Below are 210,916 nucleotides of genomic sequence, written 5' to 3' on the forward strand. Positions count from 1 at the left end.
ATCTCTATTCCCAGGACGAATGCTGGAACTACTTCAAGGCTGCCGGATATGTTTCAGGTTAAAGGTCGGGCGCTTTAAGAACAACGCAGCCCCTCGGGGCTGCGTTTTACGTTTGGGGTCAGGCTATCTCGGGCATGAAGACTTGGCCCGACATCACCACGCGCCCCTGCCCCGCCACGCGGACACCGGTGATCGCATCGCGCGAGCCAAGCACCTCGACTTCCGCCCGTCCGGGGCGGCCCATGAGGTGCCCCTGCTCGGCCACGAAATTCGGGCTGTCAATCAATCCGCGCGCCCAGAGATAGGCCGCCATGGCACCCGTCGCCGAACCGGTGAAAGGGTCTTCGGCGGGGCTGGGTGGCGCCAGCAGCAGCCGCGCATAGGTATCGCCCTCAGCGGTCGCGCCTTCGAGGGTGACCCAGAAGGGCTCCATCATATCGCTGCCCTGCCCCAGATGGGCGTTATAGGCCCCGAGCGCCTCGGGGTTGAGCTTCAGCCCTTCCAAGGCGGCGCGACTGCGCAGAACGGTGATACAAAACGGCAGCCCGGTAGAAACTACCTGCGGCGGGGCGATGATATCCTCGGGTGCCACGCCGCCCACCTTGGCGACGAGATCGGCAGGCACTTCTTCCCCGAAAACCGGCGCGATCTGGGTCATGGCGACTTGGGAGCCGCGTACCTCGACCTCAACGATCCCCGCGCCAGTCTCCAACCGCAGTGGCCCTTCGCCGATCAACCTGCGATGGCGCAGCGCTGCGACGGTGGCGATGGTGGGGTGGCCCGCAAAGGGTATCTCACGACTGGCGAGATAGTATTTCACCTTGAAATCCGCGACCTCCGACGGGGCGGTAAAGGTGCATTCCACGAGGGATGTTTCGCGCACATAGGCCATGCATAGCTCATCCGGCAGCCCTGCCCCGCCATGCACCACGGCGCAGCCATTGCCGCCGAAGACTTGGTCGGTAAAGGCGTCTACCCAGTCGAAATCGAAATCCATAAGACCGCTCCCAATAAAAAAGGCCGCAGCGGACTGCAGCCTTGCATCGGGCTTAGCGTATCGTCGTGCCGCGCGGCGTCAATGCACCATCACTGGCCGGTAGTCATGCTCTCGCGCCAGCGAGAAAGCGAGTTTCTGATCGCCGACCAGCGCAAGCTGCTGCCCTTCGGCATCGTGAACGGCATAGAGAAGCTCAAGCCCCTCGGCCTGATCGCGCACCTCGCGCGGCAGATCGGCGACAGCGATAGTTTTGACATAGACCATACGGTCGTTTCCGTGGGTGATTGCGTCTTGCATGATGTTACCCCTTCTTGATCTTGATGGTTTGAACCACCGTTTCAGGCTTGGCGCGGGTCAGGTCGACATGCAGCAGACCATTCTCCATAACCGCCTCGCCCACATCGACCCCATCGGCCAGTACGAACGAGCGCTGGAATTGACGCGCGGCGATTCCTCGGTGCAAAAACACCCGATCTTCGCCATCGTCGGACTGACGCCCACGGATCACGAGCTGTCTATCCTCAACGGTTATCGACAGATCCTGTTCCGAAAAACCCGCCACCGCCAGCGTGATGCGATAGCTGTAATCCGAGGTTTGTTCGATGTTGAACGGCGGATAACCTTCGTTTCCGGCCTTGGCGCTGCGTTCAAGTACCCGTTCCAATTGTTCAAACCCAAGCATATGCGGGTAAGAGGCAAGCGTTAATTTCGTCATGCGACACGTCCTTATCAGGTCAAGCGACAGTGTTTCACAGGCCCCGCAACCGGCAGCCCGTTGCATTGAATATGGGGGGGCTTGGGCAAGGGCGCAAGGGCTATGCCAAATGATCTCAACCGCTTATATTCAAGGTTCAGATGCCCAACGGAATCACCTGCCCATGAATGCCCCTACCGATCTGTCGATGAAAACGGACGAAGTGCTGCGTGTCGAGCTTGAGGTCTTTCGACGGGAACATCGCGATCTGGATGACGCCATCCATGCGCTGGTCGAACGCGGCACCGGGGATCAACTGACCCTGCAACGGCTCAAGAAACGCAAACTGCGTCTCAAGGATTTGATCGCCCAGATCGAAGACCGGCTGACGCCCGATATCATCGCCTGACCCATTATCCCCATGGCCCGCGGCAATCGGCGTTGCCAGATGGGCCGTGATGGGTATAGTGCGCGCTCTGATCCACCAAGAGAAGGCCCGCAGCAATGACCACGCCCCCGGTTGGCATCATCATGGGGTCCCAGTCCGACTGGGCCACCATGCGCGAAGCAGCAACCCTGCTGGACGAGCTTAACATCCCCTTCGAGGCGCGCATCGTTTCGGCGCATCGCACCCCGGACCGGCTCTGGGACTATGGCAAGACGGCGGTGGACCGAGGTTTGCAAGTCATCATCGCGGGCGCAGGCGGGGCGGCGCATTTGCCGGGCATGATGGCCTCTAAAACCCGCGTGCCGGTGATCGGTGTGCCGGTGCAGACCAAGGCGCTGTCGGGTGTGGATTCGCTTTATTCCATCCTGCAAATGCCGCGCGGCTTCCCGGTCGCGACCATGGCCATCGGTGCCGCAGGCGCGGCCAATGCCGCCCTGATGGCGGCGGGCATCCTTGCGCTGCAAGACCCGGAATTGGCCAAACGGCTGGACGATTGGCGCGACGCGCTCAGCGCTTCGATCCCCGAGGTGCCGCATGACTGAACCCCTGCAAACCGGCGCCACCATCGGCATTCTGGGCGGCGGCCAATTGGGCCGCATGCTTTCTGTCGCCGCAGCACGGCTTGGCTTTCGCACCCATATCTTCGAGCCGGGTGTCAACCCGCCCGCCGCCGATGTGGCTCATGCGGTGACCACCGCCCCCTATGACGATCACAAGGCGCTGGAGGCTTTCGCCCGCGCCTGTGACATCGTCACCTTCGAGTTTGAGAACATCCCCACCGAAGCGCTCGACGTGGTCGAGGCGATCACCCCGCTGCGCCCGGGCCGCGAGGCGCTGCGCATTTCCCAAGACCGGCTGACCGAGAAGACCTTCCTTGGCGATCTTGGCCTGCGCGTGGCCCCTTTCGCCGAAGTGACCGACGCCGCCAGCCTGAAGGCCGCCGTGGCCCAGATCGGCACGCCTGCGATCCTCAAAACTCGCCGTTTCGGCTATGACGGCAAGGGGCAAGCGCGGCTGAAAGACGATGCCGACCTCGACGCCGCTTGGGCCGAGATGAACGGCGCGCCTTCCGTGCTCGAAGGTTTCGTGAACTTCAGCGCCGAAATCTCTGTCATCGCCGCGCGCAGTGCCACGGGCGAGGTCGCCTGTTTCGATCCCGGTGAAAACGTCCACCGCGATGGCATCCTGCACACCACCACCGTGCCCGCCAAGATCAGCAATGCACAGCGCACCGACGCGGTGCTGCTTGCCGGTCGCGTGCTGAACGCGCTGGATTACGTCGGCGTCATGGGGGTCGAGCTTTTCGTCACGCCGCAGGGGCTGATCGTGAATGAGATCGCTCCGCGGGTGCATAACTCTGGCCATTGGACCCAGAACGGCTGCACCATCGACCAATTCGAGCAGCATATCCGCGCCGTGGCCGGATGGCCCTTGGGCGATGGGCAGCGCTATGCAGATGTGGTGATGACCAACCTCATCGGCGATGACATGGACCGCGTGCCCGAACTGGCCCGCGCCCGCGACACCGCGCTGCATCTTTACGGCAAGGCCGAGGTCAAACCAGGCCGCAAGATGGGTCATGTAAACCAGATCACCCGCGGCTGAGGTCAGCCAAAGAACCGTTCCGCCACCACGCCGGACATGAAGCTCACCCGCCCCGCCGCGAAAGTGGCGGCGACGCGGCCCGTGGCCTTGTCCAAAACGACGATATCGGCGCGTTTGCCCGGCGCGAGCGTGCCGCGATCCGTAAGCCCCAGCACCTGCGCCGGCCCGGATGAGACCAACGCCCAAGCGCCCGCAAGGTCCAGCAACCCGCTCTGCGCCAGCATCAAGGCGGCGCGGCGCGGCGAGGGGTAATGGTAATCCGACGCCAACGCGTGACAGAGCCCCATGCTGATCAGGTCCAGCGCCGAAAGGTTGCCGTTATGCGACCCGCCGCGCACCACATTGGGCGCGCCCATGATGACCGCATCTCCCGCCACATGCGCGGCCTCGGCGGCCTCCTGCGTCTCGGGGAATTCCGCCAGTGTCACGCCCCGCGCCCGCCAAAGGGCGCGGCCCTCGGCGGTCTGGTCATCATGGCTGCCCATCTTGACGCCACGCTGCGCCAGTTCCGCGCAAAGCCCGTCCAGCGCCGCGGGCACCTCATCGCGCCGCGCGTGCATCTCCTGCATCTGTGCCAAATGGCTCTCCGGGCTGCGCCCGGCCTTCAACGCCTGCCCGACCAGCCGTTTCGGGGTCTTGCCCGCCGCCAAACGGTCATGCGGCAGGTGGTCGTTGAACACCACATAGCCCACGCCCCAATCCGCCATGCGCTGCGGCAGACTGTCGTAAAGGTCGAGCATATGGGTCTCAAACCGAAGCTGCGGGCGGATGTCGGTGACCAATTCCGGCGCGGTATCGCGGATGCCGCTAAAGACCTGATCGGCGAACGCCAGGCCCCGCAGACCGCCTTCCCAACTGACGAATTGCGCCAAAACCACGGTGGTCATGCCATTCGCCGCGAGCTCTGCCTCCGCTGCGACCAACCCTTCGGATAGTTGTTTCATCGCCCCGCGACGCGGTGCCAGATGCCGCTCGAACGCGTCGCCATGCAGATCGACGATCCCCGGGAAGACTTGAAAGCCAGTCAGATCAATGGGCCGCCCGACCGGGGCATCGGCAATCACCCCGTCGGCAAAAGACAACGGCGCACGGCTCAGCCCCTCGGGGTGAAGCACCTCCGCATTAACGAGATCAAGGTTTGGCATCGTCCCCTCCCACCCCCGGCAGGCAGCCCGCTTCCGGGCAGCCGATCGCATTCAGGACCCCGTCGATGAAAGTCATCGACCGATCAAAACTGCCGGTTTTCAGAAAGGCCATGGTCTGGGCGATGACGCGCGGGTTGTTCATCATGAAGGTATGAGTCACCGGCAAGACGATATGATCTTTCATCCCCGCCACACGGGTCGAGGCGACCGAGACCTTTCCGTCATCCGGCCCCGGCAAAAGGCTAGAAAAATAGGGGTTTAGCGACTGTGAGCCGGCAATCACGCCCAACTCGAAAGGGACCGGCGGCAATTGGTTCGGCAAGGCCGCATCATCGGTGCCGATCTCGGCCCCGGCGGGCCCGTTCAACCATTCGAAAGCAGGGTTCTCGACCAGTTCGTCCACCACTTCGCTGCCGTGATTGGGCGGCCCCAGCATCACCACGCGCCCGACCCGGTCGGCCCCGGCCTCGGCCACCCATTTGCGCACCAAAATACCGCCCATGGAATGGGTCACGAAATCGATCCGCGCGGTGCCGCAGGCCTCAATCGCGCGCGGCAGGGTCTGTTTCGCCAATTCCGCGATATTGGCCTCAGTGGAAGGGTAGCCCGGGCGCACCACGCGGTAGCCTTCGGCGGCCAAGGCGGCTTCCATCACGGCAAAAGACATCTCGGTCCGGGCCAGCCCATGCAGCAAAACAACACAGCGCCCCGCCGCGTTTTCGGCCGCGGCAGGCAGGGGGATCGCCAAGCAGATCGCGGCAATCAGCAGGGTGAAAAATCTCATCATGCCCTCCAGATAGACTGATTGCCCCGACTGTGAAATGGTCTTGGCGCGTTACCTGACGAAAGTATGCCGATGCCCCGACCCTGCCCCCGATTGGCCGCCCGCGCCGTGCTGTTACACGAAGGCCGGCTGCTGCTGGTCAACGCCTATGCCGATGATCGGCTGGGCCTGATGTGCGCCCCCGGCGGCGGGGTGGAGGGCGGCGCCTCCCTCCCCGACAACCTGCGCCGCGAGGTTTTTGAGGAAACGGGCCTCGCGATCTCCGTCGGCGCGCCCTGTTTGGTTAATGAGTTCCACGACCCCGGCGGCGATTTCCATCAGGTGGACATCTATTTCAGATGCCACATCCTCGGGTCCGCCCAAATCGCCCCCGAATGGCAAGACCGGGAAGCCATCGTCACGCGGCATCAATGGGTCACTCAAGCGGAACTGGCACAAGTCCCCCACAAGCCCGATAGCCTCGGCACGGTCGCCTTTGGCCCCGAGGAGGTGGCAATCACCTACGATCCGTTGGAGCCGATTTTGCGCTGATCGCCCACGCGATCCCGCCCAAAACCAAGGCCGTTGCGAGGACAAGCGTCAAGCTCAGCGGCTCACCCAGCAGCAGCGCCCCGGCGAGAATCGCGATGATCGGCACGCTCAGCTGCGCCACCGCCGCCGTGCCCCCGTCGATCCGCGTCAGCACCGCATACCACAGGGCATAGCCGAGGCCCGAGGTCACCCCACCACAAAGCGCGCCCAACAAAAGCCCCGTCAGGCTGAAATGCGCCCCCGCAAAAGCGGGCAGGATGAGCATGAACGGCAAGCACAGCAAAAAGTTCGCCGAAGTCGCTGCCAGCGGATCGCCAGATCTGCGACCAATGATCGTATAGGCGGCCCAGCCGATCCCCGCCAGAACCATCAGCCCGGCGCCGATTGGATCAGTGGAACCCTGCCCATCCGGCCAGAGGACCAAAACCAATCCCGCAAAAGCCGCCGCAGCCCCTGTAATCTGCCGCGCGGTGGGCGCCGCGCCGGTCAAAGCGGCGTAGGTGAACATGGTAATCTGCACCACGCCAAAAAGGATGAGCGCCCCGAGCCCCGCATCCAACGTCAGATACGCCAGACTGAACCCGATCATATAGACAGCGAGGCTCACGGCTCCGCCGATCCTGTTGCGCCGCAAAAGCGGCAGCCGTCCACACCGTAGCGCAACCAAGATGGCCAAAACCAATGCCCCCGCACCGACCCGCACAAGGGCAAAGCCCGCCGGATCGATATGCCCGCCGTCCACCGCCATTCGGGTCAAAATTGAGTTCGCCGCAAAAGCGCACATGGTGAGGGCGGAAAGAAGGAAAAGCTGCATGACCTCTCGCTTAGCGTCCCTCTCCAGCCGCGCCAAGCGCGGAATGCCTTTTGCACAAGGTTCTAACTGGGACGTGATGATCTCCTCCTTCGCGTTGAATGCTGTGGTGAGATAAGGCGGTACGCGCGCTGCAATTCGATAGTGGTGCCAGAGGGGTTCCATGGCTCCCTGGGGTTTCACCTATGCTATGTCATAGCCACGCCCTCCAAACGCACGGATACAGTCGTACCACGCTCAGCACCGGTGGATACCAAACAGGCATGCCCCCCATAGGCCGCAGCGATTTTGCGAACTAAGGCCAGCCCCAAGCCCGACCCTTCAACCTCATCGCGGGACCGCAAAGTGGTCATCGGCTGGAAGACACGCTCATGATAACGCGGCGGTATTCCCGGCCCATCATCGGAAACGGTCAGCATCATGGCCTCCCCTTCGCTTTTTATCACTACCTCAACCCGCCCGGAAAACCGATCATGATGCTTGATCGCGTTTCCAATCAACGCCACGAAAAGCCGGTGCAGGTCCTGATGGTCAAAGCAGAAAGAGTCGCACCCGAAGTAATGATCAACCCGGAAACCACTGGGCGGCCCGACTTCCTCTACCGCGGCATGAAAGGCCTGCTTAAGCTCGACCTCAGACGCATCGCTCCCTCTTCCGGCGCGTGAGTATTGAAGCAGGTCGACTAACATCCGATCCAACCGCCGCGTGTGCCGCTTCATCAAGGCGATAGAACTGTTGACAGAAGGGCTTACCTCCAGTCCCGCCTCCTCAATATCCTCGGCGATCCATTCAGGCAGTTCCAACAACGCGCGAATGGAACCGCGCAGATCGTGACTTACCAGATGTATAAATTCCTCCGCATCCGGCCCGGGAGGCTGCGGCTCTTCGCGCGAAGGTAGCTCATGGTCGGCAGGTAGCTTTAACAGCCGCTGTGGCATATCGCGACCTCCCTGCGATCAGCGCATGAGCAGAACGCCCTGCTATCCCGAATTAAAACCAAAGGTTCCATCAAACGAGATCCCGTAGCAAACGACGCGCATTGGGGGGATATTTCGCACGCAGGCGCGCCCACCTTTGTATTTGCCTTTCGCGTCCAACCCGGCTGGTGATCAACTGCCATTGCTGTGCCACCCGGGTCAGGGCCATTTTCGGCGAAACCTCACCCTGAAGGGCCTTATCCAATCCCCTCCCCAATGTTTGGAAATACTCAGATTGCCCTTTCAAATAGAAATCGGGAATCGCCCCGTTAAGCGACGCGCGATGCACCTTCAGAAAGGGCTTTGAATAGGCCGCCTCCACCCCCGGATCACTGTAGTGCTCACGGCGGAAGGGATCGAAAAAACCATCCGGTTGCCGAACGGCAAGTGTCGACATTGCTGGCGTGACCGCGAAGAGGGCAAATAAATAGGCGAGTTCTTTCTGGGTCGATGCCGCGCTGATCACAAAGCTCCACCCCCAGTTGAAATACGGGATTTCAAGCAGTTCCTCCCCCACTTGCCCTCCGGGGGTTGGCCCGTAAACCGTCCGTCCGCGCATCAATGATCGAGGAGAGTTAAGGTATTTCTGCGTTCCGCCCCAGCCGATGTTGCAATAGACATCACCCTTCGCGTATCGCGCCCAATTTCCAAACAGCCCCAGGCTTGAGGTTTCGGGGGCAAGGCAGTCCGTGATCGCAATCAACTCTTCCAGCGCCGCGACACCCGGATCATCTGCGATTTGGGGCGTCATATCCGTGGTCAGAGGCCAATAGCCCTTGGCGTGAAACCGCACCCACCATTCCCATGCCAGATACCCCGGCGTGCGGAACAACAATCCGCCATATCGACCAGCCTCCGGTGCATGAAAGAACCGGATCTGCCGGTCCAGTTCCTGCCAAGTTTCTGGCTGAACAAGTGGATAGCCGAAACGATCGGCGTAGCGCGCTTGGTCATCCGGATCGCGAAGCATCTCGCGATGGTAGAACATCAAATAGGCGTCGCCATCCGTTTGAAATCCATAAGTTTTGCCGTCGAACCTATCCCCTTCTTGGTAAAGCATAGGGTCGCGAAACCCCGGCGGTTCATAGCGTTCGGCGAAGCCATCCAAAGCGTGGACCGCCCCCGCGGCCACCAGATCTGCGACACCAAAAGTCGCAGGCAAAGCCACGTCATATCGCGCCTCCCCGAGTACACTATTAAGCGTCAGTTCCGCGTTGATCTGATCTACATGCACTTCTTGTAGGTCGACCGCGACCCCGGTCCGTTCTGTAAAGGCTTTTGCAACCGGCGCGAGATTGGCCCGCGACCCTTCAGGCAATAGCACCGAAAGCGTCTTGGCGTTTCCCCCCAATTCGCGGGCCTGCGCGGCCACCTTTATATCGATCGCCTCACCGAATGCCGGAGCGGCGATCAGCGTGCTGAGACCGGCGCCCAATCCGATTGAAACCGTTCGCCTTGTCAACCTGCGGCCGCCTGACACGATTCGATCCTCCAATACGCGGGGCATGACCCCTTCCCGCTGTCATGGCGCTGGTTTTAGGGCGACGGCGATTAACATTGCGTTAATCGGTCACGGCTATTCACAAGGTATGAAAACGATGCACTCCCCTTGGCGCCTCCTGCAGCTTTTCGGCAGCCGTATCAGCACCCGTCTCAGGGCCGCTTTTCTGCTCGTTGCGGGCATCATCGGCCTAGCGGGGTGGGTTGCTACGGGGCAAATGCGCGCTGTGTTGGCCAGTCATGCTCATCTAAGCCAATCGGCGCTACCGATGTTGGCCATTTCCCAGCAGATTGAGCGGTCTTTGAATGGTGTATTCCTTTCGATTGAGCAGTTAAATCAGCAAGATCACACCGCTTCGCGATCTGTCCTTGGGCAGGAAATCGGGACAAAGATCAGCGAAATCTCCAAACTTTTGGCTGATCTGTCGACGTCCGAGATCGCGCCCCCCTTGGCCGCCCGACTGGAACAGCGTCTCCAGATGGCACGGCGCGCGACGGATGCGACAGTAGTCAGCCTTCAGGAGATGCGGGGCGCGGAGGCGCAAATCGTCTCAACCCTCGATCTTGTCGAGCAAATCCAAGAGCAAAGTCATCTCATTATCGACGATCTAGCCTATCGGCTTTCTAGGCAGACCGAAGCTGTTCTGGCCGAACCCTCTGGGATTTCGAGTTCCGGCCAGCAAAAAAATTCTACGTCCCGCTTTCCCGAATTGCTGTTAAGTGCGGTCAATTTGAATGACATTCGGCTCAGTCTCGACACGCTGATCAATATCGTCATGTCGCAAGGGCTACAGAACCAACCCCTTCAACCCGCGCGCGCGAAACTGCTTGTCGAAGAACATTTTCAGGATGCCATAACCCGCTTACCGCGCATTCACGAGACAGCAAGCAGGCGGTCACTTGCCCGCCAGATTAACGCGTTGCGCGACCTGCTGCTTCGTCCCGAAACCGGGCTTTTTGCCCATACAACGGCCCGCCTGCGGTTCCATAATAGCTTCGAAAGGCTGCAAGCCGAACATCTCCCCATGATCGTGGAGATTTCCGATATCTCCTCCGATCTGACCCAGAATACCCTAGAGCGGGTGGATGCTGCGACGCAGGCCCTGCGTGATACCATCAACCAGGTCATTTGGACCGTGGGTCTCACCATGGCCTGCGCCTTTCTCGTGATTGCAATGACCAACGGCTTGGTTATCGAACGGCAGTTTAACCGCCGCATCATACGCTTGACCGATTCCGTGACCGCGATTGCTCGGGGGGATCTCGACCATCCGATTACCGTGAGAGGGCGGGACGAACTTGGAGAGATGGCGCGCGCATTGACCGTCTTCCGCACCACGGCGGAGGAGCTTCGGCGCTCGAATATCGAGTTGGAGAAATTCGCCTATGTCACTGCGCACGACCTGCGGTCGCCCCTCCGGGCGGTGCATGAATTGAGCCTTTGGGTGCTGGAGGATGAAGACAACGCGCTGAGCGCGGAAAGCCGAAGCTATTTGCTGATGTCTCAACAACGGATCGACCGGCTAAACCGTCTTTTGGCCGACCTGTTGGACTACGCCCGCGCAGGGCAGGACCAGCCTGCGCCGGAGCCTGTCCATCTTGGCCGCTTGGTGACGGAGCTCGCTCGCTACATCGATACCGAAGGCCGTTTCAAAATCACCTTTACCGGGGCGGAGCAGGTCGTCGACGCGCAGCTCACACCCTTGCAGCAAATCTTGGGCAATCTTATCTCGAATGCGATCAAACACCATGACCGGGATCATGGGACGATCCATATCAGTGCGCAGCGTCGGCAGGACCACCTTGTCTTGACCGTCCGCGATGACGGGCCGGGTATAGAGCTTCGACATCAGCAAAAGATATTTGAACTCTTTCAAACCCTTAAACCCCGCGATGAGGTTGAGGGGAGCGGCTTGGGCCTCGCCATCGTAAGCAAGCTTGCGGCCCACCAAAAAGGCAAGGTCACGCTATTTTCCGACCCTGACAAAGGGCGCGGCGCGACCTTTGTGGTTGAGCTTCCACTGGCACCACAAGCACATCAATCCCTGCCCGTGGCGGCCGCAGCGTGACGAAAGTCGGAAAGGAGTATCGGATGGAAACGACGCCCGCGAAATTTCTTATCGTCGATGACGACAAAGTCAGCGTGATGGCCATGCAACGGGCAATGCGCAAGTTGAAGATCGTCAATGAGACGGCGGTTTGCCATGACGGCCAGCAGGCGCTTGAGTTTCTGGCGGAGGAAGTGAAGCGGCACGGACGATTGCCGCCTTACATCATCACGCTCGACCTCAATATGCCGCGCATGGGCGGGCTTGAGTTCTTGAAGGTCGTTCGGGCCGATCCCGCCTTGGAGCGTATGGTGGTCTTCGTCTTCACGACCTCCGATATGCCCACGGATGTGCAATCGGCCTATAGCAAGAATGTCGCGGGCTATATCGTGAAGGAGAACCCGTCAGAGACCTTTGCAAATGCGCTCGACATGCTTAACACCTACGCGCGGATCGTGGAGCTGCCCAGTTAGGCCGATGAGAACCGGTTAACCGCCAGTCAAAGCCCCCCGAAACGAAAAGAGGCGCGCCGTTGCTGGCGCGCCTCCGGAACCTTAGCCGAAAGGGCTGGCTTACATCATGCCGCCCATGCCGCCCATGTCGGGCATGCCGCCTGCGGGGGCTGCGCCCTCTTTAGCGGGCTTGTCGGCAACCATCGCTTCGGTGGTGATCAACAGACCTGCGATCGAAGCTGCATCTTGCAGTGCGGTGCGCACCACTTTCGCGGGGTCGATGACGCCGAAGGAGAACATGTCGCCATATTCTTCGGTCTGTGCGTTGAAGCCGAACTTCAGGTCGTCGCTTTCGCGGATTTTGCCGGCCACAACCGAACCGTCCACACCAGCGTTCTCAGCGATCTGACGCAGCGGTGCTTCCAGCGCCTTGCGGACGATGGAGATACCGACGTTCTGGTCGTTGTTGTCGCCTGTGAGGCCTTCCAGCTTCTTGGCGCCTTGAACCAGAGCCACACCACCGCCAACGACGATGCCTTCTTGAACAGCGGCACGTGTCGCGTTCAGCGCGTCATCGACGCGGTCCTTGCGCTCTTTCACTTCGACTTCGGTCATGCCGCCAACGCGGATCACGGCAACACCGCCTGCCAGTTTGGCAACGCGCTCTTGCAGCTTCTCACGGTCGTAGTCGGAGGTGGTCTCTTCGATCTGGTTGCGGATCTGAGCCACGCGGGCTTCGATCTCGGCCTTCTCGCCAGCGCCGTCAACAACGGTGGTCTCGTCTTTGGTGATCGACACTTTCTTGGCCGAACCCAGCATGTCCATGGTCACGGACTCGAGCTTCATGCCGAGGTCTTCGGAGATCACTTGACCACCGGTAAGGATCGCGAGGTCTTGCAGCATCGCTTTGCGACGGTCACCGAAGCCCGGCGCCTTCACAGCAGCAATTTTCAGACCACCACGCAGCTTGTTCACGACGAGGGTCGCCAGGGCTTCGCCCTCGACGTCTTCGGCGATGATCAGAAGCGGCTTCTGGGACTGGATGACCTGCTCGAGCAGCGGCACCATCGGCTGAAGGCTCGACAGTTTCTTCTCGTGCAGCAGGATGATCGCGTCTTCCAGCTCGACAGTCATCTTGTCGGAGTTGGTGACGAAATAGGGGCTCAGGTAGCCACGGTCGAACTGCATGCCTTCGACGACATCGGTCTCGGTTTCCAGACCTTTGTTCTCTTCGACGGTGATCACGCCTTCGTTGCCGACTTTCTGCATCGCGTCCGCGATCTGGCGGCCGATTTCACGCTCACCGTTGGCGGAGATGGTGCCAACCTGCGCGACTTCGTCGCTGTCGGACACGTCGCGTGCGGCGGCTTTGATCGCGTCGACGACCTTGGCAGTCGCCAGATCGATGCCGCGCTTGAGGTCCATCGGGTTCATGCCAGCGGCAACCGATTTCATGCCTTCGCGCACGATGGCTTGGGCCAGAACGGTCGCGGTGGTGGTGCCGTCACCGGCTTCGTCGTTGGTCCGGGAAGCGACTTCCTTGACCATCTGCGCGCCCATGTTCTCGAACTTGTCTTCCAGTTCGATTTCCTTCGCCACGGATACACCGTCTTTGGTGATGCGCGGTGCGCCGAAGGATTTGTCCAGAACCACGTTCCGGCCTTTGGGGCCGAGTGTGACTTTCACCGCATCGGCAAGGATGTTCACACCCTTGAGCATCCGGTTGCGGGCATCGGTGTCAAATTTGACGTCCTTAGCAGCCATGTTGTCTTCTCCTAAAATCTTGGATTGATGTCAGCGTCTTCAAAGGGTCGGCAAGCCGGGTGGCTTACGCGATGATCCCCATGATGTCGCTTTCTTTCATCATCAGCATTTCTTCGCCGTCGACGGTGACCTCTGTGCCGGACCACTTGCCGAACAGGATTTTGTCGCCGGGTGCGACGGCCATTTCGATCAGCTCGCCGTTGTCTTTGCGGGCGCCGGTGCCAACAGCCACGACTTCACCTTCGGAAGGCTTTTCCTTGGCGGAATCGGGGATGATCAGCCCGCCGGCGGTTTTCTCTTCGCTTTCTGTGCGCTTGACCAGCACACGGTCATGAAGCGGTTTCAATGCCATCTTTGCAGCTCCTTAAGGCTCAAAGTTACTCTTCCAAGCCACCCCCTCCGGGCGAGGGGTGCAGCCGTTAGCACTCGACCCATGTGAGTGATAACGATGCATAGCTAAGGAGCGGCCCGCGGCCTGTCAACAACGGCGTTGAAAAATTTTGACCGCATTGGAACCATTATTCGGCCCCAAAACACGCCCCGCAGTCGCAACGGCCTCGGCCCCCTTTGGGGTCAGCCCGTATATGCCTTTGTCGACCTTTTCAAACCAACCATAGTGATCGTCCCGCATCATGCGGGTCGCCGCCGAGACACCGGTCGCGCGGGCCACATCCGCGCCTTTGCTGGCGCCCGCTTCGAACAGATAAACCGCGAGCTTCAGCGCATCCTGTCGGTAAGCCGTCACCAGTCCCGCGCGGGTTTGGCCGCCGTCGTTCGGATCGCCCTGCCGCCGGGCAAACTCCCGCAAGAGCAGCGCCGCCCGTTTGGCATTCTTGCGCGGCGCATAGGGGCCAGGATCGCAATGCACCTCGACCAGCCCGTCCGACAGCCGCACGGTGATCAGCCCCAGCCCCAGCCGCCGGGCCAGCGTGACGTTGTCCTTCACCGCCTTGGCAAAGCGCTTTCCCGGTTGGCGCGCCACGGCAAGGTAAACATCATCCGCCACTTTCAGCCGCGCCAGACATTGATGAAACAGCGCCAGCGAAAAGCCGAGCTTCAACTCCACCACCACCGGCGGCTCTGCCCCGCGCACGGCCACCACATCCGCCGCGCCGACCTCGGCCTTCACCACATAGCCCTGATCCTCAAGGAAGGCTTTGATCGGCGGGTAAAGATCGGTTTCGCGCGGATTACTCATGGCGCGCAACTTGCCCCATCGCGCGGCGCTATGCAAAGGGCGGCAGCGCCTGAAGGTGCCGCGCAATGCCGCATTGCAGCGCGCGCAGGTGACAAGCCTATTCAACCTGCTATAAGGCGCGCAAATCCACCCGAACAGACAGGACCGCCCCATGACAACGCTTGTTTTTGGCCATAAATCCCCCGACACCGACAGCACCGGCAGCCCGATCGTTTGGGCATGGTATCTCAATGAGATCAAAGGCATCCCCGCCAAACCCGTCCTGCTGGGCGAGCCGAATACCGAAGCGCTGTTCATGCTCGACAAATGGGACCTCGAAAAGCCCGAAATCCTGACCGAGCTTGAGGCCGACACCAAGGTTGTCATCGTCGACACCAACAACCCCGCCGAACTGCCCGACAACATCAATGACGCCGATATCACCGGCATCATCGACCACCACCGTCTGGTGGCGGGGCTTGAGACACGCGGCCCGATCGAGATCAACATCCAGCCGCTCGCCTGCACCGCGACGATCATGTACAAGATGATCGGCAAGGATTGGGCGCAGGCCCCGCGCGGGGTAAAGGCCGCGGCCCTGTCCTGCATTCTGTCGGACACGCTTGAGTTCCGCAGCCCGACCACCACCCAAGAAGACCGCGCCATCGCCCATGACATCGCGCAGGATCTCGGCGTCGATATCACGGATTACGCGGCCGAAATGTTCGCCGCGAAATCCGATGTCTCTGCCTTCAGCGAAGCGGAACTGCTGCGCATGGACAGCAAGGGCTTTGACCTTGACGGCACCAACCTGCGCGTGAGTGTGTTGGAAACCACCTCCCCCGCGCCGCTGCTCGAGCGTAAGGACACGCTGATGGCCGAGATGCCCAAAGTGGCCGAAGCCGACGGTGCCGCGCAGGTGCTTTTGTTCATCGTCGACATTCTGAAAGAAGAGGCGACGCTCTTGGTGCCCAACGATATGGTCAAACACATCGCCGAGCAGAGCTTTGGCGCTGAGGTCTCCGGCGACACGGTCGTGCTGCCCGGTGTGATGAGCCGTAAAAAGCAGATCATCCCGAACCTCAAGATGTAAGCCAATCGGGCGGGCCTAGTGCCCGCCCTCACTTTTTGAAAGGCCGCCCCATGACCCGCATTATCTCTGCTCTGCCCGACGTATCCGATCAATATGACGCGCTTTTCGTCGATCTTTGGGGCTGCGTGCATGACGGGCGCAAAGCGCTACCCGCGGCGGTGGCGGCCTTGCAGGCCTATCGCAAGACCGGCGGCAAGGTCGTCTTGGTCACCAACTCCCCCCGCCCCCGCGAAGGCGTGGAGAAACAGTTGCAGCAATTCGGCGTGCCGCAAGACGCATGGGACAGCATCGCCACCTCCGGCGATTCCGCGCGGTCGGCGATGTTCCGAGGGGCCGTGGGCGAAAAGGTCTGGTTCATCGGCCATCCCGGAGAGCGCAAGTTTTTCGAGCCGCTGAACATCCTGAAAGACCCGGTCGATATCGAGACCGTCCCGCTGGCGCAGGCCGAGGGGATCGTCTGCACCGGCCCCGTCGATGCCATGGCTGACCCGGAAGTCATGCGCCCCGAGTTTGAGCAGGCCATCGCCCGCGGGCTGAAGCTGCTCTGCGCCAACCCCGATATCGTGGTCGACCGGGGCGAGGTGCGCGAATGGTGCGCGGGGGCGCTGGCTGCGCTCTATACGGAAATGGGGGGCGAAAGCCTCTATTTCGGCAAGCCCCACGCCCCGATCTATGACCTCGCCCGCCGCCGTCTTGCCGCGCTTGAGGTCGACATCCCCGACAACCGCATCCTCGCCATCGGCGACGGCATTCTGACGGATGTCAAAGGCGCGATGGACGAAGGGATCGATTCGCTCTTCATCACCGGCGGACTGGCCGCCGCGGAAACCGCCACGACCGAGCAGCCAGACGAAGCCAAACTCCGCGCCTATCTCGACCGCGAAGCATCGGCCCCGACCTATGCCATCGGGTTCCTGCGCTAACCCAGAAAGAGCTTGATTTTCTGCAACTGCGAAGTAATAAAGTTGCAACTCGGCGCAGCCTAGCGTCACTTTGTTACCAAGGAGCCGTCATGTTGGACAATATGCCACGCGGGACGATCTGCATCGAAGATATCGAAATCGGCATGTCGCGCCATCTGCGCAAAGTCGTGACCGATATGGATATCGAACTTTTCGCGCAGGTCTCGACCGACCGCAACCCGGTGCATCTGGATGACGACTATGCCCGCGAGACGATATTCGAGGGGCGCATTGCCCATGGGATGCTGACCGCGGGGCTGATCTCGGCGGTGATCGGGGAACAGCTGCCCGGCCATGGCACGATCTACCTTGGGCAATCGCTCAAATTCCTCGGCCCCGTGCGCCCCGGCGATATGGTACTGGCCGAAGTCACCGTGACCGACATGGACATCGCCAAGCGTCGCGTCAAAATGGACTGCCGCTGTACGGTCGACGGCAAACCCGTGTTGGCCGGAGAGGCCACGGTGCTGGCGCCCTCGGCCAAGCTCGACTGAGCGGGCAGTTTTCGCCGCCTGTGCATCTTGCTCTTGCCCCGCAGCACGGCTAGGCAAGGCGCATGCGGATCATCCGAGATTATCAATTCGTCGACCTGCCAGATCGCGGTGCCACCGCCGCGATCGGCAATTTCGATGGCGTCCACCTTGGCCACCGGTCGGTGATCGAACTGGCGCAGCAGGCGGCGCCCGACGCGCCGCTCGGCGTCGTCACCTTTGAGCCGCATCCCCGCGAATATTTCGCCCCCGACGCCCCGCCCTTTCGCCTGATGGGCCGCGAGGCCCGCGCGCATCGGCTGGAAAAGATCGGCGTCAAACGGCTTTATGAACTGGCGTTCAACAGCACGCTTGCCGGTCTCTCGCCCGAGGCCTTTGCCCGCGACGTGCTGCACGAAGGGCTGGGGCTGGCCCATGTGGTCGTCGGCGCTGACTTCTGTTTCGGCAAGGGCCGCGCGGGCACCGCCGAAGATCTGGTCCGCTTCGGCGCGCAATATGGCTTTGGCGTCACCATCGCCCCGCTGATGGCTCGCGATGAGCTGACCGTGTCGTCGACCGCCATCCGCGAAGCACTGACCCGCGGCGCGCCGCGTGAGGCCGCCGCCATGCTGGGCCATTGGCACCGCATCGACGGGCCGGTGATCTCGGGCGAGCAACGTGGCCGCGAGCTGGGCTTTCCCACCGCGAATATGTCCATCGACGGTCTGCATCCGCCCGCCTTTGGCGTCTATGCCGTGCTGGTTGACGTGCTGGAGGGGCCGCATAAGGGCAGCTATCACGGTGCGGCCAGCATCGGCACCCGCCCGATGTTCGGTGAGAACAAAGCCAATATTGAGACCTATGTCTTTGACTTCAAAGGCGACCTTTATGGCGCGCCGCTCTCGGTCGGGTTGGTCGAACATCTGCGCGGCGAAGAGAAGTTTGACAGCCTCGATGCGCTGATCACCCAGATGGGGCAGGACTGCGACCGCGCCCGGACCATTCTGGCGGCGTTATGAGCGATCCGATCCCCCGCAAGGGCCTGACCCCGAAGTTCTGGGAGAAGAAACCCCTGACGGAGATGTCCCAGACCGAATGGGAAGCGCTCTGCGACGGTTGCGGCAAATGCTGCCTCAACAAGCTCGAAGACGAAGACAGCGGCGAAGTGGCCCTGACCCGTGTCGCCTGTCGCCTGCTCGACGACAGCAGCTGCCGCTGCGTGCATTACGAGAACCGGCATGAATTCGTGCCCGATTGCATCGTGCTGCGCCCCGACAACCTTGATACCCACGCCTATTGGATGCCCCAGACCTGCGCTTACCGCCTGCTCTGGCAGGGCAAGCCCCTGCCCGAGTGGCACCCGCTCAAGACCGGCACGCCGGACAGCGTGCATGACGCCGGGGTCAGCGTGCAATTTGATACCGTGTCCGAATTTGATACCCCGTTCGAAGAATGGGAAGACCATATTATCGAGGAGCCCACCTGATGTTTTTCGCCTCTGACAACGCCGGTCCTGTCCACCCCAAGGTGATGGAGCGCATGATCGCCGCCAATACCGATTACGCGATGCCCTACGGCAAAGACCCGATCATGGATGAGGTCCGCGACGAAATCAGGCAGCAGTTCGAGGCGCCAGAGGCCGAGGTCTACCTCGTTGCCACCGGCACCGCGGCCAATGCGCTGGCGCTGGCCTGCTACACCCAGCCGTGGCAGACGATCTTCTGTTCCAAGGTCGCGCATATCGAAGAGGATGAGTGCAACGCGCCCGAGTTCTACGCAGGCGCGGCCAAGCTGACGCTGGTGGAGACCGAAGACAAGATGACCCCCGAGGCCCTGCGCCGCGCCATCGTCGCGCGGGTGGCGGGCGATGTGCACACGCCCCAACGCGGCCCAGTGTCGATCACGCAAGTCACGGAACGCGGCGGGGTGCACAGCCTTGAAGAATTGCGCGCGCTGACCGCGGTGGCCAAGGAATACGACCTGCCCGTCCATATGGACGGCGCGCGCTTTGCCAATGCGCTGGTGGCCTTGGGCTGCACCCCGGCTGAGATGACGTGGAAATCGGGCGTCGATGTGGTGAGCTTTGGCGGCACCAAGAACGGCTGCATGGGTGTCGAAGCCGTGGTCTTCTTCGACCCCAAGAAGGCGTGGGAGTTCGAATTGCGCCGCAAGCGCGGGGCGCATCTCTTCTCCAAACATCGGTATCTCTCGGCCCAGATGGCGGGCTACCTTGCAGATGGCACATGGTTGGAAACAGCCAAGGCGGCCAACGCCAATGCCGCCCATCTTGCCCAAGGGCTGCGCGCGGCGGGGGCGGAATTCCTGCATGTGCCTGCGGCGAACATGATCTTCGCCCGCTTCCCCCGCGCCATCCACCGCAAGCTGCATGAAGCAGGCGCGCGCTATTATCTGTGGGACGGCACACTCGACGGCGACGATGACGAGATGGTCGCGGCGCGGATGGTCTGCGACTGGTCGATCAGCCGTGAGCAGATCGACCAGTTCCTAAGCCACTTCTAAACGTTCACGCCAGCGGCACGTCGTTCAGGAAATCACGGATCGCTTCGGCGACCTCGGCGGCATGGGTGATGGGCACCATATGCCCTGCCCCCTCGACCGAGACGCGCCGCGCGTCCGGCAAGCGGCGCATCAGTGACGCATTGATCGCATGGGCCGCTTTGGGAGAGGCGCTGCCTTCGACCAAAAGCGCGGGCATCGACGCACGGTCGAACATGCCCGGTGCCAGCAAGCCGGCGCTGTCCTCCCCCAAGAAGGGCGAAGAGGCGGGGATGAAGCCGATGCGATCGACCATATAGGCGCGGGTCGGCTCGGGGATTTGATCCCATTTCGTGCCATCGCCCCAAACGCGGTTGAACAGCCGCGCGGCAGTTTCCGCGTCGCCCTCGGCTAAAGCCGCCTCAAAGGCCGCGTTCTGCTCGTTGTATTCGGCCATCGCCTCGGGGTCATCCTGTTTGGCGGCGGCGAAATAGACCGGCTCGATCAGTGTGATGCTGCGCACCAGTTCGGGATGTTCAATCGCCAACCGCATCGCCACGGTTGCGCCAAAGGAATGGCCGATCAGGTCCATCGGCGCTTCGAGCAGGCTCAGCGCCATCTCGGTCGCCACGTCGTGGATATTCCCCTGCCCGTCCCAATCGCCCGACTGCCCGTGCATCGGCAGGTCGAAAGCACGCAGGGTCAGTTCATCCGACAGGGCCGCGCCAACGCCCCGCCACGCGCCGGAATGCGCCAGCGAGCAATGGATCGCCAAGGCCGGGCGCGGGCCGTGACCAAAACGGCGCGCGTTAATCTCTGGAATCACAGCTTGCCCCCGAGGTGCAGATCGAGGTCTTCCAAACGGTCCTGCCCCCAAAACTTCTGATCGCCGACGATATAGAACGGCGCGCCAAAGACACCCTGCGCGACGGCCTCTTCAAGGTTCGCGGCATAGGTCTCGGCCCCCTGCAACAACCCGCTGTCAGCCAACGCGGGATCGAACCCCGCCTCGCTCAGACAGGCGCGGACCACATCGTCATGGCCGATGTCCTTTTCCTCGGCCCAGACGGCGCGGGTGATGGCATGGGTCAGCTTGCCCAAATCGCCCCCGCCCGCGTTCTGCGCCGCGATCACCGCATAGGCCGCAGGCGCGCCATTCGTCGGCCAATGCGCCGGCTTAAGGTTGAACGGCAGGCCCAGCTTGCGCGCCTGCCGCGGCAGGTCTTGAGCGCGGTATTCATTCCGGCTGGGGTGACGCTCTGCCGGGGGCAGCCCGCCGGTGCGCGGGAACGCCGCCACGATGTCGAAAGGTTTGTAAACGATCTCGGCCCCGTGCTTTTCAGCAATCGCCTCAAGCCGATTCCCGGCGAGGTAGCAATAGGGTGACAGCGTTGCGAAAAAATAGTCGATCCGGGCCATTTGGCTCTCCTTCGGGGGCGGTGCAGCTTTGCCCGACCGTAAGCGCATGCTAAGCGGTGTCAACGTCACGAATCTGCAACCTACCGCTGCCCCGGAGCCCCTATGCCACGCACTTCAGAACCTAAACTGATCTCAGGCAATGCCAATATGCCGCTTGCCAAGGCCATCGCGCGGCGCATGTCGCTGCATCGCGGCGTCAATGTCGGCCTTGTCGATGCACGGGTCGAGCGGTTCAACGACGGCGAGATTTTCGTCGAGGTTTATGAGAACGTGCGCGGCGAGGATATGTTCATCATCCAGCCCACGTCGAACCCCGCGAACGACAACCTGATGGAACTGATGATCATGGCCGATGCGCTGCGCCGGTCCTCGGCCGCGCGGGTCACTGCCGTGCTGCCCTATTTCGGCTACGCCCGTCAGGACCGCCGCACCAAGGCGCGTACGCCGATCACCGCCAAGATGGTCGCCAACATGCTGACCGGCAGCGGGATCGAGCGGATCCTGACCATGGACCTGCACGCCGCGCAGATCCAAGGTTTCTTCGACATTCCGGTCGACAACCTCTACGCCTCCCCGATCTTTGCGCTGGATATCAAGGACGCTTTCAAAGACCGTATGGATGAGCTGATGGTCGTCAGCCCCGACGTTGGCGGCGTGGCCCGCGCGCGTGAACTGGCCAAGCGGATCAACTCCCCCCTGTCGATCGTCGACAAACGGCGCGAGAAAGCGGGCGAAGTGGCCGAGATGACCGTGATCGGCGATGTGAAGGGCAAGACCTGCCTGATCGTGGACGACATCTGCGACACCGCGGGCACGCTCTGCAAAGCCGCCGAAGTGCTGTTGGAGAACGGCGCCAAGGAAGTGCACTCCTACATCACGCACGGCGTCATGTCCGGCCCGGCGGTCGAACGTGTAGCCAATTCGGTCATGAAATCGCTGGTCATCACCGACAGCATCGCGCCGACCCCCGCGGTCAAGAAAGCGCCGAATATCCGCATCGTGCCCACCGCGCCGATGTTTGCCCAAGCGATCCTGAACATCTGGAACGGCACCTCCGTCTCCTCGCTGTTCGAGGCGGAAACGCTGGGCCCGATCTATGACGGGATGTATGCCGCGAGCTAAGCCGCGTGCTGTGATCTAGGGCCGGCCCCAACGGGCCGCCCACGCCTTCTAGGCCCCTCCCCCAGAGCGACGGACCTAGCCGATGACCCAGTCATCCTCCTCCCCCAGTGATCCGATCGCCGTCCAAGCCAGCCGCGCCCGTGCGACGCGGGTGTCTCCCCATGTGCGGAACACCATGTCAAAGCCCGCCTCGGTCACCGCCTCGGCGCAGATGTCGGCGCGGGTAACGGTGCTAGCATCAATGTCCCAAAGCGACATCGTGACCTGAACATGTGGCGGCTCTCGGAAGGGTTCGGAAAAATTGATCCGGCGGCGGCGTTCACGCTGGCCATGGCCCGTCCACATCGAACCGCCGTCTTCGAACTCGGAAAACAGCATGACATCGCCGTTGTCCACGCCGATGGTATGGCTGCGCAGTCGTTTCATATCCCTAGCCTGCCCGCTTTTTTGATCACTGCACAATGATGCCGCAGCAGGGAGAGGCAGAAAAGCAAAAAGCCCCGCCGAAGCGGGGCTTTTCACGAATTTTCAACGCATTACAGGTTGGGCTGCTTGCTTGACAACCCGATGTGATCACCAACGGCAACCATATCGGAGAGCAGCTTGGCGGCGTCATCCACGGGACCGGGCTCATTCTCCCAGTTGTCCTTGGCGCGGGTGTAGACGGCATGCGCCTCTGCCACCATGCTGTCCATCTGCTCCTGCGTCATGTCGGCCCGCGCCACGGCACGTTCCGCCAGCACAGACACGCCGCCCTGACCGCCGATTTCGGCGAAGCCGCCGGTCACGACGTATTCGGTCGTGCCCTCCGGCCCTTCCACGCGCAGAAGGCCCGGACGCAGGGTGGTGATGGTGGGCGCATGATCGGCCATGGCCGTCATGTCACCCTCGGTGCCCGGAATCTGCACGGCCGTCACCTGCATCGATGCCAGCCGCCGTTCCGGCGAAACGAGGTCGAATTGCATTGTGTCTGCCATTGTCAGCGCTCCTTAAGCGGCGTCTGCCGCCATTTTCTCGGCTTTCGCCTTCACTTCGTCGATGCCGCCAACCATGTAGAAGGCACCTTCGGGCAGGTGGTCATACTCACCGGCAACCACGGCCTTGAAGGACGCGATGGTTTCTTCCAGCGGCACCTGAACGCCGTCGGAGCCAGTGAAGACTTTCGCCACGTCGAAGGGCTGGCTGAGGAAACGCTCGATCTTACGGGCGCGGGCCACGGTCAGCTTGTCCTCTTCGCTCAACTCGTCCATGCCGAGAATGGCGATGATGTCCTGAAGCGACTTGTAGCGCTGCAGCACCTGCTGCACGTCCGTCGCCACCTTGTAGTGCTCGTCGCCGATGATCAGCGGGTCAAGCAGACGCGAGGTGGAGCCGAGCGGGTCAACCGCAGGGTAGATGCCCTTTTCCGAGATCGAACGGTCAAGAACCGTTGTCGCGTCGAGGTGCGCAAAGGAGGTCGCCGGCGCGGGGTCGGTAAGGTCGTCCGCGGGAACGTAGACGGCCTGAACCGAGGTGATCGAGCCGTTCTTGGTCGAAGCAATACGCTCCTGCATGACGCCCATGTCGGTCGCCAGTGTCGGCTGGTAGCCCACAGCGGAAGGAATGCGGCCCAGAAGGGCGGACACTTCGGAACCGGCCTGCGTGAAGCGGAAGATGTTGTCGACGAAGAACAGAACGTCGGAACCGGATTCGTCGCGGAACTGCTCGGCCAGTGTCAGGCCGGTCAGGGCGATCCGCATACGCGCGCCCGGAGGCTCGTTCATCTGGCCGTAGACCAGCGCAATTTTCGAGTCCACGAGGTTGTCGGGAACGATAACGCCGGATTCGATCATCTCGTGGTAGAGGTCGTTGCCCTCACGGGTCCGCTCACCAACGCCCGCGAACACGGAGAGGCCCGAGTGCACTTTGGCGATGTTGTTGATCAGTTCCATGATGAGAACGGTCTTGCCCACGCCGGCACCGCCGAAGAGGCCAATTTTACCACCCTTGGTGTAGGGGGCCAGCAGGTCGATGACCTTGATGCCGGTGACGAGGATCTCGGTCTCGGTCGACTGGGCCGCGAATTCGGGCGCTTCGCCGTGAATGGCGCGGGAGTTGTCCGCGTTGACCGGGCCCTGCTCGTCCACGGCTTCGCCGGTGACGTTCATGATGCGGCCCAGGGTCGCGTTGCCGACGGGCACGCGGATCTGGTCGCCGGTGTCAGTCACGTCTTGACCGCGGACCAGACCTTCGGTGGCGTCCATCGCAATGGCACGCACGGTGTTTTCGCCAAGGTGCTGCGCCACTTCGAGAACCAGCGTCTTGCCTTGGTTCTCGGTGTGGAGCGCGTTGAGAATCTCGGGCAGGTCGCCCTCGAATTGAACGTCAACGACAGCGCCGATGACCTGTGTAATTTTACCGACAGCTTTTGCCATGTCGTGTCTCCGATTTGCTTACAGCGCTTCCGCGCCGGAAATGATTTCGATCAGCTCGTTGGTGATGACAGCCTGACGCGAGCGGTTGTACTCGATGGTCAGCTTGTCGATCATCTCACCCGCGTTGCGTGTGGCGTTGTCCATTGCCGACATCCGGGCACCCTGTTCGGATGCACCGTTCTCCAGCAGAGCCGAGAAGATCGCCGTGGCGACCCCGCGCGGCAGAAGGTCGGCCAAGACCGCCTCTTCGCTGGGTTCATAGTCGAACAATGTGGACGCTGCGCTGTCGTCGCCTTCTTCGCCGTCGAATTTGGCGGGGATGATCTGCTGCGCCGTCGGCGTCTGCATGACCACGTTGACGAACTTCGCGTAGAAGATCGTCGCCACGTCAAATTCGCCCGCATCAAAGCGGTTCAGCACGTCCTGCGCGATGTTCTGCGCGTCGCCGTAGCCGATCTTTTTGACTTCGCTGAGGTCAACATGGCCCACCAGATGATCGCCCAGATCGCGGCGCAGCGCGTCGCGGCCTTTCTTACCAACGGTGAGGATTTTCACCTCCTTGCCCTGGGCCAGCAGATCGCGCGCATGGGCCTTGGCCTTCTTCGCGATGTTGCTGTTGAAGCCGCCGCACAGCCCGCGTTCGGCGGTCATGACCACCAGCAGATGCACCTTGTCTTCACCCGTGCCGCTGAGCAGCTTGGGCGCGCTGTCGGAACCGCCGACGCTGGCCGCGAGCCCTGCCATCACGGCATTGAACCGCTCAGAATAGGGACGCGAAGCCTCGGCAGCCTCCTGCGCGCGGCGAAGTTTCGCCGCGGCAACCATTTGCATGGCCTTGGTGATCTTGCGGGTCGATTTGACCGACGAGATCCTGTTCTTCAGGTCCTTGAGATTTGGCATTGCCTTATCTCCCGTTTAAGCGAAGTCGGCGGCGAAACCGTCGATGGCGGCTTTGATCTTCTCTTCCAACTCGCCTTTGACCTTGCGGTCGTTGTTGGTGATGTCCTTGAGAAGGTCGTCATGCTTGCTGCGCAGATGCGCCAGCAGACCCGCTTCGAAACGGCCAACGTCCGTGATGCCCACCTTGTCGAGATAGCCGTGGGTACCGGCGTAGATCACGCAGACGATTTCGGAGTTGGTCAGCGGCGCGTACTGGGGCTGCTTCATCAGTTCGGTCAGACGCGCACCACGGTTCAGCAGCTGCTGGGTCGCGGCGTCGAGGTCGGAGCCGAACTGGGCGAAGGCCGCCATCTCGCGGTACTGGGCCAGCGACAGTTTCACCGGACCGGCCACCGAGGACATCGCCTTGGTCTGGGCCGAGGAGCCAACGCGGGAAACCGACAGACCGGTGTTCACGGCGGGGCGGATGCCCTGGTAGAACAATTCGGTCTCAAGGAAGATCTGACCGTCGGTGATCGAGATCACGTTGGTCGGAATAAACGCGGACACGTCGCCACCTTGGGTCTCAATGATCGGCAGCGCGGTCAGAGAGCCGTTGCCAGCTTCATCACCCAGCTTCGCCGAACGCTCGAGCAGGCGGGAGTGGAGGTAGAAAACGTCGCCCGGGTAGGCTTCGCGGCCGGGCGGGCGGCGCAGCAGCAGGGACATCTGACGGTAGGACACGGCCTGCTTGGAGAGGTCATCGTAGATGATCAGCGCGTGGCGGCCATTGTCGCGGAAATGCTCGGCCATCGCGGTGGCGGCATAGGGTGCGAGGAACTGCATCGGCGCGGGCTCGGACGCGGTCGCAGCCACGACGATGGAGTAGTCGATGGCGCCGGTCTCTTCGAGCTTTTTCACCAGCTGCGCCACGGTCGAGCGCTTCTGGCCGATCGCGACGTAGACGCAGTACATCTTCTTGCTCTCGTCGTCGCCAGCGGCTTCGTTGACCTGAGCTTGGTTCAGCATCGCGTCGAGCGCGACGGCAGTCTTGCCGGTCTGACGGTCGCCAATGATCAGCTCACGCTGGCCACGGCCAATCGGGATCATCGCGTCGACGGACTTGAGGCCAGTGGCCATCGGCTCGTGCACGGATTTACGCGGGATGATGCCCGGTGCCTTCACGTCGGCGATGCCGCGCTTGGTGGCGCCGATGGGGCCTTTGCCGTCAATGGGGTTGCCCAGACCGTCAACAACGCGGCCCAGCAGTTCGTCACCGATTGGCACGTCCACGATGGAGTTGGTGCGCTTGACGGTGTCGCCTTCGGTAATGTCGCGGTCGGAGCCGAAGATAACGACACCCACGTTGTCGGCTTCGAGGTTCAGGGCCATGCCCTGAATGCCGCCGGGGAATTCGACCATTTCACCGGCCTGAACGTTGTCCAGACCATAGACGCGGGCGATACCGTCACCGACGGAGAGAACGCGACCCACTTCGGCCACTTCGGTTTCCTGACCGAAATCCTTGATCTGGTCCTTCAGGATCGCAGAAATCTCTGCTGCTTGGATACCCATTTATCCGACCTCTTTCATTACATTCTGGAGGGAATTGAGCTTGGAGCGGATCGAGGTGTCGATCATCTTCGAGCCCACTTTGACGACAAGACCGCCGATGAGGCTTTCATCAACGGTCGCATGAAGTGATACTTTTTTGCCGGTGGAAGCGGTCAGCGATTTCGCCAGCTTGTCCGACTGTGTCTTCGTCAGTGCTTTGGCCGTTGTGACCTCGGCAGTGATTTCGCCTTTGGCTTCGGCAATGGTCTCGCGCAGCGCTTTAACCAGCGCGGGCAGCGCGAACAGGCGGCGCTTTTGCGCCATCAGTTGCAGCGTGTTCGCCATGGTCTTGGTCAGGCCCATCTTTTCGGCCAGCACCTTGATCGCCTGTTCCTGCTCTTCGCGGGTGTAGAGCGGCGAAGTGGTCAGGCGGCGAAAATCGTCGCTGTCGTTCAATGCCGCTTCAAGCGCGGTAAGATCGCCCTCGATGGCATCGACCTGATTGGCCTCGCGGGCCAGATCGTACACGGCTGTCGCATAACGTTCCGCGATACCGGTGGAAATGGAAGCAGGTTCGGACACGTCCATCCTCTCGTTCAATAAGCGCCGGATATGCGAAGATGTCGCGTCACCAGCAGTTGGCGCGGCTTGAAGTTACCCAAGACGTCTAAATCAGGGGCGATGTAGCAGACAGGTTCACGCCCGGCAACACAGTATAGGCAGGTAATGTCGCGGCGTGCTGCAATATTGCAAGGGCTGCGGCCTATCGCGGCTCTTTGCCGCAGAAAAATGTCACCCCACTCACCGCTGGAGCGCGCCCACGAATCCAGCCCGCTCGCCCGCTGCATGCGCTAAGTCTACAAGGCGCTGAGGCGTTTAGACCGGTTTGGCCTGCGGCTCTGCCATCCCCTCCAACACCCCGATGGCGCGCCTTGCGGTGCTGCGTTGCGGGCGGCCCCGTGGCGGGTAAACCAGTTTCGTGGCCTCCACCAAGATCGCGCCGCCGCCCATCATCGTCGGCATCTGACGCCCGATTTTCTCGAACAAAGGCGCCGATTTCATCCAGATTCGCTGCTGCGACGGGAACTGATACAGCGCGCCAAGGTGCCGTTCGGGCAGGAACTGATGTTTGCGCAACTGCGTCTCTAGCTGCCCCGGCGAATAGGGCCGCCCATATCCGAAAGGCGTGCGGTCGCGCCGCGCCCACATGCCCGCGCGGCTTGGCACGATGAACAGCGCCTTGCCCCCCGGCCCCAGCACGCGCCAGCATTCGTCAAGCAGTTCACTGGGCCGCTCAGAAGTTTCGAGCCCATGCATCAGCACCAGCTTATCCACCGCCCCTGTCTCGACCGGCCAAAGCGTCTCTTCCGTCAGGACCGAGGTGTTGGGCATCCCCGCCGGCCAAGGCATCACCCCCTGCGGGCCGGGCATCAAGACCATCACCCGCCGCGCATCCGCCAGATAGGGGCGCAGCAGGGGCGCGGCAAAGCCAAAGCCGACGACGGTCTGGCCCTTCGCTTCGGGCCAAAGCTCCAATAACCGCCCGCGCAGGGATTTCTGCGCCGCACGTCCCAACGCGCTGCGATAATAGAAATTGCGCAGATCCTGTACATCAAGATGCATTGCAGCCCGCCTTGGTGAGTGTCACTCTTACCGGACCATAACAACACAGCGAGGTAAGACGCCATGGCCTTTGATCTGGTCACGATTCCCTGTCTGTCGGACAACTACGCCTTTCTGCTGCGTGACCATGACAGCGGCGCGGTGGCGCTGATCGACGCGCCCGAGGCCGCGCCGATCATGGCAGAGCTTGACCGCCGCGGCTGGACGCTGAGCCAAGTCTGGCTGACCCACCACCACCCCGACCACGTTCAAGGCCTGGCCGAACTGCTCACCCGCTTCCCCGCCGAGGTGATCGGCGCCAAAGATGATGCCCACCGCCTGCCCCCGCTCGACCGCGCGGTGGCCGAGGGCGACAGCGTTAAGCTGGGCGCGCTTGCGGCCCAAGTGCTCGATGTGTCGGGCCACACCGTCGGCCATATCGCCTTCCATGTGCCCAAGGCCAAAGCGGCCTTTACCGCCGACAGCCTCATGGCGCTCGGCTGCGGCCGCCTGTTCGAGGGCACGCCCGCGCAGATGTGGGAAAGCCTGCAAAAGCTGGCCGCCCTGCCCCGTGACACGACGATCTGCTCGGGCCACGAATACACCGCCGCCAACGCAAAATTCGCCCTGACCGTTGATCCGGACAATCCCGCCCTTATATCAAGGGCCAAGGACATCGACAGCGCCCGTGCCAAGGGGCAGCCGACCGTCCCCTCGTCGCTTTCACTGGAACTAGAAACCAATCCCTTCCTGCGCCCCGCCGACCCGGCCATCCGCGCGACCTTGGGGATGCCAGACGCCACCGACACAGAAGTGTTCACCGAAATCCGCAGGCGAAAAGACCAGTTCTGAGCGCCTGCAATCATGGCTCAAAGTCCTCGCTCACGGCAAATGTGACCGATTCGGACCAGAATCTTCTTGAAGATGGGCGATGATCAACCAAACTCTAATACTATGAGGCCATGGTCGGACCGGGGCCTGAGACATCTCAGCACCTCACCGACCCCGATCGAAAAGGAGCACGCCCGTGCCTTCATTCTCGACTACACTTGAGCAGGCAATCCACGCGGCCCTCGCGCTGGCCAATGCCCGCCGCCACGAATTCGCAACGCTTGAACATCTGTTGCTGGCCTTGCTCGATGAACCCGATGCCGTGCAGGTCATGAAAGCCTGTTCTGTCGATGTCTCTGACCTGCGCGATACGCTGGTGGAATTCGTCGACGATGATCTCAGCAATCTGATCACCGACATCGACGGTTCCGAAGCGGTGCCAACGGCGGCTTTCCAGCGCGTAATCCAACGCGCCGCGATCCACGTGCAATCCTCGGGTCGGACCGAGGTGACGGGCGCCAACGTGCTGGTCGCCATCTTTGCCGAGCGTGAGAGCAACGCCGCCTATTTCCTGCAAGAACAGGACATGACCCGCTATGACGCGGTGAACTTCATCGCCCATGGTGTCGCCAAAGACCCGGCATATGGTGAATCCCGCCCCGTCACAGGCGCGCCCGAGACCGAGGAAGAGGCCCAAGGCGTCACCGATGGCGACAAGAAGGAATCCGCGCTGGCGAAATACTGCGTGGACCTCAACGCCAAATCCCGCGAGGGCGACATCGACCCGCTGATCGGCCGCGAGGGCGAGGTTGAGCGCTGCATTCAAGTGCTCTGCCGCCGCCGCAAGAACAACCCGCTTCTGGTGGGGGATCCGGGTGTCGGCAAGACCGCCATCGCCGAAGGGCTGGCGCGCAAGATCGTCGCCGGTGAAACGCCTGAGGTGCTGGCCAATACCACGATCTACTCGCTCGACATGGGCGCGCTCTTGGCGGGCACCCGCTACCGCGGTGACTTCGAAGAGCGGCTCAAGGCCGTGGTGACCGAGCTTGAGGATCACAAGGACGCCGTGCTTTTCATCGACGAGATCCACACCGTGATCGGCGCCGGTGCCACTTCGGGCGGCGCGATGGATGCCTCCAACCTGCTGAAGCCCGCGCTTCAGGGCGGCAAGCTGCGCACCATGGGCTCCACCACCTATAAAGAGTTCCGCCAGCACTTCGAGAAGGACCGCGCGCTGAGCCGCCGGTTCCAGAAGATCGACGTGAGCGAGCCTTCGGTCGAAGACGCCACCAAGATCCTTAAGGGTCTCAAGCCCTATTTCGAGGAGCATCACAGCGTCAAATACACCTCCGACGCGATCAAGACTTCCGTCGAACTGGCGCATCGCTACATCAACGACCGCAAGCTGCCCGATAGCGCGATCGACGTGATCGACGAAGCCGGTGCCGCCCAGCACCTCGTCGCCGCCTCCAAGCGCCGCAAGACCATCGGCACCAAGGAGGTCGAGGCCGTGGTGGCCAAGATCGCCCGCATCCCGCCGAAGAATGTTTCCAAAGACGACGTGGTGGTGCTGAAGGATCTGGAAAGCTCGCTCAAGCGGGTGGTCTTTGGTCAGGACGACGCCATCGTGGCGCTGTCTTCGGCGATCAAGCTGTCCCGCGCGGGCCTGCGCGAGCCGGACAAGCCCATCGGCAACTACCTCTTTGCCGGCCCCACCGGCGTCGGCAAGACCGAGGTCGCCAAGCAATTGGCCGACACCCTTGGCGTGGAACTGCTGCGTTTCGACATGTCGGAATATATGGAGAAACACGCGGTTAGCCGTCTGATCGGCGCGCCTCCGGGCTATGTCGGTTTTGACCAAGGCGGCATGCTCACCGATGGCGTGGACCAGCATCCGCATTGCGTGCTGCTGCTCGACGAGATGGAGAAGGCGCACCCGGACGTCTACAACATCCTGTTGCAGGTGATGGACCACGGCAAGCTGACCGATCACAATGGCCGCACGGTGGATTTCCGCAATGTGGTGCTGATCATGACCTCCAACGCGGGTGCCTCCGAACAGGCCAAAGCGGCTGTGGGCTTTGGCCGCGACCGCCGCGAGGGCGAGGATACCGCCGCCATCGAGCGGACCTTCACGCCAGAGTTCCGCAACCGTCTGGACGCCGTGATCTCCTTCGCACCGCTGCCGAAGTCGGTGATCCTGCGGGTGGTCGAGAAGTTCGTGCTGCAACTCGAAGCGCAGCTGATGGACCGCAACGTGACGATCGAACTGTCGAAGAAGGCCGCCGAATGGCTGGCCGCCAAGGGCTATGACGACAAGATGGGCGCGCGTCCCTTGGGCCGTGTGATCCAAGAGCACATCAAGAAGCCGCTGGCCGAGGAACTGCTCTTTGGCAAGCTGGCCAAGGGCGGTGTCGTCAAGGTCGGCGTCAAGGATGATGAGTTGACGCTCAAGGTCTTGGGCAGCGAAAGCAAGCGTCTTTCCGGTGATCGCCCCCCGCTGCTCACCGCGGAATGATCTATCGGGCCGCACTGGCCCTGATCCTCTCCTCCGCCAGCCCTGCGCTGGCGGAGGATTTGCAATTGGCCTTTCCGCTGGATTGCACCCTTGGGCAGGACTGCCACATCCAACAATATATGGACCGCGACCCGAGCGGCGGCGCAGAGGACTACCGCTGTTCCGGCCTGACCTATGACGGCCACAAGGGCACGGATTTCGCCCTGCCCGACCGCGCGGCGATGGCCGCAGGCGTGACTGTGCGCGCCGCAGCGGCGGGGGTGGTCAAAGGACTGCGGGACGGGATGCCAGATGGCGCGCCGCTTTCGGAGGTCCAAGGGCGCGAATGCGGCAACGGCGTGGTGATCGACCTCGGCGAGGGATGGGAGACGCAATACTGCCACCTCCGCCGCGGGTCTCTCCGCGTGCAGGAAGGGCAAGAGGTGGCGGTTGGCGACGCCCTTGGGCTGGTCGGCCAGTCCGGCAAAGCGGCCTTTCCGCATCTTCACCTGTCGCTGCGCCATCACGGCAAGCCCGTCGATCCATTCGCCCCCGAAGGCCATGGTTGTGACGTCGAACCGCGCAAAACCCTCTGGCAAGACACCCCGCCCTACCACCCCGGCGGGCTGATTGCGCTTGGCTTTGCCGACCGCGTGCCCAGCTATGATAAGATCAAGGCGGGCGAAGCCCATCGCGACAGCCTGCCCAAAGAGGCCCCTGCCTTGGTCATCTATGGCTACAGCTATGGCACGCAAAAGGATGACGTGCTACGCCTCAGCCTCGCGGGGCCAAAAGGCACGGTCATCGAAAGGGATGTGGTGATGGAGAAGCCGCAGGCGCAAGCCTTCCGCGCCATCGGCAAACGCGCGGCTTCTACGCCATGGCCAGCCGGGCGCTATACGGGCAGGGTCACCCTGCTGCGCGAGGGCCGTGTGATCGACGAAAAGACCGGCGTTCTGACCCTGCGATAGGCCGGGTCTGCCCGCCTACTTTTCGGTAAACTTCAACTCGATCCGCCTGTTCTGCGCCCGCGCGGCTTCGGTATTGCCCTCGGCCACGGGCTGATACTGGCCAAAGCCATTTGCGGCCAAACGATCCGGCGCGATGCCGAGGAAATTGACCATATATTTGACCACCGACAGCGCCCGCGCTTGGCTGAGTTCCCAGTTGTCCGCAAACTCTCCAAAGCCGGAAAGCGGTACATTGTCGGTATGACCATCGACGCGGATCACCCAATCAATCTCGGGCGGGATCTCGTCCACAACGCTGCGCAGGATGCCCGCCACCTTGGCGATCTCACCCTGCCCGTCTTGGCTCAGCACCGCACTGCCCGGCGCGAAAAGCACCTCGGAGGAGAAGACAAAACGGTCGCCTTCGATCCGCACACCCTCCTGATTGCCCAGCAGATCACGCAACCGCCCAAAGAATTCCGAGCGGTACTGGGCGAGGTTCTTGCTCTCTTCCTCAAGCCGCTTGCGCTCTGCCGCCTCCAATTCGGCGCGGCGGCGTTCCTCTGCCGCGACCCGCGCCAGCGCGGTGTTCAACTCGGAGCCAAGCGATTGCAGTTCCACCGACTTCGCCGCATCCCGCGCCACGGCGTCATCGAGCAGGGCCTGTAGGTTCCCCAACTGCGCGCGCAGTTCCGCGACTTGCTGGTTCAGCAATTCGGTCTGCCGCTGCGCGGCGGCGCTCACGGCTTTTTCCTCGGCCAGCGTCTCTTCGGCCTGCGCCAAAAGGGCGGCACGGCGTTCGGCGGTGGTGGTCTTATCCTCGGCCAAAGTCTCCGCCGCGAGTTTTGCCGCCAGCGCCTGCGCCAGACGTTCGCGCAGATCCGACTGTGTGCCGCTCAGCGCTTCTCCCTCTTCCTCAAGGCTCTGCACACGGGCCAGCGCCTCGGCCAGACGGGCGTTCAAGGTCTGCTCGGTCGCCTCGGCCTGCGCCAACTGCGCGCGCAGTTCCTCTTCGGTGCCTTCCGCGGCTTCCAACTCTTCGGCCAGCGCGGCGCGCTCGGCCTCCAGCCCCGCGCCGCTCTCCTCCAGCCGCTCCATCCGCAGCAGCGCTGCGGCAAGCTCACTGTCGAGATCGCTGCGCGCCGCGCGGGCAGCAGCCAAAAGGGTCAGCGTCTCTTCGGCCTTCTTGCGCTGCGCCTCAAGCGAAAGGGTCATGGCCGTCAATTCCGCATCCGCATCCTCCTGCCGGTCGCGCAGCGCCTGCGTCGCTGCGGCTTCGGCCAGACGGGCGGCTTCCTCGGCGCTGAGCGCCTCTTCGGCCTCCGCCACCTCGGCATTGAGGGCGGCGACTTCGGCCTCGGCTTCGGCGTTTTGCGCCCGCAGATCGGCCACCAGCGCATCCAACGCCTCGCGTTTCGCGGCGGCAAGCCGGGCCGTTTCCGCCTGCGCGTCGATCTCCTCCCGCGCGGTGCTGAGCGCGAGGTTCAGCGCCTCTTGCTCATCCAACAGCGCGGCTTCGCGGGTTTCCAAGTCACCGATGCGCGCCTGATCTTCGGCCTGCGACGCCAAGAGCGCGGCCACCCGCGCCTCAAAGCCGGTGATCTCGGCCTCCGCCGCCTGCAAGGCAGCCGCTTGCGCGTCGCGTTCAGAGGTCAGCCCGGCGATCACCGCCTCCTGACGCGACACCTCATCGCGGGCGTCGTTCAGTGAGGCATTCAGCGCGCCAAGCCGAGCTTCCAACCGCGCGGTGGTGCGTTCCTCGACGCCAAGCGCTTGGGCAAGGGCCGCGACCTCTCCGGCCAGTTCGTTAAGCTCGCTTTCCTGCCCGCTGATCCGCTCTGTCAGGACGAATTGCACCACCATGAAGATGGTCAGCACGAACATCAGAACCAGCAAGAGCCCGGTCATCGCATCGACGAACCCCGGCCAGATTGAGCCCTGAAACCGTGCGCCTGTACGCCGGGAAAGTGCCATTACTGGTCCCCGCCACCGGGAATATCGCTGGCCCGCAGGCGGCGGGCCTCAGGGGCGCGGTGCCCGGAGAGCGCCTTGGCCAGCAAAGAGATATCCTTGCGCAATTCGGCCATGGTTTCCTGCCGCCCGGCAGAAATCTCTTCCAAGATACGCAGCATCTGCACGTCGATGGAGCGCAAGCGCATCCGGCTTTCTGCGTCGATCCCTTCGCCCGCGACCTGACCTTCGAGCGTGGCAATCAACCGGTCCTGCCCATCGGCCACCCGCTCCAGCGCGCTGTTGGTGGTGGTGTCATGCTCCATCCGCGTGGTCATCCGGTCCACGGCATCGGCCAGCTTGCCCAGCTTGTCGTCGACCATGGCGCGGCTGACGTCGGATTGTGTGAACATCTGCTGCATCTCGGCCATCTGTTCGACCATCTGATCCATCACGCTGGCCATGATGTTCTGATCACTCACATCATCGCCCGAGGTCAGCCCGACCCGGGTGATGGAACTCAGCCAATCTTCCAACTCTTGATAGAAACGGTTCTGCCCGTGGCCTGCGAAAAGCTCCAACAGCCCCACGACGAGAGAGCCTGCAAGCCCTAGAAGCGAGGAGCCAAAGGCCACGCCCATGCCGCCCAATTGCGCCTCAAGCCCGGTCATCAAACGGCCAAAGACATCGACGCCCGCCTCCCCCTCACCGGGGGCGAGGGAGCGGATCGTGTCGACCACCGCCGGAACGGTCGTGGCCAGCCCGTAGAATGTCCCCAAAAGGCCGAGGAAAATCAACATGTTGACGATATAGCGCGTGATCTCGCGCACTTCGTCGATGCGCGAGGCGACGGAATCGAGGATCGACCGGGTGGAGGTCGTGCTGACCTGCATCCGCGCGCCACGCTGGCGCAGAAGAGACGCCAAAGGCGCCAGCAATTGCGGCGGTTTGGCATCGGGTTCGGCATTGCCAGCGGCGAAATCCTCGATCCAGCGGACCGAGCCGATAAGCTGCATCACCTGATAAAAACAGGCCAGCACACCGACGATGAAGACAAAGATGATGACCCCATTCAGCCATGGGTTCGCGGCAAAGATCGGCAGCACCCGTGGCAACGCCAGAAAGACCCCGGCCCCCGTGAGGCCAAGCGCGATCAGCATCAGTGAAATCTGACGCACCGGTTGTGAAAACTGCGGTTTTGCCTTGCGGTCTGGCTGTGCCATGCGGCCTTTCCTGACCCTTTGTTCTGCTCTTGCCGCAGCTTACACTGAAACGGCAAAGAGTTGCCAAGTTTTTATGAGGTCAACGCCTTCACCCGATCATGCAACCACTCCAACGCGGGGTCATGCAAGCCCACTTCGGACAGATGCACGGCGGTGTTGATCAAATACTCGGTATTTGGTCCGCGTCCGCCTACGGCGCGGGCAATGATCTGCGCCTGTTCTTCCAAGGGCAGGCCGCCGCAATATTGCTCGTGCGCCGCGTCGATCACATATGTCACCGCCTCCACGTTGCGGCCATCGGTCAGATGCACGGTGAGGTTTTTCTCGACATAGGCCGAAGAGATCAGCTCACGCTCGCGCAGGTACTCCAACGTCTGCGCCTCCTGCCCCGCGGCCACCCGCATCGCCATGCCTTCGCAGGCCGAGCGGACGGATTCGTCGAGCGCCAGCACCAGCCCCGGCTGTTCGACCGTGCCGCGGTGATGGATCGAGCGCATGCAGAACGATCGGGCATAGCCCGGCAGCGTGGCGATCACGCTTTCCGCTACCTCGAAACCGGGGTTCCACAAAAGGCTGCCATAGCCAAATACCCACATTGTCATCCTGCTGGTCCTTTCTGCTGGCCTTCGGTAAACCGCATCTGAAGCACGATTTGAAGGGCTATCGAAATGCGGAAATTGGTTTGGCTGCTGATTGTGCTCGCCGCACTTTGGGGTGCGTGGTGGGCTGCCGCCACGACACAGATGCAAAGCACCCTGACCCGCCTGCTCGACACCCGCCGCGCGGCGGGCTGGGAGGTGACGCTCAAAGAGATCGACAAAGCGGGCTTTCCCCTGTCCTTGCAAAACCGGCTGAGCGGGTTTGCCGTGGCAGACCCGGCCCGCGGTCTGGCATTCGAGGCCCCGCAGCTTGATCTCTCCGCCCCGGTCTGGTGGCCCGGTGATCTCTCCGCCCGCGCGCCCGTTGCGGCGGCCGACCTGCCCGCAGGCGCGCTACCCCTGACGCTAAAGATGCGCGACTTGCGCACCGATCTGGAACTGCATCCCGGCACCTCGCTTCAACTGGAGGCGATGGAGCTTCGCAGCACGCATCTTGAGGTCGACGGCCCCGACGGGCTGCTGCTGAAGGCGGAAGAGCCGCGAATGCGGGTCGCGCAATCGGGCAGTGCGGCGCGGGATTATGACATCGCGCTGCTGCCCGGCGGCATCACCCCCGGCCCCTTGCTGCGCAAGGTCTTGGGCGATGGCGCGGGCCAGCCCGGCGGGCAGCCGATCCTCTCGGCGCGGATGGCCGTGACCTTTGCCCGCCCGCTGGACCGGCACAGCGCCATGGCAGGCACCCTGCCGCAGATCGACGCGCTGACGGTTGAGAATGTGGACGCCGCTTGGGGCGAGGTGGCTTTGGGCGCCGAGGGGGCGCTGACCTTTGACGCCGCGGGCATTCCCGATGGGGTGCTGAGCCTGCGGGTCACCAATTGGACCAAACTGCTCGACGCAGGCGAACGTGCGGGCTTTCTGCCGCCGTCGATGCGCGGGCAGATCGAAACCATGCTGCAGCTGTTGGAAGCGCGGGGCGGCACGCCGGGCGGATTGGACCTCGACCTGATCTTTACGGATGGTCAGATGATGCTGGCGGGAATTCCGCTTGGCCCCGCGCCGCGGTTGATCCAGCCCTAACGGCCGCTTAGCGGCAGTAGCTACCACTGCGATAGCGCGCCGTGTCGAAGTGAAAGTGGTCTTGATGAAAGCGGTCCGCCTCTGGCCCCAGCACCGTGCCAAACGGCCCGCAGGCGCCTCGGTGCATCCGGCGCAAGGCCGCGCTGCTGCGCCGCGCGCGCCAGCCCTTCAGCAGGCTGATCGTGCTGCCGTCCGCGAGTTCAAACCCGGAAATGTCGATCGCGCGGCCCTTGCCATGTTCGGAGATCTTACCGCCCTTACGGTTGTTCCGCGTCCGGCAGGCGTAATGCGCGGCCACCTTGAGCTCCTTCAGCCCGCCGCCCTGCCCCGCCAAAGCAGGCACCGCCGATTGGCGCACCCATGTGTTCAGCGCCTTGGCCGTGGTGCAATCCATCACCGCCGCGGTGCTAAGCCGGATGCCCGAGACCGAGCGTATCTTGACTGCATTCTCAACCCCGCAACCGCTGATCCGGCCCGGCACCCGGCCCACCCGGCTGCCCTGTATCGCCAGATCGCCGCAGACCGCGCCCTTGGCCAACATCCGCTGCCGCGCACGGGCGGCCTGTTCGACCTTTGCACTGCGCAGGGAGGGACGGAGCGATGCTTTCATCCCCTGCCCGCCCTCGGCGGCGGCACGGGCGGCGGGGTCACGTTCGGGCGGGGCGATCGCGCCGCCGGGGGCGACGCTGACCGGCAAGCTATCCCCCTGCTGACGCGCCACGGGCCGCTCAGAACTGTCCGGCCCCGCAGCCAGGGCGATTTGCCCCAGCATGATCAGCGGCAGGACAGCCCAGCCCCTCATGACTTGGGCGCGCCCCGGCCAAAGTCGGGCGCGTCGGTATCCTGCCCCGCCTCGATAATGCCGCGCCGGATCGCGCGGGTGCGGGTAAAATAGGCGTGCAGATGATCGCCGTCGCCGGTGCGAATGGCGCGTTGCAGGGCGAAAAGCTCTTCGGTGAAGCGGCCAAGGATTTCCAGCGTCGCGTCCTTGTTGGTCAGGAAGACATCGCGCCACATCGTGGGATCACTCGCCGCGATCCGGGTGAAGTCGCGGAAACCGGCGGCGGAATACTTGATCACCTCGCTGTCGGTTACCCGGCGCAGATCGTCGGCCACGCCCACCATCGTATAAGCGATGAGGTGCGGCGCGTGCGAGGTGACGGCCAGCACCAGATCGTGATGCTCGGCGTCCATCTCCTCCACATTGGCACCCGCCCCTTCCCAAAGCGCGCGCAGCCGCGCGATGGCGTCCTTGTCGGTGCCTTCCACTGGGACCAGAAGGCACCAGCGGTTGTCGAAGAGCTCGGCGAAGCCGCTGCGCGGGCCGGAATGCTCGGTCCCCGCCAGCGGGTGGCCGGGGATGAAGTGCACGCCCTCGGGCAGATGCGGCCCAACCTGCGCGATCACGTCGGCCTTGACCGAACCCACATCCGTCACCGTGGCGCCCGGCGCCAAATGCGGCGCGATCTCGGCGGCCACGGCGCCCATGACGCCCACCGGCACGCAGAGCACCACCAGATCGGCGCCCGCGACGGCCTCGGCGGCACTGTCACAGACCCGGTCGCAGAGGCCGATCTCGCGCGCCGTGGCGCGGGTCTCGTCGCTGCGGGCATAGCCGGTAACCTCGCCCGCCAGCCCGCCGCGCTTCATCGCCCAGAAAAGTGAGGAGGCGATCAGCCCCAACCCGATCAGGGCGACCCTGTTATAGACCTGCGCCATCAGTTGCCCCCCTTGAACTGCCGCACGGCATGGACGACGCGGCGGCAGGCGCTTTCGTCGCCCACGGTAATGCGCAGGCAGTTTGGCAGGTTGTAGCCCGCCACCCGGCGCACGATCAGCCCTTGGGTCTTGAGGTAGTCGTCGCAAGCCTCGGCCTCGGCCTGATTGGCGAAGCGGGCCAGCACGAAATTGGCGAGCGAGACGTCTGAGGGCACGCCGATCTCAGCCAGCGCATCGGCCAGCCACGTGCGCCAGCGGGCGTTCTCGGCGCGGCAATGGTCGGTATAGGCGCGGTCACGCATCGCCGCCTCGGCGGCGTTGAGCGCGGCCTGCGACAGGTTGAACGGGCCGCGTACCCGGTTCAGCACGTCGATCACATGGGCTGGCCCATAGCCCCAACCGATGCGCAGCCCGCCCAACCCGTAGAGCTTGGAGAAGGTGCGCGTCATCACCACGTTGTCGCGGCGGTCCACCAGTGCGGCACCCCCGTCGTAGCCCTCGACATATTCGGCATAGGCCCCATCGAGCACCAGAAGCGCTTGCGGCGGCAGCGCCTCGGCCAGCCGTTCAAGCTCGGCCAGACCGATCATCGTGCCGGTGGGGTTGTTGGGGTTGGCGATGAACACCAGCCGCGTCGCCTCGGTGCAGGCGGCGAGGATGGCATCGACATCGGTCACCCGCTCACGCTCGGGGACTTCAACGGGCGTCGCACCTGCGGCCAGCGCCGAGATGCGGTACATGGCAAAGCCGTGCTCGGTATGCACGACCTCGGTCCCCGGTCCGGCATAGGCTTGGCAAAGGAAAGCGATGATCTCGTCCGAACCGGCGCCGCAGATGATCCGCTCGGCATCGAGGTCCAGCACCTCGGCAATGGCGGCGCGCAGGGCGCTATGGTCGGAGGATGGGTAGCGATGCAGGTCATAGGCCGCGCGGCGATAGGCTTCGACGGCGGCGGGGCTGGGCCCCAGCGGGTTCTCGTTCGAGCTGAGTTTGACCACATTCTCAAGGCCCGCGACATGCGCCGCACCCCCTTGATAAAGGTCGATCTCCATAATGCCCGGTTGCGGTGCGATCTGTGTCATCTCGCTCTCATCCTCACGCTACTGCCGCCCTTCTATCGGGGGTGTCGCGGTGATGCCAGAATCATTCTGCATCCGCGGCGCCAGCGGACAGGCTGTTGCCCTGCTGCCCGCCGCCCTGCGCAAAAAGAAAAGGCCGCGCAGTTTGCACCACGCGGCCTTTGGTATTCGACAGGCGAAGAAGCTTAGTTCTTCGCGTAGAATTCCACGACGAGGTTCGGCTCCATGACAACCGGGTAAGGCACGTCGCCGAGGCTCGGTGTGCGCACGAAAGTCGCGGTCATTTTGGAGTGGTCGCACTCAAGGTAGTCCGGCACGTCACGCTCGGGCAGTTGCACGGCTTCGAGAACCGATGTCAGCTGCTTGGAACGGTCACGCACTTCGATCACGTCACCCTCTTTCACGCGGTAGGAGGGGATGTTGACCTTGCGGCCGTTCACTTTGACGTGGCCGTGGTTCACGAACTGGCGTGCGGCGAAAACGGTCGGCACGAATTTGGCGCGGTAAACAACGGCGTCCAGACGGCGCTCCAGCAGGCCGATCAGGTTTTCACCGGTGTCACCCTTGACGCGCTCGGCTTCGCCGAAGATGCGACGGAACTGCTTCTCGGTCAGGTCGCCGTAGTAGCCTTTGAGCTTCTGCTTGGCGCGCAGCTGGATGCCGAAGTCCGACATTTTGCCCTTGCGGCGCTGGCCGTGCTGGCCGGGGCCGTATTCACGACGGTTCACCGGGGACTTCGGACGGCCCCAGATGTTTTCGCCCATACGGCGGTCTAGTTTGTGCTTGGCAGCTGTGCGTTTTGTCACGGCTGATCTCCTTTATAAGGCCCCGAGGGGCGGTAAAGGGCGTTGTCCTTTGGCCGAAGCCCGACAGGCTTCCCCTTGCGGGGTCCACCAACACCAATGAAGGGGCGCTTATACGGGGCCATGGCAGGGAGTCAACGGGGGATTTTCGGCGATTTTGATACGCCCCGCCCCTACCGTGCCATCGCAGCGCAGGGCGCGTGGCGGTGACAGGTCAGGATATGATCGTTCACCAGCCCGCAGGCCTCCATCCAGGCATAGGTGATCGTTGGCCCGCAGAACTTGAAACCGGCTTTCTTCAAGTCTTTGCTCACCTGCTCGGACAAGGCAGTCTTCGGCGGCACCTCGGCCTGTGTGGCAAAGCGGTTTTGCAGCGGTTTGCCATCGACATAGCGCCACATGAAGGCGTCGAACCCCTCGCGCGCCTCCACCTCCTGCCATGCGCGCGCGTTGGTGATGGCGGCCTCGATCTTGCCCCGGTGGCGTATGATGCCCGGATCACCCAGCAGGCGCAGCACATCCGCCTCGCCCCATTCGGCGATCTGATGCGGGTCGAACCCGGCAAAGGCCGCACGGAAATTATCCCGCTTTTTAAGGATCGTGATCCAGCTCAGCCCCGCCTGAAACCCGTCAAGGATCAGCTTTTCCCAAAGCGCGCGGCTGTCGTATTCGGGCACGCCCCATTCGGTGTCATGGTAGGCTTGGTAAATCGGGTCATCCCCGGCCCAGTCACAGCGCTTCATCTTCGGCCCCCCTTTGCGCGATCCACCGCGGAAATCGCCGCCGATTAAGACCGTATTATCACCTTTGCGCCCATACCAATCGCAGGACAGCAAGAGAGTACCGCCGTGCCCCGTCGATTCCAACGCCCTTTCGCCGACGTTCCCCCCGGTGGGGACAGCCCGCTGAACCATGCGGTGATGCAGCGCGATGCCGCGACGCTTGAAATGGTGCGCGAGGCCGTGGCCCATCGCCAAACGCTGCTGGCGTTTCAGCCCGTCATGCTGGCCAGCAATCCGACAAATGTTGCCTTTCACGAGGGGCTAATCCGCCTCCTTGATCCCACGGGTCGCGTGATTCCGGCCAAGGATTTCATGCCCGCGATCGAGGACACGGATACCGGGCGGCAGGTGGATGTTCTGGCCCTGCGTCTTGGGCTGAACGCGCTGCACCACCATCCCGGCCTGCGGCTGTCGATCAATATGTCCGCCCGCTCCATCGGGTATCAGGAATGGACCCGCGTCTTGCGCCACTGGCTGGCCCGCGATGCCACCTTGGGCGAACGGCTGATCCTTGAGATCACGGAAAGCTCGGCCATTATGGTGCCGGAACTGGTGACAAGCTTCATGAACCAATTGCAGCCCCACGGCATCTGCTTTGCCATGGATGATTTCGGGGCGGGGCAAACGGCGATCCGCTATTTCAAGGATTTCTACTTTGATGTCCTGAAGCTTGACGGGCAGTTCATCCGCGGCATCGCCACCAACCCCGACAACCGCGCCCTGACCGCCGCGCTGATGTCCATCGCCACGCATTTCGACATGCTGACCGTGGCCGAATGCGTAGAGAACGCCGCCGATGCGGCGGTGCTGACCGAGATGGGCGTCGACTGCCTGCAAGGCTACCACTTCGCCGCGCCAACCACCCGGCCTCCGTGGCTGAAATTCGACCGGGTGCGCGCCACCGGCTGAGCCAGCGCGGACAGGCCGCCGGGGCTGCGGCGGCGGGCTGCCTGCTCAGTTGCCGCATTGCAGCGCATCCGCTATCACTACCTCAGAGGGACGGGAGCGCCCACGCCCGACGATGGCGCGTGCCGGTGTGCCCCCGCCCAACAAGGTAGAGGAAAGTCACATCATGACCAATGTCGTCATCGCATCCGCCGCCCGGACCGCCGTGGGCAGTTTCGGCGGAGCGTTCGCCAATACGCCCGCCCATGACCTTGGTGCCGCCGTTCTGAAAGAACTGGTGGCCCGCGCCGGGGTGGACCCGTCCGAAGTCTCCGAGACCATTCTGGGGCAGGTGCTGACCGCCGCCCAAGGTCAGAACCCGGCGCGTCAGGCGCATATCAACGCAGGGCTGCCGAAAGAAAGCGCGGCTTGGGGCATCAATCAGGTCTGCGGCTCGGGCCTACGCGCCGTGGCGCTGGCGGCCCAGCATATCCAACTGGGGGATGCGAATATCGTGGCCGCTGGCGGGCAAGAGAACATGACCCTCAGCCCCCATGCGCAGAACCTCCGCGCGGGCCAGAAAATGGGCGATTTGCAGTTCATCGACACGATGATCCGCGACGGTCTCTGGGATGCCTTCAACGGCTACCACATGGGCCAAACCGCCGAGAACGTGGCCGAGAAATGGCAGATCAGCCGCGACCAGCAAGACGAATTCGCCGTCGCCTCGCAGAACAAGGCCGAAGCCGCGCAGAAGGCTGGCAAATTCGCCGATGAGATCGTTCCCTTCACCATCAAGACCCGCAAGGGCGAGACGGTCGTGGATCAGGACGAATACATCCGCCATGGCGCCAATATCGAAGCGATGCAGAAGCTGCGCCCGGCCTTCACCAAGGACGGCTCCGTCACCGCGGCCAATGCCTCGGGCATCAACGACGGTGCGGCGGGTGCGCTGCTGATGAGCGCGGATGAGGCCGAAAAGCGGGGCATTCAGCCGCTGGCGCGGATCGCCTCCTATGCCACTGCCGGTCTCGACCCGTCGATCATGGGCGTCGGCCCCGTCTATGCGTCGCGCAAGGCGCTGGAGAAAGCCGGTTGGTCACCCGAAGACCTCGATCTGGTGGAAGCCAACGAAGCCTTTGCCGCGCAGGCCTGCGCCGTGAACAAGGAGATGGGCTGGGATCCGGAAATCGTGAACGTCAACGGCGGCGCCATCGCCATCGGCCACCCGATTGGCGCCTCGGGCGCGCGGGTGCTCAACACCCTGCTGTTCGAAATGCAGCGCCGTGACGCCAAAAAAGGTTTGGCGACGCTGTGTATCGGCGGCGGTATGGGTGTTGCCATGTGCCTTGAGCGCCCCTAAGACTAAATCGGCGCGCAACTTTCTTGCGCGCCGAAACATGCATTTGCAAGAACATTACCTTGAGGGAGGGATTACATGTCACGCATCGCTTTGGTCACCGGGGGAAGTCGCGGGATTGGCGCGGCCATTTCGACCACGCTGAAGGACAAAGGCTATACCGTCGCCGCCACCTATGCCGGCAATGACGAAGCCGCCGCGAAATTCACCGAAGAGACCGGCATCAAGACCTATAAATGGAACGTGGCAGATTACGACGCCTCCAAAGCGGGGATCGAACAGGTCGAAGCCGAGCTTGGCCCCATCGAGGTGGTGGTCGCCAATGCGGGCATCACACGCGACGCACCCTTTCACAAAATGACCCCCGACCAGTGGAATGAAGTCATCGCCACCAATCTGACCGGCGTCTTCAACACGATCCACCCGGTCTGGCCCGGCATGCGCGAACGCAAATTCGGCCGCGTTGTCGTGATCTCTTCGATCAACGGGCAAAAGGGGCAGTTCGCGCAGGTGAACTATGCCGCGACCAAGGCGGGCGATCTGGGCATCGTGAAGTCACTGGCCCAAGAAGGCGCGCGCGCGGGCATCACCGCCAACGCCATCTGCCCCGGCTATATCGCGACCGATATGGTCATGGCGGTGCCCGAAAAGGTCCGTGAAAGCATCATCGCGCAGATCCCCGCCGGACGTTTGGGAGAGCCCGAAGAAATCGCCCGTGCGGTGGCCTTTCTCGTTTCCGACGATGCGGGTTTCATCAACGGCTCGACGATCTCGGCCAATGGGGCGCAATTCGTCGTCTAACGGGCGGATGTTCTGGAAACTTAATAGGCCAGTCTTTTCCAAAGACTGGCCTTTTTAATGGGAAAACGAAACCCGAATGCGGCACTCACTGGCCATCCAGTCTGCCGCCCCGCCAAAGCGGAACGACAGCGATCAAGAACGCCGCATTGCGCGGCGAGGGTCAGCTCGACAGGCGGCTAATCTCCTCTTTCAAACGCAGTTTTTCCTTTTTCATGGAAGCCACTTTCAAATCGTCCATACCGGGGGCGCGTTGCGCGGTTTCCACCGCCTCACTCATCGCCTGATGCTTGCGCTTCAGGGTATCCAGATGTGCGTTCAAAGCCATACAATCCTCCATGATTGGTGTGTGGAATTTCAGTGGACCACAGCGCGATCCACAAGTCACGCGGCACCGCAGCATAGGGGTGAAGTTGGTAAAGAAACGCTTAAGAAGTAGGATAGACCAGCGGCGCCCCCCGGCGCAGGACCGCTTCGATTTCCGGCACATAGCTGTCGCCATCCCCCTCATGCCGCGCGCCACGGTGCATGACAAAGCTGTGATAAAGCCGAAAAGCACCGCGTCCGTTCTTGCGCGCACGCAAGAGAATCAACTCCGGCATCCGCCCGGCGCGCGAGGCGAGCGGCAGCACTTCGACCGATCCCATCTCATGCGGGAGCGCCGCCAAAATCTCGGGCAAACGTTCCGCGCGATGGATAAAATGCGCCTGTCCCTTGGGCTTTAGCCGCCGCGCGGCGGTGCGGACCCATTGTCGCAGGGGCGTCGCCTCGCCCAAGGCCGTCTCGCGCCCCGGATCGCGGGACTTGACCGAGGCGGCCCGGTCGAAATAGGGCGGATTGGCAAGAACGTGATCAAATTGTCGCTGGCGCAGATGCAGGGGCATCTCGGTCAGATCGGCCTCCACCACCTCCAGCGCCGCGCCGCCATTGCGCCGCGCCAGTTCGGCATAGGCGGGTTGCAGCTCACAACCCGTCAGCGTCAGCCCCGGCACCCGCGCCCCCAGACAAAGCACCGCCGCACCGGCCCCGCAGCCAAGCTCCAGCACGCTCTGCCCTGCCTCGGCCTCAATGCTCGCGGCCAGCAAAACCGGGTCCACCCCGGCCCGATAGCCCCGCCCCCGGCGCGGCTGCCAGAGGTGCAGCTTGCCGCCGAGAAAAGCGTCGCAGGTCAGGTCGTCTTCGGTGAAACGGGTCACAGCCCCAGCGGAATCTCATTGTCGCGCATCACCCGCAGGGCGGCGTCATGGTCATCAGGATGCACCATCAGGCGGCGCGGGAAAATCCCGATGCCCCCTTCGAGCACGCTCATGTTTACGTCCATTTCAAAGCAGTCTATATCCTCCCCCCTGAGAAGGGCGGTGGCAAAGGCGATGATGGTCATGTCGGTGCTGCGCAAAAGTTCCTTCATATCAAAGATGTAGAGCCGGATCACCGGCATGTCGAGCGGGACGCGGGAAATGATGATGAAAAGTGATGCAACGGGCAAACCGCACGACCGCATGGCGGCCTATCTAAGCGATGATATGGCGGCGGTCAGCGCCCTGATCCGTGAGCGGATGGCGTCGAAACACGCGCCCCGTATCCCCGAGGTCACCGCCCATCTGGTTGAGGCGGGCGGCAAGCGCCTGCGCCCGATGCTGACGCTGGCCGCGGCCCGGATGTGCGGCTACGGTGGCCCCTATCACGTCCATCTGGCCGCCACGGTTGAGTTCATTCACACCGCGACCCTGCTGCACGACGATGTGGTGGACGAAAGCGCGCAGCGGCGAGGGCGGCCCACGGCGAACCTTCTGTGGGACAACCAGTCTTCGGTGCTGGTGGGGGATTACCTCTTTGCCCGCAGCTTTCAGTTGATGACCGAGCCGGGCTCGATGCCGGTGATGCGCATCCTGTCGAACGCCGCCGCGACCATCGCGGAGGGCGAGGTGCTGCAACTGACCGCCGCGCAGAATCTGGCCACGGATGAACAGATCTATCTGCAGGTCGTGCGCGGCAAGACAGCGGCGCTCTTCTCAGCCGCGACTGAGGTGGGCGGCGTGATCGCCGATGCGCCTGAGGATCAAGTCACGGCGCTCTACGACTATGGTGACGCCCTTGGCATCGCCTTCCAGATCGTCGACGATCTGCTGGATTATCAGGGTGATACAGGGGCCACGGGCAAGAACGTCGGTGACGATTTCCGCGAGCGCAAACTGACCCTGCCAGTGATCAAGGCCGTGGCCAAGGCCGACGAGGAGGAGCGCGCCTTTTGGACCCGCACCATCGAGAACGGCAAACAGGAAGAGGGCGACCTCGCCCATGCGCTGATGCTTTTAGACAAACACGACACGCTCACCGCGACGCAGCGCGATGCCTGTGACTGGGCGGAGAAGGCCAAAGCGGCGCTTGCCCCCCTGCCCGACCATGAGTTGAAAGACATGTTGATCGATCTGGCCGACTACGTCGTCGCCCGGATCAGCTAAGCGGCTAAGATCGGCGCGGCGGCGACCCACCATCGCGGCGCCGCGCTAGCGATGCGATGGGCGGCGGTCTCGGCCTGCGCCGCCGTGGCATAGAGGCCGAAACAGGTCGCGCCCGAGCCGGACATCCGCGCCAGCGCCGCATCGCTCAGCGCCTCCAGACAGCCCCCGATGATCGGCTCCCCCGCGATGGCGGGCGCGGCAAGGTCGTTGCGCTGTGCGTCCAGAAAATCGATGACGTCGGAAAAGCCCGCGAAGCTCGGGATCACCTCGGGCATCGGCGGCTGGTTCTTATCGCTGAGCGCCGAGAATACAGCGGGCGTCAGCACATCGACGCCAGGGTTCACCAGCACCATATGGCAAGGCGGCAGCGCGAAGAGCGGCGTGAGGATCTCTCCGACCCCCTGCATCCGCTGCGGGCCGCGGGTCAGACAGACCGGTACATCCGCCCCGAGCTGCGCCGTCTCTGTGGGCAGCGGAACGCCCCAATGCGCCGCAAGCAGCTCCAAGGCCGCCGCCGCATCGGCAGAGCCGCCCCCGATTCCCGCCGCTGCGGGCAGGTGTTTCTCAAGATGCAGTGCGGCGCCACGGCCCGCGCCTGCGTCCAGCATCTCTGCCGCGCGCAGGACGAGGTTGCGCGCATCGGTCGGCACCCCTTCGGCCCGCGGGCCGCTGACCGTCAGGGTCAAATCATCCGCGGCAGCCACATCCAGCCGATCACCCACGCCAGCCCGCACCACCAGCGAATCCAGCAGGTGATAGCCGTCGGCCCGCTGGCCGGTGCAATGCAGGGTCAGGTTCACTTTGGCCCAAGCCATCCGCGACGCCGCAGCGCCGGGGTCGGCGGGCGCCCCATCGTTTGAAAAACTCATTCGTCCGCAGCAACCTTGAGCGGGGCCGCGCCCTCTTCGGCCAGCACGGCGTCGAGCCCGACTTCCAGCTTGCGGCGCATCCGCTCGGGGTCAGCCTCCGAATCCGCATCCGTCAGGTCAACGAAAGAGAGCGCCCGACGCCATTGGAATTCGGCCTCGCGCTTGCGGCCCACGGCCCAATAAACATCCCCGAGGTGATCGTTCACCACCGGATCGACCGGCTCCAACTCGACCGCGCGTTCCATCTGCTCAACCGCTTCTTCGTAGCGGTCCAGCCGGTAGAAGACCCAGCCCAGCGAATCGACGATATAGCCGCTGTCGGGGCTGGCCGCGACGGCGCGTTCGATCATCTCCAGCGCCTCGTCCAAATTGCGCTGCTGTTCGACCAGCGAGTAGCCGAGGTAGTTCAGCACCTGTGGCTGTTCGGGGTTCAACTCAAGCGCGGCGCGAAAATCCGATTCGGAGCCTTCCCAATCGCCGCTACGTTCCTTGGCGATGGCGCGGGCGTAGAACAGCACCCAGCGGGCACGGGCGGTTTCGGGCGTCAGCGCGAGCGCTTGGTCGTAGGAGGCGATGGCCGCCTCATAGTCCTCTTCGGCCCTCAGCATGTCGCCGAGCGTGGAATGCACCACGGCCAGATCACCATGGCTGCGCGCGAGTTGTTCCAGCACTTCGATCGCCTGCGCGGTCTTGCCCGAGCGGCGCAGCGCGTCGGCGCGGCCCAGTTCGGCGGCGTGATAGGCCGGGCTGTCGGCAGGCAGGGATTTATATTCGGCAATCGCCAGATCATGCTCGCCAAGGTTCTCCAAAAGGCTTGCCGTCAGCAAAAGCGCATCGACATGGTCCGGGCGCAGATAACGCGCAATGCGCGAATAGAGCAGAACGTAATAGTCCCCCGCCGCCTCATTGCGCAGCACGGCGGCGAAGGTGAAAAACACCTCGGCCATGCCCGCTTGGGCGTCGGGCATATGGCTGAAGGGCGCGGGCGTTTCCTGCTGCAAACCTTCGATCAGCCGCGCGATTTCGGGGTCGCTATCCGCGCCAAAACCGTCAGAGAGCACCGCCAGCGCATCCTCGCTGCGCCCCAATTGGCCAAGGATCTCGGCATGGGCCATCACGCCGCGCCGGGTCTGGCCTGCGGCCCCTGCCTCACCACTGGCAAAGATCGCCTCCGCCCCTTCGAAGTCGCCCACGCTCGCCAGCGCGAGGGCCTTGTGATACATCACGAAGCCCTGCATCCCGGCCTCTTCGCTCAGGCTGTCGAAAGCCTTTATCGCGGCGGTCACATCGCCCGCCCCCATATGCGCCCATGCCTGCACCAGCCCGCCGACCCAAGGGCCGATGGCCGAGGTATCGCGTTCAAGCAGGGCCTTGTAGTCGCCCTCTTTCGCCAAAGCGGCCACAAGGGTCATCTCGGCCACCTGGCTCTTGGTGCCGAGGGTGATCATATTGCGTGCCAGCGGCAGCGCCTTCTCCACCCGCCCGAGCGAGAGATAGGACAGCACCGCGCTTTCCATCAGTTCGATGTTCTTAGGGTCCCGCGCCAGCGCCTCGGTATAGTACCGCGCGGCCTCGGGGTAGTCGCTGTTCACGGCGGCATGACGCCCCGCCAGATAGGGGCCTGCGACCGATTGCGCCATCAGCGGCGCCGACAGGCCGATGCAAAGCGCCGCAACGCTGGTGAAACCTAGGACATTCCGAAACATGCAAACCGCCTCATATCGCTTTGCACGCAGGCTATCATCTTCGTGCCGGGGCGCAATGGCGGGGCGGTGATGTCGCCCGTGGCCGACAGGTTTTCGCCGAAAAGACGAAAAAGACCGACACGCCTGCGCGTGCCGGTCCTTTAATTGCGCTTTTGGCGATGGCTCACATATTCGGGTAGTTCGGCCCATCGCCGCCCTGCGGAGTGGTCCAGACGATGTTCTGTGTCGGGTCCTTGATGTCGCAGGTCTTGCAATGCACGCAGTTCTGGAAGTTGATCTGGAACCGCGTCTCGCCGGTTTTGTCATCCTCGACGAACTCGTAAACCCCCGCCGGGCAATAGCGGGCCGAGGGGCCCGCGTATTTCGGCAGGTTCACCTCGACCGGAATGCTCGGGTCTTTCAGCTTGAGATGCGCAGGCTGGCTCTCCTCGTGATTGGTAAAGGAGAAGGCCACGTTGGTCAGACGGTCAAAGCTGAGTTTGCCATCGGGTTTGGGGTAGTCGATCTTCTTGTGCTTATCCGCAGGCTCGGTCGCCTCGGCGTCGGATTTGCCATGGCTCAGCGTGCCCAAGAGCGAGAAGCCGAGCGTGTTGGTCCACATGTCGAAGCCCCCAATCGCCAGCGAGGCGGTGAGCCCGTATTTCGACCAGAGCGGCTTCAGGTTCCGCACCTTCTTGAGGTCGGTCCCAATCGGCCCTTCGCGCACATCGGTCTCGTAATCGGTCAGCTCATCACCGCCACGGCCCGCTTGGATCGCGGCATAGGCGGCCTCTGCCGCCGCCTTGCCCGAGAGCATGGCGTTGTGGTTGCCCTTGATGCGCGGCACGTTGACCATGCCAACCGAACAGCCCAGCAGCGCCACGCCGGGGGCCACCATCTTGGGCATCGACTGATAGCCGCCCTCGGTGATCGCCCGCGCGCCATAGGCCACGCGTTTGCCGCCTTTAAGCAGTTCGGCCACCATCGGGTGATGCTTGAAGCGCTGAAATTCCATGTAAGGGAAAACATGCGGGTTCTTATAGCCGAGGTGAACGACGAAGCCGACGTAAACCTGATTATTCTCAAGGTGATAGATGAACGACCCGCCGCCCGCATTGCTGTTGAGCGGCCAGCCCATTGTGTGGGTCACGGTGCCTTCTTTGTGCTTGGCGGGGTCGATCTCCCAAATCTCTTTCATGCCAAGACCGTATTTCTGCGGCTCTTTGCCTTCGTCCAGCCCGTATTTCGCGATCACCTGCTTGCTCAGGCTGCCGCGCACGCCTTCGGAGAGGAAGACATATTTGCCATGCAGCTCCATCCCCGGCTCATAGCTCGGCCCGGGGGTGCCATCTGCATTTTTGCCCATCTCACCGGCGACAACGCCTTTGACCTCGCCATTCTCGCCAAAGACCAGCTCAGAACAGGCCATGCCGGGGAAAATCTCGACACCCAGTTCCTCGGCCTGTTCGGCCATCCAGCGGCAGACATTGCCCATGGAAACGATGTAATTACCGTGGTTTTTCATCAGCGGCGGCATGGGGAATTCCGGGACGCGCAGCTTGCCTGCCTCGCCCAACAGGTAAAAGTTGTCTTCCTTCACCGGCACGTTCAGCGGCGCGCCTTTTTCCTTCCAATCGGGGATCAGCGCGTCCAGCCCGCAGGGGTCGAGCACCGCGCCCGAAAGGATATGCGCGCCCACTTCGGAGCCCTTCTCCAGCACCACAACATTGCAATCGGCGTCCAACTGCTTGAGCCGGATCGCAGCCGACAGGCCAGCAGGCCCGGCGCCGACGATCACAACGTCATATTCCATCGCTTCGCGTTCAATCTCGGCCATTTTGGTGCTCCCTCACGGCAAATTCGGTTTGGATTTGGCTAAACCACCGCCGCGCGCAATGCAATCGCGACCCTGCGTTTATTGCGCAAAACGTGGGCTCCACGACATAACATGACGCGCGACCTTGCGGATCGCCGGCTCTTCCCCCTTGAGATAGTGCTGCGGCACCCGGTTTCACCACCCAAGCGCTGCGGCCCGCACGGCGAAAACGGGACCGGATTGACGGCAGTCAACCGCCGATCCCGGGGCCGTTAGCCCCTTGCAATTGGCGGGCAGTTTGGGTCAGGTATCTGCCAAGTTAACACGCAATTGGCCGCCCCCCGGCGAAAACCCGGGTGCGGCCCTCATTATGTAGGCACACCGCCATGGAAAAAATCCCGATGACCCGCGACGGTCACACCGCGCTCGAAGTCGAACTTAAGCAGCTTAAAACGGTTGAACGCCCTGCCATCATCAAGGCCATCGCCGAGGCGCGCGAACATGGTGACCTATCGGAAAACGCCGAATATCACTCTGCCAAAGAAAAGCAGTCTTTCATCGAAGGCCGCATCAAAGAGCTTGAGGGCGTGATCTCGCTCGCCGATGTGATCGACCCCAAGAAACTGTCGGGCTCGATCAAATTCGGTGCCACGGTGACGCTGGTCGATGAGGACACGGACGAAGAGAAAACCTATCAGATCGTTGGCGAATATGAGGCCAATATCGAAAAGGGTCTTTTGAACATCAAATCCCCCATCGCGCGCGCGCTGATCGGCAAGGAAGAGGGTGATTCCGTCGAGGTGCGCACCCCCGGCGGGCAGAAATCCTATGAGGTTCTCAAGATCGTCTACGCTTGAACGGGAAGGCTGACATGGCAGAGCCCGACGCTTCCGCATCCCCAGAGCACCCCCCCCGCGCCCCGCGCGGCGGGACCGGCGCGGCACGGCCCACGCCGATGGGCATCTACGACCGGCCCAAGGCCAATAGCATCACCGAGATCGAGGTCATCGCAGGCGCGCTTTCGGCGCTCTGGCTGCTTGGCACGGCGATCTACTTCACCTTTATCGCCGCCGAGGTGCCCGAGGGCACCAGCGATACGGGGCTGCGCGGGCTGTTAATCCTGCTGGTGGTGATCATGCCCGTCGCGATGATCTGGGTCGGGGCCACCGCCGCCCGCGCCGGGCGGGTCATGCGTGAGGAGAGCCAACGTCTGCAAGCCGCGATCGACGCGATCCGGCATTCCTATATCTCGCAACAGCAGGGCAACAAACCGGCGGGCGAGGGCAGCATTGCCCGCAAGCTCGATGAACTCGCCGCCAGCGTCCGCAAGACCGAAATCGCGCTGGCCGGGCTTCAGGGTCGCGATACACCGTCGCGCCCCGTCGATCCGGCCCCCGCACCCACACCGCCCGCCGCCGAAGACCAGCCGACGCTGGCCCTTGGCACGCAGGCGGGCGACAGCGCGCAGCCGCTTTCTGCCGAGGATTTCACCCGCGCCCTCAACTTCCCCGAAACGGCGGAGGATCAGGCCGGTTTCGACGCCCTGCGCCGCGCGTTGAAAGACCGGTCCGCCGCGCAGCTTGTACAGGCCGCGCAGGATGTGCTGACCCTGCTGAGCCAAGACGGCATCTATATGGACGACCTGCGCCCCGACCGCGCCCGCCCCGAAGTCTGGCGGCAATTCGCCAGCGGTGCGCGGGGCCGGACCATCGCGCCTTTGGGCGGCATTCGGGATCGCTCCTCGCTGGCGCTGGCCAATGCGCGGATGCGGCAAGACCCGATCTTCCGCGACGCCGCGCATCACTTCCTGCGCCGCTTTGACCGGACCTTTGCCGAGTTCGAAAAACAGGCCACGGATGAGGAAATCTCGATGCTGGCCGACACCCGCACCGCCCGCGCCTTCATGCTGTTGGGCCGCTGCGCGGGCACCTTCGATTGACGCGCGGGCCTAGCCGGTAAAACTGCCGTAGGGGATGAAACGGACGGTATCGCCCGGCGCGATGTCGCGGGCGGCCTCGTCCAATTCGACCAGCCCTTCGGCCCAACTGAGCCCGCTGATGCGCCCCGACCCTTCGGAGGCAAAGACCTCGGCCCGGCCATCGCGCATCCGCGCGCGCAGGTATTCCCGCCGCCCGGCCTTTTTGCGCTTCTCGAAGGCGGCAGGCACATCGAAACCCTGCGGCTCTTGCCAGCCGCCCCCGGCCAAAAGCGCCATGGCGGGCCGGGCGAAGATCAGCGAACAGACCATCGCCGCCACCGGATTGCCCGGCAGGCCAAAGACCGGCACCCCCTGCCACATCCCAAGCGCCAAGGGCCGCCCCGGTTTCACCGCGATCCGCCAAAGCTGCATCGCCCCCGCTTCGCTCAGCAGGGCCGAGACGTGGTCTTCGTCCCCCGCCGATGCGCCGCCACTGGTGAGGATCACATCGACCTGCCCTGCCGCCGCATCAAGTCGCGCGCGCAGCGCGGCGCGGTCGTCGGCCACGCGGCCCAGATCGACCGCCTCATGGCCAAAATCGGTGGCGAGTTGCAAAAGCATCGGGCGGTTGGCGTCGTAAATCTGCCCGGCGCGGGCCGCCGCGCCCATCTCGACCAATTCGTCCCCGGTTGAGATCACGCCGACCTTGAGCCTTTTGCGCAACGACACCTCCGCCACACCGGCGGCAGCCAGAAGCGCCAGTTCCGCCGGGCCGATGCGCGTGCCCGCGGCGAGGATCACGTCCCCCGCCTGCACATCCTCCCCGGCCTTGCGGGTGTTGGCCTCCTGTTTGACCGGCCCGTGAAAGCGCAGCACGCCGCCCTCAGCGGTCACATCCTCTTGCAAGATGACGGTATCGACGCCTTCGGGCAGCGCCGCGCCGGTCAGCACACGGATCGCTTGGCCCGCAGGCACCGCACCGGGGCGGTCGCCCGCCGCCGCGCGGCCCGGCACCAGCGGCATCTCATGCAGCCCCTCGCCCCGCCCCCCGGCAAAGCCATAGCCATCGACGGCCGTATTGGGCAGCGGCGGATTGGCGCGGATGGCAGAGACATCTTCCGCCAAGATGCGACCCCCGGCATCGGCGGCGGGCCATGGCTCGACATCTGTCACCGCGTGAAGCCGCGCGCGCAGCAGGTCCAGCGCCTCATTCACCGGGGTCCAATGCACGCCGGGCGGCAGGGCAAAACAGTCGTTGCGCAGGGGCGGCGGCGCGGGCGTGGCGGCGGCCGCCGGGGTGGCGATCAGCCCCACGTCGCGCAGGATGAAATCGGCAATGGCGGCGGTGTCGTTCAGATCGAAAACGGGCCGATCCACCTCAAGCGGCACATCGCTGGCCAGTGCCCGCACTGTCGGATCATCCGGCGCGATCAGCGGGTTTCCGGTCTCGGCCCGATGGGCTTCGACCTTCGGATGTCCGTCGCGTTTGTAGCCTTCGATCAGCACCAGATCGACGGGCGAAAGCCGCGTCAGATGCGCCTCCAGCGGCGGCTCATCGGCCCCGCGCAACTCATGCATCAGGGCAAAACGCGCGCCTGAGGCCAAAAGCACCTCCCGTGCGCCGGCGATGCGGTGGCGGTGGCTGTCTTTGCCGGGGTGATCCACGTCAAACGTGTGATGCGCATGTTTGACGGTTGAGACGGTGAAGCCGCGGCCCGTGATCTCGGCCACCAGCCGCTCCATCAGCCCGGTCTTACCTGCGTTTTTCCAACCGACGACGCCGTAAACCCTCATACCATCGCCTCTGCTTTCGCCAGATCTTCGGGCGTGTTCACGTTGAAGAAGGCCGCCTCATCGGGGAAGAGTGCCTCGCGCCCATCGTGGCGTTCCGTCCAAAGCACCACCTTGCGCAGCCCCCCCGCCAAAGCGCTGCGCAGATCGTCGCGCAGCGCCACGGGCCAGAGGCCAAAGGTCGGATGCCGCGCCGTGCCGCGTTTGGCGTCCGGCGTGGCGGCGAGGGCCAGCGGATGGGCCATGTCATCGGCGGCCAGCAGCAGACGCGGCACCAGATCGCAAGGGAAGAAAGGCGTATCGGCGGCGGCGGTCACGATGCTCTCGGCCCCCTGTTCGGCGGCCCAGTCCAGCCCGGCGAGCAGCCCCGCCAGCGGCCCGGCGAAGCCTTCGATACTGTCGGCCAGCACCGGCAGACCGAGGTCGGCAAACCGCGCCGCATCGCCGTTGGCGTTGAGCGCCAGCCCCGCGACCTGCGGCTCCAACCGGTCGATCACCGAAGACAGAAGCGTGCCCTGCCCCAGCGGCAGCAGACCCTTGTCGCCGCCGCCCATACGGGTCGCCTGCCCGCCCGCCAGAATGACGCCAAGTGGTTGTTTCATGTGGTTAATCCTTCGCGCCCTTGCGCCCGCTTTTGCGCGGCTCTTCGGCCACGCTGGCCGGATCCGCATCGCGGATGAGCCGCCCCTCCCCGGCCAGACAGGTAAAGCGCTGCCCGCGCATCCGCCCGATCAGGGTCAGGTTCACCTGTTGCGCAATCTCCACCCCCCAAGCGGTGAAGCCCGAGCGGGACGCCAGCACCGGAATGCCCATCATCGCCGTCTTGATCACCATCTCAGAGGTCAGCCGCCCGGTGGTATAAAGCACCTTATCCTCGGCCCCGACCCCTTCGGAGAGCATCCAACCCGCGATCTTGTCGACCGCGTTGTGACGGCCCACATCCTCCATATAGACCAATGGCCGATCGCCTTGGCAAAGCACTGTGCCATGGATCGCCCCAGCCTCCAGATAGAGGCTCGGCGTGCGGTTGATCTTGGCCGCCAGCGCATAGAGGTCGGATGTGCGCACCGACGTCTCGGGCAAGCTCATCTCCGCCAGCCCCTCCATCATATCGCCAAAGACCGTGCCCACGGCGCAGCCGCTGGTGCGGGTCTTGCGCTGCATCTTATCTTCGTAATCGGTGGCCCGTTTGGTGCGGACGACGACAGTCTCAAGCTCCTCGTCATAATCGACGCCGGTGATCTCTTCGTCCGGGCGCAGCATCCCTTGGTTGCGCAGAAACCCAAGCGCCAGATAGGCCGGGTAATCGCCAATGGTCATGGCGGTCACGATCTCTTGCCGGTTGAGGAATATCGTCAGGGGGCGCTCTTCGACCACATTGATCGCCACCTCGGCCCCGGTGTGATCCACGCCAGAGACGCTGCGGGTCAGCCGAACAGCAGTCGGATCCGGGGCGATCAGATAATTGCTAAGTTCATTGTCTCGGGCCAATTGTATCCCCCTGCGGTTAGGTCTAAGCCTTTGACATTATATTTAAGAGTTCGCCATGGCCATCACCACCACCAAATCCGCCTATCGCAAAGGGATCGTCGACGCGCTGCCCTTCGTGCTGGTGATCATCCCCTTTGCCTCGCTCTTTGGCCTATTGGCGACCGAGGCCGGGTTGAACGTGTTCGAAACGCTGACCTTTTCGATCGTGGTGATCGCCGGGGCCGCGCAGTTCACGGCGCTGCAACTGCTGCGCGAAGACGTGCCCACGGCGATCATCCTCGCCTCTGCTCTGGCGGTGAATCTGCGCATGGCGATGTATTCGGCCTCTCTCACCCCGTGGATTGGCGGCGCGCCGCTGTGGCAGCGGGCGCTGGCGGCCTATATGACGGTCGACCAATCCTATGTCGCCGCGATGACGCAATATGAGCGCGACCCTCAGATGACGGTGCCGCAGCGGATGGCCTATTTCTTTGGGACCGTGACGCCGGTGGTACCGCTTTGGTATATCTTCACGCTGATCGGCGCGATGGTCGGCTCCAGCGTGCCCGAAAGCTGGGCGTTGGACTTCGCCATTCCGATCACCTTTCTAGCCATGATCGCGCCGATGTTCCGCACGCTGGCCCATGTGGCGGCGGCGGTCGTGGCGGTGGTCGTGAGCCTTTTCGCCGTCGAGGTGCCCTATGCGCTTGGGCTGATCATCGCGGGGCTCGCGGGCATGATCACCGGCGCGCAGGTCGAGGCGTGGATGGAACGGCGCAAACCGGGGAGCATGGCACGATGATCGATAGAACCGCACTTTGGGTCGTGATCATCGGCCTCGGGCTGGGCAGCTTTTTCCTGCGCTTTGTCTTTACCGGATTGGTCGGCAACAAACAGATGCCCGCGTGGCTCTTGCGGCATCTGCGCTATACTGCCGTTGCGATTCTGCCCGCGCTGGTGGCCCCACAGGTGATCTGGCCCTCGGCCACCGGGGGGCAGTTCGACCTGCCGCGCGTCACCGCGGCGGCGGTGACTTTGGGCGTGGGGCTGGTGACCAAGAACGTCCTCGCCGCGATCCTGTCGGGGGCCGCGGCGCTTTATGGGATGCTCTATCTGGTGGGGTAAGCGCGGGCGCTACTGTTGGGCCAGTTGCGCCGCGCGCAGGGCGTCGATCACATCGCCCTCATCGTCTTCATAATATTTCGTCGTGGTGACACCCGGCAGGGCCTCGAACCGCTCTTGCAGCTTGACGGGATAGTAGGTCGACCCGACGCTTTGAAACCCCGGCAACTGGCTGAGAATGCCGCTGGTGGCATTGGCGCAAAAGGCACCAGGCACCGCGCCATTGGCGGTCACCAGTTCGAGCGCGCGTTCGGCCACCTCGGGGCTGACCGGGATTTCCTGACTGACCACATGAAAGGTGCTGCGCGCATGGGCCGATTTATAGGCCTGCAACCAAGCGGGCGTTACCCCGTAGAGCACATCGCCCCGCTCGGCCATCCGCGCATCCCTAAACGACCCCGCGGGGTCAAAGATCACCCGTTGTGAGCCGTTCACCATCAGCGCGCTATGGCCGCCGCTGCCGGTGCGGTTGTTCACCATGGTCATCAATGTGAGGGAGGGCGGCTCGGGCGCGCGGTAGGCTGCACGCGCCACAACGTCGGGCGGGCTATCGGGGCTTTGATCCACCGAACAGCCAGCCAGAACGCCAATAAGTGCAATCGACGCTAAGAGAGTTCTCAAACCGTTACCCTCGCGCCTAGGGATAGGACGTGATCAACCGGCAAAGATCGCCAGCAGAACAAGAATCACGAGGATGACAACGGTGCCGCGTGTCACGAAGGACATGAATCCGTCAAAGGTCTTTTGCTGCTCTTCGTAATTCATGCTGCCGTGTTCATGTTCAGCCATTTTCGTCTCCCTAAGACAATTTGTTGGCGCTGATTAACCTATTCGCATCACCCTGTCACGGGGGATTGATGCGCAGAAAACCATACTAGCTTTGCGCCGCATTACGCGCTATAGGGGAATCCTACGCTTCCCCGCACGCTATAGAGTCTGTCAGACTTCGCCGTCTTCCAGATCGGCGACCAGCCGAAAGCCGATCCGTTGCGGGGCGGCATCGGGCACCTTTTTCGGCAAGGCCCGCAGCATCACGTTTAGCTGCCCCACATGCTGCACCAATTGCGCCCGCGCCCCTGCCGGATCGACGCCGTAAAAGGTGATGATATCGGGGTCGAAATACCCCATGCCTTCGATCCGCAGCACCCCGGCATCGCCCCCGGCAAAGCCGATCGCCGCCTCATGATCGTTGTCGAGCTTTTCCTCGAAATTCTTGAGGTAGAGCACGACCCGCTCATAGGCCCATTGGGCGGGGGATTTCTGTTTCACCGGCTTGTCGGTCACCGATTTGGGCAGGGGTTGATCGCCCGACTTGGGCTGATCCGCGCCTGTATGCACCTCATGCATGCGCGGTAATGCCGCAGCCTCATAGGCCTCGGCTGCCGTTTTCACCTCATCGCCCATCGCTCACCCCTTGCGCTGATACACCCATGCGCCATCCGCCGCGCGCAAGCTGCGCGTGGCCTCTCCGGCTTGGTAAAGGTGGCTCAGATGGGCGACGGCTTCAACCAGCGCGAGGCCATATTCCGCCTCACCGATGCTGCGCTTGAACAGCGGCGCGAAACATTCCGAGGCCGATTTCGGCGTGTCGATATAGGCCAGAAGCCTGCGCAGGGCGCTGTGATGGTTTTCGATCAACTGCTTCAGCCGCGTCGGCAAGCCGGTGAAGGGCAGCTTGTGCCCGCCAAGCACCAGATGATCTTCCCGCGCCAAGGGCACGAAACGCTCGCAAGCCTCCAGCCATTCGCCGATGGGGTCGGCCATCGGCTCGGTCGGGTAGACGCCGATGTTGGGGCTGATGGAGGGTAGAATCTGATCCCCCGCGATCACCAGATTGTCGTCGCGGCTCCAAAAGGTCGCATGTTCGGGCGCATGGCCATTGCCGATATGCACCTCCCAATTGCGGCCACCCATGCGGATCACATCGCCCTGCCGGATGCGGGTGAACCCCAGCGGCAGCGGGGCCACCACATCGGCAAAATTGAAAGGCCGCTCATTGGCGCGCTTGTCATAGAGCACCGACGCCATCCCCGCCTTGCGGTAGAACGCAAGGGCTTCGGCCACCGGCACCTCTTGGACATCCAGCGTCAGCATCCGCGCGGTCAACCACGCGGTGCGCGTGGTGACCAGTTCCGCCCCGAACTCGGTCTGCAACCACCCGGCAAGGCCGATGTGATCGGGGTGGTGATGGGTGACGACCACGCGCGAGATCGGCTTGCCGCCAAGCGGCCCCGCCATCAATCCGCGCCAAATATCCTTGGCCCGGCGCGAGGCAAAGCCCGTGTCGATCACCGTCCAACTATCGCCCTCGTCCAAGGCATAGACGTTGACGTGATCCAGCTTCATCGGCAGCGGCAGGCGGAACCAAAGCACCCCCGGCGCCACCTCAATCGCCTCCCCCTCGGCGGGCGGCACCTCCCAAGGATAGCGCAGCCCCTTGGGGGTTTTTGGCGAAGCGGTGGAGAGGGTGGCCTGCTCTGTCATCAGCTTCTCAGGTCTTCGACATCAAGCGCATAGAGGTCTTCTGCCCCGGCCTGTGCATGGGCCAACAAGCCCTGATGCTCGGGCAAGAGACGTTGGATATAGAACCGCGCCAGCTTGGCCCGCGCATCGCCCGCGCCGGCGGCCTTCTCGGCCATGGCGGCTTGCAGATGCAGATGACCGCCCAGCACGCGGGCGAAGGCGCGCAGATAGGGGACGGCACCGGCGAAACGGGCGTTCATGTCCTTCTGCGCAGTCATCCACTCGGTCGCCTCGCGCAGGGTCTCGCTCGCCTGCCAGACCGCATCAGCCATGCGCGGGAAAGGGCCGCGGGCAGATTCGGCATGGGCTTCGATCTCATCCAAGAGCCGGTTCGCCGCCTCGCCGCCGTCCATCATCTTGCGGCCCACGAGGTCCATCGCCTGAATGCCGTTGGTGCCCTCGTAGATCGCGGTCACGCGCACATCGCGGCTGAACTGCGCCGCGCCGGTTTCTTCGATAAAGCCCATGCCGCCATGCACCTGCACGCCCATCTCCGCGACGCTGATGCCCACATCGGTGCCGAATGCCTTGGTGATCGGGGTGAGGAACGCGGCCCGCGCGGCCCATTCATCCCCCTGCCCGGCGCGCGCCATGTCGCTGGCATAGGCACAGCTTAGCGCAATCGCGCGGGAGGCAAAGATATCGGCCTTCATGCTCAAGAGCATCCGGCGCACATCGGCGTGATCCACGATGGTGCCGGTGCCGCTTTCGACGGGGGAACGGCCCTGCTTGCGCTCCAGCGCGTAGTCCAGCGCCAGTTGATAGGCCCCTTCGGCTGCACCGATGCCCTGTTCGCCGACACCAAGGCGCGCGTTGTTCATCATGGTGAACATCGCCGCCATGCCGCCGCCCTCGCGGCCCACCAGCCAGCCGGTGGCCTTGTCATATTGCATCACCGCGGTGGGCGATCCGTGCAGGCCCATCTTATGCTCAAGGCTGACCACATTCACGCCATTGCGCTGGCCCGGCGCGCCATTCTCATCGGGGATGAACTTCGGCACGAGGAAAAGGCTGATCCCCTTGGTCCCCGCCGGCGCCCCCGGCAGGCGCGCAAGAACCAGATGGCAGACATTGCCCGCGAAATCATTGTCGCCCCATGAAATATAAATCTTTTGGCCCGAGACCGCATAAGTCCCGTCGCCATTGTCTTCGGCCCGGCTGCTCAGCGCGCCTACGTCCGATCCCGCCTGCGGCTCCGTCAGGTTCATCGTGCCGGTCCATTCGCCCGAGATCAGCTTGGGCAGGTACAATTCCTTGATCGCGTCGCTCGCGTGGTGCTCCAGCGCTTCGATCTGGCCTTGGCTCATCAGGGGGGCGAGTTGCAGCGACAGGCAAGCGCCGCTCATCATCTCGTTGACCGCGCTTGTCAGGGTCATCGGCAGGCCCATGCCGCCAAACTCCGGGTCCGCCGACATGCCGATCCAGCCGCCCTCGGCAATCGCGGCGAAACCTTCGGCAAACCCGGGAGAGGTGCGCACGACGCCGTTTTCCAGCTTTGCGGGGTGCAAATCCCCGCCCCGTTGCAGCGGCGCCAGCACGTCATCGCAAAGCCGTCCGGCCTCTGACAGGATCGCGCCGGTGACGTCTTCACTGGCCTCAGCGAAACGGTCGGTGCTGCGAAGCGTTGCGAAATCCAACACGTCCTCGATCAGAAAACGGTAGTCATCCACGGCGGCGCGGTACGGCATATCATATCCTCCTGAAAGGCGCGCTTGTTCTGGCAAGCCTGACATGGCCCTGATAAAGGCTGGTTTATGTTGCCGCCAGCATGAAATGCCCGGCCGCCCCCCGCAACCCAAACGCGGCGTCACGGGATGCTGCATGATCCGACAGGATTTGCCCTGCTATGACCCAGACGCTGCCCCCTACGCCTCAAGGCATCGCCCGCGCGGCACAGCTGCTGCAAGACGGCGCGCTGGTCGCCCTGCCGACAGAGACGGTTTACGGCCTCGGCGCGGATGCCCGCAATGGCGAGGCTGTCGCGGGCATCTATGCCGCCAAGGGGCGGCCTAGCTTCAATCCCCTGATCGTGCATCTGCCGGATATTGAGACCGCCAAACGCTATGTGAAATGGACCGAGGAAGCCGACCGTCTGGCGCAGGCGTTCTGGCCCGGCGCCTTGACGTTGGTCCTGCCGCTGAAGCCCGACAGCGGGCTGTCGTCGCTGGTCACGGCGGGGCTGCCGAGCCTTGCGGTGCGGGTGCCCGCCCACCCCGCCATGCGGCAGGTCTTGCAGGCGCTCGGCGGTCCCGTTGCCGCCCCCTCGGCCAACCCCTCGGGCAAGATCAGCGCGACCACGGCGGATCATGTGCGGGCGGGCCTCGACGGTAAGATCGCGGCGGTGCTGGATGACGGGGCATGCACTGTCGGCTTGGAAAGCACGATCATCGGCCTGACCGGCCCGCGCCCAGCCTTGCTCCGTGCAGGCGGCCTGCCGTGCGAGGCAATCGAAGCGGCGCTTGGGCAGACGTTGGAGATCGTCGACGGGGCAGAAATCATCGCGCCGGGGCAGCTTGCTTCGCATTACGCCCCCGGCGCATCGGTGCGTTTGGATGCAGAAACAGCTGGGCCGGGTGAAGTGCTGCTTGGGTTTGGCGAGATGATCTGCGATCTCAACCTCTCCCCCTCCGGCGATCTGACCGAGGCTGCGGCGAAACTGTTCGACCACCTGCACCAGTTGGACGCCACCGGTCAGACCATCGCCGTGGCACCGATCCCCGATCACGGGCTGGGCCGTGCGATCAACGACCGATTGGCCCGCGCCGCAGCACCGCGTTAGGCGTGCCCGGCTGAGGCCGACAGCCCCAAGGGGTCGATCCCCAGCGTCTTGAGCGCCGCGCCCCATTTCTCGGGGTCCGGCAGGTCGAAAATCACCTCAGGCGAGGCTTCGCAGGTCAGCCATCCGTTCTGGGCGATCTCGCCCTCCAACTGCCCCGGCCCCCAGCCCGCATAGCCCAGCATCAACTGCGCCTGCGCCGGGCCCTTGCCGGTGGCGATGTCTTCGAGGATGTCACGGGTGGTGGTCAGGGCGATGCCATCGCCCACGCGCAGCGTCTCAATGGCCGAGCGGTATTCGTCGGAATGCAGCACAAAGCCGCGCCCCGTCTCGACCGGTCCGCCGAAATGCACGGCCAGCGATTTGGCCTGCGGCGGTGTGTCTTCGACCAGTTGATCCAGCACATCCGACAGGCGCAGTTCCGGGGCGGGTTTGTTCACGATCAACCCCATCGCCCCCTGTTCGGAATGCGCGGAAAGATAGATCACCGAATGCGCGAAACGCGGATCGCCCATGCCCGGCATCGCGACCAGCAGCTTGCCCGTCAATTCCATCGTCTGCCCCGTCAACGCCCACCTCCTGAAGGTAACCCTTCTTTGAACATGGCCGCTTGCGCCCCACAAAACAAGAGAGGCGCCCCACCGTCCGCCGCATCAGCGAAACATGGATGATGCAAATGTGACTTGGCAGGCGCGAAAGGATACCGCATCAAGTCCGCATGACCATATCGCGCTTCTTTTCCGCCCTTCTCTCCTGTCTCACCCTCGCCCTGCCCGCCGCGGCGCAGGATGCTGTCGGCACGCCCTTGCAGGGCGATCTGCTCACTGGTTGGCAACAGTCTGACGGGCGGCGGGTGGCGGCGATCCGGCTGCGCATGGCACCGGGTTGGAAGACCTATTGGCGCAGCCCCGGTGACGCGGGCATTCCGCCGGAGTTCGACTGGTCCGGCTCGAACAACCTGCGCGATGTGCAGATCACATGGCCCGCGCCCAAGGTCTTTGACCAAGGCGGGGTGAACTCCATCGGCTATGCCCGCGAGGTAATCTTGCCGCTGACCATCACCCCGCGCCGCCCCGGCGCGCCGGTCACATTGGACACCAGCATCGACCTTGGCGTGTGCAGCGACATTTGCCTACCGCAGACCATCCACCTGCGCGCCCTGCTCGACACCCGCGACAGCAAGCCCACCCCGGCCATCGCCGCCGCCTTTGCCGCGCGGCCCTATTCCGGGGCCGAAGCTGGTCTGAAAAGCGCCCATTGTAGTCTGCGCCCCACCGCGCGGGGGCTGGAGATCGAAACCCGGCTGGCCCTGCCCTCTGCCGGGGGCGAGGAGACCGTGGTGATCGAACCCGGCAATCCCAATATGTGGATGAGCGAGACAGTGAGCCAGCGGTCGGGAAATACGCTTGTCGCCAGCGGTGAGATGATCGCCGAGAATGGCACCGCGCTGGCGCTCGACCGTTCCGCCATTCGGATCACGGTGATCGGCAAGAACCACGCGGTGGAGGTGACGGGCTGCACCACGGGCTAAACCCGCGCGCTACTTGCGGCGCTGATGCTCGTCCAGCCGCGGCATGATCTCAACGAAGTTGCAGGGCATGTGGCGGTAATCTAACTGTTTCAGCAGGATGCCATCCCACGCGTCCTTGCAGGCGCCCGGACTGCCCGGCAGCGCGAACAAATACGTTCCCTGCGCCACGCCGCCCGTCGCGCGGCTCTGCACCGCGCTGGTGCCGATCTTCTCCATCGAGATCATGGTGAAGACCGTGCCGAAAGCGTCGATCTCTTTCTCATAGACATCGCGGTGCGCTTCGACCGTCACATCGCGCCCGGTGAGGCCGGTGCCGCCCGTGCTGATCACCACGTCGATCTCAGGGTCCGCGCACCAGTCGCGCAGAAGCGCCGCGATAGCGGTGCGGTCGTCGGTCACGATCTCGCGCGCGGCCAGCACATGGCCCGCCGCTTCGATCCGCGCGACTAGCACGTCGCCCGAACGGTCCTCGGCCAAGCTGCGGCTGTCCGAGACGGTGAGCACGGCAATTCTTACGGGGATGAACGCCCGGCTGTCGTCGATCCTGCTCATGTCCGCTCCATCATTGCCAAACGCGCGGCCAAAGCCACGAAAATACCGCTGCTGATCCAGCCGAGCAGCCGCCCACCGCCCGCCAGCCGCCGTCCGATCCCGGCGACAAAGACCCCCACCGCGCCGTTGATGACGAAACCGCCCAGTGCCAGCACTGCACCAAAGGTCAGGAACTGCGCCAAGACCGGCCCGGCCTCGGGCACCACGAATTGCGGCAGGAAGGCCAGCACGAAAAGGATCACCTTGGGGTTTGTCAGATTGACGGCGAAACCGGTGTTGAAAGCGCGCCAGCCGCCCATGCCGGGCGTCGTATCGCGCGGCTTTCCAGCCTGCCGCAGCGTCTGCACCGCAAGCCAGAGCAGATAGACCACGCCGAGCCAGCGGATCATGTCCAGCGCCCAAGGCAGCGCCGCGACGACCGCGCCCAGCCCCAACCCGGCCAAGGCCACATGCACCAGCACGCCCGCCGAAATTCCCGCGCTCGCCGACAATGCGGCACGCGGGCCCGAGCGCAGCCCCTGCCCAAGGCAGAACATCATATCCGCCCCCGGCGTGAGGTTCAGCGCCAAGGCGGCGGGCACGAAGGCCAGAAGGGTCAGCGCATCAACCATCGCGCAGTTTGGCCTGAACGCTAAGCAGATCGGCCCAAGCCTCACGCTTGGCTTCCGGGTTACGAAGAAGGTAGCCGGGATGCACCATCGGCATGCAAGAAAGATCGGCGGCCTTGGTCCAATTGCCGCGCAGGCGCATGATGCTGCGTTTTTCCAAAAGCGATTGGCAAGACCAATTGCCAAAGAGCACCAGCACCTTGGGCTTGGCCAATTCAATATGACGCTGCACAAAAGGGCGCATCATCGCAATCTCATCAGGCTTCGGGTCGCGCCCCTGCGGCGTGCGCCACGGCAGGATGTTCGACAGATAGACATTGCGGTCGCGCCCCATGTCGATCGCCGCCAGCATCCGGTCGAGCATCTGACCCGCACGCCCCACGAAAGGCTTGCCCGCGCGGTCTTCGTCCCGGTCGGGGGATTCGCCCAAGATCATCAATGGCGCGCCGGGCACCCCATCGGCAAAGACCAGATTGCGTGCGCCCTTGTGCAGCTCGCAATGCTCGAACCCTTGGATCGCGGCGCGCAGCTCTTCTAATGTCTGCGCGGACTGCGCGGCGCGGCGGGCCAGTGCCACGGGGTCCGGCGTCTCTGCCGCTTGCAGGGGCTGCGGCCCCTTGGTCGCCTTGGCGCTGGCCTTGGGCGCGCTTGCGGGCACCTCATAGCGGTTGACCGGCGCGTCGCAGATCGCCTCGGTCGCGCCAAGCTCGACCTGCCACGCCAGCATCTCTGCCGCCTGATGATAATCGAATGATTCCATGACCCGCAGCTTACGCCCTGTGGACGGGGGGCGAAATGCCCTATCGCTGCGCTTTACGCGCCAAGGCACCCGCGCCTATAAGGCGGCAACAGCAGAAGGGATCGCCACCATGTCATTCGCCCATCGCCACCTGCTTGGCATCGAGCAGCTCTCGCAATCCGACATTACCACCCTTCTGGACTTGGCCGACACCTATGCCGACCGCAACCGCCAGCCGAACAAACATTCCGACGCGCTGCGCGGGCTGACCCAGATCAATATGTTCTTTGAAAACTCCACCCGCACGCAGGCGAGTTTCGAGATCGCGGGCAAACGCCTTGGCGCGGATGTGATGAATATGGCGATGCAGGCAAGCTCGATCAAAAAGGGCGAGACACTGATCGACACGGCGATGACGCTGAATGCCATGCACCCCGATCTGCTGGTCGTGCGCCACCCGCAATCCGGCGCGGTGGACCTGTTGGCCCAAAAGGTGAACTGCGCCGTGCTGAACGCAGGCGACGGGCGGCACGAGCACCCCACGCAGGCGCTTTTGGACGCGCTGACGATCCGCCGCGCCAAGGGGCGGCTGCACCGGCTCAGCATCGCGATCTGCGGTGACATCGCGCACAGCCGCGTGGCACGGTCGAACATCCTGCTTTTGGGCAAGATGGAAAACCGCATCCGCCTTGTCGGCCCGCCGACCCTGATGCCCAGCCAGATCGACCAATTCGGCGTCGAGGTCTTCGACGACATGAAAAAGGGCCTCGAAGGCGTCGATGTGGTGATGATGCTGCGGCTTCAGAAAGAGCGGATGGACGGCGGCTTTATCCCCTCCGAACGCGAGTATTATCACCGCTACGGGCTGGACGCTGAAAAGCTCGCCCACGCCAGCCCCGACGCCATCGTCATGCACCCCGGCCCGATGAACCGCGGGGTGGAGATTGACGGCACCTTGGCCGACGACATCAACCGTTCCGTCATTCAAGACCAGGTCGAGATGGGCGTCGCCGTGCGCATGGCCGCGATGGACCTGCTGGCGCGCAACCACATCGCCGCCCAACCCGGCGCGGCCTGACCGGAACCCCGACGGGCCAAGCGGCGTTTTCCTGAGAACAGTCAAAGGAAGCCGTCATGCCCCATACAGAAGTCGCCCCCCAAGAAGCCGGCAAGGTCCGCGTCTATGCCCTCTCGCTCTCGGATGCCGAGGCGCGGGCGATGCGCGATGATGAGACAGCACAGGCCGCGGCCCTCGGGGTCGATCGGATCGACGCGGCCTATACAGAGGTCTTCCGGGTGGCCGACCTCGATCAACTGGGGCTTGCGGGCTATCTGCGCGACGGCAATGGCGTAAACCCCGAGCAGATCGAGACGGACCGCAGCAAGCTAGCCGCGCTCGACGGTTGGGTGATGATCGTCTACTCCCGCGCCTTCGCCGGGCAATCGCTGCAACTGGCCCCGATCCCGGCGCTGACCCATATCGGCACCTATACCGAAGGCGGCCCCGATACGCCCGTGCAGGCGATGGAGGCCGAGGCCGCGCAGCCCTACACCGGCATCCCCCGCGTCGCCCCGTCCGAGCCCGCCAAGGGGGGCGGCGGCAAGACCATGGTGATCGTCGCCGTGGCCGTGCTGATCCTGCTGATCATTTGGTGGCTGCTGGCCTAAGCGCGAAAACCGCTGGCACCCTTGGGGCTGGCGGGCTACATCTGGCCTATGCAAGAACCTGAACACGATCCGAAAATGTCCGGCCGTATCGCCATGATCGCCCTTTTGGTGGCCTTTGGCGTGGTCGGGCTGATGATCTGGATCGGCGGCTAGCGGCGCGCGCGCCGCGCCTGCGCCCAAAAGACCGCTTGGTTTGGGGGGCGATTTGGGGCATGACAGCGGCGCATCCGCTATCGCACCAAAGGCCCGCCCATGACCCAGTTCTTCACCAATCTGCGCCTTCTCGACCCTCAGGCTGGCACGCTTGAGCCTGCTGCGGTTCTGGTCCGCAACGGGGTGATTGCCGAGCTTTTGGACGATGGAGCCACAACGCCCGAGGACGCGGAACTGGTCGATTGTGGTGGCCATATCCTCGCCCCCGGTATCGTCGACATCGGCGTCAAAGTTTGCGAACCGGGCGAGCGGCACAAGGAAAGCTACCGCTCTGCAGGCCTTGCCGCGGCGGCGGGCGGGGTAACCACCATGGTCACGCGCCCGGACACCGATCCTGCCATCGACAGCCCCGAGACGCTCGAATTCGTCACCCGCCGCGCCAATGAGGCAGCACCGGTGAACGTCGTGCCCATGGCCGCGCTCACCAAGGGCCGCGAAGGGCGCGAGATGACCGAGATCGGTTTCCTGATGGACGCAGGTGCCGCCGCCTTCACCGATTGCGACCGCGTGGTGACGGATACCAAGGTCTTCTCCCGCGCGCTCACCTATGCCCGCAGCCTCGGCGCGTTGGTCATCGCGCATCCGCAGGATCCGGGGCTGAGCAAGGGGGCGACCGTCACCTCGGGCAAATTCGCCTCATTGCGCGGCTTGCCTGCCGTCTCGCCCATGGCCGAGCGGATGGGGCTGGACCGCGATATCGCCCTCATTGAGATGACCGGCGCGCGCTACCACGCCGACCAGATCACCACCGCCCGCGCCCTGCCCGCGCTGGAGCGTGCCAAGCGCAACGGGCTCGACATCACCGCCGGTGTGGGCATCCACCATCTGACTCTTAACGCGCTCGACGTGGCCGACTACCGCACCTTCTTCAAGGTGAAGCCGCCGCTGCGGGACGAAGAGGATCGCATCGCCGTGGTTGAAGCCGTCGCCAGCGGCCTGATCGACATCATCTGCTCCATGCACACCCCGCAGGACGAAGAGAGCAAACGCCTGCCCTTCGAGGAGGCCGCCAGCGGCGCAGTGGGGCTGGAGACGCTGCTGCCCGCCGCGATGCGTCTGGTCCATGCCGAGATGATGGATCTGCCCACGCTCTGGCGCGCGCTGTCGCTGAACCCGGCCAAACGCCTCGGCCTGCCCGGCGGGCGGATTGCCGTGGGGGCGCCTGCGGATATGGTGCTGTTCAATCCCGATGCGCCCTTCGTGCTGGACCGCGCGACGCTGCGGTCGAAATCCCGCAACACGCCCTTTGACGGGATGCGGATGCAGGGTAAGGTCGTGGCAACTTATGTAGCAGGTTCCTGCGTTTACGAGGCGAATTGATGCCCCCTATCGAGACTTCCGTTGAATTGATCCTTTTCTGGGCGCTGGCAGGCTATGTCATCGGCTCTATCGCCTTTGGCATGTTGCTGGCGCGGCTGATGGGGCTGGGCAACCTGCGCAGCATTGGATCGGGCAACATCGGCGCGACCAACGTGCTGCGCACCGGCAACAAGAAGGCGGCGGCGCTGACCCTGCTGCTGGACGGGGCCAAGGGGGCCGTGGCGGTGCTGTTGGCCCGTGCCTTCGCGGGCGAAGATGCGGCGCAGGCGGCGGCGCTTGGTGCGATGATCGGCCATTGCTACCCGGTCTGGCTGGGCTTTCGTGGCGGCAAGGGCGTGGCGACCTTTCTGGGCCTTATGCTTGCGCTCGCTTGGCCCGTCGGGCTGGCCTGCTGTGCGGTCTGGCTGGCGACGGCGGCACTCTCGCGCATCTCGTCCCTATCCGCACTGGCGGCGGCAGCAAGCTCGACCTTTTTGCTGATTTTCCTCGGCTACGGGGAAATGCTGCTGTTGGGCATCGCCCTGACATTGCTGATCTTTTGGCGGCACCGTGACAATATCAGCCGGATCCGCGCAGGCACGGAATCGCGCATCGGACAGAAAGGCTGACACCGCCCGAGGGCGGCCTCAGCCTATTTCCCGTTCAGTAGGAATATTCCGCGTAGATACGGCTCAGATCGCCGTTCCATGGGCCGTGGTAATCCGCCAACAGATCGTCAGCAGGCACGCGGCCCGTCTCGATGCTGTCGCGCAGGGCGTTGAGGAAATGCGTCTCATCCGGCACCAGCCCACCGGCGCCGGGACGGGCGCGGGCTTTCAGCCCCGCCTCTGACAGGGCCACGGCCTCGCGCGCCAGATCATGCATCTTGAGCCCGCCCACCTCGGCCTGAAGGCCGTGGGTGGAGGCGGCGATGCGCAATTCTTCCCGTGTCTCGGCATCCCAGCCTTTGACCAAATCCCACGCGCCATCCAGCGCGCTTTGGTCGTACATCAGCCCGACCCAGAAGGCCGGCAGGGCACAAAGCCGCCGCCACGGGCCGCCATCGGCGCCGCGCATCTCGATGAACTTCTTAACCCGCGCCTCGGGGAAGAGCGTGGTCAGGTGGTCGGCCCAATCGCTCAGCGTCGGCTTCTCGCCGGGCAGCGCGGGCAACTCGCCTTTCAAAAAGTCGCGGAAGGACTGGCCGAGCGCGTCGATATACTTGCCGTCGCGGTAGACAAAATACATCGGCACATCGAGCGCGTATTGCACCCAAGCCTCAAAGCCGAAGCCCTCATCAAAAACGAAGGGGATCATGCCCGTGCGCGCGTCATCCAGATGCCGCCAGACCAGCCCGCGAGTGGATTTCACGCCGTTGGGTTTGCCGTCAAGGAAGGGCGAATTGGCGAAAAGCGCATTGGCGATGGGCTGCATCGCCACGGCGACGCGCATCTTCTGCACCATGTCAGCCTCGCTCGCGAAGTCGAGGTTGACCTGAACGGTGCAGGTGCGGCGCATCATGGTGGTGCCCATGGTGCCGACCTTTTGCATATAGCCATCCATCAGCTTGTAACGGCCCTTGGGCATCAGATCCATCTGCTCATGCGACCACTCGGGCGCGGCGCCCAGACCGATGAAACCGACGCCGATCTCATCGGCCACGTCTTTCACCTCGCGCAGGTGGGTGTTCACCTCGTCGCAGGTCTCGTGAATGGTCTCGACCGGGGCGCCCGAGAGTTCCAACTGGCCGCCCGGCTCAAGGCTGATGTTGGCCCCGTCTTTCTCAAGCCCGATCAGCTTGCCACCCTCTTCGACAGGGGACCAATTGTGGCGGTCGCGCAGCCCTTCCAGCATCACCCGGATCGAGCGTTCCCCCTCATAGGGGAGCGGTTTGAGCGTGTCCTTGCAATAGCCGAACTTCTCATGCTCGGTGCCGATGCGCCACTGCTCGCGCGGCTTGCAGCCGTCCGCCAGATACTGCGCCATCTGGTCGTGATGTTCGATCGGGCCGCCGCCGGATTGAGGAATGGACATATGCGAGGGCTCCGTTTTGAAGGGTCGTCTTGGGTGTCTTCTAAGTTGTCGACGTGGCGTCGCGTCTAGCAGGGATGGGCGGATTTGACGGGGCTGTCAATGCAGCAAGACATGCGCCGGGCGCAGCGGCGCGCGCTCCCAGATCACAACGGCGTCATGGCGGGTCTTGCGTAGCTCAAAGAGCATCCGCTCGGTGCGCAGCCCCGGCAGGGCGGCGAAAGCATCAAACAGCGCCTCGGAGCCCGCGGCGTTCACCGGGATCAACAGGGGCGTCTCATCGTCGCGCGGCTCAAGCCGCCAATGGGCCGGAAACATCTGCCGGTCGAGGCTCAGCCGCTGCAACTCGCGCAGGGCGACCGTGCCGCCGGTCAGCGGGCCAAAGTAGGTGATCTGCCCCTCGACGACCTGCACCGCGCCCGCACCATCGCCCTGCCCGCGAAAGCGCGCGCGTTGCACGCCGAGCCAAATCAGCGCGGCACCGCCCGCCAGCGCCGCATAGCCGGGCACCGCCAGCAAGAAACCGGGGCCCGCGACCAGCCAAAGGCCAAGGCCCATCAGCCCGCCGCCGACAATCGCTTCGCGCCAGCGCCAAAGCTGGTCGCGGGCGCCTTGGCGCAGGAAACTCATCGGGCCACCCTTTGCATCACCAATCTCCCAAAGCCTGCTGCCACATGGTCATCGCCGCCACGGCCGCCGTATCGGCCCGCAGGATGCGCGGGCCGAGCGTGACCGCATGGGCGTGATCGAAACTGTGCAGCCGTTTGCGCTCGCCCTCGGAAAAGCCGCCCTCGGGGCCGATCAGAATGGCCCATGGCCCCTGCGCATCCGGCGGCAGCGCACCGCTTTCCCCGGCCAGAGCCTCATCGCAGAACATGATCTGACGGCTGCTGCCCCACTGATCCAACAACCGCCCCAGCTTCTCAGCCTCGGCCACTTCTGGCACATAGGTGCCGCCGCATTGCTCTGCCGCCTCGACCGCATGGGCCTGTAGGCGCGACTGCTGCACGCGGCCCGCGTTGGTAAACTCGGTCATCACCGGCACGATGCGCGCGGCCCCCATCTCAGCCGCTTTTTCGACGATGAAATCGGTGCGGGTCTTTTTGATCGGGGCAAAGAGCAGCCACAGGTCGGGCGGCATTTGCAAGGGGCGGGTCTGTTCGACACAGGTCAGCACCCCGCCGCGCTTGCCCGCCTCGGCGACCTCGGCCAGCCATTCGCCATCGCGCCCGTTGAACAAAAGCACCCCGGCCCCAACCGTGAGCCGCATCACCCCAAAGAGGTAATGCGCCTGCTCGCGCGCCAAAGGAACCGTTTGCCCCTGCCCCAAGGGCTGATCTACATACAATCTGATTTTCGCGTTCATAGGGCCAGATATATGCACAACCAGCCGCCTTCGCCAGATGCTACGCCCGATGCGCCTGTTGCCGATGCGGTGGCCGACAATTGGGTCGACCGTCACGCCCCGGCGGGGCTGCGCCCCTACCTGCGGCTGAGCCGCGCGGATCGGCCCATTGGCACATGGCTGCTGCTGCTGCCCTGCTGGTGGGGGCTGAGCCTTGCAATCCTCTTCGACCAGTCGCCGCGGTGGGAGGATCTGTGGATCTTCGCTGGCTGCGGCATCGGCGCCTTCCTGATGCGCGGCGCAGGCTGCACATGGAACGACATCACCGACCGGCATATCGACGGTAAGGTCGCCCGCACCCGGCTGCGGCCCATCCCCTCGGGCGCGGTATCGGTGAAACAGGCGCTGGCGTGGATGGTGGGGCAGATGCTGCTCGCGCTCCTGATCCTGCTGTCTTTCAACCAAGCGGCCATCGCCATGGGCGTGCTGGCGCTTTTGCCGGTGGCGGTCTACCCCTTTGCCAAACGTTTCACGTGGTGGCCGCAGGTCTTTCTGGGCCTCGCCTTTAACTGGGGCGCCATGCTGGCTTGGACGGCCCATGCGGGCACGCTGCATGCGCCTGCCGTGGTGCTCTACCTCGCGGGCATCGCTTGGACGCTGTTTTATGACACGATCTATGCCCATCAGGATGCCGAGGATGACGCGCTGATCGGCGTGAAATCCACCGCACGGCTCTTTGGTGAGAATTCCGGCAAATGGCTGCGGCGCTTCCTGATGGCCACGGTGGGGCTGATGGGGATTGCCGTGATCTATGCCGGGCTGCCCCAAGCCTCGGTGCTGGCGCTGGCGCTGGCCCTTGGCGGGCCTTGGGCGATGGGATGGCATATGGCATGGCAGCTGCGCGGGCTGGATACCAAGGACAATGCCAAGCTTTTGCAGCTCTTCCGGGCCAACCGCGATACCGGCATGATCCCGCTGTTGTTTTTCGCGGCAAGCTTGCTGGCCTGATTGCACCCCCGGCAGGACGCGCGTATCAAGTCGCAAGCTTAACAATTAGAAGTCCGCCCATGCGCCTCTCCGCCATTTTCACGATCGCCCTGACCTTTGCAGCCGCAGCGGTGGTCTCTCTGGTGGCGGCGAGCTTTTCGGTACAACTGATCGAAGACACCTCGGAAATTGGCGTGCGTGACGCGCTGGACGCGCAGGGCATGACATGGGCCGAAGTGCAGGCCGATGGCTTGCAGGTCACCCTCGCCGGGATCGCGCCGACCGAGGCCGTGCGCTTTCGCGCCCTGTCGACCGCAGGCACCGTGGTCGACGCCGCCCGCGTCATCGACGAGATGGAGGTCGAGGCCCAATCCGGCATCGCCCCGCCGCGTTTCTCTGCCGAAGTGCTGCGCAATGACGCGGGCATCTCGATCATCGGCCTGATCCCCACCAGCACCGACCGCGAGGCGGTGATCGACGCCTTTGGCGACATGGCGGGCGACGCCTCGGTCACCGATCTTCTGGAATCCGCGGATTATCCTGCGCCCGAAGGCTGGGAAGACGCGCTGAGCTTTGCCGTGCAGGCGATGGCCGACCTGCCCCGCGCCAAAGCCTCGGTCGATGCGGGGCGGGTGACCATCACCGCCATCGCCGACAGCGCCGCCGCCAAGGCGCAGATGGAACGTAAACTGCAACGCGCCGCCCCGCCCAGCCTGCGGCTGCGGCTGGACATCGCGGCCCCGCGCCCGGTGATCACGCCCTTCACCCTGCGGTTTGAGATCGACGCAGAAGGCGCGCGTTTCGATGCCTGCTCTGCCGATACCGAAGCCGCCGCCGACCGTATCTTGAAAGCGGGCATCACCGCCGGCGCGCCTGAGAGCGCCGATTGCACAATCGGTCTGGGCGTGCCCAGCCCGAACTGGGGCCGCGCCGTGGCGCTGACCATCGACGCGCTGCGCCGCCTGGGCCAAGGCAGCATCTCTTTCGCCGATGCGGACATCACCCTGCTGGCCGCGCCCGGCACCGAGTCCACCACATTCGACCGCGTGGTGGGCGAATTGGAAAACGCGCTTCCCGATGTCTTTGCCCTGACCGCGAAACTGCCCGAGGTCGAAGACCCAGAAGCAGGCCCGCCCGAGTTCACCGTGACCCTCTCGCCCGAGGGGCAGGTGCAACTGCGCGGACGGCTCTCAAACGAGGGGCTGCGCGATCTGGCCGACAGCTACGCGAAATCGCATTTCGGCTCGGCCAACGTCTATACCGCCGCGCGGCTGGACGAGACCCTGCCGGGCGATTGGGCCACCCGCGTCCTGACAGGGCTTGAGGCCATGGCCTCCCTCGCCAACGGCTCTGTCAAAGTTACCCCCGACCGGCTTGAGGTGATGGGCAACACCGGCAACAAGGACGCCAACACCACCGTCGCCTCGCTCTTGGCCGACAAGCTGGGCGAAGGGGCCGATTACAGCATCGACATCACCTATCAAGAAAAGCTCGACCCCATCGCGGGCCTGCCGACACCGGAAGAATGCGAAGCCGAAATTCGCGAAATCCTGAAAATTGGCAAGATCACCTTTGAGCCGGGCAGCGCCACGATTGACGCCTCCGCACTTGGGACGATGGACGATATCGCCGAGGTGCTGAAAAACTGCGGCGACATCCGGCTGGAGATTCAGGGCTACACCGACAGTCAGGGCCGCGAATCGATGAACCTGTCACTGTCGCAAAGCCGCGCGGAATCGGTTCTGAATGAATTGCGCGCGCGTCGGGTGCTGACATCCTCCTTCGTGGCCAAAGGCTATGGCGAGGAAAACCCCATCGCAGACAACAAGACCGAAGAGGGCCGCGAAGCCAACCGCCGCATCGAATTCCGCCTGATCCAGCCCGAGGCCGAGACCCCCGAGGAAGAAACAGCGCTGGAATCTGCTGAAGAAACGGGCGATACCACGGCAGAAGAGATCGGGGAATCCGACGAAACCGAAGAAGGCAGCGGTGATGAGCAGAACTGAGTTTGTCCTGGCAACAGCCATCATTCTTTTCGTGGCCTTCTACATGGGATGGTTCGCCAATTGGCTGCTGAACCGCTTTACCCGCGTGGCCGCTGATGATGTGGCCCAGCTGGACCGGATGAGCCAAGAGCTGCACGAGGCCGAGGAAACCCGCGATCAGGCGATCACCTATCTGCAACAGCGCGAGGCCGAGTTGACCAACCAACTCGCCCAGACCGAGGCCGAGTTGCGCGCCGCGATGGACGGGCTGCGCGACGCCCGCCATGAGGCCGAGGAGATGCGCGCCTATATCGAACGTCAGAAAGCCTAACCCAGACCTTCGGAGCCCTGCCATGGCCAAACTCGCCCATTCCATGATCCGTGTCTTTGATGAGGCGGCATCGGTAAAGTTCTACGAAGACGTGTTCGGGCTGAAAATCGCGGACCGTCTGGATTTCGACAGTTTCACCCTGATCTACCTGCGCGACGCCACGGGCGCCTTTGAGCTTGAGTTGACCGTCAACAAGGACCGCGAGACCCCTTACGATCTGGGCGACGGCTATGGGCATCTGGCCTTCGTGGTCGACGACCTTGAAGCGGCGCGCGAGACCGCGATCAAAGCCGGTGCCACCCCGCGCGAGATCGTTGATTTCCGCCCCGCCGGAGAGACAGTGGCGAAGTTCTTTTTCGTGGCAGACCCCGATGGCTACCAGATCGAAGTCATCGAAAGAGGCGGGCGTTTCGCCTGAGCCGAAGGCTCACCAACGCGTCAACGCCGCCTCGTCTTCGTCTTTCGCGGCGACCCAAATGTCCCCCTCTGCCGTGATCTCGCGCTTCCAAAAGGGTGCGCGGGATTTGAGGTAATCCATCAGGAACTCCGCCGCCTCGAACGCATGGCGGCGGTGCCGCGCGGCCGTGGCGACCATCATGATCTGCTCCCCCGGCACCAGACGCCCGTAGCGGTGGATCACCAGCGCATCCTGCAGATCGAACCGCGCCATCGCTTGCTGCGCAATCTCGCGCAGGGCCTTTTCGGTCATCCCGGGGTAATGCTCGATTTCCATCGCGCTCAGCGTGCCCGCATCATTGTCGCGCACCACGCCTGTAAAGGTCACGATCGCGCCGCTGCTCCCCTCGCCCGTGGCAAAGCGCGCGGCCTCCTCACCCAGATCAAAGGGCGCTTCCTGCACCAAAACGCGCATCGCTCAGCCCCCAGTCATCGGGGGGAAGAACGCCACCTCGCGCGCGCCTTGCAACGGGGCGTCAAATTCGGTCAGCTCCTGATCCACGGCAACCCGCAGCGCGGAAAGGTCGGAAAAGGCCACTTCGTAGCGCTCCTCCCGGCCCCGCAATTCTTCGACCAATTCGGCCACCGTGGCGGCTTGGCTCTCGACCCGTTCGCGGGGTAGGCCGATGCGTTCGCGGACCCATGCGAAATACAAAACATCCATTAGCGTGGCTCCTTCAGATGCGGCAGCGCCTTGCGCAGATAGTCAAAGCCGGTGATGGCGGTCAGCACGGCGGCGACCCACAAGAGCGCCAGTCCCAGCAGCCCGGCCCATTCCATCCCGGCGAGTTTCCAGCCCAGCCCGAGATGATCTTCGACCTCGCCATCAAGGATCGCTTCGATCATCTGCTGGTCCATCCCGAAAACGCTCATCCCCAGGTAATGTTCGAACACGCCTTGCGAAAACAGCACGGCGATGGCGATCATCTGCAATGTCGTCTTCCACTTGGCCAGTTGAGTCACCTTCAACGTGCCGGCGACATCGCCCAGATACTCCCGCAGGCCCGAGACAAAGACCTCGCGAAACAGGATCAACGTGGCGGGCAAGACCAACCACGGCGACCAGCTGGAAAAGGCGACGATTACCATGAGCGCGATCACGACCATCGCCTTGTCGGCAATCGGGTCAAGCATGGCGCCGAGTTTGGTTTCCTGCGCCCAAGCGCGGGCAAGGTAGCCATCAAACCAATCCGTCACCGCCGCCCCGACAAAGAGCAGCAGGGCGAACCAATCGGCATAGGGGCGCGTAAAATAGAGAAACATGACCGCCACACCGGGGGCCGCGACCAGCCTGAGCAGGGTCAGGATATTGGGCAAATTCCATTTCATGACGTTATCCTATCTTGCGCCGTTCGTGGCTGAAAGGACGAAACCGCCCCGCCTGCGGGCCGTCTCCACCACGGGGCCGCCCGCCCTAGCCTTTTTCATGGAAATAGCCGTAGATCGTCTCGGCCAGTGCATCCGATACGCCCTCGACCGCCTTGAGATCGCTGAGGTTCGCGCGGCTCACCGCCTTGGCCGAACCGAAATGCGCCAGCAGCGCCCGCTTGCGCGCAGCGCCGACGCCCGGCACATCGTCGAGCGGCGTGGCGCTGACCCCCTTGGCCCGTTTGGCACGGTGGGTGCCAATGGCGAAACGGTGCGCCTCATCCCGCAGGCGCTGCACGAAATAAAGCACCGGATCGTTGTGGCGCAGCGCCATGGGCCGTTTGCCGACGCGGTGGAACTCTTCCTTGCCCGCGTCGCGGTCAATGCCCTTGGCCACGCCCACCATGGGAATATCCTCGACCCCATGCTGCGCCATGATAGAGGCCACGGCGCTCACCTGCCCCGCGCCGCCGTCGATCAGCAGCAGATCAGGCCAAAGGCCGCGGCTGCGGTCCGGGTCTTCTTTGATAAGCCGCTTGAACCGGCGGTGCAGCACCTCTTTCATCATGCCAAAGTCATCGCCGGGCGTCAGGTCATCGCCGCGGATGTTGAACTTGCGGTACTGGTTTTTCATCATGCCTTCCGGCCCCGCCACGATCATCGCGCCGACGGCATCGGTGCCTTGGATATGCGAGTTGTCGTAAACCTCGATCCGCTCGGGCGGCTTGGGCAGGTCAAAGGCATCGGCCAGCCCCTGCAAGAGCTTGGTCTGGGTCGCCGTCTCGGCCATCTTGCGGGCAAGGCTTTCGCGCGCATTGCGCAGGGCCCCGTCGACCAATTCGGCCTTCTCGCCCCGTTTCGGCACCAGCAGTTCGACCTTACGGCCCAGTTTGCCGCTGAGCGCCTCGGCCATCAGATCGGGGTTCTCGATCTCATTGCTGAGGATCAACTGCCGCGGCGGCTCGCGGGTGTCGTAGAACTGGCCGATGAAGGCCTCCAGCACCTCGGCGGCGTCGATCTCGCTCCCGATCCGAGGGTAGTAGTCATGGTTGCCCCAGTTCTGGTTGGCACGGATGAAGAAGACCTGCACGCAGGCCTGACCGTTTTCCATATGCAGCGCGATAATGTCGGCCTCGTTCACCCCCTGCGGGTTGATGCCTTGAGCGGTCTGAACCTGCGTCAGCGCCTTGATCCGGTCGCGCAGGGCGGCGGCGCGTTCGAACTCCATCGCCTCTGACGCCTCTTCCATGTCCCGCGCCAAACTGCCCTGAATATCCGTCGATTTGCCACTTAGAAACCGCTCGGCATCGCGCACGGTCTCGCGGTAATCCTCGGCCGAGATTTTGCCGACGCAGGGGGCGGAGCAGCGTTTGATCTGATGCTGCAAACAGGGCCGCGTGCGGCTGTCGAACATCGCGTTGGAACAGTCCCGCAACAGGAACACCCGTTGCAGTTGGTTCAGCGTCCGGTTCACCGCGCCCGCGCTGGCGAAGGGGCCGTAGTAGCTCCCCTTCTCCTTCTTCGCGCCGCGGTGTTTCTTGATCTGCGGGTAGTCGTGATCGGCGGTGACAAGGATATTGGGAAAGCTCTTGTCGTCGCGCAGCAGCACGTTGAACTTGGGCTTGAGCTGCTTGATCAGGTTCTGTTCGAGCAGCAGCGCCTCGGTCTCTGTCTTGGTGGTCAGAAACATCATCGAGGCGGTATTGGCGATCATTCGCGAGATCCGCGCCGAATGCCCCGTGGGCCGCGCGTAGGACGACACCCGCGCCCGCAGGTTCCGCGCCTTGCCGACGTAAAGCACGCGGCTTTCCGAATCGAGCATCCGATAGACGCCCGGCGAGGAATCGAGCGACTTCAGATAGGCTTGAATCACCTTGCGGCCTTGCGGCGGAGGGCTGTCGTTGGGCGTGGTCATCTCAGGCGCTGATTCTCGTGCTTCGCTGCAATAGGACGGCAATGGGGGCAAGCTTTAACATGTCCACCAAACATGTGGATAACTCTGCCGATAACTTCTGGGCATCTTGGATTTCTCTTTGTTTTTAACATGGTTCGCTGATTTGCCTAATTTTTAGGCGCGCCCATAATATCCTGATTTCGTTCATTCTTTTGTTTACCATGAAACAAGCCTCTGAAAACAAAAGGGTTTCGGTAACACTTTGGTTACATAGGTTAAGGACGTGCAAAACTTCCCGCATGCGCGTCAGTTTCGGGGGCTTTTAGGGCTTGTTTCCCATTGCAAATGCTCTCCGCCATCTGTGCAAATAAGCTGCCCCGTGACCCCCGGCGAATCGATGAAATACCCCAGTGCCGCCGTGATATCCTCAGGGTTGGCCCCTCGCCCCAGAACCGTGCCGCGGCGCTGCGCGGCAAAGTCATCGGGGTCTTGATGCGGGCCTTGCAGGGTCGGGCCGGGCCCGATGCCATTCACGCGGATCGCGGGGGCCAGCGCCTGCGCGGTGGTGCGCGTCATCGCCCAAAGGCCCATTTTGGCGATCGTATAGGTGGTGAATTCCGGCGTCAGATTGCGCACCCGCTGATCAAGCATATTGACGATCAAACCGCTGGCACGCGGCTCTCCCCCGGCGTCGGTATCGGGGGTCAACCCCTGCCCCGCCATCGCCTGCGTCAAAACGAAAGGCGCGCGCAGGTTGCTGCCCATATGGCGATCCCAGCTTTCGCGCGTGGCGCTGGCGATATCGTCCTGCTCGAAAATCGAGGCGTTGTTCACAAGGCAGGTGATCGGCCCGCCGAGCGCCTTGACCGCGCGGGGCAAAAGCGCTGCGGCTGCGGTGTCGTCGAGAAGGTCAGCTTGCAGGGCCACGGCGCGGCGGCCCATGGCCGCAATCTCGGCGACGGTCGCCTCGGCTCCGCTTTGCGAGGTGGCGTAATGCACCGCCACATCAAAGCCGCGCTGCCCGAGGTAGAGCGCCATGGCGCGGCCCAGACGTTGCCCGGCTCCGGTCACCAATGCCCGCCGCATCTGCCGCCCTCCTCAGATCAGGATGATAAACAAATAAAGCCCGTAAAGCGCGCTCAGCACCACGCCCCAAAGCCGGGTGATATCGCGGCCCAGATAGACAAAGGGGATCAGCAAAAGCGACGCGCCCAACATTACCCAAAGGTCGATCCGCAAGAAAGCTTCGTCGACCGAGATCGGACCGACAAGGCTCGCGATGCCGATGATCGCCAGCAGGTTGAACATATTGGAGCCGATCACATTGCCAAGCGCCACATCCGCCTGACGGCGCAGCGCCGCCATCACCGTGGTCGCGAGTTCCGGCAGCGACGTGCCCACGGCCACCAGCGTCAGGCCGATCACCGTGTCACTGACCCCATAGGTCTGGGCGATGATCGTGGCGTTATCCACCAAAAGGCTCGCCCCCAAGGGCAGGCCGATCAGCCCGAGGATCAGGAACATCTCAATCTGCCAACCCGCCATGTCGGGGTCTGCGCCTTCGGGCTCTTCCTCATCCTCTGCCGCGCCGCTGCGGCAGGCGTGGCGGTGGTCTTTGGCATCGCGGAAAGCGTCGAAAAGCATATAGGCCAGACCGGCGAGCAGGATCAGCCCAGCGATCCAGTCAAAGACACCGCGGAAGGCCAGCGCGATAAACAAGAGCGAGGCCGCGATCATCTGGTTATAGGTCTTGCGGGTGCTGCATTCCGAGGTGTGCATCGTCGCCAAAAGCGCCGGAATGCCCAGCACCATCAGGATATTGGCCGTATTCGACCCCACCACATTGCCAAGCGCCAGCCCCGGCACCCCGTCCAAAATCGCCTTGACCGAGATCAGCAACTCCGGCGCCGAAGTGCCAAAGGCCACGATAGTCAGGCTGACGATCAACGCAGGCACGCCAAGGCGCAGCGACAGGTTCACCGCCCCTTTCACCAGCGCATCCCCCGCAAACAGCAGGATCACGAGGCCAAGCCCCGAAAGTAGCCACGGCATCAGCATCAACGCCCTCCCTTACAGGCACAATCGCCTTTGCCAATGCGGTAACGTCCGCAGTCACGGCATTTAGACCGGGTCAGGCGTTTGCCCCCCAGCCAATGCATTTTTCCAAACCAAGCCATGAGGCCCATGGCCACCAGAAACAGCAGGACGATCTTGAAAACCATGGGCTAGAGTCCAAACCGCGCGAAGGCCGCGCGTTCCTCTATGCCCTGCACCGCGTTCTGCATCATCTGCACGCCAAAACGCGACAACAGCCCGCGTTTCACGCCATAGCGGCGCAGCCTGACCTTGTCGCCAAAGCGCTCTTTCAGCAGTGGTTTCAGATGGCCGATCCCGTCGATCAACCCCAGTTCGGCAGCGCGTTTCGCCAGCCAGATTTCCCCGGTGAAGAGGTCTTGCCCCTCGGGCAGCTTGCCCGCGCGGCGGGTCTTCACATGGTCGATAAAGTTCTCATGGATGTCTTCGAGAAGCACCTTCAGCCGGGCGACATCCTCGGGGTTTTCGGGGCGGAACGGGTCGAGCATGGATTTGCTCTGCCCTGCCGTATAAACGCGCCGCTCGACCCCATGCTCGCGGATGAACTCATGCACCCCGAAGGAGGCCGAGATCACCCCGATGGAGCCGACGACCGAGCTTGGGTCCGCGTAGATCTCGTCTGCTGCCGCCGCCAGCCAATAGCCGCCCGAGGCGGCCACATCTTCGACGAAGGCGATGACGGGAATATTCTTTTCCTCAGACAGCCGCCGGATGCGCGCGCCGATCAACGACGATTGCACCGGGCTGCCACCGGGGGAGCTGATCTCCAAGGCGACAGCGGCAGGCTTGCCCTTGGCAAAAGCCTTTTCGATGACCGGACCCATGGTGGCATCGTTCAACACCGCGCGGCCCTGCGCGCCGATCATGCCGGAAAGCCGGATTACGGAAACGCTGGGCGGGGATTTCAGGAAGGGCAGCCGAATTCTCATGCTCTTCATGTAGAACGCCCACCCCGCGCAAACAAGGCGGACGCCCAAGTTTCGTAGGCTCAGGCCCGCAGACGCCAGCCGGTGCGGAAGATCCACCAGATCACGCCGAGGCAAAGCGCCGTAAACAGCGCGATGGCGGCAAGGCTGGTGATGATCGGCACATCCGCCGCGCCGAAAAACGCCCAGCGAAAGCCCGAGATCAGATAGACCACCGGGTTAAAATGCGAGATCACCTGCCAGACCGGCGGCAGCATCGAGATCGAGTAGAAAGACCCGCCGAGGAAGACCAGCGGCGTGACGATCAACAGCGGCACCAGTTGCAACTGCTCAAAATTCCCCGCCCAGATGCCGATGATAAAGCCCATCAGCGCGAAGCTGATGCAAGTCAGGATCAGGAAGGCCACCATGGCGATGGGGTGCTGGATCGTGATGTCGACAAAGAAGAAGGCCGTGATCAGGATGATCGTGCCGATAAAGAGCGCCTTGGTCGCCGCCGCGCCGACATAGCCGATGACGATCTCGAAGAAGTTGATCGGGGCCGAAAGCAGTTCGTAAACCGTGCCGATGAACTTCGGGAAATAGATCCCGAAAGAAGCGTTGGAGATCGACTGTGTGATGACGCTGAGCATGATCAGCCCCGGCACGATGAAGGCGCCGTAGCTCACGCCCTCGACCTCATCAATGCGGCTGCCGATGGCGGCACCGAAGACGACGAAGTAAAGCGAGGTGGACAGCACCGGCGAGATGATGCTTTGCGTGATGGTGCGAAAGAAACGCGCCATTTCAAAAGCGTAGATGGCTTTGATCGCGGTCCAGTTCATGCCGCATCCTCCTTGAGCAGGTCGACAAAGATATCTTCCAAGCTGCTTTGCCGTGTCGCCACGTCTTGCAGCACCAGACCGCTTTCCGCGACCTTGGAGAGCAGCTTGGTGATGCCGGTCCGCTCGGCATTGGTGTCATAGGTGTAGATCAGCGATTGCCCATCGGCGGACAATTCCACGTCCGGCGATTGCAGCGCCAGCGGCACTTCGGTGATCGGCTCGGTCAGTTGGACTTCGAGTTGCTTCTTGCCCATGCGCGCCATCAGCGCGTGTTTCTCTTCGACCAGCAGCAATTCGCCCTTGGCGATGACGCCGATCCGGTCGGCGATGGCCTCGGCCTCTTCGATATAATGGGTGGTCAGGATGATCGTCACACCCGAGGCTTTCAGCCCCGCCACGATCTCCCACATGTCCTTGCGCAGTTCCACATCGACGCCTGCGGTCGGCTCATCCAGAAACAGCACCTTGGGGTCATGCGCCAGCGCCTTGGCGATCAGCACGCGGCGCTTCATACCGCCCGAAAGCTCGCGGATTTGGCTGTCTTTCTTATCCCAGAGCGAGAGTTGCCGCAGGATTTTCTCCAACACTGCCTCATCCGCCGGACGTCCAAACAGCCCGCGCGAGAAGCGCACGGTGTTCAGCACCCGCTCGAACGGCTCCAGATTGATCTCCTGCGGGACCAGCCCGATCATGGAACGGGCCGCGCGGAAATCATCCCGAATGTCATGGCCGCCGACGGTCACCTTGCCACTGGTCGCGGTGGTGATGCCGCAGATGGTCGAAATGAGCGTCGTCTTCCCCGCCCCGTTCGAACCCAGAAGCGCGAGAATCTCGCCCTTTTCGATCTGTAAATTGACCCCTTTGAGCGCCTCGAAACCGCCCGCGTAGGATTTACGCAGGTTTTGAATATCCACGATTGTCGGCATGGTCGTCTCCGCTTTGGTAAGGCGGGCAACCTAACCGGCTTTGCACCGGCTGAACAGATGCCTTCAGGTCTTGGCGCGGCCGAACCAGCCCTTTTTGGCAGGCGCGTCTTCATCGGTGGCCGGCGCCTCTGCGCCCTCCTCTGCCGGACCTTCGAGCGAGGATTGCAGGTTGTCGAAAAACTGATCCGCCATTTTCTTGGCAAAACCGTCGATGATCCGGCTGCCAAGCTGCGCCAGCTTGCCGCCGACCTTGGCCTCGACATCATAACTCAGCTCGGTCCCACCGTCCTTTTCGGCCAGCCGCACCTCGGCCCCGCCTTTGGCGAAACCTGCGGCACCGCCCTTGCCCTCGCCGGTGATGGTCAGCGCTTCGTTCGGCACCAGATCGGAGAGCGTCACATGGCCCTTGAACGTCGCCTTCACCGGGCCGACCTTTTGCACCACCGTCGCGTCATAGCCCTCTTCGACCGAACCTGAGACGTCTTGCGCGCCGGGTACGCAGGTTTGCAGCATCTCGGGGTCCAGCAATGCCGCGTAAACCTCGGCGGGGGTGGCGGCGATCTGGCGGGTGTCGGACATCTGCATGGCTGGCTCTCCCTTTGGCGTATCGCATCAGTCTAGCGGGTAATTCTGCGCAAACCAATGTCAAAGCGCTGGACCTTACGCGCCGGGCTGATAGGTCTTTGCCATGACAAGTAATTCCCATAACCGCGCCGGACTGGCGATCGGGCTGATCCTTCTCGGCGTCGCCGCGATTTCGGTCAATGACATGCTGATCAAACGTCTGTCGGGCGGCTATCCGCTGCATCAGATCGTCTTTACCCGCTCGGCCATTGGGATTCTGCTGGGGCTGGTGTTGGTCAAACTCGAAGGCGGGTTTCACCTGCTCAAGACGCGGCAGCCGGGGCTGCATCTGCTGCGCGGGCTGCTCATCGTGATCTCGAACATGTCCTTCTTTCTGGCGCTGTCGGTTCTGCCGTTGGCCGAGGCGACGGCGCTGTTCTTTGCAGCCCCCCTCTTCATCACGGTGCTGTCGATCCCGCTGCTGGGTGAAAAGGTCGGCCCGCTGCGCCTTGGCGCGGTGATCGTGGGGTTCATCGGCGTGGTAATCATGATGCGCCCTTGGGCCAGCACCGCGACGCTCGAAGTCTCCCGCTGGGTGCTGCTGCTGCCGGTGCTGGCGGCGCTGACCTATGCGTTGAACCAATTGATGACACGCAAGCTTGGGGTGAACTCCAAAGCCTCGGCGCTGATGGTCTATATCCAAGCCGCCTTTGTCGCCGTGTCACTGGGGTTTTTCCTGATCGCAGGCGATGGGCGGTTCGTGGATGAGGGCAGCAGTGCCTCGCTCCAGTTTCTGCTGCGCGCGTGGATTTGGCCTGCCCGTGAGGATTACCTCACCTTCCTTGGCATTGGGTTGAACATCGCGCTGATCGGCTATTGCCTCAGCCAAGCCTACCGGCTGGGGGATGCCGCCACGGTGGCCCCGTTCGAATATATCGGCCTGCCGCTGGCGGTGTTCTGGGGTTTCGTGATCTTCGGCGACCTCCCGGTCTGGGAGGTCTGGGTCGGGATCGCGCTGATCCTCGCCTCTGGCCTCTTCGTCTACCTGCGCGAGCGCCAGAAGGCGCTGCGCGTGACCCGTTTGCAGGGCGGGCGGCGGGCTTAAGCCGCCACCTCGACCACCACCTTGCCCGTTGCCTTGCGGTCGCGCAGAAGGGCCAGCGCCTCGTTGGCCTGTTCCAGCGGCATGACGTTGCTGACATGGGGTTTCAGCTTGCCCGCGACATACCATTTGATCAGTTCGGCGAAACTGTCGGTCAGGACCGAAGGTTTGATCTTGGCATAGCCGCCCCAGTAAAAGCCCAAAACGGTGAGGTTCTTGACCAGCAGAATATTGGCCGGGATTTGCGGCACCTCGCCACTGGCAAAGCCCAAGGGGATCAGCCGCGCTTCGGGGTTGCAGGCGCGCATGGCGGCTTTGAACTGATCACCGCCGACGGGATCATAGACCACATCGGCCCCGCCCAATTCCTTGACGATGGCGCGGATGTCGTCGGTCTCGGAATTAATCAGGTGATCGGCGCCCGCCTCTTTACAGACGGCGAGTTTGTCGGCGCCGCGCGCTACGGCGATCACCTCGGCCCCCATCAGCTTGCCCAGTTCCACCGCCGTCAGCCCGATGCCGCCCGATGCGCCCAAAACCAGCAGCCGCTCGCCCGGCTGCAACCGCGCCTTATAGTCTAACGCCACATGGCTGGTGCCATAGGCGATCAGAAAGGCCGCCGCGTCGACCGCCGTCATCTCTTCGGGGATCGGCACGCAGACGGCTGCGGGAATGGCGGCATATTCGGCCAGACCGTCAAACCCGGTATAGGCCGCCACGCGCTGGCCGACCTTCAGGTGCTCCACCCCCGCGCCCAGAGCGGTGATCGTGCCCGCCATTTCCATCCCCAGCGTGAAGGGCAGCGGCGGTTTTTCCTGATAGGTGCCTTTGATGATCAACAGATCACCAAAGTTCAGCCCGCAGGTCTCGACCTGAACCAGCACCTCGCCCTGCCCCGGCATCGGCATCTCAAGCTCTTGCAGGGTAAGCGGTTCGTCATAGGCGGTGACTTGCATGGCGCGCATCGGGCTGTCCTTTCGTGCTGCTTTGGCCCGAAGAGGCCAGAAGCCAGCGCGCTTGGCAAGACCCGTGGCCCGCGCCGCTGCGTTAACCGGGCATGATCACCAGCCGGATGCCATAGGCCACCACCGCCAGCAGGGCGACGCTGGCCAGCCAAAGCGCCACGAACCAGCCCGCGCGTTTCAGCCAATGGCGCATCAGTGGTAGCCCTCCTCGGGGTCGATCTTGCCGCGGAACACCCAATAGGCATAGGCGGTGTAGCTCAGGATCAGCGGCAGCAGCACCAGCGTGCCGACCAGCGCGAACATCAGGCTCTCATCCGGGGCGGCAGCCTCTGCAATGGTCAGGCTCGGCGGGACCATATGGGGGTAGAAACTGATCCCGATGCCGATGAAGCCCAGCACGAAGAGCGCCAGCGCGCAGAAGAACGGCTGCTTGTCGCCGCGGCGTTGCAACCCGCGCAGCATGCCGAAAGCCGCCAGCGCCACCAAAAGTGGCACGATGCCGCTGAAGAGCGCGGTGGGCCACGCGAACCAGCGTTCGAAATAGACTGCGTCGGTGAAGGGCGTCCAAAGGCTGACCAGCCCCATGAAGACCAGTGTCGCCACCGCCAGTGGCCATGCAAGGCGGCGCATATGCGCTTGGATGCGGCCTTCAAGCTTCATGTTGAGCCATGTGGCGCCCAGCAAAGCATAGCCTGTGGTCACCGCCACACCGGTCAGGATCGAGAAGGGCGTGAGCCAGTCCCACCAGCCGCCCGCATAGGCGCGGCCTTCGATCTCGATCCCCTGCACCAGCGCGCCCAAGGCGATGCCCTGACAGAAGGAGGCCACCAGCGAGCCGCCGAAGAACGCCATGTCCCACAGCGGTTTCCAGCGTTTCGTGCGCCAACGGTACTCAAAGGCGACGCCGCGGAAGATCAGCCCAAGCAGCATCAGGATAATCGGCATGTAAAGCGCGGGCATCACCACCGCATAGGCCAGCGGGAAGACGGCAAAGAGCCCGCCGCCGCCCAGCACCAGCCATGTCTCATTGCCGTCCCAGATGGGCGCGACCGAGTTCATCATCACATTGCGCTCGCCCTCATCCTTGGTCATCGGAAAGAGCAGCCCAACACCCAGATCGAAGCCGTCGAGGATAACGTAGATCAGCACCGCCCCGGCGATGATCCCGGCCCAGATGAACGAAAGTTCAAGTCCAAACATCTCAGCTCTCCTCGCCTTTGTTATGCGCGGTCTTGTCTCTGACCGCCGCCTCTTCGCCGACAGCAAGGATCGGCCCCTCGCCGCGCGCCGGGTCGTTCTGCGCCGCCCCGTCTTGCGCGTCGTCCCCCTGAACGTCGTCACGCTCGTCTTCCAGCACATGGCCGACAACCGGCTTGCGCATCATCGCCAGAATATACCAAGTGCCCGCGCCGAAGACGAAGAAATAGACCACAATGAAAGCGATCAGGGAGGTCGCGACCGCCGGCGCCTCAATCGGGGCAAGGCTTTCCGAGGTCCGCAACAGCCCGTAGACCGTAAAGGGCTGCCGCCCCACCTCGGTCGTGATCCAGCCTGCCAGCACCGCCACAAAGCCGGTCGGCCCCATCACCAGCGCCAGACGGTGCAGCATCGGCGCATCGTAAAGCCACCCGCGCAGCCGCGCGAAGGCCGCCCAAAGCCCTAGCCCCAGCATCGCAAAGCCAAGCCCGATCATGATGCGGAAAGACCAGAAGACGATGGCCACCGGCGGCTCATCCGCGTCCGGGATCGTGTCCAGCCCGTCGAGCGGCGCGTTCAGATCATGCTTGAGGATCAGCGACGACAGTTTGGGGATCTCCACCGCGTAGTCGATGCGCTTTTCCTCGGGGTTCGGGATGCCGAAGAGGATCAGCGGCGCGCCCTCGGGGTGGCTGTCGTAATGCCCCTCCATCGCCATGACCTTGGCGGGCTGATGCTCCAGCGTGTTCAGCCCGTGCATATCGCCTGCAAGGATTTGGAGCGGCGTGACCAGCAAGAGCATCCACATCGCCATGGAGAACATCCGCCGCGCCGCCGCATCCGCACGGTCGCGCAGCAGGTGCAGCCCCCCGACCCCGCCGACGACCAACGCCGTGGTGAGATAGGCCGCCAGCACCATATGCACCAAACGGTAGGGGAAGGAGGGGTTGAAGACGATCGCCCACCAATCCTCAGGCACGAACTGGCCCACGTCATTGATGGCAAAGCCCGCAGGCGTCTGCATCCAAGAGTTCACCGACAAGATCCATGTGGCCGAGGCCAGCGTGCCAAGCGCGACCAGCGCTGTCGCGAACATATGCAGCCCGTCGCCCACCCGCTTGCGGCCGAAGAGCATGATGCCCAGAAAACCCGCCTCAAGGAAAAAGGCCGAGAGCACCTCATAGGCCATCAGCGGCCCGACCACCGGCCCCGCCTTGTCAGAGAAGACCGACCAATTGGTGCCGATCTGGTAGGACATGACGATGCCCGAGACGACCCCCATGCCAAAGGCCACCGCGAAGATTTTCTTCCAGAAGTTGAAGAGCTTCAGATAGGTCTCTTCGCGTTTCCACAGCCAGAGCGCATTGAGCACGGCCAGAAAGCTCGCCAACCCGATAGAGAAAGCCGGGAAGATGATGTGGAACGAAACCGTGAATGCAAATTGCACCCGCGCTAGGATTTCGGCGGTGTAACCGTCGAGCATATGAAGCCCCCGCGTATTGTTTCCTGACCTATATAGGACCGGGCGGCGGGAGAGGCACAGGCTAAATTGCCGCAGTGCTTGGCCCGCGTTCTAGCTGTCGAACGTCACCACGACGCGCAGCCCCGGCGCATTGTCGGCAAGCTCCAGCCTTGCCCCATGGAGTTTCGCCACCCCATCGACCAGCGCCAGACCCAGCCCATGACCCGGCGTGCCCCGGCTGCGATCAAGCCGGTAAAGCCGCTGCAACACTTTGTCGCGGTCCTCAGCCGGAATGCCGGGGCCGCCGTCCGCCACCGTGAGCGTGACCTGCCCCGCCGCCTGTCTCAGCGCGACCTCTACCGCCTCGGCATCCCCGGAATGGCGCAGGGCGTTTTCAATCAGATTGGCCAGCAATTGCCCCAAAAGCGCCCGGTCGCCGGTGACATGAACAGGGGTTTCGGGCAGATCGCAAAGCAGACGTTTGCCCTGCTCCCCTGCTGCGGGTTCGTAAAGCTCGACCATGGTGCGGCAAAGCGCGGTGAGGTCGACGGAGGCGAAATGCGCGCGGGCCTCGCCCTGCTCCACCTGCGCCAGCTGCAAAAGCGATTGAAAGATTGCGGCGATGCCCTCCAACTCGGCCCGGGCACGGGCCAGCGGTTCGGCGCGGTCCGCGCCCGCAGCTTCGGCCCTGTCCAGATCGTCAAGATGGACAGAGACACGCTGAATCGGGGTCTTCAGATCATGCGCGATATCAAGTGACACCTGCCGCAGCGCCGCGACAGAGGTTTCCTGCGCCCGGGCCATCTGGTTCACCGCCTCACCGATGCGCAGCAGGTCGTCCGACCAGCGCGGCCCCGGCGCGACCCTTGCGGCCAGATCTCCTGTCGTCAGCCGGTCCAGCGTGGCGCGGATCACCTCCACATGGCGTTTGGAGCGGCGGGCAAGGATCAGCCCGCCCGACAGCGCGATCAGCACCGTGGGCAGCAGGCTCACCAGCAGAATATTGACGAAAACCTCGCGCAGGGCCGTGATCTCGGCCCGGCTGCGCGCGATGGTCAAAAGCCCGCCATAGAGCGTGTCGGTCAGAGTCAGGTAAACACCCCGATACTCCGCCCGCGCCGCGCCGATCGAGACGATGTGATAGCCCTCGTTATCCCGCGCGATGGCCCCGTTGCCGTAAATGCGCCCGTTGGGACCGATGTAGCTGAGGATCAGCCGGTTCGGGTCGGTCTCACGCGATTCCGCCTCGACCAGCCGCGCGAGCGCGGCGGCGCCGGGCGCGGCGCGAAAGCCCGCCATGTCCTGCGCCAGATCGGCGCGGATCGCTTGCTCGAACGACCGCTGGGTGACCGCATAACTGGCCGCGAGGCTGAGCAGGCTGACGATGGTGAACAAAAGCACCAGCAAAAGCGCCAGACGCAGCGGCATCGACCGCCAGAGCCCCGCCAGCCGCGCCCTCATGCGTCGATCCTATAGCCCGCGCCGCGCACGGTCTGGATGAGTTCGCTGTCAAAGGGCCGGTCGACCTTGGCCCGCAGGCGGCTGATGTGGGTCTCGACCACATTGGTCATCGGGTCGAAAGAGATGTCCCAGACCGCCTCCAGCAACATGGTGCGGGTCTGCACCCTCCCCTTGCGGCGCAAGAGATGCTCCAAGAGGGCAAACTCCCGCGGCAGCAGGTCGATCTCTTGGCCTGCCCGCGTCACCCGGCGGCTGATGAGGTCCATGGTCAGATCGCCCGCGCGCAGGGTGGTCTCCTGCTCCAGCGCCTGCGGACGGCGGGCCAGCGCGTTGACCCGCGCCGAAAGCTCTCCGAAGGCGAAGGGTTTGACCAGATAGTCATCCGCCCCGGCATTCAGCCCGTCGATCCGGTCCTCCACCGCGCCCATGGCCGTCAGCAGTAACACCGGCGTGGTATTGCCCGCCCCGCGCAGGGTTTTCAGCAGCGTCAGCCCATCCAACTCGGGCAGCATCCGGTCAAGGATCAGCACGTCATATTGCCCGGTGGTGGCCTGCACCAACCCGTCGCGGCCATCGGCCACCACATCCACCGCATGCCCCTCTTCGCGCAGGCCGCGCGCGATATAGGTGCTGGTGGTGGTATCGTCTTCGACAACAAGCAGTTTCATCCTGTCCTCATGTAGGATTGCCGATGAATTATGCCAAATTCGCGGCCCGTGCAGCCCACAGGCGGCAATCTCACAAATTTGTATAGGGCGCGGCAAGGCACTGTAAAACCGCAGGTCCAGATAGGCTCCCGGAACGACCGAATGCACAGCAAGGAGCATGCAATGACCAAGACCCTTTCCAAAGCCCCCCGCGCCGCCGCCCTTGCGCTGAGCGCCGCGATGGCCGCCACACCGATGCTGGCGCTGGTCCCCTCGGCCGCGCTTGCGGTCCCGCCGGGCGGTTATGCCGACCTGGTCGAGGCCGTCTCCCCGGCCGTCGTCTTCATCGAGGTGACCGGTAAGCAGCAACAGGCCGTGGCCCAGCAACAACTGCCCCCCGGCATGCCCGAGGAACTGCGCCGCCGGTTCGAGCACATGCTGCCCGGTCAGGATCGCGCCGCCCCCGCCCCGCGTCAGGGTCTGGGCTCGGGCTTTATCATCTCCGAGGACGGCCAGATCGTGACCAACCACCACGTCGTCGCAGGTGCCGAGACAGTGACCGTGAAGCTTGCCGATGGCCGCAAGTTCGACGCCGAGGTCGTGGGCAGCGACGCGATGACCGACATCGCGCTGCTGAAAGTCTCTGCGGATGTGGACCTGCCCAAAGTGGACTTTGGCACCTCGAAATCCCTGCGCGTGGGGGATGAGGTCGTGGCCGTGGGCAACCCCTTCGGCCTTGGCGGCACAGTCACTTCGGGCATCGTCTCGGCCCTGTCGCGCGACATCCAGGCAGGCCCCTTCGATGACTTTATCCAAACCGACGCGGCGATCAACCGCGGCAACTCCGGCGGGCCGCTGTTCAACAACGACGGCGAGGTCGTGGGCGTGAACACCGCGATCCTGAGCCCCGGTGGCGGGTCGGTCGGCATCGGCTTCTCGGTGCCCTCGGATCTGGTGCAGACCATCGTCGCCGATCTGGCCGATGACGGGTCGGTCGAGCGGGGCTGGCTGGGCGTGCAGATCCGGCCCATGACCCCCGAGGTCGCCAATGTGCTGGGCTATGACGAGCCGCGCGGCGCGGTGATCGAAGCGGTCTCCGACGATAGCCCCGCCGCCAAAGCGGGCCTTAAGAAGGGCGACATCATCCTGTCCTTCGGCGACACGGAAGTGGACGATCTGCGCGACCTGACCCGTGCGGTGGCCACCACCACGCCCGACAGCGCGGCAGAGGTCGTCGTGCTGCGCAAAGGGTCTGAACAGACCCTCGACGTGACCGTGGGCGCGCTGGAACCCAAGCCGGCGTGATCCACGCCTTCCCGGCGCCCCTCATGCCGCCGGGAAGCCCCCAGCCCTTCGCCCTCGCCGGGGGCTGGGCAGCCTGCCCCGGTGGTCCTGCACTGCCGGGGCTTTTTATGTCCCCTCGCCGCCATCACCTTCGCCTGATGGCGCATTATGCATATGAAACCGCACCAGTTCCGCCACGGAATTCGCCTCAAGCTTGCGCATCACCCGCGCACGGTGCACCTCGACCGTCTTGATAGAGATGTCCATCTCGCTGCCGATCTCACGGTTCGACAGCCCTGCCGCCACACGTTCGAACACCCGATGCTCCTGCGGGGTGAGCCGGGCCAGAAGCTGCGCATTTTCGACCTCTGCCGCCTTGCTCTTGCGCCGGGCCGCATCGGACTGAAGGGCCGCGTTGATCAGGTCGAGCATGTTTTGGTTGTTGAAGGGTTTTTCAATGAAATCCACCGCCCCCGCCTTCATCGCCGTCACGGCGGTAGAGACATCGCCGAAGGCCGTCATCAGGATCAGCGGCAGTTTGATCCCCCGCGCGTTCAGCGCCTTTTGCAATTCCAAACCGCTCATCCCCGGCATCCGCACGTCGCTCACAAGGCAGCAGCAACCGCTGTCCTCATAGCTATCTAGGAACGCCGCCGCCGATGCAAAGGGAATGGCGCGCAGCCCGACGGAGCCCAGCAACCACACCAGAGACTCCCGCACCGCGGCGTCATCATCGACGACGTAAACGATCCCCTCTTGCGACATTCTACTTTTGCACCTCCAACGGCAGACGCACGGTCAGGCAGGCGCCCTCGGCATCGGATTTCGTCACGGCGATCGTTCCGCCATGGGACAGAACGATCGTTTCGCAAATCGCCAGCCCCACGCCAAGCCCCTTGTCCTTGGTCGAGCGGAAGGCGCTGAAAGCGGTCTGTGCGGGCATGTCCGGGGCAAAGCCGCGTCCCGCATCGGCCACGTCGATCACGATTTCACCGGCTTCGCAGCGCGCGGTGACCGAAACTTCGGTATCCGCACGCTCCACCTCCCGAGAGGCGTCGATGCCGTTCTTGATGAGGTTGATCAACAACTGCTCAATCTCGATCCGGGCGCAATGCAGGGCGACTTCGCCACATTGATCGTTGATGGCCACGGTGACCCCGGTGGCCGAGCTTTCGGGCTGGATCAGCAGTTGCACCGAGCGGAGGATCTCGTCAAAGCGGACCGCATTGCGGTCGGCATCGTCGCTATGCAGATAGTTCGACATAGAGCGCAGGATGGCGCTGGCCCGTTCAGATTGGCTTTGCATATTGTTGAGCACGGCGATCATATCCTCTCTCTCAAGCTGGTCGTTCTTGGCACGCAGCACGCAGCCTGCGGCAAAATTGTGAATAGCGGCTAAAGGCTGGTTCAATTCATGGGCAATGGCGGCGGTCATCTGGCCCAGAGTTTCGCGCCGGTTAAGCAGTTGCAGCGCCGTTTCATGCCGGTGCAGCCGCTCTTCGCGCTCGACCTTTTCGGTGATGTCGGAGGCGATGGTCAAAAGCCCGCCCGCGGCCACAGGGTAATCCGTCACCTCTAGCCAACGGCCCGTCGATGTCCGCGCGCGAAAGAACTTGGCCGGGGCATTGCGCCGGTCGCGCCGCTGCGCGCTCCAGCGGGTCTTGCCTTCGGTGGTCGTTGCCATTTTGCCGGTCTCGGTAAAATGGGCGAGCAATTCATCGAAGTGTTTCCCGATGATATCGCCCTCCATCCCGGCATAGGTCGCGCGATATTCCTCGTTGCAATAGACCAGACGGTCGCTGCTGTCGAAGAGCGCCACCATGGTCGAGATATTCTCGAAAGCCAGCGCCAATGCCTCCAGCGCGCTTTTGCGCTCGGTCTCGGCGGTGGCGATTTCGGTCATGTCGAAACAGGTGCCGCGATAGCCTGCCAGTTCCGCTTGGGCATCGAAGAAAGGTTTGCCTGACATGTCGATCTGCCGTGTCCGCCCCCTGCCCAAGGGCAAGACCAATCGCAGATCGCGAAAGGTTTCTCGCGCGGCGAAGCGTTGTTGTAGCAGGTCGTAATCCCCTTGGCCTTTCGCTACATCAGCTTCGGCAAGGGTCTTGCCCAGATCGAAGATCGGGGTTTCGCTGTCGGTCTGACGGCCCCCGCCTGACAGAAAGGTGAAACGCCCTTCGGCGTCCATCTCCCAGACCCAATCGGTCGCGCTTTCGGTGAAGTCGCGAAAGCGGGTTTCGCTTTCCACCAGTTCGGTCAGCACGTTCTGCTGATCCGTTACATCTTGGATCGCTGCCAGCAGATGCACATGACGGCCCCGGTCCAAACGGCGAATGCAGGCCCGCGCTTCGATCTGGCGTCCGCTGGCGGCAAGAAACTTGACGTTCTCCACCACATCGCGCGGACGGCTGCCTGCCATATGCAGGTTGTTGCGGATCGTGGCGCGGCTGCGCGGCTCCACGAAACTCTGCCCCTGCTGCCACATTTCGCGCAGGTTTTGCGCGTCGCGCCCCAGAAGCGCTTCCACCTCGGGCGAGGCATCGACCAGCGCGCCCTGCTGATCCCACTCCAGATAGCCGATACCCGCCACCTCTGCCGCAAGCGCATGTTTCGCCGCGCTGACCTCTGCCTCATGCACCGCGTCCTGCACGGCGGAGCGGTCCATGATCATCACCAACACCCCCACCACCTGCCCCCGGTCGGACAGCGGCTGATAGACCGCCGCCCCTTGGGTGCGGTCCAGCACGGGGCGCGAGAAATCGAAATGCCATGTGACCTGCCGCCCGGCCAAGGCCTTTTCAAGGTTGTCCGAAATCTCGTCCAGCAGGTCCGGTGGGACGATCTGCGACAGGTGTTTGCCCACGATCTCACCCGTTGGCCTGCCTAAGGACGCGCTATAGGCGTCATTGACGAAAGCATAGGTCATATCGGGCGTGAGAAAGGCCGCCTGCACCGGCAAATGGTCGAGGAAGTCGGGCAATCTGCGCCGTGTCTCATCGGTATTGGCGGTGTTTTGCAGCTTGCGCCGGTTGCGCATCACGCGCCAAACCTGCGCCACCAGCACCGCAAGCGCCGCCACCGCAAAGACCAGTTCGATCGGATCGCCATAGGCGCCGCCGCGCGGGGCCGATGCCAAGACCACGACGACATAGAGCGTCAAGACCGCAACCGCGCCCACCACGGCGAAACGGTTGACCGCATCGCCGATCTGCTTGGCGATCATCACGCCGGACAAGACGATCCCGCACAGCGCAATCAATGTAAACGCCGCGACCAAGCTCATGCGCACCTCTACTTTCCCTCGAAAGGTCTATTTTTTCGGCCCCCCTGTCTATTGGGGGAAACCCTGACAAAGAGCGATTAATCTGCCTCGCAATACGCGTATACGATGGCGCGCCAAAATTTCGTGAAAATATCTGCCCTAATTTCAGCAGCTTGTTCCCGACTATAGGGGATAACCCTGACCCGGCTGGGGCTTTGCCCAATTGGCGGCGCAATTTCAGGCCGGTAGCTTGTGCTCACCCCACGGAATTAGCCGTGTGTTTTATGGTCAAAACGCGGATTTTGCAGTGACAGATAGTGAAACCCCACCCTCGAAGCCCTCTGACGAAAAGGCAGAAAGCAAGACGCCCACGCAGGCCGATCTGATGGAGATTCGCAGCCTCTACGCTCAGGCCGACGCGATGGCCGAAGCCGCTGAAAAGGCGGGCAAATCCGACGGTGAGGCGCAGCCTGCCGCGGCCCCGCCCCCACAAAGCGCCGAACAGGGCGATGAACGAAATGACGCGGGCTAAGCCGCGAGACCGCTCACTTCGAACTGTTGGACACCACATGGTCACTGTCGATCCCGCCCAGCGAATGAAACAGGCCCGACGTATTGCTGACCCCGAATTTCTTGAGCAGTTTCGCGCGATAGACCTCTACCGTCCGGTGCGAAATATCGAGGTTGAGCGCGATTTGCTTGCTGGTCAGCCCCTCTGCCAGATGGCTCAGGATCTCGCGCTCGCGCCGGGTCAGCGGCAGATAGGGCCGCTCGGCAGAAAGGTCCGCAAAGCTCCAGACCGCGCGGTCGAGCGGGCGTTCGGGGGTGAAGGAATGGCCGCGCACCCGGCACCAGAACAGGCTGCCGTCGCGCCGTGCCATGATGCGCTCGTCCCAATAGGTATTGGTCTTGCGCAGCTGGTCCACGCCGCGGTCGCGGATATTTACGAACTCTTCATCCGAGGGGTAGAGAATGGCGAAAAGCTGGTCGCGCAGGTCGCCGCGCGCATAGCCGAACATGGCCGCGAAGGCGTTGTTGCAATCACGGATGCAGCGGTTCTCGGTCACCACAAGCCCGACGGGCGCATGAACAAAGGCAAGCTCTTCAAAGCGCCCCTGCGCAAAGCAATCGTCGGTACGTATTTCCACCATCTTGCTCCGTTCAACTCTATTTCCGATGCTGAAACCGCAAGCTAGTCGACGGGAGGAGGCGGCGCAACACGGCGCTGGCCCGTGCAGGGAGGACGCGATGCTAACACGCAAGCGCATGGCGGACGCGCCATGATCGCGCGGGCCGCGGTCGCGCGGGTACGGCTGGCAGGGGGCAAGGGCGCGGGTGGCATCACCCGCGCTATGCCCATGATGATCTGGAAAGGCGCGCCCCAATGACCGCCCCCCATTTCCACTTTGTCCCCGTAATGGGCCATGAGGTGCATGTCGCCGAATGGGGTGATCGCCAGAAACCTGCAGTGCTAATGCTGCACGGTCTGGCCCGCACAGGGCGCGATTTCGATGAGGCCGCCGCCGCCCTGTCGCGGGATTTCCATGTGCTCTGCCCTGATATGATCGGGCGCGGAAGGTCGAGCTGGGCGCGAGACCCTGAGGTGGAGTATTCGGTCGAACATTACGCGCAGATCGCGACGGGGCTTTTGGATCACTTCCAGATCGACCGCGCCGCGTGGTTCGGCACCTCTCTGGGCGGCATGATCGGGATGCATGTGGCCTCTAGCCCTGAGGCGCGGCGGGTCAACGCCTTGGTGGTGAACGACATCAGCCCCGAACTGCCCGAGGCCGCGGTGCAGCGGATCCTTTCCTATGTGGGCAGCCTGCCCGCCTTTAACAGTTTCGCCGAAGGAGAAGCCTGGCTGCGCCAGACCTATGCCCCCTTTGGCCCGGCGGCAGATGCCTATTGGCAGCGCATGGCGCGCACGTCACTGCGGCGCCGTGGGGATGGGCGGCTGACCCTGCATTATGATCCGCGCATCACCGTGCAATTCACCGCCTCGGCGCATGAGTTGTCGACATGGGACCGTTGGTCACGGACCCGCACGCCCACCCATCTGCTGCGCGGCGCGCAGTCGGACCTGCTGCAACCCGAGGCCGCACAGCGCATGACGCAAAGCGGCCCCCGGCCAGACATGACCGAATTCCCCGGCTGCGGCCATGCCCCCAGCATGTCCAACCCCCAAGACATCGCCCTGCTGCGTCGCGTTCTGGTTGAATTGCTGGGACAATCCGCACCCCCATAGGCGCGATTTATGCAAAATTGACGCTACTGCCCCGGCATTTGCATGCATCCGGGTATTTTTCTTGCGTCAACAAAGAACTGTGCGGTCTAATGCCCCCGGGGCGCATCCGGCCCTCAGAAGGCCGGAGCGTGGAGGACAGGGACCATTTTGGGCAAAGCCGGCATGGAAAAGATCAGAAATGCGCTGTCTCAGCGTGCGAAACGGATTGTCGTGCTGGTCGCGCTCTGCGCCGTTGTCCTTGGCTTTGGCCACCGGATCGAGACGCTGTCCTATCAGACCTACATGCAGGATCTGGAGCTCGACACCACCTTGGAGCTGATCGAAGTCCGCGAACGGATCCGCGCGGATATCTTCGAGCAGATCCTGAAACTGCGCGAATTGGCCACCGTCATCAGCGAGAATCCGACGATCACCCAATCCGAATTCAGCGCCCGCGCGGCAGAGTTCATGGCCGAGAACCCGGATGTCATCAACCTCGCCGTGGCCCCCGACCTCGTTGTCACCATCGTCCACCCCTATGAGGCCAATCGCGGCGTGCTGGGGCTGGACTACCGCCAGAACGCGGCGCAATTGCCGAAAGTCGAACAGGCTTTGCAAAGCGGTGAGGGGCTGGTGACCGGCCCGGTCGATCTGGTGCAGGGCGGGCGCGGGCTGATCCTGCGACATCCGATCTTTGATTCAACCGGCACCACTGCCGCGCCGGACACGCCTTGGGGCATCCTCTCCATGGTGGTGGATTACGACGCCCTCGTCACCCGGTTGCAAATCCCCGAACTGACCGAGAAATACGATCTGACCATCCGCGAGTTGACGCCAGAGGGAGAGGTCGAACAGACCATCATCGGTGACCCCGAACTGACCTTGGACGACCCGATCAAACTCGATTTCAGCTTTGCCTTTGGCACGTGGCAACTGGCCGCCACGGTCAAAGGCGGCTGGCCAGAGCACCGCCCGGACTTCTGGCTGAACTGGCTCTTGCGTCTGCAAGGCGCGCTCGGCGTTACGATTTTTGCGTGGTACATCATGCGGCTGGCCGACAACCGCAAACTTGCCGAAGAACGGCTGCGCACCGGTGTCGAAGCCCTGGACCACGGTTTCGTCATGTATGACGCCAAGGGCACCTTGGTGCTTTGCAACGAAAAATACCGCGAGATTCATGGCTATAGCGACGTGGTGAAGCCCGGCTCGACCTATGAAAGGATCGTGCGGGACAGCATACGGCGCGGGCTGGTTCCCGATGCCGTCGGCAAGGAAGAGGAATGGATCCGCATCTGGCTGGAGAAACGGGAGAACGGCGCGTTCGAGACGGAACAGCGCATGCCCGATGGCCGCATCATCCGCACGTCGGACCGGCGGATGGAAGACGGCAGCGTCGTGGGTCTGCGGATCGACGTGACCGATCTGAAAAAGGCGCTTTTGACCGCCGAGGACGCGAACAAGGCCAAGACCGATTTCATGGGCGTGCTGAGCCATGAGCTGCGCACGCCGCTGACCGTCATTCTGGGCCATGTCCGCCTGGCGCGGCATTTCGACCGGACCCCGGCGGCGCGTGACCTATGCAACGCCATCGAGGCTGATCCCCAGACCCGCGAAACGCTCTCTCCCAAGCTGTCGGCGACGATGTCCAAACTGGGCGACATCATGCAAACGGTCGAGCGGTCGGGCAATCACTTGCTGACCCTGATCAACGAGGTGCTCGACTTTGCCAAGATCGACGCGGGCAGCCTGTCCATCGCGATGGAGCCGGTGCAAATTGACGATATCGTCACCCCGACCGCAGATCAGCTGCGCCCGATGGTCGAAGACAAAGGGCTGGAGTTAAAGGTGAAATCGGCCAGCGGCGTGATGCTGGCGGATGGCAAACGCATTCAGCAGGTGTTGATCAACCTGCTGAGCAATGCGACGAAATTCTCCGACGAAGGGATCATTTCGCTGACCTGCCGCATCCGGGGGGAGGTGGTGGAATTCCGCGTGACGGATTCCGGCATCGGCATCCCCGAAGATGAGCTTGAGCGCGTTTTCGAACCCTTCCATCAGGTCGATTCCACCGCCACCCGGCGCTTTGGCGGCACCGGGCTGGGCCTTGCCATTTCGCGCGACATCGCCACCGCCCATGGCGGCAGTCTTGTCGCCAGCAGCATCATGGGCAAGGGCAGCAGCTTTTTGCTAACCCTGCCCCTGCGCCCTGCCATTGCCCTCGCCGCCGCCGAAGCGCGGGAGGCCGAGGTGGCCTGAGCGCCGTACCTCGGCTCTTCAACACCGCGGCTCACCGCGCGGGCAGGTGCTCCACCACTTGCTCTTGTTCGCCCAGCCCTTGCACGCCCAGCCGAACCCGGTCGCCGGGGCTGAGATAGCGTTGCGGTTTCAGCCCCATGCCCACGCCCGGCGGGGTGCCCGTGCAGATCAGATCGCCCGGCTCCAACTGGATGAATTCGGACATATAGGAGATAATCGTCGCCACATCGAAGATCATCTTTTCGGTAGAACCATCTTGCAGCCGCTCGCCATTGACTTCGGTCCAAAGCGACAGCTTGCCCGGATCGCCCAACTCATCCCCCGTCACGAGCACTGGCCCTGTCGGGCAAAAGTTGGGAAAGCTCTTGCCCTTGACCCATTGCCCGCCCCGCTCGGCCTGCCATGCACGCTCCGACACGTCGTTGACAACGCAATAGCCCAGCACATGATCCAACGCCTGATCGCGGCTGACGTTCAAGGTGGTACGCCCGATCACCACACCCAACTCGACCTCCCAATCAAGTTTGCTCATCTCCTTGGAATAGAGAAGCGGATCGTTCGGCCCGCAATAGGTGCGGCTGGCCTTGTTGAACAGGATCGGCTCGCGCGGCACCTCCATGCCCGCCTCCGCCGCATGGTCGGAATAGTTCAACCCGACGCCCCAGATGTTGCGCGGCTGGCTGACCGGTGCGGCGATGCGCTGGCCTTGGGTCTGGGCCAGCGGCAGCCCTTCCAGATCGACGCCCTTAAACACATCGCGCAGCGTCGGGATCGTCTCGGACGTAAAGTCTGGCACAAGGGCGCTGACATCCCGCGCCTGCCCTGCCGCATCCAGCACCACCGGCGTTTTCGCGCCGTCCCGCGCCCCGTATCGCATCAATCGCATGGTCAAATCTCCCCTCTTCGCAACCCTCGTTGGCCGTACCATAGCTACTGGGTTGGCGATGACCACCGCTTTGCAAAGTGGCGCACGCCGTCTCTGCCAATCGGCATCCGTCTGCTTACCGGGGTGAAAAGTCTTGTTCTTGCCCCAATTTAGCCGTTGCGACATTGGCAGCGGCGCCCGAGGGGGATACCTTGGGTAAACATCTGCCCACGCGCCAAGACAGATGAAAAGATCACGACAGAGGCAAATATGAACGACTTTTACAACGCTCTGGCGGATTTCGACGATCCGCTGCGGCAACTCTATATGCTTGCTGTCGAACCTGACCTCTCTGTCGAAGACAAGATCGCCAAGCTTTTGCAACTGGGCACAAAGGCGCTCGACCTCGAACTTGGCATCGTCTCTCGCGTGGATCACCCGGTCTATGAATGCGTCTATGTCCATGGGCCCGATTGGGCACCCGCCCCCCGCAGCACCTTCGACATCAATGGCACCTATTGCCTGCATACGCTTGGCAACGACGATGTGACCTCTTTTCACCACGCGGGCCAGCAAGAGATTTCGGCCCACCCCTGCTACGAGAACTTTGGGCTGGAAAGCTACATTGGGGCACCGCTGAAAATCGGGGATGCGCTCTTTGGGACGTTGAACTTTTCCGGCACCGCCCCGCGCCCCGCCCCGTTCAGCAAGGCGCAGACCCAATTCGTCCAGTTCCTCGCCCGCTGGCTGAGCAGCGAGCTCTCGCGGCAATCCGAGCGCCGCGCGCTGCGCGAACAGCGCGGGCTGCTCAAGGCGATGGTCGATGCCGTGCCCGAGGCCATCATCATGGCCGATCCCAACCGCCGCGTGGCCATGGTGAACCCGGCGGTCGAAAGACTGTTCGGCTACAGCCCCGACGCGCTTTTGGGGCGGCAGACGGCGGTTCTTTACGAGACCCTCGGCAGCTACGAACGAATGGGCGAAGAGCTTTCAAACGCTGGCACGGCCAGCAAGGAAAGCGGCTTTACCGTCGCCTGCCGCCGCGCCGATGGCTCTACTTTCGAGGGGCAAGTCGCCACCGCCAAGGTCGAGACTGACCGCGGTGAGCATCTGGGCTATCTCGGCGTGGTGCGCGACGTCAGTGAGCAGCGCGAGTTCGAACGCGCCAAGGACCAGCTTATCGCCACCGTCAGCCATGAGATGAAAACCCCGCTGACCGCGCTGACCGGGGCGCTGCGCCTGCTTGAGTTAAACCCGGACGATCTGCCGCCGCAAAAGCGCAAACTGTTGCAGCTTGCGATGCGCAACGCCCGGGCGATCGATCAGATGGTGGGGGATATTCTGGATGTCGAAACCCTGCGCAGACCGGATCAATCGGGGTTTTCCGAACGCCCCTTGGCACCGCTCTTGGCCCAAGCCTCAGAGACCTTGGTCTCCTACGCGAAAGAGCGCGGCGTCGGCTTGGATATGACCCCGTCCGAGGCCCCTGCACCGCTGTTGCGGCTGCACGAAGGGCGGCTCACGCGGTTGTTGTCGAACCTGCTGTCCAACGCGATCAAAGCCTCGGACGAAGGCGGCACGGTTCAGCTTGGCCTTTCGGAAGATGGCACCGGGTTCTGGGTCAAAGACCACGGCAGCGGCCTGCCTTTGGAACTGCAACCGGTTCTTTTCGAACGGTTTTCGCGCGGCTCCAGCTACCGGGTCAAAGAGGGGCATGGGCTGGGCATGAGCATCGTCAAAGCCATTGTCGACCAGCACCTTGGGGAAATTCGCTTTGAAACCGCCGAGGGCGAAGGCACGACCTTTTTCGTGGATTTCCCGCCGCTCGAAGGGCGGCCGGATGCGATGGCCGCCTCCTGACGGCGCATCGCGGCCCCGGCGAGCTTCAGGTCAGAAAAGCCCGAAGCGCGTGCAGCGTGCGGTCAATCCCGGCGGCGGTGGTCAGCACCCCCGGCGACATGCGCAGGGTCTGGCTGCGGTTGTCGACGTAAATCTCCAGCGCCGCCAATTGGGCCACCACATCCGCCGCGTCGATGTGATCGGGCAGAACTACCATGAGACTGCCGCCCCGCTGATCCGGGTCCGCCGGGCTGGCAAGGGTCAGGCCCATCCCCTCAAGCCCCGCCTGTAGCTGCGCGGTCAGCTTGCGGTTATGCGCCGCCAAGACTTCGGTGTTCTGCCCCATGCGCCATTTCATCGCCGGCAGGCTGGCCACCGCAGGAACGGTCGAGGGCGTGCCACTGTCGAGCCGCCGAATGTCGGGCGCGAATTCGAAAGCGTCGAGGTCCCATGAGAACGGATTGCCTTGCGAGAACCAGCCGCGCATCTCGGGCTGGCACTGCGGGATCAAATCGGCATCCATATAGACGATCCCCGCCCCCGGCGTGCCGCACATCCATTTGAGGCTGGTCGACAGGGCGAAATCGACGCGCGGCGCGGTCACGTCATAGGGCAGCAGCCCCACGGCCTGCGTCATATCCACCCCGATGAGCGATCCCATCTTGCGGCCATGCGCCACCAATTGCGGGATGTCCAACCGGTGCGAGGTCGTCGAGCTGACCCAAGTGAGCAGGGCCAGCGCCACCTCCTCATCCCAATGGGCGATGATGTCTTCGGCCTCGACCCAGTGCCCCCCTTGCCGGATCGGCACAGTGTTCAACGTGAAACCAAAACGCTTCGACAGGCCGGTGAGCAGGAAGTGCAGAGAGGGGAAACCATCCTCAGCCACCAAGACCTTCTTGCCGCGCAGGGTGCCTTCGGGCAGCGCACCGATGACGGCCATCAGCCCGGTGGTGACGCTCTCTGTCGTGGTGACGGTGCCCTTCGGCGCGCCGATCAACTGGGCCCAGAGGTCAATGAACTGCTGGCGTTTGGGCAGGACATCGGCCCATTGATCGCCGTTGGGCGCGGCCCATGCATCGGTGAAATCGGTGAGCCCGGCCAGCATATCCGCATGTTTGCCGGGGTATTGCCCGATGGAGTGATAAAGGAGATAGGCGTCGCCCGTTCCTGTTTCTGTGGACATTGTAATCTCCGTAGGGTGTTGGCCGCGCAGGCGCGCGGGACGGTAATTTTGTGGGGGACGGGGCCGCTTCGGCTCAGCGGTAGCCGCGTTTGTAGTGCTGCTCTAGCCAGCCGGTGAAACGGACCATCGGCCAAAGGATCACGATGTAGATCAGCGCGGCCAGCAGCAGCGGTGTGGGGTTGGCGAAAAGCGCCTGCGCGTCGGTGGCCTGTTTCAGCAGATCATCCATCGCCACGACCGAGGCGAGCGAAGTGTCTTTCATGATCGCCACCGCATAGGAGGCCAGCGGCGGGATCATCATCCGAAACGCCTGCGGCAGGATCACCTTGCGCATGGTGGTAAAGAAGGACAGGCCAAGCGCATCGCAGGCTTCGAACTGGCCGCGCGGCACGGCTTCGATTCCGGCGCGCACGACCTCTGCCGTATAGGCCGCCAGCACCAGCGCCAGCGCAATGGTCGCCCCCACGAATGAGGAAAAGACGATGCCCGCGAAGGGCAGCGCGTAGTAGACAAGGATCAGCACCACCAGCACCGGAATGGCACGAAAGATATCCGTATACAGAACCGCCAGCAGCCGGAACGGCTTGGCCGCATAGAGCCGCACCAGACAGACCAGCACGCCAAGGATACCGCCAAAGAAAATCGCCGAAGCGCCCAGCAGGATGGTGTTAAGCAGCCCGCGCATCAAGATCGGGAAAGCACGGCGCATCACGTCGAGATTGAAGAAGATGTCGATGATTTCCATTGCGCAGTCCGTCAGTTTGATCGCAGAGGGCGAGCTTTGGGCCGTGGGCGGAGCGGCGCCCCGCCCCCGGCCCAAAGGTATCAGTCCGCCGAGGTGGGCACCGGCAGCGGGGTCACCGCAAGACTGCCCTCGGCAGGGGCCACGCCGAGCCATTTTTCATAGAGCGCCGCCATGGTGCCGTCCTCTTTCATCGAAGTGATCGCACCGTTGACCGCCTCCAGATGCTCAGAGCCCTTGGGCATCATGATCGCGAATTTATCGCCCGTCGGAATCTCAACCGAAACCTGCAAGCCCTGCATCGTGGGCTGGGCAAAGGCGTAGCGCAGGCTGACGATATCGTTCACCGCGGCATCGATCCGGCCACTGCGCAGATCGGTCAGCATATTGGCGGTGGTGTCATAGCTGGAATAGGATTTATAGCCGAGCTCATCCTCCCGCTCTTTCAACCAATTCTCCGGGAAAGAGGTGGCGATGGAACCGATACGCTTGCCCTCCAGCCCGTCGAGATCGGCAATCCCGGCGTCGGTCTTGGTGCCGACCCCCAATGCGCCCGAAAAATAGGGCTGCGTGAAAGACTGCGCCTCAAGCCGTTCATCGGTGATGGTGAGCGATGAGATCACCGCATCGACCCGGCCCGAGGCGGTGGCCACGAAAAGCGCGCGGAAGTCGTAGCCGCTGATTTCGGTCGTCTTGCCAAGCCGGGCCGCGACCTCATTGATGATGTCGACCTCGAACCCCTCGAAGACGCCCGCTTCGTTCTTGAATTCCCACGGCGGGTTCGCCGGGTAAGAGCCGATTTTCAGCACGTCCTGCGCCATGGCAGAGACGCCCGACAGTGTCGTCAGCGCCGCGACGGTGAGGCCAACGATCAGATTATTTTTCAGATTCATGTTTTGCTCCCTGTGAACACCCCCGCGCAGCGCGGCAAGCTTCCCCCTATTGGCTGCCAGTTTTCGTATACGAATTCAATTGAATTTTCCAAGTATGCAAACTTATACCTAGCCATAAGCGTATTTCTTGCGCATGCTCGGCCTTCAATCGCATACTTTTCAGAGAGGTCGGAATGCCCCGCTCAGCCAAGCGCCACATGAAAGATCAGATTTACGACATCTTCCTCGGGCGCATTCAGCGGGGCGAGATCAGCCATGGCGACCGCTTTGTCGACACCGCCGTCGCGGAAGAGTTCAACGTCTCGCGGATGCCGGTGCGCGATGCGCTGATGCGCCTGTCGCATGAAGGCTACCTCGACAGCACGACGCGGGGCTTCACCCTGCCCAACCTGTCGATGCGCCAGATTTGCGAGATTTTCGAGTTGCGCCGCCTGCTGGAGCCGCGCGCCGCAGCGCTGGCCACCAACCAGCTGACCGATGAGGACATCGCCACCCTGACCCGCGCGGTTGAGCAATCCGAGCGCACGTTGGAAACCGGCGATATCGAAAGCCTCTATGCCGCCTCCGAAGACATCCGCCGCACATGGATCATGGCCGTGCCCAACATCGAATTGCGCGACACGATCCTGCGCTACATGGCCCAAATTCAGGCCGTTCGCATGGCCACGCTGCGCGACGCCGTCGCGCATGAAACCCTCGTCGACTTGCACCGCGACATGCTGCGCGCCTTTACCGCCCGCGATGCGGCCAAGGTGGAGCTTTTGTTGCTGCGCTACGTTCTGGCCGGAGAGGATAGCTTCCTGCGGCTGAAAGCCCGCGCGCAGGATTAACCCGCCTCGTCCTTGGCCACCGCACAGAGCCAATCGCGCACGATGATCGCCGCGCTCGACACCCCCTGCCGGGGCGAAAGCAGGTAGAAATCCAGCCCGCCTTCCATCACATGCGGCACCGGGCGCAGCAGCCGCCCCGCCTCAAGATCGCGCTGCACCAGAAAGCGGCTTGCCAGCGCCACCCCCTGCCCCGCCAAAGCAGCATCGAGGCTTAGGGTCGTTTGATTGAACCGCAGCGCACGGGCCGGCTTGACGCTGCCGCCAAAGGCCTCTTCAGCAAAGCGCGGCCAGAGGTCATGGGTATCGTGAAGCAGGGTCATGCGCGCCAGTGTGGCGGCATCGACCGCCCCCTCCCCCGCGAGCAGCGCCGGAGAGCATACGGCCACCACCTCCTGCGTGAAAAGCAAGTTCGCCCTCAGGCTCACCCCAAAGGGCGGACGCGCCTGTCGCACGGCGAGGTCAATCCCATCGGCATGAAAACTCGCCACCCGCTCTGTCGCCGTGATGCGCAAATCAATGCCGGGGTGCGCTTGGGTGAAGTCCGAAAGCCGGGGGATCAGCCATTTGGATGCGAAGGTCGGTGTCACGCTGATCGTCACTCGTGCGGGCGCGTGGCGCAGGGCATCCGTCGCCTCCGCCAATTGCTCGAAAGCGCGCGACACCGACAGATGATAGGCGCGCCCCTCGTCAGTAAAGGCCAGCCCCCGCGGCTCGCGCAGGAACAGACGCAGCCCCAGATGATCCTCCAGCCCGCGCACTTGCTGGGCGACCGCGCCTTGAGTCACGCCCAACTCATCCGCCGCGGCCCGGAAATTCAGGTGACGCCCGGCGGCGGCAAAGGCACGAAGCCCGTTCAAGGGCGGCAGAGGCATCTCATTCGGCACAATAGATTTCCTACAGTCACACAACAAAGCAGCTGGCTGGCTGCACGAGATCACAGCGCCTAAATGACGCTGCATATCCCCGCAGCGCAATCGCTGCCTAGTATATGGAGCCTATCCGATGACAGCAGAAAAAGTAGCCCTTATCACCGCAGGCGGCAGCGGCATGGGTGCCAGCGCGGCCCGCAAACTGGCAGCAGATGGCTTTAAGGTCGGCGTCCTGTCTTCTTCCGGCAAGGGGGAGGCGCTCGGCGCCGAACTTGGCGGCTTTGGCATCACCGGCTCGAACCAATCGCCAGACGCGCTGGCGCAGCTGGTGGATGGCGCGATGGACCGTTGGGGCCGCGTCGATGTGCTGGTGAACTCCGCCGGACATGGGCCGAAGGGCGACATTCTGGAAATGAGTGACGCAGATTGGCACGATGGGATGGACGTCTATCTGATGAACGTGATCCGCCCCACCCGTTTGGTAACGCCGATTATGGCGGCGCAGGGCGGCGGCGCGATCATCAATATCTCAACCTTCGCCACCTTCGAGCCGGACCCGCTCTTTCCCACCTCGGGCGTCTTCCGCGCCGGGCTGGCGGGTTTCGCCAAACTCTATGCCGATCAATATGCGGGCCAGAACATCCGCATGAACAACGTCTTGCCCGGCTTTATCGACAGCCTGCCCGAGACTGAGGACCGGCGCGTGCGCATTCCCATGGGGCGCTACGGCACCGAGGCCGAGGTGTCATCGCTGATCGGCTGGCTCGCCTCCGAAGGCGGGGCCTATGTCACCGGGCAGAACTGGCGCATCGACGGCGGGCTGACCCGTGGCGTCTGAGGTGCTTGCGCCCGCCGCGCCGCAGCGGCTGGCCTTTTGGGTCAAATGGATCGCCTCGGTGATCCAAATCCTCGGCTATGCCGCCACAGGTTTCGGCTGGACGCCGTGGAACCTCTACCTCTTCGTGGTGGGGGTTCTGGGCTGGCTGATCGTCGGGCTGCTTTGGAATGACCGGGCGATCACGCTGGTTCACCTCGTTGCTATGGGGGCGATGCTGGCGGGGATGGCCAGTCAGTAGTGGCGGTGTGTCGACGGGCGTCGCCTGCGTGATGCCCCCCCGTATCCCCGCATAACATCCGGCGGGGGAACCGTGTCCCCTCCCCCCGCCTGCCTTGCACCGCACCGAACCTGCCCCATATCTCTTTGCAAAGGACAACCGCGAGAGACCAAGATGGGCTATGTGAAGACAGCGATGCTGATGGCGGCGATGACCGCGCTTTTCATGGGGGTCGGCTATCTGATCGGCGGATCGGGCGGTGCGCTGATCGCGCTGGTGGTGGCGGCGGGCATGAACGCCTTCACTTGGTGGAACTCCGACCGCATGGTGCTCAAGATGCACAATGCGCAGCCCGTCTCGCCGGGGGACCGCGCGGGGCTCTACGCCATGACTGCAGAGCTTGCGCGGAATGCGGGCCTGCCCGAGCCCAAGGTCTATCTGATCAACACGCCCCAGCCCAACGCCTTCGCCACCGGGCGCAACCCGGCCAATGCTGCCGTCGCGGTGACCAAAGGGCTGATGCAAAGCCTCAGCCGCGAGGAACTGGCGGGCGTCATCGCGCATGAGCTGGCCCATATCCGCAACCATGACACGGCGATCATGACCGTCACGGCCACTTTCGCCGGTGCGATTTCGATGCTGGCGAATTTCGCGCTGTTCTTCGGCGGCGCGCGTGAGCGGATGGGGATGATCGGGACGTTGATGATGATGTTCCTCGCCCCCATGGCCGCCGCGCTGGTGCAGATGGCGATCAGTCGGACGCGGGAATATGCCGCCGATAAGGCCGGGGCCGAGATCTGCGGCCATCCGCTCTGGCTCGCCTCCGCGCTTGAGAAGATCGCCTTGGGGGCCGCGCGGATCGACAATCACGCGGCAGAGCGCAATCCGGCCACGGCGCATATGTTCATCATCAACCCGCTACACGCACATAAACATGACAGTCTTTTCGCCACCCACCCGGCGACGGAGAACCGCATCGCGGCCCTGCGTGCGATGACACCCGACGCCGCGCCAGTGCGAACACAGAGCGCCCGCCCAACCAGCAGCAGCCGCATCCCGAAAACCGGCAGACGCCGCGACGCGGGGCCGTGGCGCTAGGCCGCGCTTAGCCCCGCCGCCAGTAGGCGGTACAAATCTGGCGGGTTTTGTCCATGCCGAGCTGGGTTTTGAAATGCCCGCGCAATTGCTGCGCGTTCTGGAACTCCCCGGCGAAAAAGGCATAGCCCAAACCGTCATCCGTCAGCGCCTGCGCATGGCCAAGCACTTCGGCCTCGAAGGTGGCGGGCGGCAGGGCATGGACGCGCAGCTTGGTCTTGGGCAGGTAATCGCGATAAGACACGCCGCGCGGCAGGGCCGCCACCACATCGCCCACCGCATCCTCCGGCAGCCGCGCCAAAAGCTGCGCCACGGCGGGCAGTCCGGTGCCATCGGCGGCGAGGAAATAGGAAGAGGCTTTCGGCAAGGCGCTGATGCCCACCGGCCCCATTGCGCCGATCCGCTGCCCGGCATGGGCGTTCTGCGCCCATTGTGAGATCAGGCCGGAGCCGTGGCGAACCACGTCGATATCGACCTCTTCGCGCTCGGGGCGGATGTTCTTGAGCGTGACATAGCGGGCGTGCAACTCATCCGCACCCTTGGGCCAGACCGGCGCGCCATTGGCGCCCATCACCGGCCAGACCGGCGTGCGGCTGGCATCGCGCGGCAGGATCAAGCGCAGGTGGATGCCCTGCGGGGCAAGTTCGGCAATATCCGGGTAATGCAGGGTGACGCGTTGCATCCCTTCGAAGAGGATTTCGCTGTTCAGCACCTCCAACAAACGGAAGTTCTGCGGCGTCTCTCCGGCCTCTTGCGCCACACCCTGCCAGCGGATGCGATCGGCCAGCGCGGGGTCAAACTCCGCCACATGATGGACCATGCCCTCTTTCGAGAATTGCATGGCGTTTTCGCCGGGGGCTTGCAGGCTGACCTCCAGCCCACGCGGGCAAAGATCGAACTCTACCCGGTAGCCGTCTTGCTCAAACACATGACCCGTCGGCCCCTTGGCGCGAAACGCCATGCCGTGGTCATCGACAAGATGCGACAGGATTTGCGACAGCATCTCCTGCGGGGCATCCATGGGGATGGTGGTCTTGGCTTTGGCGATGGTCATCCGTGGCTCCTCCCGGTCAAAAGAAAGCGCGGCACACGAGGGGAGTGCCGCGCTCTAGGCTCACCAGCTATGGGCCAGCTTCACAGTGACTTCACGGCCGGGGCTGTAGAAGTCAGCGTAGAAACCACCGTAGGAGGTGTGCTTTTCGTCGAACAGGTTGGTGACATTGGCCGACAGGGTAGTCTGCTCGGACAGGTCATAGCTGACCGCGGCGTCGACCACGACAAAGCTGCCCGTCTCACCCGTGGTGTTGCTGTCGCTGTAGTAGTAGCCGCTGTTGAACCGTGCGCCCAAACCGACTGTCAGATCACCGCGGCCAAGGTTTTCCCATGTCCGGCTGGCCCAGATCGAGGCGACGTTTTCAGGCACCAGACCGGGGCGGTTGCCGACGTTGCCCGCGGTGCCGTTCTCTTTGATCTCGGCATCCAGATAGCTGTAGGCGGCGGTGAGAGTATAGGCGCCCATCTCAGCCTTGGCTTCCAGATCGATACCGCGCACGCCGATCTCACCGATGGTTTCCGGCAGGTTGGTCGACGGATTGGTGCGGGTGATGTTGCTTTTCGACAGGTCATAGACCGAGGCCGTCAACAGCGCGTTGGTCCCCATGGGCTGCCATTTGGTGCCCAGCTCGAACTGCTCACCCTCTTCCGGCTCGACGCCAAAGCCTGCGGGCACGACCGACTGCGCGTAGTTCCCAAAGACCGAGAGGTTGGGTTTGATCTTATAGGTCAGACCCAGGCGGCCTGTCGTCTCGCTGATGTCGTTGGTTTGAACCGTGCCGGCAAGGTTGTTGGTCTCAGTCACGTCGATCCAGTCGTGCCGCAGCCCGAAGGAGGCGATGAAACGCTCGTTCCAGTTCAGCTCTTGCTGAGCGTAGATCGCCTTGCCCTCCGTCTCGGTGTCAAGATCGGCAAACATCGGCACGCTGGTCGGACGGCCCGTATAGGTCGGGTTGTCGCGGTCAACCGACGGTGCCGGGCCATAGAAGCGTTGGTCAGACTCGTCGGACCAAGAGAATTCGACCCCCGCAGTGGTGGTGCTGGCGGCCCCGCCGAGGAACCCCTCATAGGTCAGGTGCAGGTCGGAGATCATGCTCTCGCTCGTGCCATCGCTGGCAAAGAAGGCGCGATCCACGGTGTCGTCATCCGGCGTATAGTCGCTAACATAGGCATAGCCGAAGTCATCGGCGCTGTCGCTATAACGCAGGGTGCCGCCAAAGCTCAGCCCGTTGCCAAAGTCATGCGCGCCCAGAACAGAGACGGTCGTCCGCTCCGTCCCGCGGTAGTTGTAGTCAGGCTCGCCGTAGAACACATCGCTGCGGTCAAAGTCACCGCCCGCCGGGAAACCGCTGCTGCCGGGTACGGAATCGCGGTTGAGGTGATCGACGATCACGGTCAGTTCCGACGCATCGGAGGGGCGCCATGTCAGGCCGCCCATCGCGAAAATCTCATCGTTTTCGGAATAGGGGTACTCAAGCTCGCCATTGCGCAGCAGGCCGGTGAAACGGTAGCTGAGCGTGCCTTCCTCATCCAGCTTGTCGCCGAAATCCACACCGGTTTCCAAGCTGCCATAGGAGTCGACCGAGGTGTAGACACTGCCAAAACGTTCGTCGCGGGGGCGTTTGGTGACATAGTTGACCGAGCCGCCGGGATCGGAAAGGCCAAAGGTCGACGACGACGCGCCGCGGATCACTTCGACGCGCTCATAGGCGAAAGGCTCTTCGCGGACCGATCCGAAGTTCGCGCCCAGTGTCAGCCCATCACGGTAGGTATAGGCTTCGAACCCTCGCAGGATGAAATAGTCGAACCGGTCATCCGCGCCATAGCTGTCGGTGCTGGCACCGGCGGTGTAGTTCAACACCTGCTCCACGCTATCCGCGCCGCGGGCTTCGATCTCGCGGCTGGTAATGACCGAGACGCTGGCCGGGATATCGATGATCTCACCCGACAGTTTGCCGCCGCTGCTGATCTCGCTGGCGACAACCGTTTCGGCATCCGCCGCGCCCGAAGTCTGCGCTTCGGCTTCGAGGATCACGTCATCCAACTGGTAGGCTTCTTGCGCGTAAAGCGTGCCCGGCACCAGCGCCGTACAGCACAAAAGCGCTGTCTTGAGAGAGCCGCGCCCCAGTTGCAAAGAGATGAGTTTGGAAGAGGACATGGCGGTCTCCGTAATAACCTAGTGAATCAGTCGGGATTCCCTTACCCCTATGATACGCAGGAGACCAGAGTCAATCTGACCAAATTAGTCAGTTATTTTCAGGCCGCGGCATTCTTGCGTGGCGGCCCGATCTTGTGACGCCCAATCGGCACCATGCAGGGGGTCTGCGAGACCGGATCGCTGACGATACGGCACGACAGGCCAAAGACGGTTTTCACCAATTCCTCGGTCAGGACCTCGGCGGGCGGCCCCTCGGCGCGGATGCCGCCATCGCCTACGGCGATCAGGTGATCGGCATAGCGCGCGGCGAGGTTCAGATCATGCAGCACCATGACGATCGTCGTGCCCTGCGCCATGTTGAGATCGACCAGCAGGTCCAGCACCTCAACCTGATGCGCCACGTCCAGAAAGGTCGTTGGCTCGTCCAGCAGCAGCAAATCGGTCTCCTGCGCCAAGGCCATGGCGATCCATACCCGCTGGCGTTGACCGCCCGACAGGGTGTCGAGATCGCGCTCGGCCAGCTCCTCGGTCCCCGTCGCGGCCAGCGCGCGGGCCACGGCGCGGTCATCCTCTGCCGACCAGCGCGAGAACAGCCCCTGATGCGGATGCCGCCCACGCCCGACAAGATCTGCCACGGCAATCCCCTCAGGCGCGATGGGCGATTGCGGCAGCAGCCCCATGACCTGCGCCAGCTTGCGCGACTTCATTTGGTGCACCGCTTCGCCATCCAGCAGAACCGCGCCGGACTTGGGCTGCAAAATCCGCGCCAGCGTCCGCAAAAGCGTTGACTTGCCCGAGGCGTTGCCGCCCACGATGGCCGTGATCTTCCCCGCCGGGACGGTGAGCGTTACCCCTTCCAAAATCACGCGCTTTTCATAGCCCGCGCCGAGATCGCGCGTTTCAAGACGGTGGTCGTGGGTCATAGGGTGCCTCCATTTCTATTGGCGCGAACGATGAGATACAAAAGGAAGGGCGCGCCGACCGCGCCAGTGACGACCCCCACGGGCAAGCGGGCGGGCAGCAGGAACTGGCCTGCGAAATCGCCCGCGATGACCAGCAAAGCCCCCACCAACCCGGCCCCCAACAGCAACCCGGTCGTGCCCGGCAAAAGCCGCGCCGCGATGGGGCCAGAGAGGAAGGCGACAAAGGCAATCGGCCCGGTCGCTGCCGTGGCGATGGCCACAAGGCCGACGGCGGCCAGCGTCACCCGCAGCCGCGTGGCGTCAGCACGCACGCCAAGCGCTTCGGCGGTGTCATCGCCAAGGCGCAGCACCCCCAAGTCGCGGGCGGTAACGGCCAAGAGCCCGCCAAAGACCAACAGCGCCCCCGCCACGGGCAGCGCTTGGACGAGCTGCATGCCATTGAGGCTGCCGGTCAGCCAACGCATCGCCTCGGCCCGGTCCCATGCGGGCGCTTCGAGCAGCACATAGGCCGTCACACTGTCAAGCATGGCCGAAACGCCGATGCCGATCAGGATCAGCCGCGCCCCGGCGGCACCGCGCCGCGAGGACAGCGCCCAGATCATCGCCGCGACCCCAAGCCCCGCCACGACCGCGACGAGCGACACCAGCCAACCGTCGAGGGCCAGAATGACGATGGCAAAGACCGCCGCCGCCCCCGCGCTGGCGCTGATGCCGATGATATCGGGGCTGGCCAGCGGGTTGCGCAGCATGATCTGAAACGCCACCCCGCCCAAGCCAAAGCTGGCCCCGGCCAAGAGCCCCATGACCGCACGCGGCAGGCGCAAATCGGCCACCACAAATGAGGCATTGGCCCCCGGCGCCCCCGTCAGCGCGGCCCAGACATCGCTCGGCGGCAGGCAACCACGCCCGCAGCTCAGTGTCAGAAGCATAAGCGCGAGAACAAGCGCGGCCAAAGCGACCAGCACCTGAACACGCCGCGTCGCGGCAGGGCGGAAACGGCGGGGTGCGCTGACAGTCACATCGCTCATAGCCCACGCATCCTGTGATTGCGTACCGTCCAGACAAAGAAGGGCGCGCCGACAAAGGCCGTGACGATGCCCACGTCCAACTCATTCGGGCGGGCGATGACACGGCCCAGCACGTCCGACAGCCCCAGCATGGAGGCCCCCGCCAAAGCCGAGAGCGGCAGCACCAGCCGGTAATCGACACCCGCGATCATCCGGCACAGATGCGGCACGACCAGCCCGACAAAGCCGATTGGCCCGCAAAGCGCGGTCGCCGTGCCGCAGAGGATCACCGCCCCCGCCGCCGCCATGATCCGGCCTAAGGCGACGCTCTGGCCAAGGCCGGTGGCAAGCTCTTCGCCCAAGGCCAATGCGTTGAGAACCCGGGCCGAGGCGAGGCTCAGCGCCAGCCCCACCAGCGCGAAGGGCAAGGCGGGCAAAAGCGTCTCGAAACTTGCGCCGCCGATGCCGCCGACCTGCCAAGATTGCACGGAGCCCGCGATGTCATTGCGTGGCAGCACCACCGCGATGATGAAGGCCGAAACCGCGACAGAGGTCGCGGTGCCCGCAAGCGTCAGCTTCAGCGGTGTCGCCCCGCCCTGCCCGGCGGAGCCAATCAGATAGACGAAAACCGCCGTCACCCCGGCCCCAGCGATGCCGAGCCACAGAAAACTATGCGCGCCGCTGATGTCGAACCAAGCGATGCCCACCACGACGAAAAGCGCCGCCCCCGCGTTAACGCCCAGAATGCCCGGATCGGCCAAAGGGTTGCGGCTGATGCCCTGCATCACCGCGCCTGCAAGGCCAAGCGCCGCGCCCGCCAAGATCGCCAGCGCCGTGCGCGGCATCCGCACCGCGACTGCGGCGGCGCCGATGGTCTCGATCCGGCCGGTCATGCCCGCCCAGATCTCGCCCCACGGCACCGCGCGCGCGCCGACGGTCAGCGACAGGCCGGTCATCAGCAGCAGCAGGCCCAGCAAAAGCGCGAGGCCCGTCAGCCGTTGGGGGCGCTGCACCTGCATTATTCGCCGCGCGTGGCGGCGGCGCTCAGCCGCGCGAGGTAGTCGTCGAGCACATAGTCGATCGACAAGGGCGTCGGGTTCGCGGCGGTGCCCATCGGGTCATTCGCCAAAAGCACGACCGAGCCGCGGGCGACCGCCGGGAAACGCGCGATCAGCGGGTTCTTGGCCAGTTCGTCCAACCGCGCCTGATCGCCATAGGTCACGACAACGTCCACGTCTTCAAAGAGGTCGATCCGCTCGGCACTCACCCGGCCAGAATATTTCCCGGCCTCGCTGACCTCGCGCACCGCCTGCGGCGTCGCCATGCCGAGGTCGGTCAGGAATTGCACCCGCTGGTCGGCGGCGGCGTAGAAACCGATGGTGCTGAGGTCACGCGGATCAAGGTGGGTCACGAACATGCCGGTCTTGCCCGCCAGTTCGGGATGCGCCGCGCGGGCGGTGGCGATACGCTCTTCGATCTCGGCGACCATCGCCTCGCCCTCCTCAGCCATGCCAAGGCCCGCCGCGTTCTGGCGGATCATCTCGCGCCATGTCGTTGTCCATGCCGCTTCGGGATAGGCGACGACCGGGGCAATGCGGCTAAGCGTTTCATAGTCCGACTGCGGCAGGCCGGAATAGGCGGCGAGGATCACATCGGGCTGGGTGCTGGCTACGGCCTCGAAGTCAATACCATCGCCCTCGTCAAAGAGCGTAGGAACCTCGGCGTCCAATTCGTCCAACCGTTCGATCACCCAAGGCAGCAGCCCGTCGCCATCGTCATCCCCCCATGAGGCGCGGGCGAAGCCGACCGGCACGATACCAAGCGCCAAGGGCACTTCGTGATTGGCCCAACCGACCGAGGCCACCCGCTCGGGCCGCTCTTCGATGGTGGTTTCGCCAAAGGCGTGTTCAACGGTAACGGGAAAGTCCTGCGCCATGGCTGCGGTCGCGCCAAAAGCCAAGAAAATGAATGACAACGTTCTGAGCACCGCGGCCCCCTTAATCCGATTCTTTTAGTAAACTATTGCCTGTTATGCCCCAGCGGGCGGGGATGCAACAGGTCAGTTCATCGGATCATGGGTTGGGACTGTGCCGGGGCCGCCTGCGAAGCGGCCCCGGCTGTGGTTATTGAATGCTGACCTCAAAGGCGACGAAGCCCTGCGCGCCCGGTTGCAGCGCACCGGTACAGGACCAGCGCAACGCCCCCTCATAGCCCGGCGCATTCGCCAATGGCGCGTCCAAGGTGCAGGTCACCCCATCGGCCAGCGTGACCGGGCTGGGCACCGCCGCGGCCAAAGCCGTGTAGGGCGGCGTCTTGTCGTAGACGACGATGTCGCGCGCGGGCACGGTGCCCACGGTTTCGACATAGATGCGGTATTCCAACACATCCCCGGCAGCGGCGCCGTTGCTCACCCCTTCGGGCGTGCCGCGCGTCACGTTACGGACGGTTTTGGTCAGTTTCAACGTGCCCTGCGCCGCCTCAACCACCAGCCGGTCGGTGTTGACGTTTCGCTGGGCGAGGCCGCTGGACCCATAGCTGATGTCGGCGACCAGATCGAAGCGATAGGTCGATCCCTGCGTTGCCGCGCCCGAGGCGGTGACCCGTGCAAGGACACAGATCAGCCCGCCCGCATTGGTGGGCAGCGCCCCGGTGATCGCTTGGTCTGGCGTGCCGTCGCAATCCGTATCCTCGTAAAGCGCGGTCGAGAAGGCCCCTTCGGGCGCCAAGGCTTCGGCGGTGACGCTGAAGGTCACGCTTCCCGGGGCCGCGGCGATATATTCATGCCGCAGCGCCAAGACCTGTCCGGCCCGGATCGTCTTGTCCTGCGATTGGTTCAGCCGCGCCGCTTCGATCAGGCCGAAGTCGAGCCCGGCGTAGGCGGTGCCCGCCGCGGGGGTGAAGGTGAAGCGCCCGTCATGGGGATCGCCGTTCACCACACCGGGCAAGGCCGCGCCGCCCTCGGACACGTTGAGCAGACCCGCGCCGGGCTGGGCCACCACGGTGACCGCGCCGCTATACCCCTCAGGCAAGGCCGCGCGCCATGTGCCGTCCGCCGCCAGATCGGGCCTGACCAACAAAGCGCCGTCTGCGTCCAATATCTCGATCACGGCGCGATCCGTTCCCGACTCGCCAGTCTGCTGTGCCCCGTCATAGGCGTCGGTCCCCGCGCCGATGTCAAAGAACACCACGCCAGAAAGCACCGGACCGTTGGCGCGCCGGGCCACGCGGGCGAGCGCCTCGTCATCATCGGCCAACCCATCGCCGAGGTCATCCACCAACGCGCCGGTGCCGGGGTCGCTGTCGGGGTCAGGAAGCGACGCGCCGATGATCTCTGCCTGATTTTCCGTGGCGCCTTCGCTCTGCATCGTGACGCGGATGGTCAGGCTGTGGCTGCTGCCCGAGGGCACGTCGCCAAGCAGCCACAGACCGGTCGAAGCATCATAGCTATCGCCCTGCGCCGCCGCATCGTCCGAGACATAGGCGAAGCCATCGGGGATGAGATCGAGCACCCGCACATCCGAGGGGCTGCCGGGGCCGGTGTTGGTCACGGTCAGCACGAGGTCGAGCGCCTCCCCCACCGTGGCCTCTGTCGCGGGGCTGGCGTCCGCCGCACGTAGGATGGTTTGGGTCAGGGCCAGATCGGCCTCAGTCGGCAGGGTTTCAAAACCGAAATCAGAACTTACCGGGCTGCCGCTGCCCGCATCGACGGCAAGGCTCGCGATTGGGTTTCCGGTGGTCAGGGTGAGGCCCGCCGGTATCTCAGGGTCGGCCTCATCCACTTCGACCAGATAGGCGCGCGCCGGGTCGAGGTTGCTGAAGGAATAGGCCCCCGCCGCATCGGTTTCGGTCACCGCCACCTGCGTATCATCGGCCCGGTCGGCGGGCGTGCCAGCATCGTCGAAAAGCGTCACGGTGATGCCCGCGGGCAGCGTGGCTTCGGCCCCGTCGCGGCTGCCGGAACTGTCGGCGTCCTCATAAAGCGTCCCGCCGATTCGGCCCTGCGGCAACAGATTGACGAGGGTCACGAGGTAATCCTCAACTTCCCCGTCGAAGTTCAGACCGCTGAAGGGGTCTTGGGTCAGCGCGCTAGAGGTCGACCAGCGGATGCGGGCATAGGTGGTGCCATTGCCCACATCGACCGGCACGGGAATGTTCAGGCTGATCTGGTTGTTGAACGCGCCATCGGTATCGCCCAAGCCGCCGTCGCGAAAGTTGATCGCCACCTGTTCGGTCGGGTCGAAGACATTGTTCTGGTTGAAGTCAATCCAGAGCTGAAGATTGGTGATGCCTTCGGTCACCGGCAGGCCTAGGGCCAGTTGCACGCTGAGGGTCTCATGGGTCTGAATGGTCAGCGGCACGATGGTGCCCGCCTCAAGCACCGGGAACTCGGCAATGGAATCCTCGTCGTCGATCCCGTCGAGGTCGTCGCCATCGGCATTGGCGCTGAACATGCTCTCGGTCTTGGAATCGGGGAGGCCACCGCCAAGGTAGATGTCCGGCACGATGATATGGCGCGGCTCACCATAGCTGGCAGGCGCGTCACCCCGGTCCACCAGATCGGCGGCCGCGATGATGAGGGAGTAATCCTCGATCTCGCCATCGACGGCAAAGCTCGCCACCGGCAGCCCGGCTTCGGAGGAGTAGCGGAACCGTGCGAAGGTGGTGGAGGTGGTGGCATCGCTGGGCACGGTCACGTCGATCTGGATCACGCCGTCGCCCGCCACATCGTCAAAGCCTGTGCCGTCGTCACGCAGGTCGCGGGCGATGTTTTCGCCAAATGACCCTTCGAAGACCCCGTCGCCGTTAAAGTCGATCCACGCCTGAAGGTAGCCCGCCCCTTTGACCGGAATGTTGAGCGTGCTGATCATCCCTTGGGTCATCACCGGAAAGACCACCGCGTCTTCGTCATTGCTGTCCAACAGGTCGTCCGCCGTGGCCGAGGCATCGGACTGGGCCACCAGTTCGATATCGGGCGGCACGTCGCCAAGATAGACCTGCGGCGTATCGCTGACCCCATGCGAGGCGGTCAGGTAAGAGATCGGCGCATCGCCAAAGTCGACCCCGAGCCCGTCAAAGACCGCGACCGTGACCTGCGCCCGGTCGCATTGCGTGGGGTCAATGCTGTCGCAAAGCTCATAGTCGATCAGATAGGTTCCCGAGGGCACCCCCGGCGGGACGATCACCCGGCCCGCATCGGCGCCTTGGGTTTCCAGCACGGGGACCGGATCACCGCTGTTCTGGGGTACGGCTTCGGTCAGCACCGCAAGCGTCGCGGTGGGGAAGGCGGCGGGCAGCCCGTTGATCGTGTCGTTGGACATGACCTCTCCCGCCGTGCCGCCAAGCAGGCTGTTGAGCGGCGTCGCGGTATAGTCATCGTCGCCCGCCACCACGCTGGCCGAGGTATTCGCAACCGCGCAAAGCCGGATCGACGAGCCGCGCTGCGCGTTGTTCAGCGAACTGCCGGTATAGCCGTGGATGAACTCCCCCCCGGTGAAGGTGCCGTATTCATAGGTGGCATAGTTGTCGAAGCCAGTCTCGTTCGGCTCTTCCGTCCAATTGGTCGGGTCACCCACCTTGGCGGGGTCCATCGTGATCGCCTGCCCCCCGGCGGGAAAACCGGCGAGCGGGGCGGTGTGGAAATAGGAAATGCCATCGGGCGCGAGCAGCGGGCCGACCACATCCGAACTGTCATCCGATGTCCCGCGGCTGTCCACATCGGTCTGCTGAACGATCACACCATTGATACGGCTCTGTTCAACCGCCCGCCCTTGGGGGTTGGAGGGGGTGGCGCTGCCGTCTTCGACAAGGCGCAGACGGTAGGTGACGAAACCGTTGTCAGCGGGCGTCATCCGCGCTTCGAGAGAGCCGTCGATACTGACCGCAGTGGCGTTGCTGATCTGGGTCGCTTGGAACACGACATCCAGATCGTTGCCATTGATGTCGGTGGTGACATTGTCGAAGACGAAGATGTCCGAGGTCGTCAGCGCCGCCGCGCTGCCCGCCCCTGCCAACTGCGTGCGCGGCTGCGCGAAAACCGACCGCGGCGTACAGGTTTGCGGGCCGGTGTCGGTGGACAGGACATTGGCGACGATGCTGGCGTTTTGCGGATTGGACTGCAGGCGCGACACGAAAGGCGTGCCAATCGCGCCGATCCCCGCCGTGGCGGTGCTGTCGACCGCGCCTGAAAGGGCATCCGCCGCCGTCACGGTATATTCCGCCGTACAGGTCACCTTGCCGCCCGGGGCCACCGGTGCGGTGATGGCCGGGCAAGTGACCGTGCCGACAAGACTGTCTTCGATCACCACGTCTTGGTTCGGGTTGAAGGGCAGCTCCCCTGTATTGGTCACCTCATAGATAAAGGTGACCGTCGTGCCCTGAAGCGCGGAGAGCGGGCTGGTGAAACGTGCAAGGCTGATGGTCTGTTCGGTGGTAAAGTTCACATCGGCGAAGATACCGATCCCCCGCGCCCCCGCATCATAGGGCAGGGTCGCCGGATTGTAGTAGCTGCGGACCTCACCAATACTTTCGTCGTACCAAATCTCGATCCTAGAGGTCGCATTGGGATAGCTCAGCCGGATCGACCCATTGGTATCATCGCCCGAGCCGGGAGAGAGGAAGGCGCTGCCGTCGATAAACAGACATTGCGCCTCGTTCCCGTTCAGCAGGCCGGTGTCGCCGGAGCCCGGCCCGGGGCCGACCACGACAGTGGGCGCCGGCCCCAATGTGGTGATGCTTGGGTTGCCGTTATCACCAAAGGCGGTCACGAAATCGCAGCGGTCCCCGGTGCTGTGATTGTCGGTGGGGTCGATGTCGAGGATGTCGACGGTAAGGTTGTCGACCTGAAACGCGACGCCGCCGGAACTGGCCGAGACGCTGGCGGTGATCCGGTCATCGCCGCGCCGCCCCGCATTCGGCGCGGCATCGCCCACGATGACAAGCGAATCGACACCGCCGCCCAGAACGCTCACATCGTCGGGCGTGAAGATCGGATTGCCCTGCGCATCGGTGCTATAGGAGCGCAGATTGCCGGTGATCTCGACCGTTGTGTCGATCTCGAAACCATATTGGTCCGACAGGGTCCGCAACAAAGGCCCGGCAAAGCCTGCGGGCCAATCGAAAGTGGACCAATCGATCGAGAAATCCCCGGCATCCGCGGGAGAGGAGGAGACGGCAAGCGTGGCGCAAACGGCGAGGGAGACAGCGCGCAGCGCTTTTCGGTTAGAGAGACGTTTCACAATTCACCTTTCGGTCCGAACCGGAGAGCCCGCGCAACGAGGCCCCCAGCGAGAATACGAACAAATATCTACCGGACCTTTATCGCGAATTGTCGGTCTCAAAGCGAAGGTGCGTCCGGTCAATGCAGATGCCGCTGCGGATAGCGCGATATACTTACGGATAGGTGAAACAGCTCTGGCTAGATCGCCAAATGCGCCCCCGGCCTTCCCCCCGAGGGGAGGGACGGGGAAAACCGGTGGGGCGCATCGCTGCAAGGCTATCAGGGAGCCGCTCCCTGGGGTAGGGGAACGGGCAGCAGCTCCCGAGAAGGCCCGCGTCGTGAAGCATATTTTCAGGCGAAACGGTCGAAATGAACCGGTTGCCAGCTTGGGACGCGGTCATTGGTCTGGTCAATGACGCCTTCGTGCAGACCCGTCTATCGGCGGGCATAACTAACTATAGGTCGCGCCTCGCATCGTTGCATCTGGGCGGGGGTATAATCGGACTAGTCTTAAGGATAGGTTTCCGCCGCTCCGCCCAAGCAGATTTGTCACAGGTCAAGCTGCGCCTTCATCGCTGCCAGCGTCGCGTTACAGGTGGCGGGCAATGCCTCAGCCAGCGCGCGGGCCTCTTCGCCCTTGTCGGTCTTGCAGGCGGTCTCGATCTCTTTGAGTAGCCCGTGCAACCGGTCGGCGCCGAGCATGCCGCACATCCCGGCCATGGCATGGGCGCGGGCCTGTAGGTCAGGCAGAGCATCGGCTGCCATCAGGACGGGCAAATCGGTCGCGACTTGTTGGTCGAGCTTTTCCACCCGCTCGCGCAGTTTCTCCGCGCCCAGCAGGTCAAGCAGATCTGCGATTTGTTGTTCGTTCAACAGGGGCCGTTTCGCGGATTTCGCCTGTACCGATGACTGGGCGCTGGCCAAACGCTCGGGCAGAGCCTGTTCGGGCATTACCGCGCGCCCCGAAAGCTCGCGCAGCTTGGCGCGCAGCACCTTCATATCCAGCGGCTTTTGCATGAACCCCGACATTCCGACGGCGCTGAACTCCGCCCGTTCTTTCGGCATGGCATGGGCGGTCACGGCGATGATCGGCGTTTCGCGGTTGGGGCCCTCGCCAGAAAGAATCGCCTTGGTCGCCTGAATGCCATTCACCTCGGGCATGGAGATATCCATCAGGATCGCATCGAAGGGCGCATCTCCGGCCAGTTCGATCGCCTCGCGCCCGCCGGTGGCGAGGGTGACGTCATGGCCAATCTTCTCAAGCATCGCCTTGATCAGCTCGCGGTTGATCTCATTGTCGTCCACCAGCAGAAGGTTTAGCCGCTGAGCCGCCGCGGGTTCGGCGCGCTTTTGCGGGTCGGGGGCCGCATCGCTGTCGATCTCGGCCAAATCGGCAAGCTCTACCGGCAGGCGCAGGGTGAAACATGTCCCCTCCCCCACGGTCGATTCGCAGGTGATGTCACCCCCCAGACGTTTGACCAGACGGCGCACGATCCCCAGCCCCAGGCCGGTGCCCCCGGTGCGGCGCTCATAGCGGCTGTCGAGCGAGACGAAATCTTCAAAAATACGGTCGATATCCCCCGCCGGAATGCCGGAGCCGTCGTCTTCTACCTGCAAATGGAACGCTTCCCCCTCGCCCGCGGATTTCGCGAACCACCCGCGCAGGGTCACATCGCCGCCGGGGCTGAACTTGATCGCGTTGCTTAAAAGGTTGACCAGAATCTGCTGGATCGCCCGCGGGTCTGTGACGATGGCCTTGTCGTCTAGCTGGGTCAGATCAAGATGCAGCCGGGTGCCCCCGGCCTCGGCCAGAGGGTCCATCGTGTTGATGATTCCCGCCATCAGCACGGTCATATCACAGGTCTGACGCACCTGTTCATAGGTTCCCGCCTCACTGCGCTCAATGGCCAGCACATCATTGATGTGGCCCAACAAAATCTCGCCCGAGGTCATCGCCGCATCGAGATAGCGCTTTTGCTCATCATCAAGCCGGTCATCTTGCAGCAGTTGCAGGGCCGAGATCACACCATTGAGCGGCGTGCGCATCTCATGGCTCATCATGGCGAAGAAACGCGATTTTTCCTGATAGGCGTCAAGGGCTTCATCCCGCGCGGCGATGATCTCTGCCTCGCGGAGGCGCTTTTCGGTGATGTCCCGAATATAGGCGATAAAGAGCGACCCCTGCCCCATCGGCGATTGCGACACGGACATCTCAACCGGGAAAATGCGCCCGGCGTGGTCGATCATCTCAAACTCGCGGCGGCCCTTGTCGGCGACTTCGGTCTCGCCGGTGATGCGGAACCTCTCAAGCCGCTCGCGGTGCATCCTGCGGTCAGCCGGGGGGATCAAGAGGCTGATATAGTCCCTGCCCTTCGCCGCCTCATGGGTGATGCCAAAGATCTCTTCGGCGGAGCCGTTGAAATCTTCGATCTCCCCCCGCTCATTGATGACGACGATGGCGTCGAGCGATGCCTGAAGGGTGGTCGCAAGACGCAGGTGGTTTTCTTCGACCAGTTGCGATGTGCGGTTCAACCGGCTGGCCTGCCGCGAGAGGCGGTAGACCGCCCCGACCAAGGCAAGGGTGACGATCAAGACGATTGCCGCCATCACCTCGATCAGCCGCACGATCTCATGGCGTTCGTTCTGGGACAGCTCGCTGGCAATGGCGATGGAGGCGAGGGCAATCTCGCGGGGCACGTCTTCGATGCTGCGCAACATGGCGTCGATATCGTCCAAAGCCGCGATCAGTTCGGCGTCGGATCCGTCAATCGCAGGCAGGAACCCGTCCAGCAGGGCCCGCAACTCACGAATTTTCGGTTTGGCCTTTGCGTTGTTGCGCACCCGTTCGGCCAACAGAACGCGGCTATAGAAGATGTCGAACCTTTTGCGGAACTCGTCCAACGCTTCGGGCGTGGCGGATTTCGCCTCAGCCAAGGCGCGGTCGGTCTTGAGGAATTCGATCTCGATCTGCGTAAAGACCCATTCAGCGTGGTCTTGCTGCGCGCTGTCGAGCGCTTGAATCCGGTCCCAGACGTTATAGGCCAGATAGGCGGCGATGCTCATCCCCAGCACGAGGATAAGCATCAAGACCTGTCGGCTTCTTGCGCGCGCGGGCCCGAATTTTCCTGCGTCGTTCATCCAAGCCCTCTGCGCCATTGTCAGTTACTCGACACTAATTCGGTCAAGCTGCCAGATCGACCGGCTGTAGACCAGTTCCGTCTGATAGGCGATGTCGCTGTCATAGGGGTAGACCACCCAAAGCGGCCCCTTGTCCCGGCGCGACATCTCCTCGCCATTGGTATGGTAGGCGATGATCGGCCCGTCTTCGACCGCGTCGGACATCGGGATTTCCACCGCGTAGTCATTGATCGCCGTCGCGGTGATGGTGCCCTCTTCGACGTTCAGCGTCTCAAAGAGGTCTTTCAACGACACGCCTTCGAATGCCTGCGTGCCATCGGTCCAGATCGTCGTCGTCTCAAAGCTGGAGACAGGCATTGATTTGAGATCTGAGAGGGTGAAGCTGTGGGTTTCCTCGGCCAGCGTCACTTCGAGCACGGCCTCTTCGTCTTGGGCGGCAACCGCCGACGCAAGGCCCAGAGAGAGGGCGGCCGCGGTGATGGTCTTGCTGAGGTACTGAAAGGTCATGTCAAATTTCCTTATCTGGCGTTGTGACCTGACCATACCCTGCCCGAATGACAGGCGCGAAGGCGCAGAAGCGCATCCCCCCTATACCAAAGGATAGGTGCGCCTGCCCCCGCGCGGCCCGCATTGCCATACCAAAGGATAGCGGCGCATGCCTTTGCCCCCCTTTCCCCTTGGGCTTTCATCTTTCTTTTGAAACGGGCACACTCTACCAATTAGAGAACGCCGGCCATTTTGGCTTCAGGAGATCTATTATGTCTTTGCGTATTTTAATTGCCGATGATCACGACATGGTCCGAGAGACCATCGCCATGTTTCTTGATGCGGATGGGGCCACCGTCACCGAAGCGGCGAGCGATCTGGCCGGAGCGCTGGACAAGATCAAATCAGAGCCGCCCTACGACCTGGTGCTGCTGGATTATACGATGCCCGGCATGAAAGGCTTGCAGGGTCTGCAAACCGTTCTCGATATCAACGAGGGCCGCCCGGTCGGGCTGATCTCCGGCACCGCCACCCGGCTGATTGCCGAACAGGCGCTCGAAATGGGGGCGATCGGCTTTCTGCCCAAGACGCTGCCCGCCAAGTCACTGGTCAACGCGGTGCGTTTCATGGCGGCGGGAGAGACCTATGCCCCGGTCACTTTCATGTCGGGCAAGGACAATCCCGAAGAGACGGATTTCGAGAAATCCCTGTCCGAGCGGGAGCGCCAAGTGCTGCGCGGATTGATGAACGCGCAGTCCAACAAAGAGATCGCCCGCGACCTCGATCTGCAGGAAGTGACGATCAAACTGCATGTCAAAACACTTTGCCGAAAACTGGACGCAAAGAATCGTACCGATGCGGCGATCATTGCGCGCGACGCGGGCTTCGTTTGAGGCCCGTTTCACACCCCTGAACCACCCCCGGCATCGGCCCAGCGCGTGCGCTGTAGCGCCCCCCGATTTCCCCCTGAGCGTAAACCATGATCGCCCGCCCCGCGCGGGCGTTTTTGCGTTCGGCCTATAGCGGCCCGCGACGAATCAAAGATTCGGAAGCCGCATTTTCTCTGGCAAAATTAACCATCTGCGGAGCCCGCGCCCGGCCCCATTTCCGCGCCAAATGATAGGCCGCGGCGCGACCTGATAGGGCCACCTGTCCTTTTGGCTAAGCGCCTGACCACAGGCTCAGCGAGTTAACCGTTCGCTCAGATGATATCGGTATCCAGTTCCCCGAAGATGAGAACAGGACAACGCAATGAGCGTGTCCGTTCATTGCAATCGCCGGCTCTTCACCGGCCAACAAGGGAACTACTAGATGCGTATCCATATCTCCCAATTATCCAAGACACTCATCACGAGCACGGCTTTGTCGCTCGCTGGTTTCGCGGCTGCCGCCGACGCGCTCACGAGCGAATTCTCCTTCCGCGTGGTGGAAACCAATGCCGAGGGCGAGGAAGTCCTCGTTGAGCGTGAGACGGTCCGCCCGGGCGAAGTCATCTCTTATGAGCTGCGTCACCAGAACATGACCGACGGCGCCATGGAAGGGCTCGTCATCGCCGCGCCGGTCCCTGAGGGCGTCTCTATCACATTGGGTGCCGAAGTGACCTCTGTCGCCGCGGTCTTTGAAGTCCAGGCCGAGATGGACCCCGAACAGGAAGGGCTGGAATGGTCCACTGTTCCTGCCATCCGCAAGGTCGTCGATGCCGATGGCAACATGACCGAAGAGCCGCTCCCTGAAGAGGCTGTCGCCGCCGTGCGCTGGACCCTCTCCGAACCGCTCGAAGCAGGCGATTCCGCCTTCAACAGCTACCGCGTGCGCCTGAACTAATCCCGGCGCCTCTCTCTCCACTCTCTCTCCAACTACTATAGAACTAGGGAATATTAACGTGAAACACCAAACAACCTTCCTGCGCTCCGTAAGCGCCGTTGCTCTGACCGCCGTGATCGGCACTGTCGCTTTCGCGGCACCCGAAGCGGGCTCTGTCATCGGCAACCAAGCCGTGGCGACCTATACCAACGCCGCGGGCGACACGATCACGGTAACCTCCAACACCGTTGAGACAGTCGTTCAGCAAGTTGCCGGCGTCACCCTGACCTCCGACAACACCGAAACCATCGCCCCCGGCGGTAAGGCGTTTCTGCCGCACATCATCACCAACGATGGTAACGGCCCGGATGCCTTCGCACTGACCGCGGTTGAGACCAACAGCGGCACGCTCGACACCTCGCAGTTGGTCTTCTACCCCGACGCCGACATGGACGGCGTGGCCGATAGCGCCACCCCGCTGACCGAGACCCCGACCCTCGCCCCCGGTGAGCAGTTCGGCATCGTGATCGAAGCCTCCGTCGCCTCCACGGCCACCGGTTCCGACACGATCACCGTGACGGCGGCCTCGACCCTCGACGGCACCGTGCTGAGCACCAACACAGACACGCTGACAATCTCCAACGACGCGATTGTCGAGTTGGTCAAATCGATGACCGCGGACCCGGCTTCGGGCGGCAACCCCAATATCATCGACGCAGGCGATACGGTAACGATCACGCTGACCTACTCCAGCACCGGTCTGGCCGCGGCCAACAACTACTCTGTGCAGGACGTGCTTGATGGCCGCCTGACCTATGTGCCCGGCTCGGCCCGTTGGTCTGACTCCGCCACACCGCTGGACGATAACAACGGCTCCACTGTGGTCGACACGACAAACGGCTCTGGCGAGACCATCGCTTGGGACTATGACGACGCGCAGAACGTCAACTTCCTGATCTCCTCTGTCGGCTCTGGCCGCTCGGGTGAGGTGACCTTCCGTGCCGTGATCGCGGATACCGCCAACGCGGGCATCATTACCAACGTGGCGACCCAGGACGTTGACGGCGTGGCCTTCCCGCCATCGAACACCGCCTCTGTCACCGTCGACAACCAATATGCGGTTGCGGTTGCTGATACGGCGATCAACTCCAACGGCACGGCCAACCCGGCGATTGCCTCGGCCACCGACGATGACGCGGCCAACAACGATGTCGTCACGGAATCCGGCGATGTCTATCAGGGCGGCACAATCCGTCAGGAATTCGTGCTGACCAACCTCTCCAACACCCCGGACAGCCTGACCCTCGACGTGACCAATGGCGACTTCCCGGCTGGCACCACCTTCCGCTTTGTGGGCGCCGACGGTATCACACCGGTGGTCGGCTCTGTCGGACCCTTGGGTATCGGTGACAGCGCCAAGGTGACCTTGATCGCCACATTGCCAACCGATGTCGCACCGACCGCCACCACCAACTACACCGCCGTCATCACAACGACCTCGGACAACTCCGGCGTCAGCGATGTGTCGACCGCCGAATTCACCGGCGCGGTGCTTGCGGCCTCGGTCGATCTTGAGAACGCCGTGGTCGGCTCCGAAGGCGATGGCGCGGCACCGACGAACGGTGGCAACCCATGGGTCACCCAGTCGACAGACCCGGGCGCACCGGTTGTCTTCGAGATGCTGGTCGAGAACAACGGCCCCACCTCGGACAGCTTCAACCTGTCGCTGGATCAGGCCCTGCCCGCAGGCTGGACGGTTGAGTTCCAACTGCCCGACGGCTCGATCGTGTCGAACACCGGCACCATCCCCGCAGGCGCATCGCAGGCCATCCGCGCCGTGATCACGCCAGCCGATGGCGCCCTGCCGGGTGACACGCTGGTCGACGTCGCGGTCGTCTCTTCCGTCTCGGGTCAAGGTGACCGGATCGTCAACCAAGTTACGGTCAACGAAATCTATGACGTGAAGATCATCGAAGACCAAAGCGCGCAGGCTTCGCCGGGTGGTATCGTGGACATCCTCCACACCATCTCGAACGAAGGGAACGTGGCCATCACCGAAGCGTCGATCACGCAATCGGGTCTGACCAACTTCTCCGGCGCGATCTTCTGGGATCAGAACGGCGACGGTGTGATCGATCCGTCCGAACCGGTGATCGACAACTTCGATGACCTGACCGACGGTGTCTCGCCGGGTGTGAACGGACTTGCCCCGGGCGACAGCATCTCGCTGATCTACCGTGTGCAGACGCCGTCGACAGCCACCCAAGGTGTGTCCGAAGTCGGCACCATCACCATCAACAACACGTTGAACGGTGTCGGGACCGATATCGACCAGACCAACAACGCCGTCGAAGACCGCGTGGTCATCATCTCGGGCGATGTCACACTGAGCAAATATCAGTACATCGACGCGAGCTGCGATGGCACCGTGGGCACCTTCACCAAGACGCGCCTTGATGTCGAGCCCGGCCAGTGCATCCGCTACATGGTCGAAGCCGAGAACACAGGTGCCTCTGCGGCGGACAACGTGATCATCACGGACGCGGCCCCGGCCTATACCGCGATCACGGACTGTGGCGGCGCCTGCCCTGAAAGCCTGTTCCCGGGCACCAGCACGGCCACCGTCACCTCGACCAACGTATCGAGCACGCATGGCAGCATCCTTCCCGGCGGCTTCGCCCGGGTAGAGTTCACCGTGCGGGTCGACGACTAAGCGACCTCTCGGGCGCCCCCGGGCTGAGCGATGCTCTCCCGGGGGCGCCCCTCCTCCCCCCGTTTCCGTCTCCCCCATTTTTCACGCCCTTCCCAGGGATCGCAACAGGAGCAAGCTGATGCGCAGTTTCCTTATGTCTAAAGCCCGCCCGGCTCTGGCCCTGATCAGCGCCTCCGCACTGGGCCTGAGCCTTCTGCCCCAGACCGCCACCGCCGCCCCGGCCCCCGGTGGGTCTTTCATCCGCAACGTGGCAGAAGTCAGCTATTTCAACACCTCCCTTGGCATCATGGAACGCGTCTTCTCGAACCCGGTACGGGCCGAAGTCGCCGCGGTTCCAGGGCTGGAAGTGACCGGCTACTCCGACCTTCTGCTGACCCGTGGTGCCTTTGGCCGCTACCATTTCGACGTCATCAACAGCGGCAACGTGCCGCTTTCCACATCGGTCAGCATCAGCGAGCAAGGCAGCGCCAGAATGATGTCGCGCCAATCGCTTTTCCCTGACCTGAACGGCAACGGCCTGATCGATACCGAAGACCGCGCCTTCGACATGTCCGCGCCCTTCATGCTGGCCGCGGGCGAGCGGCTGCAGCTGATCTATGAGTTCCGCATCTCCGCCGAGACCCCCGTCAGCACCCAATTCGCCAGCATGCTGACCGCATCTGCCGTAACCGAGGATGGCCAAAGCCTGACCGAAGACGCCATGGGCGTCTCGCGGGTCGAGGAAGGCGGGCTCGAAGTCTCGAAAGAGCAGGTCGTCGCCGAGAATGACGAGGGCGCGCTGATCACCTACACCCTGCGGCTGCGCAACGATTCCGAGCGTGACGCCTTTGGCTACCCCGAGATCGAAGGCCAGCCGATCGTGATCGATGGCACCCCCCGGACCGGTGTCTTGCTGCGCGATGCGATCCCGCTGAACACCGTGTTCCACGCGGTGCAGGATTCGGGCACCATGACCGCGCTGGTTCACATGCGCGGCGCGCCTGACCACCACTATGTCAGCGTCGCCCCGGCCGGGCTTTCCCATGACGTGGATGCGGTGGCCTTCTTTCATGAGGGCGACTACGCCGTCGGCCATGCGACCGATCCCAGCTTCTCGGTGCGCGTGCCTGCCGACTTGGGCAAGGTAGAGGTGCAGAACACCGCCTCGGCCTTTTACAACAACCAAGAAAGCACCCTGCTGCTGACCTCCAACACCGTGGTCTATGACCGCGATACAGAGACGGTCGGCACCTTGGTCTTTGAACACCCCCAGACCGGGGCGGACCAGCCCTATGGCACGCCGGGCAGCGACACCCGCCTGCGCCTCACCTCGGGCGCCTGCAACATCAGCACCGAAGTTGACAGCACGACGGTGACCATCCGCAGCATGCTGACCGGCGATGTGGAAACCATCATCGCGACCGAGACCGGGGCCAACACCGGTGTCTTCCTCACCCCCGCCCTGCCGATGGCGCAGATGTCGCCCGCCGTTGCCGGGGATCAGGTCATGGCCACCGACTTTGGCGATAGCTTCATCGCGACGGCGTCTTGCGACAGTGCGGTGCTTGAGGACGATCTGATGATCAACCCCGGCAACTTCCTGTTCAACTCCGTCACCAACGCCCCGATTGACGGCGTGGCCGTGGCGCTTGTCGATGCCCGTTCGGGCAACGAAATGGCCCGCACCCAGACCGACCAGCGCGGCTTTTTCACCTTCTCCGAAATGCCCGAAGGCGACTACCGCTATGCCGTGATGGACGCGCCCGCATGGATCTTCCCCTCCGCGCGTCTGGACTATGCCGGTATGGGCCGCAATGTGATGGATGCCGGTTGGGGCCGCGCGTTCAGACACGCAGGCGGCGCATTGTTCGTCTCCGACATCCCGGTTGATCCGAATTATGGCACGCCGCTGGCGCTGGACAAAGCCGCCGACCTCGACCGCGTGGGTCACGGTGAATTCGTCACCTACACGCTGAGCTTCACCAACAACATGCATCAAGCGCTGATCGGCGGCGAAATCCTCGACCGGCCCGCCTATGGTGTGAACTTCGTGCCCGGCACGGTGACCCTCAACGGAGAGCCGCTGGACGATCCGCAAGAGATCGGCAATGGCGATCTGCGCTTTGACGTGGGCATGCTTGAACCGCTGTCGAGCCATGAGCTGTCCTATGTGATGCAATTCTCTGCCGCCGCCCGCGAAGGCCGCAACGAGAACACCGCCATCCTGTCGGGCCGCCAAGCGGGCACCGGGACGCTGCAACAATCGCAGACCGCGCGCGCCATGGTCCGGCTCGACAATTCGGGCGGTGTCTTTGCACGCCAAGGCACCGTGCTGGGCGCCGTCTTCATGGATTGCAACGGCAACGGTCTGCGCGACCGCGTTGAGGATGAGCCCGGCATTCCCGGCGTGCGCATCGTGACCCAGGAAGGGCTCTTTGTGGTGACCGATATCAATGGCGCCTATTCGCTCAACGGCATGCGCCCGGTGACACATGCCTTCCTCGTGCAGCCCGAAACTCTGCCCGCCGGAACCGCGGTGCAGGTGACCCGCACCAACGATCTGCGCCGGGGTGGCTCGCGCATCGTGCCGCTGAAGAAGGGCGAGTTGCGGACCGAGAACTTTGCCGTGGCCCAATGTACCCCCGAAGCGCTTGAGGAAGTCGGCAAACGCCGCGACCACTTCGCCGGGAAACGTCAGACCCCCGGTATGAACGCAACCGATCTGCCGATCGACGGCCAGCGCAGCAGCACCCGCTCCGTGCGCGGTGAGGCGGGCATCGCCACCACCACCCAGCTGACCCCCGGCATGATCGCGGCACAAAGCGAAGAGGCCGGGCGTGAACCCTCCTCTGTCGCGAAAGCGGCCCGTGCCTCGGCCCAGCGTCAATCGCTCGACAGCATGATCCAGAACCTCGATAGCGCGCCGGGCTTTGTCGACTTTGGCGAAGACACCGCCGTCACCCGCGCCACACAGAACATCCGGATCAAGGGCAAGGCCGATCTCACGCTGTCGCTTCTGGTGAACGGGCGCGAGCTGGGCGGCGACCGGGTGGGCGAACGCACCAATCTGGCGAAAAACAATGTGCAGGCGCTGGAATATGTGGCGGTGAAACTGGCCTCGGGCGAGAATGTGCTGACGCTGGTGGGTCGTGACGGTTTCGGCATCGAACGCGTCCGCAAAGAGCTGCGCCTGACCGCCCCCGGCAAACCCGCCCGGATCGAGATCCTGATGCCGGAAACCGCGTCGGCCAATCCCGCTTCGGTGGTGCCGGTCGTGGTCCGCGTGCTTGACGCCGGGGGCCGCCCGGTGCCCGCCTCGGGCACTGTGACCCTCGCCGCCCGCCGATCGCTTTGGGACGTGACCGACATCCGCAGCAGCGCGCCCGGTGTGCAGGCCTATCTCGACAATGGCGAGGCGACCTTCAACCTGATCCCGCCGCAGGCTTCCGGCCCCGATCTGATCACCGTGCGCTCCTCCTTTGGCGAAGCCGAGGCGCGGGTGACCTTCACTCCCGACCTGAACGAACGTGTGCTGATCGGTGTGATCGAAGGTGCGGTTTCGCTGAGCGGAGATGCGGGCAATGTCATCGAAGAGGATCGCATCAGCGCCTTCGAAGACACCACAACCGGGATCCGGGGTGAGCTCTACCTCAAAGGGGTGATCCGTGGCGATGCACTGCTGACCCTGCGCTACAGCTCGGACCGGGACACCGAAGACAGCCTCTTCCGCGACATCCGGGGTGAGGAATACTACCCCGTCTACGGCGACAATTCCGAACGCGGTGCCGATGCGCAATCTTCGTCCAACCTCTTCGTGAAGGTCGAGAAAGGCCGCTCCTACGTGCTCTACGGCGATATCGCCATCGCGCCCGAGGCCAGCGCGCTGAAACTCGGTGGCCTGCAACGTGTCGCCACCGGCGCCAAAGGCCATTGGGAGAACGACCGCGTCTCGGTCACCGTCTTCGCCGCCCGGACAGCGCAAGAGCAGCAGATTCAGGAAATCCGCGGGCGCGGTGTCTCTGGCCCCTATGACCTTGACCTGAGCGGCTATGTGCAGGGGTCCGAGCGGGTGGAGATCCTCGTGCGGGACGAAGACGGCGGCGATATCCTGTCGGCCACGCCCCTGCTGCGCGGCACCGACTATCTACTCGACTTCTTCCGCAACACCATCACTTTCGACAGCCCGGTGCGCCAGTTCGACCTTGACGGCAACCCCGTGTCGATCCGCGTGACCTATGAGGTCGAAGCCGAGGGCGCCGAAGCCTATTGGCTCTATGGCGGTGAGGTGAACTATGCCCTGTCCGAGCGGACCTCCGTCGGCGCCCGCGCGGTCCATGCCGATGCCCCCCTGGGCAACACGGCCCGCCAGCGGATGCATTCGGCCTATCTGCAGCACGAAGACCGCCAAGGCGGACTGTGGGAAGCCGAGGTGGCCCGGTCGGAGAACGCCATGGGCGACAAGGACAGCGCCGCGCGCCTGTCCTATGAACTCAAGACCGAAACCCGCCACATCGCTTTCGAGGCGATCCACACCGGCCGCGACTTCTACGCGCAAGGGGGGTTGGCCCGTCCCGGCACCACCCAGGTCCGTCTGAGCTATGGCGAGGAAATCGACCGGCGCAGCGACATCGCCTTCGGCGCGGAATACACCCGCGACCGGATCAACGACAGCACGCGGCTGACCGTGGATGCGATCTATTCCCGGCATCTGAGCAAGACCCTGCGCGGCGAGATCGGCCTTGAGTATAGCCGGGACCGCACCGCCAGCGGCAGCGAGACCGACACCGCCCTGATCCTCGGCGCACATTGGACCCCAGCGGCCCGCCCCGGCACCGTGATCGAGGCCAAGCTGCGCGCCCCGCTCAGCGGCGACGCCCCCACCGAACTGACCCTCGGCCTTTACGACGAGCCCAAGAACGGCTGGCGCGTCTATAACGAGATCGAGCTTCAGTTCGGCAGCGACGCTCTGGTCACCCGCGCGGCCTATGGCTTCACCTATACGATGAACGAATGGGTCACCGGCCGGACCGAGATGACCAAGGCCAGCGGCACCAGCGACACCACCATGGTTCAGGGCCTGTCGGTCGATTGGGACATCAACGAAAGCACCAATCTGCGCGCCGATCTTGAGCATTCGCGCAACCTTGAGACCAATGACGGGGAGCTCACCTCCTTCGCCATCGGCACAAGCTGGGAATCGGCGGATGGTGACTGGGTCGGCGATGCCGAGCTGGAAACCACTTGGGAAGAGAGCGGCAAGACCCATTACGCCAGCTTCGGCATCGCGGGCAATGTCACCCCTGAGCTGACCGTTCTGGCCCGCAGCCGTGCCGCGCTCGACCGCCGCGAGGGCGAGAACTCCCGCCGCATGCGCACCCGTATCGGGGCCGCCTATCGCCCCAAGGACAACGCCCGCCTGGATGTGCTGGCTTGGTATGAGCACCGGCTGGAAGAGAAACACGCCAGCACGGAAACGCATCTGTGGTCGATCGACGCGAATTACGAGATCGACGCCGACCTGCGGATCAACGGCAAATATGCCGGCCAGTACCAGAAAATCGGCACCAATGCCGGCGCGCGGGCCAATACCACCACGCAGTTGATCCAAGGCGGTCTGAACTACGAATTCGGCGACGACCGTTTCCAACTCGGCCTCAACGCCACGCATCTGTGGGACAGCGAGGGCAATTCTTCCAACGGGATCGGCGCCGAATTTGGCTTCACCCCGCGCGAAGGTGTCCTGCTGGCGCTCGGCTACAACAAGGCCCGTGGCCGGGTGGCAGGGCAAAGCAGCCTCTATGACGAAGGGTTCTATTTCCGGTTCAACCTGCTGTTGGACAACTCACTCTGGACCCAGTTCGAACAGTTCCTCGGAAGCTGACCGGGAGACTCAGCCCCGAGGGAGAGCCACGTTCCAAGCGCATCTGGAACGTGGCTCATTTCTCTTTCAGAGCGCGGCGTCGCTCCAAAGTCGACCCGGCCTATTCCAAGCGCCGGGCCGACTATCCTTTCGAGACGCTAACTAGCTGTCCGCATTAATGAAATATCGATTTTAGAGGCGCATGATCAGGGACAACGCAAACCTCCAGCCCGATGGGAAACTCCGATGAAAAAGCTCGCTGCCAGCACTGCCTTTTGCCTGATCGCCGCCACCCTCTCCGGCGCGGCAAATGCTAATGATTTCGCCCGCTTCGACAGCCGCAAGATCGCCGTGACCGGTCTGAACTTCGCCCTGTCGCCTTCCGCCTCGGATGCACGGATCCACCTCAACCGGGCCATGATCCAGACGCCTGTCAAACATGCTCAGGCCCGCCGCAAACTGACCCTGCCCCCGCGCGGCGGCCCATCGGCGGCGGTGCGCCATGTCATCGCCTCTGCCGAGGCGGGCGCGAAAGGCTATGACGCGGTGCAGCATGGGGCGCGGATCAAGCCGCCCAAGCGCCCCACAAGCATGACCATCGGCGAAATCTATCGCTGGATCAAGGCGACCCCCGGCCAGCCCCATGCCATCGGGCGCTACCAGTTCATCCCCAACACTTTGAAAACGCTCGTCGCCGAAGCGGGGCTAAGCAAGAGTGACCGGTTTACCCCGCAGGTCCAAGACCTGCTGGCCGATCTATTGCTCGAAGATGCGGGATTCACCCCCTTTATGAAGGGCAAGATCAGCCGCCATCGTTTCATGGAAAACCTCGCCCGCATCTGGGCCGGGCTGCCCACTTCGACGGGCCGGTCCTATTATCACGGCCATGCGGGCAACCGGGCTGTCATCACTTGGAACGAGTTCGACAGCCATATGAAAAGCATCTTTGAAAACACGGCACGCGGTACCTCCTGACCGCGCGCCCCACTCTCTTCTCTCTCTCCGTCTCCCTCCAGGCCAAAGCGCGCGTATTTTCGCCGCTTTGGCCCCCTTTTTATCCGCGGCGCTGCATCTCGCGCGGCATTTCCGAGAAGATTTCAGGCCCATCGGCGCGTAGGATCACGATCTCTTCCAGACGCACGCCGAATTTGCCTTCCAAATAGATGCCCGGCTCGATTGAGAAGACATTGCCTTCGGCCAGAACCGCATCGGAATTCGCGGCGATATAGGGCGGCTCGTGGATGTCGATGCCAAGGCCATGGCCGGTGCGGTGCAGGAAGTGTTCGCCATAGCCCGCCTGCGTGATCACATCGCGTGCGGCGCGGTCAATCTCGCGCGCCGCGACGCCGGGGCGGGCAGCATCAAGCGCGGCCTGTACCGCCCGCTCGACCGTGGCGAAAACTTCCTCGTACTCGGCATCCGGCGTGCCGAAAAAGCCGCTGCGGGTCATGTCGGAGGGGTAGCCGTCTAACCGGCAGCCGGTGTCGATCAGCACGGCCATGCCCTGCGCCAATGCCGTATCGCCGGGGTAGTGATGCGGGAAAGCGCCGGATTCGCCGAAACAGACCGAGCAGAATTCAAGGTGCGCGCCGTTGGCTTTGTAGTGGTCCTGAATCAGCGCCACGACCTCACGCTCGGTGATGCCTTCTTTCAACGCGGCAAAAGCAGCCTGAACGGCACTGTCGTTCAGCAGGTGCGCGGCTTTGATCGCGGCATATTCTTCGCTGTCCTTGCTGGCGCGCAGCAGGCCGACGGTGTCATCGGTAAAGCGGCGTCGCGGATGATCGAGCGCATCCAGTAGCCGCAGGGCGAAATCGGTACGCATGGTCTCATCCAGCACCACCGACAGGCCCGGAGCCGTAGCGCCGCAGGCGTCGAGCAGTTCGGTCAAGGCGGCCTCCGGCCCCTGATCGTCGCTCCATGCGTGGAATGGCAGATCGGTGTCTTTGCGCGCGGCGGCGGCGTTCAGGGCGGGCATCAGAAACCCTGCGTAATCGGCGCTGACCAAGAGCATCACCGGGCGTTCGTCGCCATGCGGGTGCACACCAGATAGCCAGGCCATATGGCTCGACGGGCCGAGGGCGACAAGATCGGTGCCCGTCTCGGCCATGCGCGCACGCAAGTTGGCAAGGCGGGTATAGAAGGGGGAGGAAGCGGACATGGGCAAAGACCTTGGTATTCAAAAAGGGGTATTGGGATGCGCGGGCCGAGGGGAGCCCCCGGCCCGCGCAGGGATCAGGGAAGCGGGATCAGCCCTTTTCCACCAACCGGTAGAAGACGAAATCCGATGTCGCGCCGTTCACATAGCCGGTCACGTCATCGTCCATCGCGACCTGATAGGCCGCTTGGAACATGATCACGATGGGCGAGTCCTTTTGCACCTTCTGCTGAAGGTCGCGGTACATCTCGAGCCGCTTTTCCGGGTCGGCCTCTGACAGCGCCGCCATGGTCTGCTTGTTCAGCTCTTCCGGCACGGCCCATGCGTTGCGCCATGTGGTGGTCGCGGCATAGGACTCGTCGGAGTTTTCCGAGTTATAGGCAAAAGCCTTGGCATTGGAATGCGGGTCCATGAAATCGGGGCCCCAGTACAGCAACATCGCCTCGTGGCTGCGCTCACGGTACTTGGTGATGACCTGACTGCCGGTGCCGGGCAGGATCTCGAAGTTGATCCCCGCGTCGGCAAAGCTCGCCTGAAGCGACTGGGCCATGTCGGTGAACGGCGCCGCGTTGATCACGTCGAGCGAGACGGTGATCGGCGTCTCGATCCCGGCATCGGCGAGGATTTGCTCCGCCTTTTCAGGATCGTAGGTGAAAGGCGTCTCGTCGAACGAGCCGGGGAAGCCCTTGGGCCAGAAGGCCTGATGCACGTCCATTTGACCTTTGATGATCGAATTGGTCATGCCTTCGTAATCCACCAGATAGCGGGCGGCTTCCCAAACGGCGGGCGGGGTCAGGCTTTCCGTCTTTTGGTTGAACGACAGGAAATGCACCGCCGCCTGCGGGTAGGTTTCGACCTTGATCTCCGCGTTGTCGATCGAGGCGATCTGGTCCGGCGTCAGGTTGCGCGCAAGGTCGATATCGCCCTTCTCAAGCAGCAACTGCTGGGTGGCGGATTCGGCCACATGGCGGATGATCACGCTGTCGATCTCGGGGGCGCCGTTGAAATAGCCCTCATTCGCGCTCATCCGGACCATCTGCGCGGGCGCATAGCGGTCCAGCTTGAAGGGGCCGGAACCGGCGGAGTTTTCGTTCAGCCAAGCATTGCCCATGTCGCCGTCGACTTCATGCTCTTTCACCAGCACGCTGTCGACGATGGAGGCAGGGCGCGCGGCGAGCACGTTCAGCACAAACGCCGGGGAGAAATCGCCGTCGTATTTCACGGTGACGGTATTGCTCTCGGCGGTGACCATCTGGTCGATGTTCTCAGCAGTCCAGCCCAATTGGGTCAGGATGAAGGCCGGGGTGAGGTTCAGCTTGATCACGCGTGCGAAAGAGAACAGCACGTCATCCACAGTCACCGGGTTGCCGGAGGCGAAAGTCGCGCCGTCGCGCAGGGTGAAGGTGATCGTCTTGGCCTCGGCATCGGCTTCCCAGTCAGAGGCCAGCCCGGGTGCGAGCACCGTGGTGTCTTCGGCGTCATATTGCACCAGACGGTCGTAAAGGTTGGTGACCAGCTCGCCAGAGGTGAACTCATAGGCCTGCGCAGGGTCGAGCGCCACGATGTCGTCGATGTTCTGCGCAACCACCAGCACGCCCTCGGGCGTATCGGCCAAGGCCAGCGGCGCCGCCAAGGGCAGCGCCAGCGCGCTTGCCAATAGGGTTGATCTCAGTGTTCTCATGGTTGTCTCCTTGTTGGATCGTTGAAGTTGGAATGTCATTTGCCCAGCGCGCCTAGGCTTTCTTGATCAGTTCAGGCAGCTCGATGGCCCCTGCCCGGTTCAGCACGGCCAAAGTGCCGGTCCAGAGGATACGCGCAGTCGTGTCGGTTCGGTTTGCCCAAGCATGGGGAAGCTGGCCGCTGTAATGCAGACAGTCGCCCGCGCTCATGCGGAATTTCTGCCCGTCGAGGGTCTGCTCGATCTCTCCCTCAAGGACAAAGACCATCTCTTCGCCCTCATGGCTCACCGTCTCGGATTCGTAGCCGGGCGGGACGTGAAGCAGATAGCTCGACAGTTCCGCGCCGGGGAAAGTGGCGGCAAGGCTTTCATAGGTCAGCGATGAATTGGCCAGCGCGAATTGCGTGCGCTCATTGCCACGGGTCAGCCCGTCCGAGGGTTTCGGCGCGGCGATGAAATACTCCAAAGCCACATCCAATCCATCGGCGATCTGCGCCAACGTGCCGAGCGACGGCGTGGCATTGCCCCGCTCCACCTGACTGAGATAGCCCATCGACACACCGGATTTGTCGCAGAGCATTTGCAGCGTCATCTGCATTTGCTTGCGCCTTTTGCGGATCGCGGCACCGAGGTTCGGCTCGGGCTTGGCTTTGTCGCGCGGCATCTTGGTCATCTCCCCTGTTCTATGCCGACGTTACAAAAAATTATTTTGTCTGGCAAAAAAATTTTTGCAAATGGCGAAATTTGTTTTATGCACAAAGCATCCAGAACGGTGCCACCGCACCCTGAGGCCGCATGTCGGCGCAGGAAATGGCTTGCTTATCAATGGCATCGGCGAAGGAAGGGAGGGCGTGGCCCGTGAATACGAATATGACAAAAGCCCGTAGGCTGGCGCAGGGGGTCTCCTCTCTCGGCGGTTTTGCGGTGGTGACCCTGCTCACCTTCATCGGGCTGATGGCGATCACATTTTTCATCGGGCGGGTCATTCCGATTGATCCGGTGCTGGCCGTGGTCGGCGACCGTGCGACCCAAGAACAATATGACGCCGCCCGCGTGGCGATGGGGCTGGACCGGCCCCTGATCATGCAATTCTTCTCCTATGTCGGCGATGTGTTCCAAGGCGACCTCGGGCATTCCGTCTCGACCAACCGGCCCGTGGCGCAGGACCTTGCCCAGGTCTTTCCCGCCACGTTGGAGATGGCAACGCTGGGCATTCTGATCGGCATCGGCCTTGGCGTGCCCTGCGGTGTCTGGGCCGCCGCGCGACAGGGCACTTGGGTGGATCAGATCATCCGCGTCTTCGCGCTGCTGGGCTACTCGGTGCCCGCCTTCTGGCTGGGGCTTGTCGGACTTGTCATCTTCTACGCCAATCTGGGTTGGGTCGCGGGGCCGGGCCGTGTCGATATCTTTTACGAAGGCATGGTTGCACCGCGCAGCGGGCTGATGCTGGTGGATTCGGCCCTTGCTGGTGAGTGGGACATCTTCTGGAATGCGCTGGATCACCTGATCCTGCCTGCCGCGATCCTCGGGTTTTTCTCGCTCGCCTATATCGCGCGGATGACGCGCAGCTTCATGTTGGACCAACTGGGGCAAGAGTTCATCACCACCGCCCGGGTCAAGGGCGTGGCGGAATGGCGGGTGCTTTGGGTGCATGGGTTCCGCCCGATCCGCGTGCCGCTGATCACCGTGATCGGCCTGTCCTATGCCGCCCTGCTCGAAGGGTCGGTGATGATCGAGACGGTCTTTAGCTGGCCGGGCATCGGGAACTACCTGACCGTGGCGCTGCTCAATGCCGATATGAACGCCGTGTTGGGGGCGACGCTGGTGATCGGCGCGGTCTTCATCCTGATCAACAAACTTTCGGATGTGCTCTACCGCATCCTTGACCCGCGCAGCCGCTAGGAGGCCGTCATGACCACTGCAAGAAACTGGCTTTTGGACGACTCCCCCGCCTCGAAATTGCAGGCGAATATGGGCAATGCCTACCGCATGCTGCTGCAATTGCTGCGCAATCCGCTAGCGGTGGTGGGGGCGGTGATCCTGCTGATGCTGATCCTCGCCGCGCTCTTCGCGCCTTGGATCGCGCCGCAGAATCCGCTGGGGCAGAACCTCGACGCCCGGCTGCTGCCGCCTTCGGCGGCGCATTGGATGGGCACGGATGAGTTGGGCCGCGACATTTTCAGCCGTGTGATCTATGGCGCGCGGATCACCCTGATGATCGTGGCCTTGGTCGCCATCATCGCCGCCCCGCTGGGGCTGCTGATCGGCGCGATCTCGGGCTATTTCGGCGGCTGGACCGACAGGGTCTTGATGGGTGTGACGGATGTATTCCTGTCCATGCCCAAGCTGATCCTCGCACTGGCCTTTGTCGCGGCCCTCGGGCCGGGGATCGAGAATGCCATCATCGCCATCGCCATCACCTCCTGGCCCGCTTATGCGCGGATCGCACGGGCCGAGACGCTGACCTTCCGCAATTCCGAGTTCATTTCGGCCATGCGCCTGCTCGGCGCGTCGCACGGGCGGATCATCACGCGGCACGTGCTGCCGCTGTGCACCTCGTCGATGATCGTGCGGGTGACGCTGGATATGGCGGGGATCATCCTGACCGCCGCGGGCCTTGGCTTTCTGGGCCTCGGCGCGCAGCCGCCGCTGCCGGAATGGGGCGCGATGATCTCGCGCGGGCGGGCCTTTATCTTGGATCAATGGTGGGTGGCGACGATGCCCGGCTTTGCGATCATCCTTGTCTCGCTCGGCTTTTGCTTTTTGGGCGACGGGCTGCGCGACGTGCTCGACCCCAAACAAGGAGGCAAATCATGACCGCGCCCCTGCTGGAAGTTAAAAACCTCTCCGTCAGCTTCCCCACCCCAAAGGGCCGGGTCGAGGTGGTCAAGGGGCTGTCCTTCACCCTCGGCCGTGAACGGCTTGGCATCGTGGGCGAAAGCGGGTCAGGCAAATCCATGACCGGGCGCGCGATCCTGCGGCTCGTCCGTCACCCGGGGCGGCAGCAAGCCGATGTCATGCGCTTTGACGGGATCGACCTGCAAAGCCAGTCGGAAAGACAAATGCGCCACCTGCGCGGGGCGCGGATTTCGATGATCATGCAGGACCCGAAGTTTTCGCTGAACCCGGTGATGACCGTGGGCGCGCAGATCGCCGAAGCCCTGCTGACCCACGAACGCCTCGCCCGGCGCGATGTAAAAGCGCGGGTGCTGGAGATGCTGGAATCGGTGCGGATTAATGAGCCTGAGCGGGTGATGGACCTTTACCCGCACGAAGTCTCAGGCGGCATGGGCCAGCGGATCATGATTGCCATGATGCTGATCCCGCGCCCCGATCTGCTGATCGCGGACGAGCCGACCTCGGCGCTGGATGTGAGCGTGCAGGCGCAGGTGCTCGACCTAATCGACGAGCTGGTGCGCGACCACGGCATGGGGCTGATCCTGATCTCCCATGACCTCAACCTCGTGGCGCGCTATTGCGACCGGATCCTTGTGATGCACGCCGGTCAGGTGGTGGAAAGCTGCAACGCTGCCGACCTGCACAAGGCCAGCCATCCCTATACCAAAGGCCTTTTGGCGGCGGTTCCGAAAATGGAAGAGACGCGCGATGAACTGCCCGTCCTCGACCGCAGCGCATGGAGCGGCACATGAGCGCGATTACACTCAAGAACCTCGACATCTCCTATGGGCAAACCAAGGTGGTCACCGGGGTGAACATCGACGTGGCGGAGGGCGAAAGCTTTGCGCTGGTGGGCGAAAGCGGCTCGGGCAAGTCCACGGTGCTCAAGGCCATCGCGGGGCTGGCCCCCGATTGGACCGGTGAGATTTCCGTGCTCGGCCAGCCGCGTGGTCACAGGGTTGACCGCGCCTATGCCGGGCAATGCCAGATGGTATTTCAAGACCCCTATGCCTCTCTCCATCCGCGCAAGACGGTGGACGGCGTGCTGTCCGAGCCGCTGATGATCCACGGCCTCGGCAATCGCAGCGCCCGCGTGGTGGAGATGTTGCAGGCCGTCGGCCTCGACAAACGTTTCCGCTTCCGCTTTCCGCATCAGCTCTCCGGCGGGCAGCGGCAACGGGTCGCCATCGCGCGCGCGCTGATGCTTGAGCCCAAGGTGATGCTGCTGGATGAGCCGACCTCGGCGCTGGATGTCTCGGTTCAGGCGGAGATTCTCAACCTGCTGAAACGGCTGCGCCGCGAGCAGGGGCTGACCTATCTGATGGTCACCCACAATCTGCCCGTCGTCAGTTTCATGTGCGACCGCATGGCGGTGATGAACAAAGGCCGCGTGGTTGAGATCGCCCCGGCCAGCGCGCTGCATGACGGCAGCTTTACCGATCCCTATACCCAAGCCCTCTACGCCGCCTCGGGCGGCAATCCAAACCGCAAGGAAGCCCCATGACCGATACCACCGACGCAATGCAACGCTTTCAGACAGCGCTTGAGCAGGCGACCACCGAAACACAGGCCTTCGACGCGCTCTGCGCGCTGACCAAGGCCACCGTGGGGGCCAAACTCTTTACCGTGATGACAGCGGATATGGACGCGATGCTGGCGCGGCGCGTCTATACCGACGACGCTGAGAATTACCCAACCTCCGGCACCAAAGAGATCACCATCGACACTTGGTTCGAACAGGTCCACGGGCGGCAGGAATGCTTTGTCGCCAACACCTTGGCCGATATCGACGCGGTCTTTCCCGATGCGGAACTGATCGGCCGTTTGGGCTGCGCCTCGGTCGTGAACCTGCCGATCATCATCGGTGGCAAGATGGTTGCCACGGTCAACATCCTGCACGAAGAGGGCTACTACACCCCCACCCGCGTGGAACAGGTCAAAGCGCTGCTGACCCTGCCTGCCATCGCCACCATGGCCGTGGTGCGGCAAATGGGCTGACGCCCGGAGCGGGCACTGCCGAAAGAAGGCCGTCGCAAAATTGCGGCGGCCTTTTTGACTTGCGGCCCCGGCCAAAGGCCGCCACCATCCCGGCCAAGACGGAACCCATCGGGCATCGCTAAGGTTAACCTTATGAACATGCCCTAGGAGGAATGGCTCATGTGGACTTACGAACTCTTGATCCTGATCATGGCCGCAGTGGCGGCACTGGCATTCATGGCCAAGCAACGCCCCCAGCCTCGGAAGGTCCGCGCAATCGCCCCCCGCCCCCGGGCGAACAAATTGCATAACCGCCGGTATTGAGGCGTCATCGCGGCTAGAAGCACCCCGTTACGGCCCCCCGCGATTCCGCACTCGGCTTTTGGCCCCCGTCCTTGTCTCCCCGTCGGTTTCCGCCATGATGCTGGCAAAACCGGAGGGAGCCCACCTTGGACACCATTGAATATTTCTATTCCGCCCATTCCGCCTATGCCTATCTGGGGCATCGCAAGCTCTTGAAGATTTGCGCGGCCCGCGGTGCGCGGCTGGTGCATCGCCCCTTTGACCTCAACCCCGTGATCGCCTCAGGCCGTGTCAGCCACTTCCGCGGCTTCACGCCCCATTACATCGACTATTTCTTTGGACGAGAGATCGAGCGTTGGGCGCAGTATCGCGGGCTGGAGATTCTCAACCACCGCCCGACCCACCACGACAACCCGCTGAACCTTGCAAACGGCTACCTGATCGCCGCCGCTCAGGCGGGGCGGGATGTCGACGCGCTTTCCTTTGCGATCCTTCAGGCCCATTGGCGCGATGATATCGACCTCGCAAATCCCGAGCATCTGCGCCGCGCGACTGAAGCGGTCGATCCTGAGTGCGACGGGCTGATCGCACGGGCGATGGAAGAGGATGTGCAGGCAATCCACGCGCAAAACACTGAAGAGGCCATTGCCCGCGGCATCTTTGGCTCGCCCAGCTATTTTCTGAATGGCGACATGTATTACGGCCAAGACCATCTGGAACTGATGGATCACGCCTTTGACCAGCCCTACCGCGACACGGGCTTCTACAACCCGCCGCGAGACGGATAAGACGCCCCAAAAGCGCTGTGTTCTTCAATTTTGGGTAGTGGCGGACCGAGGAGGATTCGAACCCCCGACCCCCTGATTCGTAGTCAGGTACTCTATCCAGCTGAGCTATCGGTCCACTGAGCGGGGGTTTAGTCTTAGCCCCGGGGAGTTGCAAGCCCTCGTTTCAAGGAAATGCAATTTTCTTCAAAAATCTACAGGGCACCGTCCCCCTTGGGGAGTGTTATGTCAAAAACCGTACCTTCCGGCCCGCTGTTGCGCAGCGCAAGGCTGCCGCCGTGGCCGCGCACCAGTTCGGAAGCGATCACCAACCCCAAACCGGAGCCACCCTTGCGCGCCCCGCCCTGGAAGGCGGTGAAGAGATGCTCCCGCGCTTTGGGCGGCAGGCCGGGGCCGGTATCGCTGACAGTGATGCACCATGCCTCGCCCATATCCTCGGCCCGCAGATAAACCTCGCCCGGTTTGCCGGTGGCGGTGATCGCCTGCCGGGCGTTGCGCATGAGATTGGCCAGCACGCGGTACATTTGCTCAGGGTCCGCACGCACGGTGAGATTCGCGGGAATATCAGCGGCAAAGCGCACGATGCTTTCGGGATCGGCAAGGCGTTCGCCGTCGATGACCTCTTCCACCAGTTCTTCGAGAGGCATGAGCGTCAGCGTCGGCCCCGGCTCTTCGGCCTTGCCGAAGGCCAACGTGGATTCGCATAGGTGCACCGCCCGGGTGATCGACCCCACAAGCTTGGGCGCCATGCGTTTGACGGTCGGGTCTTCGGACATTTCGATCCGGTCGGTGAACAGCTGGGCAGAGGTGAGGATGTTGCGCAGATCATGGCTGATCTTGCTAACGGCGCTGCCCAATTGGGCCAAACGCTCTTTCTGTTTAAGCGCCTGCGTGAGGTCGGTTTGCAACTTCTGAAGCGCCTCTTCGGCCTCGCGCAACTCGGTCACGCTGGCAGAAGGCTCAATGATCCGCCGCGCATCTTCGGGTGCGGCGGCATAGCGCTGCATATGTCCCGCCACCCGTTTGATCGGTTTCAGCAGCAAGGCCCGCATGGCAAAGAACAAAAGCACCGCCGTGATGACCGAGATCACCGCCGAAAGGATGAGGATGCGAATCCCGTAGTCGATCATGGCGACACGCATGGGCGCTGTCTCCATCGTGACCTCAATCAGCAGCCCCGCTTCGCGCACCGGCGCGCCGATCACGCGAACCACCTCATTCCCCGGGCGGAACAGCCGCAGCATCGCATCGCGGATCAAGACCGTCGCCGAGGCATCGCGCAGATCATAGGTCTGCGACACCATGCGCGGCATGGGCGACGCCAACACCAATTGCCGCGCCTCATCCCGGCGCAGCACCACGTTGAACACCTCGGCGTTGCGCAGCAGCTCCTCTTCCAACTCCGGGTCGAGCATATCGTCGGCCAAAAGCGCCAGCGAGGCGATCTGCGCCCGCTCCAACCGCGTCAGCATATATTCCTCGCGGAACCGCGCGATGGAGGGGACAAAGATCAGCACTTCGGCCAGCATCACAAAGATGGTGGTGAGGATCAGCAGGCGGCCAGAAAGCGAGTGGATCATGGGCGATCTCAGGGCAAAAGGCGCTGCACGGCGCGCACCACCGTTTTGACCAGAGCGCTTTCGAACAGGCGCGGGCTGAAATAGGCCCCCGCCGCGCGTTTGTTAATCTCCGAGATCGTGGGGTAAGGGGCAACCATAGCAGCAATCTGGCTCATCTTCATCTTATTGACCAGCGCAAGCGACCACAGGGTGATCAATTCGCCCGCCTGATGGCCGACGATGCTGGCGCCAACCGGGCGGCCCTTGACCACCATCACCTTGATGAACCCTTTGGTCTGACGCTCGGCAATCGCGCGGTCGTTGTGGTTATAGTGGAACCGCACGACCTCCAGCTTGTCGCCATGCTCTTCGCGCGCCTGCGCTTCGGTCAGCCCCACCTGTGCCAGTTCCGGCGCAGCATAGGTGACCCATGGGATATGGTGCAGCTTCGTCTTGCTCGGCAGGCCAAAGAGGATCGAGCGGATCACCACCCCGGCGTGATAGCCTGCCACATGGGTAAATTGCAGCCCGCCCGCCACATCGCCGATGGCATAGACCCGGCGGTTGCTGCTGCGCAGGCTGTCGTCGACCTTGATGCCTGCCTTGGTGGTCTCCACTCCTGCCTTATCCAGATCGAGCCGGTCGATGTTGCTCTTGCGCCCCACGGCCATCAGCAGATGCGAGCCCTTGATCACGCGGCCATCCTTGGTCTCGACCGTGATCGCCCCCGCCGCACCACTGACCTTGGCCGCATCGCTGCCTTCCTCGAAAACCACCCCCTCGTCCCGCATGGTCTGCAACACCACCTCGGACAGCTCGGCGTCATCCTTGCCAAGCGCGCGGCTGCCTTCGATCACGGTGACCTTGCAGCCCATCCGCACATGGGCCTGCGCCATCTCGATGCCGATGGGGCCGCCCCCGATGATGATCAGATGCTCGGGCTTCTCGCGCAGATCAAAGAGGGTCTCATTCGTCTCATAGGGCACATCCGCCAGCCCCGGAATCGGCGGCACCAGCGGAGAGGAGCCGGTGGCCACGACGAAGCGCCGCGCGGTGATGATGGTATCGCCCGCCTGCACCTCTTTATCGGAAATGAAACGCCCGTATTCGCGGATCACCCGCACGCCCAAGCCCTCGAACCGCTCAACCGAATCGACCGGCGCGATTTGCGAGATGACATCGGCCACGTGATCCTTGGCAGCGGCGTAGTCGACCACCCCGGCGGCAGCCTCCACCCCGTATTGCGCGCTGTGTTGCTGGGTATAGGCGGTCTTGCCGGTCTTGATCAGCGCCTTGGAGGGCACGCAGCCATAGTTCAGGCAATCGCCGCCCATCTTATGCCCTTCCAGCAGGGTCACATCCGCGCCCATCTGCACGGCCCCCGCCGCCACCGACAACCCGCCAGAGCCTGCGCCGATGATCAGAACGTCGGTCTTGATACGGTTGGTCATTTCAGCAGATCCTTCTTACCGGTAAATGTCTTGATCGCCACGGGCAGCAGCGACAGCACGCAAAGGCCCAGAATGGGCAATAGAATATGCGGCTCGAAAATAATCCCAAGGTCGGGCGACTCACCCCGGGCGAAAACCGCACCTAGCCCTGCGCCAACCGAGGTAAAGACCAAGGCCCCCGGCATGATTCCGAAAAACGTCGAGATCACGAAGCGAAACAGCGGCACACCGAGAAAGGCCGGCAGCAGATTCGCGACAAAGAAGGGCACCACCGGCACCAGCCGGATAAAGAAGAGCATCGACCACTGGTTGTCGTCGATCCCCGCCTTGATCTTGCGCACCATGCCCTCAGAGGCGTCCATCCGCTCTTTCAACCGTGCGCCAAGGCCCCATTGCGCGGCCAGAAAGATCACCACCGCGCCCAAGGTCGCAGCACTGACGTTATAAAGCACGCCCGGAAACAGCCCGAAGAGGAAGCCGCCCGTCAAAGTGGCCACCGTGGCCCCCGGCAGGGAGAAAGCCACGATCACCACATAGGCGGCGACAAAGACCAGCGCGGTCAGCAGGTAGTTGCTGTCGCGAAAGGCGATCAGCGCCTCGCGATTGTCGCGCAGCGCGTCAAAACTCAGGTAATCGCGCAGGGTAAAGGCCCCGATGGCTGCGACGACGGCGATCAGCGCAAGGGGCAGATAGCGCATCAGCGCGGGTTTACTTTGGTCATTGCGGCTCATTTTCACACTTCCCTAGGCCTGCATCAGACCAATTTCGCTTTCCTCAATGATGGGGTGAAGCGGGGCGCGGGAACAGGCTCCTCACGCGCGCTTGATGGGACTTGTGCGGGAAAGGGCGATTCTGCAAAGTTACGGGGTGAACTGAAACAATTCCGGCCCCGCAAACCGGCATTTTGTTGCAAAGCGCGGTTTTTCCCTGTCAGGGGGTTTGACTTGCGCGTCCCGCCGCATTAGAGGACGGGCTTGAATTGACGCTGGCCGCGGTGGAACCTTCAAGTGATTCCGTGCCCAGCCAGCTTTAGATGGAGACGGAGCGATGAAACGCACCTTTCAACCCTCGAACCTCGTGCGCAAGCGGCGCCATGGTTTCCGCGCGCGCATGGCCACCAAAGCCGGCCGTAAGATCATCAACGCACGCCGCGCACAGGGCCGGAAATCGCTGAGCGCATAAGCGCCCTCGATCTTCGGAACCAGAATATGACACCGCCGGAGGCACCCTTGAATGGCACTTGCGCCACGAAGGGAAACCCTGCCCCGGCGGTTTCTCTGCGTCTGGAGACCCTGACCAAACGGGCGGATTTCCAACGTGCCAGCCGCGCCAAACGCGTGGCCACCCCCGGCTTCATTCTGCAAATGCGACCCCGCCGGGAGGATGAGCCCAGCGCGGCGCCCATTCGAGTGGGTTTCACCTGCTCCAAGAAGGTCGGCAATGCCGTGGCCCGCAACCGCGCCAAGCGCCGCCTGCGCGAGATCGCGCGGCTCACCCTGCCGCAGGCGGGGCGCGCGGGCATGGACTATGTCTTTGTCGGGCGGCGCGAGGCGACAGCCACCCTGCCCTTCGACCAATTGCTCGCCGATCTGGCCCGCGCTCTGGATATTCTGCACGGGGTCCGAAAATGACTCCCCTGGCCGCGCTTCTTGCCTTGCCGGTGCGCGGCTATCGGCTGATCTTCAGCCCATGGGTCGGGCATAACTGCCGCTATCAGCCCACTTGCAGCGCCTATGCGCTGGAAGCCTTGCAAAAACACGGCGGGCTGCGCGGCGGATGGCTGGCCGCCCGCCGGATCGCGCGCTGCCACCCTTGGGGGCAAAGCGGGATCGACAACGTTCCCGATTAGCGCCGCGCTTGCGGCAAAGGGGCAAAATGCCCTAGGTGAAGCCAAGCTGATAGTGAGAGACCGACGATGCTGGACGAAACCGACGAGATTCACCCCCTCTTTGCCGGTGCACCGCAAAGCACCGAGTTCAAGAAACTGCGCAAACGCATCGTCCGCATGACCCGCGAGGCGATCGATCAATACGGCATGGTTGAGCCGACCGCCCAAGGCGCGCCCAAGCCGAAATGGCTGGTCTGCCTGTCAGGCGGCAAAGACAGCTATACCCTGCTTGCGGTTCTGCATGAGCTGCAATGGCGCGGCCTGCTGCCGGTCGAGCTTTTGGCCTGCAATCTCGATCAGGGGCAGCCAAATTTCCCGGCGACCGTGCTGCCGGAATTCCTTGAAAAGATGGGCGTGCCGCATCGCATCGAATATCAAGACACCTATTCGATTGTGATGGACAAAGTCCCTGCCGGGCGCACCTTCTGCGCGCTCTGCTCCCGCCTGCGCCGGGGCAATCTCTACCGGATCGCGCGGGAGGAAGGCTGCTCTGCCGTGGTGCTGGGGCACCACCGGGATGACATCCTCGAAACCTTTTTCATGAACCTTTTCCACGGCGGACGACTGGCGACCATGCCGCCCAAATTGGTTAACGAAGAAGGCGATCTTTTCGTCTACCGCCCCCTCGCCCATGTCGCGGAAAGCGATTGCGAGCGTTTTGCCACGGCGATGAACTACCCGATCATTCCCTGCGATCTCTGCGGCTCGCAGGACGGGCTTCAGCGCCAACAGGTGAAGGCGATTCTCGACGGATGGGAGGCCAATAGCCCCGGTCGTCGGCAGGTCATGTTCCGCGCGCTGATGAACGCCCGCCCCTCGCACCTGCTGGATCCCAAGCTTTTTGACTTCGCCGGGCTCATGCGGAACGTTGAGGGTACGGAGCAAGAACAATTTTAGATAATAATCCGCAAAAAAGCGGGTTCTGTTAACCCACAGCACACCCTAAAGGCGATATCCCTCCCCCGTCAGCGCAGGCATTGCGCGTATTGGGAAGGGATATCGCGATGGCAATTCACCGGCTTTCCGGGCTCACGCAACTGCGCCAGTCGTTCGCCGCCTTGCTCAGCGGTCAGGCCGCTTTGGCCTTCCTCCCCGCGCTGACGTTGCTGGCCTTTTGGATTGGCGGCGAAATGGCCCTGATCGCCGCCTCCGCTGCGCTGCCGCTTCTTTTCCTTGCGGTACAGCGCTTTGGCGGGAATTCTCAGCCCCCCCAAGACGCGCTCGGCGGCATCCTACAACGCAGCGCTTTTGAGGAGTTGGCCGAACAAGTTTTTCAAACCGCCCATTCGCGGGGGCGCTTGTCGGCCACATGTTTCATTGCGCTCGAAGGGCTTGACCAAATCATCGAACGCCACGGTCAGACCGCCGCCGACACGGTTCTGCGGCAAAGCGGCGAACGATTGCACGGCGCCCTGCGCGACGATGATCTCATCGGCAAGATGGGAGAGGCGCGGTTCGCCGTCTGCACCGCCCCGGTCCGACAACTCGATCTTGAGCTTTGCATTCAACTGGCCGGGCGGCTGCAATCCGCCTTGGAAGAACCGTTTTTCGTCGACGGGGTTACGATCTACTTCACGGCCTCCGTCGGCTTTTGCCTTAACACCCGCACCCCGGGCAGCGATGGCGCCGCATGGCTTGCCGCCGCCGCCACCGCCCTGCGCAGCGCGCAGCGGCGCGGCCCCTCCTCCATTCGCGCCTTTTCCGACCAGATGCGCCGGGAAACCGAAAGCCGCGCCGAACTGCGCGAAGAGGTCGCGCAGGCTTTGGACAGCGGCCAAATTCAACCATGGTTCCAGCCGCAAATCTCAACCGACACAGGCCAGATCACCGGTTTTGAAGCCTTGGCGCGCTGGAACCATCCGGTACAGGGCATGATCCCCCCATCGGATTTCCTGCCCGCCGTCGAAGAGGCAGGCCTGTTGGAGCGTTTGGCCGAAGTCATGATGTACCATTCCTTCGCCGCCCTCAAAGCTTGGGATGGCTCCGGCACCGTGGTGCCGCAGATCGGGGTGAACTTCGCCGGGGGCGAACTTGCCAACCCCCGGCTCATCGACAAAATCACTTGGGAGCTGGACCGGTTCGACCTGTCCCCCGACCGGCTCGCCATCGAAGTACTGGAAACCGTCGTCGCCTCGACTGCAGACGATGTGATCACCCGCAATATCAACGCCCTGCGCAAGCTCGGATGCCGCATCGATCTTGACGACTTCGGCACGGGCCATGCCTCCATCGCATCCATCCGCCGCTTCTCCGTCAGCCGGATCAAGATTGACCGCTCTTTCGTCATGAAAGCAGACCGCGACCCCGACCAGCAGCGCATGATCAGCGCCATTCTCACCATGGCCGAACGACTGGGCATTGAGACCCTCGCCGAAGGGGTGGAAACGGTGGGGGAGCATGTCTTGCTCGCCCAACTCGGCTGCGACCATGTGCAGGGATTCGGCATCGCCCGCCCCATGCCCTTTGAACAAACACTCGATTGGATCGCCCGCCACAACGCGAAACTGCAAGACGTGCCGCGCATCATGAATGGGCGTACCACCTAGCGGGCTTTGTGCTTAGCACGGGGCCGGGGCATTAAGCGACGGAGGTCGCGACGGCCGAAGGGTCTGAGGCAGAGGAGAACACCTTGCACCCCGAAGTACGGTCACACCCTTCGCACCCGCCCCGGTCAAAGCCGGGGCCACCGCTCCCCCGCAACCGCCCCCGGCGAAACTCCGCAAAACCCATGCCAGATGGACCAAAACCACCCTGCATCCCCCTTCATCCCACCCGATTCCACTTGACCTTTGGCCCCGCACTCTGTTGAACCCCCGTGATATTCAAAGACATCAGGTGGCGGTCCCCATGGACGAACAGAACAAGAATCTCATCCTTGCCACGGCGCTCAGCTTTGCCGTCATCCTCGTGTGGTTCCTTCTGTTCCCGCCCCCTGAAGCCGACCCAGCATTGGAACCCGGCAGTGAGATCAGCGAGACTGTCGAAGGCACTTCGGTTCCCGCCTCCACCGCCGATACCGCGGCCGCGCCCGGCACGGAAGATGGCGAAGGCGCCGCCCCCGAAGGCCGCCGCGCGGCACTGGCGGCAGCGCCCCGCGTGGCAATCGCGACCGACAAGGTCAGCGGCTCAATCTCGCTCATGGGCGGTCGGATCGACGATCTGAAACTGAACGATTACCAAACCACGCTCGACGCGGATGCCGAAATCGTGACCCTGCTCTCCCCCGAAGGGTCGAGCGATGCCTACTACGCGCTGCACGGTTGGGCCGCCGGTTCGGGCCTCGCCCCCGATGCCGTGCCGGGTGTCGACACGCTTTGGACCCTGAGCGAGGGCGAAACGCTGGGCGTCGACAGCCCCGTGACCCTCACTTGGGACAATGGCGCCGGGCAGGTCTTTACCCGCACCATCTCGGTCGATGACCAATATATGTTCGACATCACACAGAGCGTGACCAACAACGGCGAAGGCGCGGTGAACCTTGCCCCCTTCGGCATGATCGCGCAGCACGGGCTGCCCGAAGACCTGAAAAGCTTCTTCATCCTGCATGAGGGCGCCGTGGCCATGGCCAATGGTGAACTTGCCGAAGTAGATTGGGACGATATCGCCGAAGCCGATGTGAACAGCACCTGGGGCCGCCCCGCCGTGGTCACCGAAGGCGTCACCGAGGGCTGGGTCGGCTTTACCGATCACTATTGGCAGGCGGTGCTGATCCCCGACGCGGGCGAAACCTTTGAACAGGCGCTCACCTATGACCCGCGCGCGGACACCTACCGCGCCTTCACCCGCCAGCCGACCCGCTCGGTCGCTGCAGGCGAAAGCGTGAGCACCTCCAGCAAGTTTTTCGCCGGTGCAAAGGAATGGGAGACCCTTCAGGATTACCAATCCTCCGGCGTCGCCAAATTCATCGACAGCATCGACTGGGGCTGGTTCTTCTTCCTGACCAAGCCGATCTTCTGGCTGCTGCATGAGCTGAACAAACTAATCGGCAACATGGGTGTCGCCATCATCGGCCTGACGCTGCTGATCAAGGCTGTCCTCTTCCCGCTGGCCTATAAATCCTACGTCTCCATGGCACGGATGAAAGAGCTTCAGCCCGAGATGGAAAAACTGAAGAAAGAAGCGGGCGACGACCGTCAGAAGATGCAGCAAGGCATGATGGAGCTCTATAAGAAGAACAAGGTGAACCCTGCTGCGGGCTGCCTGCCGATCCTGTTGCAAATCCCGATCTTCTTCTCGCTCTACAAGGTGATTTTCGTCACGATCGAACTGCGCCACGCGCCCTTCTTTGGCCCGTTCCAAGACCTCAGCGCGCCCGATCCGACGTCGATCATGAACCTCTGGGGCCTCTTGCCCTATGCCGCGCCCGAGCCGGGCTCGATGCTGGCGCTGATCTTCATCGGCATCCTGCCGCTGCTCTTGGGTATCTCCATGTTCCTGCAGCAAAAGCTGAACCCGGCGCCCACCGACCCGACACAGCAGATGATCTTTGCATGGATGCCTTGGGTCTTCATGTTCATGCTGGGCGGTTTCGCGAGCGGCTTGGTGGTGTACTGGATCGCCAACAACACGATCACTTTCACCCAGCAATATCTGATCATGCGCAGCCAAGGGTACAAACCTGACCTTTGGGGCAACATCAAAGGCGGCTTCAAACGCACGCCCAAGAGCGCTGCCGCCAATGCGGATGCCAAGCCCAAATCGGGCAAGTCGGAAAAGTGATGCAGGTCACCGCGCTCAACCGGCATCCGCTCAAGGCCCATGGCCGCGAGACGGTTGAGCGTGTGACCCTGCGCGCCGGGCAATCCATGCCCTATGACCGGCTTTGGGCCGTGGCCCATGACGCCTCCAAAGCCGCGCCCGGAGACTGGGCGCGGTGTTTGAATTTCACCCGGGGGGCCTCTTCGCCACAGTTGCAGACGATCACGGCCAAGCTGGATGAGACGACTGAGATGCTCACCCTGCGCCACCCGACGCGCGGCGAAATCACCTTTCACCCGGATCGCGAACAGGTTGCCTTCCTTGATTGGGTGCGCCCGCTGGTGGCCGAAGGCCGCGCTGCCCCGGTGGACATCCTTCGCCTTGATGGCCGCGGCTATACCGATAGCGCGGAGCCAACGCTGTCGCTCAACAGCCTCACCTCCCATCGCGCGGTCGAAGAATTGGCGGCTGCCCCGCTGCAAACCGCCCGCTGGCGCGGCAACATCTGGTTTGATGGCGCCGCCCCTTGGGCCGAGTTCGACTGGCTGGGGCGCGACTTGAAAATCGGCGAAGCACGGCTGCATGTGTCCAAACGCATCACCCGCTGCCTTGCCACCACCGTAAACACCGACACCGGCGCGCGCGACGTAGACACGCTCGCCGCACTCGACCAATTGGGTCACCGGGATTTCGGTGTTACCCTGACCGTCACCAAGGGCGGAGAGATCGCCGTGGGCGACGAACTGGAGCTGATCTGATGCAAGTGACCTACACCATCGCCGAAGAGCCGGACGCCCCGAGCGCCGAGAAGGGCCGGATGCTTTTCGCCGGTGAGACGACATTCGTCAAAGGCGTGGTGGCGATGGACGGGCTGCCGCCCCCCGACCGGATGGAGGTCTGCTTTGCCGGGCGCTCCAACGTCGGCAAATCGACGCTGATCAACGCGCTGACGGGGATGAAGGCGCTGGCACGGGCGTCGAACACACCGGGCCGGACGCAAGAGATCAACTTTTTCACCGCCGGGGAAGAGCACTACCTCGTCGACCTGCCGGGCTATGGCTATGCCAATGCGCCGCTGCCAGTGGTCGAGAAGTGGCAGCGTCTGCTGAAACAATACCTCTCGGGCCGCCAGACCCTGCGCCGCGCCTTCGTGCTGATCGACGCGCGCCATGGGGTCAAGAAGGTCGATGATGAGATCATGTCTTTGCTCGACAGTTCCGCCGTCACCTTTCAGGTCGTGCTGACCAAGGCGGATAAGGTCAAAGAAGCCGAACGCGCAAAGATCCTCTCGCAGGTGAAAGACGCGCTGAGCAAACACCCCGCCGCCTACCCGGAGATTGTCGTGACATCTTCGGAAAAGGGCTGGGGCATCGCTACGCTGCGTGCCATCATCGCCACGCTGGTATAGCACCTCCCGCCGCTATCGGCTTCCCATGGGTCAACAGATGAGAACGCAAGACATGAACCGCGACTGGATCGCCACCGCCCAAACCCTCAGCCAGGCTCTGCCCTTTTTGCAACGCTACGCCGATGCCACCGTGGTCATCAAACTGGGCGGCCATGCGATGGGCAGCGACGAAGCGATGGATGAATTTGCCCGCGATGTCGCGCTGATGCGGCAGGTGGGGGTGAACCCGGTGATCGTCCATGGCGGCGGCCCGATGATCAACGACATGCTGGCGCGGTTGAACATCAAATCCGAATTCGTGAACGGCAAACGGGTGACCGATGCCGCGACCATGGAAGTGGTCGAGATGGTGCTCTCGGGCCTCGTCAACGCGCGGATCGTGCAGGCGATCTCGGAGCAAGGTGGCCGTGCGGTTGGCGTTTCGGGCAAAGACAGCGGGTTGATCGTTTGCGACCCCGAAGACCCCGCCCTAGGCCTCGTGGGCAACCCGACACAGGTCAACCCGCGCATCCTGCGGGACTTTGCCGACAAGGGCATCATTCCCGTCATCGCGCCGCTCGGCATGGGCCACGGGGGGGAGACCTATAACATCAACGGCGACACCGCCGCTGGCGCCATCGCGGGCGCATTGGAGGCCGACCGCTTGCTGCTGCTGACGGATGTGGCGGGCGTCAAGGACGGCAAGGGCGAGGTTGTGACCGACCTGACGGCGAGCCAGATCAACGAGATGATCGCCGATGGCACCATTGCGGGCGGAATGATTCCCAAGGTGCAAACAGCGCTGGACGCGCTCGAAGGCGGTGTGCGGGCGGCGGTCATCCTCGACGGGCGCGCGCCCAATGCCTGCCTGTTGGAGCTTTTCACCGAACACGGCGCGGGCAGCATCATTCGCAAGGGCTAGGCCCAAAGCGCTTGCCCCCTGCCCCTGCTTCGCGCCTATGATGGGCCGAGCAGTGAAAGGAACGACATGCGCCGCCTGATCCTGATGCGACACGCGAAATCGGACTGGTCCCATGGGACCAGCGATCACGACCGCCCCCTGAACGCCCGCGGGCGCGGGGCGGCCCAAGCCCTTGGCGATTGGCTGCGCACAGAGGCGCTGCTGCCTGATGCGGTGCTCTGCTCAACGGCGGCCCGCACCCGCGAAACCTGCGCCCGCTTGGCGCTGCCTGAGGGTTGTGAGGTGGAGTACCTGCGCGAACTCTACCTCGCCGAGCCTGATCAGATCATCACCAGCCTGCGCCAGCGCGGCACGGGCGAAACCCTGCTGCTGGTGGCGCATAACCCCGGCATCGCCGCTGCCGCCGCAGGGCTATTGCAGCAGCCGCCCGAACAGGAAGCCTTTGATCGCTATCCCTCGGGCGCGACGACGGTGATGGATTTCGCGGTTGAAAGCTGGGCCGATGTGGCCCCCGGCAGCGGAGTGCTGCACGCCTTCACCGTCCCCAAACAACTGGTTTGAAACGCAAACGCCCCGACCGAATGGCCGGGGCGCAGGTTTTACCTTAGTCCGATTTTCCCGGTTCAGTGCCCGAGAATCTGGCTCAGGAACAGCTGCGTGCGCGGGCTTTGCGGGTTGTTGAAGAAAGCCTCAGGCTCGTTTTGCTCAACAATCTGGCCTTCGTCCATGAAGATCACGCGGTTCGCCACCTGACGGGCAAAACCCATCTCATGGGTCACGCAGAGCATGGTCATGCCCTCTTCGGCAAGCTCGATCATCGTGTCGAGCACCTCCTTGATCATCTCGGGGTCGAGCGCCGATGTCGGCTCGTCGAACAGCATGACCCGCGGGCGCATGCAGAGCGAACGGGCAATCGCCACACGCTGCTGCTGACCACCCGAAAGCTGGCCGGGATACTTATTGGCTTGATCGGGGATCTTTACCTTTTCAAGGAAATGCATCGCTGTTTCTTCGGCTTCCTTCTTGGGCGTTTTGCGGACCCAGATCGGCGCCAGCGTGCAGTTCTCAAGGATCGTCAGATGCGGGAAGAGGTTGAAGTGCTGGAAGCACATGCCGACCTCTGAGCGGATCTTGTCGATGTTCTTGAGGTCCGAGCTCAGCAGCGTGCCATCGACCTCAATGGTGCCCTTCTGATGCTCTTCCAGCGCGTTGATGCAGCGGATCAGCGTCGACTTGCCCGAGCCCGATGGCCCGCAGATCACGATCCGCTCGCCCCGATGCACGGTCAGGTTGATGTCGCGCAGCACGTGGAAGGCCCCGTACCACTTGTTCATGTTGTCGATGCGGATCGCGACTTCGTCGGATACTTTCATTTGTGCGGTCTCAGCCATGCGAGAACCCTCCCTTAACGATGGTCAGTCGCAAGACGGCGTTCCAGCCACTGCGAGTATTGAGAAATGCCGTAGCAGACGATGAAGAAAAGCACGGAAGCAAAGAGGAACAGCTCCCAGTAGACGCCGTTCCAGTCGGTCGAGGCGAGGATCGGACCGCGGATCATGCCGATGATGTCAAACAGCGAGATGACCGAGACCAGCGTGGTGTCCTTGAACAGGCCCACTGCGATGTTGACGATGCCCGGGATCGAGATCTTCAGCGCCTGCGGCAGGATGATCAACCGCATCGCCTGCGGGTAGTCGAGGCCAAGGCTGTCTGCGGCCTCGTACTGGCCCTTCGGCAGCGCGGCGAGGCCACCCCGGATCACCTCGGCGATATAGGCCGAGGAGAACATGGTGATCATGATCACCACGCGGATGAAGAGGTCCACCCCCGAGCCCGGCGGGAAGAAATAGGCCAGCATCACGTTCGCCACGAATAGCAGCGTGATCAGCGGCACGCCGCGGACGAATTCGATGAAGACCACGCAGATGCCCTTGACGATCGGCAGGTGGGACTGACGGCCAAGCGCCAGCGCGATGCCGATGGGCAGCGACAGCGACACGCAGGTGATGCCCAGCATCATGTTGAGCATGAAGCCACCAAGGTCACGGCTGGGGATCGCTTGCAGCAGGGGCGAGGCAGGGCGCAGCGCCTCGCCAATAAAGCCGCCGATATACCAGACGATCACCGCAGCGACGCCGCCGCCCGCCAGCGCCATGGCAAAGCTCTTCTGCACCAGACGGCTATAGACGACATAGCCCGCCACGACGCCCAAGAGCGCGAAGATCGGCCCCCAGATCGGCCCGCCCCAGATCAGCCAGAAGGCAAGGAACGGGTAAACGCCGGTGAAAAGCAGCAGCTTGCGCGGCAGGTCGATGAAGAGCACGGGGGCCGCGGCAAGGAACAGCAGCACCAGCGCGAGGGTGGGACGCCAGTATTGATCGCTGGGATATTTGAAGCCAAAGAGCAGTTGATGCCAACGCTCGCTCAGCACCGAGAAACAGGCCCCGGTCGCGCCGTCCAAAATCTCACGACATTCCGACAGGCTGCTCGCCGACCAGACGCCGTTCAACAGCCACGGCAGAGAGCCCGAGACCAGAAGATAGAGGAAATAGAGCGCCACAATCGTCAGGATCGCATTCGCCCATGTCGGGAAAAGGTTGTCCTTCACCCATTTCAGCGGGCCGCCGACCTTATCCGGCGGGGCCGCAGGCGGCAGCGAGGTTTCACGCACGAAGGCGATGGATTCAGCATGTGTGTCTGACATGGCTTAACGCTCCTTCAGCTTCGTTGCGTTGTTGTAGACGTTCATCACCATGGAGATGCCCAGCGAGATGACGAGGTAGAAGAGCATCAGAAGAACCACGCATTCGATCGCCCGACCGGTCTGGTTCAGGGTGATCCCGCCCAGCGTCGCGGTGATGTCGGCATAGCCCACGAGGATCGCCAGCGAGGAGTTCTTGGTGATGTTGAGGTAGTTCGAGATGAGCGGCGGGATGATCACCCGCAGCGCCTGCGGCAGTACCACAAGGTTCATGATCCGGCCCGACCGCAGGCCCAAGGCGGCAGCGGCTTCGGACTGGCCTTTGCTGACCGCTTGAATGCCGGCGCGAACGTTCTCGGCGATAAAGGCACCGGTGTAGATCGACAAGGCGAACCACAGAGCGATCAGCGGCGCGCCGATCTGGATGCCGCCGCGGAAGTTGAAGCCCTTCAGCGCGGGATAGTCGAGCCCGATCGGCATGCCCATGATGAAGAACATGATGATCGTCGGCAGCAACAGGATCGCGACCGAAGGCCAAAGCATCGGCAGCAGGCGACCGGTGTCATAAAGCAGCTTGGTCGCATAGCGGCGGTAGGCAAAGACGCCGATCACCGAGGCGACAAAGGTCGCCACCACGATCATCGACCCCGGCCCCCAGACCGGCCCGGGAATATAGACGCCCCGGTTGGTGAAGGCGAAAGAGCCCAGCATCATGGTCGAGGCCGGATCGTCACCGCGGAAGGCCGAAGGCGCGGGCATCGCGGCGGTCATGATGGTGTAGATGATCAGGATCCAGATCAGCACCGGGATATTGCGGAAAATCTCGACGTAGCCGGCCATCAGCTTGCGCACGAGCCAGTTGTTCGACAGGCGCAGAACCCCGGCGATGACGCCAAAGATCGTGGCCGTGACACAGGCAAGGAAGGACACCAGCAGCGTGTTGATGATCCCGACCCAAGCCGCCTGAAGGTTCGACGATTGGCTGGTATAGGGGATCAGCGTCTGGTTGATGTCATAGCCCGCTGGATTGCCGAGGAACTGGAAAGAGATGTTCAAACCCGCGGCGCGCAGGTTCGCGGCAAGGTTCGATCCCAGATACCAGATCGCCGTGACCAGCAGCGCCAGCGCGATCACCTGAAAGGTGATCGACCGATAGCGGGTATCGCTCAACAGCATAGATGGCCGGAACGACGCCTTGGGAGGGTCGGAGAATGTCGTCATGTATGTATCCCTGTGTTCCGGCTTGTTTTTTATCGGTGCATTTGGCGCACCTTGGCCGAATCATTTTTGGTCGTAGATCGATTTATCTCGATCGTGGGTTTTTATTGTCTCGTTGGGGTTTCGTCAGTCGTTTTTTGACCGTTCTTCTTGTCAGTAGGGAGCTTTTGTTGGCCAGAGGCGATCAGCCCCACCGGCCAGAGGCGCAAGGGGCGCAGGAATTCCCGCGCCCCTCGCTTCGCGATTTAGCGGAAGGGCGGTGCGTAGAGCAGGCCACCGTCTGTCCATTGGGCGTTCAGCCCGCGTGCCAGACCGATGGGTGTCTCTTCGCCGATGTTCTTGGCAAAGATCTCACCGTAGTTGCCTTCGGCCATGATGGCGCGCTTGGCCCAGTCGGCGTCGAGGCCGATCATCTCACCCAATGTGCCCTCGGTGCCCAAGAGGCGGGCAACTTCGGGGTTGTTGGTGTTGCCGGTCATCTCTTCGATGTTCGCCGAGGTGATGCCCAGTTCTTCGGCAGCGATCAGCGCGTTCAGCACCCAGCGGGTGATGTCGCCCCAGTCGTTGTCGCCGTGGCGGACCAGCGGGCCCAGCGGCTCTTTCGAGATGATCTCGGGCAGCAGCACGTGCTCATCGGGGTTTTCGAAGGTCGCGCGTGTCGCGGCAAGGCCGGATGCGTCGGTGGTGTAGGTGTCGCAGGCACCGGCGAGGTACTGCTGCTGGCCTTCGGCGTTGGTTTCAACGGGGACCGGCTCGTAGCTGATGTTGTTCTTGCGGAAGAAGTCCGCGAGGTTCAGCTCGGTGGTGGTGCCGGTCTGGATGCAGACGGTCGCGCCGTCGAGATCCTTGGCCGAGGAAACGCCGAGCGCCTTCGGGACCATGAAGCCCTGACCGTCATAGTAGTTCACGCCGATGAAGTCGAACTTCAGGTCGGTGTCGCGGCTGAAGGTCCATGTGGTGTTACGTGCGAGGAAATCGATCTCGCCCGAAGCCAGCGCGGTGAAGCGGGTCTTGCCGGTTGTCGGCACGAATTCCACGGCGTTCTTGTCGCCCAGAACGGCGGCGGCAACGGCACGGCACACGGCCACGTCGAAACCTTCCCATTCGCCGTTGGCGTTCGGCGCGGCAAAGCCAGCAAGGCCGGTGGTCACGCCACAGTTCAGCTTGCCACGGGCTTTGACGTCATCAAGCGTGGCGGCACCAGCAGCGCCGGCCGCAAGGCCAGCAACGGTCAGCGCGCCAAAAATTACGGTTTTTTTCATTTTTACCTCTTCCTGATAGTCCGCCACGTTCACTGGCGGTTAATCCGACGCCAGATGACGCCGAAAGCGATCTTGTGCAGGGTTTCCCCTGCTCAATGAAAAGCAGTGTGGGCGGATTCAGGTTTGAAGGTCAAGGGCGCGATGGGCAAAATCAGGGCGGGTTTTCACATCGCGTCGCAAAGCTTTTATCAAGTTAAGCAGCTTTGCAAAGCACTATTATTGCACATGCATGTAAAAACGCCTGCCGCTTGATTTCGGCCTCTTGCTCGGCCACGTCATCGCGGCCCCATTGCTCGGCCTGCCATGTCTCATCGAGCCGCGACAGGGCCCAAATCTCCTCGGGGTCAAAGGCCTGTTCCAGCGCGGCAAAGCCAAGGATCAACGAGCCGGTGAGGCTGACGAGATCATGAAAAGCCGCCAGTTCAAAGGGATCGAGCGCTGCCGTCCGCCGGTGCAACTCGGCCAGGGCTTCGGGCGCTTGCGGCTCATGCATAATGCCCTCCCGCGTCTCCAACCGCACGCCAAGGGTTTGCGCCGCCCAGTCCAGCATCGGATCCCACTCAGCCGCTTGCCGGGCGACCAGTCCTTCGGGGCTGTCGGCGCGGTAGCACAGAAGATCGCTGTCGCCATAGGCCGCGAGCATCTCGACGACCTCGGCCTTTTGCACCGCGACCTTGTCGATCGCAGCATTGGCGGTCTTGGTCACCGGCATGGTACGCGGGTCGATCTGTTTTTCCTGCGCCTGCCATTCGGCGGCCACCGCCTCGGCCATGGCGCGGGTCGGCAGGGTCAAGGGGCGTTTGGCCGGGGTTTTCACCCGGCGGTCGTCCAACTCGACGGTGAAACCGTCTTCGACCGCGACCACGGCGGCGTCTTTCCAAAAGCGTTTGGCTTTCCAGTCACTCATGCGGGAATGCTCCAGATTTGTTCCAGCAGGGCGGGCAGCGCGGCGAAATCCTCGACCAGATGCGCGGCGGCGGCCAGCCGTTCCGGGCCGTGATAGCCCCATTTGACGCCGATCCCGGTCACCCCGGCAGCGGCGGCCATGTCCATGTCGAAAGAGGTGTCGCCGATCATCACCGTGGCCTCAGGCCCTACCCCGGCATCGGCCATCGCCTGATGGATCATCGACGGATGCGGCTTGGAGGGATGAAAATCCGCCACCTGCTGTGTGATGAAAAGCCCCTCCAGCCCGTGACCGGCGATCAGCTTATCCAGCCCGCGTTTCGACTTGCCCGTGGCGACGCCCAACAGCACCTCCGGCTCTGCGTGAAGACGCCGCAACGTCTCAACCGCGCCGGGGTAAAGCGGCGAGGATTGCGCCACGCCCGCCTCGGCCCGCAGCGTCATATAGGCAGCCTTATAGGCTTCAACCATCGCAAGGTGATCCCCCGCCGGGCGCGTGGGGGCCAGCACCGTCATCGCCACATCCAGCGACAGGCCGACGATCGACAGGATCTCGGCCCGCGTTGGCGCGGGCGCCTGCACAGCCGCAAAGGCCGACGTCATCGCCGCGACGATATCGCCTTGGCTGTCGACCAGCGTGCCGTCGACGTCAAAGATCACCAAACGGAGCGGTTTGCTCATTGCAGCGACTCGAAAGGGTCTTCTTCGGCGAGATCCTCGGTCCAACCGAAGGTGTCCCAGCTATGCGCCATATGATCGGGCAGTTCGGCGGTGATCGTCACCACCTTGCGCGTGTGCGGATGTTCGAAACGCATCATCCGCGCGTGCAGATGCAGCTTCTTCGAGATGATCCCGCCCAGTTGCGCGCCCCAGCCATCGCCGAGGTTCTCCTGCCCCGAGCCGCCGTATTTGCCGTCACCGACGATCGGATGCCCGATCTCGGCCATATGTGCCCGCAACTGGTGGGTACGGCCCGTGACCGGCTCCATCGCCACCCAAGACGCGCGCGAGCCGACGCGGAACAGCGTTGCATAAAGCGTATGCGCGCGTTTCGCGCCCGGCGTGTCGTCCATGTCGCGCGGGTGCACGGCGACCATCTTCTCGCCCTCGCCCTTGCGACCATGACCGCCGGCCTTGACCAGACCGTATTTGATCTCGCCCAAATACGGCGTCGGCACGCCCGCGACGATGGCCCAATAGATCTTGCGCGTCTCGCGGTGCCGCATCGCCGCCGTCAGCGCCTTGGCCGCCGCGCGGGTCCGTGCCAGCAGCAGCACGCCCGAGGTGTCGCGGTCAAGCCGGTGCACGAGGCGCGGCTTTTCCTCGGCGTCGAAGATCAAAGCCTCGGACAGCGCATCGACATGGCGGTCGGCCTGCCCCGAACCGCCCTGCACCGCCAGCCCGGCGGGCTTGTTGAGCGCGATGACGTGGTCGTCGCGGTAGATCACGCAGTTTCGGATCATCTTGGCATCCGCCTCAGTGATGCGTGTCCTCTTGGGCGGCGGGGGCGGCGCGGCATCGGGCAGCGGCGGCACGCGCACCTGCTGGCCCGCCTCGAGCCGGGTATTCGCCTTCACCCTGCCCCCATCGACGCGGATCTCGCCCTTGCGGCACATCTTCTCGATGAGGCCCTGATTGATCTGCGGAAACATCCGCTTGAACCAGCGGTCGAGCCGCTGGTCGCCATCGCCCTCGGCAACGGTCACTGTCTGTACGCGGCTCATGCCAATACCTCTCGGGCCAACCAGAGGCCCAGCAAACAGGCGGCCAGCGACAAGATCACCGAGGCCCCCACATATGAAAATGCGACAGCGGCGCGGCCTGCCTCGAGCAGGCGCAACGTGTCGAGTGAAAACGCCGAAAAGGTCGTGAAACCGCCCAGCAGCCCGGTCATCAGGAAGGGCAGCAGCAGCGCCTTTTCGGCGAACGTGACCCAGACCACCCCGATGGCGAGCGAGCCCGCGACATTCACCGCCAGCGTGCCCAGCGGAAAGCCCACGGCCAGACCGACAAGGTAGCGCAGACAGGCCCCCAAAGCGCCGCCGAGCGCCACCATGATCAGTGTTTTCATCATCGACACCCCATCGCGCCTGCGCGGCCCGGAGTCAAGTTTTCCGCTTGGCGCGCAGCCCGGCGAAGTAATCCTGACGCTTTTTCAACTCCCGCTCGAAACCGCGTTCGACCGGCTCGTAAAGGCTGGGCCGCTCCATCGCGTCGGGGAAGTAGTTCTGGCCCGAGAACCCATCCTCGGCGTCATGGTCATAGGCATAGCCCGAACCGTATCCCTGTTCCTTCATCAGCTTGGTCGGCGCGTTCAGGATATGTTTCGGCGGCGGCTCCGACCCGGTGCTGCGCGCCAGACGCCGCGCGCCCTTGTAGGCCTTGTAGACGGCGTTGGATTTCGGCGCGAGGCAGATGTAGGTCAGCGCCTGCGCGATGGCCAACTCCCCTTCGGGGCTGCCGAGCCGCTCATAGGTCTCCCATGCCTGAAGGCAGAAGGCCTGCGCCTGCGGATCGGCGAGGCCGACATCCTCCACCGCCATGCGTGTGATGCGCCGCATCAGGTAGCGCGGGTCCTCGCCACCCTCCAGCATCCGCCCCAACCAGTAAAGCGCCGCGTCCGGGTCCGAGCCGCGCATGGATTTATGCAGGGCCGAAATGAGGTTGTAATGCGAATCCCCCGATTTGTCGTATTGCGCCGCGCGGCGCATGAGGCGTTTCGACAGGCCCGCCGTGTCGAGGGGGGCATCGTCCTTCCACGCGGTCACCTGCTCGATCAGATTGAGCAGCGCCCGGCCGTCGCCGTCGGCCATCTCCAAAAGCGCCTCACGCGCTTCGGGTTGAAGCGGCAGGGGCTTGCCCAGCTCGCGCTCGGCCCGCTGCGCCAAGCGTTCCAGATCGCCATGCGGCAGGCGCTCCAGCACCAGAACCTGCGCGCGGCTGAGCACAGCGGCGTTGAGCTCAAAGCTCGGGTTCTCCGTGGTGGCGCCGACCAGAAGGATCGTGCCATCCTCCATATGCGGCAGGAACCCGTCCTGCTGCGCCTTGTTGAAACGGTGGATCTCGTCGACGAAGAGCAGCGTTCCCTGCCCCTGCCGCCGGCGCATCTTGGCCGCGTCGAAAACCTTCCGCAGTTCCGGCACGCCCGAGAAGATCGCGCTGATCTGCACGAAATGCAGATCGGTCTCATCCGCCAGAAGCCGCGCGATGGTGGTCTTGCCCACGCCCGGAGGCCCCCAGAAGATCAGCGAAGACAGCGCGCCGGCGGCGAGCATCACCGAAAGCGGCGCATCGGGGCCGAGCACCTTTTCCTGCCCGATCACCTCGCCAAGCGATTTCGGCCGCAGCCGGTCGGCCAAGGGGCGGTGACCGCCCTCTTCCGCCTCTTCCGTCTCTCCGAACAGATCCGCCACGCTACCCCCTGAACCGCAGCGCCATGCGCCGGTCATCGCGTTGTATCACCATCTGGATGCGGCGCACCTGCCCCGAGAGCAGCGCCACGAGGGCGGCGGTATCTTCCACCGCCACGCCGTTGATCGAAATGATCACGTCGCCATCGCTGAGCCCCACGCGTGGGCCGAAGCGTCCGGCATCCAGCACCACGACGCCCGTGCTTTCCAAGGGCAAGTTCATCTCGGCAATGACCGCCGGGTTGATCCGCGCCGCTTTGAGCCCGGGCAGCAGGCTGCGCGCGCCCAAGGTGACCTCGGCCCGGTCCGGCACGTCGGGCGCAGAGATGAGGGCCACAGTCACCTCCTGTAGCCGCCCTTCGCGCATGACGCCCACGCGGGCGGAATGGCCCAGACCTGCCACCGACATGCGGTAGATCATCTCGGCGGGCGTGTTCACCGGCTGGTCGTCAACGCTGATGATCACGTCGCCGACCTTCAGCCCCGCGCCGTTGAAGGGGCTGGCGGGATGCAGCCCGGACACGATGATGCCGCCCGGACGGTCCAGCCCCAAAGGCCCCGCCATGTCGGCATCGACCGGCTGGCCCGAAAGCCCTGCCCAAGGGCGCTGGAAAGCGGTCTCCCCGGCGCGGGCCTGTGCGACGAAGGCGGCGACCAGATCGGCGGGAATGGCAAAACCGATGCCGTTGCTGCCGCCCGAGCGGGTCAGGATCGAGGTATTCACCCCGATGAGCCTTCCCCCCATATCGATCAGCGCCCCGCCGGAATTGCCGGGATTGATCGGCGCGTCGGTTTGGATGAAATAGCCCTGCCCGCCGCCTCCTGCCGCGCCCGAGCGCGCCAGCCCGGAGACGATCCCGCTCGAGACGGTCTGGCCCACGCCGAAGGGATTGCCGATGGCCAGCGTCAACTCGCCCACCTCTACCGCGTCGCTGTCGCGCAACTCGAGAAAGGGCAGGCCCTCGGCGCCCTCGAGCTTGAGGATCGCCAGATCGCTGTCGGCGTCACCCAAAAGCACCCGGGCGCTGTACTCGCGCCGGTCGTTCAGCACCACGCGGATATCGGTGGCGGTGCCAACGACATGGTAGTTCGACACCACGATGCCGTCGGCCGAGAGGATCACGCCCGAGCCGAGCGAGTTCTGCACCCGGGGCCGCTCGGAGAAAGGATCGCGGAAGAAACGCTCAAAAAAGGGGTCGGCCTGCAGCGGCGTGCGGCGGGCTTTGGTGATGGTGCGGGCGTAGATGTTGACCACCGCGGGCGCGGCCTGTTTGACCAGCGGCACGAAGCTCAGTTGCAGCTGCGCGGCGGAGCTTGGCACCTGCTGTGCGGCCAGAGGGCCGCAGAGCAGCATCAAGAGCAGGAAAAGGGTTCTCATGCCCCAGATATGCGCAGGGAGTGGGGCCGGTGCAACTGCGTTTTCCGCCAGCCTCCCCCGCAAAAGAAAAGCCCCGCCGAGGGCGGGGCTTTCCAAATAACGATGGCGGGGATCTTATTCCGCCGCTTCTTCCTCGGCCAGACGCGCCTTGTCGGCGGCACCCTTGGCGTCGCGGTCGCGGTCGACGAATTCGATGATCGCCATCGGCGCCATGTCACCATAGCGGAAGCCGGCCTTCAGAACGCGGACGTAGCCACCCTGACGGTCTTTGTAGCGCGGGCCCAGCACGTCGAACAGCTTGGCGACATACTGGTCTTCTTTCAGCTTCGACGCGGCCTGACGGCGGGCGTGCAGGTCGCCGCGCTTGGCGAGGGTGATCATCTTTTCGATGATCGGCTTCAGTTCCTTGGCTTTCGGCAAGGTGGTCTTGATCTGCTCATGCTCGATGAGCGAGCCTGCCATGTTCGAGAACAGCGCCTTGCGGTGTTCATGTGTACGGTTCAGGCGGCGGTATCCACGTGCGTGACGCATTGTCTTACTCCAATCGTGATGCCCTCTACGGGCGGTTTTGCTTTGTCTGGCCCGCGATGCGTGTCACGAGCTCTCCTTGGGGCATGCGCCCGGTCGTAACGGCACCCGATTTCTTTAAAAGAAATCGGCCCCGGAAACTTTGAAAGTTTCCGGGCACCGTATCTTAGAACGAATCCTCGAACTTCTTGGCGAGGTCTTCGATGTTCTCTGGCGGCCAGTCTTCGACGTCCATGCCAAGGTGCAGACCCATGCCCGACAGCACTTCCTTGATCTCGTTCAAGGACTTGCGGCCGAAGTTCGGGGTGCGCAGCATTTCCGCTTCGGTCTTCTGGATCAGGTCGCCGATGTAGACGATGTTGTCGTTCTTCAGGCAGTTCGCCGAACGGACCGAAAGCTCCAGCTCGTCGACCTTCTTCAGCAGCAGCGGGTTGAACTCTAGACCGTCGTCGTCGTCCTGACGCGAGGCGCTTTCCGGCTCGTCGAAGTTGACGAAGATGCCAAGCTGGTCCTGCAGGATGCGCGCGGCGAAGGCCACGGCGTCGTCCGGCGTGATGGAGCCGTCGGTCTCGACCTTCATGGTCAGCTTGTCGTAATCCAGCACCTGCCCCTCGCGGGTCGGCTGCACGTCGTAGGAGACCTTCTTCACAGGCGAATAGATCGCGTCGATCGGGATGAGACCGATGGGCGCGTCTTCCGGCTTGTTCTTGTCGGCGGAGACATAGCCCTTGCCGGTGTTAACGGTCAGCTCCATGTAGACGTCCGCACCATCGTCGAGGTGGCAAATCACATGCTCGCGGTTCAGAATCTCGATGCCGGCGGATTCGGAGATGTCACCGGCGGTGACGACGCCCGGACCCTTGGCGGAGATCGACAGGCGCTTGGGCCCTTCGACTTCCATGCGCAGGCTGACACCCTTGAGGTTCAGGATGATGTCGGTCACGTCTTCGCGCACACCGGCGACGGAGGAAAACTCGTGCAGCACGTTGTCGATCTGCACGGAGGTGATCGCCGCGCCCTGCAGCGAGGACATCAGCACGCGGCGCAGCGCGTTGCCGAGGGTCAGACCGAAGCCCCGCTCCAGCGGTTCGGCCATGACGGTCGCCTGACGTGCGGGGTCGTTGCCCGGCTTGACGTCAAGCTGTTGCGGCTTGATCAATTCAGCCCAATTCTTGTGGATCATGCGTCCCTCCATCCTTGTTTGTGCCTCATGTCCAAATGACACAAACGCTCGAGGTTTCTGAAAAGCGGTATGGGGCCGCACGCAAGGCGCGACCCCATGTAAAACAATCCCGGCTTAAACGCGGCGGCGCTTCGGCGGGCGGCAGCCGTTGTGGGCCATCGGGGTCACATCACGGATCGAGGTGATGTTGAAACCGGCGGCAGCCAGGGCGCGCAGGGCGCTCTCGCGGCCCGAACCGGGGCCCTGCACTTCGACTTCCAGCGTCTTGACGCCGTGATCCTGCGCCTTGCGGCCCGCGTCTTCGGCGGCCATCTGGGCGGCATAGGGGGTCGACTTGCGCGAGCCCTTGAAGCCCATGGTGCCGGCGGACGACCAGGAGATCGCGTTGCCCTGCACGTCCGAGATCAGGATCTTGGTGTTGTTGAAGCTCGAGTTCACATGCGCCACGCCTGCGGCGATGTTCTTGGAGACCTTACGCTTGGTGCGTGTCTTATCGCGTGCCATTGATCGGACCCTCCCTTATTTCTTCTTGCCAGCAATGGCCTTCGCGGGGCCTTTGCGTGTGCGTGCGTTGGTATGGGTGCGCTGGCCGCGAACCGGCAGGTTGCGACGGTGGCGCAGGCCACGGTAGCAGCCGAGGTCCATCAGGCGCTTGATGTTCATCTGCGTGTCACGACGCAGGTCGCCTTCGACGGTGTAGTTGGCGTCGATGTGCTCACGCACGGCCAGAACTTCGGCGTCGGACAGTTCGTTGACCCGGCGGGTCTCGTCGATGCCGACAGCTTCGCAGATGGCCTTGGCGGAGGAGCTGCCAATACCGGTGATATAGGTGAGGGCGATGGGAACCCGCTTTGCAGTCGGGATGTTTACGCCGGCAATACGTGCCACGTTAGCTATTCCTTTTCGTTGCGGGTCCGTGATTCCAGACCCTTTTTTCACAACACAAGCCCGAGGCGGTAAGACCATCGGGCTAAGGCTGATCAGGTGATCTTGCGGGGTTGGGCGAAACCCTTGCCGCAATTTGATTCTCTTACGAGATAGGGGTGACTATGAGGTTTTGTGCAGGGCGTCAAGGCCCGCACAAAACTCTGCGCCGATCGGCAGCGCGAAGACAAAGGAAAGCACCCCCTGCCCCGCGCTGCCGGGAAATCACTTGTCGAGAACCTGCGCAATTGCGCCGCGCACTTCTTCGATCTGGCCCAGACCGTTCACGCCGCTGAGCATGTCTTTGGCATAGTAGTAGCCGATCAGCGGAGAGGTCTGTTTGTAATAGGCCATCAGACGTGTCTTGAGGCTTTCCTCATTGTCGTCCGCGCGGCGCTTGAACTCGGTCCCGCCGCAGTTGGTGCATTTACCATCTTCGGGGATCGGTTTGGTCAGGTCGTTATAAACCTCGCCGCAGCTTGCGCAGGTGGAACGGGCAGTGATGCGCGCGACCAGCGCCTCATCGTCGACCTTCATCTCGATCACAGCGTCGAGGGTCTGGCCCTCTTGCGCCATCAGATCGGCCAGCGCATCGGCCTGCGCCAGCGTGCGGGGGAAGCCGTCAAAGATAAAGCCGCCATGCTCGGCCTTGTCGGTGAGCTTTTCGCGGATCAGACCGATGACGATTTCATCGGTGACGAGCGCGCCGCGGTCCATCACGTCGGCCACGATCTTGCCCATCTCCGTGCCGCTGTCCTTGGCTTCACGCAGCATGTCGCCAGTGGACAGCTGAACCATGTTGCGGGTCTCGACCAGATGACGTGCTTGGGTGCCTTTGCCTGCGCCCGGAGGCCCGAGTAGGATAATATTCATCGACGTACGGGGCTCCGTTTCTTGCGTGTACCTTTGCCTTTGCCCGCGCCCTTGCCGCGCAGCTGAGACTTCTCAAGCAGACCTTCATACTGATGCGCCAGCAGATGGCTCTGAACCTGTTGGATTGTGTCCATGGTGACCGAGACGACAATCAGCACCGATGTGCCACCGAAGTAGAAGGGAATGGCGAACTGACCGCGCAGAATCTCGGGCAGAACACAGACCGCCGCCAGATAGGCCGAGCCGAGGACGAGGATGCGGTTGACCACATACTCCAGATATTCGGCGGTGCGCTTGCCGGGGCGGATGCCGGGCACAAAGCCGTTCTGGTTCTTCAGGTTGTCGGCCACGTCATCGGGTTTGAAGCTGACGTTGAAGGTATAAAAATAGGCGAAGAAGACGATCATGCCCACGAAGAACAGCAGGTAAAGCGGCTGGCCGGGGCCGAAGTTCGCCAAGAGCCAAGACATCACCGGGCTGGTGGAATTGCCCGAGAAGGTGCTGACGGTGACCGGCAGCAGCAGCAGCGAGGAGGCGAAGATCGCCGGGATCACGCCCGCGGGGTTTACCTTCACCGGCAGGTGGCTGGTGCCGCCGTCGTACATCTTCATCCCGACTTGGCGGCGGGGATACTGAATGTGGATCTTGCGCAGCGCGCGCTCCATGAAGACCACGAACATGATCGTCGCGATCACCATGACCAAGACGCCCACGATGACGGCGGGGCTGATGGCGCCCGAACGGCCCGAGGCAAAGAACTGCGCTATGGCGGCGGGAACCTCGGCGATGATGCCCACGAAGATGATCAGCGAAATGCCGTTGCCGATGCCGCGCGCGGTGATCTGCTCACCCAGCCACATCAGGAACATGGTGCCGCCCACGAGGGTAATCATACAGGCAGCGATAAAGCCGAAGCCCATCTGGCCGTCGGCCACGATGTCACCGGCCTGGAGGCTCACGGCAAGGCCATAGGACTGCAAAGTCGCCAGCGCCACGGTGCCGTAGCGTGTGTATTGGTTGATCTTCTTGCGCCCCTGCTCACCCTCTTTCTTGAGCTGTTCCAGCGCAGGCACCATGGAGGTCAGCAGCTGAACGATGATCGAGGCCGAGATATAGGGCATGATGCCCAGAGCGAAGATACCCATCCGGCCAAGCGCGCCGCCGGTGAACATCGACACCATGCCGCCGATGCCTTGGCCCGCGCTCTCCATAAAGTCACGCAGCGCGCCACCGTCGATGCCGGGAACCGGAATGAAGGTGCCAAGGCGGTAAACGATAAGCAGCCCGAGCGTGAACAGAATCCGGTTGCGCAGGTCTGTTGCCTTGCCCAATGCGGACCAGCTCGTGTTCGCGGCCATGTTTTCGACGGCAGATACCATGAGGGGTCTCTTCTTTTGTTGCGAAAACGCCGCCCGGGCCGTTTTCCGGCGGGCGGCGTTCGGGAAAACTTGAGGTTATGTAAGCGGCTGGCGCGCCGCTCACAAGCCTTAAGGCCGCTTTACTCGGATGCCTCGGCCGCCTTGGGGGCGGTCACGGTCACCTTGCCGCCTGCCTTCTCGACCGCCTCGATGGCGGACTTGGAAGCGCCAGCGACGTCCAGGTCGATCTTGGAGGTGATGTCACCCTTGGCCAGAACGCGGATACCGTCCAGCTCACGACGGACCAGACCGGAAGCGACCAGCGCTGCGGCGTCGATGGTGTTACCGGCGTCGAGTTTCTTCGCGTCGATGAATTTCTGGATCAGGCCCAGGTTGACGACAGCGAAGGATTTGCGGTTCGGCTTGTTGAAGCCGCGCTTGGGCAGACGCTGGTAGATGGGCATCTGGCCGCCTTCGTAGCCGTTGATGCTCACACCCGAGCGGGACTTCTGACCCTTGATACCACGGCCACCCATTTTACCCTTGCCAGAGCCGGGACCACGGCCAACGCGCATACGCTTCTTGGCTGCGCCTTCGTTGTCGGAAAGTTCGTGCAGTTTCATGTCGCTTCTCCTTATGCCGGAAATGGCCCCCAGCGACGGGAGTGGCCAAACGCGGCGTTGCGATTCCATTGCGACCCAACATGGGCCACCGGGGGCGTATAGGGGATGGCGGGGGGCGTGACAAGGGGGGCATGGCGCCTAGGGCTTTTTGCGCCGCCACGAGGGTCAGCGCCTGTCCGTGGGGGAGTCGATCTTAACGGCTATCCGACCCACTTCATGGTACAGCGAAAGTGTACTCTATCAGGGTCGTGCCCACCCCCACCAAATCGCCAGCCTGCCGGTACGCGCAGCCGATGGCCCGGCGCCTTAGGCTTGTTTCCGGGCCTGCGGCCCCACGAAACGCCCCACCCTGCCCCACAACGCAAAACGCCCCGCAGTTCCCTGCGAGGCGCTCTCGTAGGATGGTCCCCCACCCTATCGCTGAACCCTAAGTTCAGCCTTTCTCTTCAACGATCTCGACCATATGCGAGACCTTGTTGATCATGCCGCGCACGGAAGGAGTATCTTCCAACTCACGGGTGCGACCCATTTTGTTGAGGCCGAGGCCGACCAGCGTTGCGCGCTGTTTGGCGGGGCGGCGGATCGGCGAACCGACCTGCTTGATTACGAGTGTCTTGGCCATGCTTATGCCTCCTCAGCCACTTGAGCGGAGGACTCTACGTTGTCTTCACGCTTGGGCAGAATGTCAGCCACTTTCTTGCCGCGACGCTGCGCGACGGAACGGGGCGATTGCTCTTTCTTCAGACCGTCCAAAGTGGCGCGGATCATGTTGTAGGGGTTCTGCGAACCGACCGATTTGGACACAACGTCTTTCACGCCCAGCATCTCGAACACGGCACGCATCGGACCACCGGCGATGATACCGGTACCTTCAGGTGCTGTGCGCATGATGACGCGGCCAGCGCCGTGGCGACCATGCATATCGTGGTGCAGGGTGCGGCCTTCGCGCAGTTGAACGCGGATCATCTGACGCTTGGCTTGCTCGGTCGCCTTGCGGATGGCCTCGGGTACTTCTTTCGCTTTACCCTTACCAAAGCCGACGCGGCCTTTCTGATCGCCCACGACCACGAGTGCGGCGAAGCCGAAACGCTTACCACCCTTAACGGTCTTGGACACGCGGTTGATCGCGACCAGACGGTCAGCGAATTCCGGGGTCTCGTCGCGTTGGTTGCGGCGGTTGCCCCCACGGTTGTCATCTCTTGCCATCTGGCATCTTCCTTTTTCTATGGCCTTACCGGCCCTTAGGATCAATCCTGGTGAGCCCAAGGCCCCCGGATCATCGAGAGGGCCTTCCCGGCCCTCTTCGCAGGAGAGCTATGCACGGGGCATAGCCTTCGTATGAAAGCGGGTGCGTGGTTGCCCACGCACCGCACAATCAGATCTTCAAACCGCCTTCACGCGCGGCTTCGGCAAGAGCCTTCACCTTGCCGTGGAAGAGGAAGCCGCCACGGTCGAAGTATGCTTCTTCGACGCCAGCTTTCTTGGCACGTTCGGCAATCGCGGCACCGACTTTCGTCGCTGCTTCGATGTTGTTTTTGCCAACCACGCCCAGATCCTTCTCCATGGAGGAGGCGGAGGCCAGTGTCACGCCGTTCACATCGTCGATCAGCTGGGCCGAGATGTTCTTGGACGAACGGTGTACCGACAGGCGAAGACGCCCGGCGTTGACTTTGCGGAGTTTGTTCCGAACGCGCATGCGGCGCTTCAGGAACAGCTGTCGTTTGGTATTTGCCATCAATCCGTTCCTTACTTCTTCTTGCCTTCTTTGCGGAAGATGAACTCGCCCTTATAGCGGATGCCTTTGCCCTTATAGGGCTCGGGCTTGCGCCATGCGCGGATGTTCGCGGCAACCTGACCAACGAGCTGTTCGTCGATGCCTTCCACAACGATTTCGGTCTGCTTGGGTGCCGTCACGGTCACGCCCTCGGGCGCAACGTAGTCGACATCGTGGCTCAAGCCGAGGTTCAGTTTCAGCGTGTTGCCGTTCATGGCCGCACGATAACCAACACCCTGGATTTCAAGCTCTTTCTTGAAGCCCGTGGTGACGCCGGTCACCAGGTTTTCGATCATGGTGCGGGACATGCCCCACTGCTGACGGGCGCGCTTGGACTTGCCGCGCGGTGTCACAGTGATTGCGTTGTCTTCGACCGCGAGGCTCACGTCATCAGTGGCACGGAAGCTGCGGGTGCCCTTGGGGCCCTTCACTTCGATGGTCTGACCGCTCACCTCTGCCGAGACACCCGAAGGCATAGCGACTGGTTTCTTACCGATACGAGACATTGTCTTCTCCTTAGAATACGGTGCAGAGCACTTCGCCGCCAACATTGGCAGACCGTGCAGATGCGTCCGACATCACACCTTTGGAGGTGGAGACAATCGACACACCGAGGCCCTGACGGACGACGGGAATGTCATTGACGGCCATGTAGACGCGGCGACCGGGCTTGGAAACCCGCTTCAGCTCGCGAATAACAGGTTCGCCTTCGTAGTACTTGAGGCTGATCTCGATGGCGGGGTGGCCATCGGCGCCCGTGACTTTTTCGTAGCCGCGGATGTAGCCTTCGTCGGCCAGCACGTCCAGAACCCATGCACGCAGCTTGGAAGCCGGTGTCATGACGGTGGATTTGCCGCGCAGCGAAGAGTTACGGATGCGTGTCAGCATATCTGCGATAGGATCGTTCATCTGATGCGCTCCTTACCAGCTCGACTTGACCATGCCGGGAATCTGGCCGGAAGAGCCAAGGTCCCGCAGCGCGATCCGCGAAATTTTCAGTTTACGATAGTAGGCGTGCGGGCGGCCCGTCAGCTGGCAACGGTTGTGCAGACGCACAGCAGAGCTGTTGCGCGGCAGTTTCGCCAGTTTCAGGGAAGCGCGGAAACGCTCTTCCATCGGTTTGCTTTCGTCGCTCACGATCTCTTTCAGAGCCGCGCGCTTGTCAGCGTACTTCTTAACCAGTGCTTCGCGCTTCTTCTCGCGCTCAATCATGGATTTCTTAGCCATTTCTAATCCTTCCCGCGCTTATGAATTGAAGGGCATGTTGAATGCTTTCAACAGCGCCTTGGCTTCAGCGTCGGTTTTCGCCGTGGTGGCGATCACGATGTCCAGACCCCAAGTCTCGTCAACTTTGTCGAAGTCGATTTCGGGGAACACGATATGCTCTTTCAAGCCCATGGCGTAGTTGCCACGGCCGTCGAAGCTTTTGCCCGAGATGCCGCGGAAGTCGCGGATACGGGGCATTGCGATCGTGATCAGACGGTCAAGGAATTCGTACATACGGTCGCCACGCAGGGTCACTTTCGCACCCAAGGGCATGTCCTCGCGCACGCGGAAACCAGCGATGGATTTCTTGGCCACGGTTGTCAGAGCCTTCTGGCCTGCAATCGCGGTCAGGTCTTCCTGAGCCGACTTGGCTTTTTTGCTGTCGCGCACGGCTTCGGCACCGCAGCCGATGTTCAGAACGATCTTGTCCAGCTTGGGGATCATCATGTCGTTCTTGTAGCCGAATTCCTCTTTCAGGGCGGCGCGGATCTTCTCGCGGTATTCGGCCTGAAGGCGGGGTGTGTAGGTTGCGGTATCAAGCATCGATCACGTCCCCCGTGGTCTTGGCAAAGCGCACTTTCTTGTCGCCTTCGATTTTGAAACCCACGCGGGTGGCTTTGCCATTGGCATCCACCAGTGCGAGGTTGCTCAGGTCGATCGGCATCGCCTTGGGGATGCGGCCGCCTTGAGATGTCTGTGTCTGGCGCGTGGCGCGGATGGCGATTTTCACGCCGTCAACGATGGCCTTGTTCGACTTGGGGTCCACGGACGAGATGGTGCCCGTCTTGCCTTTGTCCTTGCCGGACAGGACGATGACCTTGTCACCTTTGCGAAGTTTAGCAGCCATGATTACAGCACCTCCGGAGCGAGCGAGATGATTTTCATGAAGTTCTTCGCGCGCAGCTCACGAACGACCGGCCCGAAGATACGGGTGCCGACCGGCTCGTTGTTGTTATTCAGGATAACAGCGGCGTTGCGGTCAAAGCGGATGGCGGTGCCATCTTCACGACGAACTTCCTTGGCGGTGCGAACGACGACGGCCTTGCGGACGTCGCCCTTTTTCACACGACCACGCGGGATGGCTTCCTTGACCGACACGACGATGATGTCGCCGACGGACGCGTACTTACGCTTGGAACCACCCAGGACCTTGATGCACTGAACACGGCGCGCGCCGCTGTTGTCAGCAACATCCAGGTTGGTCTGCATCTGGATCATTTGGTTTCTCCCGACCTTCTGGGGGGCGATGCGGCCCTCATCCCAGGGTTTCGTTTAAGGGGCTCAGGCCTCGGCTTTGTCCGAAGTCAGAACTTCCCAACGTTTGGTTTTCGACTTGGGGGCACATTCGATGATGCGCACAGTGTCGCCCACCTTGAACGTGTTGTTCTCATCGTGAGCCCGGTACTTCTTGGACTTACGGATGGTCTTTTTCAGAACCGGATGCGTAAAGCGGCGCTCTACGGAAACGGAAACTGTTTGTGCGTTGGCGTCCGATGTCACGGTGCCTGTAAGGATACGCTTGGGCATGTTTCAGGCTCCTATTATTCGGCTGCCGCAGCAGCGGCTTTCTGGTTCAGCACGGTGTGGACACGGGCCACGTCACGCTTAACAGTCTTCAGACGTGCGGAGTTCTCCAGCTGGCCGGTGGCCTGCTGGAAACGCAAGTTGAAGGATTCTTTTTTCAGGTTCACAAGCTCGTCGCGGAGCTGGTCCGGCGTCTTGTCGTGCAGTTCGCTGGCTTTCACGGCCTCTTCCTTTCAACATCACCAGTAGGCCCCTGTCAGGGTGACCATGATTCTGGTGGAGTTCATGATGAAAGGTGCCAATACGCGTTGAGGTCGCACATGGCAACCCCCGTTGGCCCGCATCTGCGCTTTTGGCGCAAATAGGCTGGCGATGGGGGTATGTTCGGCGTAAGGAGGAGCCATGTCAAACATCAAATCGCTTTTCGCCACCCGCCTCTATCATGCCGCCCTGTCGGACCATGGCAAGCCTATCGACACCGATGAACTGGCCGCCTCTTGCTTCTCGATTGCCGAGGATGATGAGGCCGGTCAGGACTGGTGCGAAGAGAATGGCTATGCGGGCTACACCTCTTATGCCTCGCTGGCTGACCTGCCCTACCGCTTTCCAATCTTTAAGGATTTGGTCAAATCGCTCGACAAACATGTCGCGGCCTTTGCCAAGGATCTCGAATTCGATCTTGGTGAGCGTAAATTGGTGCTCGACTCGCTTTGGCTGAACATCCTGCCCGAAGGCGGCATCCATACCTCGCATATCCACCCGCATTCGGTGATCTCGGGCACGACCTATGTGACCATGCCCGAGGGCGCCAGTGCGATCCGTTTCGAAGACCCGCGCCTGCCGATGATGATGGCCGCGCCGGGCCGGATGAAGGACGCGCGCGAGGAACTGCGACCCTTCATCTACGTCGCGCCCGAAGCCGGGGACGTGCTGCTGTGGGAAAGCTGGCTGAGGCACGAGGTGCCGATGAACATGATTGAGGAAGATCGGGTTTCGGTGAGTTTTAACTACAATTGGGCGTAAAAGACTGAGGGGCATCGCCTGCCCGCGGGTGGGCGATCCAACGGTGCCTCGTGTCACTTTATCTCTTAACCATGATGTGCGCCCGCGAAGTAGCGCCCAACTCTACCAAATCGCCTACCCGGTCGCACCAAAGGTGCGCCTCGTATATTCTGGCACGCCTATGGCGTGACGGGCGGGCAGGCGATGGCCCGGCGCCTGCGGCGCGGATCGGGCCGGGTGGCAGTGACAGGCTTCTTGCCCTGATGGAAAACTTGACCGACAGTTGAACGCTTTCAAAAGGTCATTCGCATCGCCATGTTTCTCCGCCTGCTCTTCCTCGCCTCAGCCGCCGCCACGGTCGCCGCCCTCCTGTACCCCACATTCCGCGACCTGCTGCTCATCGCCCTGCCCTGCGCCATCGCCAGCGCGATCCTCCTCCTGCGGTCGCTCCGCCGGGGGCGCAAAGACTGGGTCATCGTCGACGGCTCCAACGTCATGTTCTGGAAAACCGGAGCACCCGACATCCGCGCCGTGCGCGAAGTGGTGGACGAACTTCGCGCGCGCGGGCTAACCCCCTGCGTGGTCTTCGACGCCAACGCGGGATACCGCCTCATTGGCCGGTACCAACATGACAAGGCGTTGAGCAGCCAGCTTGACCTGCCCGCAAGCCGCGTGATGGTCGTGCCGAAGGGGACGCCCGCCGATCCCTACATTTTGAAAGCGGCCCGCGATCACCGCGGCCGGATCGTCAGCCGGGACCAGTTCCGGGATTGGAGCGAGGCCCACCCCGAGATCAGCACCCCGGGCCATCTGGTGAAGGGCAGCTACCGGGGCGGGAAACTCTGGCTCGCGCTGGACCGCGAAGACTGACAAAGCAAAACCCCCGCCGATCGCTCGACGGGGGTTTCCTTTCTCTCAGCCGCCCCTTGCGGGGCTTCGGGCTTACCAGTCCTCGCGAACCACGACCCGGGTTTTGATCGGCAGCTTCATGGCTGCCAGACGCAGGGCTTCGCGCGCCACGTCTTCGCCGACACCGTCGATCTCGAACATGATGCGGCCCGGCTTGACCTTGGCGGCCCAGAAGTCGACGGAACCTTTACCTTTACCCATACGAACTTCGACGGGCTTGGAGGTTACCGGAACATCCGGGAAGATGCGGATCCAGACACGGCCCTGACGCTTCATGTGACGCGTCATGGCGCGGCGTGCCGCTTCGATTTGACGGGCTGTAACCCGCTCCGGCTGCAGCGCCTTCAGGCCGTAGGTGCCGAAGTTCAGGTCAGACCCGCCCTTCGCCAGACCCTTGATCGAGCCTTTGAACTGCTTGCGGAATTTAGTACGCTTTGGTTGAAGCATTTCTCATTCCCCCTTAGCGACGACCGCCGGCACCGCGAGGTGCTGGGCCGTCTTGGAGTTCCTGTGCCTTGCGGTCACGCGCGGCGGGATCGTGTTCCATGATCTCGCCTTTGAAGATCCAGGTCTTGATCCCGATGATGCCGTAGGCGGTGGACGCCTCGACATGCGCGTAATCGATGTCGGCACGCAATGTGTGCAGCGGCACGCGACCTTCGCGGTACCATTCGGTACGCGCGATCTCGGCACCACCCAGACGACCCGCGAGGTTCACGCGGATGCCCAGTGCGCCCATGCGCATGGCGTTCTGCACGGCACGTTTCATGGCGCGGCGGAAAGACACCCGGCGCTCCAGCTGCTGTGCAATGCTCTCACCAACCAGATGTGCGTCCAGCTCGGGCTTGCGGACCTCAACGATGTTGAGGTGCAGTTCCGAGTTGGTCATCTTGGCAATCTTCTGGCGCAGCGTCTCGATGTCCGCGCCTTTCTTGCCGATGATGACGCCGGGGCGTGCTGTGTGGATCGTGACGCGGCACTTCTTGTGCGGACGCTCGATGATCACACGGGCAACACCGGCCTGGTGGCACTCTTTCTTGATGAAGTCGCGGATTGCGAGGTCTTCGAGCAGAAGATCACCGTAATCCTTGGTGTCGGCGTACCAGCGGCTGTCCCAGGTGCGGTTCACCTGAAGGCGCATACCGATCGGATTGACTTTGTTACCCATCAGGCTTGCTCCTCAACTTGACGCACTTTGATCGTGATCTCGGCAAACGGCTTGATGATCTTGCCGAACCGGCCACGGGCACGCGGGCGACCGCGCTTCATGGTCAGGTTCTTGCCGACATAGGCCTCGGCCACGATCAGCTCATCGACGTCCAGGTTGTGGTTGTTTTCCGCGTTGGCGATGGCGGACTGAAGGCATTTCTTCACGTCCTGCGCGACCCGCTTCTTGGAGAAGGTCAGGTCGGTCAGCGCCTTGTCCACGGACTTGCCACGGATGAGGGCAGCAACCAGGTTCAGTTTCTGCGGGCTCGTACGAAGCATGCGCAGCTTTGCCATTGCTTCGTTGTCTGCCACGCGGCGGGGATTCTTATCCTTGCTCATGGCTTATTTCCGCTTCGCTTTTTTGTCGGCGGCATGACCGTAGTAGGTGCGAGTCGGGGAGTATTCACCGAACTTCTGACCGATCATTTCTTCGCTGACGTTGACAGGAATGTGCTTGTGACCGTTGTAGACGCCGAACGTCAGACCCACGAACTGGGGCAGGATCGTGCTGCGGCGCGACCAGATCTTGATCACTTCGTTACGGCCGCCCTCACGGGAAGCCTCTGCCTTTTTGAGGACATAAGAGTCAACAAAAGGACCTTTCCATACTGAACGAGCCATTGATTAACGCCCCTTCTTCTTGGCGTGACGCGAGCGGATGATAAGCTTGCTGGACGCTTTGTTCTTGTTGCGGGTCTTGGCACCCTTCGTCGGCTTACCCCAAGGAGTAACCGGGTGACGACCACCAGAGGTCCGGCCTTCACCACCGCCGTGCGGGTGGTCGATCGGGTTCATCACCACACCACGCACAGAAGGACGGATGCCCTTGTGACGCATGCGACCCGCTTTACCGTAGTTCTGGTTGGAGTTGTCGGGGTTGCTGACGGCACCAACGGTGGCCATGCATTCCTGACGCACGAGACGCAGCTCGCCAGAGCTCAGACGGATCTGAGCGTAGCCACCGTCACGACCCACGAACTGGGCGTAGGTGCCGGCGGCACGGGCGATCTGACCGCCTTTGCCGGGCTTCATCTCGATGTTGTGGACGATCGTACCGATCGGCATGCCCGAGAAAGGCATCGCGTTGCCGGGCTTGATGTCCACTTTGGCGCCGGCGATGATCTTGTCGCCGATGGCCAAACGCTGCGGGGCCAGGATGTAGGCCTGTTCGCCGTCTTCGTACTGGATCAGTGCGATGAAGGCTGTGCGGTTGGGGTCATATTCGATCCGCGCGACAACAGCGGACATGTCCAGCTTGTTACGCTTGAAATCAACGATACGGTAGAGGCGCTTTGCACCACCACCTGTACGACGCATTGTGATTCGTCCGGTGTTGTTCCGGCCACCGGATTTGGTCAGACCCTGAGTAAGGGCTTTGACCGGGCGGCCTTTCCACAGCTCCGAACGGTCGATCAGTACCAGTCCACGCTGGCCTGGCGTCGTCGGTTTGTACGACTTGAGTGCCATGTTCTCTGTCTTCCGTTTGCTAGGCACGCTCGCACCGAGGTGAAAGCGCGTTGGTTATAGGGCCCCGAAGGTCCCCTGTGGGAGTGGTGGATGGGTCTAAATCTCTTGCGAGGCAGGCATCCCAACCACCGGGATCGTTCAAATAGCCAAACCCCGGACGAATCCGGGGTCTGAGCCGATGTGGCGACCTAACAGGTTCGCAACAGCCCGTCCAGTGGGCATGGCGAAAATCCTCTCCCCTGCCCCCTACAAAAGAAAAGAAGGCGCCGAAGCGCCTTCTTCTATTGGTTTAACAGTTACCCAAGGTGGGTATTAGTCAAGGCCAACGCTCTCGGCCAGACGCATACCGGGGTCGAGGATTTCAACTTCGGCTTCGTTGAATTCCGGCATGCTTTCCAGACGCTCTTCGGTCACGCCGGGAACGATGACTTCGTCTTCACGCATGATCAGCTTCTCAACCGGAATGGCGACTTCGTTTTCGCCCATACCAAGGAAACCACCGACGCCGATGATCGCAACAACGGTGTCACCACGGACGCCGATAAAGTCGATCTCGCCAACATCTTCACCGGTCTCGGTGGCAACGCTGCGGCCAGTCAGTTCTTCGGCGGTCAGGTTGAAGATCGGCAGACGCTGCACGTTCTCCTGATAGCGGGCACGGTCTTCTTCGGCCATATTGCCCTGCTCGTCCGCGTTGAAATCTTCCATCAGGACGCGCGCTTGCTCTTGCTCGACGTCGATCTCGGCACCTTCGGCACCTTCAACATCGACCTGCGGTGCTTCGGCTTCTTCGACGACGACATTCGCGTCTTCGCCCTGCTGCACGTTCACGTTTGCTTCTTGCTGCTCAACGTCGACGCGGGCTTCTTCGGATTCGGCCACGTTCACATCGGCTTCGGCCTGCTCAACGGTCACGCGCGGCTCGGCTTCTTCGATGGTCACTTTCGGCTCGGGGCGCACGAACTTCACAACGGGTTCGGGCTGCTCCAGATCAACGATCGGCTCGCCGGTGTCCACGTCAACCTGCGGCTTCGGCACCTGCACGGTCACGACCGGCTCGGGGATGCGCACGGTAACCTGCGGCTGTGCCTGCTCAACGGTGATGATCGGCGCTTGCTGCTGCACGCGAACGGTCGGCTCGGGAACGGCGACGTTCACTTCGGGCTGGCCCTGCTCAACAGTCACCACGGGTGCGTCCTGCGAGACGTCCACATCGGGCTCGGGAACGGTCACGTCAACTTCGGCGTCCTCCTGCTCGACAACCACTTGGCCGCCAGCAACATTCGCGGTCGCGGCTGTGCCACCTTCGACTTCGGCTTCCATCTCGGCTTCAACTTCGGCGTTGCGCTCGATGGTCTCTTCCACGTTCTCTGTCGCATCCTGCGCCAGAACCGGAGCGGCCGCGAAAAGGGCAACGGCGGATACGCCAGCCATGAGTGTTTTGGTATAGATCATTAGGTCTCTCCCGTGTTCGTTTAAGATAAGTGAGGCGCGAAGCACCCCGTCTTCCACGGTGAGACAACCGGCAGTTTTCTGCTCTGTTCCAAGAAAATTGATGGCTTTTTTTCGGAACTTTTCCGGGGTCGCCGCATGATTGAACGCGCAGCCGAGAGGATCGCGCCAAGGTAATGACATCCCCCCAAACGCAAAGACCCCCGCCAAAGCGGGGGCCTAGATCATAGCCAAATCCTGCGGCTTCAGGCGACCCGGCGCGCCTGCGCGAAAGACAACAGGCGCTTGCTTTTCTCATCCCACAGATGCAGCCGCGCGTTGGCGAGGCTCTCGCGGATGGTCATCCGGTTCCCCTCCGCCAAGGCGACATGATCGCGCAGCACTTCCGGCAGGCGATAGAAGGGAATGCGGCTGTAGAGGTGGTGCACATGGTGTATGCCGATATTGGCGCTGAGCCACTGCAGGGGACGCGGCAGGATGTAATGCGAAGAGCCGTGAAAGGCCGCATCATGCAGGTCCCAAGCGTCGTTCTCTTCCCAATGGGTCGTCTCGAACTGGTGCTGCACATAGAACAACCACATGCCCGCCGTGGCCGCCAGAAGGGTGCTGGGCACGAAGATCAGCAGAATGGGCATGATCCCCCCGAAATAGAAGATCACCGCAAGTGCTGCGAGGATCGTCAGATTGGTGCCCATCGCGCTCAGCCAATAGCGGGTCTGCGCCATCAGCCCCAGTGGCACGCGGTTCTGCACGAAGAACAGATAGGTCGGCCCAAGACCAAAAAGCACGATCGGGTTCCGATACAGGCGGTAATGCAGCCGCCCGAACAGCCCAAGCGCGCGATACTCCGCAACCGTGAGCGTGTGGATATCGCCAATGCCGCGCCGGCCAAGGTTCCCGGCCGAGGAGTGGTGAATCGAATGGGTGCGACGCCATACGTCATAGGGCGTCAGCGTCAGCACCCCGAGCACGCGGCCCACCCAATCGCTGGTGCGGCGGCTGCTGAAAAAGGCCGCATGGCCGCAGTCGTGTTGGATCGCGAAGAGCCGCAGCAAGAAGCCCGCGTTCACCAGCGAGATCGCGAGCGCCAACCAGCCGCTGACTGAGAGCGCCCACCAAGCCAGCGCCCAAAGGAGGATGAAGGGGCCGAGCGTGATCGCCAGTTCAAAACTGCTGCGCCAAGTGCTCGGCTCGCGGTAACGGGCCAGCACGCGCACCCAGTCGCGCGCGTTCGACACGTCCGCAGACGCGCCGGAGGTAGATTTTTCGTGGGACATGGACCTGCTTTTTGTCGTTATCCGAGGTCTTGTAGAGGAAAGCACGCCGCAAGCAACGCCCGCGTCACCCTTTGCCGTTACGTCGCGGCATTTAGGCTGGAAACAGCCTGCTTTGGGGGGAGGGTTGAGCCTGTGGCTAGTCCATGGCCGGGGTGGCATTCATGCTCCGAGGGCCAGCGCCTGCCCGCGGGTCGGCGATCTGACGGACCTTGGTGCCACTTTATGGTTCAACCGAGATATGCTTTTGCGAGGTCACGTCCAGCCTCACCAAATCGCCTACCCGTCCGGGCGGGCAGGCGATGGCCCGGCGCCTGCGGCTTGTCCCGGGCCCCGGCGCATCCCCGAAACGAAAAAGGCCCCCGCAATGCGGAGGCCTTTTCCAAATGTCTAACCGGCACTCAGAGCCCGGTGGAGACGTCGATTGTGTTGCCCTCTTCGAGCGTCACATAGGCCTTTTTCACGTCTTTGCGGCGGCCCATCTGGCCCCGGAAACGCTTGACCTTGCCTTTGGTGATGGTCGTGTTCACGGCCTTCACCTTGACGTTGAAGAGCGCCTCGACGGCCTCTTTGATCATCGGCTTGTTGCTGTCGATCGCGACTTCAAAGACGACGGCGTTCTGTTCGGACGCCATGGTTGCCTTCTCGGTGATGACCGGCTTGCGGATCACGTCGTAGTGTTGATGCTTGGCGCTCATTTCAGGCGTGCCTCCAATGCTTCGATCCCCGCTTTGGTGATCACCAGAGTGTCACGCTTGAGGATGTCATAGACGTTTGCGCCCATCGACGGCAGGATGTCCAACCCATCGATGTTGCGCGCGGCCTGTGCGAAGTTCTCGTTGACCGAAGCGCCATCGATGACCAGCGCGCGTTTCCAGCCCAGGTTCGAGACCTGCTTGGCCAGAGCGGCGGTTTTGCCCTCGGAAGTTGCTTCGTCGATGATGACCAGCGAACCGGCTTTTGCTTTGGCGGACAGCGCATGGCGCAGGCCCAGCTTGCGGAACTTCTTGGTCAGCTCGTGGCCGTGGCTGCGCGGGGTCGGACCCTTGTAGATACCACCCTTGCGGAAGATCGGCGCGTTGCGGTCACCGTGGCGTGCGCCGCCGGTGCCCTTCTGGCGATAGATCTTCTTGGTCGAGTAGCTGGTCTCGGACCGGGTCTTGACCTTGTGCGTACCCTGCTGTGCGTTGTTACGCTGCCAGCGCACGACGCGGTGCAGGATGTCGGCACGCGGCTCCAGGCCGAACAGGGCTTCGTCCAGGTCTACGGACCCGGCTTTGCCACCGTCGAGTTTGATGACATCGAGTTTCATGCGTCACCTTCTTTCTTGTCAGCGTCGGCATCGGAATTGTCGGCATCCGAACCTTCAGCTGCGATTTCGGCTTCTGCGGCTTTCAGCGCTTCAGCTTCCTGTGCGGCTTGCTCTTCGGCCAAACGCTTGGCTTCGGCTTCTGCCTCTGCCGCGGCTGCGGCGGCGGCCTCTTCGGCGGCTTTCGCAGCTTCGTCAGCGGCGGATTTCAGAGCGGCGGGCAGAATCGCGTCTTCGGGGAACGGCTTTTTGACCGCATCCTTGACGGTGACCCAGCCACCTTTGGAGCCGGGAACGGCGCCTTTGACCATGATCAGGCCACGCGCGCTGTCTGTCTTGACGACTTCGAGGTTCTGCGTGGTGACACGGGCAGCACCCATGTGACCGGCCATTTTCTTACCTTTGAAAACCTTGCCGGGATCCTGACACTGGCCTGTGGAGCCGTGCGAACGGTGGGAGATCGACACACCGTGCGAGGCGCGCAGACCGCCGAAGTTGTGACGCTTCATCGCACCGGCAAAACCTTTACCGATGGAGGTGCCCGCAACGTCGACATACTGACCGGCGAAGTAATGGTCAGCGGTGATTTCCTCACCGACGTTGATCATCGCGTCCGCGTCGACGCGGAATTCGGCCAGCTTGCGCTTTGGTTCCACTTTCGCCGCGGCAAAGTGACCACGCATGGCTTGGCTTGTACGTTTGGCTTTCGCCGAACCGGCACCGAGCTGAACGGCGGTGTAGCCGTCACGGTCCGCGGTGCGCTGTGCGACAACCTGAAGCTTGTCCAACTGAAGAACGGTCACAGGGATCTGCTTGCCGTCTTCCATGAACAGCCGGGTCATGCCGACTTTTTTTGCAATAACGCCTGAGCGCAACATATGATTACCCTCCCGGCTTTACGATTGCAGCTTGATCTCGACGTCCACGCCAGCGGCGAGGTCGAGCTTCATCAGCGCGTCCACGGTCTGGGGGGTCGGATCGATGATATCCAGCAGACGCTTGTGCGTGCGGATTTCAAACTGGTCACGGGATTTCTTGTCGACGTGGGGGCCACGCAGAACGGTGAATTTCTCGATCTTGTTCGGCAGCGGAATGGGACCGCGAACCGAAGCGCCTGTGCGCTTGGCGGTGCTGACGATTTCCTGAGTGGAGGCATCGAGCACCCGGTAGTCAAACGCCTTCAGGCGAATGCGGATGTTCTGGCTTTGAACGGCCATATGCATATCCCTTGTTTTGGGATTCTAACGGATTGGAGGAAGCAGGCTCATCCGGCCCCCTCTTCGCGCCTTGGTAATAAATCAAACGGGGCGCGTCTAACGCACCCCGGTTCGATGCGCGTCCTATAGGGGGAATCAAAGCAAGTGGCAAGAGGGTTCTAAAAACCCCCGTGTTTTTAGAACCAGTGCGCAAAGTCATGCCGGACACGGCGTGACCGCGCACCCCGTCAGCGTTCAATCACAACCAATAAACGCGCCGTCCCCCCCCCCGTATCACGCGCACTCCGCAGGCCCCTCTCCCGCCAAAGCAAAAGGCCGCAGCAGACGCTGCGGCCTTTCGAATATCTGAACCGTGGTCCCCGGTCAGGCCAGGGGGTGGGCTCTCATCGCTCCTGCGGAGCGACTGCCGCCCACCGGGTCCGTTTCAAAATCACTCAGTGATTTTGGAAACGACGCCCGCGCCAACAGTCCGGCCACCTTCGCGGATCGCGAAGCGCAGGCCGTTTTCCATGGCGATCGGTGCGATCAGCTCAACGCCGAAGGACACGTTGTCGCCGGGCATGACCATCTCGGTGCCTTCTGCCAGCTGAACGGTGCCGGTCACGTCAGTTGTACGGAAGTAGAACTGCGGACGGTAGTTCGCGAAGAACGGCGTGTGACGGCCACCTTCCTCTTTGGTGAGGATATAGGCTTCGGCTTCGAACTTGGTGTGCGGGGTCACGGAGCCGGGCTTGCAGAGAACCTGACCACGCTCAACGCCGTCACGCTCAACGCCGCGCAGCAGGGCGCCGATGTTGTCGCCGGCTTCACCACGGTCCAGCAGCTTGCGGAACATTTCCACGCCGGTGCAGGTGGTTTTCTTGGTGTCGCGGATGCCGACGATTTCGATTTCGTCGCCAACGTTGATCACGCCACGCTCGACACGGCCCGTCACAACGGTACCACGGCCGGAGATCGAGAAGACGTCTTCGACGGGCATCAGGAAGGGCTGGTCCACGGCACGCTCAGGTGTCGGGATGTAGGCGTCAACTTCGGCCATCAGCTTCTTGATCGACTCTTCACCGATCTCGGGCTTGTTGCCTTCCATCGCCGCCAGAGCGGAACCTGCAACGACGGGGATGTCGTCGCCGGGGTAGTCGTAGGAGGACAGCAGTTCGCGGATTTCCATCTCGACGAGCTCGAGCAGTTCTTCGTCGTCAACCTGGTCAACTTTGTTCATGAAGACGACCATGGCGGGGATGCCAACCTGACGGCCAAGCAGGATGTGCTCGCGGGTCTGGGGCATCGGGCCGTCGGCCGCGTTCACAACCAGGATCGCGCCGTCCATCTGCGCCGCACCGGTGATCATGTTTTTCACATAGTCAGCGTGGCCGGGGCAGTCGACGTGGGCGTAGTGACGGTTCTCGGTCTCATACTCGACGTGCGCGGTCGAGATGGTGATGCCGCGGGCCTTCTCTTCGGGCGCGCCGTCGATCTGGTCATACGCTTGGAAGTCACCGAAATATTTGGTGATCGCCGCGGTCAGCGTGGTTTTACCGTGGTCAACGTGGCCGATCGTGCCGATGTTGACGTGCGGTTTGGTGCGTTCAAACTTTGCCTTTGCCATGGTGTTGGCTCCTTTTGGTCTTTCTCAATGGTGTATGCGCAGCACACACCCAACGATTTGGGTCGGCGCGCGGTTTCCCACGCGCCGATTTCCTTAAGCGAACTTGGCCTGAATCTCGTCCGAGATGTTCTGCGGCACGGGTTCGTAGTGGTCGAACTGCATGGTGAAGTTCGCACGACCCGACGACATCGAACGCAGGGTGTTGATGTAGCCGAACATGTTGGCCAGCGGCACGAAGGCGTCGATCGCGATGGCATTGCCGCGCGTATCTTGACCCTGCACCTGGCCCCGACGGGATGTCAGGTCACCGATGATGCCACCGGTGTATTCTTCCGGAGTCACAACTTCGACCTTCATGATCGGTTCCAGCAGCTTGGCGCCAGCTTTCTTCATGCCTTCGCGCATACCCATACGGGCGGCGATTTCGAAGGCCAAAACACTGGAGTCAACGTCGTGGAACTTACCGTCGATCAGGGCAACCTTGAAGTCGATGACCGGGAAGCCCGCCAGCGGACCGGAGTCCAGAACCGACTTGATACCCTTTTCCACGCCCGGGATGTATTCCTTGGGAATGGCACCACCGACGATGCGGCTCTCGAAGGAATAACCTTCGCCCGGCTCGGTCGGCGTCAGGATCATCTTGACCTCACCGAACTGACCCGAACCACCCGACTGCTTCTTGTGGGTGTAGGTGATTTCGGCTTCGCGGCTGATGGTCTCACGGTAAGCCACCTGCGGCGCACCGATGTTCGCTTCAACCTTGAATTCGCGCTTCAGACGGTCGACGAGGATGTCGAGGTGAAGTTCGCCCATGCCCTTCATGATGGTCTGACCGGATTCCAGATCGGTCTCGACGCGGAAAGAGGGGTCTTCGGCGGCCAGACGGGCCAGACCTGCAGACATCTTTTCCTGGTCGGCCTTGGTCTTAGGCTCGACCGCGATCTCGATCACCGGATCGGGGAAGGTCATGGTTTCGAGGACGACCGGATCGTTCTGCGCGCAGAGCGTGTCACCGGTGGTTGTGTCCTTGAGACCCGCCAGCGCGATGATGTCGCCCGCGAAGGCCTCTTCGATTTCTTCGCGGTTGTTGGAGTGCATCATCATCATACGACCGACGCGCTCTTTCTTACCCTTGGTCGAGTTCAGAAGCGTGTCGCCCTTGCGCAGAACGCCCGAGTAGATGCGGGTGAAGGTCAGCGAGCCGACGAAGGGGTCGTTCATGATTTTGAACGCCAGACCCGAGAACGCCATGTCGTCATCCGCGCGGCGCGGGATGTTGCGGGTCTCGGTCTCGTCGCCCGGCTTGAAGCCCATGTAGTCGACAACGTCCAGCGGGCTGGGCAGATAGTCGATCACGGCGTTCAAGAGCGGCTGAACACCTTTGTTCTTGAAGGCGGAGCCACAGAGAACGGGGATGAATTTGATGGCCAGAGTACCCTTGCGGATCAGGTCGCGCAGGGTGTCGACGTCGGGCTCGGCGCCGTCCATCAGGTAGTTTTCCATCGCCTCGTCGTCCATCTCGACCGCGGTCTCGATGAGCTTGGCACGCCATTCGTCGGCGGTCTCTTTCAGGCTGTCACGGATCTCGCGCTGTTCCCAGGCGGCACCGAGGTCTTCACCGGCCCAAACCCATTCTTTCATGGTCACGAGGTCGACGATGCCTTCCAGCTCGTTCTCTGCGCCGATCGGGATCTGGATCGGAGCAGGCGTGGCGCCTGTGCGGTCCTTGATCATGTGCACGCAGTTGAAGAAGTCCGCGCCGATCTTGTCCATCTTGTTGACGAAAACGATGCGCGGCACCTTGTAGCGGTCAGCCTGACGCCAAACGGTTTCGGTCTGCGGCTCAACACCGGCGTTGGCGTCGAGAACGGCAACCGCGCCGTCGAGAACGGCCAGCGAACGCTCAACTTCGATGGTGAAGTCAACGTGGCCGGGGGTGTCGATGATGTTCATCCGGAACTTGGTGTCGGATGTCGCATCGGCTGTGGGCTCTTCCTGACGCTGCCAGAAAGTGGTGGTCGCGGCGGAGGTAATGGTGATGCCGCGCTCTTGTTCCTGCTCCATCCAGTCCATGGTTGCGGCGCCGTCATGCACCTCACCAATGTTGTGGCTTTTGCCGGTGTAGAACAGGATGCGTTCGGAACAAGTGGTTTTGCCGGCATCAATGTGAGCCATGATGCCGAAGTTGCGGTAGCGTTGGAGCGGATAGTCGCGTGCCATGGGGCTGCTTCCTCGAAAATATCAGTACGAACGGATCGCGCCCGAAACCGGGCGCGACGTTGAGATTACCAGCGGTAGTGGCTGAACGCTTTGTTCGCGTCGGCCATCTTGTGCGTATCTTCGCGCTTTTTAACAGCGGTACCACGGGACTGCACAGCGTCCAGCAGTTCGCCGGCAAGGCGTTCTTCCATGGTGTTTTCGTTACGCGCACGGGCGGCTTTGATCAACCAGCGGATCGCCAGCGCCTGACGGCGCTCGGGGCGCACTTCGACCGGCACCTGATAGGTGGCACCACCCACACGGCGCGAGCGGACTTCGACGGAGGGCTGGATGTTTTCCAGCGCTTCGTGGAACACTTCGATCGGCGCGCGCTTGATCTTGTCTTCGACGCGGGTCATCGCGTTGTAGACGATACGCTCGGCGACAGATTTCTTGCCGTCGATCATCAGGTTGTTCATGAATTTGGTGAGAACCAGATCGCCGTATTTGGCGTCTGGCAGGACTTCGCGTTTTTCAGCGGCGTGGCGGCGTGACATGTCAGTGTCTTCCTCTTGGCGGGTGGTGGGGCGTGGCCCCACCGAACATCGGGTGGATCGGCGGGGGCGGGCCCCACCGGTGCGAGATTACTTCGGACGCTTCGCGCCGTACTTCGAACGACGCTGCTTACGGTCTTTCACGCCCTGCGTATCAAGAACACCGCGCAGGATGTGGTAACGCACACCCGGAAGGTCTTTTACACGACCGCCGCGGATCAGAACCACGGAGTGTTCCTGAAGGTTGTGGCTCTCACCCGGGATGTAGGAGATCACTTCGAACCCGTTGGTCAGGCGCACCTTGGCAACCTTACGCATCGCCGAGTTCGGCTTTTTCGGTGTGGTGGTGTACACGCGTGTGCAGACGCCGCGCTTTTGCGGGCACTCCTGCAGGTGCATGGATTTCGAACGTTTGACTTTCGGCTGCCGCGGCTTGCGGATCAGCTGTTGGATCGTTGGCATTCCGGTTATATCCCCGTATCGCTCAGATTGTGTACACGGGGGATCCCCCATGCGGCTAATTTCGGTTACTTCATGCGTCCACAAAGCAAAATGACCGCAACGTTCCCGTACCGAGGAAAACGACGCGGTGGGTTAACAGAGGATCGGGCCAGTAGTAGGCCGGATCGTGACCACTTCAGTTATGAATTCGGACTGGCAGAGCGGCCTCCACCTCCGAGATAGCGGGCGTATAGAGCGTTGCGCGGGGCCTGTCAACAGGTGCGCCCCGGTGGGGTCGCGGAGGTTTGCCGGGCGATGGCCCGGCGCCTGCGGCTTGGTTCCGGGCCCGGGTCGCACATTCCACCCTTGCCACTCCCCTGCCCCGCTCGCCATAGTTCGGCGAAGGACAGAAGGAAATCTCCATGCAAGCGATCGGCCTTTGCCGTTTTTCCTACCCGGCTTTGGGCGGCTTTCAGGTCGGCCACGAGACCACCGAGGAACGCATCTCCTATCTCTATGACGCGGCCCGGCTTGAGGAACGTTTCCGCCTGCTCGAAACCGTCGCCCTGCCCTGCCTCAAGGCCCAAACCGACCCGGACTTCTCGATCGTCTTCGTCATCGGCGACCAGCTCCCGGCGCCCCACGCCCGACGCCTCGAATCGCTGCTGGCCGACTTGCCGCAGGCGGTTATTCACCGCGAGCCGCCCCGGAACCACCGCGAGGTGATGAAGGAGGTTCTCAACGCCGCGCGGATCAATCCCGCCGAACCCTGTCTGCAATTCCGCTACGACGACGATGATGCCGTCTCGGTCGACTTCATCGCCCGGCTGCGCCAAACGGTCGCGCAAAGCGGGGGTCTGCTGAAAGGCCAGCGCTCCGTCACCTTTGACTGGCCCAAGGGCTACATCGCGGAATTCGGCCCGCAGGGCATCCGCGCCGCCGAAGTGTACCGTCCGCTCAATGTCGCGGCACTTGCGATGTATGTGAAGGGCGGCAGCCCGCTCACCATCATGAACTTCGCCCATGAGAAATTGCCCCGCTTCATGCCCTGCGTCAGCCTGCCCGATGCGGCTATGTTCGTGCGCAGCCACAACGGCTCGAACGATTCGCGGCAGGGGCTCGCGCGGCATGTGGAGGTGGCCCCGCTGGATGCCGAAGGCGAAGCGCTGTTTCAGGAGCGTTTCGCTATCGATCAAACTCAGGTGCGGCGCGTCTTCTCGGCCTGAACCTTCAACTTCCGCTCGCGGTAGAGGGTGAAGACCCCCGTGGCCACCACGATCCCCGCGCCGATGAGGGTCAAGGCCCCCGGCCAGTCACCAAAGACGACCCAACCCAGCAAGAGCGCCCAAAGCAGGCCGGTGTAGCGAAACGGCGCGATGAAGCCGATATCGCCGACCCGCATCACTTGGATCGAGAAGAAATAGCCGCCTAGCACAAAGACCCCTGAGCCGCCAATCAGCGCCGCGATCGAGGGCGTCACCGGGGCCCAAGGCGCGCTCAGCGACGCCAAGCCCGCCGCCGTCATCACCGACAGGGCGGTCACCAAGGTCACGGTCATCGAGGGTACCGCCGGTGACAATGCGCGGGTCGACAGGTCACGGACCGTCACGCAAAGCACGGCGATCAGTACGTAGATCGACCAGATATTGAACCCTTCCGCCCCCGGTTTGACGATCAACAGCACGCCGCAGAAACCAATGCCGATGGCGACCAAACGCCGCCAGCCGACCGCCTGCCGGAACACCAGCGCTGCCGCCAGCGTCACCGAAAGCGGCACGACTTGAAGGATGGCGGTGACATTCGCCAAAGGTATGTTGAACAACGCGGTGAGAAAGAAATATGCCGCCGCGATCTCGGCCACCGAGCGCAGGCCGATGACCTTCCAGTCCCGCGCTTGCAGCCGAAAATCGATCCGACCAAGCTGCCGACTAAGGGCCAAGATCAGGACCGAAGTCGTCACCCCGCGCAGGAACAATAGCTGAAACAGGGGCAGCGCCCCGTCGGTCATTTTGAGCAGCGTGTCGTTAAACGTGAAACAGGCCATCGAGGCGATCATCAGCAGTGCGCCGATGGTATTGGGGGACATGAAAGCGCTCCGGGAAAAATGGTGCGGCTTATATCGGTGCCGCCCCCGAATGACTGGCAGCGGCTACGGGGGCTGTCAAGAACGGCGCCCCGCGCCGCCCAGATCGGCGCGCTCTACTGGTTCGAAGCCTGCGCCACCGGCTGCTGCTGGCTGGCCAGCAGATTACGCACAGTGCTGCGCAGCAACCCCGGCTCGACCGGCTTTTGCATCACCGTGGCCGCCAGATCGCGGAAGGCGTCATAGACCTCCAGATCGCGGGTGCGCCCGCTGAGAAAGATGATCGGCGTCCCGGCGATGGCGGGATTCTCGCCAAACCGATGGGCCAGTTCCAACCCACCCATATCCGGCATGGAAATATCGCTGATGATCAGGTCAGGCTTGAGATCATCGACCACAGCCAGCGCATCGCGGGCGTTCAGGCAGGAGACAAAGCTCAGCGACCTGTCGTCGGAAAAGATCATCTTGACCAATTCCAGAACGATCGGGTCGTCGTCGATATGTAGAATGCGGGACGTCATCAAAGCACCTTACGACGGTTAAGCTTTCGCAAACCTATTCGGACTATGTGGCGGATATAAGGCTTTGACCTCAGAAACCAGCCCCCCGGGGCGGTGTCTGGCCGCGGCATTTGCCCACCCCATAAAAAGGCCCCCGCAGCGTCACTGCGGGGGCTTTTGTTTTTCAATGAGGTGCTGCGATCAATCGCGGCTCTCGTCGTCACCGACCGGCGTGTTGAACACATCGCCACCGACAATGTCGTCCTCCACAGTGGCTTCCGGCGCGGCCAGACGGGCGGCGGCTTCGGCCTCTTCGCGGCGCGCTTCGATCACGACGTTGTCGCGGTCTGTCGCCACTTTGCGCATCGCCTGCGTCGCGCCACCGGTCCCGGCGGGGATCAGACGGCCCACGATGACGTTCTCTTTCAGACCGACCAGCTTGTCCCGCTTGCCCTGAACCGAGGCTTCGGTCAGCACGCGCGTGGTTTCCTGGAAGGAGGCGGCTGAGATGAAGCTGCGGGTTTGCAGCGACGCCTTGGTGATGCCCAAGAGGATCGGTTCGCCCTTGGCAGGACGGCCACCCTTTTTGAGCGCCTTCTCGTTGGCCTGATCGAACTCCTGCTTGTCGACGTGTTCACCCTTCAGCAGCGTGGTGTCGCCGCTTTCTTGGATTTCCCACTTCTGCAGCATCTGACGGACGATGACTTCGATGTGTTTGTCGTTAATCTTCACACCCTGCAGGCGGTAAACGTCCTGCACCTCGTCAATCATGTACTCGGCCAAGGCCTCGACGCCCATGATCGCGAGGATGTCGTGCGGCGCGGGGTTGCCATCCATGATGTAGTCGCCCTTCTGCACGAAGTCGCCTTCGGCCACGGGGATGTGTTTCCCCTTGGGCACCATGTATTCAACCTTCACGTCCGGATCATCCGCGCTTTCGATCGCGATGCGACGCTTGTTCTTGTAGTCCTTGCCGAAGCGGACGTAGCCGTTGATTTCCGCGATGATGGCGTGATCCTTGGGGCGACGGGCCTCAAAGAGTTCGGCCACACGCGGCAGACCACCGGTAATGTCCTTGGTCTTGGCCCCTTCACGCGGGATACGCGCGATGATGTCACCGGCCTGAACTTGCGTCTGGTCTTCGACAGAGAGAACCGCATCGACCGACATCGGATAGGTCACCGGGTTGCCCGCATCGTTGCGGACCGGTTCGCCATCTTCGCCCACCAAGATGATCTCGGGCTTGAGCTCGTTGCCCTTGGGGGCCGCGCGCCAATCGATCACGATCTTCTGGGTCATGCCGGTGGCTTCGTCGGTGTCTTCCTTGACCGCGATGCCCGAGACCAGGTCGACGTATTTGGTCGTACCGGGTTTCTCGGCGATGATCGGCAGGGTGTAAGGGTCCCATTCGAACAGCTTGTCACCGCGCGCCACGTCGTCGCCTTCTTTGACGTGAAGCTTGGTGCCGTAGCCGATCTTGTGGCTGGCCCGCTCCTCACCATTCTCATCGACGATCAACAGCTTCATGTTGCGGCCCATGACGAGCACTTCACCGGCGCTGTTTTCAAGCGTCTGCGCATTCTCGAAAGCGACCTTGCCCGACTGGCTGGCCTCAAGGAAGGACTGCTGACCACCCTGCGCAACACCGCCGATGTGGAAGGTCCGCATCGTCAGCTGTGTACCGGGTTCACCAATCGACTGGGCCGCGATGATGCCAACGGCCTCACCTTGGTTGACCAGCGTGCCTCGTGCGAGGTCACGACCATAGCACATGGCGCAGACACCCTCTTCGGCATCACAGGTCAGCGGGCTGCGGATCCGTGCGGACTGCACCCCGGCCTCGTCGATGGCATCCGACATGCGCTCGTCGATCAGCGTGCCTGCGGGCACCAGAACATCCTCGGTGCCGGGCACCAGAATGTCATCCGCCGCAACACGGCCCAGCAGACGCTCGGCCAGCGAGGAGACAACCTCACCATCGTTGACAGCCGCTTCGGCAGTGATCGCGGTTTCGGTGCCGCAGTCATGCTCGCGCACGATGCAGTCCTGTGCCACGTCCACCAGACGGCGTGTCAGGTAACCGGAGTTCGCTGTTTTCAGAGCGGTATCCGAGAGACCTTTCCGCGCACCGTGGGTCGAGTTGAAGTACTCGAGAACGGTCAGACCTTCTTTAAAGTTCGAGATAATCGGTGTCTCGATGATGTCGCCATTCGGCTTCGCCATCAGGCCGCGCATCCCGCCCAGCTGTTTCATCTGCGTGACCGAGCCACGAGCACCGGAGTGGGCCATCATGTAGACCGAGTTCGGCTCTTTCTCGGAACCGTTCTCATGGTGAGTCACGGCGGAGATGGAGCCCATCATCGCCTCGGTCACCTTGTCGTTACACTTCGACCACGCATCGACGACTTTGTTGTACTTTTCGCCCTGAGTGATCAGGCCGTCCATATACTGCTGTTCAAAGTCCTTCACCTGCTCGCGGGTTTCTTCAACCAGTGGCCATTTGGTGTCGGGGATCAGCATGTCGTCTTTGCCGAAGGAGATGCCCGCTTTGAAAGCTTCGCGGAAACCCATGGTCATGATCTGGTCACAGAAGATGACCGACTCTTTCTGACCGCAGTAACGGTAGACGGTGTCGATGACCTGCTGCACTTCTTTCTTGCGCAGCAAACGGTTGACCAGATCAAACGGCGCTTTGGCGTTCAGCGGCAGAAGCGCACCAAGACGGATACGACCGGGGGTCGTGTCAAAGCGCATCATCACTTCGTTGCCTTCAGCGTCGATCTGTTTGATCCGCGCCTTGATTTTCGAGTGCAGGTGAACCGCACCGGCGTCGAGGGCGTGCTGCACCTCGTCGACGGAGCCGAAGACCATGCCTTCGCCAACCATGCCTTCGCGCTCAAGGGTCGTGTAGTAGAGACCCAAGATCATATCCTGCGACGGCACGATGATCGGTGCGCCGTTCGCGGGCGACAGAACGTTGTTCGTGGACATCATCAGAACACGCGCTTCCAACTGGGCTTCCAGCGAGAGCGGGACGTGAACAGCCATCTGGTCACCGTCGAAGTCGGCGTTAAAGGCCGAGCAGACCAGCGGGTGCAGCTGGATCGCCTTGCCTTCGATCAGGACGGGTTCAAACGCCTGAATGCCAAGACGGTGCAGCGTCGGCGCGCGGTTGAGCATGACGGGGTGTTCACGGATCACCTCATCAAGAATGTCCCAAACCTCGGGGCGCTCTTTCTCGACCAGCTTCTTGGCCTGCTTCACGGTGGAGGACAGACCTTTGGCTTCAAGCCGCGAGTAGATGAACGGCTTGAACAGTTCGAGCGCCATCTTCTTGGGCAGACCACATTGATGCAGCTTCAACTCCGGGCCGGTCACGATGACCGAACGGCCCGAGAAGTCGACGCGCTTACCCAAAAGGTTCTGGCGGAAGCGGCCCTGTTTGCCTTTCAGCATGTCCGACAGCGACTTCAGCGGGCGCTTGTTGGCACCGGTGATGACGCGGCCACGGCGACCGTTGTCGAAGAGTGCGTCGACCGATTCCTGCAGCATCCGCTTTTCGTTGCGCACGATGATGTCGGGCGCACGCAGCTCGATAAGACGCTTCAAACGGTTGTTCCGGTTGATCACGCGGCGATACAGGTCGTTCAGGTCGGAGGTCGCGAAGCGGCCACCGTCCAGCGGCACCAGCGGGCGCAACTCAGGCGGGATGACCGGGATCACGGTCATGACCATCCACTCGGGACGGTTGCCGGATTCAAGGAAGCTCTCAACCACTTTCAGACGCTTGATGATCTTCTTGGGCTTCAGCTCGCCTGTCGCCTCTTTCAGATCGGCGCGCAGGTTCTCGGCTTCTGCTTCAAGGTCGATCGCCGCCAGCATTTCGCGGATCGCTTCGGCGCCGATGTTGGCGGTGAAAGCGTCCATGCCGTATGCGTCTTGCGCGTCCATATATTCTTCTTCGGTCATCATCTGACCGTATTGAAGATCGGTGAGGCCCGGCTCGATCACCACATAGTTTTCGAAGTAGAGCACGCGCTCCAGGTCACGCAGGGTCATGTCCAGCATCAGGCCGATGCGCGAGGGCAGCGACTTGAGGAACCAGATGTGCGCCACCGGCGAGGCCAGCTCGATGTGGCCCATACGCTCACGGCGGACCTTTTGCAGCGTGACTTCGACACCGCATTTCTCGCAGACGACGCCGCGATACTTCATGCGCTTATATTTGCCGCAGAGGCATTCGTAGTCTTTGATCGGGCCAAAGATACGCGCGCAGAACAGGCCGTCACGCTCGGGCTTGAACGTGCGGTAGTTGATGGTTTCCGGCTTCTTGATCTCACCGAAGGACCAGCTGAGGATCCGCTCGGGCGAGGCCAAGGAGACCTTGATTTCGTCAAACGCTTTTTGCGGCGTCAGCGGGTTGAACGGGTTGTTTGTCAGTTCCTGGTTCATTTTCAAATCCTTGAAAGGGGTGCGTTAGGAGGGGACGGCCCCGTTTTCTTTCAAAGAAAACGGGGCGGAATTTTTGAAAAATTCCGTTTACCGCCTCACTCATCCTCCTCCGCATCCAGGAGTTCCATATTCAGGCCGAGGCCGCGCACTTCCTTGACGAGAACGTTAAAGCTCTCAGGAATGCCCGCTTCGAAGTTATCCTCGCCCTTGACGATGCTTTCATAGACCTTGGTCCGGCCCGCGACGTCGTCCGACTTGACGGTCAGCATTTCCTGCAGGGTGTAGGCGGCGCCATAGGCTTCCAGAGCCCAGACTTCCATCTCCCCGAAGCGCTGGCCACCGAACTGCGCCTTACCACCCAGCGGCTGCTGTGTGACGAGGCTGTACGGCCCGGTCGAACGCGCGTGGATCTTGTCGTCCACCAGGTGGTGCAGCTTCAGCAGGTACTTCACGCCAACGGTCACGGGGCGCGCGAACTGCTCGCCTGTCCGACCATCGAACAGCACCGACTGACCGGAGGTGTCGAACCCGGCCCGCTTGAGGCTGTCGTTCACATCCGCTTCCTTGGCGCCGTCGAAGACCGGTGTGGCGATCGGCACGCCGCGGCGTACGTTGTCAGCCGCTTCCAGCAGCGTGTCCTCGTCCATGCCGGTGATGCCTTCTTCGTAGACATCCTCGCCATAGGCCAGTTGCATCGCTTCGCGCACCGGCGTCAGGTCACCCGAGCGGCGGTATTCCTGCAGCGCCTCGTCGACGTTCAGGCCCAGACCGCGTGCGGCCCAACCCATATGCGTCTCGAGGATCTGACCGACGTTCATACGCGATGGCACGCCGAGCGGGTTGAGGCAGAAGTCGACCGGGGTACCATCGGCGAGGAACGGCATGTCCTCCATCGGCACCACTTTCGAGATCACACCCTTGTTCCCGTGACGACCGGCCATCTTGTCGCCCGGCTGCAGCTTGCGCTTCACCGCGACGAAGACCTTGACCATCTTCATCACGCCCGGGGGCAGATCGTCGCCACGGCGGACCTTCTCGACCTTGTCCTCGAAACGGGCATCCAAGGTCCGCTTCTGGATCTCGTACTGCTCGTTCAGGGCCTCGACGATCTTGGCGTCATCCTCGTCCTCAAGAGCCAGCTGCCACCACTGACCGCGGGTCAGGGTTTCCAGCAGTTCCTCGGTGATCTGGCTGTTCGCCTTCACGCCTTTCGGGCCTTTCACGGCGACCTTGCCGAGGATCATGTCCTTGAGGCGCGCGTAGATGTTGCGGTCGAGGATCGCCAGCTCGTCGTCCCGGTCACGGGCCAGACGTTCGACTTCCTCACGCTCGATCTGCAGCGCACGCTCGTCTTTCTCGACGCCGTGACGGTTGAAGACGCGGACTTCAACGACGGTGCCGAAGTCGCCCGGCTTCACCCGCAGCGATGTGTCGCGCACGTCCGAGGCTTTCTCACCGAAGATGGCGCGCAGAAGCTTCTCTTCCGGCGTCATCGGGCTTTCGCCCTTCGGGGTGATCTTGCCGACGAGGATGTCGCCCGGCTCCACGTCCGCACCGATGTAGACGATGCCCGCTTCGTCGAGGTTGCGCAGGGCTTCCTCGCCGACGTTCGGGATGTCGCGGGTGATCTCTTCCGGCCCGAGCTTGGTGTCACGCGCGGCGACTTCGAATTCCTCGATGTGGATCGAGGTGAAGACGTCGTCGCGGGAGATCCGCTCGGAGATCAGGATGGAGTCCTCGTAGTTGTAGCCATTCCACGGCATGAAGGCGACGACGACGTTTTTGCCGAGCGCCAGCTCCCCCATGTCGGTCGACGGACCGTCCGCGATGACCTGACCCTTGGTGACCTTCTCGCCCACTTTCACCAGCGGACGCTGGTTGATGCAGGTGTTCTGGTTCGAGCGCTGGAACTTGCGCATGCGGTAGATGTCCACGCCCGCGTCGCCCAGTTCCAGATCCTCGGTGGCCCGGATCACGATACGCGACGCATCGACTTGGTCGATGATACCCGCGCGGCGTGCCGTGTAGGCCGCCCCGGAATCGCGCGCCACGACTTCTTCGATGCCGGTGCCGACAAGCGGCGCCTCAGCTTGCAGAAGCGGTACGGCCTGACGTTGCATGTTCGAGCCCATGAGAGCGCGGTTGGCGTCGTCGTTTTCGAGGAACGGGATCAACGATGCAGCGACCGAGACCAACTGCTTGGGAGAAACGTCGATCAGGTCCACGTTTTCCGTCGGGGCCAGCGTGTAGTCGCCGGACTGACGGGTCGAGACCAGTTCGTTCACGAACTTCATGTTCTCGTCGAGGTTGGCGTTCGCCTGAGCCACGGTGTGACGCATTTCCTCGGTCGCGGACATGTAGTGCACTTCGTCGGTGACGGTGCTGTCTTTGACAACGCGGTAAGGCGTTTCGATGAAGCCGTATTTGTTCACGCGGGCAAAGGTGGCCAGCGAGTTGATCAGACCAATGTTCGGACCTTCCGGCGTTTCAATCGGGCACATCCGGCCATAGTGTGTCGGGTGCACGTCGCGCACCTCGAAGCCCGCACGTTCACGGGTCAGACCGCCCGGCCCAAGCGCCGAAAGACGACGCTTGTGCGTCACTTCCGACAGCGGGTTCGTCTGGTCCATGAACTGCGACAGCTGCGAGGAGCCGAAGAATTCACGCACCGCAGCCGCGGCGGGCTTGGCGTTGATCAGGTCCTGCGGCATCACGGTGTCGATCTCGACCGAGGACATCCGCTCCTTGATCGCGCGCTCCATGCGCAGCAGACCGACGCGATACTGGTTTTCCATCAGCTCGCCGACCGAGCGCACACGGCGGTTGCCGAGGTGGTCGATGTCGTCGATGTCGCCGCGGCCATCGCGCAGGTCCACAAGCGCCTTGATGCATGCGACGATGTCGTCACGGTCCAGCGTGCGCTGCGTGTCGGGCTTGTCGAGCGCCAGACGCATGTTCATCTTCACCCGGCCCACGGCCGAGAGGTCGTAACGCTCGCTATCGAAGAACAGCGTGTCGAAGAGCGCCGAGGCGGCCTCGACGGTGGGCGGCTCGCCCGGGCGCATGACGCGGTAGATGTCCATGAGCGCGGTGTCGCGGTTCATGTTCTTGTCCATCGCCATGGTGTTGCGCATGTAGGGACCGACGTTGACGTTGTCGATGTCCAGCAGCGGAATCTCGGTGATGCCGGCGTCGATCAGCTCCTTCGCGGTGCCGCCGATCAGCGTGCCGTCCTTGTCGTATTCCAGCGTCAGCTCGTCACCGGCCTCGACGTAGATCGCACCGGTTTCCTCGTTGATGATGTCGCGCGCGACGAACTTGCCGACGATGTGGTCGAAGGGCAGCAGCAGTTCCTTGACCTTGCCTTCGTCGAGCAGCTTCTTGACGGCACGGGGGGTGACCTTTTTGCCGGCCTCAAAGAGGATCTCGCCGGTGTTGGCGTCGATCAGATCGTAGGTCGGACGGGTGCCGCGCACGCGGTCGGGGAAGAAGGGCGCAACCCAACCCTTGTTCTTCTCCAGCTTGAAGGTGACGGTGTTGTAATAGGCATTCATGATGCCTTCCTGGTCCAGCCCCAGGGCATAGAGCAGGGTCGTCACCGGCAGCTTGCGGCGACGGTCGATGCGGGCATAGACGATGTCCTTGGCGTCGAACTCGAAGTCCAGCCAGGAGCCGCGGTAGGGAATGATGCGGCAGGCGAACAGAAGCTTGCCCGAGGAGTGGGTCTTGCCCTTGTCGTGGTCAAAGAACACGCCCGGGGAGCGGTGCATCTGGGAGACGATCACACGCTCGGTGCCGTTGACGACGAAGGTGCCGTTCGGGGTCATCAGGGGCATGTCGCCCATGAAGACGTCCTGCTCTTTGATGTCCTTGACGGACTTCGCACCAGTGTCCTCGTCCACATCGAACACGATGAGGCGCAGGGTCACTTTCAGCGGCGCGCTATAGGTCATGTCGCGCTGCTGGCATTCCTCAACGTCGTACTTGGGCTTTTCCAGCTCGTACTTGACGTATTCGAGTACCGAAGTCTCGTTAAAGTCCTTGATCGGAAAGACCGACTGGAAAACGCCCGTGATCCCCTCACCATCGGTGGGGGTCTCGGCGTCGCCGGAATTCAGGAACAGATCATAGGAGGATTTCTGAACCTCGATGAGGTTCGGCATCTCCAGCACTTCGCGGATCTTGCCGTAATATTTACGCAGACGTTTCTGGCCAAGGAAGGATTGTGCCATGTGTCGTGTCACCTTTCGTGTCTCTCGCCGAGCGCATCAACCACCGGGGCCGTGGTGCGCGCCCATAAGAGCGGAAAATCCGGGTCAATTCTTGGAATGCGTCCCACTGCACCCCTTCCGACCTTGGACCTCTCCAGAGAAATGCTCCCGCGGGGAACATTCGTCAAAACAGGTCAGGCTGGACAGGAAAATTCCCGTCCAGCCCTTGTTCATGCGTGGTGCGTGAGGACACGCACCTCTGGCTTAGGCCAGCTCGACTTCGGCGCCAGCTGCTTCCAGCTTGCCTTTGATGTCTTCGGCTTCGGCTTTGTCGACGCCTTCTTTGATCTTGCCACCGGCTTCGACCAGGTCTTTGGCTTCTTTCAGGCCGAGACCTGTGATGCCGCGGACTTCCTTGATCACGTTGATCTTGGATGCGCCGGCGTTCTTAAGAACGACGTCGAATTCGGTCTTTTCTTCTTCGGCAGCGCCACCTTCAGCAGGGCCGGCCATCATCACTGCGCCGCCAGCGGCGGGCTCGATGCCGTACTCGTCTTTCAGGATGGTTTTCAGTTCTTGTGCTTCAAGCAGAGTCAGACCAACGATGTCTTCTGCCAGTTTTTTCAGATCAGCCATGTTTAGCTCTTTCCGTTACGATATGTGTGTTCCAACGCGCGTGTTCAACCCGTGCGCCAGTTTGACGATTTGCCTTACGCAGCCGCCTTGTCCTCGATGGTGGACAAGATGGATGCGATGTTGCTTGCAGGTGCGCCAATGGCCCCGGCGACGTTCGAAGCAGGTGCGCCGAGCATGCCCGCGATGGAGGAGATAAGCTCCTCGCGCGAAGGCATTTTCGACACGGCTTCGACACCGGCGGCGTCCAACGCGTTCTCACCCATTGCGCCGCCGAGGATAACAAGCTTGCTGTTTTCCTTGGCGAACTCCTGAGCAACCTTGGCCGCGGCCACAGGATCCTCAGAGTAGGTCAGAACGGTCATACCCGTCAGAAGGTCAGCAATGCTTTCGCATGGCTTGCCCTCAAGGGCGATCTTGGCGAGCCTGTTTTTGGCAACACGCACGGCCCCACCGGCTGCGCGTGCGCGCGCCCGAAGGTCCTGCATTTCGGCAACTGTCAAACCGACGTAGTGGCTAACCACAACGACGCCAGAGCTTTCAAAGATTTGGCCGAGTTCGTCGACCAACTGTTCTTTTTGTGCTCTATCCACAGTTTCACTCCAAATTTGGGGGTTGCCCCCCGGCTCAGTTCAGGATGCGGTCTTCTGCACCCCATTCGGGTCCAATGTCAGGGTCCCGGCCAAAACCGCCCGAAGGCAGGAATTTCCGGTTTCCCATCTCAGGAAGGAATTATTCAGGCCAAAGCCCAAACCCTCCGTCTCGGACAGACGCGCGGACCGATCTTCTGGTCCTTGCGTATCTGGCGACCGAAGCCGCCAAATCTCGGGTCGTAAGGTGGGAGGCTGGCCCCCACCCCACAGGATCACTCGGCAGTCGCGTTCTCGACAGCGACCGACACGCCCGGGCCCATTGTGGAGCTCAGGTTGATCTTTTTCATGTAGGTGCCTTTGGCACCGGCCGGCTTGGCTTTGGACACGGCGCCGACGAAGGCACGGATGTTCTCAACCAGCTTGGCTTCGTCGAAGGACAGCTTGCCAACGCCTGCGTGGACGACACCGCCCTTTTCGGCTTTGAACTGCACTTCGCCACCCTTGGCCGCTTTCACAGCGTCGGCGACGTCCATGGTCACGGTGCCAACCTTGGGGTTCGGCATCAGGTTGCGCGGGCCGAGCACTTTACCCAGACGGCCAACGATCGGCATCATGTCGGGTGTCGCGATGCAACGATCGAAGTCGATCTTGCCGGACTGCACGGTTTCCATCAGGTCCTCTGCGCCAACGATATCTGCGCCCGCCTTTTCGGCTTCTTCAGCTTTCGCACCACGGGCGAAGACGGCAACGCGCATGGTTTTGCCGGTGCCGTTGGGCAGGCCGACTACACCGCGGACCATCTGGTCCGCGTGACGCGGGTCAACACCGAGGTTCATCGCGATCTCGATGGTCTCGTCGAACTTCGCGCTGGCGTTCGATTTGATGAGGCTTACCGCTTCTTCAACGGTGATCTCTTCTTTGCCAGCAAAAGCTTCACGGGCGGCGCGGGTGCGTTTTCCAATTTTAGCCATCTTACTTCACCTCGATGCCCATGGACTTCGCGGAGCCCAGGATGATTTTCATCGCCGCTTCCACGTCGTTCGCGGACAGGTCGGCGGCTTTTGCTTCTGCGATCTCGCGCAGCTGCTTGGTGGTCACGGTGCCGACAGTCTCACGGCTCGGCGTTTTCGCGCCGGAGTTCACCTTGGCAGCTTTCTTCAGGTAGTAGGACGCCGGAGGCGTCTTGATGTCCATGGTGAAGGACTTGTCCTGATAGTAGCTGATCACGGTGGGGCACGGTGCGCCCGGCTCCATATCTGCGGTCTTAGCGTTGAACGCCTTGCAGAATTCCATGATGTTGATGCCGCGCTGACCGAGGGCGGGACCCACGGGCGGGGACGGGTTTGCTTGACCCGCTTTAACTTGCAACTTCATCGTACCGACGAGTTTCTTGGCCATTGGCCTTCTCCTTTCAACACCCTTGGGGCGCGCCCCGCGGGTTCTTCGTTGCGTGGTCCGGGCCTAGGCGCCGCGGCGCCCGTCCCTCCCACAATGACCGGCGCCCTCAGGTGCCGGGATGACGGGGCGAACCCCGCCGCACACTCAGACCTGTTTGTTGACCTGAGTGAATTCCAATTCGACCGGGGTCTCCCGGCCAAAGATCGAGACCGAGACCTTGAGACGCTGGTTCTCGTCGTCGACCTCTTCGATCATGCCGTCGAAATCCTCAAACGGACCATCGGCGACTTTTACTTTCTCACCGACCTCAAAGTGGATCAGCGTGCGCGGCGCTTCTTCGCCTTCCTGCACGCGACCCAGGATCGCCTGAACCTCGGCATCGCGCATCGGCATCGGGCGGCCCTGCGGGCCAAGGAACCCGGTGACGCGGTTGATCGAGTTGATCAAGTGATAGCCCGCGTCGGACATTTCCATATGCACCAGCACATAGCCGGGCATGAAGCGACGCTCGGTTGTCACCTTCTTGCCGCGCCGGACCTCGATCACCTCTTCGGTGGGCACCAGCACTTCGTCGATCTGGTCTTCAAGTTCCTGCTCGGCCACGGACGCGCGGATCTGCTCGGCGATCTTCTTTTCGAAGTTCGACAGGACACTGACCGAATACCACCGTTTTGCCATCTGAACTCTGGTCCCTGTCTTGCCATGCGGGCTGCCCCGGCATGAAATTCGTCAATCAACACGGGGGCCATGCCCCGCAACATCTGAACAAAAAATCGGCGCGCAACTCGAATCGCCGCACGCCCTTTTTCAGGTCAGGTCTGCGCAATAGCCCGCGCAGACGCAGGTTTCAAGGGTGTAAAGATAAAATCACCCATGCGGGCGGTGCTCAGCCGAACATCCCAAGAATCTGCTGCAAACCGCCGCGGATCAGGATATCGACAATTGCAAAGAAAACAGCTGTCAGCGCGGCGAGGATAAAGACCATCACCGTGGTCAGCATCACTTCGCGCTTTGTCGGCCAAACAACCTTTGCAACTTCGGTGCGAACCTGCTGGATGAACTGAAGCGGATTGGTGGTGGCCATGACATCTTTCCCTGTTGCCCGATTGGGCGGATGTAACGGGTCCGCCCCCTAGTTTCAAGACGTCTTCGCGCGCGCCTCAGGCTTCCGGGTCGCGCAGACGATCGAACCGGCGGTCAAGCGCCGCGTCATGCCGCGCTTCAGCCGCCGCCATCTCGCCAAAGTCGGGAAGGTACAACCCATCAACCGTGCCTTCGGGGAATCGGTCAAGCACAGCGTCCCATTTCATCGCGAAAGCATCCAACCGCGCATGAAGCGCCGCCGCACGCTCCGGCCGCCGCGCGGCATACCAGCGCCCAAGCGCCATCGCCCGTTGCCAGAACCCGTCGTAGCCAAGGGCAAGGAAGACCCCCAACACCACAAACACTGTGACCAATAGCACGCCGAACACCAACCAAGGGCGTAGAACCACCGCCAACGCCAGAAGGCTGAGGATCACCGCGCGGGCCGGAGGGCGTTTCGCAACACGCTTACGGCGCGATGGTTTCCTGATTTCGACGTCTACACCTTCCGGCTCCGGCAAGTCCGGAAAAGCCACGCGCCCCGGCCGCCGAGGGGCCACCGGGGGCTCTGCCGCTCCCGTATCCGCGCATGTGTCCTTAGCACTCTCAGCATCTGCCATGACATTCCGAATCGCAGACATCGCGGCGGGGTCCAGCTCGGAGGAAGAAGGGGCAGCCTTTTCAATTGGGGGCGTCATATCAGTCTCTCTACGCAGTTGCGAAAGAGTTACTGATCCATTGCGCCAAGTGAAGGGCGGAAAATAGACAGTTATTGGGCATCACCCCCCCCCGCCAACACAAAACCGCCGCAGCATTGAGCTGCGGCGGTTTTGTTAATCTGATCATCGT

211 protein-coding genes and 1 tRNA gene are annotated in these 210,916 nt (G+C 62.7%); 69 read left to right on the forward strand and 143 right to left on the reverse strand.

Going from position 1 to position 210,916, the window contains the following annotated elements; genetic code table 11:
- Window positions 1-118: 118 nt before the first annotated feature.
- The 3 genes from ACGYLQ_RS09710 to ACGYLQ_RS09720 form a co-directional block, all read right to left on the reverse strand.
- Window positions 119-997: a PhzF family phenazine biosynthesis protein gene (locus tag ACGYLQ_RS09710; protein WP_394442579.1), complete on the reverse strand. Its 879-nt coding sequence runs from the start codon at window positions 995-997 to the stop codon at window positions 119-121.
- 78 nt (window positions 998-1,075) lie between these two features.
- Window positions 1,076-1,294 carry a DUF1150 family protein gene (locus tag ACGYLQ_RS09715; RefSeq protein ID WP_007119022.1) on the reverse strand — a complete coding sequence of 73 codons (219 nt, stop codon included), beginning with the start codon at window positions 1,292-1,294 and terminating at the stop codon, window positions 1,076-1,078.
- Between the two features lie 4 nt (window positions 1,295-1,298).
- A complete protein-coding gene (locus ACGYLQ_RS09720) occupies window positions 1,299-1,712 on the reverse strand; it encodes an Hsp20 family protein (protein WP_067267324.1) in 414 nt (137 codons plus the stop codon).
- A 163-nt stretch (window positions 1,713-1,875) separates the two neighbouring features.
- On the opposite strand from ACGYLQ_RS09720, the gene ACGYLQ_RS09725 reads away from it, so the two are divergent.
- From ACGYLQ_RS09725 to ACGYLQ_RS09735, 3 genes are all read left to right on the forward strand, one after another.
- Complete coding sequence (locus ACGYLQ_RS09725) at window positions 1,876-2,100, forward strand: YdcH family protein (protein ID WP_067267347.1); 225 nt, start codon at window positions 1,876-1,878, stop codon at window positions 2,098-2,100.
- Window positions 2,101-2,195: 95 nt separating this feature from the next.
- Window positions 2,196-2,681: a 5-(carboxyamino)imidazole ribonucleotide mutase gene (gene purE / locus ACGYLQ_RS09730; protein WP_209218256.1), complete on the forward strand. Its 486-nt coding sequence runs from the start codon at window positions 2,196-2,198 to the stop codon at window positions 2,679-2,681.
- Entirely contained in the window at window positions 2,674-3,744 is a 1,071-nt protein-coding gene (locus ACGYLQ_RS09735) for a 5-(carboxyamino)imidazole ribonucleotide synthase (RefSeq protein WP_394442582.1), read from the forward strand. Before purE ends, ACGYLQ_RS09735 begins: the two co-directional genes overlap by 8 nt.
- Window positions 3,745-3,746: 2 nt before the next feature.
- Here the strand turns inward: ACGYLQ_RS09735 and ACGYLQ_RS09740 are convergent, their stop codons facing one another.
- Both ACGYLQ_RS09740 and ACGYLQ_RS09745 read right to left on the reverse strand, forming a co-directional pair.
- Window positions 3,747-4,889, reverse strand: a complete 1,143-nt coding sequence (locus ACGYLQ_RS09740; protein WP_394442585.1) for an alpha-D-ribose 1-methylphosphonate 5-triphosphate diphosphatase — start codon at window positions 4,887-4,889, stop codon at window positions 3,747-3,749.
- A complete protein-coding gene (locus ACGYLQ_RS09745) occupies window positions 4,876-5,673 on the reverse strand; it encodes an esterase/lipase family protein (protein WP_394411450.1) in 798 nt (265 codons plus the stop codon). The genes ACGYLQ_RS09740 and ACGYLQ_RS09745 overlap by 14 nt, the downstream gene beginning before the upstream one ends.
- A 66-nt stretch (window positions 5,674-5,739) precedes the next feature.
- On the opposite strand from ACGYLQ_RS09745, the gene ACGYLQ_RS09750 reads away from it, so the two are divergent.
- On the forward strand, window positions 5,740-6,204 hold the full coding sequence (locus ACGYLQ_RS09750) for an NUDIX domain-containing protein (RefSeq protein ID WP_394442588.1): 465 nt from the start codon (window positions 5,740-5,742) through the stop codon (window positions 6,202-6,204).
- On the opposite strand, the gene ACGYLQ_RS09755 is transcribed toward ACGYLQ_RS09750, so the two are convergent.
- The 3 genes from ACGYLQ_RS09755 to ACGYLQ_RS09765 form a co-directional block, all read right to left on the reverse strand.
- Complete coding sequence (locus tag ACGYLQ_RS09755; protein ID WP_394442591.1) at window positions 6,170-7,018, reverse strand: DMT family transporter; 849 nt, start codon at window positions 7,016-7,018, stop codon at window positions 6,170-6,172. The two genes, ACGYLQ_RS09750 and ACGYLQ_RS09755, sit on opposite strands and share 35 nt — an antisense overlap.
- 185 nt (window positions 7,019-7,203) lie before the next feature.
- Window positions 7,204-7,953 carry an ATP-binding protein gene (locus ACGYLQ_RS09760; protein WP_394442594.1) on the reverse strand — a complete coding sequence of 250 codons (750 nt, stop codon included), beginning with the start codon at window positions 7,951-7,953 and terminating at the stop codon, window positions 7,204-7,206.
- A 70-nt stretch (window positions 7,954-8,023) separates the two neighbouring features.
- On the reverse strand, window positions 8,024-9,499 hold the full coding sequence (locus ACGYLQ_RS09765) for an extracellular solute-binding protein (RefSeq protein ID WP_394442597.1): 1,476 nt from the start codon (window positions 9,497-9,499) through the stop codon (window positions 8,024-8,026).
- Here ACGYLQ_RS09765 and ACGYLQ_RS09770 point away from each other — a divergent pair.
- Together ACGYLQ_RS09770 and ACGYLQ_RS09775 are read left to right on the forward strand one after the other, a co-directional pair.
- Window positions 9,498-11,561: an ATP-binding protein gene (locus ACGYLQ_RS09770; RefSeq protein ID WP_394442600.1), complete on the forward strand. Its 2,064-nt coding sequence runs from the start codon at window positions 9,498-9,500 to the stop codon at window positions 11,559-11,561. The genes ACGYLQ_RS09765 and ACGYLQ_RS09770 overlap by 2 nt on opposite strands.
- Before the next feature lie 23 nt (window positions 11,562-11,584).
- Window positions 11,585-12,013, forward strand: a complete 429-nt coding sequence (locus tag ACGYLQ_RS09775) for a response regulator (protein WP_394442603.1) — start codon at window positions 11,585-11,587, stop codon at window positions 12,011-12,013.
- 99 nt (window positions 12,014-12,112) lie between these two features.
- On the opposite strand, the gene groL is transcribed toward ACGYLQ_RS09775, so the two are convergent.
- From groL to ACGYLQ_RS09790, 3 genes are all read right to left on the reverse strand, one after another.
- Entirely contained in the window at window positions 12,113-13,756 is a 1,644-nt protein-coding gene (gene groL, locus ACGYLQ_RS09780; RefSeq protein WP_067267336.1) for a chaperonin GroEL, read from the reverse strand.
- A gap of 64 nt (window positions 13,757-13,820) precedes the next feature.
- Entirely contained in the window at window positions 13,821-14,108 is a 288-nt protein-coding gene (gene groES / locus ACGYLQ_RS09785; RefSeq protein ID WP_067267338.1) for a co-chaperone GroES, read from the reverse strand.
- Between the two features lie 126 nt (window positions 14,109-14,234).
- A complete protein-coding gene (locus tag ACGYLQ_RS09790; protein WP_394442606.1) occupies window positions 14,235-14,954 on the reverse strand; it encodes a DUF2161 domain-containing phosphodiesterase in 720 nt (239 codons plus the stop codon).
- A gap of 151 nt (window positions 14,955-15,105) precedes the next feature.
- Between ACGYLQ_RS09790 and ACGYLQ_RS09795 the strand changes: the two genes are divergently transcribed.
- The 6 genes from ACGYLQ_RS09795 (at window position 15,106) to ACGYLQ_RS09820 (ending at window position 19,978) form a co-directional block, all read left to right on the forward strand.
- Window positions 15,106-16,026, forward strand: a complete 921-nt coding sequence (locus ACGYLQ_RS09795) for a manganese-dependent inorganic pyrophosphatase (RefSeq protein ID WP_394442608.1) — start codon at window positions 15,106-15,108, stop codon at window positions 16,024-16,026.
- A gap of 50 nt (window positions 16,027-16,076) precedes the next feature.
- Complete coding sequence (locus tag ACGYLQ_RS09800) at window positions 16,077-16,949, forward strand: TIGR01459 family HAD-type hydrolase (protein WP_394442611.1); 873 nt, start codon at window positions 16,077-16,079, stop codon at window positions 16,947-16,949.
- 89 nt (window positions 16,950-17,038) lie between these two features.
- Window positions 17,039-17,482, forward strand: a complete 444-nt coding sequence (locus ACGYLQ_RS09805; protein WP_067267345.1) for a MaoC family dehydratase — start codon at window positions 17,039-17,041, stop codon at window positions 17,480-17,482.
- Window positions 17,483-17,544: 62 nt separating this feature from the next.
- The gene (locus tag ACGYLQ_RS09810; RefSeq protein WP_394442614.1) at window positions 17,545-18,477 is read left to right on the forward strand and encodes a bifunctional riboflavin kinase/FAD synthetase; all 933 of its coding nucleotides are present in this window, start codon (window positions 17,545-17,547) and stop codon (window positions 18,475-18,477) included.
- Complete coding sequence (locus tag ACGYLQ_RS09815; RefSeq protein WP_394442617.1) at window positions 18,474-18,944, forward strand: YcgN family cysteine cluster protein; 471 nt, start codon at window positions 18,474-18,476, stop codon at window positions 18,942-18,944. The genes ACGYLQ_RS09810 and ACGYLQ_RS09815 overlap by 4 nt, the downstream gene beginning before the upstream one ends.
- Window positions 18,944-19,978, forward strand: a complete 1,035-nt coding sequence (locus tag ACGYLQ_RS09820; protein ID WP_394442620.1) for a threonine aldolase family protein — start codon at window positions 18,944-18,946, stop codon at window positions 19,976-19,978. Before ACGYLQ_RS09815 ends, ACGYLQ_RS09820 begins: the two co-directional genes overlap by 1 nt.
- A 4-nt stretch (window positions 19,979-19,982) precedes the next feature.
- On the opposite strand, the gene ACGYLQ_RS09825 is transcribed toward ACGYLQ_RS09820, so the two are convergent.
- Both ACGYLQ_RS09825 and ACGYLQ_RS09830 read right to left on the reverse strand, forming a co-directional pair.
- Window positions 19,983-20,780: an alpha/beta fold hydrolase gene (locus ACGYLQ_RS09825; RefSeq protein ID WP_394442622.1), complete on the reverse strand. Its 798-nt coding sequence runs from the start codon at window positions 20,778-20,780 to the stop codon at window positions 19,983-19,985.
- Window positions 20,777-21,373: a 2-hydroxychromene-2-carboxylate isomerase gene (locus tag ACGYLQ_RS09830; RefSeq protein WP_067262740.1), complete on the reverse strand. Its 597-nt coding sequence runs from the start codon at window positions 21,371-21,373 to the stop codon at window positions 20,777-20,779. Before ACGYLQ_RS09830 ends, ACGYLQ_RS09825 begins: the two co-directional genes overlap by 4 nt.
- A gap of 102 nt (window positions 21,374-21,475) precedes the next feature.
- Here ACGYLQ_RS09830 and ACGYLQ_RS09835 point away from each other — a divergent pair, with 102 nt between their 5' ends.
- The gene (locus ACGYLQ_RS09835; RefSeq protein WP_067262737.1) at window positions 21,476-22,495 is read left to right on the forward strand and encodes a ribose-phosphate pyrophosphokinase; all 1,020 of its coding nucleotides are present in this window, start codon (window positions 21,476-21,478) and stop codon (window positions 22,493-22,495) included.
- Window positions 22,496-22,570: 75 nt separating this feature from the next.
- Here ACGYLQ_RS09835 and ACGYLQ_RS09840 read toward each other — a convergent pair whose 3' ends face one another.
- From ACGYLQ_RS09840 to ACGYLQ_RS09870, 7 genes are all read right to left on the reverse strand, one after another.
- Complete coding sequence (locus tag ACGYLQ_RS09840; RefSeq protein ID WP_067262736.1) at window positions 22,571-22,921, reverse strand: H-type lectin domain-containing protein; 351 nt, start codon at window positions 22,919-22,921, stop codon at window positions 22,571-22,573.
- A 110-nt stretch (window positions 22,922-23,031) separates the two neighbouring features.
- On the reverse strand, window positions 23,032-23,472 hold the full coding sequence (locus ACGYLQ_RS09845; protein ID WP_067262733.1) for a F0F1 ATP synthase subunit epsilon: 441 nt from the start codon (window positions 23,470-23,472) through the stop codon (window positions 23,032-23,034).
- Between the two features lie 12 nt (window positions 23,473-23,484).
- Entirely contained in the window at window positions 23,485-24,909 is a 1,425-nt protein-coding gene (atpD, locus tag ACGYLQ_RS09850; RefSeq protein ID WP_209218274.1) for a F0F1 ATP synthase subunit beta, read from the reverse strand.
- An 18-nt stretch (window positions 24,910-24,927) separates the two neighbouring features.
- On the reverse strand, window positions 24,928-25,809 hold the full coding sequence (locus ACGYLQ_RS09855; RefSeq protein WP_136720392.1) for a F0F1 ATP synthase subunit gamma: 882 nt from the start codon (window positions 25,807-25,809) through the stop codon (window positions 24,928-24,930).
- A 15-nt stretch (window positions 25,810-25,824) separates the two neighbouring features.
- Complete coding sequence (gene atpA, locus ACGYLQ_RS09860) at window positions 25,825-27,363, reverse strand: F0F1 ATP synthase subunit alpha (RefSeq protein WP_394442625.1); 1,539 nt, start codon at window positions 27,361-27,363, stop codon at window positions 25,825-25,827.
- Window positions 27,364-27,924: a F0F1 ATP synthase subunit delta gene (locus tag ACGYLQ_RS09865; RefSeq protein WP_067262214.1), complete on the reverse strand. Its 561-nt coding sequence runs from the start codon at window positions 27,922-27,924 to the stop codon at window positions 27,364-27,366. It lies immediately after the preceding gene.
- A 294-nt stretch (window positions 27,925-28,218) separates the two neighbouring features.
- Window positions 28,219-28,965 carry a class I SAM-dependent methyltransferase gene (locus tag ACGYLQ_RS09870; protein WP_067262215.1) on the reverse strand — a complete coding sequence of 249 codons (747 nt, stop codon included), beginning with the start codon at window positions 28,963-28,965 and terminating at the stop codon, window positions 28,219-28,221.
- 63 nt (window positions 28,966-29,028) lie between these two features.
- Here ACGYLQ_RS09870 and gloB point away from each other — a divergent pair, with 63 nt between their 5' ends.
- The 3 genes from gloB to ACGYLQ_RS09885 all read left to right on the forward strand — a co-directional run bounded on the left by gloB (window position 29,029) and on the right by ACGYLQ_RS09885 (window position 33,243).
- Complete coding sequence (gene gloB / locus ACGYLQ_RS09875; RefSeq protein WP_394442628.1) at window positions 29,029-29,796, forward strand: hydroxyacylglutathione hydrolase; 768 nt, start codon at window positions 29,029-29,031, stop codon at window positions 29,794-29,796.
- Window positions 29,797-29,971: 175 nt separating this feature from the next.
- Window positions 29,972-32,293, forward strand: a complete 2,322-nt coding sequence (clpA, locus tag ACGYLQ_RS09880) for an ATP-dependent Clp protease ATP-binding subunit ClpA (RefSeq protein ID WP_394442631.1) — start codon at window positions 29,972-29,974, stop codon at window positions 32,291-32,293.
- Window positions 32,290-33,243, forward strand: a complete 954-nt coding sequence (locus tag ACGYLQ_RS09885) for a M23 family metallopeptidase (RefSeq protein ID WP_394442634.1) — start codon at window positions 32,290-32,292, stop codon at window positions 33,241-33,243. The genes clpA and ACGYLQ_RS09885 overlap by 4 nt, the downstream gene beginning before the upstream one ends.
- Window positions 33,244-33,258: 15 nt before the next feature.
- Here the strand turns inward: ACGYLQ_RS09885 and ACGYLQ_RS09890 are convergent, their stop codons facing one another.
- The 3 genes from ACGYLQ_RS09890 to ACGYLQ_RS09900 form a co-directional block, all read right to left on the reverse strand.
- Window positions 33,259-35,196: a peptidoglycan -binding protein gene (locus tag ACGYLQ_RS09890; protein WP_394442637.1), complete on the reverse strand. Its 1,938-nt coding sequence runs from the start codon at window positions 35,194-35,196 to the stop codon at window positions 33,259-33,261.
- Entirely contained in the window at window positions 35,196-36,395 is a 1,200-nt protein-coding gene (locus ACGYLQ_RS09895) for a biopolymer transporter ExbB (protein ID WP_271693055.1), read from the reverse strand. Before ACGYLQ_RS09895 ends, ACGYLQ_RS09890 begins: the two co-directional genes overlap by 1 nt.
- A gap of 71 nt (window positions 36,396-36,466) precedes the next feature.
- Entirely contained in the window at window positions 36,467-36,997 is a 531-nt protein-coding gene (locus ACGYLQ_RS09900) for a gamma-glutamylcyclotransferase (RefSeq protein WP_394442640.1), read from the reverse strand.
- A gap of 66 nt (window positions 36,998-37,063) precedes the next feature.
- On the opposite strand from ACGYLQ_RS09900, the gene ACGYLQ_RS09905 reads away from it, so the two are divergent.
- A complete protein-coding gene (locus ACGYLQ_RS09905) occupies window positions 37,064-38,071 on the forward strand; it encodes a DUF2125 domain-containing protein (protein ID WP_394442643.1) in 1,008 nt (335 codons plus the stop codon).
- 7 nt (window positions 38,072-38,078) lie between these two features.
- On the opposite strand, the gene ACGYLQ_RS09910 is transcribed toward ACGYLQ_RS09905, so the two are convergent.
- From ACGYLQ_RS09910 to ACGYLQ_RS09930, 5 genes are all read right to left on the reverse strand, one after another.
- A complete protein-coding gene (locus ACGYLQ_RS09910; RefSeq protein WP_394442646.1) occupies window positions 38,079-38,873 on the reverse strand; it encodes an extensin family protein in 795 nt (264 codons plus the stop codon).
- Window positions 38,870-39,790, reverse strand: a complete 921-nt coding sequence (locus tag ACGYLQ_RS09915; protein WP_394442649.1) for a prephenate/arogenate dehydrogenase family protein — start codon at window positions 39,788-39,790, stop codon at window positions 38,870-38,872. The genes ACGYLQ_RS09910 and ACGYLQ_RS09915 overlap by 4 nt, the downstream gene beginning before the upstream one ends.
- Window positions 39,790-40,872: a histidinol-phosphate transaminase gene (hisC, locus tag ACGYLQ_RS09920; protein ID WP_271693052.1), complete on the reverse strand. Its 1,083-nt coding sequence runs from the start codon at window positions 40,870-40,872 to the stop codon at window positions 39,790-39,792. The genes ACGYLQ_RS09915 and hisC overlap by 1 nt, the downstream gene beginning before the upstream one ends.
- Before the next feature lie 182 nt (window positions 40,873-41,054).
- The gene (gene rpsD, locus ACGYLQ_RS09925) at window positions 41,055-41,675 is read right to left on the reverse strand and encodes a 30S ribosomal protein S4 (RefSeq protein ID WP_067262232.1); all 621 of its coding nucleotides are present in this window, start codon (window positions 41,673-41,675) and stop codon (window positions 41,055-41,057) included.
- Window positions 41,676-41,845: 170 nt separating this feature from the next.
- Window positions 41,846-42,415, reverse strand: coding sequence for a DNA-3-methyladenine glycosylase I (locus ACGYLQ_RS09930; RefSeq protein WP_322328308.1), 570 nt, complete (start codon window positions 42,413-42,415; stop codon window positions 41,846-41,848).
- A gap of 105 nt (window positions 42,416-42,520) precedes the next feature.
- Here ACGYLQ_RS09930 and ACGYLQ_RS09935 point away from each other — a divergent pair, with 105 nt between their 5' ends.
- From ACGYLQ_RS09935 to phbB, 3 genes are all read left to right on the forward strand, one after another.
- Window positions 42,521-43,363 carry an EAL domain-containing protein gene (locus tag ACGYLQ_RS09935; RefSeq protein ID WP_394442653.1) on the forward strand — a complete coding sequence of 281 codons (843 nt, stop codon included), beginning with the start codon at window positions 42,521-42,523 and terminating at the stop codon, window positions 43,361-43,363.
- A gap of 163 nt (window positions 43,364-43,526) precedes the next feature.
- Complete coding sequence (locus ACGYLQ_RS09940) at window positions 43,527-44,702, forward strand: acetyl-CoA C-acetyltransferase (RefSeq protein WP_209218288.1); 1,176 nt, start codon at window positions 43,527-43,529, stop codon at window positions 44,700-44,702.
- A 75-nt stretch (window positions 44,703-44,777) separates the two neighbouring features.
- Entirely contained in the window at window positions 44,778-45,500 is a 723-nt protein-coding gene (gene phbB / locus ACGYLQ_RS09945) for an acetoacetyl-CoA reductase (RefSeq protein WP_209218289.1), read from the forward strand.
- Between the two features lie 160 nt (window positions 45,501-45,660).
- On the opposite strand, the gene ACGYLQ_RS09950 is transcribed toward phbB, so the two are convergent.
- From ACGYLQ_RS09950 to ACGYLQ_RS09960, 3 genes are all read right to left on the reverse strand, one after another.
- Entirely contained in the window at window positions 45,661-45,825 is a 165-nt protein-coding gene (locus ACGYLQ_RS09950) for a YdcH family protein (RefSeq protein ID WP_082852182.1), read from the reverse strand.
- Between the two features lie 100 nt (window positions 45,826-45,925).
- Window positions 45,926-46,693, reverse strand: coding sequence for a tRNA1(Val) (adenine(37)-N6)-methyltransferase (locus ACGYLQ_RS09955; RefSeq protein ID WP_394442656.1), 768 nt, complete (start codon window positions 46,691-46,693; stop codon window positions 45,926-45,928).
- Window positions 46,690-46,905: a DUF2007 domain-containing protein gene (locus ACGYLQ_RS09960; protein ID WP_040700850.1), complete on the reverse strand. Its 216-nt coding sequence runs from the start codon at window positions 46,903-46,905 to the stop codon at window positions 46,690-46,692. Before ACGYLQ_RS09960 ends, ACGYLQ_RS09955 begins: the two co-directional genes overlap by 4 nt.
- A gap of 55 nt (window positions 46,906-46,960) precedes the next feature.
- On the opposite strand from ACGYLQ_RS09960, the gene ACGYLQ_RS09965 reads away from it, so the two are divergent.
- Complete coding sequence (locus ACGYLQ_RS09965; protein WP_394442659.1) at window positions 46,961-47,959, forward strand: polyprenyl synthetase family protein; 999 nt, start codon at window positions 46,961-46,963, stop codon at window positions 47,957-47,959.
- Here ACGYLQ_RS09965 and ACGYLQ_RS09970 read toward each other — a convergent pair.
- From ACGYLQ_RS09970 to ACGYLQ_RS09980, 3 genes are all read right to left on the reverse strand, one after another.
- Window positions 47,956-48,828: a 4-(cytidine 5'-diphospho)-2-C-methyl-D-erythritol kinase gene (locus tag ACGYLQ_RS09970; protein ID WP_394442661.1), complete on the reverse strand. Its 873-nt coding sequence runs from the start codon at window positions 48,826-48,828 to the stop codon at window positions 47,956-47,958. The two genes, ACGYLQ_RS09965 and ACGYLQ_RS09970, sit on opposite strands and share 4 nt — an antisense overlap.
- The gene (locus tag ACGYLQ_RS09975; protein ID WP_394442664.1) at window positions 48,825-50,534 is read right to left on the reverse strand and encodes a tetratricopeptide repeat protein; all 1,710 of its coding nucleotides are present in this window, start codon (window positions 50,532-50,534) and stop codon (window positions 48,825-48,827) included. Before ACGYLQ_RS09975 ends, ACGYLQ_RS09970 begins: the two co-directional genes overlap by 4 nt.
- A 163-nt stretch (window positions 50,535-50,697) precedes the next feature.
- Window positions 50,698-52,350: a 4Fe-4S dicluster domain-containing protein gene (locus tag ACGYLQ_RS09980; protein WP_394442666.1), complete on the reverse strand. Its 1,653-nt coding sequence runs from the start codon at window positions 52,348-52,350 to the stop codon at window positions 50,698-50,700.
- Window positions 52,351-52,715: 365 nt separating this feature from the next.
- Between ACGYLQ_RS09980 and greA the strand changes: the two genes are divergently transcribed.
- On the forward strand, window positions 52,716-53,186 hold the full coding sequence (greA, locus tag ACGYLQ_RS09985; RefSeq protein WP_067268537.1) for a transcription elongation factor GreA: 471 nt from the start codon (window positions 52,716-52,718) through the stop codon (window positions 53,184-53,186).
- A gap of 14 nt (window positions 53,187-53,200) precedes the next feature.
- On the forward strand, window positions 53,201-54,268 hold the full coding sequence (locus ACGYLQ_RS09990) for a hypothetical protein (RefSeq protein WP_394442669.1): 1,068 nt from the start codon (window positions 53,201-53,203) through the stop codon (window positions 54,266-54,268).
- Window positions 54,269-54,277: 9 nt separating this feature from the next.
- On the opposite strand, the gene ACGYLQ_RS09995 is transcribed toward ACGYLQ_RS09990, so the two are convergent.
- From ACGYLQ_RS09995 to ACGYLQ_RS10005, 3 genes are read right to left on the reverse strand one after another with little or no spacing between them, the layout of a single operon-like run.
- Window positions 54,278-56,041, reverse strand: a complete 1,764-nt coding sequence (locus ACGYLQ_RS09995; protein ID WP_394442672.1) for a bifunctional molybdopterin-guanine dinucleotide biosynthesis adaptor protein MobB/molybdopterin molybdotransferase MoeA — start codon at window positions 56,039-56,041, stop codon at window positions 54,278-54,280.
- On the reverse strand, window positions 56,038-56,640 hold the full coding sequence (mobA, locus tag ACGYLQ_RS10000) for a molybdenum cofactor guanylyltransferase MobA (protein ID WP_394442675.1): 603 nt from the start codon (window positions 56,638-56,640) through the stop codon (window positions 56,038-56,040). The genes ACGYLQ_RS09995 and mobA overlap by 4 nt, the downstream gene beginning before the upstream one ends.
- A 4-nt stretch (window positions 56,641-56,644) precedes the next feature.
- Window positions 56,645-57,535 (reverse strand): formate dehydrogenase accessory sulfurtransferase FdhD, encoded by an 891-nt coding sequence (locus tag ACGYLQ_RS10005; RefSeq protein WP_394442896.1) that lies wholly within the window; start codon window positions 57,533-57,535, stop codon window positions 56,645-56,647.
- A 49-nt stretch (window positions 57,536-57,584) separates the two neighbouring features.
- On the opposite strand from ACGYLQ_RS10005, the gene ACGYLQ_RS10010 reads away from it, so the two are divergent.
- Window positions 57,585-58,310 (forward strand): AzlC family ABC transporter permease, encoded by a 726-nt coding sequence (locus ACGYLQ_RS10010; RefSeq protein WP_394442678.1) that lies wholly within the window; start codon window positions 57,585-57,587, stop codon window positions 58,308-58,310.
- Entirely contained in the window at window positions 58,307-58,633 is a 327-nt protein-coding gene (locus ACGYLQ_RS10015) for an AzlD domain-containing protein (RefSeq protein WP_067265610.1), read from the forward strand. Before ACGYLQ_RS10010 ends, ACGYLQ_RS10015 begins: the two co-directional genes overlap by 4 nt.
- Window positions 58,634-58,642: 9 nt before the next feature.
- On the opposite strand, the gene ACGYLQ_RS10020 is transcribed toward ACGYLQ_RS10015, so the two are convergent.
- The 5 genes from ACGYLQ_RS10020 to ACGYLQ_RS10040 all read right to left on the reverse strand — a co-directional run bounded on the left by ACGYLQ_RS10020 (window position 58,643) and on the right by ACGYLQ_RS10040 (window position 62,841).
- Entirely contained in the window at window positions 58,643-59,251 is a 609-nt protein-coding gene (locus ACGYLQ_RS10020) for a hypothetical protein (protein WP_394442681.1), read from the reverse strand.
- Window positions 59,252-59,284: 33 nt separating this feature from the next.
- A complete protein-coding gene (locus ACGYLQ_RS10025) occupies window positions 59,285-59,419 on the reverse strand; it encodes an aa3-type cytochrome c oxidase subunit IV (RefSeq protein ID WP_067265607.1) in 135 nt (44 codons plus the stop codon).
- Between the two features lie 150 nt (window positions 59,420-59,569).
- The gene (locus ACGYLQ_RS10030; RefSeq protein WP_394411548.1) at window positions 59,570-60,034 is read right to left on the reverse strand and encodes a DUF6173 family protein; all 465 of its coding nucleotides are present in this window, start codon (window positions 60,032-60,034) and stop codon (window positions 59,570-59,572) included.
- 3 nt (window positions 60,035-60,037) lie between these two features.
- Window positions 60,038-61,114: an MBL fold metallo-hydrolase gene (locus ACGYLQ_RS10035; RefSeq protein ID WP_394442683.1), complete on the reverse strand. Its 1,077-nt coding sequence runs from the start codon at window positions 61,112-61,114 to the stop codon at window positions 60,038-60,040.
- Window positions 61,114-62,841, reverse strand: a complete 1,728-nt coding sequence (locus tag ACGYLQ_RS10040) for an acyl-CoA dehydrogenase (RefSeq protein WP_394442686.1) — start codon at window positions 62,839-62,841, stop codon at window positions 61,114-61,116. Before ACGYLQ_RS10040 ends, ACGYLQ_RS10035 begins: the two co-directional genes overlap by 1 nt.
- 158 nt (window positions 62,842-62,999) lie before the next feature.
- Between ACGYLQ_RS10040 and ACGYLQ_RS10045 the strand changes: the two genes are divergently transcribed.
- Complete coding sequence (locus tag ACGYLQ_RS10045; RefSeq protein WP_394442689.1) at window positions 63,000-63,932, forward strand: L-threonylcarbamoyladenylate synthase; 933 nt, start codon at window positions 63,000-63,002, stop codon at window positions 63,930-63,932.
- On the opposite strand, the gene ACGYLQ_RS10050 is transcribed toward ACGYLQ_RS10045, so the two are convergent.
- Window positions 63,929-64,483 carry a YqgE/AlgH family protein gene (locus ACGYLQ_RS10050; protein WP_067265595.1) on the reverse strand — a complete coding sequence of 185 codons (555 nt, stop codon included), beginning with the start codon at window positions 64,481-64,483 and terminating at the stop codon, window positions 63,929-63,931. The genes ACGYLQ_RS10045 and ACGYLQ_RS10050 overlap by 4 nt on opposite strands.
- Window positions 64,484-64,647: 164 nt before the next feature.
- Here ACGYLQ_RS10050 and ACGYLQ_RS10055 point away from each other — a divergent pair, with 164 nt between their 5' ends.
- Window positions 64,648-65,460, forward strand: a complete 813-nt coding sequence (locus tag ACGYLQ_RS10055; protein ID WP_394442691.1) for a protein-disulfide reductase DsbD domain-containing protein — start codon at window positions 64,648-64,650, stop codon at window positions 65,458-65,460.
- Window positions 65,461-65,469: 9 nt separating this feature from the next.
- Here ACGYLQ_RS10055 and moaB read toward each other — a convergent pair whose 3' ends face one another.
- The 3 genes from moaB to ACGYLQ_RS10070 are packed head-to-tail and all read right to left on the reverse strand — an operon-like array spanning window position 65,470 to window position 67,380.
- The gene (moaB, locus tag ACGYLQ_RS10060; protein WP_394442694.1) at window positions 65,470-66,012 is read right to left on the reverse strand and encodes a molybdenum cofactor biosynthesis protein B; all 543 of its coding nucleotides are present in this window, start codon (window positions 66,010-66,012) and stop codon (window positions 65,470-65,472) included.
- Complete coding sequence (locus ACGYLQ_RS10065; RefSeq protein WP_394442697.1) at window positions 66,009-66,623, reverse strand: LysE family translocator; 615 nt, start codon at window positions 66,621-66,623, stop codon at window positions 66,009-66,011. Before ACGYLQ_RS10065 ends, moaB begins: the two co-directional genes overlap by 4 nt.
- The gene (locus ACGYLQ_RS10070) at window positions 66,616-67,380 is read right to left on the reverse strand and encodes a uracil-DNA glycosylase family protein (RefSeq protein ID WP_394442700.1); all 765 of its coding nucleotides are present in this window, start codon (window positions 67,378-67,380) and stop codon (window positions 66,616-66,618) included. The genes ACGYLQ_RS10065 and ACGYLQ_RS10070 overlap by 8 nt, the downstream gene beginning before the upstream one ends.
- A gap of 109 nt (window positions 67,381-67,489) precedes the next feature.
- Between ACGYLQ_RS10070 and ACGYLQ_RS10075 the strand changes: the two genes are divergently transcribed.
- The 4 genes from ACGYLQ_RS10075 to plsY all read left to right on the forward strand — a co-directional run bounded on the left by ACGYLQ_RS10075 (window position 67,490) and on the right by plsY (window position 71,168).
- Window positions 67,490-68,437 carry an aspartate carbamoyltransferase catalytic subunit gene (locus ACGYLQ_RS10075; RefSeq protein ID WP_067265620.1) on the forward strand — a complete coding sequence of 316 codons (948 nt, stop codon included), beginning with the start codon at window positions 67,490-67,492 and terminating at the stop codon, window positions 68,435-68,437.
- Between the two features lie 56 nt (window positions 68,438-68,493).
- On the forward strand, window positions 68,494-69,027 hold the full coding sequence (locus ACGYLQ_RS10080; RefSeq protein ID WP_209218307.1) for a hypothetical protein: 534 nt from the start codon (window positions 68,494-68,496) through the stop codon (window positions 69,025-69,027).
- Between the two features lie 252 nt (window positions 69,028-69,279).
- On the forward strand, window positions 69,280-70,560 hold the full coding sequence (pyrC, locus tag ACGYLQ_RS10085; protein ID WP_394442703.1) for a dihydroorotase: 1,281 nt from the start codon (window positions 69,280-69,282) through the stop codon (window positions 70,558-70,560).
- Window positions 70,560-71,168, forward strand: a complete 609-nt coding sequence (gene plsY, locus ACGYLQ_RS10090; protein ID WP_394442706.1) for a glycerol-3-phosphate 1-O-acyltransferase PlsY — start codon at window positions 70,560-70,562, stop codon at window positions 71,166-71,168. Before pyrC ends, plsY begins: the two co-directional genes overlap by 1 nt.
- 34 nt (window positions 71,169-71,202) lie before the next feature.
- Here plsY and ACGYLQ_RS10095 read toward each other — a convergent pair whose 3' ends face one another.
- The 3 genes from ACGYLQ_RS10095 to ACGYLQ_RS10105 all read right to left on the reverse strand — a co-directional run bounded on the left by ACGYLQ_RS10095 (window position 71,203) and on the right by ACGYLQ_RS10105 (window position 73,936).
- Window positions 71,203-72,573, reverse strand: a complete 1,371-nt coding sequence (locus ACGYLQ_RS10095) for a glutamate--cysteine ligase (RefSeq protein WP_271688211.1) — start codon at window positions 72,571-72,573, stop codon at window positions 71,203-71,205.
- Window positions 72,574-72,669: 96 nt separating this feature from the next.
- Window positions 72,670-73,200 (reverse strand): hypothetical protein, encoded by a 531-nt coding sequence (locus ACGYLQ_RS10100; protein ID WP_067265571.1) that lies wholly within the window; start codon window positions 73,198-73,200, stop codon window positions 72,670-72,672.
- 16 nt (window positions 73,201-73,216) lie between these two features.
- Window positions 73,217-73,936 carry a 16S rRNA (uracil(1498)-N(3))-methyltransferase gene (locus ACGYLQ_RS10105; protein WP_394442709.1) on the reverse strand — a complete coding sequence of 240 codons (720 nt, stop codon included), beginning with the start codon at window positions 73,934-73,936 and terminating at the stop codon, window positions 73,217-73,219.
- Between the two features lie 12 nt (window positions 73,937-73,948).
- On the opposite strand from ACGYLQ_RS10105, the gene ubiA reads away from it, so the two are divergent.
- From ubiA to ACGYLQ_RS10125, 4 genes are read left to right on the forward strand one after another with little or no spacing between them, the layout of a single operon-like run.
- Window positions 73,949-74,923, forward strand: coding sequence for a 4-hydroxybenzoate octaprenyltransferase (gene ubiA, locus ACGYLQ_RS10110; protein ID WP_271688214.1), 975 nt, complete (start codon window positions 73,949-73,951; stop codon window positions 74,921-74,923).
- A gap of 59 nt (window positions 74,924-74,982) precedes the next feature.
- A complete protein-coding gene (locus ACGYLQ_RS10115; RefSeq protein ID WP_394442712.1) occupies window positions 74,983-76,908 on the forward strand; it encodes an OmpA family protein in 1,926 nt (641 codons plus the stop codon).
- Entirely contained in the window at window positions 76,895-77,218 is a 324-nt protein-coding gene (locus ACGYLQ_RS10120; RefSeq protein WP_394442715.1) for a hypothetical protein, read from the forward strand. Before ACGYLQ_RS10115 ends, ACGYLQ_RS10120 begins: the two co-directional genes overlap by 14 nt.
- Before the next feature lie 22 nt (window positions 77,219-77,240).
- Window positions 77,241-77,636 carry a VOC family protein gene (locus ACGYLQ_RS10125; protein ID WP_394442718.1) on the forward strand — a complete coding sequence of 132 codons (396 nt, stop codon included), beginning with the start codon at window positions 77,241-77,243 and terminating at the stop codon, window positions 77,634-77,636.
- Window positions 77,637-77,645: 9 nt separating this feature from the next.
- Here the strand turns inward: ACGYLQ_RS10125 and ACGYLQ_RS10130 are convergent, their stop codons facing one another.
- The 10 genes from ACGYLQ_RS10130 to ACGYLQ_RS10175 all read right to left on the reverse strand — a co-directional run bounded on the left by ACGYLQ_RS10130 (window position 77,646) and on the right by ACGYLQ_RS10175 (window position 86,291).
- Window positions 77,646-78,089 (reverse strand): molybdenum cofactor biosynthesis protein MoaE, encoded by a 444-nt coding sequence (locus tag ACGYLQ_RS10130; protein ID WP_394442721.1) that lies wholly within the window; start codon window positions 78,087-78,089, stop codon window positions 77,646-77,648.
- 3 nt (window positions 78,090-78,092) lie between these two features.
- Window positions 78,093-78,338 carry a molybdopterin converting factor subunit 1 gene (moaD, locus tag ACGYLQ_RS10135; protein ID WP_394442724.1) on the reverse strand — a complete coding sequence of 82 codons (246 nt, stop codon included), beginning with the start codon at window positions 78,336-78,338 and terminating at the stop codon, window positions 78,093-78,095.
- The gene (pgsA, locus tag ACGYLQ_RS10140; RefSeq protein WP_067265553.1) at window positions 78,338-79,003 is read right to left on the reverse strand and encodes a CDP-diacylglycerol--glycerol-3-phosphate 3-phosphatidyltransferase; all 666 of its coding nucleotides are present in this window, start codon (window positions 79,001-79,003) and stop codon (window positions 78,338-78,340) included. Before pgsA ends, moaD begins: the two co-directional genes overlap by 1 nt.
- Before the next feature lie 85 nt (window positions 79,004-79,088).
- The gene (uvrC, locus tag ACGYLQ_RS10145; RefSeq protein ID WP_394442727.1) at window positions 79,089-80,957 is read right to left on the reverse strand and encodes an excinuclease ABC subunit UvrC; all 1,869 of its coding nucleotides are present in this window, start codon (window positions 80,955-80,957) and stop codon (window positions 79,089-79,091) included.
- A 285-nt stretch (window positions 80,958-81,242) separates the two neighbouring features.
- Window positions 81,243-82,022, reverse strand: a complete 780-nt coding sequence (locus ACGYLQ_RS10150) for an SDR family oxidoreductase (RefSeq protein ID WP_394442730.1) — start codon at window positions 82,020-82,022, stop codon at window positions 81,243-81,245.
- Window positions 82,023-82,034: 12 nt separating this feature from the next.
- Window positions 82,035-82,994, reverse strand: a complete 960-nt coding sequence (locus tag ACGYLQ_RS10155; protein WP_394442733.1) for a calcium/sodium antiporter — start codon at window positions 82,992-82,994, stop codon at window positions 82,035-82,037.
- 167 nt (window positions 82,995-83,161) lie between these two features.
- Window positions 83,162-83,959: a S49 family peptidase gene (locus tag ACGYLQ_RS10160; RefSeq protein WP_394442897.1), complete on the reverse strand. Its 798-nt coding sequence runs from the start codon at window positions 83,957-83,959 to the stop codon at window positions 83,162-83,164.
- A 59-nt stretch (window positions 83,960-84,018) separates the two neighbouring features.
- Window positions 84,019-84,780: an ABC transporter permease gene (locus ACGYLQ_RS10165; protein ID WP_067265544.1), complete on the reverse strand. Its 762-nt coding sequence runs from the start codon at window positions 84,778-84,780 to the stop codon at window positions 84,019-84,021.
- The gene (locus ACGYLQ_RS10170; RefSeq protein ID WP_394442736.1) at window positions 84,777-85,706 is read right to left on the reverse strand and encodes an ABC transporter ATP-binding protein; all 930 of its coding nucleotides are present in this window, start codon (window positions 85,704-85,706) and stop codon (window positions 84,777-84,779) included. The genes ACGYLQ_RS10165 and ACGYLQ_RS10170 overlap by 4 nt, the downstream gene beginning before the upstream one ends.
- A 63-nt stretch (window positions 85,707-85,769) precedes the next feature.
- A complete protein-coding gene (locus ACGYLQ_RS10175) occupies window positions 85,770-86,291 on the reverse strand; it encodes a CoxG family protein (protein ID WP_394442739.1) in 522 nt (173 codons plus the stop codon).
- A 103-nt stretch (window positions 86,292-86,394) separates the two neighbouring features.
- Between ACGYLQ_RS10175 and ACGYLQ_RS10180 the strand changes: the two genes are divergently transcribed.
- The gene (locus ACGYLQ_RS10180) at window positions 86,395-87,375 is read left to right on the forward strand and encodes a DMT family transporter (protein WP_394442742.1); all 981 of its coding nucleotides are present in this window, start codon (window positions 86,395-86,397) and stop codon (window positions 87,373-87,375) included.
- On the opposite strand, the gene ACGYLQ_RS10185 is transcribed toward ACGYLQ_RS10180, so the two are convergent.
- The 6 genes from ACGYLQ_RS10185 to ACGYLQ_RS10210 form a co-directional block, all read right to left on the reverse strand.
- A complete protein-coding gene (locus ACGYLQ_RS10185) occupies window positions 87,372-88,337 on the reverse strand; it encodes an NADPH:quinone oxidoreductase family protein (RefSeq protein ID WP_394442744.1) in 966 nt (321 codons plus the stop codon). The genes ACGYLQ_RS10180 and ACGYLQ_RS10185 overlap by 4 nt on opposite strands.
- An 82-nt stretch (window positions 88,338-88,419) precedes the next feature.
- Window positions 88,420-88,530 carry a DUF2474 family protein gene (locus ACGYLQ_RS10190; protein ID WP_136720396.1) on the reverse strand — a complete coding sequence of 37 codons (111 nt, stop codon included), beginning with the start codon at window positions 88,528-88,530 and terminating at the stop codon, window positions 88,420-88,422.
- Window positions 88,530-89,537, reverse strand: a complete 1,008-nt coding sequence (cydB, locus tag ACGYLQ_RS10195) for a cytochrome d ubiquinol oxidase subunit II (RefSeq protein ID WP_394411611.1) — start codon at window positions 89,535-89,537, stop codon at window positions 88,530-88,532. Before cydB ends, ACGYLQ_RS10190 begins: the two co-directional genes overlap by 1 nt.
- Window position 89,538: 1 nt before the next feature.
- The gene (locus ACGYLQ_RS10200) at window positions 89,539-91,017 is read right to left on the reverse strand and encodes a cytochrome ubiquinol oxidase subunit I (RefSeq protein ID WP_394442747.1); all 1,479 of its coding nucleotides are present in this window, start codon (window positions 91,015-91,017) and stop codon (window positions 89,539-89,541) included.
- A gap of 90 nt (window positions 91,018-91,107) precedes the next feature.
- Entirely contained in the window at window positions 91,108-92,457 is a 1,350-nt protein-coding gene (locus ACGYLQ_RS10205; RefSeq protein WP_394442750.1) for an ATP-binding protein, read from the reverse strand.
- Complete coding sequence (locus ACGYLQ_RS10210) at window positions 92,454-93,125, reverse strand: response regulator transcription factor (RefSeq protein WP_067265524.1); 672 nt, start codon at window positions 93,123-93,125, stop codon at window positions 92,454-92,456. Before ACGYLQ_RS10210 ends, ACGYLQ_RS10205 begins: the two co-directional genes overlap by 4 nt.
- Before the next feature lie 162 nt (window positions 93,126-93,287).
- Here ACGYLQ_RS10210 and ACGYLQ_RS10215 point away from each other — a divergent pair, with 162 nt between their 5' ends.
- Window positions 93,288-94,409 carry a Do family serine endopeptidase gene (locus ACGYLQ_RS10215; protein WP_394442752.1) on the forward strand — a complete coding sequence of 374 codons (1,122 nt, stop codon included), beginning with the start codon at window positions 93,288-93,290 and terminating at the stop codon, window positions 94,407-94,409.
- 105 nt (window positions 94,410-94,514) lie between these two features.
- On the opposite strand, the gene ACGYLQ_RS10220 is transcribed toward ACGYLQ_RS10215, so the two are convergent.
- Window positions 94,515-95,153 (reverse strand): response regulator transcription factor, encoded by a 639-nt coding sequence (locus ACGYLQ_RS10220; RefSeq protein ID WP_067265519.1) that lies wholly within the window; start codon window positions 95,151-95,153, stop codon window positions 94,515-94,517.
- A 1-nt stretch (window position 95,154) separates the two neighbouring features.
- Window positions 95,155-97,671, reverse strand: a complete 2,517-nt coding sequence (locus ACGYLQ_RS10225) for a PAS domain-containing protein (RefSeq protein ID WP_394442755.1) — start codon at window positions 97,669-97,671, stop codon at window positions 95,155-95,157.
- 286 nt (window positions 97,672-97,957) lie between these two features.
- Here ACGYLQ_RS10225 and ACGYLQ_RS10230 point away from each other — a divergent pair, with 286 nt between their 5' ends.
- A complete protein-coding gene (locus ACGYLQ_RS10230) occupies window positions 97,958-98,182 on the forward strand; it encodes a hypothetical protein (protein ID WP_209218331.1) in 225 nt (74 codons plus the stop codon).
- A 13-nt stretch (window positions 98,183-98,195) separates the two neighbouring features.
- Here ACGYLQ_RS10230 and ACGYLQ_RS10235 read toward each other — a convergent pair whose 3' ends face one another.
- The gene (locus tag ACGYLQ_RS10235; protein ID WP_209218332.1) at window positions 98,196-98,801 is read right to left on the reverse strand and encodes a helix-turn-helix transcriptional regulator; all 606 of its coding nucleotides are present in this window, start codon (window positions 98,799-98,801) and stop codon (window positions 98,196-98,198) included.
- A gap of 233 nt (window positions 98,802-99,034) precedes the next feature.
- On the opposite strand from ACGYLQ_RS10235, the gene ACGYLQ_RS10240 reads away from it, so the two are divergent.
- Window positions 99,035-99,898, forward strand: coding sequence for an alpha/beta fold hydrolase (locus ACGYLQ_RS10240; protein ID WP_394442758.1), 864 nt, complete (start codon window positions 99,035-99,037; stop codon window positions 99,896-99,898).
- Window positions 99,899-100,060: 162 nt separating this feature from the next.
- Complete coding sequence (locus ACGYLQ_RS10245) at window positions 100,061-102,133, forward strand: ATP-binding protein (protein ID WP_394442761.1); 2,073 nt, start codon at window positions 100,061-100,063, stop codon at window positions 102,131-102,133.
- Window positions 102,134-102,164: 31 nt separating this feature from the next.
- Here ACGYLQ_RS10245 and ACGYLQ_RS10250 read toward each other — a convergent pair whose 3' ends face one another.
- Window positions 102,165-103,019: a fumarylacetoacetate hydrolase family protein gene (locus ACGYLQ_RS10250; RefSeq protein WP_394442763.1), complete on the reverse strand. Its 855-nt coding sequence runs from the start codon at window positions 103,017-103,019 to the stop codon at window positions 102,165-102,167.
- 249 nt (window positions 103,020-103,268) lie between these two features.
- Here ACGYLQ_RS10250 and ACGYLQ_RS10255 point away from each other — a divergent pair, with 249 nt between their 5' ends.
- Window positions 103,269-104,858 carry an ATP-binding protein gene (locus ACGYLQ_RS10255; protein WP_394442766.1) on the forward strand — a complete coding sequence of 530 codons (1,590 nt, stop codon included), beginning with the start codon at window positions 103,269-103,271 and terminating at the stop codon, window positions 104,856-104,858.
- Window positions 104,859-104,883: 25 nt separating this feature from the next.
- Here the strand turns inward: ACGYLQ_RS10255 and ACGYLQ_RS10260 are convergent, their stop codons facing one another.
- From ACGYLQ_RS10260 to ACGYLQ_RS10270, 3 genes are all read right to left on the reverse strand, one after another.
- The gene (locus ACGYLQ_RS10260; RefSeq protein ID WP_394442768.1) at window positions 104,884-106,023 is read right to left on the reverse strand and encodes an aminotransferase class V-fold PLP-dependent enzyme; all 1,140 of its coding nucleotides are present in this window, start codon (window positions 106,021-106,023) and stop codon (window positions 104,884-104,886) included.
- A 73-nt stretch (window positions 106,024-106,096) separates the two neighbouring features.
- Complete coding sequence (locus ACGYLQ_RS10265; RefSeq protein ID WP_394442771.1) at window positions 106,097-106,768, reverse strand: amino acid ABC transporter permease; 672 nt, start codon at window positions 106,766-106,768, stop codon at window positions 106,097-106,099.
- Window positions 106,769-106,848: 80 nt separating this feature from the next.
- Complete coding sequence (locus ACGYLQ_RS10270) at window positions 106,849-107,658, reverse strand: ABC transporter substrate-binding protein (RefSeq protein ID WP_394442774.1); 810 nt, start codon at window positions 107,656-107,658, stop codon at window positions 106,849-106,851.
- Between the two features lie 173 nt (window positions 107,659-107,831).
- Between ACGYLQ_RS10270 and ACGYLQ_RS10275 the strand changes: the two genes are divergently transcribed.
- Window positions 107,832-108,488, forward strand: a complete 657-nt coding sequence (locus tag ACGYLQ_RS10275; RefSeq protein WP_209218339.1) for a GntR family transcriptional regulator — start codon at window positions 107,832-107,834, stop codon at window positions 108,486-108,488.
- On the opposite strand, the gene ACGYLQ_RS10280 is transcribed toward ACGYLQ_RS10275, so the two are convergent.
- Window positions 108,485-109,360, reverse strand: coding sequence for a LysR substrate-binding domain-containing protein (locus ACGYLQ_RS10280; RefSeq protein WP_394442899.1), 876 nt, complete (start codon window positions 109,358-109,360; stop codon window positions 108,485-108,487). The two genes, ACGYLQ_RS10275 and ACGYLQ_RS10280, sit on opposite strands and share 4 nt — an antisense overlap.
- Before the next feature lie 130 nt (window positions 109,361-109,490).
- Between ACGYLQ_RS10280 and ACGYLQ_RS10285 the strand changes: the two genes are divergently transcribed.
- The 3 genes from ACGYLQ_RS10285 to htpX all read left to right on the forward strand — a co-directional run bounded on the left by ACGYLQ_RS10285 (window position 109,491) and on the right by htpX (window position 111,510).
- Window positions 109,491-110,195 (forward strand): SDR family oxidoreductase, encoded by a 705-nt coding sequence (locus ACGYLQ_RS10285; protein ID WP_394442776.1) that lies wholly within the window; start codon window positions 109,491-109,493, stop codon window positions 110,193-110,195.
- Window positions 110,185-110,433 (forward strand): DUF6552 family protein, encoded by a 249-nt coding sequence (locus tag ACGYLQ_RS10290; RefSeq protein ID WP_394442779.1) that lies wholly within the window; start codon window positions 110,185-110,187, stop codon window positions 110,431-110,433. The genes ACGYLQ_RS10285 and ACGYLQ_RS10290 overlap by 11 nt, the downstream gene beginning before the upstream one ends.
- Before the next feature lie 153 nt (window positions 110,434-110,586).
- Window positions 110,587-111,510: a zinc metalloprotease HtpX gene (gene htpX, locus ACGYLQ_RS10295; RefSeq protein WP_394442782.1), complete on the forward strand. Its 924-nt coding sequence runs from the start codon at window positions 110,587-110,589 to the stop codon at window positions 111,508-111,510.
- A 7-nt stretch (window positions 111,511-111,517) separates the two neighbouring features.
- Here the strand turns inward: htpX and ACGYLQ_RS10300 are convergent, their stop codons facing one another.
- The 9 genes from ACGYLQ_RS10300 to ACGYLQ_RS10340 all read right to left on the reverse strand — a co-directional run bounded on the left by ACGYLQ_RS10300 (window position 111,518) and on the right by ACGYLQ_RS10340 (window position 127,509).
- Complete coding sequence (locus ACGYLQ_RS10300; RefSeq protein WP_394442785.1) at window positions 111,518-112,561, reverse strand: siderophore-interacting protein; 1,044 nt, start codon at window positions 112,559-112,561, stop codon at window positions 111,518-111,520.
- Window positions 112,562-112,621: 60 nt separating this feature from the next.
- On the reverse strand, window positions 112,622-114,718 hold the full coding sequence (locus ACGYLQ_RS10305) for a TonB-dependent siderophore receptor (RefSeq protein ID WP_394442788.1): 2,097 nt from the start codon (window positions 114,716-114,718) through the stop codon (window positions 112,622-112,624).
- Between the two features lie 98 nt (window positions 114,719-114,816).
- Window positions 114,817-115,641, reverse strand: coding sequence for an ABC transporter ATP-binding protein (locus ACGYLQ_RS10310; protein ID WP_322328361.1), 825 nt, complete (start codon window positions 115,639-115,641; stop codon window positions 114,817-114,819).
- Complete coding sequence (locus ACGYLQ_RS10315; RefSeq protein ID WP_394442791.1) at window positions 115,638-116,669, reverse strand: FecCD family ABC transporter permease; 1,032 nt, start codon at window positions 116,667-116,669, stop codon at window positions 115,638-115,640. The genes ACGYLQ_RS10310 and ACGYLQ_RS10315 overlap by 4 nt, the downstream gene beginning before the upstream one ends.
- Entirely contained in the window at window positions 116,666-117,667 is a 1,002-nt protein-coding gene (locus ACGYLQ_RS10320) for a FecCD family ABC transporter permease (RefSeq protein WP_394442794.1), read from the reverse strand. The genes ACGYLQ_RS10315 and ACGYLQ_RS10320 overlap by 4 nt, the downstream gene beginning before the upstream one ends.
- On the reverse strand, window positions 117,667-118,584 hold the full coding sequence (locus ACGYLQ_RS10325) for an iron-siderophore ABC transporter substrate-binding protein (protein WP_394442901.1): 918 nt from the start codon (window positions 118,582-118,584) through the stop codon (window positions 117,667-117,669). The genes ACGYLQ_RS10320 and ACGYLQ_RS10325 overlap by 1 nt, the downstream gene beginning before the upstream one ends.
- A gap of 187 nt (window positions 118,585-118,771) precedes the next feature.
- Window positions 118,772-123,883 carry a GEVED domain-containing protein gene (locus ACGYLQ_RS10330; RefSeq protein WP_394442797.1) on the reverse strand — a complete coding sequence of 1,704 codons (5,112 nt, stop codon included), beginning with the start codon at window positions 123,881-123,883 and terminating at the stop codon, window positions 118,772-118,774.
- Between the two features lie 530 nt (window positions 123,884-124,413).
- Complete coding sequence (locus ACGYLQ_RS10335; RefSeq protein ID WP_394442800.1) at window positions 124,414-127,002, reverse strand: ATP-binding protein; 2,589 nt, start codon at window positions 127,000-127,002, stop codon at window positions 124,414-124,416.
- Between the two features lie 24 nt (window positions 127,003-127,026).
- The gene (locus ACGYLQ_RS10340) at window positions 127,027-127,509 is read right to left on the reverse strand and encodes a molybdopterin-dependent oxidoreductase (protein ID WP_209218349.1); all 483 of its coding nucleotides are present in this window, start codon (window positions 127,507-127,509) and stop codon (window positions 127,027-127,029) included.
- A gap of 251 nt (window positions 127,510-127,760) precedes the next feature.
- Between ACGYLQ_RS10340 and ACGYLQ_RS10345 the strand changes: the two genes are divergently transcribed.
- The 5 genes from ACGYLQ_RS10345 to ACGYLQ_RS10365 all read left to right on the forward strand — a co-directional run bounded on the left by ACGYLQ_RS10345 (window position 127,761) and on the right by ACGYLQ_RS10365 (window position 138,818).
- Window positions 127,761-128,381 (forward strand): response regulator transcription factor, encoded by a 621-nt coding sequence (locus ACGYLQ_RS10345; protein ID WP_067267389.1) that lies wholly within the window; start codon window positions 127,761-127,763, stop codon window positions 128,379-128,381.
- 418 nt (window positions 128,382-128,799) lie between these two features.
- Window positions 128,800-129,312, forward strand: a complete 513-nt coding sequence (locus tag ACGYLQ_RS10350; protein WP_067263978.1) for a hypothetical protein — start codon at window positions 128,800-128,802, stop codon at window positions 129,310-129,312.
- 58 nt (window positions 129,313-129,370) lie between these two features.
- Complete coding sequence (locus tag ACGYLQ_RS10355) at window positions 129,371-132,004, forward strand: beta strand repeat-containing protein (RefSeq protein WP_394442803.1); 2,634 nt, start codon at window positions 129,371-129,373, stop codon at window positions 132,002-132,004.
- 118 nt (window positions 132,005-132,122) lie between these two features.
- Window positions 132,123-137,864, forward strand: coding sequence for a hypothetical protein (locus ACGYLQ_RS10360; protein ID WP_394442806.1), 5,742 nt, complete (start codon window positions 132,123-132,125; stop codon window positions 137,862-137,864).
- A 225-nt stretch (window positions 137,865-138,089) separates the two neighbouring features.
- Window positions 138,090-138,818 carry a hypothetical protein gene (locus ACGYLQ_RS10365; protein ID WP_394410680.1) on the forward strand — a complete coding sequence of 243 codons (729 nt, stop codon included), beginning with the start codon at window positions 138,090-138,092 and terminating at the stop codon, window positions 138,816-138,818.
- 79 nt (window positions 138,819-138,897) lie between these two features.
- Here ACGYLQ_RS10365 and ACGYLQ_RS10370 read toward each other — a convergent pair whose 3' ends face one another.
- The 3 genes from ACGYLQ_RS10370 to ACGYLQ_RS10380 form a co-directional block, all read right to left on the reverse strand.
- Window positions 138,898-140,004: a M24 family metallopeptidase gene (locus ACGYLQ_RS10370; protein WP_394442809.1), complete on the reverse strand. Its 1,107-nt coding sequence runs from the start codon at window positions 140,002-140,004 to the stop codon at window positions 138,898-138,900.
- An 88-nt stretch (window positions 140,005-140,092) separates the two neighbouring features.
- Window positions 140,093-141,682 carry an ABC transporter substrate-binding protein gene (locus ACGYLQ_RS10375; RefSeq protein ID WP_394442812.1) on the reverse strand — a complete coding sequence of 530 codons (1,590 nt, stop codon included), beginning with the start codon at window positions 141,680-141,682 and terminating at the stop codon, window positions 140,093-140,095.
- Between the two features lie 52 nt (window positions 141,683-141,734).
- Window positions 141,735-142,343, reverse strand: coding sequence for a helix-turn-helix domain-containing protein (locus ACGYLQ_RS10380; protein ID WP_209218400.1), 609 nt, complete (start codon window positions 142,341-142,343; stop codon window positions 141,735-141,737).
- A 206-nt stretch (window positions 142,344-142,549) separates the two neighbouring features.
- On the opposite strand from ACGYLQ_RS10380, the gene ACGYLQ_RS10385 reads away from it, so the two are divergent.
- The 6 genes from ACGYLQ_RS10385 (at window position 142,550) to ACGYLQ_RS10410 (ending at window position 147,645) form a co-directional block, all read left to right on the forward strand.
- Window positions 142,550-143,581, forward strand: a complete 1,032-nt coding sequence (locus ACGYLQ_RS10385) for an ABC transporter permease (RefSeq protein WP_168613200.1) — start codon at window positions 142,550-142,552, stop codon at window positions 143,579-143,581.
- A gap of 9 nt (window positions 143,582-143,590) precedes the next feature.
- Window positions 143,591-144,496, forward strand: coding sequence for an ABC transporter permease (locus ACGYLQ_RS10390; RefSeq protein WP_209218357.1), 906 nt, complete (start codon window positions 143,591-143,593; stop codon window positions 144,494-144,496).
- Window positions 144,490-145,329 (forward strand): ABC transporter ATP-binding protein, encoded by an 840-nt coding sequence (locus ACGYLQ_RS10395; RefSeq protein WP_394442904.1) that lies wholly within the window; start codon window positions 144,490-144,492, stop codon window positions 145,327-145,329. Before ACGYLQ_RS10390 ends, ACGYLQ_RS10395 begins: the two co-directional genes overlap by 7 nt.
- A complete protein-coding gene (locus ACGYLQ_RS10400) occupies window positions 145,326-146,081 on the forward strand; it encodes an ABC transporter ATP-binding protein (protein WP_394442816.1) in 756 nt (251 codons plus the stop codon). Before ACGYLQ_RS10395 ends, ACGYLQ_RS10400 begins: the two co-directional genes overlap by 4 nt.
- The gene (locus tag ACGYLQ_RS10405) at window positions 146,078-146,575 is read left to right on the forward strand and encodes a GAF domain-containing protein (protein ID WP_322328370.1); all 498 of its coding nucleotides are present in this window, start codon (window positions 146,078-146,080) and stop codon (window positions 146,573-146,575) included. Before ACGYLQ_RS10400 ends, ACGYLQ_RS10405 begins: the two co-directional genes overlap by 4 nt.
- Window positions 146,576-147,003: 428 nt before the next feature.
- Window positions 147,004-147,645: a 2-hydroxychromene-2-carboxylate isomerase gene (locus ACGYLQ_RS10410; protein ID WP_394442819.1), complete on the forward strand. Its 642-nt coding sequence runs from the start codon at window positions 147,004-147,006 to the stop codon at window positions 147,643-147,645.
- A gap of 38 nt (window positions 147,646-147,683) precedes the next feature.
- Here the strand turns inward: ACGYLQ_RS10410 and ACGYLQ_RS10415 are convergent.
- From ACGYLQ_RS10415 to ACGYLQ_RS10430, 4 genes are all read right to left on the reverse strand, one after another.
- A tRNA-Arg gene (locus ACGYLQ_RS10415) sits at window positions 147,684-147,760 on the reverse strand.
- A gap of 76 nt (window positions 147,761-147,836) precedes the next feature.
- Window positions 147,837-149,222: a sensor histidine kinase gene (locus tag ACGYLQ_RS10420; protein ID WP_394442822.1), complete on the reverse strand. Its 1,386-nt coding sequence runs from the start codon at window positions 149,220-149,222 to the stop codon at window positions 147,837-147,839.
- A gap of 8 nt (window positions 149,223-149,230) precedes the next feature.
- Complete coding sequence (locus tag ACGYLQ_RS10425) at window positions 149,231-150,652, reverse strand: dihydrolipoyl dehydrogenase family protein (RefSeq protein WP_394442825.1); 1,422 nt, start codon at window positions 150,650-150,652, stop codon at window positions 149,231-149,233.
- Window positions 150,649-151,383: a TVP38/TMEM64 family protein gene (locus ACGYLQ_RS10430; protein ID WP_394442828.1), complete on the reverse strand. Its 735-nt coding sequence runs from the start codon at window positions 151,381-151,383 to the stop codon at window positions 150,649-150,651. Before ACGYLQ_RS10430 ends, ACGYLQ_RS10425 begins: the two co-directional genes overlap by 4 nt.
- 316 nt (window positions 151,384-151,699) lie before the next feature.
- On the opposite strand from ACGYLQ_RS10430, the gene rpmH reads away from it, so the two are divergent.
- From rpmH to ACGYLQ_RS10480, 10 genes are all read left to right on the forward strand, one after another.
- On the forward strand, window positions 151,700-151,834 hold the full coding sequence (gene rpmH, locus ACGYLQ_RS10435; protein ID WP_007118882.1) for a 50S ribosomal protein L34: 135 nt from the start codon (window positions 151,700-151,702) through the stop codon (window positions 151,832-151,834).
- A gap of 26 nt (window positions 151,835-151,860) precedes the next feature.
- Window positions 151,861-152,283 carry a ribonuclease P protein component gene (gene rnpA / locus ACGYLQ_RS10440; RefSeq protein WP_067267461.1) on the forward strand — a complete coding sequence of 141 codons (423 nt, stop codon included), beginning with the start codon at window positions 151,861-151,863 and terminating at the stop codon, window positions 152,281-152,283.
- Window positions 152,280-152,501: a membrane protein insertion efficiency factor YidD gene (gene yidD, locus ACGYLQ_RS10445; protein ID WP_067267460.1), complete on the forward strand. Its 222-nt coding sequence runs from the start codon at window positions 152,280-152,282 to the stop codon at window positions 152,499-152,501. Before rnpA ends, yidD begins: the two co-directional genes overlap by 4 nt.
- Before the next feature lie 66 nt (window positions 152,502-152,567).
- On the forward strand, window positions 152,568-153,437 hold the full coding sequence (gene ttcA / locus ACGYLQ_RS10450) for a tRNA 2-thiocytidine(32) synthetase TtcA (protein ID WP_067267458.1): 870 nt from the start codon (window positions 152,568-152,570) through the stop codon (window positions 153,435-153,437).
- 107 nt (window positions 153,438-153,544) lie between these two features.
- Window positions 153,545-155,086: a putative bifunctional diguanylate cyclase/phosphodiesterase gene (locus ACGYLQ_RS10455; protein ID WP_394442831.1), complete on the forward strand. Its 1,542-nt coding sequence runs from the start codon at window positions 153,545-153,547 to the stop codon at window positions 155,084-155,086.
- A 301-nt stretch (window positions 155,087-155,387) separates the two neighbouring features.
- The gene (gene yidC, locus ACGYLQ_RS10460; RefSeq protein WP_394442834.1) at window positions 155,388-157,259 is read left to right on the forward strand and encodes a membrane protein insertase YidC; all 1,872 of its coding nucleotides are present in this window, start codon (window positions 155,388-155,390) and stop codon (window positions 157,257-157,259) included.
- Complete coding sequence (locus tag ACGYLQ_RS10465; protein ID WP_394442836.1) at window positions 157,259-157,996, forward strand: MOSC domain-containing protein; 738 nt, start codon at window positions 157,259-157,261, stop codon at window positions 157,994-157,996. Before yidC ends, ACGYLQ_RS10465 begins: the two co-directional genes overlap by 1 nt.
- Entirely contained in the window at window positions 157,996-158,646 is a 651-nt protein-coding gene (gene yihA, locus ACGYLQ_RS10470; protein WP_394442838.1) for a ribosome biogenesis GTP-binding protein YihA/YsxC, read from the forward strand. Before ACGYLQ_RS10465 ends, yihA begins: the two co-directional genes overlap by 1 nt.
- Window positions 158,647-158,683: 37 nt before the next feature.
- Window positions 158,684-159,547: an acetylglutamate kinase gene (argB, locus tag ACGYLQ_RS10475; RefSeq protein WP_394434142.1), complete on the forward strand. Its 864-nt coding sequence runs from the start codon at window positions 158,684-158,686 to the stop codon at window positions 159,545-159,547.
- A gap of 66 nt (window positions 159,548-159,613) precedes the next feature.
- Window positions 159,614-160,108, forward strand: a complete 495-nt coding sequence (locus ACGYLQ_RS10480; protein WP_394442841.1) for a SixA phosphatase family protein — start codon at window positions 159,614-159,616, stop codon at window positions 160,106-160,108.
- 62 nt (window positions 160,109-160,170) lie between these two features.
- On the opposite strand, the gene ACGYLQ_RS10485 is transcribed toward ACGYLQ_RS10480, so the two are convergent.
- The 28 genes from ACGYLQ_RS10485 to rpmC all read right to left on the reverse strand — a co-directional run bounded on the left by ACGYLQ_RS10485 (window position 160,171) and on the right by rpmC (window position 180,696).
- The gene (locus ACGYLQ_RS10485; protein ID WP_067263096.1) at window positions 160,171-160,938 is read right to left on the reverse strand and encodes an amino acid ABC transporter ATP-binding protein; all 768 of its coding nucleotides are present in this window, start codon (window positions 160,936-160,938) and stop codon (window positions 160,171-160,173) included.
- 14 nt (window positions 160,939-160,952) lie between these two features.
- The gene (locus tag ACGYLQ_RS10490; protein WP_394442844.1) at window positions 160,953-162,251 is read right to left on the reverse strand and encodes an amino acid ABC transporter permease; all 1,299 of its coding nucleotides are present in this window, start codon (window positions 162,249-162,251) and stop codon (window positions 160,953-160,955) included.
- Window positions 162,252-162,254: 3 nt separating this feature from the next.
- Window positions 162,255-163,469 (reverse strand): amino acid ABC transporter permease, encoded by a 1,215-nt coding sequence (locus ACGYLQ_RS10495; protein WP_067263100.1) that lies wholly within the window; start codon window positions 163,467-163,469, stop codon window positions 162,255-162,257.
- A 242-nt stretch (window positions 163,470-163,711) separates the two neighbouring features.
- Window positions 163,712-164,728, reverse strand: coding sequence for an amino acid ABC transporter substrate-binding protein (locus tag ACGYLQ_RS10500; RefSeq protein ID WP_209218372.1), 1,017 nt, complete (start codon window positions 164,726-164,728; stop codon window positions 163,712-163,714).
- A 193-nt stretch (window positions 164,729-164,921) separates the two neighbouring features.
- Entirely contained in the window at window positions 164,922-165,635 is a 714-nt protein-coding gene (locus ACGYLQ_RS10505) for an ATP12 family chaperone protein (protein ID WP_394442847.1), read from the reverse strand.
- Window positions 165,632-166,315, reverse strand: a complete 684-nt coding sequence (locus ACGYLQ_RS10510) for an HAD-IA family hydrolase (RefSeq protein ID WP_394442850.1) — start codon at window positions 166,313-166,315, stop codon at window positions 165,632-165,634. The genes ACGYLQ_RS10505 and ACGYLQ_RS10510 overlap by 4 nt, the downstream gene beginning before the upstream one ends.
- Entirely contained in the window at window positions 166,312-167,358 is a 1,047-nt protein-coding gene (locus tag ACGYLQ_RS10515) for an RluA family pseudouridine synthase (protein WP_394442853.1), read from the reverse strand. The genes ACGYLQ_RS10510 and ACGYLQ_RS10515 overlap by 4 nt, the downstream gene beginning before the upstream one ends.
- Window positions 167,355-167,708, reverse strand: coding sequence for a CrcB family protein (locus ACGYLQ_RS10520; RefSeq protein WP_322328384.1), 354 nt, complete (start codon window positions 167,706-167,708; stop codon window positions 167,355-167,357). The genes ACGYLQ_RS10515 and ACGYLQ_RS10520 overlap by 4 nt, the downstream gene beginning before the upstream one ends.
- A 31-nt stretch (window positions 167,709-167,739) precedes the next feature.
- A complete protein-coding gene (locus tag ACGYLQ_RS10525; RefSeq protein WP_394442856.1) occupies window positions 167,740-169,047 on the reverse strand; it encodes a replication-associated recombination protein A in 1,308 nt (435 codons plus the stop codon).
- A 1-nt stretch (window position 169,048) separates the two neighbouring features.
- Window positions 169,049-170,422 (reverse strand): trypsin-like peptidase domain-containing protein, encoded by a 1,374-nt coding sequence (locus ACGYLQ_RS10530; protein ID WP_394442859.1) that lies wholly within the window; start codon window positions 170,420-170,422, stop codon window positions 169,049-169,051.
- Window positions 170,423-170,536: 114 nt separating this feature from the next.
- A complete protein-coding gene (rplQ, locus tag ACGYLQ_RS10535; RefSeq protein ID WP_067263154.1) occupies window positions 170,537-170,953 on the reverse strand; it encodes a 50S ribosomal protein L17 in 417 nt (138 codons plus the stop codon).
- Window positions 170,954-171,116: 163 nt separating this feature from the next.
- On the reverse strand, window positions 171,117-172,133 hold the full coding sequence (locus ACGYLQ_RS10540; RefSeq protein ID WP_007118862.1) for a DNA-directed RNA polymerase subunit alpha: 1,017 nt from the start codon (window positions 172,131-172,133) through the stop codon (window positions 171,117-171,119).
- A 114-nt stretch (window positions 172,134-172,247) separates the two neighbouring features.
- The gene (gene rpsK, locus ACGYLQ_RS10545) at window positions 172,248-172,637 is read right to left on the reverse strand and encodes a 30S ribosomal protein S11 (protein WP_067263152.1); all 390 of its coding nucleotides are present in this window, start codon (window positions 172,635-172,637) and stop codon (window positions 172,248-172,250) included.
- 15 nt (window positions 172,638-172,652) lie between these two features.
- Window positions 172,653-173,021, reverse strand: coding sequence for a 30S ribosomal protein S13 (gene rpsM, locus ACGYLQ_RS10550; protein WP_067263150.1), 369 nt, complete (start codon window positions 173,019-173,021; stop codon window positions 172,653-172,655).
- A gap of 261 nt (window positions 173,022-173,282) precedes the next feature.
- Entirely contained in the window at window positions 173,283-173,930 is a 648-nt protein-coding gene (locus ACGYLQ_RS10555) for an adenylate kinase (protein ID WP_271688297.1), read from the reverse strand.
- The gene (gene secY, locus ACGYLQ_RS10560; RefSeq protein ID WP_209218380.1) at window positions 173,927-175,309 is read right to left on the reverse strand and encodes a preprotein translocase subunit SecY; all 1,383 of its coding nucleotides are present in this window, start codon (window positions 175,307-175,309) and stop codon (window positions 173,927-173,929) included. The genes ACGYLQ_RS10555 and secY overlap by 4 nt, the downstream gene beginning before the upstream one ends.
- 119 nt (window positions 175,310-175,428) lie before the next feature.
- Window positions 175,429-175,911, reverse strand: a complete 483-nt coding sequence (rplO, locus tag ACGYLQ_RS10565; protein ID WP_394442862.1) for a 50S ribosomal protein L15 — start codon at window positions 175,909-175,911, stop codon at window positions 175,429-175,431.
- 433 nt (window positions 175,912-176,344) lie between these two features.
- The gene (gene rpmD / locus ACGYLQ_RS10570) at window positions 176,345-176,533 is read right to left on the reverse strand and encodes a 50S ribosomal protein L30 (protein WP_067267994.1); all 189 of its coding nucleotides are present in this window, start codon (window positions 176,531-176,533) and stop codon (window positions 176,345-176,347) included.
- Between the two features lie 2 nt (window positions 176,534-176,535).
- Entirely contained in the window at window positions 176,536-177,117 is a 582-nt protein-coding gene (gene rpsE, locus ACGYLQ_RS10575; protein ID WP_067267992.1) for a 30S ribosomal protein S5, read from the reverse strand.
- Between the two features lie 169 nt (window positions 177,118-177,286).
- The gene (rplR, locus tag ACGYLQ_RS10580) at window positions 177,287-177,646 is read right to left on the reverse strand and encodes a 50S ribosomal protein L18 (RefSeq protein ID WP_067267990.1); all 360 of its coding nucleotides are present in this window, start codon (window positions 177,644-177,646) and stop codon (window positions 177,287-177,289) included.
- An 11-nt stretch (window positions 177,647-177,657) separates the two neighbouring features.
- Entirely contained in the window at window positions 177,658-178,191 is a 534-nt protein-coding gene (rplF, locus tag ACGYLQ_RS10585; RefSeq protein ID WP_067267988.1) for a 50S ribosomal protein L6, read from the reverse strand.
- A gap of 10 nt (window positions 178,192-178,201) precedes the next feature.
- Window positions 178,202-178,594: a 30S ribosomal protein S8 gene (gene rpsH, locus ACGYLQ_RS10590; protein WP_067267987.1), complete on the reverse strand. Its 393-nt coding sequence runs from the start codon at window positions 178,592-178,594 to the stop codon at window positions 178,202-178,204.
- Window positions 178,595-178,606: 12 nt separating this feature from the next.
- Window positions 178,607-178,912, reverse strand: a complete 306-nt coding sequence (gene rpsN, locus ACGYLQ_RS10595; protein WP_136720403.1) for a 30S ribosomal protein S14 — start codon at window positions 178,910-178,912, stop codon at window positions 178,607-178,609.
- An 18-nt stretch (window positions 178,913-178,930) separates the two neighbouring features.
- On the reverse strand, window positions 178,931-179,494 hold the full coding sequence (gene rplE / locus ACGYLQ_RS10600; protein WP_394442865.1) for a 50S ribosomal protein L5: 564 nt from the start codon (window positions 179,492-179,494) through the stop codon (window positions 178,931-178,933).
- Entirely contained in the window at window positions 179,487-179,798 is a 312-nt protein-coding gene (gene rplX, locus ACGYLQ_RS10605) for a 50S ribosomal protein L24 (RefSeq protein ID WP_067267981.1), read from the reverse strand. The genes rplE and rplX overlap by 8 nt, the downstream gene beginning before the upstream one ends.
- Before the next feature lie 2 nt (window positions 179,799-179,800).
- The gene (rplN, locus tag ACGYLQ_RS10610; protein ID WP_005621870.1) at window positions 179,801-180,169 is read right to left on the reverse strand and encodes a 50S ribosomal protein L14; all 369 of its coding nucleotides are present in this window, start codon (window positions 180,167-180,169) and stop codon (window positions 179,801-179,803) included.
- Window positions 180,170-180,232: 63 nt separating this feature from the next.
- Window positions 180,233-180,478 carry a 30S ribosomal protein S17 gene (rpsQ, locus tag ACGYLQ_RS10615; RefSeq protein WP_067267977.1) on the reverse strand — a complete coding sequence of 82 codons (246 nt, stop codon included), beginning with the start codon at window positions 180,476-180,478 and terminating at the stop codon, window positions 180,233-180,235.
- A gap of 14 nt (window positions 180,479-180,492) precedes the next feature.
- Window positions 180,493-180,696 (reverse strand): 50S ribosomal protein L29, encoded by a 204-nt coding sequence (gene rpmC, locus ACGYLQ_RS10620; protein WP_209218384.1) that lies wholly within the window; start codon window positions 180,694-180,696, stop codon window positions 180,493-180,495.
- Window positions 180,697-180,877: 181 nt separating this feature from the next.
- On the opposite strand from rpmC, the gene ACGYLQ_RS10625 reads away from it, so the two are divergent.
- Entirely contained in the window at window positions 180,878-181,498 is a 621-nt protein-coding gene (locus ACGYLQ_RS10625) for a TIGR02466 family protein (protein ID WP_394442868.1), read from the forward strand.
- A 294-nt stretch (window positions 181,499-181,792) separates the two neighbouring features.
- A complete protein-coding gene (locus ACGYLQ_RS10630) occupies window positions 181,793-182,347 on the forward strand; it encodes a hypothetical protein (RefSeq protein WP_394442871.1) in 555 nt (184 codons plus the stop codon).
- A 72-nt stretch (window positions 182,348-182,419) separates the two neighbouring features.
- Here ACGYLQ_RS10630 and rplP read toward each other — a convergent pair whose 3' ends face one another.
- From rplP to rpsL, 15 genes are all read right to left on the reverse strand, one after another.
- Window positions 182,420-182,833: a 50S ribosomal protein L16 gene (rplP, locus tag ACGYLQ_RS10635; RefSeq protein WP_007118841.1), complete on the reverse strand. Its 414-nt coding sequence runs from the start codon at window positions 182,831-182,833 to the stop codon at window positions 182,420-182,422.
- 13 nt (window positions 182,834-182,846) lie between these two features.
- A complete protein-coding gene (rpsC, locus tag ACGYLQ_RS10640) occupies window positions 182,847-183,554 on the reverse strand; it encodes a 30S ribosomal protein S3 (protein ID WP_067267970.1) in 708 nt (235 codons plus the stop codon).
- The gene (rplV, locus tag ACGYLQ_RS10645) at window positions 183,554-183,934 is read right to left on the reverse strand and encodes a 50S ribosomal protein L22 (RefSeq protein WP_067267968.1); all 381 of its coding nucleotides are present in this window, start codon (window positions 183,932-183,934) and stop codon (window positions 183,554-183,556) included. Before rplV ends, rpsC begins: the two co-directional genes overlap by 1 nt.
- Window positions 183,935-183,937: 3 nt before the next feature.
- Window positions 183,938-184,216 carry a 30S ribosomal protein S19 gene (gene rpsS / locus ACGYLQ_RS10650; protein ID WP_067267967.1) on the reverse strand — a complete coding sequence of 93 codons (279 nt, stop codon included), beginning with the start codon at window positions 184,214-184,216 and terminating at the stop codon, window positions 183,938-183,940.
- A gap of 3 nt (window positions 184,217-184,219) precedes the next feature.
- Window positions 184,220-185,062, reverse strand: a complete 843-nt coding sequence (gene rplB / locus ACGYLQ_RS10655) for a 50S ribosomal protein L2 (protein WP_067267965.1) — start codon at window positions 185,060-185,062, stop codon at window positions 184,220-184,222.
- A 312-nt stretch (window positions 185,063-185,374) separates the two neighbouring features.
- Window positions 185,375-186,517: a PRC-barrel domain-containing protein gene (locus tag ACGYLQ_RS10660; RefSeq protein ID WP_394442873.1), complete on the reverse strand. Its 1,143-nt coding sequence runs from the start codon at window positions 186,515-186,517 to the stop codon at window positions 185,375-185,377.
- A gap of 242 nt (window positions 186,518-186,759) precedes the next feature.
- Window positions 186,760-187,791 carry a fatty acid desaturase gene (locus tag ACGYLQ_RS10665; RefSeq protein ID WP_394442876.1) on the reverse strand — a complete coding sequence of 344 codons (1,032 nt, stop codon included), beginning with the start codon at window positions 187,789-187,791 and terminating at the stop codon, window positions 186,760-186,762.
- A 398-nt stretch (window positions 187,792-188,189) separates the two neighbouring features.
- Window positions 188,190-188,486, reverse strand: a complete 297-nt coding sequence (locus ACGYLQ_RS10670; RefSeq protein ID WP_067267962.1) for a 50S ribosomal protein L23 — start codon at window positions 188,484-188,486, stop codon at window positions 188,190-188,192.
- Entirely contained in the window at window positions 188,483-189,100 is a 618-nt protein-coding gene (gene rplD, locus ACGYLQ_RS10675) for a 50S ribosomal protein L4 (protein WP_067267960.1), read from the reverse strand. The genes ACGYLQ_RS10670 and rplD overlap by 4 nt, the downstream gene beginning before the upstream one ends.
- Window positions 189,097-189,975 (reverse strand): 50S ribosomal protein L3, encoded by an 879-nt coding sequence (gene rplC / locus ACGYLQ_RS10680; protein ID WP_082852159.1) that lies wholly within the window; start codon window positions 189,973-189,975, stop codon window positions 189,097-189,099. The genes rplD and rplC overlap by 4 nt, the downstream gene beginning before the upstream one ends.
- 18 nt (window positions 189,976-189,993) lie before the next feature.
- Window positions 189,994-190,314 (reverse strand): 30S ribosomal protein S10, encoded by a 321-nt coding sequence (gene rpsJ, locus ACGYLQ_RS10685; RefSeq protein ID WP_067267998.1) that lies wholly within the window; start codon window positions 190,312-190,314, stop codon window positions 189,994-189,996.
- 430 nt (window positions 190,315-190,744) lie between these two features.
- Window positions 190,745-191,920 carry an elongation factor Tu gene (gene tuf / locus ACGYLQ_RS10690; RefSeq protein WP_067260569.1) on the reverse strand — a complete coding sequence of 392 codons (1,176 nt, stop codon included), beginning with the start codon at window positions 191,918-191,920 and terminating at the stop codon, window positions 190,745-190,747.
- A 93-nt stretch (window positions 191,921-192,013) separates the two neighbouring features.
- On the reverse strand, window positions 192,014-194,140 hold the full coding sequence (gene fusA, locus ACGYLQ_RS10695; protein ID WP_209219795.1) for an elongation factor G: 2,127 nt from the start codon (window positions 194,138-194,140) through the stop codon (window positions 192,014-192,016).
- A gap of 65 nt (window positions 194,141-194,205) precedes the next feature.
- Window positions 194,206-194,676, reverse strand: coding sequence for a 30S ribosomal protein S7 (gene rpsG, locus ACGYLQ_RS10700; RefSeq protein ID WP_067267956.1), 471 nt, complete (start codon window positions 194,674-194,676; stop codon window positions 194,206-194,208).
- A gap of 87 nt (window positions 194,677-194,763) precedes the next feature.
- A complete protein-coding gene (gene rpsL / locus ACGYLQ_RS10705; RefSeq protein ID WP_007118826.1) occupies window positions 194,764-195,135 on the reverse strand; it encodes a 30S ribosomal protein S12 in 372 nt (123 codons plus the stop codon).
- 401 nt (window positions 195,136-195,536) lie between these two features.
- Here rpsL and ACGYLQ_RS10710 point away from each other — a divergent pair, with 401 nt between their 5' ends.
- Window positions 195,537-196,340, forward strand: a complete 804-nt coding sequence (locus ACGYLQ_RS10710; protein ID WP_394442879.1) for a putative rhamnosyl transferase — start codon at window positions 195,537-195,539, stop codon at window positions 196,338-196,340.
- Here ACGYLQ_RS10710 and ACGYLQ_RS10715 read toward each other — a convergent pair.
- The 11 genes from ACGYLQ_RS10715 to ACGYLQ_RS10765 all read right to left on the reverse strand — a co-directional run bounded on the left by ACGYLQ_RS10715 (window position 196,313) and on the right by ACGYLQ_RS10765 (window position 210,603).
- Window positions 196,313-197,200 (reverse strand): DMT family transporter, encoded by an 888-nt coding sequence (locus tag ACGYLQ_RS10715; protein WP_394442882.1) that lies wholly within the window; start codon window positions 197,198-197,200, stop codon window positions 196,313-196,315. The genes ACGYLQ_RS10710 and ACGYLQ_RS10715 overlap by 28 nt on opposite strands.
- Window positions 197,201-197,313: 113 nt before the next feature.
- Window positions 197,314-197,718 carry a two-component system response regulator gene (locus ACGYLQ_RS10720; RefSeq protein ID WP_067267950.1) on the reverse strand — a complete coding sequence of 135 codons (405 nt, stop codon included), beginning with the start codon at window positions 197,716-197,718 and terminating at the stop codon, window positions 197,314-197,316.
- A 180-nt stretch (window positions 197,719-197,898) separates the two neighbouring features.
- Window positions 197,899-202,149 (reverse strand): DNA-directed RNA polymerase subunit beta', encoded by a 4,251-nt coding sequence (gene rpoC, locus ACGYLQ_RS10725; protein ID WP_394442885.1) that lies wholly within the window; start codon window positions 202,147-202,149, stop codon window positions 197,899-197,901.
- Window positions 202,150-202,244: 95 nt separating this feature from the next.
- Window positions 202,245-206,381 (reverse strand): DNA-directed RNA polymerase subunit beta, encoded by a 4,137-nt coding sequence (gene rpoB / locus ACGYLQ_RS10730; protein WP_394442888.1) that lies wholly within the window; start codon window positions 206,379-206,381, stop codon window positions 202,245-202,247.
- A gap of 243 nt (window positions 206,382-206,624) precedes the next feature.
- Window positions 206,625-206,996 (reverse strand): 50S ribosomal protein L7/L12, encoded by a 372-nt coding sequence (gene rplL / locus ACGYLQ_RS10735; RefSeq protein WP_067267945.1) that lies wholly within the window; start codon window positions 206,994-206,996, stop codon window positions 206,625-206,627.
- 74 nt (window positions 206,997-207,070) lie between these two features.
- On the reverse strand, window positions 207,071-207,586 hold the full coding sequence (gene rplJ / locus ACGYLQ_RS10740) for a 50S ribosomal protein L10 (RefSeq protein WP_394442891.1): 516 nt from the start codon (window positions 207,584-207,586) through the stop codon (window positions 207,071-207,073).
- Window positions 207,587-207,858: 272 nt separating this feature from the next.
- Complete coding sequence (gene rplA / locus ACGYLQ_RS10745; RefSeq protein ID WP_067267941.1) at window positions 207,859-208,557, reverse strand: 50S ribosomal protein L1; 699 nt, start codon at window positions 208,555-208,557, stop codon at window positions 207,859-207,861.
- A 1-nt stretch (window position 208,558) separates the two neighbouring features.
- Window positions 208,559-208,984 (reverse strand): 50S ribosomal protein L11, encoded by a 426-nt coding sequence (gene rplK / locus ACGYLQ_RS10750; protein ID WP_067267940.1) that lies wholly within the window; start codon window positions 208,982-208,984, stop codon window positions 208,559-208,561.
- 144 nt (window positions 208,985-209,128) lie between these two features.
- Complete coding sequence (nusG, locus tag ACGYLQ_RS10755) at window positions 209,129-209,662, reverse strand: transcription termination/antitermination protein NusG (protein WP_067264099.1); 534 nt, start codon at window positions 209,660-209,662, stop codon at window positions 209,129-209,131.
- Window positions 209,663-209,870: 208 nt separating this feature from the next.
- Window positions 209,871-210,068, reverse strand: coding sequence for a preprotein translocase subunit SecE (gene secE / locus ACGYLQ_RS10760; protein ID WP_007118815.1), 198 nt, complete (start codon window positions 210,066-210,068; stop codon window positions 209,871-209,873).
- 76 nt (window positions 210,069-210,144) lie between these two features.
- Window positions 210,145-210,603 carry a hypothetical protein gene (locus tag ACGYLQ_RS10765; protein ID WP_394442894.1) on the reverse strand — a complete coding sequence of 153 codons (459 nt, stop codon included), beginning with the start codon at window positions 210,601-210,603 and terminating at the stop codon, window positions 210,145-210,147.
- Window positions 210,604-210,916 lie beyond the last annotated feature (313 nt).

The organism is Sulfitobacter sp. 1A12779 (genome assembly GCF_043557315.1).
GTDB lineage: Bacteria > Pseudomonadota > Alphaproteobacteria > Rhodobacterales > Rhodobacteraceae > Sulfitobacter > Sulfitobacter faviae.

Bases quoted from the DNA above. Each gene is read 5' to 3' on its own strand.
- ACGYLQ_RS09710 (WP_394442579.1), bottom strand. From the start codon at position 997: ATGGATTTCGATTTCGACTGGGTAGACGCCTTTACCGACCAAGTCTTC.
- ACGYLQ_RS09715 (WP_007119022.1), bottom strand. From the start codon at position 1,294: ATGCAAGACGCAATCACCCACGGAAACGACCGTATGGTCTATGTCAAA.
- ACGYLQ_RS09720 (WP_067267324.1), bottom strand. From the start codon at position 1,712: ATGACGAAATTAACGCTTGCCTCTTACCCGCATATGCTTGGGTTTGAA.
- ACGYLQ_RS09725 (WP_067267347.1), top strand. From the start codon at position 1,876: ATGAATGCCCCTACCGATCTGTCGATGAAAACGGACGAAGTGCTGCGT.
- purE (WP_209218256.1), top strand. From the start codon at position 2,196: ATGACCACGCCCCCGGTTGGCATCATCATGGGGTCCCAGTCCGACTGG.
- ACGYLQ_RS09735 (WP_394442582.1), top strand. From the start codon at position 2,674: ATGACTGAACCCCTGCAAACCGGCGCCACCATCGGCATTCTGGGCGGC.
- ACGYLQ_RS09740 (WP_394442585.1), bottom strand. From the start codon at position 4,889: ATGCCAAACCTTGATCTCGTTAATGCGGAGGTGCTTCACCCCGAGGGG.
- ACGYLQ_RS09745 (WP_394411450.1), bottom strand. From the start codon at position 5,673: ATGAGATTTTTCACCCTGCTGATTGCCGCGATCTGCTTGGCGATCCCC.
- ACGYLQ_RS09750 (WP_394442588.1), top strand. From the start codon at position 5,740: ATGCCGATGCCCCGACCCTGCCCCCGATTGGCCGCCCGCGCCGTGCTG.
- ACGYLQ_RS09755 (WP_394442591.1), bottom strand. From the start codon at position 7,018: ATGCAGCTTTTCCTTCTTTCCGCCCTCACCATGTGCGCTTTTGCGGCG.
- ACGYLQ_RS09760 (WP_394442594.1), bottom strand. From the start codon at position 7,953: ATGCCACAGCGGCTGTTAAAGCTACCTGCCGACCATGAGCTACCTTCG.
- ACGYLQ_RS09770 (WP_394442600.1), top strand. From the start codon at position 9,498: ATGACCCCTTCCCGCTGTCATGGCGCTGGTTTTAGGGCGACGGCGATT.
- ACGYLQ_RS09765 (WP_394442597.1), bottom strand. From the start codon at position 9,499: ATGCCCCGCGTATTGGAGGATCGAATCGTGTCAGGCGGCCGCAGGTTG.
- ACGYLQ_RS09775 (WP_394442603.1), top strand. From the start codon at position 11,585: ATGGAAACGACGCCCGCGAAATTTCTTATCGTCGATGACGACAAAGTC.
- groL (WP_067267336.1), bottom strand. From the start codon at position 13,756: ATGGCTGCTAAGGACGTCAAATTTGACACCGATGCCCGCAACCGGATG.
- groES (WP_067267338.1), bottom strand. From the start codon at position 14,108: ATGGCATTGAAACCGCTTCATGACCGTGTGCTGGTCAAGCGCACAGAA.
- ACGYLQ_RS09790 (WP_394442606.1), bottom strand. From the start codon at position 14,954: ATGAGTAATCCGCGCGAAACCGATCTTTACCCGCCGATCAAAGCCTTC.
- ACGYLQ_RS09795 (WP_394442608.1), top strand. From the start codon at position 15,106: ATGACAACGCTTGTTTTTGGCCATAAATCCCCCGACACCGACAGCACC.
- ACGYLQ_RS09800 (WP_394442611.1), top strand. From the start codon at position 16,077: ATGACCCGCATTATCTCTGCTCTGCCCGACGTATCCGATCAATATGAC.
- ACGYLQ_RS09805 (WP_067267345.1), top strand. From the start codon at position 17,039: ATGTTGGACAATATGCCACGCGGGACGATCTGCATCGAAGATATCGAA.
- ACGYLQ_RS09810 (WP_394442614.1), top strand. From the start codon at position 17,545: ATGCGGATCATCCGAGATTATCAATTCGTCGACCTGCCAGATCGCGGT.
- ACGYLQ_RS09815 (WP_394442617.1), top strand. From the start codon at position 18,474: ATGAGCGATCCGATCCCCCGCAAGGGCCTGACCCCGAAGTTCTGGGAG.
- ACGYLQ_RS09820 (WP_394442620.1), top strand. From the start codon at position 18,944: ATGTTTTTCGCCTCTGACAACGCCGGTCCTGTCCACCCCAAGGTGATG.
- ACGYLQ_RS09830 (WP_067262740.1), bottom strand. From the start codon at position 21,373: ATGGCCCGGATCGACTATTTTTTCGCAACGCTGTCACCCTATTGCTAC.
- ACGYLQ_RS09835 (WP_067262737.1), top strand. From the start codon at position 21,476: ATGCCACGCACTTCAGAACCTAAACTGATCTCAGGCAATGCCAATATG.
- ACGYLQ_RS09840 (WP_067262736.1), bottom strand. From the start codon at position 22,921: ATGAAACGACTGCGCAGCCATACCATCGGCGTGGACAACGGCGATGTC.
- ACGYLQ_RS09845 (WP_067262733.1), bottom strand. From the start codon at position 23,472: ATGGCAGACACAATGCAATTCGACCTCGTTTCGCCGGAACGGCGGCTG.
- atpD (WP_209218274.1), bottom strand. From the start codon at position 24,909: ATGGCAAAAGCTGTCGGTAAAATTACACAGGTCATCGGCGCTGTCGTT.
- ACGYLQ_RS09855 (WP_136720392.1), bottom strand. From the start codon at position 25,809: ATGCCAAATCTCAAGGACCTGAAGAACAGGATCTCGTCGGTCAAATCG.
- atpA (WP_394442625.1), bottom strand. From the start codon at position 27,363: ATGGGTATCCAAGCAGCAGAGATTTCTGCGATCCTGAAGGACCAGATC.
- ACGYLQ_RS09870 (WP_067262215.1), bottom strand. From the start codon at position 28,965: ATGCATCTTGATGTACAGGATCTGCGCAATTTCTATTATCGCAGCGCG.
- gloB (WP_394442628.1), top strand. From the start codon at position 29,029: ATGGCCTTTGATCTGGTCACGATTCCCTGTCTGTCGGACAACTACGCC.
- ACGYLQ_RS09885 (WP_394442634.1), top strand. From the start codon at position 32,290: ATGATCTATCGGGCCGCACTGGCCCTGATCCTCTCCTCCGCCAGCCCT.
- ACGYLQ_RS09890 (WP_394442637.1), bottom strand. From the start codon at position 35,196: ATGGCACTTTCCCGGCGTACAGGCGCACGGTTTCAGGGCTCAATCTGG.
- ACGYLQ_RS09895 (WP_271693055.1), bottom strand. From the start codon at position 36,395: ATGGCACAGCCAGACCGCAAGGCAAAACCGCAGTTTTCACAACCGGTG.
- ACGYLQ_RS09900 (WP_394442640.1), bottom strand. From the start codon at position 36,997: ATGACAATGTGGGTATTTGGCTATGGCAGCCTTTTGTGGAACCCCGGT.
- ACGYLQ_RS09905 (WP_394442643.1), top strand. From the start codon at position 37,064: ATGCGGAAATTGGTTTGGCTGCTGATTGTGCTCGCCGCACTTTGGGGT.
- ACGYLQ_RS09910 (WP_394442646.1), bottom strand. From the start codon at position 38,873: ATGAGGGGCTGGGCTGTCCTGCCGCTGATCATGCTGGGGCAAATCGCC.
- ACGYLQ_RS09915 (WP_394442649.1), bottom strand. From the start codon at position 39,790: ATGGCGCAGGTCTATAACAGGGTCGCCCTGATCGGGTTGGGGCTGATC.
- hisC (WP_271693052.1), bottom strand. From the start codon at position 40,872: ATGACACAGATCGCACCGCAACCGGGCATTATGGAGATCGACCTTTAT.
- ACGYLQ_RS09930 (WP_322328308.1), bottom strand. From the start codon at position 42,415: ATGAAGCGCTGTGACTGGGCCGGGGATGACCCGATTTACCAAGCCTAC.
- ACGYLQ_RS09940 (WP_209218288.1), top strand. From the start codon at position 43,527: ATGACCAATGTCGTCATCGCATCCGCCGCCCGGACCGCCGTGGGCAGT.
- phbB (WP_209218289.1), top strand. From the start codon at position 44,778: ATGTCACGCATCGCTTTGGTCACCGGGGGAAGTCGCGGGATTGGCGCG.
- ACGYLQ_RS09950 (WP_082852182.1), bottom strand. From the start codon at position 45,825: ATGGCTTTGAACGCACATCTGGATACCCTGAAGCGCAAGCATCAGGCG.
- ACGYLQ_RS09960 (WP_040700850.1), bottom strand. From the start codon at position 46,905: ATGAAGGAACTTTTGCGCAGCACCGACATGACCATCATCGCCTTTGCC.
- ACGYLQ_RS09965 (WP_394442659.1), top strand. From the start codon at position 46,961: ATGAAAAGTGATGCAACGGGCAAACCGCACGACCGCATGGCGGCCTAT.
- ACGYLQ_RS09970 (WP_394442661.1), bottom strand. From the start codon at position 48,828: ATGAGTTTTTCAAACGATGGGGCGCCCGCCGACCCCGGCGCTGCGGCG.
- ACGYLQ_RS09975 (WP_394442664.1), bottom strand. From the start codon at position 50,534: ATGTTTCGGAATGTCCTAGGTTTCACCAGCGTTGCGGCGCTTTGCATC.
- ACGYLQ_RS09980 (WP_394442666.1), bottom strand. From the start codon at position 52,350: ATGGCCGAGATTGAACGCGAAGCGATGGAATATGACGTTGTGATCGTC.
- greA (WP_067268537.1), top strand. From the start codon at position 52,716: ATGGAAAAAATCCCGATGACCCGCGACGGTCACACCGCGCTCGAAGTC.
- ACGYLQ_RS09990 (WP_394442669.1), top strand. From the start codon at position 53,201: ATGGCAGAGCCCGACGCTTCCGCATCCCCAGAGCACCCCCCCCGCGCC.
- ACGYLQ_RS09995 (WP_394442672.1), bottom strand. From the start codon at position 56,041: ATGAGGGTTTACGGCGTCGTCGGTTGGAAAAACGCAGGTAAGACCGGG.
- mobA (WP_394442675.1), bottom strand. From the start codon at position 56,640: ATGAAACAACCACTTGGCGTCATTCTGGCGGGCGGGCAGGCGACCCGT.
- ACGYLQ_RS10010 (WP_394442678.1), top strand. From the start codon at position 57,585: ATGGCCATCACCACCACCAAATCCGCCTATCGCAAAGGGATCGTCGAC.
- ACGYLQ_RS10015 (WP_067265610.1), top strand. From the start codon at position 58,307: ATGATCGATAGAACCGCACTTTGGGTCGTGATCATCGGCCTCGGGCTG.
- ACGYLQ_RS10025 (WP_067265607.1), bottom strand. From the start codon at position 59,419: ATGGCTGAACATGAACACGGCAGCATGAATTACGAAGAGCAGCAAAAG.
- ACGYLQ_RS10030 (WP_394411548.1), bottom strand. From the start codon at position 60,034: ATGGGCGATGAGGTGAAAACGGCAGCCGAGGCCTATGAGGCTGCGGCA.
- ACGYLQ_RS10035 (WP_394442683.1), bottom strand. From the start codon at position 61,114: ATGACAGAGCAGGCCACCCTCTCCACCGCTTCGCCAAAAACCCCCAAG.
- ACGYLQ_RS10040 (WP_394442686.1), bottom strand. From the start codon at position 62,841: ATGCCGTACCGCGCCGCCGTGGATGACTACCGTTTTCTGATCGAGGAC.
- ACGYLQ_RS10045 (WP_394442689.1), top strand. From the start codon at position 63,000: ATGACCCAGACGCTGCCCCCTACGCCTCAAGGCATCGCCCGCGCGGCA.
- ACGYLQ_RS10050 (WP_067265595.1), bottom strand. From the start codon at position 64,483: ATGGAATTGACGGGCAAGCTGCTGGTCGCGATGCCGGGCATGGGCGAT.
- ACGYLQ_RS10055 (WP_394442691.1), top strand. From the start codon at position 64,648: ATGACCATATCGCGCTTCTTTTCCGCCCTTCTCTCCTGTCTCACCCTC.
- moaB (WP_394442694.1), bottom strand. From the start codon at position 66,012: ATGAGCAGGATCGACGACAGCCGGGCGTTCATCCCCGTAAGAATTGCC.
- ACGYLQ_RS10065 (WP_394442697.1), bottom strand. From the start codon at position 66,623: ATGGTTGATGCGCTGACCCTTCTGGCCTTCGTGCCCGCCGCCTTGGCG.
- ACGYLQ_RS10070 (WP_394442700.1), bottom strand. From the start codon at position 67,380: ATGGAATCATTCGATTATCATCAGGCGGCAGAGATGCTGGCGTGGCAG.
- ACGYLQ_RS10075 (WP_067265620.1), top strand. From the start codon at position 67,490: ATGTCATTCGCCCATCGCCACCTGCTTGGCATCGAGCAGCTCTCGCAA.
- ACGYLQ_RS10080 (WP_209218307.1), top strand. From the start codon at position 68,494: ATGCCCCATACAGAAGTCGCCCCCCAAGAAGCCGGCAAGGTCCGCGTC.
- pyrC (WP_394442703.1), top strand. From the start codon at position 69,280: ATGACCCAGTTCTTCACCAATCTGCGCCTTCTCGACCCTCAGGCTGGC.
- plsY (WP_394442706.1), top strand. From the start codon at position 70,560: ATGCCCCCTATCGAGACTTCCGTTGAATTGATCCTTTTCTGGGCGCTG.
- ACGYLQ_RS10095 (WP_271688211.1), bottom strand. From the start codon at position 72,573: ATGTCCATTCCTCAATCCGGCGGCGGCCCGATCGAACATCACGACCAG.
- ACGYLQ_RS10100 (WP_067265571.1), bottom strand. From the start codon at position 73,200: ATGAGTTTCCTGCGCCAAGGCGCCCGCGACCAGCTTTGGCGCTGGCGC.
- ACGYLQ_RS10105 (WP_394442709.1), bottom strand. From the start codon at position 73,936: ATGAACGCGAAAATCAGATTGTATGTAGATCAGCCCTTGGGGCAGGGG.
- ubiA (WP_271688214.1), top strand. From the start codon at position 73,949: ATGCACAACCAGCCGCCTTCGCCAGATGCTACGCCCGATGCGCCTGTT.
- ACGYLQ_RS10115 (WP_394442712.1), top strand. From the start codon at position 74,983: ATGCGCCTCTCCGCCATTTTCACGATCGCCCTGACCTTTGCAGCCGCA.
- ACGYLQ_RS10120 (WP_394442715.1), top strand. From the start codon at position 76,895: ATGAGCAGAACTGAGTTTGTCCTGGCAACAGCCATCATTCTTTTCGTG.
- ACGYLQ_RS10125 (WP_394442718.1), top strand. From the start codon at position 77,241: ATGGCCAAACTCGCCCATTCCATGATCCGTGTCTTTGATGAGGCGGCA.
- ACGYLQ_RS10130 (WP_394442721.1), bottom strand. From the start codon at position 78,089: ATGCGCGTTTTGGTGCAGGAAGCGCCCTTTGATCTGGGTGAGGAGGCC.
- moaD (WP_394442724.1), bottom strand. From the start codon at position 78,338: ATGGATGTTTTGTATTTCGCATGGGTCCGCGAACGCATCGGCCTACCC.
- pgsA (WP_067265553.1), bottom strand. From the start codon at position 79,003: ATGAAATGGAATTTGCCCAATATCCTGACCCTGCTCAGGCTGGTCGCG.
- uvrC (WP_394442727.1), bottom strand. From the start codon at position 80,957: ATGACCACGCCCAACGACAGCCCTCCGCCGCAAGGCCGCAAGGTGATT.
- ACGYLQ_RS10150 (WP_394442730.1), bottom strand. From the start codon at position 82,022: ATGCGGCGGGCATTGGTGACCGGAGCCGGGCAACGTCTGGGCCGCGCC.
- ACGYLQ_RS10155 (WP_394442733.1), bottom strand. From the start codon at position 82,994: ATGCTGATGCCGTGGCTACTTTCGGGGCTTGGCCTCGTGATCCTGCTG.
- ACGYLQ_RS10160 (WP_394442897.1), bottom strand. From the start codon at position 83,959: ATGAGAATTCGGCTGCCCTTCCTGAAATCCCCGCCCAGCGTTTCCGTA.
- ACGYLQ_RS10165 (WP_067265544.1), bottom strand. From the start codon at position 84,780: ATGAACTGGACCGCGATCAAAGCCATCTACGCTTTTGAAATGGCGCGT.
- ACGYLQ_RS10170 (WP_394442736.1), bottom strand. From the start codon at position 85,706: ATGCCGACAATCGTGGATATTCAAAACCTGCGTAAATCCTACGCGGGC.
- ACGYLQ_RS10175 (WP_394442739.1), bottom strand. From the start codon at position 86,291: ATGCAGATGTCCGACACCCGCCAGATCGCCGCCACCCCCGCCGAGGTT.
- ACGYLQ_RS10180 (WP_394442742.1), top strand. From the start codon at position 86,395: ATGACAAGTAATTCCCATAACCGCGCCGGACTGGCGATCGGGCTGATC.
- ACGYLQ_RS10185 (WP_394442744.1), bottom strand. From the start codon at position 88,337: ATGCGCGCCATGCAAGTCACCGCCTATGACGAACCGCTTACCCTGCAA.
- ACGYLQ_RS10190 (WP_136720396.1), bottom strand. From the start codon at position 88,530: ATGCGCCATTGGCTGAAACGCGCGGGCTGGTTCGTGGCGCTTTGGCTG.
- cydB (WP_394411611.1), bottom strand. From the start codon at position 89,537: ATGTTTGGACTTGAACTTTCGTTCATCTGGGCCGGGATCATCGCCGGG.
- ACGYLQ_RS10200 (WP_394442747.1), bottom strand. From the start codon at position 91,017: ATGCTCGACGGTTACACCGCCGAAATCCTAGCGCGGGTGCAATTTGCA.
- ACGYLQ_RS10205 (WP_394442750.1), bottom strand. From the start codon at position 92,457: ATGAGGGCGCGGCTGGCGGGGCTCTGGCGGTCGATGCCGCTGCGTCTG.
- ACGYLQ_RS10210 (WP_067265524.1), bottom strand. From the start codon at position 93,125: ATGAAACTGCTTGTTGTCGAAGACGATACCACCACCAGCACCTATATC.
- ACGYLQ_RS10215 (WP_394442752.1), top strand. From the start codon at position 93,288: ATGACCAAGACCCTTTCCAAAGCCCCCCGCGCCGCCGCCCTTGCGCTG.
- ACGYLQ_RS10220 (WP_067265519.1), bottom strand. From the start codon at position 95,153: ATGTCGCAAGAGGGGATCGTTTACGTCGTCGATGATGACGCCGCGGTG.
- ACGYLQ_RS10225 (WP_394442755.1), bottom strand. From the start codon at position 97,671: ATGAGCTTGGTCGCGGCGTTTACATTGATTGCGCTGTGCGGGATCGTC.
- ACGYLQ_RS10235 (WP_209218332.1), bottom strand. From the start codon at position 98,801: ATGGTGGAAATACGTACCGACGATTGCTTTGCGCAGGGGCGCTTTGAA.
- ACGYLQ_RS10240 (WP_394442758.1), top strand. From the start codon at position 99,035: ATGACCGCCCCCCATTTCCACTTTGTCCCCGTAATGGGCCATGAGGTG.
- ACGYLQ_RS10245 (WP_394442761.1), top strand. From the start codon at position 100,061: ATGGAAAAGATCAGAAATGCGCTGTCTCAGCGTGCGAAACGGATTGTC.
- ACGYLQ_RS10250 (WP_394442763.1), bottom strand. From the start codon at position 103,019: ATGCGATTGATGCGATACGGGGCGCGGGACGGCGCGAAAACGCCGGTG.
- ACGYLQ_RS10255 (WP_394442766.1), top strand. From the start codon at position 103,269: ATGAACGACTTTTACAACGCTCTGGCGGATTTCGACGATCCGCTGCGG.
- ACGYLQ_RS10260 (WP_394442768.1), bottom strand. From the start codon at position 106,023: ATGTCCACAGAAACAGGAACGGGCGACGCCTATCTCCTTTATCACTCC.
- ACGYLQ_RS10265 (WP_394442771.1), bottom strand. From the start codon at position 106,768: ATGGAAATCATCGACATCTTCTTCAATCTCGACGTGATGCGCCGTGCT.
- ACGYLQ_RS10270 (WP_394442774.1), bottom strand. From the start codon at position 107,658: ATGAATCTGAAAAATAATCTGATCGTTGGCCTCACCGTCGCGGCGCTG.
- ACGYLQ_RS10275 (WP_209218339.1), top strand. From the start codon at position 107,832: ATGCCCCGCTCAGCCAAGCGCCACATGAAAGATCAGATTTACGACATC.
- ACGYLQ_RS10280 (WP_394442899.1), bottom strand. From the start codon at position 109,360: ATGCCTCTGCCGCCCTTGAACGGGCTTCGTGCCTTTGCCGCCGCCGGG.
- ACGYLQ_RS10285 (WP_394442776.1), top strand. From the start codon at position 109,491: ATGACAGCAGAAAAAGTAGCCCTTATCACCGCAGGCGGCAGCGGCATG.
- htpX (WP_394442782.1), top strand. From the start codon at position 110,587: ATGGGCTATGTGAAGACAGCGATGCTGATGGCGGCGATGACCGCGCTT.
- ACGYLQ_RS10300 (WP_394442785.1), bottom strand. From the start codon at position 112,561: ATGACCATCGCCAAAGCCAAGACCACCATCCCCATGGATGCCCCGCAG.
- ACGYLQ_RS10305 (WP_394442788.1), bottom strand. From the start codon at position 114,718: ATGTCCTCTTCCAAACTCATCTCTTTGCAACTGGGGCGCGGCTCTCTC.
- ACGYLQ_RS10310 (WP_322328361.1), bottom strand. From the start codon at position 115,641: ATGACCCACGACCACCGTCTTGAAACGCGCGATCTCGGCGCGGGCTAT.
- ACGYLQ_RS10315 (WP_394442791.1), bottom strand. From the start codon at position 116,669: ATGAGCGATGTGACTGTCAGCGCACCCCGCCGTTTCCGCCCTGCCGCG.
- ACGYLQ_RS10320 (WP_394442794.1), bottom strand. From the start codon at position 117,667: ATGCAGGTGCAGCGCCCCCAACGGCTGACGGGCCTCGCGCTTTTGCTG.
- ACGYLQ_RS10325 (WP_394442901.1), bottom strand. From the start codon at position 118,584: ATGGCGCAGGACTTTCCCGTTACCGTTGAACACGCCTTTGGCGAAACC.
- ACGYLQ_RS10335 (WP_394442800.1), bottom strand. From the start codon at position 127,002: ATGAACGACGCAGGAAAATTCGGGCCCGCGCGCGCAAGAAGCCGACAG.
- ACGYLQ_RS10340 (WP_209218349.1), bottom strand. From the start codon at position 127,509: ATGACCTTTCAGTACCTCAGCAAGACCATCACCGCGGCCGCCCTCTCT.
- ACGYLQ_RS10345 (WP_067267389.1), top strand. From the start codon at position 127,761: ATGTCTTTGCGTATTTTAATTGCCGATGATCACGACATGGTCCGAGAG.
- ACGYLQ_RS10350 (WP_067263978.1), top strand. From the start codon at position 128,800: ATGCGTATCCATATCTCCCAATTATCCAAGACACTCATCACGAGCACG.
- ACGYLQ_RS10360 (WP_394442806.1), top strand. From the start codon at position 132,123: ATGCGCAGTTTCCTTATGTCTAAAGCCCGCCCGGCTCTGGCCCTGATC.
- ACGYLQ_RS10365 (WP_394410680.1), top strand. From the start codon at position 138,090: ATGAAAAAGCTCGCTGCCAGCACTGCCTTTTGCCTGATCGCCGCCACC.
- ACGYLQ_RS10370 (WP_394442809.1), bottom strand. From the start codon at position 140,004: ATGTCCGCTTCCTCCCCCTTCTATACCCGCCTTGCCAACTTGCGTGCG.
- ACGYLQ_RS10375 (WP_394442812.1), bottom strand. From the start codon at position 141,682: ATGAGAACACTGAGATCAACCCTATTGGCAAGCGCGCTGGCGCTGCCC.
- ACGYLQ_RS10380 (WP_209218400.1), bottom strand. From the start codon at position 142,343: ATGCCGCGCGACAAAGCCAAGCCCGAGCCGAACCTCGGTGCCGCGATC.
- ACGYLQ_RS10385 (WP_168613200.1), top strand. From the start codon at position 142,550: ATGACAAAAGCCCGTAGGCTGGCGCAGGGGGTCTCCTCTCTCGGCGGT.
- ACGYLQ_RS10390 (WP_209218357.1), top strand. From the start codon at position 143,591: ATGACCACTGCAAGAAACTGGCTTTTGGACGACTCCCCCGCCTCGAAA.
- ACGYLQ_RS10400 (WP_394442816.1), top strand. From the start codon at position 145,326: ATGAGCGCGATTACACTCAAGAACCTCGACATCTCCTATGGGCAAACC.
- ACGYLQ_RS10405 (WP_322328370.1), top strand. From the start codon at position 146,078: ATGACCGATACCACCGACGCAATGCAACGCTTTCAGACAGCGCTTGAG.
- ACGYLQ_RS10420 (WP_394442822.1), bottom strand. From the start codon at position 149,222: ATGATCCACTCGCTTTCTGGCCGCCTGCTGATCCTCACCACCATCTTT.
- ACGYLQ_RS10425 (WP_394442825.1), bottom strand. From the start codon at position 150,652: ATGACCAACCGTATCAAGACCGACGTTCTGATCATCGGCGCAGGCTCT.
- ACGYLQ_RS10430 (WP_394442828.1), bottom strand. From the start codon at position 151,383: ATGAGCCGCAATGACCAAAGTAAACCCGCGCTGATGCGCTATCTGCCC.
- rpmH (WP_007118882.1), top strand. From the start codon at position 151,700: ATGAAACGCACCTTTCAACCCTCGAACCTCGTGCGCAAGCGGCGCCAT.
- rnpA (WP_067267461.1), top strand. From the start codon at position 151,861: ATGACACCGCCGGAGGCACCCTTGAATGGCACTTGCGCCACGAAGGGA.
- yidD (WP_067267460.1), top strand. From the start codon at position 152,280: ATGACTCCCCTGGCCGCGCTTCTTGCCTTGCCGGTGCGCGGCTATCGG.
- ttcA (WP_067267458.1), top strand. From the start codon at position 152,568: ATGCTGGACGAAACCGACGAGATTCACCCCCTCTTTGCCGGTGCACCG.
- ACGYLQ_RS10455 (WP_394442831.1), top strand. From the start codon at position 153,545: ATGGCAATTCACCGGCTTTCCGGGCTCACGCAACTGCGCCAGTCGTTC.
- yidC (WP_394442834.1), top strand. From the start codon at position 155,388: ATGGACGAACAGAACAAGAATCTCATCCTTGCCACGGCGCTCAGCTTT.
- ACGYLQ_RS10465 (WP_394442836.1), top strand. From the start codon at position 157,259: ATGCAGGTCACCGCGCTCAACCGGCATCCGCTCAAGGCCCATGGCCGC.
- yihA (WP_394442838.1), top strand. From the start codon at position 157,996: ATGCAAGTGACCTACACCATCGCCGAAGAGCCGGACGCCCCGAGCGCC.
- argB (WP_394434142.1), top strand. From the start codon at position 158,684: ATGAGAACGCAAGACATGAACCGCGACTGGATCGCCACCGCCCAAACC.
- ACGYLQ_RS10480 (WP_394442841.1), top strand. From the start codon at position 159,614: ATGCGCCGCCTGATCCTGATGCGACACGCGAAATCGGACTGGTCCCAT.
- ACGYLQ_RS10485 (WP_067263096.1), bottom strand. From the start codon at position 160,938: ATGGCTGAGACCGCACAAATGAAAGTATCCGACGAAGTCGCGATCCGC.
- ACGYLQ_RS10490 (WP_394442844.1), bottom strand. From the start codon at position 162,251: ATGTCAGACACACATGCTGAATCCATCGCCTTCGTGCGTGAAACCTCG.
- ACGYLQ_RS10495 (WP_067263100.1), bottom strand. From the start codon at position 163,469: ATGACGACATTCTCCGACCCTCCCAAGGCGTCGTTCCGGCCATCTATG.
- ACGYLQ_RS10500 (WP_209218372.1), bottom strand. From the start codon at position 164,728: ATGAAAAAAACCGTAATTTTTGGCGCGCTGACCGTTGCTGGCCTTGCG.
- ACGYLQ_RS10505 (WP_394442847.1), bottom strand. From the start codon at position 165,635: ATGAGTGACTGGAAAGCCAAACGCTTTTGGAAAGACGCCGCCGTGGTC.
- ACGYLQ_RS10510 (WP_394442850.1), bottom strand. From the start codon at position 166,315: ATGAGCAAACCGCTCCGTTTGGTGATCTTTGACGTCGACGGCACGCTG.
- ACGYLQ_RS10515 (WP_394442853.1), bottom strand. From the start codon at position 167,358: ATGAGCCGCGTACAGACAGTGACCGTTGCCGAGGGCGATGGCGACCAG.
- ACGYLQ_RS10520 (WP_322328384.1), bottom strand. From the start codon at position 167,708: ATGATGAAAACACTGATCATGGTGGCGCTCGGCGGCGCTTTGGGGGCC.
- ACGYLQ_RS10530 (WP_394442859.1), bottom strand. From the start codon at position 170,422: ATGAGAACCCTTTTCCTGCTCTTGATGCTGCTCTGCGGCCCTCTGGCC.
- rplQ (WP_067263154.1), bottom strand. From the start codon at position 170,953: ATGCGTCACGCACGTGGATACCGCCGCCTGAACCGTACACATGAACAC.
- ACGYLQ_RS10540 (WP_007118862.1), bottom strand. From the start codon at position 172,133: ATGATCCACAAGAATTGGGCTGAATTGATCAAGCCGCAACAGCTTGAC.
- rpsK (WP_067263152.1), bottom strand. From the start codon at position 172,637: ATGGCACGCGATAAGACACGCACCAAGCGTAAGGTCTCCAAGAACATC.
- ACGYLQ_RS10555 (WP_271688297.1), bottom strand. From the start codon at position 173,930: ATGAATATTATCCTACTCGGGCCTCCGGGCGCAGGCAAAGGCACCCAA.
- secY (WP_209218380.1), bottom strand. From the start codon at position 175,309: ATGGTATCTGCCGTCGAAAACATGGCCGCGAACACGAGCTGGTCCGCA.
- rplO (WP_394442862.1), bottom strand. From the start codon at position 175,911: ATGAAACTGCACGAACTTTCCGACAACGAAGGCGCAGCCAAGAAGCGT.
- rpmD (WP_067267994.1), bottom strand. From the start codon at position 176,533: ATGGCCAAGACACTCGTAATCAAGCAGGTCGGTTCGCCGATCCGCCGC.
- rpsE (WP_067267992.1), bottom strand. From the start codon at position 177,117: ATGGCAAGAGATGACAACCGTGGGGGCAACCGCCGCAACCAACGCGAC.
- rplR (WP_067267990.1), bottom strand. From the start codon at position 177,646: ATGGCAAATACCAAACGACAGCTGTTCCTGAAGCGCCGCATGCGCGTT.
- rplF (WP_067267988.1), bottom strand. From the start codon at position 178,191: ATGTCTCGTATCGGTAAGAAACCAGTCGCTATGCCTTCGGGTGTCTCG.
- rpsH (WP_067267987.1), bottom strand. From the start codon at position 178,594: ATGAACGATCCTATCGCAGATATGCTGACACGCATCCGTAACTCTTCG.
- rpsN (WP_136720403.1), bottom strand. From the start codon at position 178,912: ATGGCTAAGAAATCCATGATTGAGCGCGAGAAGAAGCGCGAAGCACTG.
- rplE (WP_394442865.1), bottom strand. From the start codon at position 179,494: ATGCTTGATACCGCAACCTACACACCCCGCCTTCAGGCCGAATACCGC.
- rplX (WP_067267981.1), bottom strand. From the start codon at position 179,798: ATGGCTGCTAAACTTCGCAAAGGTGACAAGGTCATCGTCCTGTCCGGC.
- rplN (WP_005621870.1), bottom strand. From the start codon at position 180,169: ATGATCCAGATGCAGACCAACCTGGATGTTGCTGACAACAGCGGCGCG.
- rpsQ (WP_067267977.1), bottom strand. From the start codon at position 180,478: ATGCCCAAGCGTATCCTTACAGGCACCGTGACATCGGACGCCAACGCA.
- ACGYLQ_RS10625 (WP_394442868.1), top strand. From the start codon at position 180,878: ATGTCAAACATCAAATCGCTTTTCGCCACCCGCCTCTATCATGCCGCC.
- ACGYLQ_RS10630 (WP_394442871.1), top strand. From the start codon at position 181,793: ATGTTTCTCCGCCTGCTCTTCCTCGCCTCAGCCGCCGCCACGGTCGCC.
- rplP (WP_007118841.1), bottom strand. From the start codon at position 182,833: ATGCTTCAACCAAAGCGTACTAAATTCCGCAAGCAGTTCAAAGGCTCG.
- rpsC (WP_067267970.1), bottom strand. From the start codon at position 183,554: ATGGGTAACAAAGTCAATCCGATCGGTATGCGCCTTCAGGTGAACCGC.
- rplV (WP_067267968.1), bottom strand. From the start codon at position 183,934: ATGAGCAAGGATAAGAATCCCCGCCGCGTGGCAGACAACGAAGCAATG.
- rpsS (WP_067267967.1), bottom strand. From the start codon at position 184,216: ATGGCTCGTTCAGTATGGAAAGGTCCTTTTGTTGACTCTTATGTCCTC.
- rplB (WP_067267965.1), bottom strand. From the start codon at position 185,062: ATGGCACTCAAGTCGTACAAACCGACGACGCCAGGCCAGCGTGGACTG.
- ACGYLQ_RS10660 (WP_394442873.1), bottom strand. From the start codon at position 186,517: ATGATCTATACCAAAACACTCATGGCTGGCGTATCCGCCGTTGCCCTT.
- ACGYLQ_RS10665 (WP_394442876.1), bottom strand. From the start codon at position 187,791: ATGTCCCACGAAAAATCTACCTCCGGCGCGTCTGCGGACGTGTCGAAC.
- ACGYLQ_RS10670 (WP_067267962.1), bottom strand. From the start codon at position 188,486: ATGAGCGCCAAGCATCAACACTACGACGTGATCCGCAAGCCGGTCATC.
- rplD (WP_067267960.1), bottom strand. From the start codon at position 189,100: ATGAAACTCGATGTCATCAAACTCGACGGTGGCAAAGCCGGGTCCGTA.
- rplC (WP_082852159.1), bottom strand. From the start codon at position 189,975: ATGTTGCGCTCAGGCGTTATTGCAAAAAAAGTCGGCATGACCCGGCTG.
- rpsJ (WP_067267998.1), bottom strand. From the start codon at position 190,314: ATGGCCGTTCAAAGCCAGAACATCCGCATTCGCCTGAAGGCGTTTGAC.
- tuf (WP_067260569.1), bottom strand. From the start codon at position 191,920: ATGGCAAAGGCAAAGTTTGAACGCACCAAACCGCACGTCAACATCGGC.
- fusA (WP_209219795.1), bottom strand. From the start codon at position 194,140: ATGGCACGCGACTATCCGCTCCAACGCTACCGCAACTTCGGCATCATG.
- rpsG (WP_067267956.1), bottom strand. From the start codon at position 194,676: ATGTCACGCCGCCACGCCGCTGAAAAACGCGAAGTCCTGCCAGACGCC.
- rpsL (WP_007118826.1), bottom strand. From the start codon at position 195,135: ATGCCAACGATCCAACAGCTGATCCGCAAGCCGCGGCAGCCGAAAGTC.
- ACGYLQ_RS10710 (WP_394442879.1), top strand. From the start codon at position 195,537: ATGCAAGCGATCGGCCTTTGCCGTTTTTCCTACCCGGCTTTGGGCGGC.
- ACGYLQ_RS10715 (WP_394442882.1), bottom strand. From the start codon at position 197,200: ATGTCCCCCAATACCATCGGCGCACTGCTGATGATCGCCTCGATGGCC.
- ACGYLQ_RS10720 (WP_067267950.1), bottom strand. From the start codon at position 197,718: ATGACGTCCCGCATTCTACATATCGACGACGACCCGATCGTTCTGGAA.
- rpoC (WP_394442885.1), bottom strand. From the start codon at position 202,149: ATGAACCAGGAACTGACAAACAACCCGTTCAACCCGCTGACGCCGCAA.
- rpoB (WP_394442888.1), bottom strand. From the start codon at position 206,381: ATGGCACAATCCTTCCTTGGCCAGAAACGTCTGCGTAAATATTACGGC.
- rplL (WP_067267945.1), bottom strand. From the start codon at position 206,996: ATGGCTGATCTGAAAAAACTGGCAGAAGACATCGTTGGTCTGACTCTG.
- rplA (WP_067267941.1), bottom strand. From the start codon at position 208,557: ATGGCTAAAATTGGAAAACGCACCCGCGCCGCCCGTGAAGCTTTTGCT.
- rplK (WP_067267940.1), bottom strand. From the start codon at position 208,984: ATGGCCAAGAAACTCGTCGGTACGATGAAGTTGCAAGTTAAAGCGGGT.
- nusG (WP_067264099.1), bottom strand. From the start codon at position 209,662: ATGGCAAAACGGTGGTATTCGGTCAGTGTCCTGTCGAACTTCGAAAAG.
- secE (WP_007118815.1), bottom strand. From the start codon at position 210,068: ATGGCCACCACCAATCCGCTTCAGTTCATCCAGCAGGTTCGCACCGAA.